This window comes from Leptospira andrefontaineae, from assembly GCF_004770105.1.
In the GTDB taxonomy this organism is placed as follows: domain Bacteria; phylum Spirochaetota; class Leptospiria; order Leptospirales; family Leptospiraceae; genus Leptospira_B; species Leptospira_B andrefontaineae.
In genome coordinates, this window is sequence record NZ_RQEY01000001.1 from 1 (window position 1) to 230,686 (window position 230,686).

The 230,686-nt window shown below is 39.9% G+C and carries 217 protein-coding genes (1 of these 217 cut by a window edge); 86 read left to right on the forward strand and 131 right to left on the reverse strand.

Annotated features, from left to right (window positions below):
• Window positions 1–1,238: PP2C family protein-serine/threonine phosphatase (locus EHO65_RS00005; RefSeq protein WP_167481989.1), on the forward strand; the 1,238-nt coding region annotated here is incomplete at its 5' end.
• A 116-nt stretch (window positions 1,239–1,354) separates the two neighbouring features.
• Complete coding sequence (locus EHO65_RS00010; protein ID WP_135772177.1) at window positions 1,355–1,813, forward strand: hypothetical protein; 459 nt, start codon at window positions 1,355–1,357, stop codon at window positions 1,811–1,813.
• Between the two features lie 50 nt (window positions 1,814–1,863).
• Here EHO65_RS00010 and EHO65_RS00015 read toward each other — a convergent pair whose 3' ends face one another.
• From EHO65_RS00015 to EHO65_RS00025, 3 genes are all read right to left on the reverse strand, one after another.
• Window positions 1,864–3,102 carry an SMP-30/gluconolactonase/LRE family protein gene (locus EHO65_RS00015; RefSeq protein ID WP_135772179.1) on the reverse strand — a complete coding sequence of 413 codons (1,239 nt, stop codon included), beginning with the start codon at window positions 3,100–3,102 and terminating at the stop codon, window positions 1,864–1,866.
• Window positions 3,099–3,986: a M24 family metallopeptidase gene (locus EHO65_RS00020; protein WP_135772181.1), complete on the reverse strand. Its 888-nt coding sequence runs from the start codon at window positions 3,984–3,986 to the stop codon at window positions 3,099–3,101. The genes EHO65_RS00015 and EHO65_RS00020 overlap by 4 nt, the downstream gene beginning before the upstream one ends.
• Window positions 3,987–4,071: 85 nt before the next feature.
• Window positions 4,072–4,818, reverse strand: coding sequence for a helix-turn-helix transcriptional regulator (locus EHO65_RS00025; protein ID WP_135772464.1), 747 nt, complete (start codon window positions 4,816–4,818; stop codon window positions 4,072–4,074).
• Between the two features lie 196 nt (window positions 4,819–5,014).
• On the opposite strand from EHO65_RS00025, the gene EHO65_RS00030 reads away from it, so the two are divergent.
• The 5 genes from EHO65_RS00030 (at window position 5,015) to EHO65_RS00050 (ending at window position 9,900) form a co-directional block, all read left to right on the forward strand.
• Window positions 5,015–6,193, forward strand: a complete 1,179-nt coding sequence (locus EHO65_RS00030) for an NnrS family protein (RefSeq protein ID WP_135772183.1) — start codon at window positions 5,015–5,017, stop codon at window positions 6,191–6,193.
• 75 nt (window positions 6,194–6,268) lie between these two features.
• The gene (locus tag EHO65_RS00035; RefSeq protein ID WP_135772184.1) at window positions 6,269–7,264 is read left to right on the forward strand and encodes a sterol desaturase family protein; all 996 of its coding nucleotides are present in this window, start codon (window positions 6,269–6,271) and stop codon (window positions 7,262–7,264) included.
• 105 nt (window positions 7,265–7,369) lie between these two features.
• Window positions 7,370–7,822 (forward strand): LIC_11090 family protein, encoded by a 453-nt coding sequence (locus EHO65_RS00040; RefSeq protein ID WP_135772186.1) that lies wholly within the window; start codon window positions 7,370–7,372, stop codon window positions 7,820–7,822.
• A gap of 79 nt (window positions 7,823–7,901) precedes the next feature.
• Complete coding sequence (locus EHO65_RS00045) at window positions 7,902–8,684, forward strand: hypothetical protein (RefSeq protein ID WP_135772188.1); 783 nt, start codon at window positions 7,902–7,904, stop codon at window positions 8,682–8,684.
• Window positions 8,685–8,745: 61 nt separating this feature from the next.
• Window positions 8,746–9,900 (forward strand): transporter, encoded by a 1,155-nt coding sequence (locus EHO65_RS00050; protein WP_135772190.1) that lies wholly within the window; start codon window positions 8,746–8,748, stop codon window positions 9,898–9,900.
• Between the two features lie 51 nt (window positions 9,901–9,951).
• On the opposite strand, the gene EHO65_RS00055 is transcribed toward EHO65_RS00050, so the two are convergent.
• Genes EHO65_RS00055 through EHO65_RS00085 form a run of 7 tightly spaced genes read right to left on the reverse strand, consistent with a single transcriptional unit; the run spans window position 9,952 to window position 16,145 of the window.
• A complete protein-coding gene (locus EHO65_RS00055) occupies window positions 9,952–10,737 on the reverse strand; it encodes an ABC transporter permease (RefSeq protein WP_135772191.1) in 786 nt (261 codons plus the stop codon).
• Window positions 10,734–11,444: an ABC transporter ATP-binding protein gene (locus tag EHO65_RS00060; protein ID WP_135772193.1), complete on the reverse strand. Its 711-nt coding sequence runs from the start codon at window positions 11,442–11,444 to the stop codon at window positions 10,734–10,736. Before EHO65_RS00060 ends, EHO65_RS00055 begins: the two co-directional genes overlap by 4 nt.
• Complete coding sequence (locus EHO65_RS00065) at window positions 11,441–12,733, reverse strand: nitrous oxide reductase family maturation protein NosD (protein ID WP_135772195.1); 1,293 nt, start codon at window positions 12,731–12,733, stop codon at window positions 11,441–11,443. Before EHO65_RS00065 ends, EHO65_RS00060 begins: the two co-directional genes overlap by 4 nt.
• The gene (locus tag EHO65_RS00070) at window positions 12,717–13,157 is read right to left on the reverse strand and encodes a nitrous oxide reductase accessory protein NosL (RefSeq protein ID WP_135772196.1); all 441 of its coding nucleotides are present in this window, start codon (window positions 13,155–13,157) and stop codon (window positions 12,717–12,719) included. Before EHO65_RS00070 ends, EHO65_RS00065 begins: the two co-directional genes overlap by 17 nt.
• Window positions 13,144–13,752 carry a hypothetical protein gene (locus EHO65_RS00075; protein ID WP_135772197.1) on the reverse strand — a complete coding sequence of 203 codons (609 nt, stop codon included), beginning with the start codon at window positions 13,750–13,752 and terminating at the stop codon, window positions 13,144–13,146. The genes EHO65_RS00070 and EHO65_RS00075 overlap by 14 nt, the downstream gene beginning before the upstream one ends.
• An 11-nt stretch (window positions 13,753–13,763) precedes the next feature.
• Window positions 13,764–15,644, reverse strand: a complete 1,881-nt coding sequence (gene nosZ, locus EHO65_RS00080; protein WP_244243395.1) for a Sec-dependent nitrous-oxide reductase — start codon at window positions 15,642–15,644, stop codon at window positions 13,764–13,766.
• A 54-nt stretch (window positions 15,645–15,698) separates the two neighbouring features.
• A complete protein-coding gene (locus EHO65_RS00085; RefSeq protein ID WP_135772201.1) occupies window positions 15,699–16,145 on the reverse strand; it encodes a c-type cytochrome in 447 nt (148 codons plus the stop codon).
• Between the two features lie 213 nt (window positions 16,146–16,358).
• Here EHO65_RS00085 and EHO65_RS00090 point away from each other — a divergent pair, with 213 nt between their 5' ends.
• A complete protein-coding gene (locus tag EHO65_RS00090) occupies window positions 16,359–16,982 on the forward strand; it encodes a Crp/Fnr family transcriptional regulator (RefSeq protein ID WP_135772203.1) in 624 nt (207 codons plus the stop codon).
• Window positions 16,983–17,005: 23 nt separating this feature from the next.
• On the opposite strand, the gene EHO65_RS00095 is transcribed toward EHO65_RS00090, so the two are convergent.
• The 3 genes from EHO65_RS00095 to EHO65_RS00105 are packed head-to-tail and all read right to left on the reverse strand — an operon-like array spanning window position 17,006 to window position 20,890.
• Window positions 17,006–17,530: a copper resistance protein CopD gene (locus EHO65_RS00095; RefSeq protein ID WP_244243383.1), complete on the reverse strand. Its 525-nt coding sequence runs from the start codon at window positions 17,528–17,530 to the stop codon at window positions 17,006–17,008.
• Complete coding sequence (locus EHO65_RS00100) at window positions 17,509–19,242, reverse strand: thiamine pyrophosphate-binding protein (protein ID WP_135772205.1); 1,734 nt, start codon at window positions 19,240–19,242, stop codon at window positions 17,509–17,511. Before EHO65_RS00100 ends, EHO65_RS00095 begins: the two co-directional genes overlap by 22 nt.
• Window positions 19,243–19,261: 19 nt before the next feature.
• Window positions 19,262–20,890 carry an FAD-binding dehydrogenase gene (locus tag EHO65_RS00105; RefSeq protein ID WP_135772207.1) on the reverse strand — a complete coding sequence of 543 codons (1,629 nt, stop codon included), beginning with the start codon at window positions 20,888–20,890 and terminating at the stop codon, window positions 19,262–19,264.
• A 210-nt stretch (window positions 20,891–21,100) separates the two neighbouring features.
• Between EHO65_RS00105 and EHO65_RS00110 the strand changes: the two genes are divergently transcribed.
• Genes EHO65_RS00110 through EHO65_RS00120 form a run of 3 tightly spaced genes read left to right on the forward strand, consistent with a single transcriptional unit; the run spans window position 21,101 to window position 23,829 of the window.
• Window positions 21,101–21,991, forward strand: a complete 891-nt coding sequence (locus EHO65_RS00110; protein WP_135772209.1) for a patatin-like phospholipase family protein — start codon at window positions 21,101–21,103, stop codon at window positions 21,989–21,991.
• On the forward strand, window positions 21,988–22,347 hold the full coding sequence (locus tag EHO65_RS00115) for a hypothetical protein (RefSeq protein WP_135772210.1): 360 nt from the start codon (window positions 21,988–21,990) through the stop codon (window positions 22,345–22,347). The genes EHO65_RS00110 and EHO65_RS00115 overlap by 4 nt, the downstream gene beginning before the upstream one ends.
• A 51-nt stretch (window positions 22,348–22,398) precedes the next feature.
• Window positions 22,399–23,829 carry an OmpP1/FadL family transporter gene (locus tag EHO65_RS00120; RefSeq protein WP_135772212.1) on the forward strand — a complete coding sequence of 477 codons (1,431 nt, stop codon included), beginning with the start codon at window positions 22,399–22,401 and terminating at the stop codon, window positions 23,827–23,829.
• A 13-nt stretch (window positions 23,830–23,842) separates the two neighbouring features.
• Here the strand turns inward: EHO65_RS00120 and EHO65_RS00125 are convergent, their stop codons facing one another.
• The 9 genes from EHO65_RS00125 to EHO65_RS00165 all read right to left on the reverse strand — a co-directional run bounded on the left by EHO65_RS00125 (window position 23,843) and on the right by EHO65_RS00165 (window position 33,491).
• Window positions 23,843–24,205: a response regulator gene (locus EHO65_RS00125; RefSeq protein ID WP_135772214.1), complete on the reverse strand. Its 363-nt coding sequence runs from the start codon at window positions 24,203–24,205 to the stop codon at window positions 23,843–23,845.
• A 6-nt stretch (window positions 24,206–24,211) separates the two neighbouring features.
• Entirely contained in the window at window positions 24,212–25,723 is a 1,512-nt protein-coding gene (locus EHO65_RS00130) for an MASE3 domain-containing protein (protein ID WP_244243384.1), read from the reverse strand.
• 116 nt (window positions 25,724–25,839) lie between these two features.
• A complete protein-coding gene (locus EHO65_RS00135) occupies window positions 25,840–27,216 on the reverse strand; it encodes an MBOAT family O-acyltransferase (protein WP_135772216.1) in 1,377 nt (458 codons plus the stop codon).
• 22 nt (window positions 27,217–27,238) lie between these two features.
• Entirely contained in the window at window positions 27,239–28,375 is a 1,137-nt protein-coding gene (locus tag EHO65_RS00140) for a DUF1574 family protein (RefSeq protein ID WP_167481990.1), read from the reverse strand.
• Window positions 28,376–28,513: 138 nt separating this feature from the next.
• Window positions 28,514–29,638: a glycerate kinase gene (locus EHO65_RS00145; RefSeq protein ID WP_135772220.1), complete on the reverse strand. Its 1,125-nt coding sequence runs from the start codon at window positions 29,636–29,638 to the stop codon at window positions 28,514–28,516.
• A 61-nt stretch (window positions 29,639–29,699) separates the two neighbouring features.
• On the reverse strand, window positions 29,700–30,008 hold the full coding sequence (locus tag EHO65_RS00150; protein ID WP_135772222.1) for a DUF4387 family protein: 309 nt from the start codon (window positions 30,006–30,008) through the stop codon (window positions 29,700–29,702).
• Window positions 30,005–31,396: an acyclic terpene utilization AtuA family protein gene (locus EHO65_RS00155; RefSeq protein WP_135772224.1), complete on the reverse strand. Its 1,392-nt coding sequence runs from the start codon at window positions 31,394–31,396 to the stop codon at window positions 30,005–30,007. Before EHO65_RS00155 ends, EHO65_RS00150 begins: the two co-directional genes overlap by 4 nt.
• A gap of 49 nt (window positions 31,397–31,445) precedes the next feature.
• Window positions 31,446–32,750, reverse strand: a complete 1,305-nt coding sequence (locus tag EHO65_RS00160; protein WP_135772226.1) for a 2-hydroxycarboxylate transporter family protein — start codon at window positions 32,748–32,750, stop codon at window positions 31,446–31,448.
• A 186-nt stretch (window positions 32,751–32,936) separates the two neighbouring features.
• On the reverse strand, window positions 32,937–33,491 hold the full coding sequence (locus EHO65_RS00165; RefSeq protein WP_167481991.1) for a TetR/AcrR family transcriptional regulator: 555 nt from the start codon (window positions 33,489–33,491) through the stop codon (window positions 32,937–32,939).
• 288 nt (window positions 33,492–33,779) lie between these two features.
• Here EHO65_RS00165 and EHO65_RS00170 point away from each other — a divergent pair, with 288 nt between their 5' ends.
• The gene (locus tag EHO65_RS00170) at window positions 33,780–34,532 is read left to right on the forward strand and encodes an RraA family protein (RefSeq protein ID WP_135772231.1); all 753 of its coding nucleotides are present in this window, start codon (window positions 33,780–33,782) and stop codon (window positions 34,530–34,532) included.
• A gap of 37 nt (window positions 34,533–34,569) precedes the next feature.
• The gene (locus EHO65_RS00175) at window positions 34,570–35,532 is read left to right on the forward strand and encodes a D-2-hydroxyacid dehydrogenase (protein WP_208743933.1); all 963 of its coding nucleotides are present in this window, start codon (window positions 34,570–34,572) and stop codon (window positions 35,530–35,532) included.
• 79 nt (window positions 35,533–35,611) lie between these two features.
• Here the strand turns inward: EHO65_RS00175 and omp85 are convergent, their stop codons facing one another.
• The 8 genes from omp85 to EHO65_RS00215 all read right to left on the reverse strand — a co-directional run bounded on the left by omp85 (window position 35,612) and on the right by EHO65_RS00215 (window position 45,392).
• Window positions 35,612–37,132, reverse strand: a complete 1,521-nt coding sequence (gene omp85 / locus EHO65_RS00180) for an Omp85 family outer membrane protein (RefSeq protein WP_135772233.1) — start codon at window positions 37,130–37,132, stop codon at window positions 35,612–35,614.
• A 190-nt stretch (window positions 37,133–37,322) separates the two neighbouring features.
• A complete protein-coding gene (locus EHO65_RS00185) occupies window positions 37,323–38,213 on the reverse strand; it encodes a porin OmpL1 (RefSeq protein WP_135772234.1) in 891 nt (296 codons plus the stop codon).
• A gap of 389 nt (window positions 38,214–38,602) precedes the next feature.
• On the reverse strand, window positions 38,603–39,922 hold the full coding sequence (locus tag EHO65_RS00190; RefSeq protein WP_425269314.1) for an N-acetylmuramoyl-L-alanine amidase: 1,320 nt from the start codon (window positions 39,920–39,922) through the stop codon (window positions 38,603–38,605).
• Window positions 39,923–40,056: 134 nt separating this feature from the next.
• Window positions 40,057–40,812 (reverse strand): hypothetical protein, encoded by a 756-nt coding sequence (locus EHO65_RS00195; protein ID WP_100724104.1) that lies wholly within the window; start codon window positions 40,810–40,812, stop codon window positions 40,057–40,059.
• A gap of 54 nt (window positions 40,813–40,866) precedes the next feature.
• Entirely contained in the window at window positions 40,867–41,553 is a 687-nt protein-coding gene (locus tag EHO65_RS00200; RefSeq protein WP_135772238.1) for an O-methyltransferase, read from the reverse strand.
• A 1-nt stretch (window position 41,554) separates the two neighbouring features.
• The gene (locus EHO65_RS00205; protein WP_135772240.1) at window positions 41,555–42,385 is read right to left on the reverse strand and encodes an MBL fold metallo-hydrolase; all 831 of its coding nucleotides are present in this window, start codon (window positions 42,383–42,385) and stop codon (window positions 41,555–41,557) included.
• The gene (locus EHO65_RS00210; protein ID WP_135772242.1) at window positions 42,385–43,818 is read right to left on the reverse strand and encodes a M16 family metallopeptidase; all 1,434 of its coding nucleotides are present in this window, start codon (window positions 43,816–43,818) and stop codon (window positions 42,385–42,387) included. The genes EHO65_RS00205 and EHO65_RS00210 overlap by 1 nt, the downstream gene beginning before the upstream one ends.
• Window positions 43,815–45,392 (reverse strand): M16 family metallopeptidase, encoded by a 1,578-nt coding sequence (locus tag EHO65_RS00215; protein ID WP_135772244.1) that lies wholly within the window; start codon window positions 45,390–45,392, stop codon window positions 43,815–43,817. Before EHO65_RS00215 ends, EHO65_RS00210 begins: the two co-directional genes overlap by 4 nt.
• 95 nt (window positions 45,393–45,487) lie before the next feature.
• Between EHO65_RS00215 and EHO65_RS00220 the strand changes: the two genes are divergently transcribed.
• Both EHO65_RS00220 and EHO65_RS00225 read left to right on the forward strand, forming a co-directional pair.
• Entirely contained in the window at window positions 45,488–46,108 is a 621-nt protein-coding gene (locus tag EHO65_RS00220) for a hypothetical protein (RefSeq protein ID WP_208743935.1), read from the forward strand.
• Window positions 46,109–46,124: 16 nt separating this feature from the next.
• Window positions 46,125–46,544 carry a lipoprotein gene (locus tag EHO65_RS00225; protein WP_135772246.1) on the forward strand — a complete coding sequence of 140 codons (420 nt, stop codon included), beginning with the start codon at window positions 46,125–46,127 and terminating at the stop codon, window positions 46,542–46,544.
• Window positions 46,545–46,643: 99 nt separating this feature from the next.
• On the opposite strand, the gene mpl17 is transcribed toward EHO65_RS00225, so the two are convergent.
• The 8 genes from mpl17 to EHO65_RS00265 form a co-directional block, all read right to left on the reverse strand.
• On the reverse strand, window positions 46,644–47,039 hold the full coding sequence (gene mpl17 / locus EHO65_RS00230) for a cell surface protein MPL17 (protein ID WP_135772247.1): 396 nt from the start codon (window positions 47,037–47,039) through the stop codon (window positions 46,644–46,646).
• A 64-nt stretch (window positions 47,040–47,103) separates the two neighbouring features.
• Window positions 47,104–47,487, reverse strand: coding sequence for a helix-turn-helix domain-containing protein (locus EHO65_RS00235; protein ID WP_208743937.1), 384 nt, complete (start codon window positions 47,485–47,487; stop codon window positions 47,104–47,106).
• A 21-nt stretch (window positions 47,488–47,508) separates the two neighbouring features.
• Window positions 47,509–47,775 (reverse strand): type II toxin-antitoxin system HigB family toxin, encoded by a 267-nt coding sequence (locus EHO65_RS00240; protein WP_208743939.1) that lies wholly within the window; start codon window positions 47,773–47,775, stop codon window positions 47,509–47,511.
• Between the two features lie 128 nt (window positions 47,776–47,903).
• Entirely contained in the window at window positions 47,904–48,398 is a 495-nt protein-coding gene (locus EHO65_RS00245; protein ID WP_135772251.1) for a YajQ family cyclic di-GMP-binding protein, read from the reverse strand.
• Between the two features lies 1 nt (window position 48,399).
• Window positions 48,400–51,159 carry an alanine--tRNA ligase gene (gene alaS / locus EHO65_RS00250; RefSeq protein WP_135772253.1) on the reverse strand — a complete coding sequence of 920 codons (2,760 nt, stop codon included), beginning with the start codon at window positions 51,157–51,159 and terminating at the stop codon, window positions 48,400–48,402.
• 83 nt (window positions 51,160–51,242) lie between these two features.
• Window positions 51,243–51,641: a 30S ribosomal protein S9 gene (rpsI, locus tag EHO65_RS00255; protein ID WP_135586262.1), complete on the reverse strand. Its 399-nt coding sequence runs from the start codon at window positions 51,639–51,641 to the stop codon at window positions 51,243–51,245.
• 13 nt (window positions 51,642–51,654) lie between these two features.
• Window positions 51,655–52,104: a 50S ribosomal protein L13 gene (gene rplM, locus EHO65_RS00260; RefSeq protein WP_135755954.1), complete on the reverse strand. Its 450-nt coding sequence runs from the start codon at window positions 52,102–52,104 to the stop codon at window positions 51,655–51,657.
• Between the two features lie 67 nt (window positions 52,105–52,171).
• Entirely contained in the window at window positions 52,172–52,987 is an 816-nt protein-coding gene (locus tag EHO65_RS00265) for an LA_0442/LA_0875 N-terminal domain-containing protein (RefSeq protein ID WP_135772255.1), read from the reverse strand.
• A gap of 90 nt (window positions 52,988–53,077) precedes the next feature.
• Here EHO65_RS00265 and EHO65_RS00270 point away from each other — a divergent pair, with 90 nt between their 5' ends.
• The 6 genes from EHO65_RS00270 (at window position 53,078) to EHO65_RS00295 (ending at window position 57,323) form a co-directional block, all read left to right on the forward strand.
• Complete coding sequence (locus EHO65_RS00270) at window positions 53,078–53,743, forward strand: hypothetical protein (protein ID WP_135772257.1); 666 nt, start codon at window positions 53,078–53,080, stop codon at window positions 53,741–53,743.
• 46 nt (window positions 53,744–53,789) lie between these two features.
• Window positions 53,790–54,467, forward strand: coding sequence for a glycoside hydrolase family 6 protein (locus EHO65_RS00275; RefSeq protein WP_135772259.1), 678 nt, complete (start codon window positions 53,790–53,792; stop codon window positions 54,465–54,467).
• Between the two features lie 105 nt (window positions 54,468–54,572).
• The gene (locus tag EHO65_RS00280) at window positions 54,573–55,145 is read left to right on the forward strand and encodes a hypothetical protein (protein ID WP_135772260.1); all 573 of its coding nucleotides are present in this window, start codon (window positions 54,573–54,575) and stop codon (window positions 55,143–55,145) included.
• Window positions 55,146–55,197: 52 nt separating this feature from the next.
• Window positions 55,198–55,833: a hypothetical protein gene (locus EHO65_RS00285; RefSeq protein WP_135772262.1), complete on the forward strand. Its 636-nt coding sequence runs from the start codon at window positions 55,198–55,200 to the stop codon at window positions 55,831–55,833.
• A 92-nt stretch (window positions 55,834–55,925) separates the two neighbouring features.
• Complete coding sequence (locus EHO65_RS00290; protein ID WP_135772264.1) at window positions 55,926–56,594, forward strand: hypothetical protein; 669 nt, start codon at window positions 55,926–55,928, stop codon at window positions 56,592–56,594.
• Window positions 56,595–56,651: 57 nt separating this feature from the next.
• Entirely contained in the window at window positions 56,652–57,323 is a 672-nt protein-coding gene (locus EHO65_RS00295; RefSeq protein WP_135772266.1) for a hypothetical protein, read from the forward strand.
• Window positions 57,324–57,382: 59 nt separating this feature from the next.
• On the opposite strand, the gene EHO65_RS00300 is transcribed toward EHO65_RS00295, so the two are convergent.
• Window positions 57,383–58,027 (reverse strand): YceI family protein, encoded by a 645-nt coding sequence (locus EHO65_RS00300; RefSeq protein ID WP_135772267.1) that lies wholly within the window; start codon window positions 58,025–58,027, stop codon window positions 57,383–57,385.
• 58 nt (window positions 58,028–58,085) lie between these two features.
• On the opposite strand from EHO65_RS00300, the gene thiL reads away from it, so the two are divergent.
• From thiL to EHO65_RS00315, 3 genes are read left to right on the forward strand one after another with little or no spacing between them, the layout of a single operon-like run.
• On the forward strand, window positions 58,086–59,006 hold the full coding sequence (thiL, locus tag EHO65_RS00305) for a thiamine-phosphate kinase (protein ID WP_135772268.1): 921 nt from the start codon (window positions 58,086–58,088) through the stop codon (window positions 59,004–59,006).
• Between the two features lie 48 nt (window positions 59,007–59,054).
• Window positions 59,055–60,383, forward strand: a complete 1,329-nt coding sequence (locus tag EHO65_RS00310) for an MFS transporter (RefSeq protein ID WP_135772269.1) — start codon at window positions 59,055–59,057, stop codon at window positions 60,381–60,383.
• A 9-nt stretch (window positions 60,384–60,392) separates the two neighbouring features.
• Complete coding sequence (locus EHO65_RS00315) at window positions 60,393–61,556, forward strand: DUF418 domain-containing protein (protein ID WP_135772270.1); 1,164 nt, start codon at window positions 60,393–60,395, stop codon at window positions 61,554–61,556.
• A 6-nt stretch (window positions 61,557–61,562) separates the two neighbouring features.
• Here the strand turns inward: EHO65_RS00315 and EHO65_RS00320 are convergent, their stop codons facing one another.
• Window positions 61,563–65,402 (reverse strand): PAS domain S-box protein, encoded by a 3,840-nt coding sequence (locus tag EHO65_RS00320; RefSeq protein WP_135772271.1) that lies wholly within the window; start codon window positions 65,400–65,402, stop codon window positions 61,563–61,565.
• A 169-nt stretch (window positions 65,403–65,571) separates the two neighbouring features.
• Between EHO65_RS00320 and EHO65_RS00325 the strand changes: the two genes are divergently transcribed.
• Entirely contained in the window at window positions 65,572–66,006 is a 435-nt protein-coding gene (locus tag EHO65_RS00325) for an MAPEG family protein (RefSeq protein ID WP_135772272.1), read from the forward strand.
• Here the strand turns inward: EHO65_RS00325 and EHO65_RS00330 are convergent.
• The 14 genes from EHO65_RS00330 to EHO65_RS00395 are packed head-to-tail and all read right to left on the reverse strand — an operon-like array spanning window position 65,990 to window position 78,668.
• Window positions 65,990–66,610, reverse strand: a complete 621-nt coding sequence (locus tag EHO65_RS00330; protein ID WP_135772273.1) for a hypothetical protein — start codon at window positions 66,608–66,610, stop codon at window positions 65,990–65,992. The two genes, EHO65_RS00325 and EHO65_RS00330, sit on opposite strands and share 17 nt — an antisense overlap.
• 26 nt (window positions 66,611–66,636) lie before the next feature.
• Complete coding sequence (locus EHO65_RS00335) at window positions 66,637–67,149, reverse strand: SseB family protein (protein ID WP_135772274.1); 513 nt, start codon at window positions 67,147–67,149, stop codon at window positions 66,637–66,639.
• 1 nt (window position 67,150) lies between these two features.
• A complete protein-coding gene (locus EHO65_RS00340) occupies window positions 67,151–68,629 on the reverse strand; it encodes an NADH-quinone oxidoreductase subunit N (RefSeq protein WP_135772275.1) in 1,479 nt (492 codons plus the stop codon).
• Window positions 68,626–70,275: a complex I subunit 4 family protein gene (locus EHO65_RS00345; protein ID WP_135772276.1), complete on the reverse strand. Its 1,650-nt coding sequence runs from the start codon at window positions 70,273–70,275 to the stop codon at window positions 68,626–68,628. The genes EHO65_RS00340 and EHO65_RS00345 overlap by 4 nt, the downstream gene beginning before the upstream one ends.
• On the reverse strand, window positions 70,276–72,207 hold the full coding sequence (gene nuoL / locus EHO65_RS00350) for an NADH-quinone oxidoreductase subunit L (protein WP_135772277.1): 1,932 nt from the start codon (window positions 72,205–72,207) through the stop codon (window positions 70,276–70,278). It lies immediately after the preceding gene.
• 4 nt (window positions 72,208–72,211) lie between these two features.
• Window positions 72,212–72,547 carry an NADH-quinone oxidoreductase subunit NuoK gene (gene nuoK, locus EHO65_RS00355; RefSeq protein WP_020768973.1) on the reverse strand — a complete coding sequence of 112 codons (336 nt, stop codon included), beginning with the start codon at window positions 72,545–72,547 and terminating at the stop codon, window positions 72,212–72,214.
• On the reverse strand, window positions 72,544–73,155 hold the full coding sequence (locus tag EHO65_RS00360) for an NADH-quinone oxidoreductase subunit J family protein (protein WP_135772278.1): 612 nt from the start codon (window positions 73,153–73,155) through the stop codon (window positions 72,544–72,546). The genes nuoK and EHO65_RS00360 overlap by 4 nt, the downstream gene beginning before the upstream one ends.
• Window positions 73,149–74,207, reverse strand: a complete 1,059-nt coding sequence (nuoH, locus tag EHO65_RS00365) for an NADH-quinone oxidoreductase subunit NuoH (RefSeq protein ID WP_135772279.1) — start codon at window positions 74,205–74,207, stop codon at window positions 73,149–73,151. The genes EHO65_RS00360 and nuoH overlap by 7 nt, the downstream gene beginning before the upstream one ends.
• Before the next feature lie 3 nt (window positions 74,208–74,210).
• Window positions 74,211–75,506 carry an NADH-quinone oxidoreductase subunit NuoF gene (gene nuoF / locus EHO65_RS00370; protein ID WP_135772280.1) on the reverse strand — a complete coding sequence of 432 codons (1,296 nt, stop codon included), beginning with the start codon at window positions 75,504–75,506 and terminating at the stop codon, window positions 74,211–74,213.
• 11 nt (window positions 75,507–75,517) lie between these two features.
• Window positions 75,518–75,997: an NADH-quinone oxidoreductase subunit NuoE family protein gene (locus EHO65_RS00375; protein WP_135772281.1), complete on the reverse strand. Its 480-nt coding sequence runs from the start codon at window positions 75,995–75,997 to the stop codon at window positions 75,518–75,520.
• A complete protein-coding gene (locus EHO65_RS00380) occupies window positions 75,997–77,211 on the reverse strand; it encodes an NADH-quinone oxidoreductase subunit D (RefSeq protein ID WP_135772470.1) in 1,215 nt (404 codons plus the stop codon). Before EHO65_RS00380 ends, EHO65_RS00375 begins: the two co-directional genes overlap by 1 nt.
• A gap of 10 nt (window positions 77,212–77,221) precedes the next feature.
• Window positions 77,222–77,743, reverse strand: a complete 522-nt coding sequence (locus EHO65_RS00385; RefSeq protein ID WP_135772282.1) for an NADH-quinone oxidoreductase subunit C — start codon at window positions 77,741–77,743, stop codon at window positions 77,222–77,224.
• The gene (locus EHO65_RS00390) at window positions 77,740–78,300 is read right to left on the reverse strand and encodes an NADH-quinone oxidoreductase subunit B (protein ID WP_100705410.1); all 561 of its coding nucleotides are present in this window, start codon (window positions 78,298–78,300) and stop codon (window positions 77,740–77,742) included. Before EHO65_RS00390 ends, EHO65_RS00385 begins: the two co-directional genes overlap by 4 nt.
• Entirely contained in the window at window positions 78,291–78,668 is a 378-nt protein-coding gene (locus EHO65_RS00395) for an NADH-quinone oxidoreductase subunit A (protein ID WP_036089115.1), read from the reverse strand. The genes EHO65_RS00390 and EHO65_RS00395 overlap by 10 nt, the downstream gene beginning before the upstream one ends.
• Before the next feature lie 472 nt (window positions 78,669–79,140).
• Between EHO65_RS00395 and EHO65_RS00400 the strand changes: the two genes are divergently transcribed.
• The gene (locus tag EHO65_RS00400; RefSeq protein WP_008594866.1) at window positions 79,141–79,605 is read left to right on the forward strand and encodes a MaoC family dehydratase; all 465 of its coding nucleotides are present in this window, start codon (window positions 79,141–79,143) and stop codon (window positions 79,603–79,605) included.
• A gap of 18 nt (window positions 79,606–79,623) precedes the next feature.
• The gene (locus tag EHO65_RS00405; RefSeq protein WP_008594860.1) at window positions 79,624–80,049 is read left to right on the forward strand and encodes a MarR family winged helix-turn-helix transcriptional regulator; all 426 of its coding nucleotides are present in this window, start codon (window positions 79,624–79,626) and stop codon (window positions 80,047–80,049) included.
• A gap of 6 nt (window positions 80,050–80,055) precedes the next feature.
• On the opposite strand, the gene EHO65_RS00410 is transcribed toward EHO65_RS00405, so the two are convergent.
• On the reverse strand, window positions 80,056–81,768 hold the full coding sequence (locus tag EHO65_RS00410) for an HsdM family class I SAM-dependent methyltransferase (RefSeq protein ID WP_135772283.1): 1,713 nt from the start codon (window positions 81,766–81,768) through the stop codon (window positions 80,056–80,058).
• Between the two features lie 147 nt (window positions 81,769–81,915).
• Window positions 81,916–82,884 carry an ankyrin repeat domain-containing protein gene (locus tag EHO65_RS00415; RefSeq protein WP_135772284.1) on the reverse strand — a complete coding sequence of 323 codons (969 nt, stop codon included), beginning with the start codon at window positions 82,882–82,884 and terminating at the stop codon, window positions 81,916–81,918.
• A gap of 208 nt (window positions 82,885–83,092) precedes the next feature.
• Here EHO65_RS00415 and EHO65_RS00420 point away from each other — a divergent pair, with 208 nt between their 5' ends.
• The 5 genes from EHO65_RS00420 to ileS all read left to right on the forward strand — a co-directional run bounded on the left by EHO65_RS00420 (window position 83,093) and on the right by ileS (window position 90,845).
• Window positions 83,093–84,583, forward strand: coding sequence for an amidase (locus EHO65_RS00420; protein WP_135772285.1), 1,491 nt, complete (start codon window positions 83,093–83,095; stop codon window positions 84,581–84,583).
• A gap of 97 nt (window positions 84,584–84,680) precedes the next feature.
• On the forward strand, window positions 84,681–85,160 hold the full coding sequence (locus tag EHO65_RS00425) for a flavin reductase family protein (RefSeq protein WP_135772286.1): 480 nt from the start codon (window positions 84,681–84,683) through the stop codon (window positions 85,158–85,160).
• 70 nt (window positions 85,161–85,230) lie between these two features.
• Window positions 85,231–87,462, forward strand: coding sequence for a phosphoribosylformylglycinamidine synthase subunit PurL (gene purL, locus EHO65_RS00430; protein ID WP_135772287.1), 2,232 nt, complete (start codon window positions 85,231–85,233; stop codon window positions 87,460–87,462).
• Window positions 87,459–88,103 carry a leucine-rich repeat domain-containing protein gene (locus EHO65_RS00435; RefSeq protein ID WP_135772288.1) on the forward strand — a complete coding sequence of 215 codons (645 nt, stop codon included), beginning with the start codon at window positions 87,459–87,461 and terminating at the stop codon, window positions 88,101–88,103. The genes purL and EHO65_RS00435 overlap by 4 nt, the downstream gene beginning before the upstream one ends.
• A gap of 3 nt (window positions 88,104–88,106) precedes the next feature.
• Window positions 88,107–90,845 (forward strand): isoleucine--tRNA ligase, encoded by a 2,739-nt coding sequence (gene ileS, locus EHO65_RS00440; protein ID WP_135772289.1) that lies wholly within the window; start codon window positions 88,107–88,109, stop codon window positions 90,843–90,845.
• Window positions 90,846–90,880: 35 nt separating this feature from the next.
• Here ileS and EHO65_RS00445 read toward each other — a convergent pair whose 3' ends face one another.
• From EHO65_RS00445 to EHO65_RS00455, 3 genes are all read right to left on the reverse strand, one after another.
• A complete protein-coding gene (locus EHO65_RS00445; protein ID WP_135772290.1) occupies window positions 90,881–91,567 on the reverse strand; it encodes a DUF1003 domain-containing protein in 687 nt (228 codons plus the stop codon).
• Window positions 91,568–91,585: 18 nt separating this feature from the next.
• Window positions 91,586–92,329, reverse strand: a complete 744-nt coding sequence (locus EHO65_RS00450) for an LA_1326/LA_4305 family lipoprotein (protein ID WP_135772291.1) — start codon at window positions 92,327–92,329, stop codon at window positions 91,586–91,588.
• A gap of 61 nt (window positions 92,330–92,390) precedes the next feature.
• A complete protein-coding gene (locus tag EHO65_RS00455) occupies window positions 92,391–92,753 on the reverse strand; it encodes an STAS domain-containing protein (RefSeq protein ID WP_100724141.1) in 363 nt (120 codons plus the stop codon).
• Window positions 92,754–92,866: 113 nt separating this feature from the next.
• On the opposite strand from EHO65_RS00455, the gene EHO65_RS00460 reads away from it, so the two are divergent.
• From EHO65_RS00460 to EHO65_RS00475, 4 genes are all read left to right on the forward strand, one after another.
• Window positions 92,867–94,693: a hypothetical protein gene (locus EHO65_RS00460; protein ID WP_135772292.1), complete on the forward strand. Its 1,827-nt coding sequence runs from the start codon at window positions 92,867–92,869 to the stop codon at window positions 94,691–94,693.
• A 21-nt stretch (window positions 94,694–94,714) separates the two neighbouring features.
• Window positions 94,715–95,431 (forward strand): amidohydrolase, encoded by a 717-nt coding sequence (locus EHO65_RS00465; RefSeq protein WP_135772293.1) that lies wholly within the window; start codon window positions 94,715–94,717, stop codon window positions 95,429–95,431.
• Window positions 95,432–95,552: 121 nt separating this feature from the next.
• Window positions 95,553–95,864 carry a DUF485 domain-containing protein gene (locus tag EHO65_RS00470; protein ID WP_135772294.1) on the forward strand — a complete coding sequence of 104 codons (312 nt, stop codon included), beginning with the start codon at window positions 95,553–95,555 and terminating at the stop codon, window positions 95,862–95,864.
• Entirely contained in the window at window positions 95,864–97,402 is a 1,539-nt protein-coding gene (locus EHO65_RS00475; protein WP_135772295.1) for a sodium:solute symporter family transporter, read from the forward strand. The genes EHO65_RS00470 and EHO65_RS00475 overlap by 1 nt, the downstream gene beginning before the upstream one ends.
• Window positions 97,403–97,428: 26 nt before the next feature.
• On the opposite strand, the gene EHO65_RS00480 is transcribed toward EHO65_RS00475, so the two are convergent.
• Genes EHO65_RS00480 through EHO65_RS00500 form a run of 5 tightly spaced genes read right to left on the reverse strand, consistent with a single transcriptional unit; the run spans window position 97,429 to window position 102,366 of the window.
• Entirely contained in the window at window positions 97,429–98,532 is a 1,104-nt protein-coding gene (locus tag EHO65_RS00480; RefSeq protein WP_135772296.1) for an AI-2E family transporter, read from the reverse strand.
• Window positions 98,525–99,052: a cyclic nucleotide-binding domain-containing protein gene (locus EHO65_RS00485; protein WP_135772297.1), complete on the reverse strand. Its 528-nt coding sequence runs from the start codon at window positions 99,050–99,052 to the stop codon at window positions 98,525–98,527. The genes EHO65_RS00480 and EHO65_RS00485 overlap by 8 nt, the downstream gene beginning before the upstream one ends.
• Before the next feature lie 2 nt (window positions 99,053–99,054).
• The gene (locus tag EHO65_RS00490; RefSeq protein WP_135629211.1) at window positions 99,055–99,612 is read right to left on the reverse strand and encodes a lipoprotein signal peptidase; all 558 of its coding nucleotides are present in this window, start codon (window positions 99,610–99,612) and stop codon (window positions 99,055–99,057) included.
• Window positions 99,609–101,312 carry an ABC1 kinase family protein gene (locus EHO65_RS00495; RefSeq protein ID WP_135772298.1) on the reverse strand — a complete coding sequence of 568 codons (1,704 nt, stop codon included), beginning with the start codon at window positions 101,310–101,312 and terminating at the stop codon, window positions 99,609–99,611. Before EHO65_RS00495 ends, EHO65_RS00490 begins: the two co-directional genes overlap by 4 nt.
• A gap of 4 nt (window positions 101,313–101,316) precedes the next feature.
• Window positions 101,317–102,366: a Gfo/Idh/MocA family protein gene (locus tag EHO65_RS00500; protein WP_135772299.1), complete on the reverse strand. Its 1,050-nt coding sequence runs from the start codon at window positions 102,364–102,366 to the stop codon at window positions 101,317–101,319.
• A 91-nt stretch (window positions 102,367–102,457) separates the two neighbouring features.
• Between EHO65_RS00500 and EHO65_RS00505 the strand changes: the two genes are divergently transcribed.
• The 3 genes from EHO65_RS00505 to EHO65_RS00515 are packed head-to-tail and all read left to right on the forward strand — an operon-like array spanning window position 102,458 to window position 105,521.
• The gene (locus EHO65_RS00505; protein WP_135772300.1) at window positions 102,458–103,870 is read left to right on the forward strand and encodes a UDP-N-acetylmuramoyl-tripeptide--D-alanyl-D-alanine ligase; all 1,413 of its coding nucleotides are present in this window, start codon (window positions 102,458–102,460) and stop codon (window positions 103,868–103,870) included.
• A 47-nt stretch (window positions 103,871–103,917) separates the two neighbouring features.
• Window positions 103,918–104,406, forward strand: coding sequence for a 5-(carboxyamino)imidazole ribonucleotide mutase (purE, locus tag EHO65_RS00510; RefSeq protein WP_135772301.1), 489 nt, complete (start codon window positions 103,918–103,920; stop codon window positions 104,404–104,406).
• Complete coding sequence (locus tag EHO65_RS00515; RefSeq protein ID WP_135772302.1) at window positions 104,403–105,521, forward strand: 5-(carboxyamino)imidazole ribonucleotide synthase; 1,119 nt, start codon at window positions 104,403–104,405, stop codon at window positions 105,519–105,521. The genes purE and EHO65_RS00515 overlap by 4 nt, the downstream gene beginning before the upstream one ends.
• A 59-nt stretch (window positions 105,522–105,580) precedes the next feature.
• On the opposite strand, the gene EHO65_RS00520 is transcribed toward EHO65_RS00515, so the two are convergent.
• The 16 genes from EHO65_RS00520 to rsmH form a co-directional block, all read right to left on the reverse strand.
• Entirely contained in the window at window positions 105,581–107,617 is a 2,037-nt protein-coding gene (locus EHO65_RS00520) for an acyltransferase family protein (protein WP_135772303.1), read from the reverse strand.
• A 118-nt stretch (window positions 107,618–107,735) separates the two neighbouring features.
• Window positions 107,736–108,641, reverse strand: coding sequence for a hypothetical protein (locus EHO65_RS00525; protein ID WP_135772304.1), 906 nt, complete (start codon window positions 108,639–108,641; stop codon window positions 107,736–107,738).
• The gene (locus EHO65_RS00530) at window positions 108,638–109,234 is read right to left on the reverse strand and encodes a hypothetical protein (protein WP_135772305.1); all 597 of its coding nucleotides are present in this window, start codon (window positions 109,232–109,234) and stop codon (window positions 108,638–108,640) included. The genes EHO65_RS00525 and EHO65_RS00530 overlap by 4 nt, the downstream gene beginning before the upstream one ends.
• Window positions 109,235–109,329: 95 nt before the next feature.
• Window positions 109,330–110,310, reverse strand: coding sequence for a glycosyltransferase family protein (locus tag EHO65_RS00535; protein ID WP_135772306.1), 981 nt, complete (start codon window positions 110,308–110,310; stop codon window positions 109,330–109,332).
• Complete coding sequence (locus EHO65_RS00540; protein WP_135772307.1) at window positions 110,310–111,425, reverse strand: polysaccharide pyruvyl transferase family protein; 1,116 nt, start codon at window positions 111,423–111,425, stop codon at window positions 110,310–110,312. The genes EHO65_RS00535 and EHO65_RS00540 overlap by 1 nt, the downstream gene beginning before the upstream one ends.
• Before the next feature lie 98 nt (window positions 111,426–111,523).
• Window positions 111,524–112,942, reverse strand: a complete 1,419-nt coding sequence (locus tag EHO65_RS00545; RefSeq protein WP_135772308.1) for a lipopolysaccharide biosynthesis protein — start codon at window positions 112,940–112,942, stop codon at window positions 111,524–111,526.
• 111 nt (window positions 112,943–113,053) lie between these two features.
• The gene (locus EHO65_RS00550; RefSeq protein ID WP_135772309.1) at window positions 113,054–114,160 is read right to left on the reverse strand and encodes a glycosyltransferase; all 1,107 of its coding nucleotides are present in this window, start codon (window positions 114,158–114,160) and stop codon (window positions 113,054–113,056) included.
• 6 nt (window positions 114,161–114,166) lie between these two features.
• On the reverse strand, window positions 114,167–115,156 hold the full coding sequence (locus EHO65_RS00555; protein ID WP_135772310.1) for a glycosyltransferase family 2 protein: 990 nt from the start codon (window positions 115,154–115,156) through the stop codon (window positions 114,167–114,169).
• A 149-nt stretch (window positions 115,157–115,305) separates the two neighbouring features.
• Window positions 115,306–116,907 carry an LA_3751/LA_3752 family putative glycosyltransferase gene (locus EHO65_RS00560; RefSeq protein WP_425269311.1) on the reverse strand — a complete coding sequence of 534 codons (1,602 nt, stop codon included), beginning with the start codon at window positions 116,905–116,907 and terminating at the stop codon, window positions 115,306–115,308.
• Window positions 116,908–117,101: 194 nt separating this feature from the next.
• Window positions 117,102–118,511 (reverse strand): UDP-N-acetylmuramate--L-alanine ligase, encoded by a 1,410-nt coding sequence (gene murC, locus EHO65_RS00565; protein WP_135772312.1) that lies wholly within the window; start codon window positions 118,509–118,511, stop codon window positions 117,102–117,104.
• Window positions 118,511–119,587, reverse strand: coding sequence for a UDP-N-acetylglucosamine--N-acetylmuramyl-(pentapeptide) pyrophosphoryl-undecaprenol N-acetylglucosamine transferase (locus EHO65_RS00570; protein WP_135772313.1), 1,077 nt, complete (start codon window positions 119,585–119,587; stop codon window positions 118,511–118,513). The genes murC and EHO65_RS00570 overlap by 1 nt, the downstream gene beginning before the upstream one ends.
• On the reverse strand, window positions 119,584–120,735 hold the full coding sequence (locus EHO65_RS00575; RefSeq protein ID WP_135772314.1) for an FtsW/RodA/SpoVE family cell cycle protein: 1,152 nt from the start codon (window positions 120,733–120,735) through the stop codon (window positions 119,584–119,586). Before EHO65_RS00575 ends, EHO65_RS00570 begins: the two co-directional genes overlap by 4 nt.
• Window positions 120,732–121,844, reverse strand: coding sequence for a phospho-N-acetylmuramoyl-pentapeptide-transferase (gene mraY / locus EHO65_RS00580; RefSeq protein ID WP_135772315.1), 1,113 nt, complete (start codon window positions 121,842–121,844; stop codon window positions 120,732–120,734). Before mraY ends, EHO65_RS00575 begins: the two co-directional genes overlap by 4 nt.
• 177 nt (window positions 121,845–122,021) lie before the next feature.
• Window positions 122,022–123,512 (reverse strand): UDP-N-acetylmuramoyl-L-alanyl-D-glutamate--2,6-diaminopimelate ligase, encoded by a 1,491-nt coding sequence (locus EHO65_RS00585; RefSeq protein ID WP_135772316.1) that lies wholly within the window; start codon window positions 123,510–123,512, stop codon window positions 122,022–122,024.
• A complete protein-coding gene (locus EHO65_RS00590) occupies window positions 123,490–123,849 on the reverse strand; it encodes an FtsB/FtsL family cell division protein (RefSeq protein WP_135772317.1) in 360 nt (119 codons plus the stop codon). Before EHO65_RS00590 ends, EHO65_RS00585 begins: the two co-directional genes overlap by 23 nt.
• Window positions 123,846–124,805, reverse strand: coding sequence for a 16S rRNA (cytosine(1402)-N(4))-methyltransferase RsmH (gene rsmH, locus EHO65_RS00595; RefSeq protein ID WP_135772318.1), 960 nt, complete (start codon window positions 124,803–124,805; stop codon window positions 123,846–123,848). Before rsmH ends, EHO65_RS00590 begins: the two co-directional genes overlap by 4 nt.
• A gap of 308 nt (window positions 124,806–125,113) precedes the next feature.
• Between rsmH and EHO65_RS00600 the strand changes: the two genes are divergently transcribed.
• Window positions 125,114–127,108, forward strand: coding sequence for a methyl-accepting chemotaxis protein (locus EHO65_RS00600; protein ID WP_135772319.1), 1,995 nt, complete (start codon window positions 125,114–125,116; stop codon window positions 127,106–127,108).
• Between the two features lie 23 nt (window positions 127,109–127,131).
• A complete protein-coding gene (locus tag EHO65_RS00605; protein WP_135772320.1) occupies window positions 127,132–129,123 on the forward strand; it encodes a methyl-accepting chemotaxis protein in 1,992 nt (663 codons plus the stop codon).
• A gap of 26 nt (window positions 129,124–129,149) precedes the next feature.
• Here the strand turns inward: EHO65_RS00605 and EHO65_RS00610 are convergent, their stop codons facing one another.
• Genes EHO65_RS00610 through EHO65_RS00620 form a run of 3 tightly spaced genes read right to left on the reverse strand, consistent with a single transcriptional unit; the run spans window position 129,150 to window position 130,668 of the window.
• Entirely contained in the window at window positions 129,150–129,500 is a 351-nt protein-coding gene (locus EHO65_RS00610; RefSeq protein ID WP_135772321.1) for a rhodanese-like domain-containing protein, read from the reverse strand.
• A 19-nt stretch (window positions 129,501–129,519) separates the two neighbouring features.
• A complete protein-coding gene (locus EHO65_RS00615; RefSeq protein WP_135772322.1) occupies window positions 129,520–130,395 on the reverse strand; it encodes a CheR family methyltransferase in 876 nt (291 codons plus the stop codon).
• Between the two features lie 3 nt (window positions 130,396–130,398).
• Entirely contained in the window at window positions 130,399–130,668 is a 270-nt protein-coding gene (locus EHO65_RS00620) for an STAS domain-containing protein (RefSeq protein WP_086448322.1), read from the reverse strand.
• Between the two features lie 176 nt (window positions 130,669–130,844).
• Here EHO65_RS00620 and EHO65_RS00625 point away from each other — a divergent pair, with 176 nt between their 5' ends.
• A complete protein-coding gene (locus EHO65_RS00625) occupies window positions 130,845–131,594 on the forward strand; it encodes a menaquinone biosynthetic enzyme MqnA/MqnD family protein (protein ID WP_135772323.1) in 750 nt (249 codons plus the stop codon).
• A gap of 7 nt (window positions 131,595–131,601) precedes the next feature.
• Here EHO65_RS00625 and EHO65_RS00630 read toward each other — a convergent pair whose 3' ends face one another.
• The 4 genes from EHO65_RS00630 to EHO65_RS00645 all read right to left on the reverse strand — a co-directional run bounded on the left by EHO65_RS00630 (window position 131,602) and on the right by EHO65_RS00645 (window position 137,096).
• A complete protein-coding gene (locus tag EHO65_RS00630) occupies window positions 131,602–132,276 on the reverse strand; it encodes an LIC11874 family lipoprotein (RefSeq protein WP_135772324.1) in 675 nt (224 codons plus the stop codon).
• 83 nt (window positions 132,277–132,359) lie between these two features.
• Window positions 132,360–133,715: an ammonium transporter gene (locus tag EHO65_RS00635; RefSeq protein ID WP_135772325.1), complete on the reverse strand. Its 1,356-nt coding sequence runs from the start codon at window positions 133,713–133,715 to the stop codon at window positions 132,360–132,362.
• 60 nt (window positions 133,716–133,775) lie between these two features.
• Window positions 133,776–135,632 (reverse strand): SpoIIE family protein phosphatase, encoded by a 1,857-nt coding sequence (locus tag EHO65_RS00640; protein ID WP_135772326.1) that lies wholly within the window; start codon window positions 135,630–135,632, stop codon window positions 133,776–133,778.
• 237 nt (window positions 135,633–135,869) lie between these two features.
• The gene (locus tag EHO65_RS00645; protein ID WP_135772327.1) at window positions 135,870–137,096 is read right to left on the reverse strand and encodes an alpha/beta fold hydrolase; all 1,227 of its coding nucleotides are present in this window, start codon (window positions 137,094–137,096) and stop codon (window positions 135,870–135,872) included.
• A 98-nt stretch (window positions 137,097–137,194) separates the two neighbouring features.
• Between EHO65_RS00645 and EHO65_RS00650 the strand changes: the two genes are divergently transcribed.
• Window positions 137,195–137,629, forward strand: coding sequence for a hypothetical protein (locus EHO65_RS00650; RefSeq protein ID WP_135772328.1), 435 nt, complete (start codon window positions 137,195–137,197; stop codon window positions 137,627–137,629).
• A gap of 1 nt (window position 137,630) precedes the next feature.
• Here the strand turns inward: EHO65_RS00650 and EHO65_RS00655 are convergent, their stop codons facing one another.
• Together EHO65_RS00655 and EHO65_RS00660 are read right to left on the reverse strand one after the other, a co-directional pair.
• Window positions 137,631–139,178 (reverse strand): glycerol kinase 5, encoded by a 1,548-nt coding sequence (locus tag EHO65_RS00655; RefSeq protein WP_135772329.1) that lies wholly within the window; start codon window positions 139,176–139,178, stop codon window positions 137,631–137,633.
• A gap of 106 nt (window positions 139,179–139,284) precedes the next feature.
• Window positions 139,285–139,713, reverse strand: coding sequence for a host attachment protein (locus tag EHO65_RS00660; protein ID WP_135772330.1), 429 nt, complete (start codon window positions 139,711–139,713; stop codon window positions 139,285–139,287).
• 407 nt (window positions 139,714–140,120) lie between these two features.
• Between EHO65_RS00660 and EHO65_RS00665 the strand changes: the two genes are divergently transcribed.
• The 7 genes from EHO65_RS00665 to EHO65_RS00695 all read left to right on the forward strand — a co-directional run bounded on the left by EHO65_RS00665 (window position 140,121) and on the right by EHO65_RS00695 (window position 147,991).
• Window positions 140,121–140,873, forward strand: coding sequence for a hypothetical protein (locus tag EHO65_RS00665; protein ID WP_244243386.1), 753 nt, complete (start codon window positions 140,121–140,123; stop codon window positions 140,871–140,873).
• Between the two features lie 68 nt (window positions 140,874–140,941).
• Window positions 140,942–141,568, forward strand: a complete 627-nt coding sequence (locus tag EHO65_RS00670; protein WP_135772331.1) for an HmuY family protein — start codon at window positions 140,942–140,944, stop codon at window positions 141,566–141,568.
• Complete coding sequence (locus tag EHO65_RS00675) at window positions 141,568–144,060, forward strand: TonB-dependent receptor plug domain-containing protein (protein WP_135772332.1); 2,493 nt, start codon at window positions 141,568–141,570, stop codon at window positions 144,058–144,060. Before EHO65_RS00670 ends, EHO65_RS00675 begins: the two co-directional genes overlap by 1 nt.
• A gap of 23 nt (window positions 144,061–144,083) precedes the next feature.
• Window positions 144,084–144,938, forward strand: a complete 855-nt coding sequence (locus EHO65_RS00680) for a heme/hemin ABC transporter substrate-binding protein (protein WP_135772333.1) — start codon at window positions 144,084–144,086, stop codon at window positions 144,936–144,938.
• Entirely contained in the window at window positions 144,935–146,065 is a 1,131-nt protein-coding gene (locus EHO65_RS00685) for a FecCD family ABC transporter permease (RefSeq protein ID WP_135772334.1), read from the forward strand. The genes EHO65_RS00680 and EHO65_RS00685 overlap by 4 nt, the downstream gene beginning before the upstream one ends.
• Entirely contained in the window at window positions 146,062–146,919 is an 858-nt protein-coding gene (locus tag EHO65_RS00690; RefSeq protein ID WP_135772335.1) for an ATP-binding cassette domain-containing protein, read from the forward strand. Before EHO65_RS00685 ends, EHO65_RS00690 begins: the two co-directional genes overlap by 4 nt.
• Entirely contained in the window at window positions 146,906–147,991 is a 1,086-nt protein-coding gene (locus EHO65_RS00695; protein WP_135772336.1) for a hemin-degrading factor, read from the forward strand. The genes EHO65_RS00690 and EHO65_RS00695 overlap by 14 nt, the downstream gene beginning before the upstream one ends.
• Before the next feature lie 59 nt (window positions 147,992–148,050).
• Here EHO65_RS00695 and EHO65_RS00700 read toward each other — a convergent pair whose 3' ends face one another.
• The 3 genes from EHO65_RS00700 to EHO65_RS00710 form a co-directional block, all read right to left on the reverse strand.
• Complete coding sequence (locus tag EHO65_RS00700; RefSeq protein WP_008595326.1) at window positions 148,051–148,479, reverse strand: DoxX family protein; 429 nt, start codon at window positions 148,477–148,479, stop codon at window positions 148,051–148,053.
• A gap of 145 nt (window positions 148,480–148,624) precedes the next feature.
• Window positions 148,625–149,197 carry an MORN repeat-containing protein gene (locus tag EHO65_RS00705; protein WP_135772337.1) on the reverse strand — a complete coding sequence of 191 codons (573 nt, stop codon included), beginning with the start codon at window positions 149,195–149,197 and terminating at the stop codon, window positions 148,625–148,627.
• Between the two features lie 56 nt (window positions 149,198–149,253).
• Window positions 149,254–150,489, reverse strand: a complete 1,236-nt coding sequence (locus EHO65_RS00710; protein WP_135772338.1) for a metallophosphoesterase — start codon at window positions 150,487–150,489, stop codon at window positions 149,254–149,256.
• 133 nt (window positions 150,490–150,622) lie between these two features.
• Here EHO65_RS00710 and EHO65_RS00715 point away from each other — a divergent pair, with 133 nt between their 5' ends.
• Window positions 150,623–152,386, forward strand: coding sequence for a GAF domain-containing SpoIIE family protein phosphatase (locus EHO65_RS00715; protein ID WP_135772339.1), 1,764 nt, complete (start codon window positions 150,623–150,625; stop codon window positions 152,384–152,386).
• Between the two features lie 32 nt (window positions 152,387–152,418).
• Here the strand turns inward: EHO65_RS00715 and EHO65_RS00720 are convergent, their stop codons facing one another.
• Together EHO65_RS00720 and EHO65_RS00725 are read right to left on the reverse strand one after the other, a co-directional pair.
• Window positions 152,419–153,564, reverse strand: a complete 1,146-nt coding sequence (locus EHO65_RS00720) for a M14 family metallopeptidase (RefSeq protein WP_135772340.1) — start codon at window positions 153,562–153,564, stop codon at window positions 152,419–152,421.
• A 121-nt stretch (window positions 153,565–153,685) separates the two neighbouring features.
• Window positions 153,686–154,522 (reverse strand): hypothetical protein, encoded by an 837-nt coding sequence (locus EHO65_RS00725; RefSeq protein WP_135772341.1) that lies wholly within the window; start codon window positions 154,520–154,522, stop codon window positions 153,686–153,688.
• A gap of 574 nt (window positions 154,523–155,096) precedes the next feature.
• Between EHO65_RS00725 and EHO65_RS00730 the strand changes: the two genes are divergently transcribed.
• Together EHO65_RS00730 and EHO65_RS00735 are read left to right on the forward strand one after the other, a co-directional pair.
• Entirely contained in the window at window positions 155,097–155,381 is a 285-nt protein-coding gene (locus EHO65_RS00730) for an LIC10816 family protein (RefSeq protein ID WP_086448304.1), read from the forward strand.
• 94 nt (window positions 155,382–155,475) lie between these two features.
• A complete protein-coding gene (locus tag EHO65_RS00735; RefSeq protein ID WP_208743941.1) occupies window positions 155,476–156,138 on the forward strand; it encodes a DsbA family protein in 663 nt (220 codons plus the stop codon).
• 19 nt (window positions 156,139–156,157) lie between these two features.
• Here EHO65_RS00735 and EHO65_RS00740 read toward each other — a convergent pair whose 3' ends face one another.
• From EHO65_RS00740 to EHO65_RS00750, 3 genes are all read right to left on the reverse strand, one after another.
• Complete coding sequence (locus tag EHO65_RS00740; RefSeq protein ID WP_135772343.1) at window positions 156,158–157,312, reverse strand: hypothetical protein; 1,155 nt, start codon at window positions 157,310–157,312, stop codon at window positions 156,158–156,160.
• Window positions 157,309–157,674, reverse strand: a complete 366-nt coding sequence (locus EHO65_RS00745) for a hypothetical protein (RefSeq protein WP_135772344.1) — start codon at window positions 157,672–157,674, stop codon at window positions 157,309–157,311. The genes EHO65_RS00740 and EHO65_RS00745 overlap by 4 nt, the downstream gene beginning before the upstream one ends.
• A gap of 100 nt (window positions 157,675–157,774) precedes the next feature.
• Complete coding sequence (locus tag EHO65_RS00750) at window positions 157,775–158,797, reverse strand: zinc-dependent alcohol dehydrogenase (protein WP_135772345.1); 1,023 nt, start codon at window positions 158,795–158,797, stop codon at window positions 157,775–157,777.
• Window positions 158,798–158,887: 90 nt separating this feature from the next.
• Between EHO65_RS00750 and EHO65_RS00755 the strand changes: the two genes are divergently transcribed.
• Window positions 158,888–159,499, forward strand: coding sequence for a TetR/AcrR family transcriptional regulator (locus EHO65_RS00755; protein ID WP_135772346.1), 612 nt, complete (start codon window positions 158,888–158,890; stop codon window positions 159,497–159,499).
• Here the strand turns inward: EHO65_RS00755 and epsC are convergent.
• The 4 genes from epsC to EHO65_RS00775 form a co-directional block, all read right to left on the reverse strand.
• Window positions 159,496–160,041 carry a serine O-acetyltransferase EpsC gene (epsC, locus tag EHO65_RS00760; protein WP_135772347.1) on the reverse strand — a complete coding sequence of 182 codons (546 nt, stop codon included), beginning with the start codon at window positions 160,039–160,041 and terminating at the stop codon, window positions 159,496–159,498. The two genes, EHO65_RS00755 and epsC, sit on opposite strands and share 4 nt — an antisense overlap.
• Before the next feature lie 9 nt (window positions 160,042–160,050).
• Window positions 160,051–160,452: a phage holin family protein gene (locus tag EHO65_RS00765; protein WP_135772348.1), complete on the reverse strand. Its 402-nt coding sequence runs from the start codon at window positions 160,450–160,452 to the stop codon at window positions 160,051–160,053.
• An 8-nt stretch (window positions 160,453–160,460) separates the two neighbouring features.
• The gene (locus EHO65_RS00770; protein ID WP_008595192.1) at window positions 160,461–160,649 is read right to left on the reverse strand and encodes a hypothetical protein; all 189 of its coding nucleotides are present in this window, start codon (window positions 160,647–160,649) and stop codon (window positions 160,461–160,463) included.
• Between the two features lie 61 nt (window positions 160,650–160,710).
• A complete protein-coding gene (locus tag EHO65_RS00775) occupies window positions 160,711–161,313 on the reverse strand; it encodes a hypothetical protein (protein WP_135772349.1) in 603 nt (200 codons plus the stop codon).
• Between the two features lie 180 nt (window positions 161,314–161,493).
• Between EHO65_RS00775 and EHO65_RS00780 the strand changes: the two genes are divergently transcribed.
• The 3 genes from EHO65_RS00780 (at window position 161,494) to leuA2 (ending at window position 164,468) form a co-directional block, all read left to right on the forward strand.
• Entirely contained in the window at window positions 161,494–162,375 is an 882-nt protein-coding gene (locus EHO65_RS00780) for a hypothetical protein (RefSeq protein ID WP_244243387.1), read from the forward strand.
• Entirely contained in the window at window positions 162,314–162,925 is a 612-nt protein-coding gene (locus EHO65_RS00785; RefSeq protein ID WP_208743943.1) for a tetratricopeptide repeat protein, read from the forward strand. Before EHO65_RS00780 ends, EHO65_RS00785 begins: the two co-directional genes overlap by 62 nt.
• A 301-nt stretch (window positions 162,926–163,226) precedes the next feature.
• The gene (leuA2, locus tag EHO65_RS00790; RefSeq protein ID WP_244243396.1) at window positions 163,227–164,468 is read left to right on the forward strand and encodes a 2-isopropylmalate synthase LeuA2; all 1,242 of its coding nucleotides are present in this window, start codon (window positions 163,227–163,229) and stop codon (window positions 164,466–164,468) included.
• Between the two features lie 107 nt (window positions 164,469–164,575).
• On the opposite strand, the gene EHO65_RS00795 is transcribed toward leuA2, so the two are convergent.
• The 6 genes from EHO65_RS00795 to EHO65_RS00820 all read right to left on the reverse strand — a co-directional run bounded on the left by EHO65_RS00795 (window position 164,576) and on the right by EHO65_RS00820 (window position 173,542).
• Window positions 164,576–164,839, reverse strand: a complete 264-nt coding sequence (locus tag EHO65_RS00795; RefSeq protein WP_135772351.1) for a hypothetical protein — start codon at window positions 164,837–164,839, stop codon at window positions 164,576–164,578.
• A gap of 92 nt (window positions 164,840–164,931) precedes the next feature.
• On the reverse strand, window positions 164,932–165,840 hold the full coding sequence (locus EHO65_RS00800; RefSeq protein WP_135772352.1) for a hypothetical protein: 909 nt from the start codon (window positions 165,838–165,840) through the stop codon (window positions 164,932–164,934).
• 1,535 nt (window positions 165,841–167,375) lie between these two features.
• Entirely contained in the window at window positions 167,376–167,993 is a 618-nt protein-coding gene (locus EHO65_RS00805) for a TetR/AcrR family transcriptional regulator (protein WP_135772353.1), read from the reverse strand.
• A 34-nt stretch (window positions 167,994–168,027) separates the two neighbouring features.
• A complete protein-coding gene (locus tag EHO65_RS00810) occupies window positions 168,028–168,633 on the reverse strand; it encodes a TetR/AcrR family transcriptional regulator (protein ID WP_135772354.1) in 606 nt (201 codons plus the stop codon).
• Between the two features lie 5 nt (window positions 168,634–168,638).
• Window positions 168,639–171,938, reverse strand: a complete 3,300-nt coding sequence (locus EHO65_RS00815) for an efflux RND transporter permease subunit (RefSeq protein WP_135772355.1) — start codon at window positions 171,936–171,938, stop codon at window positions 168,639–168,641.
• The gene (locus EHO65_RS00820; protein WP_135772356.1) at window positions 171,935–173,542 is read right to left on the reverse strand and encodes a TolC family protein; all 1,608 of its coding nucleotides are present in this window, start codon (window positions 173,540–173,542) and stop codon (window positions 171,935–171,937) included. The genes EHO65_RS00815 and EHO65_RS00820 overlap by 4 nt, the downstream gene beginning before the upstream one ends.
• Window positions 173,543–173,998: 456 nt before the next feature.
• Between EHO65_RS00820 and EHO65_RS00830 the strand changes: the two genes are divergently transcribed.
• From EHO65_RS00830 to EHO65_RS00840, 3 genes are all read left to right on the forward strand, one after another.
• Window positions 173,999–176,296: a hybrid sensor histidine kinase/response regulator gene (locus EHO65_RS00830; protein ID WP_135772358.1), complete on the forward strand. Its 2,298-nt coding sequence runs from the start codon at window positions 173,999–174,001 to the stop codon at window positions 176,294–176,296.
• A gap of 42 nt (window positions 176,297–176,338) precedes the next feature.
• Window positions 176,339–177,310, forward strand: a complete 972-nt coding sequence (locus EHO65_RS00835; RefSeq protein ID WP_135772359.1) for a YheT family hydrolase — start codon at window positions 176,339–176,341, stop codon at window positions 177,308–177,310.
• 113 nt (window positions 177,311–177,423) lie between these two features.
• A complete protein-coding gene (locus tag EHO65_RS00840; RefSeq protein ID WP_135772360.1) occupies window positions 177,424–178,635 on the forward strand; it encodes an acetyl-CoA C-acetyltransferase in 1,212 nt (403 codons plus the stop codon).
• Window positions 178,636–178,753: 118 nt separating this feature from the next.
• On the opposite strand, the gene EHO65_RS00845 is transcribed toward EHO65_RS00840, so the two are convergent.
• A complete protein-coding gene (locus EHO65_RS00845) occupies window positions 178,754–179,878 on the reverse strand; it encodes an acyltransferase family protein (protein ID WP_135772361.1) in 1,125 nt (374 codons plus the stop codon).
• Between the two features lie 9 nt (window positions 179,879–179,887).
• Window positions 179,888–180,910 carry a DUF2804 domain-containing protein gene (locus tag EHO65_RS00850; protein ID WP_135772362.1) on the reverse strand — a complete coding sequence of 341 codons (1,023 nt, stop codon included), beginning with the start codon at window positions 180,908–180,910 and terminating at the stop codon, window positions 179,888–179,890.
• Window positions 180,911–181,047: 137 nt separating this feature from the next.
• Between EHO65_RS00850 and EHO65_RS00855 the strand changes: the two genes are divergently transcribed.
• Together EHO65_RS00855 and EHO65_RS00860 are read left to right on the forward strand one after the other, a co-directional pair.
• Complete coding sequence (locus EHO65_RS00855; RefSeq protein WP_135772363.1) at window positions 181,048–181,935, forward strand: LIC_13029 family protein; 888 nt, start codon at window positions 181,048–181,050, stop codon at window positions 181,933–181,935.
• Window positions 181,936–182,064: 129 nt separating this feature from the next.
• The gene (locus tag EHO65_RS00860; protein ID WP_244243390.1) at window positions 182,065–183,762 is read left to right on the forward strand and encodes a transglutaminase-like domain-containing protein; all 1,698 of its coding nucleotides are present in this window, start codon (window positions 182,065–182,067) and stop codon (window positions 183,760–183,762) included.
• 49 nt (window positions 183,763–183,811) lie between these two features.
• Here EHO65_RS00860 and EHO65_RS00865 read toward each other — a convergent pair whose 3' ends face one another.
• The gene (locus tag EHO65_RS00865; RefSeq protein ID WP_135772365.1) at window positions 183,812–184,405 is read right to left on the reverse strand and encodes a DUF6962 family protein; all 594 of its coding nucleotides are present in this window, start codon (window positions 184,403–184,405) and stop codon (window positions 183,812–183,814) included.
• Between the two features lie 95 nt (window positions 184,406–184,500).
• On the opposite strand from EHO65_RS00865, the gene EHO65_RS00870 reads away from it, so the two are divergent.
• The 8 genes from EHO65_RS00870 to EHO65_RS00905 all read left to right on the forward strand — a co-directional run bounded on the left by EHO65_RS00870 (window position 184,501) and on the right by EHO65_RS00905 (window position 190,947).
• Window positions 184,501–185,784: a hypothetical protein gene (locus EHO65_RS00870; protein WP_244243391.1), complete on the forward strand. Its 1,284-nt coding sequence runs from the start codon at window positions 184,501–184,503 to the stop codon at window positions 185,782–185,784.
• 64 nt (window positions 185,785–185,848) lie between these two features.
• Window positions 185,849–186,670 carry an aldo/keto reductase gene (locus EHO65_RS00875; RefSeq protein ID WP_135772367.1) on the forward strand — a complete coding sequence of 274 codons (822 nt, stop codon included), beginning with the start codon at window positions 185,849–185,851 and terminating at the stop codon, window positions 186,668–186,670.
• On the forward strand, window positions 186,630–187,514 hold the full coding sequence (gene lepB / locus EHO65_RS00880; RefSeq protein WP_135772368.1) for a signal peptidase I: 885 nt from the start codon (window positions 186,630–186,632) through the stop codon (window positions 187,512–187,514). The genes EHO65_RS00875 and lepB overlap by 41 nt, the downstream gene beginning before the upstream one ends.
• An 80-nt stretch (window positions 187,515–187,594) precedes the next feature.
• A complete protein-coding gene (locus tag EHO65_RS00885; RefSeq protein ID WP_135772369.1) occupies window positions 187,595–188,044 on the forward strand; it encodes a MarR family winged helix-turn-helix transcriptional regulator in 450 nt (149 codons plus the stop codon).
• A 103-nt stretch (window positions 188,045–188,147) separates the two neighbouring features.
• Entirely contained in the window at window positions 188,148–188,585 is a 438-nt protein-coding gene (locus EHO65_RS00890) for a DoxX family protein (RefSeq protein ID WP_135772370.1), read from the forward strand.
• 322 nt (window positions 188,586–188,907) lie between these two features.
• Window positions 188,908–190,263, forward strand: coding sequence for a sensor histidine kinase (locus EHO65_RS00895; protein ID WP_135772371.1), 1,356 nt, complete (start codon window positions 188,908–188,910; stop codon window positions 190,261–190,263).
• Between the two features lie 64 nt (window positions 190,264–190,327).
• Complete coding sequence (locus EHO65_RS00900) at window positions 190,328–190,609, forward strand: GNAT family N-acetyltransferase (protein ID WP_100710983.1); 282 nt, start codon at window positions 190,328–190,330, stop codon at window positions 190,607–190,609.
• Window positions 190,606–190,947 carry a VOC family protein gene (locus EHO65_RS00905; RefSeq protein ID WP_135772372.1) on the forward strand — a complete coding sequence of 114 codons (342 nt, stop codon included), beginning with the start codon at window positions 190,606–190,608 and terminating at the stop codon, window positions 190,945–190,947. The genes EHO65_RS00900 and EHO65_RS00905 overlap by 4 nt, the downstream gene beginning before the upstream one ends.
• Here EHO65_RS00905 and EHO65_RS00910 read toward each other — a convergent pair.
• Together EHO65_RS00910 and EHO65_RS00915 are read right to left on the reverse strand one after the other, a co-directional pair.
• On the reverse strand, window positions 190,944–192,182 hold the full coding sequence (locus EHO65_RS00910; RefSeq protein ID WP_135772373.1) for a BaiN/RdsA family NAD(P)/FAD-dependent oxidoreductase: 1,239 nt from the start codon (window positions 192,180–192,182) through the stop codon (window positions 190,944–190,946). The genes EHO65_RS00905 and EHO65_RS00910 overlap by 4 nt on opposite strands.
• Window positions 192,183–192,219: 37 nt before the next feature.
• Window positions 192,220–193,086, reverse strand: coding sequence for a pirin family protein (locus tag EHO65_RS00915; protein WP_135772374.1), 867 nt, complete (start codon window positions 193,084–193,086; stop codon window positions 192,220–192,222).
• A 75-nt stretch (window positions 193,087–193,161) separates the two neighbouring features.
• On the opposite strand from EHO65_RS00915, the gene EHO65_RS00920 reads away from it, so the two are divergent.
• A complete protein-coding gene (locus tag EHO65_RS00920) occupies window positions 193,162–193,632 on the forward strand; it encodes an LIC13081 family protein (protein ID WP_135772375.1) in 471 nt (156 codons plus the stop codon).
• Window positions 193,633–193,734: 102 nt separating this feature from the next.
• Complete coding sequence (locus tag EHO65_RS00925) at window positions 193,735–195,438, forward strand: hybrid sensor histidine kinase/response regulator (RefSeq protein WP_135772376.1); 1,704 nt, start codon at window positions 193,735–193,737, stop codon at window positions 195,436–195,438.
• A gap of 1 nt (window position 195,439) precedes the next feature.
• Here the strand turns inward: EHO65_RS00925 and EHO65_RS00930 are convergent, their stop codons facing one another.
• The 3 genes from EHO65_RS00930 to ilvB form a co-directional block, all read right to left on the reverse strand.
• Complete coding sequence (locus EHO65_RS00930; protein ID WP_135772377.1) at window positions 195,440–196,030, reverse strand: anthranilate synthase component II; 591 nt, start codon at window positions 196,028–196,030, stop codon at window positions 195,440–195,442.
• Window positions 196,027–197,445, reverse strand: coding sequence for an anthranilate synthase component I family protein (locus tag EHO65_RS00935; RefSeq protein ID WP_135772378.1), 1,419 nt, complete (start codon window positions 197,443–197,445; stop codon window positions 196,027–196,029). Before EHO65_RS00935 ends, EHO65_RS00930 begins: the two co-directional genes overlap by 4 nt.
• A gap of 215 nt (window positions 197,446–197,660) precedes the next feature.
• Window positions 197,661–199,388, reverse strand: a complete 1,728-nt coding sequence (gene ilvB / locus EHO65_RS00940; protein ID WP_135772379.1) for a biosynthetic-type acetolactate synthase large subunit — start codon at window positions 199,386–199,388, stop codon at window positions 197,661–197,663.
• Window positions 199,389–199,697: 309 nt separating this feature from the next.
• On the opposite strand from ilvB, the gene tpx reads away from it, so the two are divergent.
• The 5 genes from tpx to EHO65_RS00965 all read left to right on the forward strand — a co-directional run bounded on the left by tpx (window position 199,698) and on the right by EHO65_RS00965 (window position 202,678).
• Complete coding sequence (gene tpx, locus EHO65_RS00945) at window positions 199,698–200,213, forward strand: thiol peroxidase (RefSeq protein WP_086448258.1); 516 nt, start codon at window positions 199,698–199,700, stop codon at window positions 200,211–200,213.
• Window positions 200,214–200,244: 31 nt separating this feature from the next.
• A complete protein-coding gene (locus EHO65_RS00950; RefSeq protein ID WP_135772380.1) occupies window positions 200,245–200,901 on the forward strand; it encodes an SGNH/GDSL hydrolase family protein in 657 nt (218 codons plus the stop codon).
• A gap of 10 nt (window positions 200,902–200,911) precedes the next feature.
• Window positions 200,912–201,718 carry a hypothetical protein gene (locus EHO65_RS00955; protein ID WP_135772381.1) on the forward strand — a complete coding sequence of 269 codons (807 nt, stop codon included), beginning with the start codon at window positions 200,912–200,914 and terminating at the stop codon, window positions 201,716–201,718.
• A gap of 1 nt (window position 201,719) precedes the next feature.
• On the forward strand, window positions 201,720–202,145 hold the full coding sequence (locus EHO65_RS00960; protein ID WP_135772382.1) for a DUF3995 domain-containing protein: 426 nt from the start codon (window positions 201,720–201,722) through the stop codon (window positions 202,143–202,145).
• Window positions 202,146–202,249: 104 nt separating this feature from the next.
• A complete protein-coding gene (locus EHO65_RS00965) occupies window positions 202,250–202,678 on the forward strand; it encodes an acyl-CoA thioesterase (RefSeq protein ID WP_135772383.1) in 429 nt (142 codons plus the stop codon).
• A gap of 648 nt (window positions 202,679–203,326) precedes the next feature.
• Here the strand turns inward: EHO65_RS00965 and EHO65_RS00970 are convergent.
• Window positions 203,327–204,814: an aldehyde dehydrogenase family protein gene (locus tag EHO65_RS00970; protein WP_135772384.1), complete on the reverse strand. Its 1,488-nt coding sequence runs from the start codon at window positions 204,812–204,814 to the stop codon at window positions 203,327–203,329.
• Window positions 204,815–205,216: 402 nt separating this feature from the next.
• On the opposite strand from EHO65_RS00970, the gene EHO65_RS00975 reads away from it, so the two are divergent.
• The 4 genes from EHO65_RS00975 to EHO65_RS00990 all read left to right on the forward strand — a co-directional run bounded on the left by EHO65_RS00975 (window position 205,217) and on the right by EHO65_RS00990 (window position 210,008).
• Window positions 205,217–206,740 carry an HDOD domain-containing protein gene (locus EHO65_RS00975; protein ID WP_135772385.1) on the forward strand — a complete coding sequence of 508 codons (1,524 nt, stop codon included), beginning with the start codon at window positions 205,217–205,219 and terminating at the stop codon, window positions 206,738–206,740.
• Window positions 206,741–206,886: 146 nt separating this feature from the next.
• Entirely contained in the window at window positions 206,887–208,179 is a 1,293-nt protein-coding gene (locus EHO65_RS00980; protein WP_135772386.1) for an LruC domain-containing protein, read from the forward strand.
• Between the two features lie 108 nt (window positions 208,180–208,287).
• Window positions 208,288–209,337, forward strand: a complete 1,050-nt coding sequence (locus EHO65_RS00985) for a PAS domain-containing sensor histidine kinase (protein WP_135772387.1) — start codon at window positions 208,288–208,290, stop codon at window positions 209,335–209,337.
• Window positions 209,334–210,008 (forward strand): response regulator, encoded by a 675-nt coding sequence (locus EHO65_RS00990; protein WP_100724404.1) that lies wholly within the window; start codon window positions 209,334–209,336, stop codon window positions 210,006–210,008. The genes EHO65_RS00985 and EHO65_RS00990 overlap by 4 nt, the downstream gene beginning before the upstream one ends.
• Here EHO65_RS00990 and EHO65_RS00995 read toward each other — a convergent pair.
• The 4 genes from EHO65_RS00995 to EHO65_RS01010 are packed head-to-tail and all read right to left on the reverse strand — an operon-like array spanning window position 210,005 to window position 215,289.
• Window positions 210,005–210,601: a DUF1554 domain-containing protein gene (locus EHO65_RS00995; protein WP_135772388.1), complete on the reverse strand. Its 597-nt coding sequence runs from the start codon at window positions 210,599–210,601 to the stop codon at window positions 210,005–210,007. The two genes, EHO65_RS00990 and EHO65_RS00995, sit on opposite strands and share 4 nt — an antisense overlap.
• A 2-nt stretch (window positions 210,602–210,603) precedes the next feature.
• Window positions 210,604–211,431, reverse strand: coding sequence for a fibronectin type III domain-containing protein (locus EHO65_RS01000; protein WP_135772389.1), 828 nt, complete (start codon window positions 211,429–211,431; stop codon window positions 210,604–210,606).
• A 9-nt stretch (window positions 211,432–211,440) separates the two neighbouring features.
• Window positions 211,441–212,952 carry a FecR family protein gene (locus tag EHO65_RS01005; RefSeq protein WP_135772390.1) on the reverse strand — a complete coding sequence of 504 codons (1,512 nt, stop codon included), beginning with the start codon at window positions 212,950–212,952 and terminating at the stop codon, window positions 211,441–211,443.
• A gap of 3 nt (window positions 212,953–212,955) precedes the next feature.
• Window positions 212,956–215,289: an adenylate/guanylate cyclase domain-containing protein gene (locus tag EHO65_RS01010; RefSeq protein ID WP_135772391.1), complete on the reverse strand. Its 2,334-nt coding sequence runs from the start codon at window positions 215,287–215,289 to the stop codon at window positions 212,956–212,958.
• Window positions 215,290–215,441: 152 nt separating this feature from the next.
• On the opposite strand from EHO65_RS01010, the gene EHO65_RS01015 reads away from it, so the two are divergent.
• From EHO65_RS01015 to EHO65_RS01025, 3 genes are read left to right on the forward strand one after another with little or no spacing between them, the layout of a single operon-like run.
• The gene (locus tag EHO65_RS01015; protein WP_135772474.1) at window positions 215,442–216,461 is read left to right on the forward strand and encodes a mechanosensitive ion channel family protein; all 1,020 of its coding nucleotides are present in this window, start codon (window positions 215,442–215,444) and stop codon (window positions 216,459–216,461) included.
• Between the two features lie 49 nt (window positions 216,462–216,510).
• Entirely contained in the window at window positions 216,511–217,368 is an 858-nt protein-coding gene (locus tag EHO65_RS01020; RefSeq protein WP_135772392.1) for an LA_0991 family prenyltransferase-like protein, read from the forward strand.
• A gap of 41 nt (window positions 217,369–217,409) precedes the next feature.
• On the forward strand, window positions 217,410–218,213 hold the full coding sequence (locus EHO65_RS01025; RefSeq protein WP_135772393.1) for an SDR family oxidoreductase: 804 nt from the start codon (window positions 217,410–217,412) through the stop codon (window positions 218,211–218,213).
• Between the two features lie 224 nt (window positions 218,214–218,437).
• Here the strand turns inward: EHO65_RS01025 and EHO65_RS01030 are convergent, their stop codons facing one another.
• The 8 genes from EHO65_RS01030 to EHO65_RS01065 form a co-directional block, all read right to left on the reverse strand.
• Window positions 218,438–219,388, reverse strand: coding sequence for a class I SAM-dependent methyltransferase (locus EHO65_RS01030; RefSeq protein WP_135772394.1), 951 nt, complete (start codon window positions 219,386–219,388; stop codon window positions 218,438–218,440).
• Window positions 219,385–220,050 (reverse strand): M15 family metallopeptidase, encoded by a 666-nt coding sequence (locus EHO65_RS01035; RefSeq protein ID WP_135772395.1) that lies wholly within the window; start codon window positions 220,048–220,050, stop codon window positions 219,385–219,387. The genes EHO65_RS01030 and EHO65_RS01035 overlap by 4 nt, the downstream gene beginning before the upstream one ends.
• Before the next feature lie 116 nt (window positions 220,051–220,166).
• The gene (locus tag EHO65_RS01040) at window positions 220,167–220,721 is read right to left on the reverse strand and encodes a C40 family peptidase (protein WP_135772396.1); all 555 of its coding nucleotides are present in this window, start codon (window positions 220,719–220,721) and stop codon (window positions 220,167–220,169) included.
• A gap of 73 nt (window positions 220,722–220,794) precedes the next feature.
• On the reverse strand, window positions 220,795–221,739 hold the full coding sequence (locus EHO65_RS01045) for an alpha/beta fold hydrolase (RefSeq protein WP_135772397.1): 945 nt from the start codon (window positions 221,737–221,739) through the stop codon (window positions 220,795–220,797).
• Between the two features lie 19 nt (window positions 221,740–221,758).
• Window positions 221,759–222,559 carry an SDR family NAD(P)-dependent oxidoreductase gene (locus tag EHO65_RS01050; protein ID WP_135772398.1) on the reverse strand — a complete coding sequence of 267 codons (801 nt, stop codon included), beginning with the start codon at window positions 222,557–222,559 and terminating at the stop codon, window positions 221,759–221,761.
• Window positions 222,556–223,404 carry a metal-dependent hydrolase gene (locus tag EHO65_RS01055; RefSeq protein WP_135772399.1) on the reverse strand — a complete coding sequence of 283 codons (849 nt, stop codon included), beginning with the start codon at window positions 223,402–223,404 and terminating at the stop codon, window positions 222,556–222,558. Before EHO65_RS01055 ends, EHO65_RS01050 begins: the two co-directional genes overlap by 4 nt.
• A gap of 46 nt (window positions 223,405–223,450) precedes the next feature.
• On the reverse strand, window positions 223,451–224,413 hold the full coding sequence (locus EHO65_RS01060; protein WP_135772400.1) for a M24 family metallopeptidase: 963 nt from the start codon (window positions 224,411–224,413) through the stop codon (window positions 223,451–223,453).
• A gap of 77 nt (window positions 224,414–224,490) precedes the next feature.
• Window positions 224,491–225,585 (reverse strand): AraC family transcriptional regulator, encoded by a 1,095-nt coding sequence (locus EHO65_RS01065; protein ID WP_135772401.1) that lies wholly within the window; start codon window positions 225,583–225,585, stop codon window positions 224,491–224,493.
• Window positions 225,586–225,713: 128 nt separating this feature from the next.
• Here EHO65_RS01065 and EHO65_RS01070 point away from each other — a divergent pair, with 128 nt between their 5' ends.
• Entirely contained in the window at window positions 225,714–226,997 is a 1,284-nt protein-coding gene (locus EHO65_RS01070; RefSeq protein WP_135772402.1) for a citrate/2-methylcitrate synthase, read from the forward strand.
• 38 nt (window positions 226,998–227,035) lie between these two features.
• Here the strand turns inward: EHO65_RS01070 and EHO65_RS01075 are convergent, their stop codons facing one another.
• The gene (locus EHO65_RS01075; RefSeq protein ID WP_135772403.1) at window positions 227,036–227,266 is read right to left on the reverse strand and encodes a hypothetical protein; all 231 of its coding nucleotides are present in this window, start codon (window positions 227,264–227,266) and stop codon (window positions 227,036–227,038) included.
• A 134-nt stretch (window positions 227,267–227,400) separates the two neighbouring features.
• Between EHO65_RS01075 and EHO65_RS01080 the strand changes: the two genes are divergently transcribed.
• Window positions 227,401–228,048: a hypothetical protein gene (locus EHO65_RS01080; protein ID WP_135772404.1), complete on the forward strand. Its 648-nt coding sequence runs from the start codon at window positions 227,401–227,403 to the stop codon at window positions 228,046–228,048.
• A gap of 177 nt (window positions 228,049–228,225) precedes the next feature.
• Here the strand turns inward: EHO65_RS01080 and EHO65_RS01085 are convergent, their stop codons facing one another.
• Window positions 228,226–229,236 (reverse strand): cytochrome-c peroxidase, encoded by a 1,011-nt coding sequence (locus tag EHO65_RS01085; protein WP_425269312.1) that lies wholly within the window; start codon window positions 229,234–229,236, stop codon window positions 228,226–228,228.
• A gap of 83 nt (window positions 229,237–229,319) precedes the next feature.
• Window positions 229,320–230,686: the 3' portion of a 7TM-DISM domain-containing protein gene (locus EHO65_RS01090; protein ID WP_135772406.1), read on the reverse strand. 343 nt of this gene lie beyond the right edge of the window; only the last 1,367 of its 1,710 coding nucleotides appear in the window; its start codon lies beyond the right edge, outside the window; it ends in the stop codon at window positions 229,320–229,322.

Genomic DNA, 230,686 nt, shown 5'->3' on the forward strand with positions numbered 1-230,686 from the left:
TATTTTTATTCCTACTTTTGCCGGGAACAATCCTATATGTCCAATCCATATTTAAGGAAAAATTCAAGAAGGACAAAGTATTTAATATTATATTTTACTTAAGTCTTCTTTTGGTTTTCTCCGCCGCATTCTTTCCCACAAAATTATACACTATGTCCTTCTTCATTAATTCTTTAGAAATAATGATGTTAGGGATTTTGACGTATTTATTTTTCAGATTGGCATTCATGTCCATAAAAAGGATAGAAGGAGCCAGAATTTGTTTTTTTAGCCTAGTCGTAAATTTAATCACTGTTGCAAATGATGTCCTGTATCTAAATAAGTTCATAGATTCTTTCTATATGGTACCATATGGAGTTTTAGCGTTGGTTCTTTCTCAATGCGTTTTACTTGCCTCCCGATTCTCAAAAGGATTCGTACTTGCAGAAGATTTGGGAGAAGAACTTAAAAAACTAAATGTAAATCTGGAGCAGATCGTAGTCGAGAGGACAGAAAATCTAAATGAGTCATTAAAACTTTTAAGAGGAGACCTTTCTCTCGCTAAAAAGTTACAACAAAAGACATTACCGATCCTCAACTTAAACGGCAAGAATGTCTCCATTCATCCTTACTATCTTCCTATGTCCGAGATAGGAGGAGATTACTACGATATTTTCGAATTGGAACCCGGTTATTTCCGCTTATTCTTAGTAGATGCCACAGGGCATGGAGTGCAGGCTGCACTTCTTACGATGACTATCAAAGCGGAATTTGAAAGTATTAAGTTCGTCAAAGAACAACCTTCTCGTATATTAGAATTATTAAATGCAGCTTGTTGTCAGAAATACAAAAGTATCAATATCATATTCTCAGCCGTTTTAGCCGATATAGATTTGAATAATAATGTTCTGTATTATTCTTCCGCAGGGCACCCTCCTCAAGTTTTAAAACAAAAGAAAGAAGGTGCGGACTATCTGTATTCAAGAGGACCAATCATTGGCCTTAAAAAAGAAGCCACTTATAAAAATGTAACCGTACCTCTTCTTCCTGGAAATAGGATCTTTTTCTTTTCGGACGGTATATTCGAAGAATTCGACCAGGAGAAGAAGGAATTCGGAGAGAACCGAGTCTTGTCTATTTTGAGCAGAAATACAGGCATCCAGGAAGTAGCGGAAGATCTGATCTCGGAACTACAAATTTTTGTAGGTCCGAGAGGTTTTCAAGATGATGTCACTCTACTCGCAGTAGAAGTTCATTGAAATTTTCGTAATACTCGGGTTAGATGGAAAAATCCCGGATGTCGCGCTCCTATTTTTATTATTTAATTATATTTTGTATTTTGGAGCAATTCAATTGTGGAACCGTTCTTATACTCATGCAGGATTTAGATTCCCCCAAGAAACAAGACGTTAGTTCCCTATTACTCCTTCTAGGGATCGCTAATCATTTCGGAAAACCTTATATAGAAATCTCCCCAAACAGTTTAACGCTTGTTGCCCCAACTCCCTCCGATCCAAGTACAGGCTCTTACTTAGCAAGGGTCCGTAATATACCTGATTCCTGGTATCTGGACGAGTTTACTTTCGATCTACAGGTCAGCGGATGTTCCGGCTATATAGGTTCTCTCAACGGCTCGGGCGGTCTACCCTCTACTGTTTCGTTTACTTCAGGAGACCAATATTCTATTTCTATGGATTTAGTGGGACTCGGGGACGGAGGAGGAGTGACCCAAGTTTGTTCCCTGAGCCATAATGTTACCTCCAGCTCCGGGGCGGATATGCCAACCGGAACGCAGGCGGGAAATATTTTAATCACCATTCCTCCGATGTTTTGAATTGTATTATATAAATATAATACAATTTATTCCAAGGAATCGCGAAAATCTTATTCTTTAATTTTCAAAGAAGATACAGGCAAAGAATAAAGCCCTCTCGAAGTTTTATCGAAAGAAGGAAAATATATTCTGTCCTCAAATGGAACTGAAACAGAGATATCCTTAATCTTAGAACCGTCATGCATAGAATAGTAGAGTGGTTTTTTGCCACTCGGATCAATCACAAGTATTCCGGTATTATGAGAGATAGGCAAGATTTTTTGAGGCAATGATAGGATCACTTTCTTAAGCCAAGGATTCTTATGTACAAAGTTGACAAGGCCTGATCTTTTTTTGATAATCCCAGTCCAGATCCTCCCATAAGCATCTCTTTCCAATCCATCTGCAAGACCAGGAAGATTTTCGAATAATACTTCCGAACGTCCCTGATCCTTTCCGGATAAAAAAGCTCTGATAATCCTAAACTTAGTAGTTTCAGTAAATATTACTGATTCTTCTTTTCCATCAGCACCTTTCTCGAGAAGTATTCCGTCCACAAAAGTAAATCCGTTTACTGCAAGTGAGATCGTATTTTTATTTCGGTCCAGCATCCAAAGTTTTCCATGAGGATAAAGACCGATTGCTTCCGGAACTGCGCCACTTCCCATAGCTGCATCCATTCTTTCAAAAGGTTCAGTGATATAGATACGGTTCCCATCTTTGGACACTGCAAGATCATTGCATAAAGAGAATGGTCTTGAATTGGAAGAATTTAGATCCCGGATTGGCAAAGTAGGCATTTTGGAAAAAGAATATACTTTCTCGAATTCTTCTTTTTCTAATTTAGGAAGATCTAAAATGATTGGATCTATCTTTTTAGTTTCAATATCTAACTCGTAAAGCCCGACTCTATTTTTTTCTTCGTAACTTTCTCCTCCGAGCCTGGAAGCACATACTAAAATTTTATTCTTGGTCTTATTCGAATATTGCATTCCGGCAGGATTGACCGGCGGTTTTACCCATTGTTCCGCCTTTCCTGTTTCAAAATTCAACCTCCAGATCCATCCATCCATCCCGGAGGCATATCCGAATCCCTTAGCTCTATCGAAAATTAGATCATCATGACCAGGTAGATCGGCCATTTCCACTTTTAATCCGTTTAAGAATGGATCTTGTTTATCTTGGACTTCAAAAATGGAAGAAGGGATATCTCCTAATTTATAGGGTTCGCCTATTTTAATTCCGGATGGGCTGCAATTACCTACAGAGATGGTAATGATAAATATTATAATTTTATGATTTAATTTCATACTTCTTCCAATAATTTTCCATATTTTTTTACATGCGGAACTTCTTCATCCAACCAATATGCTTTATCTTTTTCAACCACAAGTATCTCTTCGAATTTAAAACCTGTTTTGCCTCTACCTAAATGGGGTTCTATTGCCCAGAGCCCCGTCTTCTCCCCTTCATGATCCGGAGTAAGAAGTTCAGGAAGCACCTTATGGCTTAGGAACTCGAAAGATCCTTGTAAACTAAACCAACTTGCAAAACTTACAGGCAATATTGGAAAAGAAATATTAGGCAAATGAACTTTATAAACTCTATGACCAAGAACCGCAAATGGATACAAAGAGTGAACATTATCGAATCCGCTTTGTTTAGAATCTTGGTCTATCTTATGCCAGATCTCTGAAGAACTCATTGAAGAAGAAAATAATTTAGGAAGTTCCTCCCTGAGTTTTAATAGATATCTCATTCCATTATCCAACTCAGGATTTTTGTCCAAAGAAGAAGAATATCCGATATCACCGATGTATCCATTCACGACAGGGGAAACATCTAAGATGAAAGATTCGTTCGCTTGTAATCTTCTTTTGCTCGGATGGAATTGAGTGAATCTTTTGTAACCGTCAAATCTTGCATGTTCTCCAAACCAAGCGAAAGGACGATGAAGGAATACTTTGACTCCATGATCTTTTAAGAATGTCTCCATTCGTTTCACTGCTTGTAGCTCGGTCCAACCTTCTTTCATTTCCTTTTCCGTCTCGGTAACACATTGATAAGCCAATCTTTGTGCTTTTAGAAATCCTTCTTTTTCTTCTTGGGTAGGAGTATGTATGGATTTGGAAGTGTATCTGGAAATTTTGGAGGAGATCTTGGATAATAATCCTCTTCGTCTTTCTATCGGCATATAGGTTCTCTAAGCTGGGATAGAAGAAGAGTAACAGAAATTAAAAGGTTCTGCTTGAATGATTCCGGTATGAGTAAAATTTTAATTAGATCAGATCGCCTGATTCACAAAACCGAACCTCAATCGCTTTTAGATGCCCGAAAAATAGAGAAGGCACAAATCCGAAATTTTCCTTAAAGGTTCGAGTAAAATGAGCAGAATCGGAGAAGCCGGCAGAATGAGCTGCTTCCGTAAGACTTTTCCCTTCTTTTAAAAGTTTTGCAGCTTCTAAGATCCGAACCCATAATAAATATCTACGCATCGGGATCCCAAGATTTTCTTTAAAAAGACGGATCAGCCTGTCTTCTGAGACGGAAAAATTTTTACCTATCTCTTTCATTCGGATACTATCAGGCATTTCCTTACGGATCATATTTGCGATCTGAATAATCCTTTGATCCATTACCTTTTCCAATTTTTGGAAAGGATAAATGGATCTAAGCAGATCTAAATGTAATTCCCAAGCCTCTTCATCATTTAATTTTCCGTAATATAATTCCCATAATCTTTCGATCAAAGGTAAGAAGGAAGAAATGTCCAACTTCTTCACTTCTCCCACTTTTGCAAACTCCGAGATGGATGAATATTCGTAGGTTTCCGGATCTATAAGCAAAGCAATCATCTCCACTCCGGGAGAAACAGTTTTATGATATGTGTTCGGCCCTACTAAGGCCACACGATATTCTTCTTTTCCTTTTTCAGTTTCGATATGTATATTTTCTTTTAGGGAAATGGCCAAGGTAGCCGCGTAATGTGAATGGAAATCTGTCTGCATTGAATTCGTTGCAAACATCACACGACCATTCCATAGATATACAATGCCTCTAGTTTCAAAATCCATATAAGATTATTGCCGGTCTTTCTTACCTTGAAGAAGCAAGGAGAACGATTCTCCTCACGAAATGAGGAAGATCAAGAAAAAAAGTTTGCAGACTCGTTTTTGATCCAGATCAAAGACAAAAGAAGAATCATTTCTTATAATAGAAAGGATGAAATCATTTCTGGATTTTCGTTCTGCAATCTGGTCTGTTGCTTTTCGTCCATTTTTTTTAGCTAGTTCATTCCACGCTATATTCGCAGTTCTAGTTTGGATCTTAATTCTATTTTCAATTATTCCTTCACCATTTCTAACTGGAGGAATTCAGATCCATTCTTATGAAATGGTTTTTGGCTTTGGAAGAGGAGCAATCATAGGATTTCTTTTTACAGCGGGCCAGAATTGGACAAAAAAAGTTCTCGCAAAAGAAGGTTATTTAGCACTTTTATTTGGTCTTTGGTTTCTAGGTAGATTCGGATTCTTATCCAATCCGTATCTTTCCTATATTGCACTTACTGCAGATCTCTATTGTGATCTACTGGTCCTTTTCTATCTTGCTCCTCCTTTATTCGCAAAAGGCCAGGAACATAACCGCGTTGTTGTGATCACCTACTTCCTATTGTTTTTACTTCATGTACTGACCGCATTTTCATTTCTTAATATTTTGCCGGAAGGATGGAGTTTACATTTCATTCATCTTTCTCTTTTTGTTATACTTCAGTTTGTGATCTTGATAGGCGGAAGGATAATGCCATTCTTCTCCTCGGCAGCTATTCCTGGCTCAAATCCAAAACGATTTCTGAAATTGGAAAATTTAATTAGATATGGGGGATTTGTATTTTTAGGAATAGAAACCATTACTTTCTGGTTTTCTAATATAATTCCATTTGCAGGATTATATTGCCTCGCTTTTGGAATGTTGAACTATTCTCGTTGGCTTTTCTGGGAACCTTGGAAGGCCAAAAATGTGCCTATCCTTTGGATCTTACATTTAGGATATTTCTGGTTATGCTCTGGATTTTTAGCGTATGGACTTTCGCATCTAGGTTTTTTTCCTTCTTCTTCCGCCTTTCATATATTCACCGTAGGAGGAATAGGAGTTTTCGTGTATGGTATGATCACAAGAGTCTCTCTTGGTCATACAGGTAGACCTATTAGGGCTTCAAAATCGATCATCTTCGGTTATATCCTAATAAACTTAGCCGTGATAGTTAGGGTGTTTCTTCCTTTACTGAACAAATATAGAGAAGCGTATCTATTTTCCGCAATATTCTGGATAAGTGCATTTTTGATCTTTGCGATCCAATATTCTAAAATCCTAATTAGTCCCCGAGCATTTTCCAATCCTTGAGATTTCTCAGATCTTAGTTCCAAATTTCAGTTTGACCGGACTTCTTTCCGACTAGAATGATTCTAATCAGGTTCTATGCAGTCGTATTTCATTGAAATTTTACGCTCCCTTCTTAGTCCTATAAGAATTATATTTTTGCCTTCCGTAAAGATATATTGGTTCTATATTCTAAGTTCGATATTGATCACTCTTCTATTAATTCTCTGGAGAGTTTGGAAAGAAAAAGGATTTCGATCCAAGGAGTATCTGCGAGAAAATTTATCTAAAAAAATTTGGCTGCATGAGTCCGCTCTATTGGATTATAAATATTACTTAATAAACACATTCCTATTCGCGCTATTCTTCAGTTACTTCGTTATATCAGGTGCAAGTGTATCCGCTTTAGTCAGCGGATCATTATTCAAAATATTCGGAGAGGCAGGTTATTCCTTCTCCTCTCAAACATTCTTCATTTTACTTTATTCCATCTTATTCTGGTTAGCAAACGACTTCGGCAGATTTTTTGCTCATTGGCTTCTTCATAAAACATTTCTCTGGGAGTTCCATAAATTACATCATTCTGCAAAGGTGTTAAATCCTCTTACGGTATATAGAGTACATCCCGTAGAAGCTATCTTAGTGAATTCCTTAGGAGCTGTTTGTTCTGGCATCGTGACCGGGATCGCCGTTTTTTTATTTCCAAATGGGATCAATATGTTGTCCTTCCTAGGAGTGAATGCGGGGATTTTCGTATTCAATCTGTATGCCAATTTAAGACATTCTCATATTGGTCTTCGATTTCCCAGATGGTTGAGTAGGATACTTTTAAGCCCAGCTCAACATCAAATCCATCATAGCACGGATATCAACCTTCAGAACAAAAACATAGGGGTGTCCTTTGCTTTTTGGGATATTCTTTTCGGAAGTCTTTATATTCCGGAGGAAGGAGAAGCAGAACGTACAGTTTTCGGTTTAGAGGAAGAAGAAGATTCCAATTTCCGTAATATATTGAAAATTTACTTTTTACCATTCGGAAAAATACTGAAAAATTTTAAGAAAACTATTCTTCTTAAACTAAATTCCAAATCTTGAGATAAATCAATATTATAGAAAATTGTTTCAGTCTCTCAGATTGATCGCCATCAATGCATTTTCAACTCATCAGGGGTTAAACTTAATTCGTTAGAGTCTTTCGAGATGAAAACGATTACTGCTTATTTTTTAACTCTGCTCTTTTTTCCACGCCTACTTGTCCCTGCGGAAGGAAGCGTATTCGAAAAATTATTTTTAGGGAATTCAATCTGCCATTGTAATCATAATTCGAGTAGAGAGACTCACCCCAACAAGGAAGATGATTTTTTCCGTAGTAAGATAGATCCGTCTAAATCTTCCGGATCTGAAAAACAAGATCGTCCTAACTGTCATTCCGATCCTGAATCAACTGTTCATGAATGCGGATGTAAAAAGGAAAATTCCGACCGGATCTTCTCACAAATCAGGATCTTCTCTTATTATATAACCGTTCCTCATATCTATATTATTCCTAGTCTCGGATCTACATTTAAAATGAAAGATGTATATTCCGAGGAATTATCAAAAGCTCATAACCGAAAACTAAAACGTCCCCCTAAACATATTTCCTTAACTTAATCGAATCGTCTTCCAAGATCTGACTACTCTGTTTTGGAAGAATCTTAAATGTATATTCATAATATTAAGGAAAGTAAATATGCTATCTCGCCATATTTCAACAGCCGCGATCATTCTCGCATTCTTTCATTTCGATTGCTCCCAATTGGGATCTCTATCGAACGGAACTTCATCAGAACAACAACTTATGCAGACTCTTGTATTCGGAGTAGCAGCAAAAGAAGGATGTTCCACCCAAAGTTTAACTCCAATTTCGAATACTCTCTCCTACGTACATCCCGTGCGCACAAGATATGATATTCAAAATTGTTCTCCTAGTGATCTAGTAAGCCTAGGATTCACAGGCAATACTTCTCAATTAGCAAAAGGACTGAGTGGCAATTCTTCCGACTCAGTATTTTATAGCTTGGGAAATGTTGTTCTTCCTAGTGCAAACGGAGGAACAAATTTAGAAGTTTCCTTCTCCCTAAAATCCGGCGGAAGCCTGACTGCTTATGTGTATGGATCAGGAACCCCAATCTCCGGTCCAGCATTACGACTAACGGATTCCAGCAAGGAACAATTCTACTCCAATATGTCTGGAGACTTTGCAGTGGTAAGCAAAGGAACTGCAGCGTTGTCCCCTGACACAAAATACACATACTGCATTGATTTTCAATACGCAAGTTCGGAGCAATGGATCAATGCCTGGCCAAAGGCCTGTTCTGAAGTGTCTCAATCAGATCGGAGTTCAATGATGATGTTCCCAGTCATGCAGATGATGAGTGTACCTTCCTATTCCGGAAACAAGATCGGCTTCATCTTGAATGGAGCCAAACTAACGTCTTTTACGATCGGTTCGATTTTGTCCCAAGTCGATTGATCGCTTCCACTGGGGCCGCTTAAGCGGCCCTCTTTTTTGGTCCGGATACTCGGAGGTAATCATGAAGTATCACGTTTCTATAGTAATATTTTTAATTATATTATCTTTTAATAATGTCCATTCTGAAGGGATCGATATTCCCAAACCGGAAGAGGTCGATCCTCACGCTCACCATCGTAAAGAATCAAAAGAACAAGGTCATCAACATGAATTAAGGGCAGATCAAATCGCTCCCGCAGGCCTGATGTTTCCTCATGTGCATCAAAAAGGGTCCTGGGTTTTAGATTTTCGGTATATGGGAATGCAAATGGCAGGACTTCTGAACGGAAGCAAATCTACGGGAACTTATGAAACACTTTGGTTTCCGCAGTTCGATCCAAGTGTTTCCATGCCTAGCGGTAGCTTGCTCACAGGTGGTCCAAACATTCCTCAAACTTCAGTCAACGGATACCGTTATATGTCGGTTCCTAAATCTATGCTGATGGAATCGTATATGACAAGTGCAATGTATGGAGTTTCGGACGATACGATGATTATGTTTATGGTTCCGGTTATGAAAAACCAAATGATGATGGAGACAAGCAACTTTGATTCTTCTGCGATGAAATCCGGAGGTGTAGGAGATATTTCTTTTTCTGCAGCACATCGTATCCTAAAACGGAATGATCATGAAGTCTTTCTGAATTTCGGGATTTCTCTTCCAACCGGCTCCATTGATGAACGAGACTGGATGCCGATGATGGGAAACCAAAAAGTTCCGTATAATATGCAACCAGGTACCGGGACTATCAATTATTTGCCCGGGATTGCTTACTCAGGAAAATCGGATCGATTTTCTTGGGGATTAGGAGCAAATGCAAATCTTCGCAGTTCAAAAAATCAAAACCAATATCGTTTCGGAAATATATACGAACTTAATTCCTGGATCGCTTATTCTATATTTTCTTGGACAAGCGTTTCTATTCGAGTGCAGGCAGTTTATTGGGATAATATTAAAGGACAGGACGGTTCATTAGACCCGAAGATGGATCCTCAAAACGATCCGAACCGACAAGGAGGAAATCGTACAGATGCGTTACTAGGTATGAATTTCCTTTTAGATGAAAAAATTCGATTCGGTTTCGAAGTCGGCAAACCCTTTCACCAACATTTAAACGGCCCCCAACTCGCAATGCAAACTATGTTCAATGTATTTGTTCGTTATGATCTGAATTAATACATAGTGTAGAAGGCCCAAATTAATTCGTGTTCCGGGCCTTCTAACTTTTTAGAAATTTCGAACTAAAAATCTTTTATAAGAAATGCTTAAAGGCATCATAACCCAAAACACCAAGAACAAAATAGATAATAATATGACGACCGAAGTTCCCAAACTTCTAATAAGAAATGCGCCTGAGAATCCAAGCAACACGGAAGCCTTTGTCTGAAGAATAATTAAGATCCTTACAAGATCGACTGGATTAAATAGAATCACGAGTAATGCAGGGATCTCTACCGGATAATCTCCCAAATAGATACTCAACATAAATACGAACGAATCAAAAAGTAAAAAGAAATATAACCAGACGAGCAAGGCTCCCGATACGATCAATTCTCCCTTTTTAAAAAAAGAAGCCAATAAAAATCCCAAAGAAACGAATACTAAGATCAGTATAGTGCCGAAAAAGATCAGCTCAACAAATAAGATCGCTAGTTTAAGATCACTAAAAAGAAATGGAACTCCAGGAATTCCAAGACCGACCAGAAAACTTAAAAAAAGAGATAAACTTACTCCGCAGTATTTTCCGAAAAAATATTGAGACCTTGTTAACGATTTAGAAAGAAGTACTTCTGCAAAAGGAAGTGAATCGTTAAATGTTAAACCTGCAAATGTAATAGAAAATAAAGGTACAACAAATAGGACTAGATTCATCTGGCTTACAACCAATCTTCCTCCACTTTCATCGCCGAAATAGTTGAGTGCTCCTGAAGATATTGCAAGAAAACCGGCAAATACAAACATCCATTTGCTTCTGATATTTTCCCTTAGTTCGAATAAGATTAATTCATTCATATTCTTTCCGAATACTTGGTATTCCAAAATTCCATTAATGTATTCTGGAGATTCCCTTTATCCTTGTTCTTTATAAAATTTTCAGGAGAGTCCTCGATTAATAAAGAACCTTCTGACATTAGCAAAAAACGATCCGCAATTTCTTCCACTTCGCTTAGAATATGAGTTGAGAATACAAGCAAGGCTCCTTCTTTCTTTTTTCTAATTAAAATTTCCTTTAAAAGATTCGAAATGTAAGGATCTAAACTCGCAGTGGGTTCATCCACTATATATACGGGCTTTCTGATCGAAAAACATTGCAGTATATTGACTTTTTGTTTCGTTCCTCCGGACAAAGATCCGAATTTTATATTTTCATAATTCTTCAAACCGAGTAGGTCGAATAATTCCTGAAATTCTTTCGGATCAGAAGATTCCAGTTTTTTCAGAAAATCCACAAGTTCGGATACCTTTACATTTTTAGGAAATAAAGGGGCTTGGGGCATATAACCGATCTTGAAATTAGTATACCCTTCTCCTTCTCCCTTAAATTCTATACTACCGTTATTAGGTTTTACCAAACCTACTATACTTTTGAGCACTGAACTTTTTCCAGAGCCGTTAGGACCGATCAGAGAAAGAATACTTCCTGCCTCCGCATCGAAAGAGATCCCTTTTACTGCGATTGATTTTCCATATTGAACTGTTAAGTTCTTCACCTGCATCATACATGGCTCCTCATCTTTGGTTTTGGATCTTCCAGATCGATTGGAGTAACGATCGGAAATGCCTTTTCGATTGCTTGTAAAAAGTTCACAACTGGAGAATTATAAAGAACCATTAGAAACGGATAAACCACTACCCAATATCCGAAAAAATGAACGGGTTTATGAGGAATATCCCCGAATCGATCCAGATCCAAATCGTAACCGTCGTAAGTATCCCAAAAATTTTCTTTGAATGAATTTGTACTATGTTTCGTATTCGTACTAATATCGAATACGTTCTCCTTGAAATCATTTTGAACAAACTGATTGGATTCACTATTTCCTAATATACGAACTCCCCAGCCGTTATCTCTTAAAATATTGTGTGTAAAATAATTGCGATTACATCCATCCGCGAAGACGGCTACAGTATTATGAACGAATGAATTTTTCGTAAGAATACTTTCCGAAATTTCTTTGAGTAAAAGACCATATGAACTATCCCCCCAGTTATTCTCAAAACGGTTGTTTTCGATGAGTATATTTTTACTGTACATCACCGCAACTCCAGCCGAGTTGTTTTCGAATCTGTTCCCCCTAAAATCGTTCTCCGAAGAAAACATGAAGTGCATTCCGTAACGAATATTATCGTGCGAAAAATTCTCCTCTATTTTGAGATTACTCGAGAACTCCAGATAGATCCCGTCCCTATGCCTTTTTAGTTCATTCCCTTCTATCCTGATCCCTTTAGAAGACCAAAGATGGATCCCATTCCCTCCGGAAACCTCGTTTACCGCATTTCCTGAAGAATTGTTTACTCGTATATTACAATCTTCTACTTCTGCGAGATAGATTGCGTATGCATTGTCCTCAAACTGATTATTTTCTATTATGCAAGACTTTACTTTTTCTGCATGTATTCCGGCATACTCCGACGTATCGGAAACTCCACTTCCTATAATTCTAAATCCTCGGATCGTTACATTATTGGATCGAATATCCAGCACATGTTTTTCTTTTTTGCCATCTAAGATCGCGCCGACAGAACCTTCTAAAACCAAAGGTTTTGATATGGATATCATACCTTCCTGATAGATCCCTTTTCTAATCCGGATTATATCTCCTTGGTTTGCAGAATCTATTGCTGCTTGAACGGAAGAGAATCGACAATTCTCCTTACATACTTCTAATTCTTTGGAAAAAATATCGGAAGTGGTTAAACAAAAGAAGAAGGCGAATATCGCAATCGATCGCGAATATCCGAAATGAATCTGGAAAGTTTCAGGACCCCAATCACTGATTTTTTTCATTGTTTCGACTCCAAATAGAGCCTTTATGCGTATTCAAAAATTCTTTTGCTCTGTCCATAGAGGAGAAAGCGGCAATACCTTCTCCCATAGGGGAACGCAGTTCCGAAGAACGGACCAATACCGCTCCTTCTTCGGAAATCATTCGATCTGGATTTTCAAAATCGGTAAACCAAACCGATCCGGAAGAATACCTTGCGGACTTCTCAAATGAATGAGAACATTCTATGGAGTCGAAATAGTATCTTCTCCCCTTTTCAGTTAATAACTGAGCGTGGAAACGTTTATCCACGATTGCCATTGAACAATGAGCACAAAGTTCTCTTCCGAATTCAGGAAGTATCGGTTCTCTTTTGGAACAGAAAACCGAATTCGATACCACCAAGAGCAAGATGATCACCGGTAAACCGGCCCTAGCTTGAAACATCTATCCTCCTTTTCTCGTCCCATATCACCCAAATGAGAATTCCAAGAGAAACAAACAGAATAATCCCTCCCCAAGAAGGAAAACTGCAAGCAGTGATATTTAACATTTCCTTACACCCTAAAAGTGGAGGTTGGTATGCCATACCCGGAACCACTATCGGAGCATCTGGATTTAGGTTATGTCCGTAATTATATTCCCATCTCCAAAAATCATACATTCCGAGGATCCCTAATATTATAATATTCAGAATTCCTAAAATTACCATATAAACTTTCGGATGAAGGAAGGTTACGAATGCTCCGAATATCAAAAATCCCAAAACATAGGGCATAAACAATAGTTCGGGAACAGATTCCGAAACGATCTCGTGCATTCCTATATAATGATTTAATAGATTAATATTCTGAAGATCGTAAGTAGAAGATCCTGTGATCTTATCGATCCAGATCTTCATTCCCAAACCTTCAGGATACTGTGGAGCATCTAAAGCGATATGCCAAATCGGCAAAAAATAAACTGATAGAAGCAAAAGACCGACTCCTAAAATTAGGAGCCGGTTCATTTTGGAGATCTTCTTTAAGAGAAGTTCCTGCATAAGATCCCTCGTTAAGGAAGCACCCTTATGTACTGCTGCATTTCTTGGTGAAGAGCCGAGCAGAAATCGGTGCAGTAGAACGGATAGATTCCAGGCTTAGGTGCTTTCCATTTGAAAGTCCTGGTCTGTCCAGGCATGATCAGAAGGTTAGGCATTTCAGGTGCCCCGCCCACTGCGAAACCGTGCGGAATATCAAAGTCTTGTTCCAAGTTAGTCACATGGAAGAAGACAGTATCACCACTTCTTACTTCGATAGTGTCCGGTTTAAAGTGAGAACGTATCTGTGTCATATAAACACGGACAGTATTTCCTTCACGAACAACTCTCGCATCCTTCTCATTCTTGATCGCATACGGATGTTTATTTTCTTCTAATGGATAAATTTTAGCAGCCTTATCCATGAGAAGTTTTGCAGGGATCATTTGGGAATAGTGAGGCTCTCCTACCGTTGGGAAATCGGAAAGTAATTCCGCTTTACCTCCGGAAATATCGTAAAGCTGAGCACTCTGAGGTAATTCCATACCAACGGGAAGATATCTATCTTTAGTGATCTTATTCAGCGCGATCAGATATTTTCCATACGGATCCTTAGAGCTACCACCTACGATAGAAAGGTGACCTACACTATAGTAAGCAGGAAGATGTTGTTCAACTTCCCAGGTTCCCAATTCCCATTTTACAACTTCCGAACTTACGAAACAGGAAGTATAAGCATATCCCTTCCCATCAAACTCTGTATGCAAAGGACCTAAACAAGGTTTTTTAACTTCTCCAGCAAGAGTGGATTCGTATTTTAAGATCGGAATATCCATGATCATCCCTGATCTATGTTCAGGCTTGTCTTTGACATCCATTAGTTTTGAAAAGGAGTGAACCGGAATAACCGTAGCAAGTTTTCCACCACCTACGATATATTCTCCTGTTGGATCCACGTCTGTTCCGTGAGGACTCTTAGGAGTAGGCATATAATACATGACTCCCGGACAATCCTTAGGTTGGAGCATTTTTACTCCGCTCAACTTTTCAGAAATGGCAGGCTGGTTCTCCGGTAGGTAATTTCTATAATATTCTCCCCCGAAGTTAGACGCCTTTCCTTGATCCAAGCATTGTTTAGCACGAACCCAGTTGAACGCTAGGATATAATCCTTATCATTCTTGGAAGCTCCTACTTCTATCATCTTATATGCTTGTTCAGAGTTATAAGATGTGAAGAAGCACCAGTCGTGAGATTTTCCTTTTCCGCAGTGCGATAGATCGTAATCGAAACCTGGAACAAGGATCTGCAATTCAATGGAAAGCCTTCCTGATTTAGGATCTACCTTCACCATAGAAACTGTTCCTTTAAAATCTCCTTTAGAGAAATTTTCTATAGGAACACTTGCTTGAGGTATCGGAACGGAGAAACGAGTCGCCGCCATCAGATACTCGGTATTTTCCGTAGCAAAAGGAGAAGCGTGGTTACCCGCACTATTTGGGATCTCAATGATCTCTTTAGTTTCAAAAGATCTCAAATCGATCCGAGCAAGTCTAGGCGAGTTATTTGCATTCATAAACAACCAACGACCATCTTGTTTTCCATCAGTCATGGATGCTTCAATATGATGGCTATCATCCCAAGGAACATACCCATTAGTAGTTCTAAGCATATTCTTAGTTTCTTCATCATATCCATAACCGTTCTCCGGAAAAACCGAGAAGACCGGAATGATCTTGAATAAACGTGTAGAAGGAATTCCATATACCGACATTTGCCCGCTGAACCCTCCTGAGAGGAAGGCGTAGACTTCATCCTTTTCTCCCGGCGCAACATACACACGCTTCGCCGCATCGGAAGCAAGTGCAGCTGTTGCAGCCCCACCTTTACACCCGTACCCTAAACCGATTAGGATCATCAGTCCGATAGGCACAAGATTCCTGAATTTGTGTTTTTTCATTTTCTTCCTCCCTTATTTCTTATCCATTTTTCTAAGATATTCCAGGATCTCTCTAGCTTCAGATTCTTGAACGTTTTGGAACGTCATCTGAGTTAGATGTTCCGCGAGAAGTTCCTGAGCAATCGGATCCTTTTGAGTCATTTCCATAGGATTCAAGATCATATTCATGATCCACTCCGGAGTCCTTCTCTCAGTTACTCCCTTTAATGCAGGCCCTACGACCTTCTCTTCGAATTTATGACAGGCACTACATTTTGTTTCGAAGTTCTGTTTCCCTTTTTGGGCCATACCTTCATCCAATGTGCCTAACGTAACAGAAGTGACCGGACCGATCCCCTTACTACCTACAGAGCTCTCGGCTTCCGCCGGTTTTTCTTTCCCACAATAAGAGAAAGCGATTAAACCCAACAGTACCGGAGTGATCTTACCGAATTTTATGATATTCTTAATTATCTTCATAAACACCCGAGCGTCCGGCTCTTTAGTTTTCTGAGATCAGATCTATGTCCGGACTTTCATTCATCTAACTACGTTCGGGAAAGAAGCTCCTTGACCCGGGTCAATCCGTCTCAAAAGCCTCCGATGATAATTGTCATACGGTCTGAAGATAGGTTTAACCGTTTTCAGATCGTCAAAACTTATATAAGAGAATCGAATGATAATGAGTAAGATATGGGATTAATGATCTTCGATGAGATATCTAAGGAAGAGATGTTATCTATCTTTTCAAGTGGAAGGAAACGGACTCTTAAAAAAGACGAATTTCTTTTTCATCAAGGAGATGAGACGGATTGTCTACATCTTCTTATAGAAGGTAAACTTCAAATATTCAAATATGATTCCAGTTCTAACGAGATCACTTTGAATTTTTTTAACCCTGTTTCTTTGATCGCAGAACTCGCACTGATTAACGGGATACCTTTCCCCGCCTCAGGCAGATTTGTAACGGACGGAGCGGTTCTTTCTCTTCCTTTTAAAGAATTACGTGAAAGAATAAAAACGGATATTCCTTTAAATCATCTTCTGATCCAATCTTTGTTCAGTAAGATCCAAGCATTAAATCTTTCTATCAATCGAGGAATGACTATGGATTCTTTACAAAGAGTCGCTCACTTCTTGTATTATCTTCCCGAAAACCAAGCAACACTTGCACATTCGCAGATTGCTTCTATGCTCGCGCTGAGACCTGAAACTTTCTCCAGAACACTCAAACAACTCAAAGACCAAGGAATCATAAATCCGGAAAGAGGATTGATAGAAGTTTTGAAAAAAGAAGAATTAAAAAACTTTTTCTAATACTCCTTAAGGTAGAAGGTCCGCTAAAAAGTAAAACCTCTCGAATACGCAAGCCCCAATACTGCGATCAATAAAGAGATCAGAAGATTGATCCTACCGAAAATAGACGCATATTTTCTACTACGACTATCCGATTTGACTCCATTTTGCATATCCTTGAATGCGGTCGGCCCAATTAAAAAATCATGAAGAACGGAACTTAAAAGAAGAAGAAGGAATAAGATCATCTTAACAAGAAAGACTGCCCCATGAGGAGATATCCAATACGAGACCTGAGAATAAACCTCGAAATATCCCTTCAAATAAGCGATACTAATTCCCGAACATAATAATATTATAAACACATAATACGAAATTTTCCTGAACTGCAAAGCAACCTTAAGAAGTAATAGAGTTTTAACGTCCGTTAACTCCTTATCCTTATATACCGGTCGAAATATCATCACAAAGAAGAGCATTCCGCCCACCCAGAAGGCAGCTGCGAAAAAGTGAAATAATAGTGCTACAAAATACATGTAGAAAAATCTCAGCCTGTCAATTTTCTCCATAGAGCACGTCCGATAAATCTGAATTTTTCCCCTAAAGGAAATCTTCCTAGATTTGCTTGGACCACTCCTTTCGTGAATCTGGTTGCCTTAGAATAATCTATCTTTATATCCACAATAACAGGCCTTCCTTCGGCGGAGATACGGAATGCCTGCTTTAATGCAGAATCTATGTTCTCATTAGATTCAATAGAAAGATATGCTGCACCTGTTCCTCGCGCTATACCTTCTAATTGTAACTCACCTAGTATGGTACAGGTCTTCCGAGAATAAGGTATCTGTTGTCCTTGGGATATCTGGCTTAGCTCCCCATCATAGAAAACACAAATGATTACTCCAACGGAATTTGTACTAGCGGTGAGTAACTCTAATCCTGTCATCAAAAATGCACCGTCACCTACAATGCCCACAACATTACGATCCGGGTTTGCTATCTTGGCTCCGATGGAAGCAGGCACACAGTACCCCATAGAATTAAAATCGCTTGGTGAAATAAATGTTTTAGAACGGATCGATGGAAAAAGTTCAGCAGCTAAGAATGTATGATTCCCATCATCCACGACCAGGATATCTTCTTCTTTCATCTGTTTGCGCAACTCGCGAAAGAAAATAGAAGGATTTACTTTATCCGGAACAGAATGTTTTTCCCACTCGACTTCGTATTCTTTTTTCTTTTTTAGAATTAGATCCTCAATTTTCTCAGATTCTTTTTTCTGAATTCCGTCCTTTTTAAATTTCTCTAATATTTCACCCAATATATGTTTTGCGTCTCCCTCTAACTCGAATTTTGCAGGATAATTCTTAGAGAATACATCCGGATTCACATCTATATGGATTAAATTTTCAGGCACTTTCATGCTAAAACTTCCGGTAGGGATCTCGGAGAATCTTGTTCCGATAGCTAATAGACAGTCACAATTCTCAAAAGTCGCTTCTCCCGCCGGAACAGAATAAGGACCAAATCCCATTCCAGTATGAAGTGGATGATTCCCGGGAAATACACTCAATCCTTGCAAGGTAGTAGCAACGGGGGCACCAATGAGCTCGGCGAGTTCGATTAATTCTTTAGTCGCTTCTCGAGCTCCCCAACCTGCAAAAATCCCCGGATGTGCGGAGTTTTTCAAAAGATCATAAGCATTTTCTAATGCTGCTTCATCGATCTTCCATACATTCCTTTCTGGTGTGAACTTTGGAATATGGGACACATTTCCTGAAAACAATTGTATGTTTACCGGGATCTCTATAAAAACAGGTCCGGCCTCATCCTCTGTCGCAATCTCATAGGCTTCGAATATAATCGGGATAATGTCTTCATGAGTTTCTACTCGAAAGAATTTTTTAGTGATGCCTTTCAGAAATCCTGACTGATCAATTTGGTGTAATTGGAATTTTTTCCCGGTATCCGTTCTTACTCCGCCTGAGATGATCAACATTGGTATTCCATCCAAGTATGCTTCTCCGATCCCACTTAATGCGTGAGTCGCACCTGCAGCAGGAACAATAACCAAAGTACCAATAGATCCAGAAGTCCTACTGATTGCATCCGCCATAAACGCCGCTCCACATTCATGGGTTACAAGATAAGGAGTGATACTCTTAGATATATTCAATTCGTCGTACAATTCGGTATTATGGACCCCAGGTATTCCGAAAGTGAATTTCACTCCGATCTGTTCTAAGGCGTATACGATCAATTCTGCTCCGGTCTTTTTCATAATGATTCCTGTTTGTTATTTATGGTTTTATAATGGAACGCGCTGCAATTCTGGAGGTAAGTATACAACTGCCTAAGAAGGTTCCTTCTAAAGCACCTTTTCCGTGGATTCCTCCACCGCCGAAACCGGCCGCTTCCCCCACCGCATACAGACCTTCAATTGGATTTCCTCTGGGATCTAAAACTCTGGATTTTAGATCCGTTTGGATCCCTCCCATAGACTTTCGAGTAAGTATAAATTCGCGTATCGCGATCAGAGGCATTGCTTTTTTATCTAAGATCTTCTGGAACTTACAAGTTCGAGCACGATCCCCACGATAATTGCGAAGTTGTGTGATCCTTCTGAGTTGATCGTCATTATGGAATGTTTCTCCCCTTTCGATCATCTCATCATACTCAAGGATAGTTCTTTCTAATCTTTCCGCATTGATAGAACGATCTTCATTCAACTCGTTCATTCTTTCTGCAAGTTCTGAAACCGAATCCGCTACTACGAAATCGGGACATTCTGAGCTGATCTTTTTTACGAAAGATTCATTCCCGAAAAAAACAGTTTTCAAAAATCCTAAAAAGTCCTTATTACGTATCGAGTCGTTAAACTCTGAACCGGAAACAGCAAGTTCTTTAACTGCAATTTTCCAATTCATAACCTGCCAAGAGAACTTCTCTTCTTGGGCACAGATCCTTTCTACAAGATAGCGAGTATCAAAACCGGTAACCAAAGGAATCGGTCCTATTCTTTCACCTTTCGAATTCAACCAAAGAGCAGACTTAGGAGGGACTAGGCTGAGTCCTTCTCCTTCCCATTTAGGATCAGGATGATGAACACCGGCAGCATAATTCCACATCTTATCCAAATGAGTTAGATTCGCTCCTATCTTTTCAGAAGCAGTATGAAGATCTCCAATCGCATATTTATGTGAACCGTTCAGAATGATCTCCGGCGGTTTGCCAAGAGTCTTAGGCCAATGTTTTCTGATCTTCTTCATATCACCCGCTATTCCGCCGCTTGCGAGTACTGTATGTTCTGCGAAGATCTCGTATCTTATTCCATCTATCTCAGATTCCGCAATACAACCTTGTATCCTTTTTCCGGAACGGATCAGCTCTTTAGCCCTGGTCCCAAATAAAAAGCGAAGTCGATTCAGATTCTTATGAGTGTATAAGTTTTTCTTTAATGCGGAGATTAATCCGTCTCCGGTTCCCCAAACCATATGGAACCTAGGAACACTATTCCCAGGTTTGAACATTCCTCTTTCCACCCAATGAACAACCGGGAAGAAGCCTACTGATTTTCCTTTCAGATAATAGAAAATGTCTTCTAAAGATCGGTTAACGTATTCTTGAGCCCAAAGTTTCGGAAAACGGTCTTCTTTCGAAAATTCAGCGGTGGAGTTCCAATCAGAAAGAGCCAATGAAACATTATCTTGTATCCCATTCCATCTTTGGATCGGAGTATCCACCATAAAGATACCGCCGAAAGAAAGTCGAGCAAGGCCTCCTAATCGATCCTCAGAATCACGATCTACCAAGATCACTTTCTTTCCGGCATCTAATAGATCCAAAGCGATAACGATCCCTGCGAGACCGGCTCCAATGACTAAAACTTCAGTGGATAAGGATATTTTTTCTTTCTTCTTCTCTTCCATTTTCAGAAGAAAATTTTAACTGAAAATCTTTCTGACGCAATTGATCGATGTCAATGTGCGTATTAACATTTATCATGTTTAATATATTGTAAGGGATCTCTAAACCTCGGAGTCATCTTGAATTTGCAACCTTTTCGGAAGAGATGATCTCATATCTTTTGTAAATGGAAATGAAGAACAAAATTCTAAGTTTTCATTAAAGGAGAAATTATGGAACTTCCAAAAGCAAAAAAAGGAAAGCGAGCATTATTGGTAGAAGGAGGAGGAATGAAAGGAGCATTTGCGGGAGGAGTTTTACATTCTTTGAATTGTATTCTACCTGCCAAAAACTTCGATTTGGTCCTGGCTGTTTCGTCTGGAGCATGTTGCGCTGCTTATTACGCAACCACTCCTGATCCCGAACCAGTTTCAGGAGATCATACACTTTCCATTTGGAAATACGAACTCGCAGGCAAAAAATTGATCTCGGTCTTTCATCCTCTTTTCGGCAAACCGTTCTTAGATCAAAAATATTTAATAGATTATCTATTCCGAAAAAAGTATCGGATCTTGACCGAAAATTTAGGAAAGAAAGGATTACCTGAACTAAGGATCGCAGTCAGCAATCTTCGATCCAGATCTATAGAATATAGAAAAGCCACAAAAGAAAATTTATTCGATCTATTGAAAGCAGCAACATCACTTCCGATAGCAACCAAAGGAAAATATAAGGTAGAAGGAGAATATCTATCCGATGCGGCGATCTTGAACCCTTTGCCACTACAAGATTTGATCGAGGCAGGATATAAGGATATAACGGTAGTATTAAATTCTCCAATACAACATTCTTCTCCGCCACTCACATCTATCAGTAGATTTTTATCCTTTCCTCTGGATCGAAAACTATCCAAGATCATGAAATTTTCCCATCATACGAATTATAATACTGCAAGAGAGATCGCATCCAATCCTCCAAAAGGTGTTCGTATTTATACAATTGCACCGGAAACAAAACTTCCTGTTGGACTAATCACAACTAAACAATCGAAACTGGAACAAACAGTCGAGTTAGGAAAAGAAATCGGAAGAAAGGCTGCAAAATTCTTAAAACGAAAACTATGAAAACGATCTCTTTCCCCTCTCTCAAACCTGCACTCGAGCGGATCAATTATGAATTGATAATGGACTTCGAAGAACATCATCCTCGAGTGTATATCCATCTAGAATGGAATTCGAAAGAATATAAGAAAGAGCCTCGTTATGAATTCCCTGAGGGGGGACTTCTTTTTATCAATGTTCCAACTTGGGAGTGGATGGATTTTATAGATGGGATCCAACCTCCTGAGATGGAGATCCGGGACTTCCGGATAGAATTCATCTGTTTTCCAGAGGATAGAAGGAAAACGGAAACTGCATCCAGGTTTTGTATCCGTTATCCTGCCTATCCTGAACCGATGGTTTATCTCACCAGATTCTGAAAAATTGACTTGGATCAATGCAATTCGTATGATCTTTCATACAATTTGAGAATGAAACTCGGAATTATTATCACACTATATAAAGGATTCTCCCGATCGAAAAGAGGGCGTATCCCCTTTTTACTTATCCTTCTTCTTTTCCTATCCTTTGGCTCTAGCGTGTATGGATTCCAAGGGATCATGCCAACCTCAGTCGGAGCAAGACAAGCCGGAATGGGGGGCGCCTTCCAAGCTATCGGAGGTTCCGTTATGGACTTGGAATCCAATCCATCTCATTTGGCCAGGCTCACTACTCCTAAATGGGAATTCGGCACTTCCGTTCATTTTGCAAAAATAGAATATTCAGATTCTTTTATAGACCAGGACCCTAACCTTTCTTACCAGAATAAGATCGTGGAAACTCCAAGAGCAGTTTTTCCTTATATGGGTTATATTCATCCTGTCACAGATCGGCTCGGGATTGGATTCGCATTGTACACACAAGGTGGAGGAGGAGGTTCTTTTTCAAATATCACTCGGATCTCTCCCGGCAAACAAAGTTTAAATGATACATTTGGCGTAAACGTTCCTTTCGGAACGGAAAGAAAATCACAAGAAGATCTTAAATTCAAATTTATGCTTACCAAGTTGACTATAGGCGCCGGATATAGATTCGGAAATCTATCAGTAGGCTTAGGGCTTGATCTTGCCTATGCGTTCATGGAAATGAAGAAGACAAATTTAGATCTGAGTAGGACAGTCGAACTGCCTGGCAGCCTCGCATATAATAGCGATCCTGCTTACTCATACGGAGGTAAATTAGGATTTTCTTATGAACTCTCCTCGAACATAAGATTAGCTTACTCTTATACACTTCGAAACGTTTTACATATGGACGGACAAATGAAAGTAGAAGGAGAGGATCCGATTGTCAAAAATGGATCTCGCGTTTCAAGATATATGGTCTGGCCAGACCGACATATTTTCGGGATCTCTTATCGTATTCATTCTTGGATTTTCGATTTTGATATTAAGTTCATTCCTTGGTCCCAAAGTTTTCGTACAAATCGTTTTATCTTGGAGCGGCCGTTAGTAACTACTCCAATCGGTTCCGAATCAAATGTAATGCAGATGAATTTCAGATGGAGAGATCAATATTGTTTCGCTTTAGGCGCGGAATATGAGTGGAAATACGGATTCAGGTTCAGAGCGGGATATAGTTATGCCAAAACACCAATGACTCCCCAAGGATTAAATCCAATGCTTGGGACCACGAATGAACATCATCTTGCAGGAGGTTTGGGATATTATACTACGAGCGGTCCTACACTTCATTTTGCGATAGAATATGCATTTCCAAAGTCAATGAAGGGAAGTGAGTCTTCCGATTGGGCCTTGGCGCATTCTATCTTTTCCGCAAAAGAGATCCAACTGACTCAATTCCAATTCAGCAAATCTGTTTCAGTATTGAGCTTAAGTTTTGGCGTTGAGAAAAATATTTAAGGGAAAAGATAGATCAAAAATGTGAGTCGATCAGACTCTTCAATTGATCTATCTGTAACGGTTTTACAAAATAACCCAAAGGTTTGGTTACTGCGGCCCTATCTTTGGTGGCTTTATCCTGGTATCCAGTAACAAAAACGATAGGAATATCTACATCCTCTTTGATCTCGGAAGCTGCGGCAATACCATCCATTTCTCCTGCGAGAGTGATATCCATTAAGATCAGATCCGGACGATCTTCCTTCGCGATCCTAACTGCTTCTTCTCCGGATGTAGCGAGGTCGATCACATTATATCCGATCTTTCTCAACTCCCGTCGGATCAACATGGCAGTAATCACCTCTTCCTCTACAAGAAGTACGTTTAAATTTTTCATTTCCGGCTAAACCCGCTTTTTATATATATTATTCGGAAAATCGATCTCGCATTGAAAATTCGGACCGGTCTTAAAACGGATATTTCCTGACAATTGGCTTTCTGCGATCCCTTGCACGAGTTGTATTCCTAAAGAACTACAACTCTTAAAATTGTATTCTTTCTCCATACCAACTCCGTCGTCCGAATATGTTAAGTGAAATCTTCCTCCCTGATCTTCATAAAAATGAATCGAAATATTTCCGGAAGAAGCTTTAGGAAAAGCGAATTTGATCGAATTATTCAAAAGTTCGGAAAGTATCAAACCGATGGGGATCACCACATCAAAAAGAAGTTTCCGGTCCTCTATTTCTGTCTGAATGCTCAGTTGACAGGAACTATTATCATTAGTCCGTAACGCGTAATTCGATAACTCGGTGATATATTGTTTTATCGGTACGGATGATAGATCCTTTCCGGAATACAATAATCTATGCACAAGAGAAATGGCCTGTATACGGTCCTGAAGCCTATACACGATCGTCCTAATTTCGGGACTCTCCGGATATGCCTCCGATTGTAGAACGATCAGACTACCGATTACCTGCAAAGTATTATTGGAACGATGATATATTTCCCGGATCAGATTCTCTTTTTCTCCCAAAGACCTAGACAATATCTCGTTTGTTTCTAAAATTTTCCAGTATGGTCGATTGATAGAAGAAATGAAAACCCCTCTGTAGATAAGGAAAAAAGAAATGATCTTATAAATATGGCCTAATACATTATATATATCGAATACAGTTGTATATACTGCAAAGACAAGCTCGCTCAAAATACAAAATATGAATGCGTAAATATAATATTTTGTATTCTCCCAGCCGAACTTAGGTATCCTAAACCAATAAGCGATCAGGGCAAGTATCAATACAAAAATAATAACAAACTCCGAAACCCTTTTAAAAAATGTTAAACCGATCTCGGGAGAAAAAGTAACGGGAAGAAGTTCCGTAAAATAAGTAACTGCTATAAATGTAAATGTGGAAACTAGGATCGGTACAAACAGCATCAACCCTTTTTGTTTGAATAATCCGTTCTCGTTTGGAACAAACGCACTTGTTAAAAATGAAATTGCCGAAAATAACCGGACTATGATCCAAAACTGGGTGGATTTATTAGGAGAATTCGGAGTAAACAAATCCGGCATGCCGGAGTATCCCAGCATATGCATCATATCTATTAAGGCGATGCCCAAAAAAGCGGTCCCTAAAAATAAAGTGTGCCTATCTTTACTTTGAGGGTAAGTAAACCAGCCCACCCCGAAAATAGACATAGATACGATAATACTGAATGATTCTGCTATATTATGAAAGACTAGATACGGAGGGATCTTGGATTCGAAATATATGGACGAATGGAAAACCTGGATGGTCAAGATCGGAAGAGAAGCAAAGAAGAACGCTCCAATTACTTTCATCCAATAGCGATTCGAATAAGAAATTTCCTGACCCATTTCCGCCATTCTGAACCTGAAATCCATTTATAAATGACGGATTTTGTCATTCATAATTCACATGGCAAGATCAATAGGATTATTGACAAATATCAATAATACGTTACTCGCGCATGTCTTAGGATATAAGATCGGAGTTCGAATTAAAATTGGAAATAAATAAAGGACCTTTCGCCGGAAACAGACCCCGCGATCCAAAATCCGACAAAAATCGTCACAACCGGAATCGCATAACGAAGCACTCTTTTTAAGCTTTCCCGTTTCGGTTTCACTGAACGATATTCCAACCAATGAACAATTAAGAAAGAAATGAATATCCAATTGGTGCCCCAAGGTAATCTCAATTTCGCTCCAGAGATATTGAATAAGCCGGAGATAAATCCAAACGCATCCACAACCGAGTCGGCTCGAAAAAAAATCCAACCAATACTAACTAGATGGAAAACAAATAATGCAGAAACAAATTTGGGGATTCGATTGAAAAAGGAAAAACGACCTATGAGCAATCTTTCAAGACCCAAAAGTATGCCGTGCCACGCCCCCCAGATTATGAACGTGTAATTTGCTCCATGCCAAAGACCCCCCAAAAGCATAGTTAGAAAAAGATTGATATTGGTTCTTAGATTACCTGATCGATTTCCACCTAATGGTATGTACAGGTAGTCGCGTAACCAAGTTGACAACGATATATGCCAGCGACGCCAAAATTCCCGAAAAGATCCTGAAAAATAAGGAGCTAAAAAATTAGGCGGAAGTTTGTAACCGAGAAGTAAAGCACAACCTCTAGCTATATCAGTGTAACCTGAAAAGTCGCAATAGATCTGAATTGCGAAGCCATAAAAAGATACCCAATGAGCTTCCGCATTATATGTCCCTGGAGTCGAATATACAGTGTCTATCCAAACGGAAATCTGATCTGCAATCAGTACTTTCTTAATTAAACCGAATAAAAGCCACCAGCAACCTGTCGTTGAAAACAATAAGTTAGGCCTTTTCGGAACATGAATCCTGGTTAAAAAATCTTTCGCTCTTAATATTGGACCTGCAATCAACTGGGGAAAGAAAAGAATAAACAATAGAAAGTCCGAGAAGGATACTTTATATTCAAAATCTCCCCGATGTACATCAACTTGGAAAGATATCATTTGGAACGTATAGAAGCTAATCGCTAAAGGAAGAATCCATTCAGCACTAGTAGACATAACATCCGTTCCAAAGCCGATATCGGACATCACTCGCTTAAAGAACGGATAATATTTGAAAACAAAAAGATTCGCCAAATTCAAAATAAGAATCCAGACGAGCCTTTTGCGGTCACCTCGACGTTCGAAAAAATAGTAATAGGCGTAGTTCAAAACCACGACCAACACGAAATGAGCGAGAAAAACTACGCTCCAATAGCCGTAAAAAACAATGGAAGCTAAAATTAGAAATCCTCGTCTCCACTTATGATCCAAGGACCAGTAGATCAAATAGACAAACGAGAAAAAAATCAAAAAAACAAGGCTGTTAAATAACATATTTTCCTAATACAATGGCGATTCAACGTACAGGTAGAAGAAAAGACGAAAGCTCAGTATAGCAACGTCGCGACAAATGACTGGCATCAGAAAAATAATCGCATTTCATAGGAAGCTCATTTGCATCCACATAGTGAACGTCGCTTCTTTGAAGTGTATCCAAAACTTTAGTTTCAAATTCCGCCCAATTGGATTCAATCCGCTCATAATTGTTTAAAATTGGATGAACACGAGGCCGCAAGTAAACAGTAGGAATTTTTTTAGCTTTTAGCAACGCGATCGTTTTTTCCAGATATTCCAACTCTTCCGGATCAACCATATAGGTATTACCTGCTTCCTGTTTTATGACAAATAACAAATCTTCAAATTTCTCTTTATATACAGCAGGACTTTTCCCAAGAGTTAAAATATTATAATCTTTAAAATTGCCTGATTCTAAGTTTTTCCGATCTTTCTTGCTTACTGATTCGTAACCATTTCCGCCCGCTAATCCGAAGAACGTTAATTCCCAGTCGCGATCATCACCTTGCAATAGTCTCCAGAAATTTTTGGGAGAAAATTGGTATTTATACGACAAAAACATCCTGGGATAAAGAATGTTCCAAACCGCCGTCAACCCTAGTTCCTTATAATGTTTTAGCGCAAAGTCCAATGGAATGACATTCTGTTTTAAAAATTCTTTAAACTTTCCATTCTTATTAAAGCTCATCATCGAAATTTCGACGACAACAAAATCGGGCTCCCACCCTTTCTCAAGAGTCTGCAAAAGGCGCGCATAAATTAAGCGCATGCTAGCCCCTGCCATCGCAATACTTATTCCTTCCCAATTTTCCATCTTATGAGCTATTTGCGGGGTTAAAAACGGGTCTTTTCGTGTATAGCCTGGGTTCGGAAAACCGTTAAAAGCAATACTCCTTGAGGTTCCGAGCGCTAAAAAAACATTTTTGGAATTGATATAATCCAACTCAACAAGGTCATCGTTATTGATCAGTGGTAAAAAGTTTTCGGTATAAGGGAGATAAGCCGCCAATTTATCTCTCAAGGGTTTTATAAGAAAAACTTTATCAACGATAAGATAGGCACTTAATGCAATAACCGGAATTAAGAAGGCGACAAATTTTTGCCTTTCTCGCTTCTTAGCGAGGATATTAAAATTCACAATCCATATGTATAGTCCAATCTCCCTAAAGCAATTCTTTTTTAGATCTGTGCAAGAAGGATCTGATCAACTAATAAAGTCAGCAATAAGCACTAACATTGGAATTATATAACGATACGATTTATAGTTATCGTGCTATTATGACGAGCCGAGAGCCCTTGCTACAGTATGCGATAGTTCTGAAACTGCCACTTTACGTGACGGCACACTACCATCCTTTGATACCGCAAATATTTCGGGATAATCAGCCGCGTCCAATCGATCTCGGTCAGCCACAGCACCACTGACGACCAAACAATCCGCACCAATTCGGCGACAAAGTCGAACCACAGCATCTACTAGCTTACCGGTTAGAGTTCCTGCGTCGGTCCGACCTTCTCCCGTTAAAACCAAATCACCAGGACGAATCATTTGAGCCAGTCCGGATTCTTCCAAAAAGAAAAGAGCACCCGAATCTAGCGTTACTCGCTTTCCTCCCATTCCAAGAAATGGAAGCGCTATTCCACCTCCGGCACCAACCCCATCCAGCCAATTTGTATCAGTATGTCCACCAAACTCTGCCCAAAGAAGGGAGAGCTGTTGAAGCCCATCTTCCAATAGAGCAACTTCGCTTGATGAAGCACCTTTCTGCGGAGCAAATAATTGGGGTGCACCCGTCGGACCTAATAAGGGATTGGCTACATCCGAAAACATTTTGATGTCAGCCATTATTGGAGTAACTGTATCCGGCGGTATAAGCCTTCGAGCATTTGGCAAGTCTCGCAAGGAATATATCGGTCGGTCCTTAGTGTCTAAAAGGCGAAACCCGAATTCATGTAGGATCCCGAGTCCACCGTCGCAAACTGCCGTACCTCCAAGGAAAATAAACAATTCCTTCGTCTGCTGAGTTTGGATGTGACGAACCCAACGACCGAGGCCTCTACTCGTACGATCTATCAGAGGAAGCCTGCGATTGTTTCTAAAGTTTAATGATAGAAGTCTAGCCGATTCGAAATAGGCACGACCCTCTTCCATAAGATAACAAACCGAGCGGTTTCTCCCACAAGCATCCGGAAGTGTATTTACCTGAAGCTCCAGTTTTGGCCGAAGTGATCTGAGGGTAGTAAGACTTCCTTCACCACCGTCCGCCAAGGGAAGTTCAAATATTTGAACTGCATTTCCCAAGGCAGAAAGAACTCCCAAGCCCATAGCATGTGCAGCCTGCTTCGCACTTAGAGTTCCTTTAAATTTGTCGGGTGCAATGAAGATACGGCTGCGATACATCTGTTCCTGCTGATAAATGAAACTGAATCGATTTTAATTCTCCAGCAGAATAGGCGCATGATTAATCAATCTGCAACTCCAAAATTCTGACAAACTGCTGCCCAGAGTGCATGTCACTCTCGTATTTATGGCCTTGAGGTTTTTCCTTTGGTATTGATATTTTAACAGTTAATAAATCATCCGCAAAGAAAAACATCATCGAATCTTTATCTACTTCATAAAGAGCAGCTACTTTTTCCGGTAAGCTGTCCTTAGATTTTTTAATTCTAGAATAGTCTTCTGTTGAATCACAAAAAATGTCGATGGTCATCCAAAAAGGACCTGCATTTTTGGATCGAACGTATCTGGATAAATTTTTTATAGCAGTCATCTTACACTCTCTCTAAATTCAGCACGAACATATTCAATTCTCACCAATTCCAAAGGGTCATCAAGCTCTACGACATGATTCAACTTAAATTCATAAATTGCTCCTTTGTCTATCGCTGACGGAGAAAAAGGAAAAGCAAAACTAGGCAATTGTTCATTGAAGTTGTATGGGAAGTGAAGTAGGTAAGGTTGCACAAGTTTACTAATTTTGCTAGCCATTTCCTGCGTATCTCCCGTTACCGTAAATAGAACCATGACTTCTCGAGGAGCTTCAGAATCGTCAGGAATTTTTTCGCCAAGTATTGCATTATAACCGTACAATTTCATGTCGTACGAAAACTTATTCGTATCATACTTGAGCCTCTTAATTTGAGAGTTAATATAATTTTTCAAATTAGTAGACCATTCATTCAAATGAGCACATACTTCCGGATCACGTATTCCAACCAATGTGATCGTCTGAAAACCCACTGCTCCCGATCCTTCTAGCTTCATCGTATATTTTTCGGCTGGATAAAAACTAGTCCCCTCGACCCGGACAGCAACCTCGTTCAGTTGTTTATATATTGCCGTACTCGTATCAGTAGTTCCGGAAGGTTCGACCAATTTATAAGGGTTTGCATTTTCATAAAGCATATGTGCGGATACCGTATAAGGTGTACATTTACTTCCCTCAAGAGTTGGTTCAACAGTGAACCCATCCTTATCTACGGTAATTAGGACACTACCCTTCGCTGGTATAGAAGTGCATTGCGCTCCACATTCGACTGTTTTTGCCGCATGCCAAGTCGGCCCTGGTGGAAGCCCCCATCTTAATGGAAGGGCGGACATCATGGCTGTATCTGTAGCCCTACCGCAAAGGATGATAGTTGCGCCTTTATCAATAGCCTGAATAAAAGGTTCCGCCCCGGCAAGGGCAACAATATGATCGCACTCATCAATTAAGGATTCCGTAAGATCTCCAAGCGGAGCTAAAGGACGGATTTTGTTCTCATGTAACTTCTTTTTAATAGTTGCATGAGCCTGTTCGGTATATATACAAGCGATCTTTGCCTTGATACGTTCTTCTTTACAAATTTCTAAAGTAATTTCTTTCATCTGATCAACGCCCATATCGGAACCGCAAGTTCCACATGACCCGATCAAGACAGGGATCGACAGTTCGTTTCCTCCAACGATCATGATCCTCATGTCTTCTTTCACCGCCTCTCTGGCGTATTTGGTTTGACCAGTACCAAGATAGGACGGTCCCGAATCGGTCGACCCTGCGTCACACGCTATTGCATCCGGACGCCTTGATAAACCGATTTTAAATTCCTCCTCAGCGATCCCACCTCCCACAGCTCCAATCGGAACAAGGATTTTGCATGTTGAATCAACTATTGACATTATAGATCACCTCTCATTGATATATTGATTTGTTTAAAACGAGAACTTGCTATTTTAGAAGAAGGCTGAAAAGATATCCTGCGATAGCCAAGATCAACCCCCCGCCAATTCGTGAAGAGATTTGTGCATAAGGGAAAAGTTCCATACGCTTCGATGCTCCCAACACCTCGAGATCTCCCGAACCTCCACGGTTGGCCATACATAAGCCGGCCGTAATCGCAGCTTCTATTGGATAAAATTTGAATATTTTAGATGAAAAAAGAATAAATAGGATCACTCCTAATACGATCATAACAATAATAACCACATTAGAAGGAGCTAGAGCCTGAATTAATTCATTCACATCAGTCCCAAGGCCTATAACAAAAAGTACCATGGGAAGAATTAGTTTCAGCCCACCTTTCATTACATTATTCAACGCAATCTTTAACGGCCCAGGTACGATATCTAGAACGTTAAGAAGAATAAACAGTATGACTGTATACGCGAATAAATGGATTACACTAAAAACACCGTAAAGAATTACCGCCACACCTGATACGGCGAAGACTAGATAGAAAGCATTGAGATGGTCCTGAGCTGTAGGTTCTACTTTTTCTATTTCTTCCGCTATCTTAGCATTCGTGCTTATATCTTCATAAACAAGTTTCCCTTCGCCGGACAATGATTTGAATTTCTGGCCGAGAATGTTTAATAGGGAAGCAGATATGATTGCAACCGTGTTTGCTATAGTTAAGATAGCGATCGCAAAACCATAATATTCTCCGCGAGGATTTCCCGTTACGTTTTCATAAATCTCGGACATGGGGATCGCACCTCCTCCATTTCCTCCGCCCATAATAGGAAGAACATAATGAGTAATAATTTTCGCAAACGGAACGTTAAAGATAAGTCCTCCGATTGTCCCGAAGGTTACAGCTCCGATAAGCCCGATTAGAATAAGAGGAACGTACCCCACCAGAGATCTGAGTAGCGCACTTCGTTTCACAGAAAGAATACTTCCACCAACGAGTAAGATCAGTGCAAAATGTAGGAACTTATTTTCGATCGCCGTGGCCGACAATGCTTTGACGTCACTTGCGCTGACGATACCAAATCTAGCAGCCAATGCACCGCAGACAAAAGCGAGAACATACCCGCCGCCAAAAAACTTATTCCAGATCGGCAATTTTTCACCAATCGCATATAGCACTAGCCCCATCGAAATCAAAAAGGGCCATGCAGTAAGAATCCCCCCTCTCTCAAGGGCTCCCGCTCTCCATAGCACTACGGACGATAAAATCATTACAATAAGAATAGGCAGAGGAATCCCGCCAAGCTTCACACCGACCACTTTACTAAATATCTTTTTCATATGGATCACTCTTCACCTTATGTAGTCAGTGTCCACAAGACATTTTACGAATAGTCTGTCAAATAAAAAAACAAAAGCAACGAATCTATTTCGGAGGGAGACTTATTAGAGAAAAAGAGAACTTAATTAAGAATTATAATGAAGACTATCGAAGTTATTCAGAGAGAAACAATATTTCGAGTAATACTATAACTTCTTCATGGAATTATAAAATCGAAGGAATATACTCTGCGAATATTTTTTGATTTCACCCTTTGTGTAACCAGCGTTATAAATCTTTTTCGAAATAACTAGAGTTGCTAGACCCTGCATCAAGGAAAATAGCTGGAGGCAAACCTCTTTTACGTCGTCAACCTGCCATTCACCTCGTTCTTTCATCTTCACAACTAAGTCTTCGATAATATAATAAGTTTTCAAACCGGATGTTTTTACAGTTGGGAAATCTTGCGAGGAAGGAAGGTCCGAAAGAAAGATAATATCATAATAGAGAGCATGTTGATTACTAAACTTCATGTAGTTGTCTAATATGTTCATGAAATTTTCTAAGAGAGTTTTTTTTTCGTAATCAACATTTTTGGTAAGGTATGCGGCGAGAAGTTCATAACCCCGAATTGCTATTTCAGCGATCAACGCATCCCTGTTTTCATAGTGCCGATATGGAGCTCCATGAGAAATCTTTAGTCGACGGGCTACCTCTCTGATACTTAACCCCTTAACCCCATGTTCCTCAATGATCTTCAATGATTCACTGATACAGGCTTCTCGAATATCGACATTATTCCTATTGCGCATTAAGAAACAGAAAATCGGTGCTACTATAAGGATCAACTTCAATTTGCCCATCTTTCCAGGCAGGACGATATTCGATATTCGGGCCAATCCGAGGCAATTTTCAAGAATGCGACTGCTTCAGGATCCTAAGGACAATTCAAATAGAATTTATAGGGCTATATTAACTTCAGAAGGAATGTTATTATTTTCTTGACGCATTAAATCTCCATGTAGTCATTGTCTACATGGAGATTTAGAATGAGCAGAATTCTATCATCTGGAGAACTACTTCAATTAAAACGCTGGAACACTCCGACGATTTATAACGGCTGGGCACAAATAACTAAGCAGGATCTAGCGAAGGGATGTTTCAATCTCGACGAAGTCACGGATTTTATGCCTGCAATGGGACCCATGGTTGGTTATGCAATTACAGTTGTTATTGAGCCGAGCAACAAGAAACATACAGAAACCAATCCGAATGCAGTTAGTGAATATAGGGCATATATGGCGAGCGTCCCTGGTCCCAAAATTGTAGTGATACAAGACCTTGATAAACCTTCATGTGTAGGAGCATTCTGGGGAGAAGTAAATGCGAATATACACCGATCCTTAGGTTGTATCGGAACAATCACCGACGGAGCAGTAAGGGACATTGATGAGATGACTAATGCAGGTTTTAAGGCTATTGCAAAACGACTTTGTATTGGCAACGCACACGTAACGCCGGTAAAATGGAATTGTGAAGTTGAAGTTTTCGGCTGCAAGATCCAACCAGGTCAACTTATTCATGCGGATAAACACGGCTTTATAGCAGTCCCTCCCGAGGATGAAGCAAAACTTCTTGAAGCGTCGGTTTTTATGGACGTAAATGAATGTCTTACAATCATACCGGCCGCAAGATTCACAAGCGGCAAAAATCAGGATGAAATACTGAGCGGAATTAAAGAAGCCGGTAAAACATTCAATTCAGAAGCAAAAAGAAAGTTCAGCAAAGGCGGCGAATGGTAACTTTCCGAAGAGCTCTTAGTAAGTATATTATTCAATAATGGCAGGGCCAAAGATGAAAATTGTTGTACTTGATGGATATACGTTAAACCCGGGTGATCTAAGTTGGGCCCCACTCGAGGCTTTGGGGGAATTTACCGTTTATGACAGATCAACTCCTGAGCAAGCTATTGAACGTTGTAAAGGAGCCGAAATAATATTAATCAACAAGATAAAAATTCGCGAACAGGAAATAGAAGCTTTACTATCATTAAAATACATAGGGTTACTTTCTACAGGATACGACGTTGTTGATATAAACGCCGCTTCTAAAAGAGGGATTATAGTTACTAACGTTCCTTCTTACGGAACAGAATCTGTAGCACAAATGGTCTTTGCACTTTTACTCGAATTATCCAATAATGTCGGTCTACATAACGAGGCTGTTAAAAATGGAGAGTGGTCAGGTAGAAATGATTTTTGTTTTTGGAAGCGACCTCTTATAGAACTGTATGGAAAGACAATCGGCTTTATAGGATTTGGCCGAATTGGACAGGCTACTGCAAAAATTGCCAAATCATTCGGGATGAAAGTAATCTATTTTGTACCTAAAAAAAAGATCATAGAGGAAGCAGAGTGGGTTTCACTCGATGAACTCTTAAAAGGATCCGATATAATTAGCCTTCACTGCCCTCTAAATAATGACACAAGAGGTATTATCAACACTTCTGCTCTCGAGAAGATGAAAGATACAGCTTTGTTGATCAATACCTCCAGAGGACCACTCATCAATGAAGAAGATCTTGCATCAGCACTGAATAACGATCGAATCGCAGGTGCCGGACTTGATGTATTAAGCATTGAACCTCCAGCAAATACTAATCCATTGTTTAATGCAAAAAACTGTATCATAACGCCTCATATAGCTTGGGCGACTATCGAGGCGAGAACACGATTACTTAATACAGCTACTAAAAATTTAAAAAGTTTCTTAAACGGAAAACCTGAAAACACCGTTGGCTGAATTAAAATAACTTTCCATTTAATATTTACATAATATATTGAAGAAAAGAACGGAAAATTAACGGACTTTCGTTTTATTCTTAAAATGCATGATTAAAATTAACAAAGAGTTGTTTGTCTTCTTTTGAAACTGCATAGTCGATCGTAATAATCGTACTCTGATTCCAAGCGATTCGTAAACCTAAACCGTTTGAATGTTTGTAACCTTTAAAGTTGGCCTTATGTTCATCATCCCAAATCCTTCCGAAATCCATAAAAGGTACTGCACTTAAGGTAAAGTTCTGCGAAAAAGCCGAGAACTGAAAAAATCTCCAACGGATCTCTAAATTTCCCCAACCCATAGCCTTACCTATGAATCTATCAGCTTTGTAACCTCGCAGCGTATTATCACCACCAAGTCCAGTGATCGTCCCTTCTGTTCCCCACATATTTCTATATTCGAAAAAAGGAGTATTCCCTTCAGTGAAAGAAAAAGCTCCTCGGCCAGCTAATACCAGTTTATCGAATGTTTTAGGAAGGAGGCTATAGAAGTATTTAAATTGAGTAAAATATTTCGAATAAGAGTATTCAGAACCCACTAACTTGCCCGAATTCTCATATGTTAGCTCCCAAAACACTCCATTATTCGGATCAGGTTCGAAATCGCGAGTATCATAGACAATACCAACTCGACCCGCATTCACAACTCCTCCGTGATATCCTAATATAGTTCCCGACTCTTGCGCTTCGGTTAACTTTGTTCTTCCATTAATCGCGCGACCATTAGTGGGAAATGGAGTACCATCATAAAGAGGGTCTCGTCCGTTTGTAATAACTCCATCAAAGGTTTTTATGATATTTTGCGACAACTTGATCCCTGCAACCAATCGGAAGACTCCACCAAAATAGGATCGTTCTGCGCTGGTTTGAAATGAAGGAGTAATTATATTATATCTATTATGGAGCGAATCTGTTACTCTAAATCCTGGCCCGGAAGAAAAGCCGGAATAGACAGCCCCGTTAAGCATTACTGGATCATCCGGTCCGCCAGGTCGCATATAAGATAAATTTGTCTGTTGGTCTTCAAACGTGGAATTTGAAAAAAGATTACCCCCTTCTTGATTACGCTCGCGGTAGCTTAATCCCTGAAGAGTAGATTCTCCCACTCCGAAAAACAAAGAATTCGGATTCGCATCATAAGCAGCCTCACCTCTCAATCTCCATTGAGTGTCGAATATGAAGGGAGCATCAAACGTGATATTTTGATTTTGCCTATTCTTAGTAGTATTGAAATACTGAACATACATCTTGAATCTATAAGGAGTATAATCAAAAAAAGGATCTGACTTTGAGCCGTTATTATATACGTACAAACGAACTCCATAACCAATTCCAGTATTCGGATCGGAATTTAGTAAAGGTAGTCCGGTAGGAAACCAACCTTCTTTTTTCTTTATCAAATCCTTTATACAAAGTTGCTTTTCGGAATCGATTCGGAAAGGCAGACCCGTTCTTTGTGGAGGTTTTTCGCAGGAAGAAGATTGGCTTTGTGCATTCATCTCTTCGATTCCTAAAAATCCGAATAAATATACAAATAAGAATAGTGCTTTAAGTTGTTTCATTTTTAGATTCATAATTTCCTTAAATGGCGTTTCATAATGTAGTCAATGTCTACAAATGGATCGATTTTTACCATGCCCACAATTTTTGCTTTGGAAAATTGTTCGATCTGCGATCGGATTTTGAAGTTATCCGAGGTAAAAAAAGAGGCCCTTGAGGGCCCGAAAAGTTAAAAGAGCTATTTCGTTGAGATTACATTTCGTGTTTGTACCCGACTCTGTATTGAGTACCACCTAAAACGATTGGGTATACAGGGCTAGGCGCCAATCCTTCCGCTCCTCCAAGAGATCTAGTATGACCGATACCGAACTCGCTAGAGAATAATGTTTCTGCTTCTATATAGAGATAACTTTTATCTGAAAGTTTTGCTTGGGCACCAATGAGCCAGTTTGGAGCAAGACCAGATACGTTAAAGCGAGTGTTCTCCCATAATACGGAGGGATCAGCTCCATCATTGACCAATCCCAAAACAGGATTGTCTGCTCCAAGAGCATCAGATAGCGCTCTATGAACATCCGCAGATATGTTGCTACCAGAGAGACTCCAGCCACCTTTGAAATAGTGCGCTCCTCCTCCCAAATAAATGGCAACATCTTCGGAGACGGAAACTTTAATTCCTACATTCACTGGGATTTGAATTGCGTTGTAATCCCATTCCATATCATAGAATGTAACCCCTGCAAGTTTGGCCTGAGTATCTCCACCCATTACTTTTCTAGTATAGTTTGCCGCCACTCTCCAGAAAAATGCGCTGCCGAATTCCCTTTCGTAACCGAGTGAAATCACAAGACCGGACATAGAGCCGTCCGTTTTTGCACTAACCAATCCGTTGGTAGAATGCTCTAAGCTGATTAACCTGTTTTCCGGAATAAGAGCAAGCCTAGGGGCTGCTCCAGTTTGCCCGTCGGTAGAAGTCACAGGGTAATAGTTAGATGCATCTAAACCTTCCTTCGTGATTATATCTCCAAGACTTCCAACATTGAATTGAGCTCCCAAGCCTCCAAAAACGTACGACTTGGCCTCTAAGTTGGAAAAAAAGGAAAAAACGATTAATGCCAATATATTTGCACTAACACTTTTCATATCTTTTTGGTTCCCTTCATATTAAGTTCATAAACAATATCTAATATTCATTATCTTAATCAATCGTTCGTTATTAAAAACACAGAAGGATCCGATATTTCCATATGTAGACACTGTCTACTTATAGAAGCAACGAAAGTAGTCATTGTCTACATATGTCAATACAAAAATTTCCCGAAAAACTTTTTCCGCTATAGATAGTTTTACAAATTAATTAGGAGGTCTTTCCTAAGAGAACGGAATGAACCGCAAATATCGGGTCAAAATGGTAGCAACGGGATGTCAATTCATCTCCCTTTATAAAAAAGGAAATAGATGTTATGCAGAACTTTCTCTATTTGATAGAGATTACTTGATTACGGAATCTTTATTCAGCGGCAGACTCAGAATTACTCTTCCCTTACTAGCCTAAAATAATTTCCCTCTTTCAAATTTTCATAACGTGCCCAGTCTATTTTCTTACCTTTGGGAACGTAAGGCAGATCCGCAGATTTAATTTTAATCCCATGAAATAATGAATAAACACCCACCGCTAAACTGATTGCAGTGTCTTTTCTTCTTTGGGTAAGGATTTTCATATCCTTCTCCTTATCAATATAACCAATCTCTAAATAAGCAGAAATCGCATTGATAAATGTAGGAAGACTATAAGTGGAAATATACGGTTTGTTGATCGGACCAGGGTTGGATAATTCTTCTTCTTGATTCGGCAAAGTCCGAAGACCATATTGCAAAAATCTCATGAGTTCTGCGGCGGCGTAATGATTATCCCCTCCGAATCCTTCTGAGCCGTCTTCTCTTCTCCAAAGTTCAGGTTCTGCCCTTTCTCTATCCCAGAATTTCCCTTTCGCGGAATATTCTGAATGTTTTTTGGCATATGGCCCAGGGCCGTCTAATACTGCTTTATCGATCCAACCGGGAGGATCTGCGTATTTCCATGTCACCATGTTTTGGCGATAACCTTCAAAATTGGAAAGGTCAGTTTTTTTTCCGGATTTGTTCGGCCAGTATCCGTTAAAATAGATCCAGGCATCCGCTACTGCGTTTTCTAAACGGGACCATTCCATTTTGAAACGCATCCATTCGCTCCAAGGTCCGTCTTCAAAAGACTGAGAAGATTTCCCTTCCGAGATTTTTCGTAAATTATAGAAAGTTCTATAGGAAGGAGAAAGTACCGCAGCCATTCCACCTGGATGTCCTTTCCAACTTGGATTTAAATGCAGAGATAAAACTAAATAAGGTCGAGCAGCATTGATCCTGGAAATTCTTCCCGGTTTGATCTTTCCTGATTTTTTATCCGGATAATCATACAATCTATAAAAAGCATTCGGGTCGGAAGACAGATCGGCTCCTTCTTCTTTTGCTGTCTCTTCTCTAGTCAGATCCGAATCGATCCTGATCCAAGGAAGAGTATCGTTTGTGAATTTTTTTGCGTAAGATCTGAATGTTTCGAATCCTTCCTGAGTTTTGGTAAGATCCAAAATATCTTTTACTTCTTTCGCAAGAGCTAATACTACTTCACTTTCCCTTCTGGATTTTGTTTGGGCTCCTGCCTTATAAGGTTCCAGATATTTATTGGAGATTGGATCGTATTTGTCTCCGTGTTCTTCCTTAGGTTTTAAGTCCAGGCCACCATGGCCCGGGTCTATGACTATATTATAGGTTCTTTTCGGGGTTGTTTCTTGAGAAGAAACCGAGAATGAAAAAATTAGGAGTAAAGGAATAAATAGGATTTTTCGTATCACGTATGGAAATTTATTTCTCCGGGGATATCAGGCACAGCCTGTTATCCCCATGTGATACGTCAAGGAAGGAATCCGAATGTTTTCGGCTTGGGGATCTTTTAAAGTTTAGATTCCGCGTACACCATATTGCGGTTATCGCTCAGATCCACTTTGTATTTCTCCCGAACATTCTTACTTTCCTCTTCGGTTTTTAATTTGCTAAGGATGGAAATTCCATATTCTTTCGCGATCCTTAGATGCATCAGGCTATCCTTAAATCTGGAGTCCCTTCTCATCTTCTCTGCCTGGATAAATTGGTAGTAAGCGATCTGCAGTTTATGTTGGTTATAAGAAACTTCTCTTCCTGCGTATCCTTTCGCGGCCGCCCCCGGTCCGGACTTTTGTTCGATGGATACGATCGCATCTGCACATTCTCCCAAAAGCTGATCCACTTTTTGATTATATAGATCCGAAAATTTTCCGTATAGCTTATTGGTCTCGTCTTCCGTCTCTCTCATCTTACGGCCGGCGACAATATATTTGCGCATTAAAGAATATCGATATGCTTCATTGTATTTTTTCCAGATAGTATCAAAGTCCTGTTGGGAATTCTGGACTTGAGATCCGAAATTTTTTACAACCACTTCTAAAGCGCCTAGATCATTTTTGATCTTGATCTGAGTGGAATCCAAGGTTCTGGCAAAATGGAATTCCTCCAAATAATCTCCCTGGTATTTAGGATCTTCGGCCGCATTGGCCAAGGCAGAACCCTTACCGTCATTACTTGTAGGTTTATTTTGTGCAGATACGCCGTACGAAATTATAAAGAATGCCGCAAGAACCGCGACGATCCGAGGGAAAGAAATTTTTGTCATGTGATCGACCCTTCGCGGTAATATAACACAACGCTTAAGAAGCAAACAAGCTTTTTATTGCTTAAAATCGAAACATAATATTCCGTCACCAACGGGGAATAAGGTATATTCTATCTTAGAATTTTTGATTAGGGACCATAATCTACGGACTGCTTGATCGGAAGGTGCCTGGTTTTCGGGATCTGCGATCCGTCCATGCCATAGAACATTATCGTAGATCACTCTTAGATTCCTGGTCCTTCCCTTCTCCAGGATCATTTCTAAAATTTCCGGATAACGGATCTTATCACAGTCCACAAACATCAGCTCTTTCCGGGTTAAAGAAGAAGGTTCTAAAAATTCTTTTGCGATTTCAGAACAGTCCGCATTCGTAAATTCCACCCTATTAGAGTTAGGCTCCAACTTGGCAAAAAATTCTTTCGCAACTTGGATGAAATCAGCTTCTCTATCCACGGTTTGGATCTTTGTGTCTTTTCTAACCGCGGAGATCAGCCAGAATAAGGAAATCCCATAACCGGTTCCTAATTCCAAAATCGTATCCGGATCCCAAGATGAAGCCAAAAACGCTAACACAGCTCCGGATGCCGGTGTTAATACTGGAAATCTATCTTGAGAGGCTTTTTTTTCCAGGTCCTCTAACCAATCAAAAGGACGTTTTACTAATTCCGAATGGATCCAATCTTCTAATCCTTCTTTATAAATAGAAGTCCCGTATTTTTGTTTTGGATTTTGAGAAGCCATATTATTCAGGAAGGAAAAGATGTATCCTATCTCTTTCGGAAGGTGGAACTTTTTTAGATAATATTTTTCGAATATATGCAGGAGGATAACGTTTTGAAAAATGTATCAGAACTATCTTTTCATTTTTGAAAGAAGAAAGATGATGCAAGATCTCGTCCAGATGGATATGCCCCCATTCTCTTGCATCCTCCACATTCCTTTCGTGATCTATATAAGTACATTCTAAGAAAAGGATCTCGGATTCCGCCACATCCTTATGAGTAAGTACATATTCTATTTTAGTATCTCCGGAAAAACTGACAACCGGCTTGGAATGAATTTCATTTATATCGGTCCCTTCTTCTTTCTTTTTTAAAAGTTCGTTTCGGTCTAATCCGGCAAATTCAGCTTTTAACTTTTTCTTTCTTTCGTAGATCGTATACCCTTGGGAATCAACTCTATGGAATGTTTTCCATACTTTAAAAAAATGGTATGCGTCTATTTCTATTTCTTCCCCTTCTTCCAGTCCTTTCATCTCGTAGGAGTAAGGAAAATCTTCTATCTTGGAATAGAGAGATAAAATTTCTCTCATAGGCGCTTCTAAAGTTTTAGGAAGATAAATTTTAGGAGGTCCTAATTTACGTAAGGACCTTTGTGAAATATAATAAGGAATTCCTGCGGAATGATCCAAATGCGCATGGGTTAATAATAATCTGTCTATATTGATTCGATTCGGATTTTGGTGTCCTATATCGAACATCAAACTTAAACGAGGCATTACAATAGAAGTGCGAATTCCTCCCTCTGAAATTCCTTCGAATAGGTATCCTTTATGTTCGAACTTACAATCCATTATGGGATCGGATCTTCCGGGCCAATTGTTTTTTGTCCAGGCAGGTCAGAAGAGACTGAAGATTTTGGTCCAGAGATCACTGCAGTCAGTTTATCTCTTCTAAAATAGATTTTACCCACTCTTCTCAAATCTGCAAGAGTAACTTCCTGGATTTTATCTCTATAATTTTTAAGATAATCCTTAGGCATTTTATGTTCTCTGAACCGGACTTCATTGCGCAGAATTTCCACTGAGTCGGTAAATAAGAAGATAAATTTGTTTAGAATTGCTTCTTTTGCATTCTTTAATTCTTCTTCCTTTATATTAGAGAAGGTAGTATCCGTTAAAATTTCTCCCATAAGATTATAAACTTCTGTCGTACTTTGGGATTTTGTCTGCGTGAAAAAGTAGATTACAGAATGATCTTTTTCAAATACAGGATGACTGGAAGAAGAATACGCCAATCCCTTATCGGATCTGATCTTACTCATGAAGTATGAAGTAAAACCGCCGCCTCCGACCAAATAATTCAAAACTTGAACAGCATAAAAATCCTTATCATTATGAGCAGGCCCTACTCCTAAAAACAGAACTACGTTTTGGGTATTTGCCTTGTCTACGATCAGGTTTTTGATCTCTTTTTGTTTTAAATTCTTATTCAGTTCATCCGGACTGGAGCCTTGGGATTCCTGCACAGGAGTTCCAGAAAACGGAGGAAGAATATCTGCCAGAAATTGAGGGATCTCTTCCTGGTTCCATTTACCGCTTACTAGTATCGAACGTCTGGAGCTCAATAATTGGTTTTTATAATATTCTTCTAGATCTTCTTCTTTTAATTGTTCAAGAGCAGATAGGGAAAGTGCTTTTCCTTTTACTTTTCCTTGGTATACAAGTTCGTTTGCTTTCCTAAAAGCGAGTCCTACGATATTATCATTTCTTCTTTTGATCTGCTCGCCTAACTGCAATCTTGCGATCTCGAATGCTTCTTTTCCAAATATTGGCTGTTTCAGAAACTCAGAGATCAATGCCTTGGATTCTTGGTCATATCTGGAAAGCCAGGAGAATGTTAAGGTTACAGTATCCAGATCGGAGGCAACTCTTAGCTTAGAACCGTAAGATTCCCAAACTTCTGCAAAATTTTCTCCGGGATGAGAGGTTGTGCCTCCCTTCTTCCAAGCCTCTGGAAAAATTTCCACTAGTTCAAAAGGTGTTTTAGTATAAAAATCGGGTCCCGCATAAAATGTAATTTCCAGAGTTTTAATCGGAAATTCGGAATTTTCTAGGTACAAAATCCGCGTATCGGAATCCCGGCTGATCTCCTTGATTTGAGGAAAATGGAATTCTAAAGCAGGGATCTTTACATCTTTTACAAAATCTCCGGGAGCAGCATCTAAGTTAACTAAGGAGAATAAAAATACAAAGATAGAGATAGTTAATTTTTTTATAATATTCATTTTTTCTCTCCGTCTGAGTTGATCAGATCTCCTACAGTCAGGTTTCGAGGAGTAAAATATTTCTGGGCCACTCTCATGATATCATCAGGGGTAACTCTATCCAAACGTGCATAATCATCGAAAATTTCCGTCCAATCCCCGGCCACTAATTCGTAATAAGTAAGAACATCTGCAAGTTTAGAATTGCTATTTAAACCTCTGATATAATCCGCAACGATCTGATTTTTGATCTTAGCCAGCTCTTCTTCCGTGACCGCTTCTTTTTTAAGGGTTTCAATCTCTTCCAAGATAGAAGACTCTATCTTATCAGGATCCGCACCTCTTACATTGGTCACATAGACTGCAAATAGATTCGCGTATCTTTCTCCAGGTTCGCCGGTCCAACAAGCCACTCTTTGTGCAAGTTTGTCTCGAAGCACTAGTCTCTTATATAATCTCCCGGTTTCACCTTGAGATAAAACTGCATCAATTAATTCAAAGACAGGTTTATCAGGATGCGGAGAAGCAGGAGTCAACCAACCCATCACTTTCATAGGTCCGGAAGAATGTTTTACGCTCACTCTTCTGGTCTCATGATCAAAACTTTCAGGCTCATGTGAAAGTTTAGGAGAAGGTCCATCCGGAATATCTTCAAAATATTTACGGACCAATTTTTCGGTCTTATCGAAATCAAGATCCCCTACGATCCCGATCGCCATTTTATGAGGCCTATAATTCTTTCTGAAAAACTCCTCCGTTTTATCTATATCTAAAAAAGGAAGATTGGATTCGTAACCGATCACGGGCATTCCATAAGAATGTTTAGGAAAAGCGGCACCTAAAAATTTTTCTCTTAGGATCCCCATGCCCTGGTTTTCCACTCTCATCCTGCGTTCTTCCAGGACCACATCTCTTTCAGTATAATATTCTCTTAATATAGGATCTTTTAATCTATCCGATTCTAGTTTTGCCCAGATCTCCAGTCTATTTGCAGGAAGTAAAATCTGGTAATTCGTAACATCATTTGTCGTATATGCGTTAAATCCGGTTCCACCGTTCTTTTCATAAATATATGAATCTTCATTGGAGACCACGAACTTACGATGGAGCTCCAACAGGTTTTTGAATCTGATCTCTAAGATATTTTTATCTTTGATCAGCTTTTCAGGAACAGGCTCCCCTTTAGCTGCCAATTCTCTTTCTTGGATACGATAAGAATCTAAACGTTTTCCCCAAACACGGATCTGATCCAGATATACCTTTTCTTTTTGAGCATCAGTGACACCGATATTCTTCGTGCCCTTAAAAAGCATATGCTCTAAAAGATGGGCTGTACCGGCTATCTCCGGAGTTTCATCCGCAGCACCCACCAAAAATTTGGTATAAACCGCGACCGTAGGAGAATCGACTCTTTTCATCATGAGAAGCCTGATCCCATTCTTCAAAGTTACCTTCTTCACTCTAGATTCCAAAGTGGTTCGAATCTCAGAGAAGATATCTTCGTCAGCGAATGCTTCGAAGTTTATAAAAATGCAAATAGTGAAAAACAAAAAGCTGAAACGAGAAATGACGGACTTGGAAAGATATTCCCACATAACCAACAAGATTTCCCCTAAAAGTTATGTTGTCCAGAAGATACCGGGAAAAAATCCCGCTGGTTTTTGTAGAGGGGAGCTTTAAACTAGGAACTATGTTGCGGGTTTTGTCGGTCTTATTCCTGACATTTTTCTTAGGATACTGCGAACCTGCAGATCCGGAATATAGAAGAAAGGTCTGGGACAATCTAATCGACTCGGGTTTTATCTCTCATGATTATTTCCAAGTGGTGGTAACAGTTCCTATCCCCAACCAAGAAAAACCTCTATTAACATTGAGAGAAGATTGTAAGGCGAGAGCGATCCGAAGAAGGGATGAGATGTCCGTGAACATACTCATAGCCCAGGTTTCGGAAGAAAGAAAAACCTGGATCGGTGTCGGAGTCAATTCTACAGTTCCCAAGTATGAGCCACTTCCCGGGCCACCACAAGCAGTTAGGACCAAATCTAATTCTCCGATGGGTGCTGCTTCTATTGCTACCCAAAACGTACAGACCCCGGTAGAAGACGATCCTCCGGAAGAAAAAAAAGAAAAGAAGAAGACGGAAATCGTAAATGCCGATTATTTAACCTACCGAGCTTCTTTCGCTTGGCTTTTAGATAAATTGTTCTTATACAGAGAAGATTATAGCGACCCCAAGAGCTGCACATTTGTTTTTAGGGTTGTGGATGCGGATTTACTTAAGCGAACCTTAGAGTCTAAAATAATTCCATAACAAAGGAATCTAACGCATGCATACAAAAACGATTTTCGCATTATTGATCGTTTCTCTCATTTCCGTATGTAAAACACCCCAAACGGAAGAACCTAAAAAAGAAACTCCTAAAAATGTAGTGGAAGAATCTGCTCCTACCGAAGACGACCAATTCGTAAAAGCAACCGAAGGTTTTATCAATTCTTCTACTTATCAAGTTGTTGTATCCTCTCTAGACAGCAATGAGGGAGAGGCATTGGATCTAGCCAAAAAAAGAGCCTTAAATCTTTTTATAGCGGAGAAGGGAGATTCATTCCGCGCTACCGACCGCAAATTCCTGAAAGAGCTAGTAGATTCAAAAGGTAAGATCGTAAAAGTTTCTAAACCTATCAATGGGAAGACATACTATCTATTCCATGTATCCCAACCGGATCTGAAGATAGAAATTAAGAAGTGATGAGACTTCGCATGTAGGAATTCCAACACGCGTTACTAAAACAGTCACATAAAAAAAGCGGCTCTCGGCCGCTTTTCTTTTTAAATAGATCCTATTCGATTATTGTATAATTTCTTTTTGTAATATCTTTCCAGGGATGCAGATATTCCTGTTATAGTCGCAGTAAAAAATTTTAGCGTGAATTTCTAATTCACCTTTTCCTTCTAATTTTAACTGCATAGGATCTACTGATTCGAAATATTCTTTTTTGCGGGTAGAAATTTTACCTTTCAGTTTTAGATCGGCAGAGACTACTTTTAACCCGGATCCTGCATTGAGTAAGATACGATGTGGAGCTTCTTTTTGGACTCCGAAATTTTCCGGATATACAACTTTCAAAAGATAAGTAGTAGGAGAGGATTTTTCTATCTTAAACTTGATCGGATTTTCTTCTTCTGCAGAAAGTCCTGAGATCAGAAAAAGTGAAATAATTGCGAGAAATGTAAAACGTTTCATACGTAAATTAGACCCTTCTCGATTCGGAATGTTTTGTCAAGCTGCTTGAAAATAAAAAATCCGCTCATCTTTTCGTGGTATATTTTTGGATCAGTATGTCACCTGAAATTCCCAACGAGTCATTCAACTTTCGGATTGCTTCAATAGAAAGAGGGATCTTTTTATTCAAATATTCGGAAGCCCGATGTTTAGAGCCTAAAATTTTAGAAAGATCCTTTTGCGTAAGACCTTGTTGTTCCATTCTGAATCGGATGGCGTCAATAGGATCTGGAGGAAAGATCAAAATATGTTTCTCTTCGTAATTACTTACCAGAACGAAAAGTGTTTCTAGTTCAATTTCTTCATCTCTGGATTTTCTTTCTTGATCCATTAAAGTTTCGATCCGTTTTAAAGCGGACTTGTGATCGGTTTTAGAAATTACCGGCTGTATTTTAATCGCCTTTGTCATAATAAAATCCTTACAAGATATTTAAATTGTTTCCGCATCTATCCTGTCATATTCGGAATGAGTTCCGACAAATCGGATAAATACTCCTCCAAACCTATATTCCATTTTTACGATAATCCTGTAATTATTCCCTCCCACATTAAAAACGACTCTGTTACCAGGAAGAAAATCTGCCGACCTATATCGTTCCTTAATAGTCTTGGGCTCAGTCCAAAGAGATTTTTTAGCTTCTTCATACCATGCAGATAATGGCCCTTCTGCCTTAGGATGTTTTTTCCAGAATTCCACCAAAGTCGCCCTGGAAATGATCCTATTTCTCCGCACGTAGATATTATACGGAAAAGTTCCAGAAATTGGAACTATAAAAATATAGAAAAAGCCGATCGCCCCGGAATATTGATTACCGGGAAAAACTTTTAACCCTTAAAATTTTGGAATTGAACATCAAAAGGAAGATCCGCAGATTTTAAAAGTCTCATGATCTCCTGAAGATCATCCTTCTTCTTTCCTTGGATGCGAACACAATTTCCCATAATAGTTGGGATCACTTTTAATTTAGAATCTTTTACTATCTTAGTGATTTCTTTGGTCTGTTCTTTTTCAAGACCGTTACGAATTTTCACTTTCATCCTAACAGTATTGCCTGTAGCAGGTTCCAATTTGGATTTGAAATCGAAAGACTTAAGACCGAGTCCTCTTTTAGCCATCTTGTTGATAAGAACATCGATCACACTTTCCAACTTTGCTTCGTTGTCGGAAACAAGAGTCAGATTTTCTTCTTCCAGTTTGATCTCTGATTTAGATCCTTTGAAGTCGAATCTGTTCTTGATCTCCGCGATCGCTTGAGTAACCGCGTTTTGTAATTCAGGTCTATCTATTTCGGAAACAACATCGAATGATGGATCGCTCATCTTATTTTCCCCCGTTCAAACTGGAACTTGCTTTTTCTAATGCGGACCTGACTGCTTCTTCCACTCTGGAAACTTCCTTTCCTCCGCCTTGGGCCATGTCCGGTTTTCCACCGCCCTTCCCGCCTAAAATTTCACAGGCAGTTTTTACAAGATCTCCACAATGGATCTTTCCAACCAAAGAGGAAGAGCAAGTAATTACTATACTCGCATCTTCCGCGTTTTTGCTGGCAAGAATGGCTACTATTTCTTTCTCTCTAACTTTGATATTGTCAGAAAGACCTTTTAATGCTTTTGCATCTTTGGATTCGAAAATCGCAGAAACAATTTTAGCAGATCCAATCATTTTAGAATTTTCGAATACTTTCGCAATCACTTCCGGATTATTCTCAAAGTCTCTGGATTCTCTATTCTTTTTTTCTTTTAAGAACTTGGATTGAGTCTCTTCTAATTCAACAGATAGTTTTTCGGAAAGATCTCTGAGAGAAACTACCGCATCCGCGCCTTTGGACCCAAACAAAGATCTGATTTCATCAGGCCCAGGAATGATAGTTTTGATAGAAAGTGAAGCACCTTCCACCCCCAACTCATCCTTGATCTTAAGATTTAGGTTTTGGACCGCTTCGGTTAATTCTGCAAATCTGTTTTGGAAGGTTTCAACAACGAGTGGGCCTGCCACTGCTTCTATCCTTCTGTTTCCAGCACCCGGGCTGGATTCTTTTTTAATGAAGAAGTAACCGATATCTCCCGTATTTACTACGTGGGTTCCGCCGCAGAATTCCAAGGAACGATCTCCCATCTGAAGAACTCTTACGCTGTCCCCGTATTTTTCGTCAAATGCGGCAACCGCTCCGGTTTTCTTAGCTTCTTCGATCGGTAAAACTTTAGTGTCTACGGGAATATGACGACCGATACTTTCGTTTACCCAGGATTCTATATTACGAATTTCTTCTATACTTAAAGGACTTGGATGAGAGAAGTCGAAACGCAGATATTCCGGAGAAACAATGGATCCTTTTTGGAGAACATGATTTCCGAGTAATTTGCGAAGAGCTCCATTTAATAAGTGAGTTCCAGAGTGATGGAATTTAAGCCTTTCTCTTCTCTCTTTCTCCACTTCTAATGATGCTTTGTCTCCTGTGGAAAAACTTCCGGAGAGAACGGTTCCAATATGAAGAATGATATCATTTTCTTTTTGAGTGTCCAAAACCTTAAAGACTGACCCGTCTTTTCGGATGAATCCTATATCCCCAACCTGTCCCCCACCTTCCGGGTAAAATGGACTGGAGGAAAATACCAATACACCGGACTCACCTTCTTTAAGAGCGGCTACTTGTTTATTATCGGAGAATATAAATTTAAGATCTGATTCTGCCTCTAAAGAATCGTAACCCAAGAATTGGGTTTTATCCGTTTTGATCCCAGTGAATAAAGAGACCTTGTTTGCTTTCCAAGTCTCTCGAGAAGATTGTCTATCCTTCTCTAATTCTTCTTCGAAACCTTTTTTATCGAAAGAAAGCCCATGTTCTGCTACGATCTCTTCCGTCATCTCTGCAGGGAAACCGTAAGTTCCATAAAGTAAGAAGCTGTCTTTTCCGGAAAATATGCTGGAGCCTTCGGACTTTGTTTTGGAAACAAGAACTTCTATCTTTTCCAAACCGATTTCTAAGGTTTTAAGGAATAATTCCTCTTCCGCCAAAAGTGTTCTTTCTACAGAGGAAATATGTTTTTCCAGATCGGGATATCTTTCTTTGTAAATATTACATACTGATTTTGCTAGTTTGTATAAGAAAGGTTCTCTTAGATCCAGTTTTCTAGCGAATAATACTGCTCTACGGATCAAACGGCGGATAACGTATCCTCTTCCAGTTCTATCAGGATAGATCCCGTCGGATACTGTGAATAATACGGAACGAATATGATCCGTGATCACCCTAAAAGGAACTTTAGTGGATTCGTTATAGGTTTTGCCTGAGATTTTTTCTACTTCAGTAATGATCCCTCGAAGTTCATCCGTATCATAAACGGAATCAACACCTTGCAGAAGTAGAGCTACTCTTTCTAATCCGGAACCTGTGTCGATCCCAGTCTGTTTAAGAGGATGAAGATTTCCTTCCGTATCTTGGTTGAATTGGTTGAATACTATATTCCAAAATTCTAAAAAACGATCGCAATCACAACCTGGTTTACATTCGTATTTGACTCCACAGTCCGGGAACGCCTTCTCGGGTCCTCTGTCCAAGTATAACTCTGAACAAGGTCCACAAGCACCACTATCTCCCGCAGGTCCCCAGAAATTATCTTTTTTGCCTAAACGAGTGATCCGATCTTTCGGAATACCCTTGGAGATCCAGATCTTCTCAGCTTCATCATCATTTTCGAATACAGTGATCCAGATCTTTTCTTTAGGAAAGCCTAGATGATTTACGGAACAATCTAATGCGTATTCGATCGCTTCTTCTTTAAAATAATCTCCGAAGCTGAAGTTTCCGAGCATTTCGAAAAATGTACAATGCCTCTCGGTTTTACCTACATTCTCCAGGTCAGTGGTTCTCAAACATTTTTGAGCGGATGTTGCTCTAGTATAAGGAAGTTCTACTGCACCGGTGAATAAAGGTTTGAACTGCACCATTCCGGCAGTAGTGAATAGAAGTGTAGGATCTCCCGCAGGCAATAGAGAAGAAGAAGGAACGACTGTGTGGCCCTTCTCTTTAAAATAATCCAAAAAGATTTTGCGGACTTCGGAAACTTTTTTAAAATTCATGATACCCCTTAAAACAGAAAATGCCCGAGGTCTTGCTGGCAAGAACTTCAGGCATTCCCAAAAATAGATCTAAAAAGCGTAAATTAACGTTTAGAGAACTGAGTTCCTCTACGCGCTTTGTGTAGACCGTATTTCTTACGCTCAACCATACGTGGGTCACGAGTCAGAAGGCCTTCTTTTTTAACAGTAGCTCTGAACTCGGGATTATAACGGCAGATCACTCTTGCAAGTGCATGACGGATCGCTCCGACTTGTCCGATGATCCCTCCTCCGGAAACGTTTACCTTAAGATCGAATTTCTCAGTAACGTTCATCAGAGTTAAAGCAGTAATAGCTTCTTTGATATTAGAGCGGCTGTTTTGCAGATAATCTTTGTAATCTCTATCATTGATTACAATTTTACCGGAACCTTCTTTTAATTTTACACGGGCGATTGCGTTTTTGCGACGACCTACTGCCCAGATTTCCTTGGCGCTTGCCATATTCTAATATCTCCTAGAGTTCCAGTTTGATCGGCTTTTGAGCGCCGAGATTATGCTCGGTTCCTGGGAAAATTCTGAAATGAGTTAACATTTCAGCACCGAGTTTGCTTTTAGGAAGCATACCTTTTACTGCTTCATACAGGATTTTTTCAGGATGTTTAACTCTCATACTTTGGAGAGTAGTAGCTGTCATACCACCTGGATAACGAGAGTGATGGAAATATTCTTTTTGAGTCTCTTTATTTCCAGTCACAGCTACCTTAGCAGCATTGATAACAATAATATTATCTCCACAATCAACGTTGGGAGTAAAAGTAGGTTTATGTTTACCGCGGAGTCTAGTTGCGATCTCCGAAGCGAGACGACCTAAGGTTTTGCCTTCAGCGTCGACTACGTACCAAGCTTTATTAGCTTGTTCCTTTTTTAAGGAAGGAGTTCTATGCGGTTTAGATACGATTGGCATGGGTATGTCCTGTATTGGCCAATTTCGCGTACCGGCCTAAGGGGTCAAGGAATTACGAACAAAATTACTAAAAACCAAGGCTAAAACTTGCCTCGGCGCCCCATCCTACTCTACCAGCAGACCAATCCGGCCTAGGCACGACTGTCCAGGCTACTGGATTGGCAGAAGCCCCTTGCTCCCAAGATTTTCCCAGGAAATAAGTGCGGACCAATTGAGCCAGATACACCCCGCCTAATACATACACGGAAGTGTTATAAGCTTGGACTGAACTTTCATAATCCGCCCTTGCTCCAGGAACTATGGTGAGAAGATAGAAGTTTGCAATTCCTCCTCCGTAGATAAAAGAACCTGTGGTGCTACTCTTGGAGACTGCATCATCGTATTTACTTTTTGCGGATTCTGCTTCGGATCTGGAATATCCTGCGTAAGCTAAACTTCCCAAGAATGCTCCACCAGTGATCCAAGCTTCCTTTTTATTATCCGTATACCATTGTCCCCAACCAGGTAGAATTGCGGAACGCCATACTGCACTCCATCTACTTCTGCCCGGTTCTGTGGAAGTGGGAGGTGGAATGATCTGGATCGGCTCCTCAACTATTTGAGGATTTTCCTGGACCTTCTTCTCTTCTTCCTTACGGATGCGGTTCTCTTCTTCTCTTGTGATATCTTTATAAATAATTTTTAATATATCTCTTTTATTGATGTTCTGTTTGCCCGATTCTGTTTGGACAACGATTGCCTTCTCATTTTGACCTACAACATTACCGATTACCTTGCCACCCTTGCGGAGAAGAATGGTCTGATCGGCAAATAATAGGCCTGGAGTTAAAACCAATGCCAATAGGAAAAAAATTATAGAACGGACTTTAAGTTTTAGGCGCATCTTGGCAGAAGGAAAAACCGTCGGATAATTTAGTCAAGTGGGAATGAGAAATTCCTTGAGCTTTGTATAGCCCTTAAAGGAATATCTATTATGCGCAGCCGCAGTTTAATCCTAGTAGTCTTACTATATTCTTCCCTATATTACAATTGTTTGAGCGACAAAACCTGTTCGGATGATGACAAATCCTGTAGTCCTCAAGCTTTCTTCTCTTCTCTGTTTATAATCCCTTCGGGAGTTTACATATATTCAACAAATACTAAATACCAAGGAAATCTTGCTGCTTATGGCTCTACTTTCGAAGAAAGCGGCCAAAACATATGCAAACAGGAAAAACTATTCTCTTCCCTCGTGAATCAGTTTTGCTCGGAAGTAAGAGCTTTAATCTCTACTTCAACGGTTGGATATTCCAATTTCAGCGAGACCTTTTCAGTTCCCGATCTTCCAGTTTACGGTCCCACCGGATCTTTGCTGAATTCAAATTGGTCCAGTTTTGAGACAGGTGCAGGCGGCCTAAAACTAACCTTCGCAGAAGCAGGCTTAGGTCCCGATGATTTTTGGAGTTTCACAGAAGCTGGAGGAGTCATATCGAGTAATAATTGTAATGCAGGAATTGATAATAGCGTAGAACTTTTTGGAGTAATCGGTTCGGCTAGTACCAAAGCAAGCGACTGGATGAATCTTGGTGGAGAATCTACAGCCTCTTGCGATTCCTATCACCGAGTATATTGTATTTGTTATACTACTAGTTCAGAATAAGTTCCTTGTAATTTAAGAATAGTATAAAAGCCTAAGGCTAATTGTTATGCGAAATTCTATCTACATAATCCTTATTAGCTTTTTATCCTTAGGTTGTATAACAGATAAAACATGTTCTGATGATGATAAGAGTTGTAATCCTCAGGCTCTACTCACCTCATACTTTAGCATTCAAAACGGTGTTTATATATACTCAACAAGTACAAAATACCAAGGAAACCTTGCTGCTTACGGCTCCACATTGGAGTTCAGCGGCCAAAATATATGTAAGAGCGAAAAATTATTTTCCTCGCTTGTGAATCAGTTTTGTCCGGATGTTTGGGCTCTCATTTCAAGTGATTCCGTTCCATTATATGATTTTTCTACTTCATTTTCCTTACCTACAAATATTCCAGTATTTGGTCCTACTGGCATTCAACTTGCGAATAATTGGGACGAATTTATGAGCATCCAAACCCCGTTATCCTTAACTCGATCGCTTGCGGAGGCAGGTTTAGGAACCGAAGATTTTTGGTCTTTCGCTGCTCAAGGTGGAATAGCCTCCGGCAATTGTAATATAGGTACTGATAATACTTCCGAATTTTTCGGAGCAATCGGTTCAGCGAATACAAAAGATTCGAATTGGTTAAGCCCAGGAGGAGAATCGACTGGTAACTGTGATAGCTCCCATAGAGTTCTATGTATTTGTTTTAATCCGGATACTAGCTCCGAGGAACAACAATAGTTTAGTAAATTATTTCTTGCAAAACCTAACCGTTTGGTCTTTAATCGTGCGGTGAAATTTCTTGCGCCGTTACTCTTCTTCGTAATTTTTTCTACAAGCGCCTGTATGAATGGCAAAACCTGTTCCTCAGAGGATAAGAGCTGTAGCTTTAACGAAATTTTATATTCGTATATTTCTGTTCCTCCTGGGATTTATATGTATTCCACGCAGGCATCCTACCAGGGAAACTTAGCAGCATATGGTCCGAATCTACAACTTAGTTTGATGAATATTTGTGCTGAGGCTAGATTATTCGCTCAGACGATTTCAAATTGTGGAAACACGCTTCCTTTTACTTCGAGCGATTCCAGTTCATTGAATACATATGTAACTGATTTTTCTTTGGATGGGACTCTTCCGATAAGAGGTGCGAGAGGAGAATTAATTTTTAACACCTATAATTCCCTCTTCGCTTCCGTACCAAATTTATCCATGAGCCAAGCAGGTGTTACCACAGAAGAATTTTGGACATTTAGTACAGGCGGTAGTTATAGCACTTCGAACTGTACAAATGGAGTGAATTTTGATAATGGAGACACAGGAAATATCGGGGATCCAAATGATACAAATTTAAGTTGGTTTTCTTTCGGAAATAGAACCTGCGATCAGTTTAAAAAAGTCCTTTGTATTTGTTATTAAGTATATTTTTCGTCTTAAATTCTAGGGGGTTGTTTACTTCTCAGGAATTTATATGAAGAAACCATTTTATCTTTTTAGTTTTTTACTCTTATTCTCCAATGCTTGTATGTCCTCCGATGTCTGTTCAGATACAGATAAGATGTGCAGTACCAAAGAACTATTATTTTCTATATTCTCCGCTCCGAAAGGGATCTATCTATATTCAACACAAAGTTATCAGGGAGATTTAGCAAATTACGGATCTAGTTTTGAAGAAAGCCTGCAGAATATCTGTACTATTAATAAGTTATTCTCTGAGATCACAGATCTCAGCTGTTCGAATGTTCTCCCGGTTGTTTCCACTTCCACACATTATATGTCCAATTTCCCTACCGATTATGGCCTGCCTACCGGTACAGATTATCCAGTAAGGGGACCTAGGGGAGATATTATAGCAACCTCATGGACGAATATGTTTGCGGGACTACTGATTTCCTTCGAAGCAGCTGGGGTAACATCCCAGAAGTTTTGGACGTTCGCCAATGGCGGAGGAGCGTATAACTCGGCGGACAATTGTATCGCAGGAACGAACACCGGAGCCGCAGGCGCAATAGGATCTCCTCAAGACTCAGGCATTTCCTGGATGATATTCGGAGCTCCGGCGTGTTCGGAATCTCATCCGATCATTTGTCTTTGTTATAGGAACTAAACCCTTAAAACAGGGAATAGAAACGGATTTAGGGTCTAAAATCGATCTATAATTTCTTGCTTATGAATTAACATAATTTTATCTTTGGTTGGATGAGATTTCGCATTCTTCTTATTTTATTTTTTTATGTTTTAATGAGCGGCTGCATCACCGACAAAACATGTTCGGATGAAGACAGGACCTGTAGCATTAAGGCAACTCTAACGAGTCTGCTTTTTTCGGCTCCGGATGGAATTTATATGTATGCTACAAATACTAGCTACACCGGTAATTTGGCAATTCTGGGTCCAGGATCCATCGATTCTAGCTTAAACTTTATCTGCGGGCAACAAAGACTTTTTTCGAATATCATAGATACTAAATGTTCCAAATATGCTCCATTAGTTTCTACTTCTCTTGTTTCCGCTTCTTCACTTAATGCATTTTATTCTGACTTACCTGTTTTATCAGTTCCGATCCGAGGCCCGTCTGGGACTATTATTGGCCCAGATTATTCCACCTTATTCGCAGTTGATCTGAATATTACACTGCAAGGCGCAGGTTTAGGGAGCCAAACTTTCTGGAGTTTTGGAGATGGAAATGGCGGCGGTGGTTTAGAAACCTGTTTGAACGGTGATGACGGTACTTCATCCAGTTTAGGACAGATCGGAAATACTTTAGTCTATACCCAAGGTAGTTGGTTCTCCACAGATAGCCGCTCCTGTTCGGAGACACATAAAGTTCTTTGTCTTTGTTATGTTCCTACCTCTGGTGGGGGCTGAAAATATTTTAAATTCATAATATAGGATCGGAAACATTTCTAGCTCGAGGCAAAAGTAATGATGATACAGCGTATTTTTCTAATATTCTTTTTAGGATTTTTAACTCAAACTTGCATGAGTACAAAAACCTGTTCGGATCATGATAGATCCTGTAGCCTTATGGAAAATCTGCTGAGCCTTTTCTCTGCGCCAACTGGGATCTATGTATATTCTTCCCTTCCTACTTATGCCGGGAACTTAGCCATTTTAGGTACGGGAACTTTAGATGCTAGCCTTCAAACAATCTGTAAACAAGAACGGACTTTTGCTTCTATATTGGACTCAGGATGCCAAAGTGTTGCACCGTTAGTATCTACACTCGCTGTATCTGCAAATAATTTGACCTCGTTGTACGCCGATATTCCGACAAATCTACCAATGAGAGGAGGACCTACAGGTATTATCCTTGCAGATGACCTAGCCTCTTTTTTCAGCTTAGATCTACATGTGACCTTAGAAGCTGGAGGTTTGGGTACCACTGAATTTTGGACCTATGGAGATGGAACTGGAAATTATGCTGCGGGCGTTACCTGTAATGACGGAGATGATAATACTTCCGCTTTTACCGGATATATAGGAAGTCCACTTCTTTCCGCAGCAGGAACCTGGAATAATGTGCAAGCCGCAAACTGCGATCAAGCTTATAAAGTATTTTGTATTTGTTATAGACCGGTAAGCCCTCCGGGATGAGATAGAATATCTGAAATATATAATATGCGGAGTGAGTTATTCACCCCGCATCTCAAGTTCTATTTACAATCTTTCTTTAAAGTAGATTTAATCGTAATCTCTACGTCCGGCCAAAGAACGGACTTACCGTCTTTGCTTTTATGAAGATCACTACAAACTGTATTCAATGCAGTTAAAGCCTTTCCAGCACTCCAATTATTTACATCCAAGTGGCCTTTTGCTTCTAAAACTTCTCCAGTTAAAGTGAATTGTAAAGGAACATCTTTACTCACTCCATTCCATATAAGTTTAACCACCCCAGTTCCGGATTTTCCATCGGCTTCTAATTTTGCTGAAGATACTGATCCTTCTATCTTGCCGCTCTTTTTTAGATTCCCAAAAAATGCTCCCTTAATCTTAGGATCTCTTTCCGCATTTCCACTGTCCAAGTCCAAAGGATCGATAGAAAATTTTAAACCTTTTAATGCGTCTGGAACATTTGCCGAAGATTTAGCTCCAGTAATAGCAACTTTGGTAAATTTTCCACCCACTCCTGTTTTTTCTGTAAATTTGAAAGCCTTCCATTCTATACCAGATGCCTCTTGACTAACGGAATATTTGCAAGAAGCCTCAGCGGATAACGAATTGAATTGCAAACTTCCTGCAAGAGAGAATACTGAAAAAATCAGTGCGGATTGATAAAAAGAATTTATACGTGATTTCATGGCCTTATACTAGGGTTGAAATAAAACAAAGTCAAGATTTTTAGATATTGGAAAACACTTGAACGAAGAAGAACTCATCTCCTCCTTATATCCTCCCGGCAAAGAACAGGAAAACGACTGTTATTCGGACAAAGAGGGTAACTTGATCACAACAGATACGATTGTAGAAGGAACTCATTTCCGTTTGGACTGGAGTCGTCCTGAAGATTTGGCAAATAAGTTGGTAGAAGTTAACGTATCGGATATAGCAGCCGCTAACGGGACTCCTCAAAAGGCATTTTTTAATTTTGGACTTTCTCCTTCTTGCAATCGAAAAGAATTTTTAGAACCGTTTATCGATTCATTTAAGAAAGCGTTAAACTCCTACGATATAGAACTTTGCGGCGGAGATACTTACAGAACGCAAGAGTTAAACCTAACTTTAACTCTATTAGGAAAATCAAGTTCTCCTGTAGACAGAAAGGGCGGAAAACCCGGAGACAAAGTATACTTGAGCGGTCATATAGGGGCTTCTCTTTTAGGTTATAAAATATTAGAAGGTGCCCATATTTCCCTATCTCCGGAAGCAAAAAAGATCGCCTTAGATAGACATCTAAGACCTAAATCCAGACTAAACTTAAGCCGTTCCTTATATTCGAAAAATAGAATACATGCTGGAATGGATCTTACTGACGGACTCAAACAAGACGTATTCAAATTAGCCAAATCTTCTGGAGTTAGGATTGAATTAGATCTGGATAAACTTCCTTTTGAGAATGGAGTAAAAGAAGCAATCGGGATAGAAGGTGTTTTAACTTCCGGAGAAGAATTAGAACTTTTATTTTTATCCCCAGATGAATTGCCCTCTTCTTGGGAAGGGATCTCTATCCGAAAAATAGGAACTGTTTTCGCTTTGGAAGAAGGTGAATTCGCTCAGGTCAGATATTCGTATGAAGGAAAGACTTACTCTCCTAAAGAATCCGGATTTAGGCATTTTTAATCAAATTCTACTTGTCTTTAAGGCATATACAATCATTCTTCCCGATCGATGAGAAACGGTCTATTATCTTGGATTCTACCCAGTCCTTCTAAACCATTACGTCCCGAGTCGGAAATCCAAACTCTTTATCCAAGGTTTCGTTGGAGAATTTTAGAAGCCACATTCTTAGGATATTCGGTCTTTTACACTGTCCGGAACAATTTCCCTGTAGTTTCGAAGGAAATTGGACAAGCACTCTCTTATTCACAAGAACAGATTGGAAATATTCTAGCGATCACAGCAATCTCTTACGGAATCGGAAAATTCCTGATGGGAGCTCTATCGGATAGAAGTAATCCAAAGATATTCATGCCATTAGGTCTTATTCTAACAGGAATTTGTAATATATGTTTTGGTGCTTCTTCGGATTACCAAACTCATTTGATTTTGTGGGGATTAAATGGTTTGTTCCAAGGAATGGGCTGGCCTCCATGCGGAAGATCCTTAGGACATTGGTTCTCCGTTAAAGAAAGAGGAGAAAAATTCGCGGTTTGGAATATTGCTCATAATGTGGGCGGCGGACTAGTAGGAGTGATCGCTGCGTATAGCGCTTCTTGGTTTGGATGGAGAAACGCATTTTATATTCCGGCTGCTCTTTCTTTTTTAACTGCCATCTATTTGTATTTCAGATTATTAGATACTCCTCAATCTGTTGGACTTCCTTCTATTGAAGAATATACGGGAACAGAAACTGATTCCTCGAAAGTTTCTGAATCAGAAAGAGAACTTAGCTTTAAGGAAATCTTTATAGATCTGGTACTTTTAAATAAGTATATCTGGGTCTTTGCAATTGCGAACTTTTTTGTTTACATAGTGAGATACAGCTTAACAGATTGGGGGCCTTCTTATCTAAAATTTGCAAAAGGAGCTAGCTTAGAAAAAGGAGGGATCAGTACTCTTATCTATGAATTCGCAGGAATAGGCTCCACTTTGCTCGTCGGTTGGTATTCCGACAAAGTAGGAGGAAAAAGAGGATTAGTCAGCTTGGTCTGTATGGTCCCCATCCTATTCGCGTTATTCGGGATCTTACTCGTTCCTTCCGGATATTTATGGGCGGATCTTACACTTTTCGCCGTAGTTGGATTTTTTATTTATCCGCCGGTCATGTTACTCGGAGTAGCTGGATTAGACTTTACTTCCAAAAAAGCCGTAGGGACAGCTGCAGGATTCATCGGCCTATTCGGTTATTTGGGAAGGACGGCACTTTCTAAAGGTTTAGGATGGATGAGCTCATACCCTTGGTTTCGCTGGGAATATTCCATATCTATAATATTCATCTCTGCGATATTAGCAATAATCCTTCTTGCATTCACCTGGAACTGGAAGCCTAAACACTAAAGTAAGAATATGAAAAACAGGATAGGATTTATAGACTTTTTAAGAGGATTCGCACTATTAGGAATACTCGGAGTCAACCTGCCCTATTTTTCAAAACCAATGTATTTGGTCGCTTCCCTAGGAGAGAATTCCACTCTTTTGGATTCTATCGGTTCCTGGATTGTAGCATTTTTCTTTGAATCCAAGTTTTACGTATTATTCTCCTTTTTATTCGGTTATGGTTTTTTCATCCAATTGGAGAATAATCCGGAAACGAATTCTAGATCCAGATATTTCAGAAGGATATTAGGTTTAGGAATATTAGGACTTCTGCATGGAGTCTTTTTATTCATTGGAGATATCCTTCTTTCCTATGCGATTTTAGGAGCATTCCTCTGGTTTTTGAGAAATAAATCTTCCTCCTGGTTATTAAAATTTTCTCTATTATGTTTGGTGATTGCAGTATTTTGTAGAATTGGAATGAGTCTGGCAGAAGGCGAAATTAAATCCCAGTTAGAAACAAATCTCCCTCGCCTATTGGAAGAAAGTAGAAAGGCATACTTAGGCGGTTTCTGGGAAAGTAATATTCAAAGAACAAAAGACACCATTCTCTCTATTCCTTTTTTAGTATTCTACCAATGGCCGACGGTTTTTTCCATGTTTTGTTTGGGCTTTTTTGCAGCCAAAAATTCAATCTTTACGGATTGGGAGAGAACAAAGCCCGGGTTCAAAAAAATTTTTCCTTGGGCACTTCTACTCGGGATCTTAGGAAACCTGCTATACACATTACATTCTCGCCATATTCTCCCGGAGAATCCGAATGTTTTCCTAAAAATCCTATACGCGATCTCGGATACGTTCAGTGCGCCTGCGCTCACATTCTGTTATGTATATCTGATAGGCAATTATTATCATTCAGTAAGAAGTTTTGCAGATCGGATCTGGTTCGAGACAATGGGAAAACTTTCTTTGACCTGTTATTTAGGAGAATCTTTGGTTTGCACTTGGATCTTTTGTGGCTGGGGACTAGGTTATTTTGATCAAATAGGAAGTTATATTGTATTATTATTAACTGTTCCTATTTGGATTTTCTTTGGGGTATTCTCTTTGTTTTGGAAAAGGATTTTTTTCTTAGGTCCAATGGAATGGATCTTAAGATCTTGGACCTATTGGAAGATCCTCAAGGTTTCTTAACGTTAATCAACTCATCCAACGAAATATAATTCTAGCAAAATCCGCTTTCACTGCCGGCTTACTAATATAATCATCCATACCGGCTTCCAAACATCTTTCTCTTTCACCGGAAACGATACCTGCAGTCACAGCAATGATTGGGACTCTATGCCCATCTTTTTCAAGAACACGAATTGCTTTTGTGGCCTCATATCCGTTCATCTCAGGCATTTGGATGTCCATAAAGATCAGATCAGGATTGATTTCTCTAAACTTATCGACGGCTTCTCTTCCAGTTAGGGCTTCCACACATTTTGCCTTGGGAAGGATACGTTTAACGATACTTTTTGCGAGCATCATATTTACAGAATTGTCTTCTGCGATCAAAACAGTTGCAGTTTTATGAATGGTAGGAGCTCCTACTTGGTCTCTTGTGTTCAAAGGAAATTCAAAAGGTTCTTTGAAGATCTGATTTCTTGCAAGAATATCGAATAATTTCTGCATATGGATCGGCTTAGAGATCACTTCCTGGACTCCTAACTTCCTGGATTTCTCGGTAAATTGATCTCCTTCTTCTGGATTTACGATCAATACGATCGGCTGGTCTTCACTTCTGATCTTCAAGTCCTCTCTTACTTTTCGAACGAGCTCCAGTCCATCACCTTCGGGCATTTCAGAATCCATTAAAATGATATCATATCTATTCCCGCTGGATAAGTTCTGCAACATCTCCTCTCCGTTTCTGGAAAAGTCAGCGGGAATATTCTGCATAGATAACATTTCTCCGATCAATTTTACATTTTCTTGATCCTTGTCCGCTACCAAAACTTTTTTGATGGAACGAAGCCTGATCCAATCTTCTCCTACAATTTCGGAAATATTCAGCTTCAGATCAAAATAGAATGTACTTCCTTTTCCCAATTCACTTTTAAGCTGGAGGCCACTCCCCATAATTGATAAAAGTTTATTTGAGATAGCTAGCCCGAGGCCTGTTCCTCCAAACCTGCGAGTAGTAGATACATCTCCTTGGGTAAATGCTTCGAATATTTTGTCTCTCGCATCGGGTGCGATACCAATTCCGGTATCTCTTACGGAAAATCTAAACTCTCCTTCCGTTTCAGAAACTTTTTTAAGAAGTTCTATCTTAAACTCAATTTCACCTGATTCAGTAAACTTTACGGAGTTACTAAATAAGTTTACTATAATCTGCCTGAGCCTTACGCTGTCTGCTTTTACGAAACGAGGTACATCCCATGCGACATTTACAATCACTTCTAATCCTTTTTTCTGGGCTTGGAATTTGATCGTATTTACTATCTGGCTGCAAAGTTCCAGAAGATTTGTCTTTTCATAAGATAATTCCAGTTTTCCAGCTTCAATTTTAGAAAAATCTAATATATCATTTATAATATCCAGCAAAGACTCGGCGGATTGAAATACGGTCATCATATACTGATGCTGAGTAGAATCCATTGATGTCCGCAATAATAGATCGGAAAACCCGATGATACCATTCAAAGGAGTCCTGATCTCGTGACTCATATTTGCTAAAAAATCAGATTTGGCTCTATTCGCCTGTTCAGCGGCTAATTTTGCCTTTTTTAATTCTTCTCTCTGTAAACAACTTTCAGTGATGTCCTGGGTGAACATCATAATCCCACCTACAGAACCATCCAATTGATACCAAGGCCTTACTTCCCAACGAAGGTATTGGTCATGATCCCAACCCTCCGGTCTCCAAACATCTTCATCATTTTTGAGAACTTCACCTGATAAACATCTTTGATGGATATCCTTCCATTCTTGGGAAACATTTGGAAATACCTCATAATGAGAAAGACCAACAATATTTCGACCGGATAAATGATATTCACTTAACCATCTTTCACTGACTGCAACGTATTTGATCTCTGCATCAAACATTGCAACCGCAGCAGGAGCATGTTCAACGAATGCGGAAAGCCTAGATTTTTCTTGGACTAATTCAAGCTCGGCCTTTTTTCTTTTATCTATATCGTATAATGCCCCATAAATCCGGACGCATTCACCGTTCTCGAACTCGGCGCTCCCTACGGTTTTTACCCAAAGTTCATTACCCTTTGCAGTTACTATTTCCATTTCCAGATCATAAGGAATACCTTTTGTTATGAGTAAATTTACGGCCTCCGTTACCTTCTCTCTACTTTCACCTTCCTTGACGAATTGCAAACCTCCTTTGATATCCGGAACGTAATCAGGAGGAACCTCATGCATCTCTTTTGTAACTGCGGACCAAGATCCTACGTTACGCTTAAGATCCATATCCCACGCCCCGATACGGACAAGTTTGCTAGTTTGTTCCAGCAATTCTTTAGCGTGTCTAAGTTCTTCTTCTGCTTTCTTGATCTCGTCAATATCCAATATCTGGGAGATAAAATGATTCGGTTTTCCGTTCGCATCCCGAACGAGCGCAACCGAAAGCAATATCCAAATTATCTCCCCATTTTTCTTAATATAACGTTTTTCTAAATGATAACCGGACCTTTTACCTTCCAAAGTCTCCGTCAATAATTGCAAATCCTTTCCTAAGTCTTCATGATACGTTATATCTTTGAAAGTCAGTTTGGATAATTCTTCCCAATCATATCCGAGTAGTTGGATCAGATTTCCGTTCACTTGGATCCATCTACCTTTCGGATCCAAAATTGCCATCCCGATCGCAGAATATTCAAAAGCGCTTCTGAAAGAGCTCTCCATTCGTTTTCTTTCGCCGATATCTCTTGCGATCTCTGCAGAACCGGTCATCTTTCCGGAAGAATCAAACATAGGAGAAAGTGTGATCGACATTTCAATCCAATGTCCATCCTTCGCCTTTCGCACCGACTCGAAACGAAGGTTTTCTTTTTCCGATTTGATCTTAAGATTGATCCTGGATTCTAAAAGTTTAGATTCATCCGGGACTAACAGATCAAACTTTGCTCCGATCATCTCTTTTGAACTATAGCCGAAAATTTTTTCCGCCCCATGATTCCAAGAAGTAATGACACCTTCTAAGTCCTTACCTATGATCGCGTCATCGGAAGATTCTACAATTTTTGCCAGACGGAGATTCGCTAATTCAGCATTTCGGATCTCGGATATATCATTAGCGATTACTGAAAATCCGACCACCTTTCCATCCCTAAAATCAGGAATATATTTTGTTAATGTATACCGGGAATATTGTCCATCTGGCGAAGGTATTCTTCTTTCGAATAATTGTGTTTCTCCTTTTAAAACTCCCTGAATATAAGGATAATTTAATTCGAATAATTGTTTTCCTAAAACCGTTTCTATATGTTGACCAACTACTTTTTTTGCATCTATCCCAAACCATTTCTGATAGGCCTCATTAGCTAATCGATTAATCAAATTGGAGTCCCAATACCCAACCAGATCAGGAAGGGAATCTATCAAAAAAAGAAAATCCAATTCCCTTTTTAAAGAATTGATCTCGGATTCTTTCAAGACCTTGATCGCCCCGATACAAATGAAAGTGTTAGATCCGTTCTTCAGAATTTTAAGTTTAGTATCCGTTTCCAGTTCAGAGCCTGAAAATGTTTTGTAACGGATAGGAAGTGTTTTTGTTTCCGGAACCTTCTCTATTTGAGAATCGATCAGTTCATGATCCTTTTTAAAAAATAGATCCTTCCAACGGATAGAAGAAAGATCGGATTTTGCTCCAGAAAATCCGAGAACGGATTGGAATTTAGGATTGATCCAAAATCTATTTCGGTCCGAAAGATCCAAGGCCCAAATTCCATCCAACCCTTCGGTTTGAATGAACTGGAAAACTTCCCAATCGTTTTGTATCCATTGATAGACTAACTTTTCCAGGGGTTCTTGCATTTTCAGTATAAGGTTATAAGACGAAGATAAAGGGGCTTTAGATTATTCAAAAAGTCGCAGGAGTCAATGAAAATAGAAACGGAAGATTTTGAAATTCTGTGTCTTTTGCTTGCAGATTATATGCAAAACTATTCCATATAAAATTCTTTTCAATTTAAAAGGTCCATAAATGCAAAAAGAATATTGGCTTCTTCCGATCGGAGCGTTAGCTCTACTGACTTTTTTCGTATTACTACAAATCCCGATCCGTCGTTTATACGCAGGGTTTATCGGAAAAGTAATCCCTGAGGATTTTAAATTCGGGGAATCCAAAAATGTTCCTCAATGGGTAACTATTGCAAATCGGAACTATATGAATCTTTTGGAAATGCCCTTATTGTTCTATTTGATCTGCCTGATACAATATCTAACTAACTCTAGTGACCCTTTAAATTTTCAACTCTCTTGGTTTTATGTAGGACTTCGGGTTTTGCATAGTACAGTCCATCTCACTTATAACAACGTTATTCATAGATTGATCATTTTTGCGACCAGCAATTTGATCTTGTTTGGGATATGGGTGAATTATTTCAGAAAATTTATAGAAATTATTTTTTGGGGATAAAAATTTCTTTAGATAATGCCCTATCCAAGGTCTTTAATCCCATAAAACGGCCTAATCGTTCGTATTCTCCACCAGGAGAATAAAAAGGAGCTAAGAATATAAAGAAAATCTGATAATAATAATCGTAGGTTTCCGTTAAGTCTACTGAACCTAAAAGTTCTCCTTTTGAATTATAAAAATCAGTGCTCATGGCAAACGAGCCCTCTTCTCTATATGGACGAAAACCCCAACCTTTAGAAAATGCGTAATCCATTCCCCTATCTTCTGCCTGAGCTTCTACGATCTTAATTTGTACCTTAAGATCTCCATCTTGTGTAGTTACCACTTCCCTAAACAATCCGGAATCCTCATATGCGGAAACTAAAAGTTCTGTCCAAATTCCTTCTCGGTTCTTTTGTTCTTCCTCTTCCAGATTATAAGCGTGATCATCCTTCTCCGGGATATAGATCACTTTAAGAGAAACTTTTTTATAATGTTTTAATACTTTTCCCTCGTTTAAGGTAGAAGGAGAAGAAAGTTCCGATCTTGAAACAATAATACAGTTCGTGAACAAGATGGATAAAAGGAAAAGATTGAGAATATATATTCGAAAAAAAGAATACATGGGTACGATATATAAAAAGAGAAGGACTATTTTTCTTTTTGCAATAATTCCAAATGTTCTCTGGAGAGCAACCATAACGTAGATCCGGGATCTATGGCTACCCCGGAAACTCCCTTATTTTGTAGGCCCAATGCCCATAATTCTCTCGCTGAGATCGGAACAAGCGCAGTCTCTTTTTTAAAATAACGGAATGATTCAGAAGGATGGGAGAATGCAGGTAAAAACACCCTGCCACGTTCATCGCTTACATACAGTAATACGATAGGTTCCGGTCCTTTTTTAGGCGGAGTTTTCTTCTTTTTTTTAGCGGCTGCTTTCTTTTTAGGTTTTGCCTTTTTAGCAGCCGCTTCCGCGCCAGCATGAGGGATCAAAAAATAAGCTTTTGTAAGTTCGGCAGAAAGTTTTTCTAAATTTTTCTCGGAGCGATTTTTAGAATAAAGATAGATTGCCTCCCTAAAATTTGCATTTTCTCCATCAAACTTAGGGATAGGTTCGAAATATTCTTTAATAGAAGAGAGAACTTTTTTGAAACTGGACATCTTACTTTTGTAATTCTGCAGATTTGTTTGCGAACTTCAAACTATTCAAATCCTTAGGTTGGATAAAATACCAGCCTACTAAAACTGCTGCTAAAGAAATTGCAGATACGAATAGAACTCCATAACTAGCTTTAGGAGAATCTAATTTAGAAATTTCTCCTTCTTCGGAACTCATGTAAGCAAGTATTCCTACTTTTACATAATAGTATAATGCTAATGCGGAGTTTGCAATCCCTCCGATAAGCAATAATCTGGAGATCTGATCCGTTCCTTCTGCGATCTTTTGGAATAGAAATAATTTTGCCCAGAATCCGCCCAAAGGAGGAATTCCCGCTAAAGAAAGGAAAAATATGAACAGTGCAAAGCTTGTCCAAGGTCTCGACTTTGCAAGTCCGCCAATGGATTCATACGTTACGTGGCGATTCCCTTCTTCCAAGAAAGAAAGAATAGCAAACGCTCCCAGACTCATGAAAGAATATACGATCAGATAGAATAAAGCTTCTTCTTTCCCGCCTAAAGAAATCCCTGCGACTACGTAACCTGCGTGAGCAATGGAAGAATATGCCAGAACTCTCTTTAAACTTGTCTGCTTTAAAGCCACAAAGTTTCCGTAAGTCATGGACATGAGCGCCAAAATTCCCATGATCCAGGTCCATTCTCCGCCTGAATTGGAAACAGGAAGTTTTGAAAAGACGACCAGCAATAATCCCATGGAGGCGGACTTGGAAGCAGTGGCCATAAATCCCGTAACTGGAGTTAATGCACCTTCGTATGCATCAGGTGTCCAAGAATGATAAGGGAAGAGAGCGATCTTGAATGATATCCCGGTTAATAGAAGTAATAATCCGATCTTGGTAAAATTGGAATCAAATCCGGAACTCAGTAAAGGTTTTAAGGAATCTTGCAGATGAGTTGTGCCAGATCCTCCGAATAAGAACGCCATTCCGAATAAGAAAAATCCGGTAGAAAAACTTCCTAAAAGGAAATATTTCAAGCTAGCTTCTAAAGAAAAAACATCACTTCTTGCCATTCCAACCAGAACGTATAGGCAAACCGACATCAATTCCAATCCTACGAAGATTGTAACCGTATCCGTTCCTGAAGTCATTAGGAACATTCCTACTACTGAAAAAAGAAGAAGTGGGTAAAACTCCGGAAATTCCATATTATGTTGTTCTAATACTCTCGGAGAAGCAAGAACGGTACAGAATGCGGCAATCAGATATAATGCCCCAAACCAGAAACCAATTGTGGAAACTTCGTAATGTCCTGAAAAATAAGACCCGACTCCAGGATTCGACTGAGAAACAAACAATGAAAAGAATGCGGCGATCAATACCAGACCGGAGGTAAATCTAACGATCCTAAATTCAAATCCTTGGAAAATGAATTGTAATCCAAGTAATAAGATCCCTCCTCCGGAAAGCACCAGAATAGGAAGTATAGAGATTAGATCGTTGGAATTTGGAATTAAATTCATTCTTCCGCCTCTTGGGACACTGTCTTTTTACCTGGGATCCCTGTTCCTCTTCCGGAACTGATCCTATCCTCGTAACTCGGAGGCTCGGTGCCTAAGGTCCTATAATTTATAAATTTCTTCTTGGTATTTCTCAAATTACCTTCTTGTTCCAAAAAGGCTCTTTCCTGCAGCGCTTGTTTAGAAGTTAGGTTCAACACCACTCTGGCGCTCGGTTTCAAATACGTTAACAAAATATTCGGAAAAATCCCTGTTAATATTATAATTCCAGCAACTATGGAAACTATAAACTTCTCTCGGATATTTAAAGGAGATAGTCCGGAAGACAAGGAATTCGGTTCACCGAATAACAAGTTTCGAGCAAAATATAACATATACCCGGCAGCAAAAATCACTGCAGATCCCGCTAAGAACCCATAAATAAGACTGTATTTGAAAGTCCCGATCAGGACTAAAAATTCTCCAACAAACCCGTTTGTGCCAGGAAGACCGGCACTCGCAAAAGCCGCCAAACCTATCGCCACTGCCAGGAACGGAGCGGATTTAGCCAGACCGGAATAATCCTTTAATTCGTTGGTCCCCGTTCTTTCATGCAAGAATCCTAATATAAAGAAAAGAAGCCCGGAAGTGAATCCATGATTCACCATTTGTAACATTCCCCCGGCCACACCTTCTTCCGTTAGAGTCAAGATCCCTAAGATACAAAATCCCATATGAGAAAGAGAAGAAAATGCAATGAGGCGTTTGCTGTTTTTCTGAGTTAAGGCTACAAGAGCCCCATAAACGATCCCTGCAACAGCAAGAGCAATGAGCAGATTACGATATTCTAAAAATACCTGAGGGAAAAGCGGGATAACAACTCTTACGTAAGCGAATAATCCTATCTTTAATAGAATACCAGCCAAATCAACGGAACCTACAGTCGGAGCTTCCTCATGAACATCAGGCATCCAAGTATGGAAAGGGAATAAAGGCACCTTGATCGCGAATGCGAAACTAAATCCTACAAATAACCAAAACTTAATATTCCCAGGAATAGAATTCAAGGAAACCACAGCCAATTCTTCCAGATCGAATGTGTGAGTATAATTATATAAAACCAAGATGCTAGCGAGCATGAAAACGGATCCGGTAAATGAAAATACCAGATATTTCATTGCAGCTTTGATTCTGCCTTTTTCTCCCCAGATCCCCACCATCAATGTGAAAGGTAAGACCATCCATTCCCAGAAAACGTAGAATTGGATCAGGTTAACCGAAAGAAAAACCCCGACCACTCCTGTTTCCACTAAAAGAAGAAGTATAAAAAATTCTCTGATCCTATGTTTTACATTAGAAAAAGCGGATAAAACGGAAAGGAAAAATAGAAGTGCAGACATCGTCACAAGCAATAAAGAAAATCCATCAATTGCTATATGATAGTCCAATCCTCCCGATTGCAATTCCAGGAAGTTCCAGATACGATGAGTAAATTGAAGACCACTATCTCCTTTCAGAAATTCTAAAAAGAGTGGAATGGTCATCGCGAGAACTCCCAGAGTTACGATCGAAGACCAAACACGGATCCATTTTTCATTTTTAGAAATGAATAAGAATGGGATCCCTAAAACAGGAAGAAATAATAGAATGCTTAAATAATACTGGGGCACTTAGATTCCCCTCCATAAGAATACGGACAAGATCAAAACAGTCCCTAAGACAATTAGAAAAGCGTAATCTACTACAGTTCCTGTTTGGATCCTACGTAGTAATGAAGAGACTCCTCCGGAAAACTTTCCTGTCCCGGTCAAAACCTTATCGATCAAACGTTTCTCTACTACTTCCGATAAGAATTCGGATAATGCAGAGATCGGCCCGATCAGGACATTTTTGAAAATTTCATCTATGAAATACTTGTTTGCTGGAAGAATTCTCCAGCCGGTATAAGAGGATTCATCTAAAGGCAGCTTCTCTTTTTTGCCGAAAAAGAACCAATAAATCCCGACCCCAAGAAAGATTGCTCCTAAAGAAAGTCCGGCGAGTAGGAGTTCCAACTCATGGCTTAAATGATGGACTTCCAAAGCACCTTTTTGCTGAGAATAATACAATAATCCTTTTGCAAACACCGGAGAGAAGTATCTCTCCAAGAAATCAATCCCTCCCCCTAAGGATTCAGGGACCAATAAATATCCGGAAAATGCGGCGCCCAATGCCAAGATCACTAATGGAACAGTCATAGTCCAAGGAGATTCGTGAGGATGCACATGATTAGAAACTCTGGACTTGCCGGTAAACGCCAAAAACGTTAGGCGAAACATATAGAATGTAGTTAAGAATGCTGTAGCAATCCCCATCCCGAAGAATACCGGATGAAAATAGAACGCTTTTTCTAAGATAAGATCTTTCGAGAAAAATCCGCTGAATGGAGGAGCTCCTACAATCGCCAAGGTTCCCAAAAGGAAGGTCCACCAAGTGATCTTCATTTGGGACTTGAGTCCTCCCATTCTTCTTAAATCCTGCTCGTCGGATAATCCGTGGATCACTGAACCGGAACCTAAGAAAAGAAGCGCTTTAAAGAATGCATGAGTTAGTAAATGAAAAAGGCCAGCCACATACGCGCCTGTGCCCATCGCAACAAACATATAACCCAATTGAGAAACAGTAGAATAAGCTAAAACTTTTTTGATATCGTTTTGATAAACGCCTATGGTTGCCGCAAAAAAAGCAGTGAATGTTCCTATACAAACGATCCAGAAACCTACTTTAGGAACTAATATAAATATAAAATTCAATCTCGCAATCAGGAAGAGTCCTGCAGTCACCATTGTTGCAGCATGGATCAAAGCGGAAACCGGAGTAGGTCCAGCCATCGCATCAGGCAACCAAACATGGAATGGGAACTGAGCGGATTTACCCATCGCGCCTATAAAGAAACAGATAGCTACAAAAGGAAGTGCGTTCAGTAAAAACTTTGCCTGAGGCAAAGATTCAGAAATTGTAATAAAGGAAACAGAACCTGCTAGCCAATAAGTGAGAGCAATCCCTCCGATCATCGCCAAGTCTGCGATCCTATTAGTAACGAAAGCCTTGATACTTGCCTGTGCCGCATTTTCCTTATGAGTATCAAAACCGATCAGAAGATAAGAACAAAGTCCCACACCTTCCCAACCAAAGAAGAGAACCACCAGGTTTTCCGCTAAAACCAAATGGAGCATGAAAAATACGAATAAGTTCAGATAAGAAAAAAATCTTCCAATCCCGGGATTACCTTTCATGTATCCGATGGAATATAGATGGATCAAACTTCCGATCCCGGTAATGATCAAGGCCATGAAAAGAGAAAGTTGATCTACTTGGTAAGCAAGATCCGCTTTAAAATTTCCGACTTCTACCCAATTGAATAGAGTTACGATTTGAGCATCTTGTCTTTCTAAAGGATGAAATTGAAGATAAGCGAATACGCTCGCCGCAAAGGATACAAAGGACAACGAGGTTCCAATCGGACCTGAAAGGCCTTTCCAATATCTTCCGAATAATGCGTTTAATACGGATCCAAGAAGAGGAGAAAAAGCCAGAACGGATATGAGGATTTCCCAACTCATCGTTTTACCATTTCATTAAATTCATTTCGTCTACGAAACTTGTCTTTTTCTTTCTGTGAATTGCAACCACTAAGGCAAGACCGATCGCAGCTTCCACTGCCGCGATTGCCATCACGAAAAATACCACCACTTCTCCTTGGACCTGATGAAGTGATTTCGAAAAAACGACAAATACCAAATTTACGGAGTTCAACATGAGTTCTATACTCATAAAGATGACTACCGCACTTCTTCTGAATAAAACACCTGCCACACCGATGGAAAAAATAATGCAGGCAAGGATCAGCAGATATTCCACGGGGATTCCCGCAAGAGTTGGTTTCAGAATTCCCGGATTCATGGCTCCCCTTCTTCTGTTTTTTTACCTAAATTCTTTTTCCCTAATATAACTGCACCTAGTACGGCGGCTAAAAGTAATATGGAAACGATTTCAAAAGGAAGAAGATAATCCAAGAACATGGAACTTCCTACTACAGCAGTATTTCCTTCTGCGATCACACCCGCTTTTCCTTCTGCCGATTTGGATAATGTATATTCGTAAGAACCTGACTCAGAATATCCAGTAGGGGAAGAATCCGTGTTCGGAATACCTTCCCTCACGGAATGAATAAGCACAACTGCAAGCAACACAACCACGGAAAGAACCAGGACTTTTTTGATCGGATGATTCCAAAGTTTCGCAATCCCTTCGTCATGCAAAGAAAGAAGCATCAAAACGAAAACTACAAGCACCATAATAGCACCTGCATAGACCAAAACCTGCATGGTAGCCACGAAAACGGAACCTATGACCGCATAAATTCCGGCTAACGCGAAAAAGGAAAGTACAAGTAAAACTGCTGAGCTGATCGGATTCGGATGAAATACGACTCCTAAGGCCCCGGCAACCAATACTCCACTAAATATAAAAAAGAGCAGAAGCTGAGGATTATCGAATATTCCTACCATTTCCAGAAACCGTCCAAACCAACGTAAACGCTCGCGATCAGAATATTCGCCACTGCCCAAGGGATCATTTTTTTCCAGCCAATTGTCATTAGCTGATCGTATCTGAATCTAGGTAGGGTCCATCTCACCCACATGAATAAAAATGCGAAGAATAAAACCTTAACGGTAAAGAAACCGAGTCCTGCCCATGCCTGCCAAATAGAACCGCTTAACAAGCCGAAAGGAAGATGATATCCTCCAAAGAACAGAATGGTGACCACACAACTCATAGTGATCATATTCATGTATTCCGCAATGAAGAATAACGCAAATTTAAACGCACCGTATTCCGTATGGAAGCCTACTACTAATTCGGATTCCGCTTCTGCCAAATCGAAAGGAAGTCGATTTGTCTCCGCAAACATTGCTACTACGAAAACTGAAAATGCGATAAAACCCGGAAGTTTGAAGATATTCCAAAGACCTACTTGCGCATCATTGATATCGGTGAGCTTTAAAGATCCGGTCAAGATCACGATAGCCGCAACAGAAAGACCGAGAGGTAACTCATAACTGATCATCTGAGCCGTAGCACGGATCCCACCGATCAAAGAATATTTATTATTACTGGACCAACCTGCTAAGATAATTCCGTAAACGGAAAGACTGGAAATAGCAAATAAAAACAAGATCCCAGTATCAGGATTTGCGATCTGAAGATCCAAATATGGAGAACCGATCTCTTTCGCAAGCCATTCAGGTAACATCACGGTCCCACCCAAAGGAACTACAGCCCAAGCCATGATCGCACAAGTCATAGAGATCGCAGGCGCGATCAGATACATGACCCTGTTCACATTCTGAGGGAAGATCTCTTCTTTTGTTAAGAATTTGATCCCATCGGCCAATGGTTGTAATAAACCCAGAGGACCAGCGCGATTCGGGCCTTTTCTGTCCTGGATAAACCCAGCTACTTTACGTTCTGCTAATGTATAGTAGGCACAAGCAGTGATGAACACCAAGAAAAAAAGTGCACTTTTCAATAACCAGAGTAGAACAATATTCCAATCCATGGTTCAGACTCCCGTCTGTGCAGGAATTTGTTCTTCTTTGCCTGCTTTGTCTTTTAATCTGGCTTCGAATTCATGTTTGAACTTTAAGATAGTAGGTCGAACCGCTCCCACACATGCGTCGGAAAGAGGACAGATAGTAGTTCCACCTTCCATGTTTCGAGCTAAAGAAAGAATTAGATCCAAGTCCGCACTTGTTCCCTCTCCTTCTCTGATCTTGTGCAGTAGGTCCCTCACCCAATGAGTACCTTCTCTGCAAGGAGTACATTGACCGCAGGATTCATGAGCGTAGAATCTTGCAAATCTGTAAGTGGTTTCCACCAAGTCAGTGCCTTCTCCGATGACAATTACCGCACCGGAACCAAGCATTGTCTTATGAGCCGCCATGGATTCGAAATCCATATTTGCGGTTTTACATTCTTCTGCAGTTAGAATAGGAACAGAAGAACCGCCTGGGATCACCGCTTTTAACGGAACATCGTCCAACATTCCGCCACAAAGATCATTCACTAATTCTAATAAAGGAGTTCCTAATTCTATCTCGTATACTCCAGGTCTTTTTACATGACCGGAAACGGAGAATAAACGAGTGCCAGGAGATTTTTCAGTACCTATCTTAGAATACCAATCTGCACCCTTGTCCAAAATATGTGGAACTGTGGAAAAAGTTTCCACGTTATTCACCACTGTAGGACAACGATATAGACCTGAAACAGCGGGGAATGGAGGTTTTAATCTTGGGTGGCCCCTACGACCTTCCAAAGAATTGATGAGAGCGGTCTCTTCTCCACAGATATAAGCACCTGCTCCTGCGTATAATACCAGATCAAAATCAAATCCGCTGCCTAGGATATTTTTTCCCAGGTATCCTTTTGCGTAGGCCTCGTCGATTGCCTTTTGCATGGAGTCGATCCCTTTATTGAACTCTCCACGGATATAAAAAAATCCTTTGTTTGCGCCGATGGCTTTTGCACCGATTACCATTCCCTCGATGATCTGGTGAGGAAGGTTCTCGATCAGTTTACGATCTTTGAATGTTCCGGGCTCTCCCTCGTCCGCATTACAGATCAAATATTTGGGTTTTGGAATATCCTTAGGAATAAAAGACCATTTCAGTCCCGTAGGGAAACCTGCTCCCCCTCTTCCTCTTAAACCCGATTTTTTAACGATCTCAATAATTTCTTCCGGCGCGATAGACAAAGCCTTTTTCATCCCGTCATAACCGTGAACTGATTCGTAAAATTCCAATTCGTTGGAACGGGGATCGTCTATAAATTTAGTGAGGATTTTCATTTCTGCCATAACGTTTCCCCTTAGGTCAAATCCTTCAGGATCTCATCCATTTTTTCGAACGTTAGATTTTCATAATATGCATCATTGATCTGGACCATAGGAGCGTATCCGCATGCACCCAGACATTCCACTTCTTCCAAAGTGAATTTTTTATCTGGGGTTGTTTCTCCGAGTTCGATTCCCAAACGAGAGCAAATATGTTTTTCGAGTTTATCATTCCCTCTCATATAACAAGAAGAAGTTCCGCAAATCTGGATATGATACTTGCCCACGGGTTTTTTATTGTATAAGGTATAGAATGTTGCGACCCCATACACTTGAGCGAGAGAAATTGGAGAACCGATCTTATCGGCAAGTGCCTCCATTCCTTCTCTATCCACAAAACCTCGTTCTTTTTGCAGGAGATACAACCCCGGGAGGATCACACTCCTTTTATCCGGGAACATCTCCAATAGTTTGTCTAGTCTTGCAACCGATTGGGAAGAAAATTGATAACTCATCAGCAGTCCAACTCCCCTGCGATCACATTCATAGAACTCATTGTAGCGACCGTATCCGCAAGAAGTGAACCTTTAACTAATTCAGGGAAAGATTGATAAAACCAGAAACATGGCCTACGAACATGCACTCTCCAAGGAGATTTCTCCCCTTCGGAAACGATATAAAATCCGAGCTCGCCGTTAGCTGCCTCGGTTGCCATATAATATTCTCCCTTAGGAACTTTGATACCATGCATGATCAATTTGAAATGGTAGATCAACTCTTCCATATTCTTATAAACCTTACTCTTATCAGGAAGATAAATATGAGGAATATCAGCATGATGAGCACCGGTTGGAAGACCATTGATTAACTGCTCTACAATTCGAAGAGATTGTCTCATCTCTTCCATACGAACAAGAGTCCTATGAAGAACCGAACCGTCCTCTCCCACGGGAATATCAAAATCCACCTTATCATAGAACATATAAGGATCATCCTTACGAATATCCCAAGGAACTCCTGCGGCTCTTAAGTTAGGACCGGAATAACCGTAAGAGATAGCATCTTCTGCGGAGATACCTCCCACACCTTCCGTTCTATCCATAAAGATCCTATTATTTACTAATAAAGATTGGAACTCTTCTATCGCAGGACGAAGACCTTTGATAATTGTCTTCACATCCTTTTCGAATTCAGGATAAATATCTTTTTCGAGTCCACCAACTCTGCAGAATGTAGTGGTAAGTCTTGCACCTGTAAGTTTTTCCAGAACCTGATAGATATTCTCTCTATGATGGAATAAATGTAACATCCCGGAGAATGCACCAAGATCCACACCCAGGATCCCATTGCAGATAATATGATCCATCACACGAGAAAGTTCGGACACGATCATTCGAACGTAAGTCACCTTATCCGGAACTTCTATTTGGAGCATTTTTTCTACAGCAAGTATCCATCCGATATTATTCAAAGGAGTGGATACGTAATTCATTCTGTCCGTGCAGACTAAGAATTGATTATAAGTATAACGTTCTCCTAATTTTTCGAAACTGCGATGCACATAACCAATCACAGATTCTGCATCCACCACTCTTTCTCCATCTAGTTGGATCACATTCTGTAAGATCCCATGAGTAGAAGGGTGAGAAGGTCCCAGGTTGACGAGCAGATGTCCTTCCGGGAGTTTTTTCTGTTTGAGACTGAAATGTTCCGCGGTTTTTTCATACATCGCTGTCATCTTAAGCCTCCATATCTTCTTTTAAGTGGATGGTGAGAAGGTCTTCTACCAGATAATCCTGACCGAAACCTTCTAGAGGATAATCTTTTCTTAATGGATGGCCTTGGAAATTATCAGGCATGATAAGGCGATCCATTCTAGGATGGCCCGCAAAACGAATGCCAAATAGATCGTAAACTTCTCTCTCCGGCCAATTCGCACCCTTAAAAATACTTATGATACTTGGGACTTGTTCATCTTCTTCCAATGCTACGCGAAATTGTACTCTTGTGGAGGATTTGTTTCCGGAGCGGAGAAGGTAGCAAACTTCGAATCTTGGAGTTTTTTTACCCAACCAATCGATTGCAGTCAGATCATTCAGATAATTCAGTTCAATCCCAGGCGCTGTTTTTAAAGCGGAAAGAACAGTAGCAATTCCTTCCGGTTTTAAGAAGAATGTAGGAAGATTGGTAAGTATTTCTTCTTCCTTGGAGATAAAATGAGGGAATTTGTCTTTTAGGAAACTCTGGATTGTTTCTTTCATTGGACGACCAGGGGTTTGTTTCTTTCGTTCATTTCCCGGATCTTATCCATTACTTCCTGTCTTCTGGCTTCTAGCCCCTGAGTTTTTACTTTTTCCTGAAGTTTGATTACAGCATCCAAAAGTGCTTCCGGTCTAGGAGGACAACCCGGAACATAAAGATCCACAGGTAGTATCCTATCAATTCCCTGCAAAACTGAGTATGCATGGAACATTCCACCGGAAGAAGCGCAGGCTCCGTAACTGATCACAAACTTTGGTTCGGCCAATTGGTCGTAAATTTCACGAAGCACCGGAGCCATTTTATAAGTGATGGTTCCGAGAACGAGGATCATGTCTGCTTGCCTAGGAGAGAAAGAAGGTCTTTCTGCTCCGAACCTAGCGATATCATAATCCGCACAGGCAGTACTCATATATTCTATCCCGCAACATGCAGTCGCAAAAGGATAAGGCCATAAGGAGTAACTTCTTCCCCAATTGATTACGGAATCAACCGTAGCGATCTGAAAAGAATCTCCGTAAGACGATCCGGGTTGAGCGAGTTGTTCGTTTAATCCCATTCTAAGGCCCCCTTCTTCCGAATATAATACAGTCCAACCACGAGGGTGAAAATAAAAACAAACATCTCTATTAGAAGAAAATTCCCGAGTCCCGCCTCTTTGAATGATTTTAAATTCACGGCGTAAGGAAAAAGGAAGATCGCTTCTATATCAAAAAGTATAAAGAGAACGGCGACCAAGTAAAACTTGATATTAAACAATCCCTTTGCATCCCCATAATACGGTACCCCGCACTCGAAAGTGTCATGAGGTTTGGATTTTTTTTTGGGGTTTAGAAGGAACGCGAGTCCGAGTATGAGAGCGGAGAATCCTACTCCCAAGAGGAATTGAATCAGCAGGGGGCCTAAATGGTCCGGCGAACTTCCCATATCTAACTTCTATCAAACGTGATTACTCGTCTATGTCAATCTAAAATCCCGAAAGGGGCCTTTACAAGAGGTCGGAAGACCGGATTCTATCATTTTCGAATTTTACAATTTTCCTTTTTTCGAAATGAGAACGTTTTTCAATACCACAACAAAAAGCAGAACGAACGTTCTATTCTCGTAAAATAACTTTAAGTTTTCGTAAAGTCCTCAACTAAAGAAAATAGCAAGGAATTTCACGCCAAGCCGCTAAGGAAAGAAGGAATCCAAACAGAATCCGACAAATTAATACCGGACCTTCTAAGCTTTGCGCCTTCGCGTGAAAAATAGAAATTTTACAGGTAAACTTTTGCCAAAAACTTTGGGATACGAACAGAACAGTCGTTCTGGTTTTGCATAAAAAGTTGGTGACAAAACTATTTAATACCTTAGGCTATTGGACATATAGAACCGGCATTGACAGGGACAAAATCAAATGGCTAAACTCGTACTCTCCAGCTTCGCAGAACTACAGGCATACGAAGGAAAAGAACTAGGCGTATCCGACGCTCACGAAATCACCCAGGCACAAATCGATACATTCGCAAACGCAACCCTGGACCACCAATGGATCCATACAGATCCGGCAAGAGCCGCTAAAGAATCTCCTTTCGGGACTACAATCGCTCACGGTTATCTTACACTTTCTATGGCTCCTTATCTTTTAAGCCAAATCTTAGAACTAAGAAACATCAAAATGGGAATCAACTACGGAATGGAAAAACTCCGCTTTTTGGATCCTGTGAAGGTGGGTTCCAAACTCAAACTTAGAGCAGAACTGGTAGAACTGAAGGACCTGAGAGGGACCGCAAGAATGACCTTAAAACTTAGCTTCGAAGTAGAAGGTGCTGCAAAACCTGCTGCTATCGGCGAAGTAATCTATCTCTACCAATTCGCCTGATAGGCAAGGTATTCTAAGATGAATCCTCGTACGATTATTTATCTGATTTCTAGGATCAGGGACGAATTCCATAGACGTCTGAATTCGGAACTGAAGGACAAGGGCCTCGGGCAACTAACCACTACCCATGCGGATATTCTATTCGCTCTTGCAATGTCCAAAAGAGTTCCGATGCAGGATATCGCTCGGATGATAGACAGGGACAAATCCACTCTAACTGCTCTTGTGGATAAACTGCAAGATCTAGGTTATGTGGAAAGGGTGAGAGATACTCAAGACCAAAGGGTGGTTAATCTCCAACTTACCCGCAAGGCTTACTCTATCCGACCTGTGATGCTTGGGATCTCCAGATCTTTGCTTGCAGGTCTTTATAAAGGTTTTACTGAACCGGAAAAAAAAGATCTTGTCCGGCTTTTAGATAAACTTTATAAAAATCTAAAGTAGTTATTCTTATAACCCGGTCAAGAATTCAGTCTCAATACTTTTGAGTATTGCTTCTTCTTCCGGGTTTCTGATCCCTTTTTCCCCTTTTTGTCTGCGACCGGGAGTCCAAGGACGGATCATATTCCTGTAATTATGGAGTAATTTTCCGATCTTCTCCTTCTCCGCTTCTTTTAATTTTCTGAAATCAGGCACGAGAAGAGAATTCAGATCTCCTGGTTCTACTTTTCGTAACCCTTGAGCGTATTCTCTAGTTCTAGATTCCAGCTCTTTGCGAACATAAGGAGTGATCAGATACGCAAATAAATATTCTTCGAAATGGGCATACTCAGGTTTTGCGGAAAATCCATGAAAGCAGGTGAGATGAACTGCGGGGCTTTGATTGAACACGAACCGAACTTCTTCCCTATGAAAAGAAGTAGCTAAGATCCTGCAAGGCCCTCTATTCTCCTGAGAATGCCAAGGTTTTCTTTTAGAAGGAAGAAAACGTTTAGGCACACCTCGTTTGATCCCTTCTTCCAGATATTTGTTAATACCTTTTTGCTCATCATTATTCGGAACTTCTTTTGCGTCTAAAAGCCAAACCTTGGCTCCTTGAGACTTCAAAGTATTCCAATCATCTCCGGTAAAAAATGGAGAAAGTGCGTATTGAGCTTTCGGAATAGAAGACCTGAGATAGTTTCGAGGGATAGATAAGTTCGAAGCGTCTTTATCGGATAAAAGAAAATATCCGTTGTCCCCTGTCGCGATTCCTCTCCTAAAACTTCCGAATTCCTTGATAGGGACCCATCCTTGGCGATTATCTTCGGACATAGTCACATAATTATTGTTAGGTGAATTTTTATCATCATTTTTTATATTTTGTACCGGCTCCGAGTCGTCGCTCAATAATCTAGTCCACTTTGCTTCAGCATCGGGACGAATTTTTCTCCAGACCATCTCGGAAAGCTCTATACTTTCTCCTTTAATGAATGATGAGGTCCTTGACCAAAAAAAACCTTCTTCGTTCGTTCTTGAATTTTCCAAGAACAGTATACAAGAAGAAGTCACAGCTCCAGTGAACAAGGACCAGGAAGAATCTAAGATAAGTATACGACGAAGGTATCCTGATTGAATGATCGCTTTTTTTATCGGAACTCCGTATCCTGCATTCAAGAATTCGTAAGGAACAAGTATGGAAGCCCTTCCTTCAGGCCCTAAAAGCCTTAGTATACGAAGTAGGAAGAATACATACAAGTTCGCTGTCCCAGGAATCTCCTCGTTGATGTCCTCCGCGAATTGACGGATCAATTTTTTTCCATGTTTGGAATGGCTGAGACGAAGATAAGGAGGATTACAGAGTATGATATCGTAGTTTTCTTTCTTTTCATTTTGTAGGAAGTCCCCTAACACCAAATGAAAACGATTTTTGGAGATCCCCGCCTTCTCCAAGTTTTGTATACACTTCTCGTGTAGTATCGGATCGATCTCCCAGCCGTGAAATTCACTATCTAATTTTGGGAAATGATCCTGGAATTCTTGGAAAAAAATTCCTTCTCCCGTTCCTGGATCCAAAATTCTAATTTTTTTTCCTTCTAAGACTGCTTTGGTTTCGGAAACCCATTCCAACATAGGACCCACCAAAGCAGAAGGCGTGAAGAATTGTCCTAAAGCTTTCTCTTTGGCTTTAGTATCCGGATTTTCTAGAGGAGGATCAACTTTGTCTTCGCATGGAATGATCATGAAAGAAATTTTCGCCTATATAACGTTGATATGACGACGAATCTACATGACAACCTTACAATTGTTAGAGGTTTTTAGAAAAAAGTATCGTACACCGAAATATCAGTTCGGTATACTCTAAAAACTGTATACTAAGAAGATTTTGTATTATTGTGTCTTGGAGGAAAGTTTTTCGGCTAAAATCCGCTCGATTTCATCGAGATGATATTCTTTTGCCAGATCTAGTACCGTCTTACCTTGGTTATCCGCAAGAGTAAGATCAGATCCGAGTTGGATCAATTTCTGAGCTGCAGAAACATTTTTCCTTTGGATAGCTTCCATGAGAGGAGTTTTTCCTTCTGCGTCTCTATGATTTAGATTTGTTCCAGCCTTAGCTAAAACATCCAAAATTTTCAGGTCTGTTTGTTTGGGCTCTGTAGCATAATGAAATGCATTTCTTGCGCCTATCTGATGAGTTCCATTCGGTGTATGGGAATCCTTCAATCTGCTAGTGAACACAGCTTTAGAACCATTCGCCAACAAATATTCTACAATCGCCAAATTAGAAGGAGAAGCAGATCCTCCTACAGCTAAGAAGAGCGGATATTCTTCAATCCCGCCCGGATCATGATTTGGGTTTGCACCGTTCTCTATTAAAAATTTTACTAAAACAAGGCTTTGGTTCCGGATCGCCATGTTAAGAAGAGAAACCGGTTTTTGGTCTTCACCTTTTCGAGCAGAATATTCCACCAAAGCTCCGGACTCGATCAGTCGTTTTGCCTCGGCCAGATCATCCATATCCGGAATTTTTACTTTTAAGATAGGAAGTAAACGGTAGAATAATACGGAGTTCCCATCCACGTCCTGGGCATTGATATTTGCTCCGTGTTTGATGAGAAACTCAACTACATCCTCACCTTCTGCAAGCATGATCGCAGTACGACCATCGTCATCCTTAGCGTCTATTGTGGCGCCTTGGCCGAGAAGTAACTCTACCTTACGAAGGTCTCCTTCTTTAACAGCGGATAAAAACTGTTTGTCCAGTTCGGTATCGGCCTCAATCGCCAAACTGAATACGAAGACGAGCACAGCCCAGCTTCCGCGTCTAAGTTTGCCGTATTTTGCCAATAAATCCATTATTCTGATCACCGATATTTACCCATCCTGATTTTAGCTGCGATTCTATAAATGAAAATTCCCTTTGGCTGGGGAATATCCTTGACCCTAGTGGGCCAGGCTTTATGCCTCTCTCCCTTAGAGCGTTTTATTCGGTAAATGGTTCCCAGGATTCTGACTTGGATTTGCCACTTCGACCGGGTCCTAAATCCATTCTGGCGGAAGAATTATGAGTACTACAAAATTTCCATTCGATTCTTATGATAGTATCGGCCTCGCTGATCTGATCCGAAAGAAGAAGATCCAACCCAAAGAATTATTAGATTTTTCTGAAGCTAAGATAGATAGATTCAATCCGGAATTAAACGCAGTTGTTTTGAACACGATCGACAAAGCAAGAGAAGAGTTGAGATCCGGTAAGATACCTAAGGGACCCTTTTATGGAGTTCCACTTCTGCTCAAAGACCTATTACACCATGTGAAGGGACAAAAGATCACTTCAGGCTCCAAGGCTTACAAAAATTATATTCCATCGGATGACAGTGTTTTTGTCTCCAGACTTAGAAATGCGGGATTTCTTTTTATAGGCACTACGAATGTTCCTGAATTCGCTTTGATGGGAATTACCGAGCCAAAGTTTCACGGGCCAACTCGAAATCCTTGGGACCCGGAAAGAACTCCAGGAGGTTCTAGCGGTGGAGCAGGAGCAGCGGTTGCATCCGGAATGAGTTCTATTGCAACAGGTTCAGATGGAGGAGGATCCATTCGTATCCCAGCCGCCTACTGCGGATTATTCGGATTAAAACCGACTAGAGGAAGAGTCCCAGTCCGTCCTTACGGAAGAGTTTGGCAAGGAGCTTCTCAGGATCATGTTCTCACTAAATCAGTTAGAGACAGCGCTGCAGTTTTGGACCTAGTCTCAGGTGTTGGAATAGAAGAAGCATTCTCTATGGAGAAAAATAAAACTTCTTATCTTTCAGAAGCGAAGAAGTCTCCAGGCAAACTCAAGATCGCGTATTCATTTGTTTCTCCCATTGGAACTCCGGTCAACCAAGATCATATAGACGCGTTACACGACACAGTAAAGCTCCTAAAATCATTGGGCCATAAACTAGAAGAAAGTTCTCCTCAGGTGGATGGAAAACGTTTAGCAAAAGCATACGTGACCATGTATTTCGGAGAAGTTGCCTCAGAGATCTCTCGCTTAGATAAAGTATTGGGTAGAAAAGCAAAGATGGGGGATGTGGAATCCACTACTTGGATCTTAGGGCTTTTAGGACGATCCATCTCGGCAAGTGAATTTGTATCTGCGATCCGCTATTGGGATGAAGCAGCTTATATCTCAGAATCCTTTTTGCAAAATTATGATCTATATCTTACCCCGACCACTGCGGAACCTCCTGCAAAAATCGGAGAACTTGCACCTAAACTATATGAAGAAATTGCAATGCAGATCATCGGAAGGATTGGAACAGGTAAATTACTCTTAGCCAGCGGTATGGTAGACCAACTCGTAGAAAAAAATCTATCTAGAACTCCTTTTACACAGCTCGCAAATCTAACAGGGCAACCTTCTATGTCAGTTCCACTTTCCAAAACCACTCTTGGTTTACCAATCGGAATGTTATTCACTTCCAAACGAGGAAGAGAAGATGTACTTTTCCGATTGGCTGGACAATTAGAAAAAGAACGACCTTGGGCGGATATTAAAAAGGGCTAGAGAAAACTAAAAGCGGTTGCTTTAGGTCGGTAAAACCGGAAATTTTTTTTTAGATTTCCCACTTTACAAATACTCTTTCCCGAACTATCTACATCCTATGTCTTTCAGTACGGACGAATTTAAAAATTCACTCTCTCATTTTGCCTCCGGGGTAACTGTGGTTACTTTTTCAGACACCACTAGAGCGGGAGGATTGACCGTTAGCAGTTTCAGCTCACTTTCTTTGGATCCACCTTTGGTTCTTTTTAGTCTTCAAAAGAATATAACGAGTCATGATCCATTGCTTGCCTCCGGGCTATTCACGGTGAACATTCTATCTTCCGACCAACAGGAACTTTCCAACCAATTCGCGTCAGGTAAAATAGACAAACATGAACTGATCCAAAAACTAGCCTGCGATCTAGGTCATAACGGAGTGCCTTACTTGAACGGAACATTATCCAGGATAGAATGTGAGCTGGAAAAACAAGTAGATGGGGGAGATCATACTATAGTGATCGGAAGAGTATTATTCGCCGTATCCGATGACTCTAAAAGACCTCTTCTATATTACCGTAGGAACTACTACAATATCTGAAGCCTAAAGGCAGTATTTCCGCCCTAAAATAGTTTTCAGTGGGGGCCAAGTCAGAAAAACTGGCCCTGTAATGGAAAAAGAATCCGTCTCCCTCCAAGACGCTCTCGAACACGGTCTTACTTCAGAAGAATTTAGCAAAATCCAGGAAATCCTAGGCAGACTCCCTAACTCCACAGAACTCGGAATTTTCTCCGCAATGTGGTCGGAGCATTGCTCTTATAAAAATTCTATCCTTCAATTAAAAACTCTTCCTACAAAGTCTGATAAACTTTTGGCCCAAGCGGGTGAAGAGAATGCCGGAGCCATGGATATCGGCCAAGGACTGGCAGTCGTTTTCAAAATAGAAAGTCATAATCACCCTACCGCAGTGGAACCTTACCAAGGAGCAGCCACAGGTGTGGGCGGGATCATGAGAGATATTTTTACAATGGGAGCAAGACCCATAGTATCTTTAAACTCCCTTAGGTTTGGTAATCCAGACGAACCCAGAAATAAATACTTATTATCCAGAGCAGTGAAAGGGATCGGAGATTACGGTAACTCATTAGGGATCGCAGTCTCCGGTGGAGAACTATTCATTGATGAATGTTTTTCCAAGAACCCTTTGGTGAACGCGATGACTGTAGGGATCGTCAGACATGATCAAATGGCAAGTGCAACCACCGGAGGAAAGGTGGGTAACGCAGTATTCATCGTCGGTTCCACCACCGGTAGAGACGGAATACATGGCGCATCCTTTGCTTCTAAAGACCTAACTAAAGAATCTGAGTCCAAACGTTCTGCTGTCCAAGTAGGAGATCCATTTATGGAAAAACTACTGATGGAGGCATCTCTCGAAGCAATCCAGAAAAAACTTTTAATAGGTATCCAGGATATGGGTGCTGCAGGGATTTCCTGTGCTACTTCTGAAATGAGTGCTAAAGGAAAATCAGGAATGAAGATCGATCTGGATCTAGTTCCTTTCCGTGAGACCGGAATGAATGCTTATGAAGCAATGCTTTCCGAAAGCCAAGAAAGAATGTTGGTAATCCCGCAAAAGGGAAAAGAAGAAGAGCTAGTTGCCATATTCAAAAAATGGAATCTAAATGCAGTCCAGATCGGAGAAGTTACCGATACCGGTTTATTAGAAGTTTATAAAGATGGAAATCTTAAAGCTAAGATCCCTGCTGACACTTTAGTTTTAGGAGGAGGTGCTCCTAGATACGTTAGAGAAACAAAACGTCCTGCGTATTTGGATCAAATTTCTTCTTGGACTCCCGATTCTACTCCTGATCTGCAAGAGAATGAAGCGGGCAAAAAACTTCTCAAACTATTAAATTCTTGGAATATATCCTCCAGAAAACCGATCATCGAGCAATACGATACCGAAGTAGGTCTAGTCAAACTGATCGGACCGGGTGCTGACGGAGGATTATCCGCAATCCCTGATACGGATATGGCATTGGCCACTGCAACGGATTGTAATTCCAGATTCACTTACCTGGATCCATATTGGGGAGCTGCACTCGCAGTTTGTGAAGCAGCAAGAAACGTAGCAGTTACAGGCGCAGAACCTTTAGGCGTAACCAATAACTTAAACTTTGCAAATCCTTATATTCCAGAAAACTATTATATGTTTTCCGAATGTGTTCGAGGAATGGGAGATGCTTGTAGGTTCTTAGGACTTCCTGTTACAGGAGGAAACGTTTCCTTCTATAATGAGTCGCCTGAAGGACCGATCTTCCCTACTCCGACTATTGGAATGGTTGGAATTCTGGACAAACAGAAGGAAGCAGTCTGGGGTGCTCCTAAAAAAGCAGGACTTTCGCTAGCGTTAATCGGTAAATTTAACCCTAGCTTAGGCGGAAGTGAATACCAAAAAGTTTTCTTAGGTAAAGTGCAGGGCCAGATCCCTAAATTCGAACTTTCTGACGAAAAATCATTATTAGAAGTTTTAGTTTCTCTTAGAAAGAACGCAGATCTATCGTTCGCCAAAGATCTTTCTTTGGGGGGGATTGGAGTAGCACTTGCGAAAATCGTAATACTCTCCGGGCTCGGAATTAAGGCAGACCTAAGTGCAGTCAAACAATCCAGAAAAGATCTTACACTTTTCGGAGAAAGTTCGGGTTCAGTTCTGATCGGCTATGAAAAAGGAAAAGAGGAAAGTATCAAATCTCATGTTGCTTCTAAAGGTTTGGACTTCCATTCCATCGGAACTGTAGAATCAGAAGCTAAACTCGAGATACAAGGATATGGAATTTCCACCTCTTCGAACGAACTGAAATCGGTTTATGAATCCGGTTTAGAGGAAATTTTCAGATGAGATCCATCCAAAAAATCTTTATCGCCTATTTAATCCTATGTGCTGCTTTTATTATTTCTGATTGCAGACGTCCTGCTTCTGAAATTTTAAACGAGGCTTCTAAAAACCCAGGCTCAGTAGAAAAATTAGATCTGGGACTTGGCAAACTTGGAACAGTTCCCCCCGCTCTATTCAATTTTCCGAACCTAAAATGGTTGGATCTTAGGATGAACGAACTTACTTCTCTTCCTGAAAATGTGGGAGACTGGAGTAATTTAGAACATTTGAATATTTATGGGAACGATATAGAAAAACTTCCAGCATCCGTTTCCAAACTTTCTAAACTCAGATTTTTTTTCGCAGGAAATAACGACTTTATTGGAATTCCTACAGAACTGACAGGAACTTCTATCGAGGCTATTTATTTGGATTCTAATAAAATAGAATTCAAAGAATCAGATATAGATATAGTCATGGGATTCCCTAAATTGGAAGTTTTGGATCTGGCAAGAAATAGAAAGATCGCGTCATTTCCAAAAAACCTCGGATTTTTAGCCAGCCACCCTAAGTTAAGACTATTGATCTTAAAAGAGACAGGATTAAAACCTTCTCAGATAGAATCCGCAAGAAAACTTCTCCCTAAAGTGAAGATAGAATTTTAATCCATGAAAGAAGAAGATAAGAAGAATCCATATTCAAATACCGTAATACTTCCACAAACGGATTTTCCCATGAAGGCAGGGCTTTCCACTAGAGAGCCTGACCAGATCAAAACCTGGCAGTCTGAAAAGATCCTTCGCAAAATGCAGGAAAAAAGAAAGGATCGCCCTCAATTCATTCTTCATGACGGACCTCCCTATGCGAACGGTAACTTTCATACAGGACACGCACTCAATAAGATCTTAAAGGACATGATCGTTAAGTCCAAATTTTTCGCGGGTTACCAAACGGATATGATCCCTGGTTGGGATTGTCACGGTCTTCCTATCGAAGTTCAAGTTCTAAAGAACTTAGGCAAAAAAGCAAAAGAGATCGGCCCGGAAGAATTAAGGAAACTTTGTAGAGAATACGCGGAACAATGGGTCCAAAAACAAGGACAAGACCTTTCTAGATTCTTATGTTTTTGGGAAGAAGGTAAGATCTACAAAACGATGAGCCCCGATTTCGAGGCTAAGATCGTAGAAGTTTTCGGAGATCTATTCGAAAAAGGTTATGTATACCGAGGTAAAAAACCCGTATATTGGTGTATAGAACTTGCGACGGCTCACGCAGAAGCAGAGATAGAATATTATCCTCATAAGTCGCCATCCATCTATGTAAAATTTCCGATCAAAGGACAGGATGGGAAATTCTGCCTGATCTGGACCACTACTCCATGGACTCTTCCTGCAAACCTTGCTATTAGCTTTAATCCTAAATTCGCATATTCATTTTATGCAACTCCGAATGGAGAAGAATTACTCATCGCAGATGGACTGAAAGAAGCAGTAGAAAAAGCTGCAGAAGTCCAGCTCACTAAAAAAGAGTCTGTTTCCCAAGAAACACTTTCTAAAATGATATTCCGACATCCATTCTTAGATCAGGACTCTATTCCCCTTTTTGGAGAACATGTGACTCTGGATGCAGGAACAGGAGCAGTTCACACAGCACCTGGTCACGGGCAAGACGATTATAAGATCGGTTTAGCTGCAGGTTTAGAACCTTATTCTCCTGTGGACGATTACGGTAGATATACTGACGAATTCCCGATGATGAAAGGGATCAAAGTCTGGGATGCAAATCCTAAGATCGTAGAATTACTTAGAGAAAAAAATCTACTCCTTCATTATTCCGAATTTGAACATAGTTATCCTCATAGCTGGAGAAGTAAGAAACCTCTGATCTTCCGTGCGACCCCACAATGGTTTTTCCAAATGGATTACCAACAGCTCAGGGAAAAATCCTTAGAAGCAATCGACAAAGTGAGTTGGATCCCTAACTGGGGAATCACCAGGATCCGTTCTATGGTAGAGACAAGACCTGACTGGTGTCTTTCCAGACAAAGGAACTGGGGAGTTCCAATCCCTGCATTCACTTGCGAAAATTGTAATGAAACTCATTTAGATGCAAAATCCGTAAAATTCTTCACTGATCTAGTGAGAACTAAAGGAATAGAGATCTGGTATAGTGAACCTGCGGATTCTCTTCTTCCTCCCGATACAAAATGTTCCAAATGTGGATCTTCTTCTTTTAGAAAAGGAAAAGATATTTTAGACGTATGGTTCGATTCAGGAGTTTCTAATTTTGCAGTTTTGAATGAAAGAGGCAACGAACCTCCAGCAGATCTGTATTTGGAGGGTTCGGATCAACATAGAGGTTGGTTCCAATCCAGTCTCTGGCCTTCTATGGCTCTAAGGGGAATTCCTCCTTATAAATCAGTCCTGACACATGGATATGTTTTGGATGAACAAGGAAGAGCCATGTCCAAGTCCTTGGGCAATGGAATTGATCCTACCACTGACATCATCAATGTATACGGCGCGGATATACTCAGACTTTGGGTAAGCTCTCAGGACTTTAGGGACGATGTAAGAGTCGGGAAAGACGGACTTAAGATCATCGCAGACAATTACAGAAAGATCCGAAATACATTCAGATATCTTTTAGGAAATTTAGCGGGACATACTTCAGATCAAAATCTGAATATCTCCGATTTGGAAGAAGTAGATAAATACTATCTTTCTAAACTGGCTCAACTCTCTGAAGAACTGAAAAACCATTACGAAAATTATCAGTTCCACCAAGTATATCAGAAACTTCTGTTATTCTGTACCGTAACTCTTTCCCAAGATTATTTCGAAATGATCCGGGATAGAATGTATTGCGACCGAAGAGATTCCAAAACCAGAAGATCTTCCTGCACCGCACTCCAGATCATATTAGAGACTCTTTGTATATATTCCGCTCCGATCTTAAGTTTCACCACTGAAGAAGTTTGGAAAGAGAATGGCAAAAAAGAATCCGTATTTACGGAAGAATTCCCGGATCTTTCTTCTTTAAGAAACAAAGAACTGGAATCTAAGTTCGAAGAAGCATTGACTGCGAGAGAAACAGTTCATAAATCTTTGGAGTTCGCAAGACAGGCCGGCAAATTAGGTAAATCTTTAGAAGCTGCCGTAGAGATCTCTTCTAAAGCGGAAGGCAAACTGCAAAAGGATTTTTCTTTAGAAGTTTTGGAGCTGATCTTCACTGTTTCTCAAGTTAGTTTTGAAAAATCAGGAAGAGAACAATTGTCTGAATATTCGGATGAACATTTTTCAGTTAGAGTTGTAAAACCTAAAGAAGAAGAATGTCCTCGTTGTTGGAGACATCCTGCAGAAGAAAGACATAACGGCCTTTGTAAACGTTGCGCTGCGGCCATTTAAGGCCGTAAGAACGCTGCACAACTCAAAGCTCTACCCTATTTACGATTTCCTAATATTTGCATCATCTGCATCTGGATTTGTTGGATCTCAGTCAATCTTCTCCATTGGTTTTTGAGAATATGATCTATCTTTTCATGAAGATGTCGGATCTCAAGTTCTGCCTTTAGATTGATCTTATAATCCATCTCGGAGCGGGCCCTATCTTTTGCTTCTTGCCTGTTCTGGCTCATCATAATGATAGGAGCTTGGATCGCAGCTAAAGTAGATAAAAGTAAATTAAGTAAAATGAATGGATAAGGGTCGAATCTCCAAATGGAGAAGAATACATTGATGCCGATCCATATCGCCATGGACGTTCCGAACATTAATATAAATGTCCAACTTCCTCCGAAGTCTGCCACCTTATCAGCGACTCTCTGTCCGAAAGTTAGTCCGGATTGAAACGTTTGGTTTAGATCCTCAGAGATCAATTCCTGGTTTTCCAGACTGTTTTTTACTTCTTCTTCCAAAGAACTCAATTCTGAAGTTTCCTTTTGGATCATTCCTTGGATATACTTCATAGTAGCCAGATTCAATTCTCCCAAGGAGACCATCCGGCTACCTTCTTGAAATCTTGGATCTTTTTTGATTAGATCCAAAACCTCAGGATTGATATATTCGAAAGAGATTAAGTCTTTAGGATCCGTAATCGCAGGATTTAAGCAGCAATTTTCTGCATCCATACTCGAATCCTTTCCGGATCAGGGCCTATCGTTTTCGTCGGTGAGCTTGACAGGCTGATATTGCTTTCTTGGGGTGAACTTGTATTTGCTCGGATTTTTCAAATCAAACACTACCCATTTACGCAATGGAAGTCCATCTATCTGCCCGAAGTCCACATTCTCCCCTTCCGCGATCTCAGTTCCGTCAAAACCATGAGCAAGTCTGATCTTCTCAATCCTGGTCCAACGGCTAAAATCTAAGGCTGCATCTCTATCCACAAGCTCACGTTTGACTCGTCCGAATAAAAGATTGATCTTACCTTCTGCCGCCCAAAGGACACAGCTGGTAACCTCGTCAAAAGAGATGACTGATTGTGTGTCATCGTATTTAGAAATGATAAGAAGAAGTTTGTCTTCCGGAAGATTTTTTAGAGTATAAGGAAGGTCTCTTGCAAGTAGATCCAATTCGTGATCGGAAAACACGAAATCAGAAAAGTAACCTACGGAAGAACGTTTAGAATATCTTAAATTTCCAAAATAGTCTTTAATTTTGGCCTGATCCAATTGGACCGGATGTTCCAATTTAATATCTTCATTCTTGGAAGTTTTATCAAAATCAGGTAAATCTGAAATACTGATCGTGAAAAATCCCATCCCCTCGGAGCGGAACATCCGGTCCTTGAAAAAATAAGGATAACATCCAGAGAAACTAAACGCTAAAAAAAGGATCAGGGAAGTACGGAGAGCTTTTCCCTTCATAAGATCTAAAAGTGAAAAATTCATTACAGGACTCTTGCCGAATTGATTCATCTATTTGTTGGAACTTTTTAGAAGAGTTTCCGGTTCATTCTACTGTCAGAAATTCCCGAAAGTCGGGGTATTTCTCCAGAAATTCTTCGATGGTGTACAGATTTACAATTCTATCTAGACCGGAAAGCCTAAAAACGGAATGTAGGGACTTATTTAGCCCGAATATATTTACAGTTCCTTGATGGTCCCGGATCTGATTTCTGACTTTGATGATAATGCCTATCCCGGAAGAGTCGATAAACTTTACGAGACCCAAATGAAAGCTGACTACAGGGGGGTATCCCTCCCGAACGCTGTCCTCGAACTCCAGGTAAAAGTCCCGGGAATTATCCATCAAGATATCCTCCTGGACCGAAAGTACCAGGTGATTTTCTCGGGCGAGACTTTTAAGAATCATGGGAAAATAACAGGCCCAGGAATTCAGAGTATGTCAAGAAATAAGTATCTTTGTTGATTTATTTCGCCAGAAAGCCAAGATACAATCAGAGCGGTTTCCAAGGAATCCAGTCCATGTCCGAATTCGATAAAACAAGAAAAAGTATCGGTGCCAATAACCTAGATGATAAAGCCAGGCGGGAAATGTTCGACAAGTTCCAGTCCGCCGGCGGAAAAGTAGTCTCTGATAAGGATAAAAAAAGGGATGAAGCTCTTCGCAAACAGAAAGAGCAACCCCAAGTCCGTCAAGGTGCAAGAAGCCAAGCCGGAGGAAGAGACCCAAGACAAAACCAATCTTCTCAATCAGGAAGATCTTCCGTAAAACAGGTACCTTCTAAACCGAATCCAATTATGGATCGTAAGGCATTAGAAGATGAGATGGGAAATTTTTTCAATCGTATGGCGGTCCGATTCAAATGTTGGATCTCCCGCGTAACGTCATTTTCTTCCAGTGACCTTCTTCCTGCTTTTATGTCCGAGCTGAATATCGCCGGAAAAAAAGCTCTTTTAGAAATGAACTTTGTGGGTAACGACCTATTAGGAAACCCCGCTTACGCTTCTAAGATCGCTAAGGAACTAGACGGACAAAATCCTCTCTATATAGAACTTCTTGGCAGAATGCACAAAGCCTATGATAGTACGGAGTTAAACCAGCTTTTAGAAGGGCATAACGCGGCTCCGGATCTCCCAGTGTCCGTCTCTAGAGTGAGACAACCTCTCTATTCTATATTCAAAAAACTGTATTATATGTATCCATTCCAAGGTTCTTACGTGAAAGCGGTGACTTTGGGCTACCAGTCTTTGGAAAAATTAGAAGGTAAACCTGCCACAGTTTATAATACTAAAAGAAAAAGAGCCCTTCAGGAATTCGACGTTCTATACGGGACTATTTTTGATAAGCTCTATCTTGCAATTCTTAGAAGTGAGGACAAAAATATCCCACTTTTAAGCACTTATATGGAGAATGTTCTCGGAATTCTTCCAGAAGAAAAACTCGGCCAAAGAAAACAAGGAGAAGAGTTAGACGAAATCTCCGGCGGAGTTCATCCTGAAGAGGAAGATACCGAAGAAGCTCCGGAAGAAAAACCCGTAGATCCGGAAGAAGGCCTTAGTAAAGAGCTAAAATACGGCCTAAAACTAATGAGATCCTTACCTTTGGATCAATTAAGAAAACGTCATGATGCCAGAGGAGAACACGATATCATTCCAGCAGGCGACAAGGCATTCTTAACCTGGTTATTTTTCAGGGAGTTCGACGAAGAATATTCCTTCGTAATGACTACCAAGAAGATTGATCTAAAACCTACGATCGTGGGCGGATCCAAAATGGATTACCGGGAAAAACTGATCGATCTTTATGAGACAACAAGAGGGATCCATGAACAATTCAGGATCTACGACCAGTATTATAAAGAACTGGAAAACCATCTCAAAAATCCTGGCGCAAATTATATTGAGGCTTCCAAAAAAACTTCTGCCCTGGAGACCAAAAGAAGTCAACAATCGCGTAACGTAAGAGTTACCGCTAAGGACTTTTTTCAGAAGGGAGCGGAACTTCTTTCCAAATTGATCGCGGATATGAAAGGCAAAAAAGAGATCGTGACCAATATGGAAACTTTAATGACTTTCGATCTGATGGAATCCAAAAAGAGATTGAATAAGAAACCTATAAAGCAGTGTATTATGGAATCTTATTGTTATGCTCTGGCGTTTTCTGAACGTTTGGAAAACGGAGATCTTTTCGGCGGAGTTCCTGAACTTTCAGCAGAAGAGATGGAAAAAGAATTCGGTATCAAGGCTGCAAGCGCTGCTCCTGAAGCGGAAATTTTAAGTCCTGGTGGCGAGTCCGGCGACGGAGAAGACGATAGTTTCGGTGTGGACCCTTCCATACTTTCCGATTAAATTCAAAGTCGCAGGTAAAGAGTGACCTCAGTAAAAATTACCCTTTTCCAAAAGGATCTATCCCAACCCGTTTCTCCTGAACAAAGAACCAAACTTTCTAAGGAAAAATCGGACTTCCTCATCCTACCATTATATTTCCCAGGAGGAGGAAATGGTTCTCCGGAATCATTGGCTTCCCGCGCTAAAACTTTTTTAGATGAGATCTTCGCGATCTCGGAAGTTTATAAAGGTGCGATCTTTGGCGGAGGAATGTTTCGTAGAGACGATGAGGGTAAATTAAGATTCTCCATTCCAATTGTGCAAAATATAGTATTAGTTGATTGGTACGATGTAAAAGGATTATCTTCCGAAGATTCTCCGGCAATCCCAGGTTCGGGAGAAGATTCTCTGATCCTAGGAGGATTTCGTTTTGGGATCTTTGCAGGCAAAGAGATCCAGGATAAATCTAAGTTGGAAAAATTAAAATCCGATAGGATTAATTTAGCATTTCATTTAGATTCTGTTTCGGATAACGGTACGAACTATTCCCAAGATCTAAAAAATTACGCGGATCTTTCCTCTCAGTACGGAATGTTTTTGGTACGTAGTTCCGGATATGGCATTCCTTTCGGTAAAAAGAGGATAGGAAGAAGTTTACTTTCCACTCCAACAGGAGTCACTTGGAAAGTGGCGGAAACCGAACAAGAAAAAGAAATTATCAAAACAGTTAATATAAACGGTATCAACGGTTTATTTTAATCAGATCGATCGATAGCCGACTTTGTGACAAAGAGTCGGATTAGTTTTATTTCTAAAAGTCTTTTTATCCTTGCCAACCGGAGGCATAATTCTATTCTCTCTGCCGTTCCAAGGACTTCACATGAAGATAAAAGCTCATCAATTGATCGAATCCATCGAGTTTAAAAAATTAGTTCGTACTCGATGGACAGTTAGTTTCGTTTTATTGTTTTTCCTATTCCTGAACTATTATGGTTTTATACTAATCATCGCCTTAAAAAAGGAATGGGTCACTCAAAAACTGGGTAATTTCGGTAACTACGGATTGTATGCAGGTGCATCCGTGATCTTATTCTCTTGGCTACTTACATTTATATATGTATTCTGGGCCAATCGATATTACGATCAAGAAGTAGAAGTATTAAAATCCAAATTAGAATCGGAGAATAGATAATGGAATCCTCCTTAGGTCAACCGAACTTTATCTCCGTTCTATTCTTCCTAGTATTCGTAGTTCTTACATTAGGGATTACTTATTGGGCCGCTAAAAAGACCAAAACTTCCAGTGAATTTTATGCAGCAGGAAGATCCATTACAGGTTTCCAAAACGGTTTAGCTCTTTCGGGAGACTTCATGTCTGCCGCTTCCTTCCTGGGAATTTCAGGAATGGTAGCTTTAAAAGGTTATGATGGAATTATTTATGCCGTCGGTTGGCTCGTAGGTTGGCCGGCACTCATGTTCCTTCTTGCAGAACCTTTGCGTAATCTAGGAAAATATACTTTTGCAGACGTATTAGCTTTTCGTTTAAAACAAAAGCCTATCCGAATAGTCGCTTCTATCGGTGGGATTTTAGTAACAATTACCTACTCTATCGCTCAAATCGTTGGTTCAGGAAAATTGATCAATTTGATGTTCGGTCTTCCTTACGAGTTAGCGGTTGTCATCGTAGGCGGAGTTATGCTCCTATACGTTTTATTTGGTGGAATGATCGCAACTACTTGGGTGCAGATCATCAAAGCCTGCCTTCTTCTTTTCGGAGTTACATTACTTGTAATCCTATCAATGGCACAGTTCGGTTTTAGCTTGGAGAACTTATTCTCCGCTGTTGAGACCAAATTTGGCAGAACAGCTTTAGAGCCGGGAGGATTTGCTTCCAGCCCGATCGATTCTATTTCCTTAGGACTTGCCTTAATGTTCGGTCTATTAGGTTTACCTCATATTCTAATGAGATTTTATACTGTGCCTGATGCAAAAGAAGCCAGAAAATCGGTGGCTTATGCTACCACTTTCATCGGATATTTTTATATCATCATTCCAATCGTAGGTTTTGCCGCAGCTGTCCTCATCGGAAGAGAACAGATCGCAGGAATTGATAAGGGTGGAAATATGGCGGCGGCACTTTTAGCCGAACTTCTCGGAGGAACACCTTTCTTAGGATTTATCGCAGCTGTTGCATTCGCTACTATTCTTGCGGTGGTTGCAGGTCTGACATTAGCAGCTGCTTCTACCATTTCTCATGATCTTTACTTCAATGTATTTACAGAAGGTAAAGCAACCGAAGATAAACAAGTCTCTGTCGCGAAAAAGGCGACCGTTGTATTTAGTATTGTAAGTATTCTTTTGGGAATCCTATTCAAAGATCAGAACGTGGCCTTTATGGTTGGATTAGCATTTGCAATCGCTGCCAGTGGGAATTTTCCCGCTTTATTCTTATCCATTCTCTGGAGAAATTTTAGCACATTAGGCGGGGTATTCTCCATTTTGATCGGCTCGGTATCTGCCACTTTGTTTATAATATTTAGTCCTACTGTTTGGGTGGATGTTTTTAAATTCGACCAGGCGATTTTCCCTTTAAAAAATCCTGCGATCGTTTCCATGTCTTTAGCATTTATTTCTGCATTCATTTTTTCTAAACTGTTTCCGGATGAAAATGCTAGTGCAAAATTCGAGTCCGAAAAAGTCAGGGTTTATCTAGGAATTGGAGCAGAGTAAAAGAAGAAGACACTAAGCTGCTTTGTTCAAAGCAGCTTATGATCTTTCATGGACCGATAAAGAGAAGCAATTGTCACTTTCAGGATAGCAGCGAGAGGAACCGCAACAAGCATACCCGCTATCCCAAGTAAACTTCCTCCCACGGTGACAGCGCCTACTACAATAACTGGATGTAGGGAAACCGCATCCGAGATGATAACAGGTTGAACAAAAAAGTTATCCACCGCTTGTGCAATTAAGACCACAACAAGGATCGCTACCATCAATTCGTACATTCCCATACCGTCGTTAATGCCATTCGGATTAAAAATCCCGGCACCTTGGGTCAAAGTCATAAATAACGGAGGAACCATTCCGATGATCGGCCCTAAATACGGAATGGAATTTGCAATCCCGGCGAATAAAGCGAAAATATAAAAGAATTTTAAGCCGATCACATAGAAGCCGATCATAGATATCACAGTGATAATCGCACTTTGGATCACCAAACTTCTCAAATAATTGGTTATCTGTTCGTTGATCTTTGACGCCACCATTAAGGTCATTTCAAAATATCGATTCGGAACAAGACTTATTATATTCTTATAAACTCCGTTCCCGTTTAATAAAAATAAGAATGCAAACAATGGTGTGACCACCAAATATCCTATCAATGTAGGAATAACTGAAACTAGAGCGCTTACTTGAGCGTGGATGAACTCGGCAGCTTGTTTTACCAATTCGTCAGGTCGAATTGTATCTTCCCAACTTGCAGGATAATCGTTAAACCTAAGCTGGAAACCAACTACCAGATATTTAAACTTTGCATCGTCCATGTCTTGTTTCCAACTCTTGATAATTGGCTGCAAAGTAGAAACGATAGGAGGTGCAACTTCTGTCGCGATTAGATAGATAGGAAGGCAGAGTAAGAAAATTAGTATCGCAACGGAAACAATCCTGGGCACTCCCAATGTTTCGAAGTAGTTTATAGTTCCGTTAAATATATAAAATAGAATTAAGGAAAGAGCGATCGGTACTATAAGAAGTTGCAGACCTATTGTAAAAAATACGATGGCCGCTCCGACTAAAAAGAAAAATATAAATCGGATTACATACGTGGAAAGCGGTCTTGCACTATGGTGTTCAGGCATTTTTTTGTTTGCCTTTATAGTATGCTTTTTCCAATAACTGATTGGTTTTCTGAAGTCTTTCTACCACAACTCCGGTAAGACTTAAAAGGATCTCAATCCCTATCTTAGGTTTGGTCTCTATAATTTCTTTTAAATCAGGTTGGAAAAATCCGAGTAAGGTGGAAGGCTCTTGTGCAATCGCAGTTGCCGTCCTTCTCTCTTCAGAGAATAAGGAAAGTTCTCCGAAGAATGAATGTTGGTCCAGATGAGCTAAGTCCAATTCAACCCCGTCTCTTACGGAACGGATCGCAACCTTGCCATCAAAGATCATATAAAATCCTGCTCCCGCTTCTCCCTGTCTGAAAATTTCCTCTCCCTCAGAATATTGCCTAACGTGCACAAGTCTTGCGATCTCATGTAATGTTCTTCTTTTTAACTTTCCGAATACGGAAGTTTCTCGAAGAAAACGCATGATCTCAGGGTTGGAGGTCCCTTTTTTCTTAATTATCTTTTTCCAGATGGGGAGTTGTAGGAAATTCAAAACTACTTCTTATCCTCTTCGATTTTCATAGTAAGGATCAGGATTACCAATCCTACACTCACGCAGGAGTCAGCGAAATTGAATGCTGGCCATCTATCGATCAATAGCCAGTTCGGCCAATCGAAATCCAGGAAGTCCACCACTCCGATAAATCTTCCTTCGTAACGATTTTCTACGAATCCAAACTCGGCTCCGATCCCGATAATTTTCACAAAGAACTTATCTATAAAATTTCCGAATGCACCTGACATTACAAGTGCCCAACCTGCGGGATGACCCAGGTCAGAATTTTTCCAACGATATGCGATTAACACTAAGATCGCTACTGCGGTCAGAGACAAAGAGGTTCTTGGAAATCCTTGAAATAGACCCATCACAAAACCGGTATTGAAAGTCAGGGTTAAACGGAAAAAATCTCCCATCAATTCGATAGGGTTATGAGGTCTTAGGTATAGTATTGCGATGTATTTGGTAACCAGATCTATAACTGTTCCAACAATCACACTGATAATGAAGATAGGGGGATATACCTCTAAGAACTTCTTTTCAAAATATTTCACTGACGATTCCTTTTAGAGCTGAATTTATTTTTGATAACGGATAGAGCAAGGAGGATTCCGAAGAAAACAGATACGCCGTAAGCCACCATTGCTTGAGTTTCGATCCCTTTATCCAATCTATCGGTTCCATAATGGATACCAAAAAGTATAAATGCAGTGCTGATGATCTGATGGCCCAAAGAATACATTTTCTTAGTATGTTGTTCTAGATCCGGAAGTTTATAGGCCTGCTTGCCACGGTTTAAATTTTTAACCGCCTGTAATAATTCTCCAGGAAGAGAAACTGCCTGGCCCCAAATACCGCCTTCCTGGACCAAAACCTTCTGCCATTGGTTCTCTCCTTGGAAGACCAATCCCTTAAAAGGTTTTTCACCATAATCCAAAACCGTACGATATGGATCCAAGCTTGCAGTAATTCCGACGAGTAGACCAAGAACTCTTTCCAACGGAACAAGAGCAGTGGGCAATTGGATCATTCTGAGAAGTCCGCGAAGACTTGAATTGATCTCTTTTAAAAACTTAAGATCTTCCGGAGTATGGATCTGCTCGAACTTAATATTCTTAAATGAATCCGTATCGGATAAAAACTTAGAAAGTTTTTCCATGGAATAGCGGACCACTTCTTCCAACTTCTCTCTGTCCGCTTTTTTAGAAACGAGTCCTAACTCGTCGAGAGCCTCAACTAGAGCAGGATAATCCTTTGTCATTGCGCAGAGAATGATCTTCCTAAGAGCGATTGCTTGGCTGGGAGGAATTTCCCCTACTGCTCCGAAATCTATAAAACAAAGTTTTTCATCCGGAGTATAGATCATATTCCCCGGATGAGGATCCGCATGATAAAATCTATATTCAAATATCATAAGAATATAAGCTCTGATCAAAAGATCCACAGGTCTGGACTTTGCTTGCCCTTTTTTTAATATACCGGCTTGAGTAATTCGTTTCCCTTCTATAAATTGAGCGGTTAAAACACTTTTGCCGCTCCATTCGGGAATTAGTTTAGGAAAAACATAATCAGGCTCTTCCGCAAAATATCTGGCCATTCGATCCATCGATTCCGCTTCTAAACGAAGATCCGTTTCTCTCCCTACTAACTTCGCAATTTCCTTATGAACAATTTTGAAATCGAATGTAACCAAGAATCGATTGATCCTTTTTAGGAATTTACGAACAGCTTTCAGATCTTTTTCGATGATCTCTTCGATACCTGGATATAAAATTTTAACCGCTACTTTTTCTCCTTTAAAAGTGGCGGAATGAACTTGAGCGATGGATGCGGAAGCCAACGGTGCTTCTGAAATATCGGGGAATACTTCTGCGATCTCTTTCCCGAATTCTTTCTTAAATCTTTCTTTAATTTCGGAAAAAGGATGAGGAGGAACTCTATCTTGCAGGTCCTGCAATGGTTCAGTAAAACTTTCAGGGAATAAATGTGAAAGTGATGCGAAATATTGGCCAAGTTTCACATACACTCCCCCCATTTTCAGGAAGAAATCTCTGCACTCTAAACCTAACGATTTATAAAATTCTAATTCTCTTTCTTCCCTTGATTTTGAAGTAAGGAATAACCTTACAAATTTATAATACCAGAATAGACCGAATATTTTTTTCCAAAGAAAGAAGCTACCTCTATAGTATCTTCCTCTCGCAGAATAAGATGGCAATTGATTTGAATTTGTAGATTGGGAACTTGCCTGCATACGATTAGATTTCAGTAACCGTTCTAATTTCGGCGCCGGTTTTGATCTTATGTAAAAGTTCCATAATGCTTAGATTTTCTCCGATGTCCCCGGTCATTCTTTCCGACTTTCCCGTAAGAACATTGCGTATCTCCGCATAAAGGTTCATAAACGGGTTCGATCCGAGGAATGATTTTTCGGGAAATGAGACTTCCGTCAAACTATTAAATCCCTTGTATTTCTTAGAAGGTTTGGAGACGAAAAGTCTCATACCGTCATTGGACAGAAGGATACGGGCCTCTTCGGTCATAATATCCATCTCGAATTGGAAATACTTCCTCGCACCCCCCGCTTCCAGGAACACCGCTTGCCCAGACTTATATTCCAAAAATGCGAGAGCTCGATCCTCAATTGGGATCCCCTTTCTCCTAGTCAAAGAAGATCGGATCCGATCCGGTTTACCCAAAAACCAATAGATCAAATCAACTGCATGAGTTCCATCATGGAATAACGGCCCGGTCCTTCCTTGAAAAGCCCTGCCAGGGGCCAAGGCAGAAGTCAAAACGGAAGCACGGATTGTACGAATTGGTCCGTATTTTTGAGAGTCCAAAACCTGCTTAGCCCATGCATATTTAGGATGGTACCTTCTCTCGTGATTGATCCAAATTCGGATCCCTTTCTTGCGGGAAATTTTTTCCAGATCCTTAGCTTGTAAAAAAGTTTCACAAACGGGCTTTTCGATCAGAAAATTTTTAACACCTCTGTCAATCCATTCGAGTGCATTTCTATAATGAGATTCGGAAGGGCTCGCGATGATTGCAAGATCAGGTTTATATTTAGAAGGTAAATGATCAGGATCGGAGAAGGTCAACTGGTCGGAAAGTTTCCACTGCCTACAAAACTTCTCCCTTTTATCCGGATTAGGATCGATACCTCCCAGAAACTCAAAATTCCTTTTACCCCAAGGAGAGAATAGAACTCCGGAATGAGTGCATGGCTTGGACCGATACGGATCTTTTTCCAAAGAAGAAGCGATCCTTCCCAAACCGATTAAAACAACCTTGGTTTTCCGCATCCCGCATACTTGAAAACCGGAACCGAGAGCTTGCAAGAGGAATTTTTAAAAATAGACTGCGAGTATTTTAGGTAGGAAGATATTGGGTCTGATGAAAGCCCCATTCCAATACGATCCGGAAACCGTAAGAAGGGTACTACAAAGTCCATCCGACTTCTCGTTTCAAAAAGAATCGGAGATCACAAACATCAGCACAGCGTCCGGAATGGCGGAACCTGGGACCTTATTCGTACCATTAAGAGGAAATAGAGACGGGCATGAATTTATCTTGGACGCCTTGGAAAAAGGAGCCTCTTATTTTTTATGCGAGAAGGATCATCCTATCTTAGTAACTCTTTCCTCGGAACAAAGATCAAAAGCGATCCAGGTCAAAGACACATTACTTGCGCTCGGCAAGCTTGCCACATTCCATAGATCCAGATTCAATCCTATCTTAATTGCAGTCACAGGTTCCAGCGGAAAGACAACTACAAAGGAGATCCTATCCTCTTGTCTTTCTCCATTGGAAGAAGGTTTGTTAGTCACTGAAAAAAACTATAATAATGAGATCGGGGTTCCATTCACATTATTTAAAATTAATTCCAAGACTAGATATGTTGTATGCGAGATGGGAATGAACCATGCAGGAGAAATTTCCAGGCTCACCAAAATGGCAAAACCGGATTATTCTCTCATCACTACAATTGGAACAGCACATATAGAATTATTAGGTTCCAGAAAAGGGATCGCAAAAGCAAAAGCGGAAGTCTTGGAAGGAATGAGTAAAGGTGGGGTATTATTCTACCCTGAAACCGGAGAATATAAGAATTTTCTAAAACGAAGATGTTTACGTTATGCGATCAAATTTAAATCGGTCCCTCTAAAAAGAAGATTAGAGATCTTGGAGACCAATCGAGAAGGATTTAAGATCTCCTTCTTAAATTATTCTTTGGACTGGAGCCTTCCCGGGATCAAACTTCTAGAAAATTTAGCATTATGTGTTTCGGTTTTGGAAGAATTAGGAACTCCTACAGATTGGATCCAGAATGGGATCCAAAACTTCAGATCCGGCGATAAACGCTTAGATTTCCAAATAGGAAATTATAAAATTCTAAACGATACCTATAACGCAAACAGAGAATCGATGTTGTCTTCATTAGAAGCATGTTCTCAAATAGCAGGAGACGAAGGATTTTACGCAGTATTAGGAGACATGAAAGAAGTCGGAAATTATTCCCGCAAATTCCATACTGAGATCGGAAGTTTTGCAGCTAGTCTAAAGAATTGCAAAGGGATCTTTCTATTCGGAACAGAATCTTCTCATGCACTGAAAAGTTTCCGGAAAAAAGCGGATCAGGGACTTCTATCCTTTTCCTTTCCAGGCGATGAAGAAGGACTCAAAAACTTAGTCAATACAATCCGCAAAGAAGTGCCTTCCGGCTCTTACCTATTAGCAAAGGCTTCCAGAGGGATGAGATTAGAAAGAGCAGTAGAGGAATTAAATTCTAGGACCAATAGCTCTTAAATGTTTTCGGACTTGCCTAGAGATTGATCTTAAAGGAATTTGCAAGTGTGAAAACGAAAGTCGCTATTATAATGGGAAGTAGTTCTGATTGGGAGACCATGAAAGAAGCGGTTATCATCCTAAAACAGTTGGGGATAGAATCTCATACTGAAATTGTATCCGCACATCGTTCTCCAGAGTTATTATTCGAATTTTCTAAATCTGCAAGATCCAAAGGTTTTGAGATCATCATTGCGGGTGCGGGTGGCGCTGCACATCTTCCTGGGATGGTGGCTTCTCTTACCACATTACCCGTGCTTGGAGTACCAGTCCAAAGTAAGGCGCTATCCGGAATGGACAGTTTGCTCTCGATAGTACAGATGCCAGGTGGAGTTCCAGTCGGAACACTTGCGATCGGAACTGCGGGAGCAAAGAATGCAGGACTGCTTGCTGCGAGAATATTGTCCCTACATGACGAAACTTTATCTCAAAAATTGGAACAATACAGAAACGATATTAGAGAAGAAGCATTGTCCAAAAACAAAGATCTAATATGACAAAAATTCTAGTTCCTCCTGCAAAGCTTGGAGTGATGGGATCTGGGCAACTCGGAAGAATGTTCGCCCAAGAAGCGATCCGAATGGGATATCAGGTATCCGTTTATTCTCCTGAAAGAAATAGTCCTGCTTCTTTGGTAGGGGCTTTTGAAACAGTTGCTCCTTACGAAGATGAAAATTCACTTCAAACATTTTTAAAGTCGATCGATGCACTTACATTCGAGTTTGAGAATATACCGGGAGCTGAACTGAATCTTATCTCCGAATATTCTAAAAAGAATTCTCTTCCGGTTTTTCCAAGTCCGGAATGTATCAGGATCGCACAGCATAGGATCAGAGAAAAAACATTATTTTCTAAATTAGGACTTCCTACCGTTCCCTTCTATCCGATCACTAATAAGGCAGAAGCAACAAAGGCAGGGGAGACATCCAAGTTCCCTGCAGTATTAAAAACTTCTTCTTTTGGTTATGACGGGAAAGGACAAACTAAATTCAAAACCAAAGAAGAATTCAGAGCATGGGTCGGTTCACTCGGACAAGAACCGCTTGATCTGATCTTAGAAGAATGGTATGAATTCGATAAAGAAGGTTCTGTGATCTTAGCAAGAGATCAAAAGGGAAATATACTTTGTTATTCACCTTCTGAAAATATTCACAAAAATCATATCTTAGACCTAACCATTCATCCCGGGAATTTTTCCGATTCTATCAGAAAGCAAATGACAGAATCCGCCAAAACTCTCGCCGAAGGAATCGATTATGTAGGAGTATTCGGGCTGGAATTCTTTATTAAAGGTGATAAGATCGTTCTAAACGAATTTGCCCCAAGACCACATAACTCAGGTCATTTCTCTCAGAACGGAGCAAATATTTCTCAATTCCAACTACAATTGAGATGTCTCACCGGACTTCCTTTTCCTTCTGAAATTTCTTCTCAAACTTCTTCCATGAAGAATATATTAGGACAAGATTATCTTCCTGATTCCGCTCTTTGGGCAAAGTATCTTGCAGATGAAAGATATACCTTACATCTTTATGGCAAGTCCGATCCAAGACAGGATCGTAAGATGGGGCATTGGAATTATGTGGGAAACGGAGCGGAGAAAGCGTTTTAGAAGATAAGAAAGATCAGCTCAAACTAAAAAGCCCGAGCTAATCTGCAAATCCTCAATTCTTATTTCGGATCGTATTTTTCTCCTAACCAGTAAGAACCTTCCAAGGAGATATGATGGCTGTCGCGATATAATAACTTATTATCTCTCACTGCATAACAATAAATTTGATCGCAAAAATTCTCCCAGGCATTCCATACTTTCATTTTAGGAAAATCCCTCTGGATAGATTTTATAATTTCATGATATTCTTTATTTCTATCGTCGAAATCTTTTCGAGATACTCTGCAAACATATTCCGCGTCAACCGATTCCAAGCTAAACGGCCTTAATGGAACGCATTTTTTCGGATCGAAATCTAGCTCGGGAAAATCCGCTATGTAAACGACATCCTTGCCTGCCTTGGTAAATCTTCTTACTGAATCATAAAATGCTTGTTGGAATGCTTTCTTCGGATCCAAAATATCAGGCCTATATTGATATTTAATTCCTCTAAGCGGAGTCTTATCCTCATAATTTGTTAGGTTTACATATCTTGGCCCCGAGCTATTCATAAGAACAGTCTTAATCCTCGGGTCTTTTTCCAAAATCTCCAGAGCTTTGTTTTCTTTCTCGCAAGGCCATTTTTCATTTCCAATCATCCCGAAAAACGGAGGGCATCCTCCTGTTCCCATATGCAACAAGTTGGATCCTTGTTCGGAAAACTTTCGGATTAAACCGTAAGCTAACGAATTTGCATGGCTATCTCCCATTAAAATTGCATCAGGATCACGATCCACTGAACCGATTAAACAATATCTAATATTGTCTCCGAATTTAGATTTAAACTTTTGAACACAAGCCGGGTCATCAATCTGCCAACCTTCAAAAATTTGAGCGTTCTGCTTATATTCTTTTATTCTCCATTCCCAACCATTTCTCTTATAAATATCTTGTCCGAGTAATACGATTATAATTACGAGACCAATCAATAATCCTAATATGGGTTTTCCTTCTTTAAATCGAAGATTCTTTTCTAAAAAATGCCATGTCGAAACAGACAACAAAAAAGCCAAGAATACCGCAATAATTCTCCACTCTTGAGCAGGGGTTCCAGATTCTACAATCGTAGCAAAAGACAATAAAGGCCAATGCCATAAATATAAAGGAAAACTAATTAACCCAATGAAAACCACTGGCTTAAGGCTAAGAATCTTTTTATTAACGATTGCATGCGGACCCGAAACTATGATAAGTATAGCTCCAACAACAGGTAGCAATGCTGCAAATCGCGGAAAGGACGTTTCCTTATTATAAAAAAGAACAGCAACAAGAATCAAAGCGAATCCGACAAGAGAAAGCAAATCCTGCGCCTTTTTTTCTTTCAGAACGGAAGCAGAAATCTTATAATTTGAAAATTCAAATTTCCTAAAATACTCTGGCAACAAATCCCCGATAGTTTCGACCTTAAAGATTTGCAACCAGGCTAAGACCGCCCCTAATAATAATTCCCAAACCCGAGTATTTGGTAGATAAAAACTATAAACTGGATTTGCCCGGAATTCAGCAATATTCCAAACAAAAGAAACAATGGCGGTAAGAAGTGTAACAAGAAATAGGTTAAGACCAAATCTCCAGGCTAAATATAGAGTTAGAGGCCAAAAAATATAAAACTGCTCCTCTATTCCCAAAGACCAAAGATGCAGTAATGGCTTCAGCTCAGCAGCTGCATCGAAATAATCTGCAAATTCTTTCAAAAGAGCAATATTAGAGAAAAATAAACTACCAGCAACCGCATGTCGGCCCAATTGTTTGTATTCTTCACCTAGAAGAATAAAATAGCCGGTGGTCAAGCAGAAGAAGAGAACAACGATTAATGCAGGAAAAATGCGACGTATCCTTCGCGAATAAAAATCAAAAAAGCTAAATGTCCCTTTTTCTAAATTTTTGAAAAGTATGCTTGAGATAAGGTAACCGGAAATAACGAAAAAAACATCAACCCCAACAAAGCCGCCAGTTATTAGAGAAGGAAACGCATGAAAGATTACCACGGACAGAACAGCTACTGCGCGAAGACCGTCTATATCGGGGCGATATTTTACTAATTCATTATGTTTCAAACAAGGATCCAACCTAATTCAGAATACATACACAAAAATCTCCGCATTCATTATCGAATCGGAAATCCTTGTAAACAAAGATAATAACTGTAAATTTCTACTGTAGATAACTTATTATTCAAAAGTTAATTAGCTTAATATTTCGGATTTTTGATAAAAAATACCCAAGCACTGAAGTATAATTGAAAAACAATAGAAGTATCGCCACATTCTCTACGAAAACAATATTCATCAATAGATAAATACTAATATGAAAACCTATAAGTAGCATAAGCATAATTCGTTTTGGCCAGACCCTCAAAAATGGTAGAGCTAATGCTAAAATCTCTAGCACAGTTGAAAAAGCTAGAGAAAAATATAATGTCCAATTCAACCAACTTTGACTTAGATAATATTGTGCCAAACCTAATTCAGGAAATCTTCCTGGACGCATAATTCCATTAACGATAATCCATCTTTTCATCACATCTGGATGAAAAACTTCCGGAAACCCGATCGCTAATCTAGCAATCGCTATATATACATATTCCAAAATTGGAATAGATAGAATCATTAGCATAGAAGCTTGATATACTTTTTGGTCTCTATTTTTATCGATATTGCCTTTATAACGACTTAAGGCATCTAGGCAAGGTGTCAGAGCAATGGAAAACATAATATAAACAAAAACAAGCTCTCTATGGTCAACATGACCACCAAATCCTTTTTCGATTCCAAGAAAAATTGCAAAACCGATACAAGAACCATATAAAGAAATTTTATCTGTTCCTAAAATTGCTCGGATTAAAAAAAACAATAATATAACCTTAAACCCAAGCAGAAATCCAGGATTATTGATACCTATCCAATAATCCGGGGGGATTAGTCTAAATATTCCCTGAGGATAAAAAAGAGCAGGCTCTAAATATGATAAGGACAAGGTTCTATCAAAAAAAACATACAGGAATACTATTGAGAAAACAAGGATTCGGGCAAAACCCAATGTATTCGCGTTTGCATCATTGTGGAGTAACATTCTGTTCATTCAAAGTCCGCCGTATAAATTTCAGATTTTGAAAGATTGTTTTCGCCTTCCAATATGGTTTTGTAAAAGATTAAACCGTTAATTTTTTTCTGATATTTTTTATCGTAATAAGTTCTTACGGACTTCGCCCATAAGTTTGCCTCTTTGATACTCTGGGATCTTACGATTTCATTCTTTGATTCCAGGCCTCTTCTTAATACATCCATTCTTGTGGATAATGAAGGGAAACCAATAGCAGTAAAAGTATTTGCGGGGTTGAAACTTTCTACCTTGCCATCAGGCAAACGAACAAACCAAGAATAACTTTCCGCTATTTCTCCAGATCGTCCGTGTTGAAACATTGCAAATCTCACCAAAGGATAAAAACTGACTTTTTGCGGAAAAGAGTATTGTAATCGATCTAATATTTGAGCGGAACCCCAAAGCAAGATAAATGCTAAATACAAAATATAAGAAGATTTACCTATATACTTAAAGTGCTCCAACATCTTAAGTTTTATAAAAAATAACCATAAAATAAATATTATACAAGATGCCTCAAAAAGGCCTCTGAATATAAAAAAGAACAATTCCTGATTCGATATTTTATCCATTGGTGAGTATTCTTAAAACTCTATAATACTTCTTACAAACATTTTTAAAGTTTAAAAATTTGATTTTTATTAACTTTTTCTTCCTCAAACAACGGTTATAGCCAGCCTAGTCGGGAGTATATTTCTTTGTATTTTTCAAACGTAATATCCCAATACTTAAGAACCCTATCGCGAAGCAGGGTCGGTTTAGCCTGAAGTGCGGAATCCTTGCGTAAAAGGATCTTCAATATTTCCTCGATCGAAGTTCCTTCTGGAAATATCTGATCGCCCGGCAATGAGTATTCAGGAATGGACCCAACTGACCAGCCGGTGACAGGAGTCCCTAAATAATGTGAAAGGACTAATGGAGCATTTGTTTCTCCAACTGAGCTAGTACGAAAACAGGTTACATAGTCCGATTTTTGGATTTCTTGATTTAATACTTCATCACTGCAATATCCAAGTTGAATCAACTTTAGTTCTTTATATTTTCGAATTAAATCTTGTGTTGTCTGGTCTTTTATCTCTCCTGCAATCACTAGGGTGATTTGAGGAAACTTCGACGCGGCAATTATTAACTCTGGCAATGCTTTAGCCTTTTTAGCGACGCCAGGCTGGCATATGCGAAGAGTTATTCTATTCCCATCCTCGCCAATTTCTGAATTCGGCTTTATATTAAGGGGGATATTATTTTCGACCTTTATCGGATCGTGATATAGTGGAAGCGGCCCCATTGGCACAACTTCAATAGATTTAGCGTAACCTTTCTTTCGCGCCAACGCCTTAGCATATTCCGAATGAACAACGAGCTGATGATTCCGTAATAAAAATAACTGTAATCTTCCAATAAAAAAACGTAATATTGGATTTCTAGGCACTACATCATGCATAGTGGCTATTGCCCTAGTCTTATGTTCCAAAGCAGACATCAAAACTTCTCGTCCGCTATTCCCTATATGAAAGTGCGCAAATGAATGCGAACTGGAAGGCTTTTGTAAAAACTTTACGTTTATACCTCTAGAATTAAAGATCAGTTCAAAGGTTTGGCAGTATCTAGTAATACCTAAAGAATTTTTTGGAGAAATTAATTCAATCATTACGATTTTCCAAGATGTTTTAGAAGAAAATCCGTTCCTTCCTCTCGCCAGCTTTTAAGAATATTGTTAACTTTATCCCATTCAATTTTAGTTTGTCGGAGTTGGTTTATTTTTGCTGTATCAAACTCGAATAAAAATCTATCTTGTAGCTGCACCTTTTCCAAGAGACTATATAATCGATCATTCATTCCTTCTAATTTTCCTGCATTAGGTATTACAAAAAATTCTTTATTCAAAAGCAGGCTAAAGACGGTACAATGAAATGAATTAGTTATTACGCAATCTGATCGGTCTATTGATGACAGCCATTGTGGAATAGTTAAAAAATGAGGACTACTATAATCCCCATTCGCGGAAACATGACGATATCGACCAATCGACTTCACAAATTTAAAAATCTTTTTTCTATCTAATAACAAACTGTCGGACAAAGTATAAAGAAATACAGAGAAGTTATCCGAAGAATTCTCTTTTTCTTCCCTATAGAAACTGCGCCACTCATCAGGAGATAATAATATTGTTGGATCGGGCACTACCGAAAAATCGTTACGTCCTAGCGATATCCCTATATCCATTCCAGATTTTTCTCGTACGCCGATAGCATTAAATTCTGGTATATATCTTTTGAACACATTTGAAGTCTCTATATCCAACTTAGAAGTTCCGAAACTTGCAGCATAAGCAATTCTCTTCGTTCCTTTAGGAGCAAAACCAAGCAAATAAGGTATAAAAGACACTGAAAAAATAGGACTCCAAACCTGATCTGATCCAACGATATACGCATCGGCGTTCGGTGGAGCTTCGTTCAACGCTTCGATCGAATTATATACTCCCTCGCTAAAGTTAAGATATTTACTTCTAAATTCATTAAATCTCCGCGGATCAAAAGATTCCTCAATGAATCTACGATAACCTTGCAAAGGATGCTTTAGAGCTCTTATTATAATATGGATCAAAGCACCAAGCTTTCTAGCTCCAAGCGGTGAAATCCGCTTAAACCTAATAATAAAAGGTGTGTGTCCCAATTTTTTTAGCACCTTTTGCATAGCATAAGCCTGCAAAAGTTGGCCGTAATTATGCTTAGATTCCCAAAAGGTCATAATACCGATACGCATTTCTCTAAACTCCTGATCCAATTAAGTAACTTAAAGCAAATCTCATCATACTATTAATAAAAGCTGACATTGGCGTTAAAACAATCTCCAAATGTTGATCAATTTTGTCTCATTCTTTTAAACTGATCTAATCCAAATCGAATGCCACTATGGATCATCTTTTTATTCAAATATGTGAAATATACAGCAGATCCAATTGCATTTACTACCAAGACCCAAATCTCATTTGAAACAGAGCAAATTCCAAATAAAATGATAAACGCTAAATTGACTAATAAACTTTTGATCGGGAAGGTTATTTCAAAAAAAGATCTAGAATGGAAATAGCGAGCAACGAATAAAACTATATTTCCCGCCAGTAACGAGATCGCGCAACCTAACAAGCCTAAATATGGGATTAAGATCAAATTTAGAGTTATATTTACTAGAGCAGCGATTACCGTCGTATAGAATGCATCTGTCGTTTTTTTCGCAGCTAGATATCCTCCTCCGTAAAAACTCCCCAATGCCTGAAAACAAACTGCAAAATAAAAGAGAGGTAAATATTGCCCCACCTCAAAATAACTTTGGTTTACGATAAACGGTAATAAAGGTTTTGAAAATCCGATCGCGAGGGCTGTTAAGCCTAATAACAATTTTAGATATTTCTCAATTACATTGTCAAAATACGCCCTACTGCCCTCTGTTCCATATAAACGAATTACTTTCTCCTGCCATGCCTGATTGAAGATCAGATGCAAGATCAGCAAAATATTCGGGAACTTCATTGCAATTGCAAACAAACCATTTGCAGCAATCCCGAGATAATATAATATCATATACCTATTTGATTCGGAAATCGCCCACCAACTCACTTGATTTGGGATCAACGGTATCGTATAACGCAGCATAGATCTCAATAGAGACAGGTCGAATGTAGCAAAGCTGAAATAAGAGATGAATTGAGTTTTATATATGAGATATAATAATGTTAAGAAGGATGAGAGTAAATTAGCAAAAATAATACCCTTTAATCCGAGATCGGAAACCGAAATTACGATTAAAGCTCCTATAGTAAACACTCCGGAATAGATGACTCCCGACAAAGCATAAACAAAATTTAAAGATCTAGATCTGGCAAATTGTAAAACAATAGTGTAGAAGACTTGGCATATTAAAAATAAATAAATAAGCGAGCTAAATGGAATTTCAATTATAAGAGCTATGATCCAGTAAGCTACGGAAAAAATGAGAACATTCAAGGATACCGCTATCGTTGCGCCGGAAATTACTTTTGAAACTTCACGAGAGGCATGGTCCTCATTCAAACACCATCTAAGAATTCCATCGTAAAGTTGTAAGGAGATCAATGGGACCAGCAAGGTAGAACTGGTCAGAATAAGATCAAAAACTCCTATTTCTTCCTTTTTCAAAAAGAAAGTAAAAACAAAGAATATTACAAAAGTTAACCCTTTTGAAAAAATATTCGCAACTCCATATATTAGAGTTAGCTTACTTAAGCTTAAATTGTTTCCCATAATGACAGTATAAGGTAGTCAGGTTTAATTCGAACTTCTGCAAAATGAAATCAATACCGATTTATAACTCGAGTATCAAAAGGATTTGATTTTTTCTCTTCGGCGGCTATCCTATTTTCTCCATTCAAATCCCAAAATTTTCTTTGCCACATGTTCCCACGTAAGTTCCTTTTTGAAATCGCGGATCGCACTTTTCATCCCAGCAAGTTCTTTTCTGGATATTACCTTAAGTTTTTCTGCAATTCCCTCTGCAGAATTAGGTTCAACTAAATATCCAGTCTCTCCATCCGTTATAATATCGATAAGTCCGCCTACGCGAGTAGCAATAATCGGACAATCATATCGGTAAGCGACCGCGCCAACAGCAGTTCCAGATGCTGAACGATAAGGAAGAACGGCAGCATCCGATCTATAAAAATACTCGGCAAGTTCTTCTTCTTTCGTATAGGAAAGATGAAGTTCCACATTTTTAAGATCTAAACTTTTAACTAGATCATAAATAATTTCTTTATTCTCCCAAGTCTCCCCTGCAACCGTCAAGTAGACTTCCTGATCATTTAATTTGGCAAGGGCATGGAATAAAATATCTAAACCTTTATACGGTCGAATAAAACCGAAAAATAAGAGTTCTAACCTTCCTCTTTTCTTTAATAAACCTTTAGGCTCAGGGAATTCATCATACGCAGGAATATGAATTTTTAATACAGGTTTTTTAGGATATTGAGACTTTAAAAAATCCTTATGTTCTCCGGAATGAACTATATAACCATCCGCGCTAGATAATAAGAACTCAACGACCTTTTTTTTTAATCCTTTAGATCCATGATCAGATAGGTTATGACAAAGAAATATAACTGGGATCTTTTTTCTGCGAAGCAGAAAAGCGATAAAGGCAAATCCCGGAGCCCAAAATAAAGTCCACCAAGTAAGAATAACTAAATCCGCATTACTTTTAATGATACTATTGGCAACTTTAATCAGACTGAAAGGATTCAAAGCGTCGAGTAGATAATTTACTTCAGGATCTCTGCCGATTGCAAAAGGATCAACGTCACTTTCTCCCGGATAAAGAAACTTAGGATATTGCCTTTTGAATGAAATAGTTTGTAGATTACAAATCTTTGAAAGAGAACCTTTTAGGAAAGTTGTATATTGAGCTATCCCACCTCGATAGGGAGCAATAGGCCCCAATAGAGAAACATTCTTAACATTCGACATAACCGATTACTGGCGAGACTTTCGCACTTTAGAAGGGCTTAGAGTGCCAGTAAAGTAATTCCCAGAAAAAAATCTCTTCTTTTCGTAATACAAAATCTCTTCGCTCAATTTCCGATTCATTCCTATCAGAAAAGCCAGAATCCCCGAAACCAAAAATAATCCTGAAATGATTACTAAAACTACGGCAAACAATAAAGATTGTACATGCCCTTTTCCAATCCCTAAAAAGAAAAAGATCAGAAAGCGGATCGCAATCGCTAATGCAGGAATAAAAGTAGCAATAGCCAAAACTCCAAAAAAGTGAAACGGCCTATAAATAATTAATAACCTTACTAAAGAAGTTCCGGACTTCCACATATGTTGAAAAATGTTTTTAAATAGTCTGGACTTTCTAGTCGGAGGATTTGTAGGGATCGGAATAGAAGAAACAGCCAAATCCATTTTAACCGCTTGCACAATCGTATCTAAAACATAGGAAAACTTAGTAGTAACATTTAGTCTTAAGAGACTTTCTCTTGAGTACGCTCTAAATCCGGAAACAGTGTCCGGAATATCAGTACCGATCAAATTTCGTACGACTAAATTTCCGAACCATTGAAGTATCTTTTTTAAAGGAGAAAAATATTCCACCTTCCAAGGCACTCTGTTCCCAATAGCAATGTCCGCTGAACCGGTCATGACTGGAGTGATTAAATCCGGAATATATGAAGAAGGGTATTGGTTGTCTGCGTCAGTATTTACGAAAATGTCCGCACCACTTTCCAGGGCAGCTTCTACTCCGGACTTGAAAGCTCTACCCAATCCTAAGTTCTTTTTGTGGGAAATAATTTTACAACCGTGGGCTGCTGCAATCTCAGAGGTGCGATCAGTAGAACCGTCGTCTACGATTTGAATTTCTATAGTTTTGATACCGGAAATCTTTTTCGGGATTTCGGCCAAAACCGTAGAAAGAGTTTTTTCCTCATTATAGCAAGGGATATTAATTACTAACTTCATTCGATAAATTTAGTGTCTACCAGACTAATTCATAATCGAATATAGTCCAATGATTTTTACGGAGATTATCATTCAAAAAGCCCGCATTAAGCCGTATATCCTAAATTTTTGACAGGCCCAAATTTAGGATTTCCGCTCATAATTCATCGTTATTGCTCGGTGGCAAAAATATAAATTGTATAAAATCGAGTTTCCTTACTTTCAAGCAATTTGCTTTTTCTCGAAAAAGCATCGAGTAATTGTTCAGATTCTTTATTGGTAATATCCGGGTATTGAATTACATGCGGAGTTATATATTTCAGAATTTTGAAAAGTATATCTTCCTCCCCATCCATTTCCTGCGTGATATCTTTTGTTTTATATTTAGAAACAACAAATCCGATCTTTTTATTTGTTTTCTCTTTTAACAATCTATCGGAAATTATTTCTCCATCTCGGAAAGTTTTGATGTAAAAACAAGGGATCGAAAGTGAAAGACGGCCGAAATGTCCGCTAATAATCTCACTCCCGGTGACAATATAATCGGTATTATATTTTTCGAACTCTCCAGACATCACCTTAATTTGTTTGTACGAAGCTCGGATCATCGACAACCCTTTCAGGGTAGCTGCAACGGAAAAAGAAACGAATATTGCTAAAACTGCTATATTTATTTTAGAGAATCCTTTTTCTGATTTTATCCGATACCAATCATCCAGAAGGAACAATCCTGGAAAAATACATAAAGACAAATAACGCGGCCCCCAGCTCACAAAGGCTTCCGTGCTAACAGAAAAACTCAATAAAGGAATATAAATAACTAATAAAAGAATAATAATCTTTTCGCGTAGGCTCAGAGCAGTTTTAGAAAAAGTCCGATCAAAAATAACCCATAATAAAATCGGCATATACCCAAAAAATCCCAGCTTCCAATACCCGAAAAAAGCTAGGACAAAAAGTTGTTTTAACTTAATGGATATATCCCAAGCTACACTACTGTTAACTTCAAAACGAGGACCTAAAAAGCTATCGTACACATACTTATTAAAAATTATAAAAACAAGTATTGGAAGAATGATACCTAATGCAAAAGTTCCGTTACCTTTCCAAAAATCTATATTGAATAATCTTTTATATTCCGCTATTAAAATAGCAAAACCAAGAACCGGAATAAAGATGAAAGGTTCTAACCGGAACCAAACTGTGGCTCCCAAAAAAAAGCCACCAATAAGACGTTCCGAAAACTCCCATTCTAAATTGGCGCTTTTAAAATATAATGACAAGCCAATTCCTGCAAACAGCAAAAATAAGGTATTCTCACTATATTCCAAAGAATAAAGAAATAACGGAGTACAAAGTAATGCGAAGAAGATCGTAAATCGTACAGGCTGATAGATAATTTTAAATATGGCTACAGATATAAGATATATTAATATACAAAATGGCACTAATGCTGCGGACCCGAACAAATACAAAATTGGGGCAGTAACTGCCGCAAAACCAATGGAATACTGTCCCCAATATCCACCATCAGGTCTTAAGATTAAAAATTTCCTGTTAGGATGAGCTAGATAATCTGGATCCCATTTTTTCCCAAGGTAAAATACTTCTTGGTCCGAATAGGAAGTCTCTAAAAGTCCTTTCGCTTGAAATAATTTAAGCGCCGAATCCGAATTAAAACCATCATTAGTCGGAACGGAAAATAATGCATAAAGAACTAAAGCAACGGGGACAATCCAATAAGCATTTTCTAATAGAAATTTACGAAACATTAAACTCCTCAAATATCATTTAACTTATATAAGTTAATAACGCGTGCAAATGATAGAAATTCTCAAAAAACTCATCTCCTATGTGAGGTATTTTAAAAAATCAGAAACAAATCGAATCCTGTTCGGTATCGAATTTATCTAAAAAGTAAAATTAGACCTCAATCAAAATAGGTTATACTGAGAATTTTTACAAGTTATTTCTTTCCTTCGCCTTTCATAAAGGCAAGCCCCCAGTCCCTCACATTCCCTGCCCCAAGAGTAATCAGCCTATCTCCGACTTTCAAAATGTTTCCGATAAACTTAATATCTGATTGAAGATCGCCGGAAAGTAATAGAGGCTTTGTCTTCATAGAATTTGCGATCAACTCAGATGTTATTCCCGGAATTGGATCCTCTCCGGCGGAATAAATCGGCAAAAGAAAAACAATATCTCCGGCATCTAAACTATTTGCAAATTCTCTAAACAAGTTCCTAGTGCGAGTAAAACGATGAGGTTGAAAAAGGATAATCGCCCTTCCCTCGCTACCCGATAACTCTTTTACCGAAGAAAGAACCGCCTGAACTTCCGTTGGATGATGGCCGTAGTCATCGTAAATATCTACACCATTCTTATTTCCGATATATTCTAACCTACGTTTAACTCCTGCGTATCCGGAAACCGATTTGGAAGCTTTTTCAGGATCCGCTCCTAACGAACAGGCAGCAAGCACTCCGGCAAGAGAATTTGTGAGATAATGTTTTCCTGGAAATCTGGAACTAATCTCAAATTCTTTTCCGTTCAAAAAGAATATTAACTTCTTATTTTCTATTTTATAATGTACTAAATTCTTAAAACCTTCAGACTTACCGTTTCTTTCAGAAGAAGAAGTAAATCCGAAAATTTTAGATTTATCTTGGATTAGCTTGAGACAATCCGATATTCCAGGATCATCCAAGTCCAAGATCACAGTTTGGGATCCGGAAGAAATAAACTTAGAAAATGCTTCTAATAATTTCTCTCGAGTATGATAAAAATCCAAATGATCTTCATCTATATTAGTAAGAATACGTATCTGAGCCTTATGATTTAAGAATGTTCCATCGGATTCGTCCGATTCAAAAACTCCTATCTTACCGGATGAAAATCTCCCGCCCACTCCGTTTAAAAAGGAAACATCACCTCCCACCATCACAGAAGGGGAATATCCAAGATCATTAAGTATATGGGCAGTCATCGCAGTAGTTGTAGTTTTTCCGTGAGAACCGCCTACTGCAATGCACGTAAGATGTTCAAAACAGTTATGCAGAACTTCCGACCTATGAAAGAATCGAATTCCTTTTTGTTTTAAAAAAATAGCGATAGGATGGGAATCTAAACGAATGGCAGAAGAATAGATCGCAGAGTCGTATGTAATATTCTCTTCGAGATCGGAAAGTTTGGAGAATATTTTTACTCCCTTCTTTTCTAAGTTTTCAGTGACTTGACTTTTTTTACCGTCATAGCCTGAGACTTCGAAGCCGGCATCCGCCAATATATGTGCCAGACTGGACATACCCGAACCGCCGATCCCAAGAAAAAAAGGTTTGGAAAAACCCAATCTTTGTTGGATAGAACCGCTTTCCATTATTTGGTATTTTCGAAAAAGAAACTGGCAGTTTCAGTAGATGCTTCTACATGAGAACATTCTAATGATCTAATAGACATTTCATTTAAGAGTTCGGGCTTCTCCGCATACTCATTCAAGATACGAAATAATTTGCTCTCGTCCTCGTCTCTTTGTTCAAGTAAAGCTGCGGCACCATTCGCTTCCATATACTTTGCGTTTGCAGTTTGGTGATCATCTTTTGCGAATGGATATGGGATCAAGAGCATAGGAAGTGCATAAGCAGCACATTCGGAAAGAACTCCAGAACCGGAACGAGCAATCACCAAATTGGCCCATTCATAATGTTCCGCCATATTATCCGAATAAGAGATCAGATCCGCATCTTTTGTTTTTTTAGAAACCTCATCGTAGAGGGCAGTTCCAGTAAGCATCCTAAAACGGAATCTTTCCTGGATCACCTCGTGTTTCATCAGGTTGACTACCATATTATTGATCTGCCTTGCACCCTGAGATCCGCCCATTACTAAAACATTAAATTGTTTTTTCTTTTTAGGATCCCATTTTTCGCTGAACTTCAAAGCGAGTTTAGGTACGGTTTTAGATCTTAAAGGATTTCCTAATATTTCCCAACTACAGGACACTTTTGTATCTTTAGGCGGAAAACTGAAAGCAACCTTATCCGCAAATCTAAAGAATATACGATTCACTTTTCCAGGAATGCAGTTTTGCTCGCATAGATACAATTTTTTCCCGAAGATTACTGCGTATAGAAGAGCAGGAACACTAGAATATCCACCCATTCCTACAACTGCATCCACACCCAATTGTCTGAACTTGATCCATGACTTTAGAAGTTGGAATATATATCTAAAAGGTAATAAAAGAATATTCCCGGAGAGAGAAGGAGTATTATGCCATACAACTTCGCAAGGAGCTTGTTTAAGATCCGGATTATCCTTATTTCGGATAAGAGAATGTAAAAAAACGTTAGAGATACCTAAGGAATCTTTTCGACTTACAAGACTTTCTGCAAGTGCGACCCCCGGGGAAATATGCCCCCCGGTCCCACCGGCTGCGATTAAAACCGATCTCATACGCCTATGTTTTCTTTTCTGGTTATATTGACAAGAATTCCGAAGGCTGCCAAAACCACGAGAAGTGAAGATCCTCCGTAACTCATAAATGGCAAGCTAATCCCTGTAATTGGGAAAAGACCGGTAACCACATAACTATTGATAACGAACTGAGTACCTAAAATAAAAAGTAAACCGGCTCCCAAATAAAAACCGAAAGGGTCCTCCACTCTTTTGAGAAGAACATATACTCTGGAAAGAAGTATCATCACCAAAGCAAAGAAGAATAAGAATCCGATAAACCCGAAGTCCTCTACATAGGTTGCAAGAACGAAGTCGGTATGACTATACGTTAGATATCTATGCGCATAACCACTGGCCAATTTATTACCAAACCAGCCTCCATCCAAAAACGCTCTGAAAGAGGTAACCAACTGGTGGCCTTCATCATAACGAAACCGATATGGATCTAACCAAACTTCCATTCTTTTTCTTCTATAACCTACTTGGCTGATTAGAAGATAAGCTAAAGGAAGAGATACCAAACCTACGAGAAGAAGATTGCGGACCGGAAATCCGAATAAGAATACAAACGCGATCACCACGAATAAAATTTCCATCGTGGTTCCGAAAGCCGGTTCTGCCAAGATGAGTATTAGAACTGCGAGCAATAAAACTGCAGGAAGAATGAACTTTTTAGGATCTCGATTCTCTTTCAATTTCAATTTTACTATAAGGGAAGATAGATAAACTACCACAGCTAATTTAGCGATCTCGGAAGGTTGCAGCTGATATGGTCCAATCCCTATCCATCTATGGAAGTTTCTTCCATAATAAGTTCCTACGGATTTTCCGACCCCTGGAATAAACACTAAGATCAAAAGTAAAACGCTGATTATAATTCCGGCTAACGCGAATCTTTCTAATCGTTTATAAGGGAAATTTGCAAAGAAGAAAAATACAATAAGGCCGATGACCGCCCAGGCCAATTGTTTTTTGAGAAAATATTCCGAGTCCTGGAATTCTCTCCATGCAGTCACGGAAGAACTGGAATACATTACACATATTCCAAATAGTAAAAGAAAGAATACGGCTCCTACTAGGACCAGATCGAAGGGGGAACCGGGAGATTCCCAAAAATCTTTGAACTTTCTCCCGAGAGCCTTCATTGAATTTTTAAACTAGATAAGGAGATGATCGCAAGAATGATTGCCGCTATCCAGAAACGGATGACCACTTTAGTTTCAGGAACTCCTCCCAATTCAAAATGGTGATGCAAAGGAGCCATTTTAAAAATTCTCTTTTGCGTCAGTTTAAAAGAACCAACTTGAAGGATCACTGATAAAGATTCTGCAACAAAGATCCCGCCAAGAATGATAAGTAGGATCTCCTTTTTCAACATTACACAAGTAAGTCCTATGGTAGCACCTAAAAACAAAGAACCGGTGTCTCCCATGAATACCTGCGCCGGATGACTATTAAACCAAAGAAATCCGATGAGTGCTCCGGTTAAAGCAGCAAGGAATACACTATATTCATGAGCATGAGGAAGATAAGGAATATTCAGATAATTTGCTGCAACAGGTGTTCCGGAAACATATGCGATCAATCCGAGAGTCCCAACTACAATCCCCGCAGTTCCACCAGCAAGACCATCCAAGCCGTCAGTTAGGTTTACTCCATGAGAAGATCCTAATATTACTAAAATCGAAAATGGGATCGCAAAATATCCCCAGGAAAGGACCGGCCCTTTCACGAAAGGTAAGAAAAGATCAGTCAAATGGAATAAAATTTTACCGGTGGTACCCTTAGGTGCTTCTCCGGTAGTATACAAGAAGACTACACAAAAGATCACTGCCAGAACTACGGAAACCGCAAATTTAGTACGGGCCCTCATTCCACCTTTGATCTTCTTTACGGATTTCATATAATCGTCCATGAATCCCAGGGTCGCAAAAGAAATGGAACAAACGAGCAATAGAAGAATATTAGAATTTCTTAAATTTCCCCAAAGAAGAACGGATACAACCAGGGCAGATACGATCATGAGACCGCCCATTGTTGGAGTTCCCGACTTAGCACTATGAGATTTTGGTCCGTCATCCCTTACACTTTCTCTGAATTTTAATCCGTGTAAGAAATCGATCACTCTCCCTCCGAACCAGAAAGTCAGGAACATAGAAGTTAATCCGGCCATTAAGGCCCGAACGGTTACATAGCTGAAAAGTCTTAGGGAATCTAAATCTTGGAAAAATCTTTCGTATAAAAAGTAAAACATATCGTTTCTAGGAAGTCAGATTCGCCCGCGCCAAGTACGAGTAAACGTAAAAAAGAAAATCTTCTTCTCTGACTTAATTATCGACGTAAGCCAGGATCTAAGACATTTTTTTTGGATTTAGATCCGTCACAAAGCCGGACTATAGCCCGGCTTTGCCGGGCTTCAGGAGCAACGCGACTATAGCCCGAATGCCTTTCGGATCTCTTCTCCGTCATCAAAATGCCTTTTATCTCGACCTATGATCTGATAGTCCTCATGTCCTTTTCCGGCCACAAGGAGACATCCACCCTCTTTTAAGTAAGAGATCCCATAAAGAATGGCCTTTGCCCTATCTACTTCTCTAAGTAATGGAGAATATCCCCCAGGAAAACCGGCTTGGATATCGTCTAGGATACTTTCGGCATTTTCTGTTCTTGGGTTATCGGAAGTGAGTATAACCTGATCAGCAAGTTCCCCCGCGATCTTTGCCATCTTGGGACGTTTGGTTTTATCTCTATCTCCTCCGCATCCGAAAAGTGCGACTAGTTCTTTGGGTTTGGATTCTCGGATACTTCTTAAAATATTCTCTAAAGCATCCGGAGTATGAGCATAATCTACAACAGCCATACGAGACTTGTCTTTACTATAATATATCTGAAATCTTCCAGGGATCTGAGGAATACTTCCCAAGGCAGATAGAAGTGATTTTTTCTCCCAACCTAGACCGAGCGCGGTAACAAATGCAAGCGCAGTATTCCTAACATTAAATCCACCTAGAAGATTGGTGCTAATTTCAGTATCTCCACCCCATTCATTCGGAAGTCTAATTTGGTAAGAAGTTTTTTCCAGTGAGAATGCTTCCGAATGTATCTCGAAATCTTCTGAACTTCTTCCAAGAGAGAAAATTTTAAGATCGGGAGAAGAAGCCTCCACTACAGATTTAAAATCTTTTCCTCCAGGAGCATCCGAATCTATTACACCGAAAGTTTCCGGATGTAGAGCCAAGGATGAAAATAAAAGAGCCTTACTGTTTCGATAATCTTCCATGTTTGGATGAAAATCCAAATGATCTTGAGTAAGATTGGAGAACACCCCTACTTTGAAATGGACCCCATTTGTTCTCCCCAGTTTTAATCCATGAGAACTCGCTTCCATAAAAACATATTCCACTCCTGAATCATACATTTCTTTCAGAATGGATTGAAGGCTGCTTGGATCAGGAGTGGTGTATCCTGTATCTGATAATATCCCCTTAAATTTAACTCCTGTGGTCCCAATGATCCCGCAGGATTTTCCCTGAGATTCCCCAAGATAAGCTAAAATATGAGTTAAGGAAGTTTTACCGTTTGTTCCGGTAACTCCAATTACTTTTAGATTGGAAGAAGGATCTCCTAAAATGACAGAAGCGATCGGCCCAGCTAAACTTTCCGGATCTTGATCGGTCTTAAGAACGACCTTGTTATCTAATTTCGGAATTTTTAATTTAGATCCTATTAATATATATCTGGAAGAAGAAGCCTTGGCATATTCTACACCTTTATCTCCCGAAGAATCAGGAAGGCAGAATAGATCATTCGGTTCTAATTTTCTAGAATCCGTGCGGACAAAGTCGAAGTTCTCGTCCGGAGTATAAGATCCTGATATTATTTTAATATCTGGAAAAAGATTAAGGAGCTCTGAAAGTTTCAAGTTCCGCCTCGTTTCTTTCTGGAGGAAGAGTCACCGTAATGATCCGATCTCCGACCGTGATCGGTAAATAATGATATGTTTTACGATACAACGCTTCTATCCTACGGGCAGAAGTATAAGTTGCCATTCCAATTTTTAAATCATCATTCTTCTTTAAAAGTTTTTCTTTTTCTTGGGAAGCGATTGAAAGTTCTCGGTTTAGTCTGGAAACCTGAACATTCTGCCAAACGAATAAAAGTGCGATACTAAATGGAGCTATAATCCAACCGAATATTCTAAACAAAAAACCAAGATCGGGCCAAAGACGAAGGGATAAAAATTCTGAAACTCTGCTCATTCTTCTTCGTCCTCCTCTTCTTCTTCAGTATCGGTAGGAAGTGATTTATGTATGACACGTAATTTTGCGGAACGAGAAGCCGGATTTTCTTTTGTCTCTGCATCCGATGGGAGCACAGGCTTTTTAGTAAGAAGTTTAGCTTCTCCTCCCCTTGCATAATCTCTGAATAAGTTTTTAATGATCCTATCTTCCAAAGAATGGAAAGAGATCACTTGCAAGAGTCCACCTTTTGCAACCAGATCCAAAAGTTTTTTGACTCCGATCTCTATATGAAGAAGTTCCTGATTCACTTCTATCCTTAAAGCTTGGAAAACTCTTGTAGCTGGATGTCTTCCTGGAGGCCAAAATTTTCGAGGTATTACTCTGGAAACCAATTGTGCAAGATCTCCGGAGTAACCGATCCTAGAATGTCTTCTTCTTTCTAAGATAGCCTCTACAATTTTCTTGGTCCAACGCTCTTCCCCATACTCGTAAAAAATTTTACTTAAAGCTTTTTCCGGATAAGTATTAATTACATCTTCCGCAGAGATACCGCCGGAGGAAGAAAGTCTCATATCTAAAGGTTCATTCTCCCTAAAACTAAAACCTCTTCCTGCATGTAATAGATGAAATGTAGAAATTCCCAAATCCAAAAGAATGCCGTCCGGAGGATTGGAAACACCGAAGCCGTTTAAAAACTCCGAGTCAAGATCGGAAAAATTTGCTTCAATAGGAATAACTCTGGAAGAGTAAGCGGAAAGTCTTGTTTGAGCCCTGGACAACATGACCGAGTCCCGATCTACCAGAACCAATTTGGAATTTGGAAATTGTTCCAAGAGTAGAAGACTATGTCCTCCTTCTCCCGCTGTTCCGTCCAAAAAAAGGAGTTCTCGGTCTTTATCGAATACGGAAAGGAAGAAGGAAATTATCTCCCGATAGAGCACCGAATAATGGACAGGTTCCAAGTCGTTTTCCAAGTTCTACCCGCTTATCCAAAAGGCAACCAAGAACCGTGTCGATTTTCATTCTTTCTGGGGTATGTTGGAACTCCAACGATCTGGGCAAACCCAAACATATGTAATCCGAAATGAGTATGCATACAAACTCCCTAACGCGAAAGCACTAAAGTCTTGACTGAGCCTCTTTCCTAGATACAATGCCTGACGTTCTACCTTCTCCATAGATAAAAAATCCGCTCTGGTGACAAAGGTCTGAAAGGAATTGTCCGATTAGGCCGACGAATTATTGTAACTCTTAGCCTCCTCAGGAAGGCCTTATTATAGGTATGCAAAAAAGCAGTTTAAAGTTTATTCTTCTAGGCGCGGGCATCGTTATTCTTACTGTACTAACGTTATTGATCTCTGGTAACGCCTATTATTTCGGCCAAAAAAAGATCACAGAAAACCATTTAAACCAAATGCAGAATGTGGTGTCTGTGGTTGCTCAAGAGTTCGATGCATTCTTGCTCTCTCATACTAACGTGGCTAAGACGTTAGCTGCTGATCCAAGAGCAATACAAACCGCACTCACAGGAAAACCGATTGCCGGAGACTTCTTCAAAGAAGTACACCAAAGATACGGGATTTACGAAAACGTTTTCGTGATGAGCTTAGATGGACAAAAACGGATTTTAGCAGATAGTTTAGATGGAAAGTCCTTGGGCTATAGAGCGCAGGGAGACGAGTTAAAAGAAAACATTATCGCAGTACAAGAAGGAAAACATTATTTAGGCCCTCCTCAAAAATCCCCTATCACTGGACTTCCTGTTGCAGTGATCTCCGTTCCGATCCGTAACGGTGCAAATATCGTCGGGGTATTGAACATTGCTCTTTCATTCGAAGATGTTTCCGAAAAAGTAATCAATAAGATCCGTATCGGAGAACAAGGTTACGTTTCCGTAATGAGCCAAGCCGGCTTAGTGATCGCTCACCCTAAAAAAGAAATGATCATGAACCTGGACGTGGCCAAAGAAGCTTACGGCAAAAAGATGTTAGAATTGAAAAGTGGAGAAATTTTTGAATTCAATTTCAAAGGAGCAGATCGTTATTCCACAGTTTCCAGACTGGACCAATGGAGAATGTCAGTAATCGCAATCCAACCTAAAACTGAGATCCGAGAAGCGTTAGGGGAATTATTGCTCTCTATCGGACTTATCAGTTTGGTCACAGTAGGGATTTCCATTTTCCTACTTTATGTTCTTTTAAAGAAGAGATTGGATCCGTTGGTGAATGCTAGTAAACTTTTCCAGACCATGGCCCAAGGAGATCTGACTTCTGACATTCAAGTTGTATACAACGACGAGATAGGCGCTATGAGTGCGGATCTGAATTCTTTTATCACAAGTCTTAGATCTTCTCTCACGGATATCCAAAGGATTGCTATAGAACTTGCGTCTTCCGCAGAAGAATTAACAGTTTCTTCCCAAAGTTTTGCTACGGGCGCTCAATCTACTGCTGCCTCTTCCGAACAAATGTCAGCTACTGTAGAAGAGATGTCGGCAGGTATGGAGAATATTTCCTCGGTCACAGACAGACAATATTCGAATATATTAGAATTTCATACTAAAATAAAGGAACTATCTTCCGGAGTCAGAAAGATCGGCTCTGAGATCAAAAACACTCTACAGATCGCTGAATCCATTTCCCAAGAAGCAAAAAGAGGAGAAAGTTCACTCACCGGAATGAGCAATATGATAGAAAATATCCTGAAGTCATCCGGAGAAATGAAATCCATCATCGGAATCATCAATGATATTTCCGACCAAACTCAACTTCTCGCGCTAAACGCAGCGATAGAAGCGGCAAGAGCGGGAGAAGCTGGAAAAGGATTCGCAGTTGTTGCAGAAGAGATTTCCAAACTTTCTGTCAAAACAGCTTCTTCTATCAAATCTATCGGTGAGATGATCAATAAGAACAATTCCGAACTGGACGAAGGAGCCAAAGGAATTCGCTCTTCCGTAGAGATCCTGCATAGTATCATCAAAAACGTGGACTCAGTTGGAGAGGCAATGAACCATCTATTCGAGATCACTTCTGCACAAGAATCAGTGAATCGATCCGTGGATGAACAATCGGATCGTGTAGGAACGGAAGCAGAAGGCGTAAAACTCGCAACTGATGAACAAAAAAGAGCAGTAAGAGAGATCGCTCAGGTAATCACTCAAATCAACGAACATACTTTAAATACCGCGTCCGGCTCAGAACAGATGTCCTCATCTGCCCAAAATCTTGCAACCACCGCGGAAGTGCTGAAAAATATAACCGAAAAGTTCAAAATATAATTCGACCCGGTTCGACTCACAAGATGCAAAGAAACAGTTTAAAGATCATTATCCTAGCCGTAAGCACAATTACGATCGTTCTACTTACAGTAGGGATTTCCTCATTCGCATACTTTACCGCAAAAAAATATGTCGAAGAAGCTTATATAGACGAGATGAAAAAGATCTCGAAGCTCGCTGGAAAACATATCAAGTTTTTCTTCGATCAGCAAACCACTTTAGCGGAATTCGTAAATTCCAACGTTCCATTCATCAAAGCTACAATTGCCAGAGACAAGGCCAGCTTAAACCCGACACTTGCAAATGTATTCAAAAAATATAATACATATGAGAATGTTTTTCTATCCACTCCGGAAGAGAATCCGATGGTATTCGCAGATGCAACAGGCAAAGCGAATAATTTCCGTTGGGGAGGAACAGGATTTGATGCGAATATCAAAGCTGCTCTTGAAGGGAAAAATCTTTTAAGCAAGGTAAACCCTTCTCCAGTAACCGGAGAAGCTGTAGCCGTTCTGACTGTTCCGACCAAGGACGGGAACCAAGTAGTAGGTATTTTAGGTTTTGCGATCTCTCTCAGCAAAATGACTGAGACCATAGTAAACGGAATTACGATAGGATCGGACGGATATATTGCGATCACCGATATGAACGGAGTAGTTGTAGGACATCCCGACAAATCACTCATCCTAAAATTGGATCTAAGCAAAACTGATTGGGGCAAAAAATTACTCACACTTCCTTCCGAAGAACATATGGAGTATTTTTTCAAAAAGGAAAAAATCGCCACTGTTTATGATGTTCCGGAATATGGATTAAGAGTTTCCGCGGTGGTATCCAAGGACGAACTTGCAGAAGTGGTCCATCAAATGTTATTCAGGATCATCGCATTTGCACTCGTTTTCCTGATCGTTTCTATATTTATTATTTATAAAATAGTGAATGTTCGCCTTCACCCTTTACAGGAAGCAAGAGAATTGTTCCGCTCTATGTCCTCGGGAGATCTTACAGCAAGTCTAAAAATCTATCATGAAGACGAAATAGGAGATCTAAGCAAGGATACCAACTCGTTCTTAGAAAGTTTAAGAACTTCCGTAAGAGATATTCAAAAGATCTCTCAGGAGCTTGCGGCTTCCGCAGAAGAATTATCTGCAAGTTCTGAGAACTTTTCCAACGGAGCTCAATCCACTGCAGCATCTACGGAAGAAATGTCGGCAACGGTGGAAGAGATGTCCGCCGGGATGGACAATATTTCCGGCTCCATCTACAACCAGTATGCGAATATTTCGCAGTTCCAGATCAAGATCACAGAACTTTCTCAAAGTGTGAATCAGATCGGAAACGAAGTCCAGGCTACCTTGAATATGGCAAAATCCATTTCTCTCCAGGCGAAAAAAGGAGAAGAATCTCTTTCCGGAATGAATGCGATGATCTCAAATATCCTGAAATCATCCGGAGAAATGACCGCGATCATAGGGATCATCAATGATATCTCGGAGCAAACTCAACTTCTCGCATTGAACGCAGCAATTGAAGCGGCAAGAGCCGGAGAAGCCGGAAAAGGATTCGCAGTAGTTGCAGAAGAGATCTCCAAACTTTCGGAAAAGACAGCCTCTTCTATCAAATCTATCTCTGCGATGATTACCAAAAACACCGGAGAATTGGATAGCGGTGCTAAAGGAATACAAGCTTCTACTGAGATCATTCATGCGATCATCCGAAATGTGGATCAGGTTTCTGATGCTATGGATAGATTATACTCTATCACAGGTTCTCAAACGGATATAAACCAAGCCGTAACGGATAACGCAGGGAAAGTAAGAACCGAATCGGAAGCGGTAAAATTAGCTGCAGACGAACAGAAAAAAGCGGTTTCGGAAATTTCTCAGGTGATCATGCAGATCAACGAGCATACGATCAATACAGCGTCCGGAGCGGAACAAATGTCCTCTTCGTCCAGGAACTTGTCGAATACGGCGGAGATACTCAAAAATATCTCCGAAAAATTCAAAGTTTAATCGTTTAGAATATTAAACTAAAAGATTCACTTAGAAACAGCGGAGAATAGACGATCTATTCTCCCTGCGTCTCTTACTTGAGAAAAACCTTCTTCCTCTAAGAAAGTTTTTGCTCTTAAGCTACGGCCGCCCGATTGGCAATACAGAATGATCTGTTTATCCTTAGGACCTAACTCATCCACTCTCAAAGGTAAACTATCGATCGGAATATTGACTGCACCTGGAAAATGACGTTTTTCATATTCGTTTGGAGTTCTAACATCCACAACCAGAGCGCCCTTATCTACCCATTCTGCGAGTTCTTTATCTTCTCTGTTCTTGCAGGAGGAAAAAGAAAAAAGAGCAATGATTAGAAAAATATAAAATGTTTTGAACATAAAATTTTCTCCAGCGGACTCAGATCTTAGGTTTTTTCTGATAAACAGTATGACCTAAAAACTTATATGCTTCTGAGATCCCGAAAAGAGTTTCAGAATGGCCTATCACTAAAAGACCTCTGTCCTTCAAAACATGCTCGAAGTTCTCGAAAATTTTCTTTTGGGTAGGCTTATCGAAATAGATTATCACATTCCTACAGAAGATACAATCCACCTTCTCTCGTATCGGATAAGGAGTTTCTAAAAGATTTACCTTATAAAATTCGATCATGGACTTGATCTCAGGTTTTACTTGATACGTGTCTTGGTTCTTTCCCGAAAGATCCTTCACTTTTAGAAAATATCTTTTTTTAAGAGCCTCACTTACTGGCTCTAAACGGTCTGCTTTATAAATGCCTTCTTGGGCGGTTTGTACCACATTCGTATCAATATCCGATGCAAAAATTTTAATGTCCCAACCGGGCTTATGCATAAAATATTCGGCGCAGGTGATGGCTATTGTATAAGGCTCTTCCCCGGTAGAACAAGCGCTGGACCAGATACGCAGCTGCTTTTTCCCGGACTTCAAAGCCTTCTCCTCGACGGAAGGAAAGAAGGTATCTTTCAAAAATTCGAAATGATGGTTTTCCCGGAAGAAATCCGTTTTGTTGGTGGTAATACGATTGATCAGTTCGGTAAGTTCGCTCTGGAAAAACTTACGATCGGCCTGGAGACCCCGGATATATTCGGAAACATTCTGCATCTTATGCATTCTGGCCCTGGAATTCAACCTGGATTGGACCATTATCTTTTTATGATCGGCCAGGAATATTCCGGTTTCCTTATACATCAAATCCTTAATGAATTTGAACTCTTCGTCTGTGATCTGAGAGAAACTGGAAAAATTATCATCCATAAATCAGCGAATACCCAATGCCTGGTCCAAAGAGACTAATTTAATAATTTCTAATAATTTTGGGCTGACATTGATCGTTTCCAAAAGTACTCCCTGACCTCTGAGACGATTTGCAAAAGCAACCAGGGTCCCTAAAGCGACCGAGGTAAGCACTTGCACCTCATCCAGATCCAAAATTACGGATGCAGGATTGCCTTCTATATGGGAATTCAAATAGGCACGCAAAGCCTCATGATCACCATTTAGGATCTCATAATCTACTTTGATCAGCATCGGTTTCGACGGACTCATTCCATAGATTGGACGAACAGGTCCCTACCCCGGAATACAGTCGGGAAACAGCCTGGAAAAGGAAAGGAAAAACTATTTTTTCTGGCTTAGAGGGGAAGTATCGTTTTTCTGGTAAATAGGCTAAAAAAACGGATCTTTTTTCTGGAAAAAAACAATAAGTGAGAATCGGAATCGTTAAACATCTGAACGCCCGTCCCCTAACCTGGGGATTCGAGCAGAATTCAGAGCATAAAGTCGTGCCAGAAAATCCCTCCCTTTTAAAGGATTATCTATTACGAGGCCTGGTTGACGTAGGGCTAATATCCTCTATCGAATGCCTACGAAACGAGGACGTACTTTCGGTTTCCATGAAAGTTGGGGTCTGCGCCTCCAAGCAGGTCCGCTCCATTAAGTTTTTCAAAAATAAAAAAGAAGCCTATCCTCCGTACAGAATTCTCACAGATAACGGTTCCAGAACCAGTATGGCTTTGGTCCGAGTGTTAGTACATAATGATTCCGGAAAATTGCCTGAAGTAGCTCCTACAGACCCCAAGATCATCAAAGAAGAAATTTCTATCGGAAGAGGATCTCATATGCTTTTCGGGGACAACGCGTTATTCGCAGAATGGGATCCGGAAGTTTATGAAGTAAAGGACCTGGCAGAATGGTGGTATGAAACTACTGGAACTTCTTTCATATTCGCGCTTTGGGCCTCCAAAAAACCTTTGGAATTGCCGGATAGCTTCTATGAAGATTCCTTAAAATACGGCCTCTCTCATATCGAAGAGATCATCCAAAAAGAATCCAGACTTCCATCCGATCTAGTCAGAACCTACCTCACCCAAGAATTACATTACGAAATCACAGAAAGCGATCGCAAAGGTTTCGAATTATTCGGAAAATATTGCAGCGAATTAGGAATTCTCTAAACTCGGATCAGTAAACAAACGTAATCCGATAGTCCCAGGACTTGTTCCCGAACTTCTCCACAGTGTCTGCAAGAGGCAATCTATAAGCCAGCCTTCCTAAACTTTGTTCTCCTCGGTTTGTATAACAAACAGAAGTGATCGGAAAATTCACCTTGAAGTTAAGTGCATTCCCTCGGATGAGCCTTAGAGTCTCGCTTAGGACTTTTTTCTCTCCGTCCATCTGCATGGATTCTAGAGATTTGCTGATAGAAGGAAATTCTCTTTTGATATAGATAGTATTCGCCTTCTCTTTTTTGATCTGAACATTTCCTAATAAAACGTTCTCTAACTGAGAAATATCGGTGAAGTCAACTTTATATGTGACCTTTGCTTTTTCTCGGAACGCACCAGGTTCTGCTTCGGAACTTTCTAATTTTTGGAAGGTATAATCTTTTAGTACGAGACTTTTGGAAAAAAATCCTTTGTTCAATCTGTTCTGGATCTCTTCTTTTCTGGTAGGAAGGAATTTGATCAAAGATTCTTCCGACTTACGTTTAGTAGGAACCACGTAAGAGATCTCCAAAGTGCCGCTTAGGTTTGAATTGATGGTTAAAGTTTCTTCGTATTCGAAGCAGCCGAAAAAAAGAAAACAGAGTAAGAAAAGTGATTTTTGGAGGAAGCGGATGGAAAATCCAGAACGCATACCTCAATTCGGGAGGAACCTTTCATTTTCGTCAACGTAAAAGAAAACCCCCGCAGTCGACCGCGGAGGTTTTCGTAAGTCCGTTATTTGGAAATTGGATACGCTTCGTTTCCGTGTTCCAGAATGTCCAAACCTTGGATCTCTTCGTCTTCGGAAACTCTTAGACCGATGGTGAATTTAAGCGCGAAGAAGATCACTAAACTCGCACCGAAAGCCCAAACAAATCCGATTCCTACACCTTGTAGCTGAACTAGTAATTGGTCGATTCCACCACCGAAGAATAAGCCGTTTACTCCTCCAAAGGCCTGCTCCGCAAATAGACCCGCAGCGATAGTTCCCCAAGCGCCACAAACTCCGTGAACAGAAACTGCTCCGACCGGATCGTCTACATGGATCTTATCAAAGAATAAAACGCTGAATACTACTAATACACCACCTACAAGTCCGATGATGATCGCAGAACTGATACTTACGTTTGCACATGGAGCGGTAATTGCAACAAGTCCGGCCAATGCACCGTTCAAAGTCAGACCAATATCCGGTTTTTTGAAAAGGATCCAGGTTACGATCATGGAAGAAACTGCACCGGCTGCCGCTGCAAAGTTAGTCGTAACTGCGATAATCGCGAAAGTTCCATTTGCTACGGAAGTAGTAGATCCTGGGTTAAACCCGAACCAACCTAACCATAGAATGAAAACTCCGAGAGCAGCGATCGTCATGTTATGACCTAAGATAGGAAGAACTTTTCCGTCTTGGTATTTTCCGATACGAGGCCCGAGTACGATTGTTCCTGCAAGTCCTGCCCATCCACCTACCGAGTGAACCACAGTAGATCCTGCAAAATCTATAAATCCAGCTTCTACCAAATAACCTTTATTGTCCGGATTGAATAAGTTAGACCATGCTAGGGAACCGAAGATCGGATATACAAAAGCAGTGATCAATACTGAGAAGATCACGTAGTCCACGAACTTGGTCCTTTCAGCCATTGCTCCCGAAACGATTGTCGCAGCAGTTCCGGCAAACACCAATTGGAATATGAAGAATGTAAACTTACTTGGATCAGGTTTTCCATCTACCAACAAAAGACTATCAGCTAAAGATATGGAACCGAATCCGATACCGCTGAGGAGCTGAGGTCCGAACATGATTGAAAATCCGATCAACCAATACGCCAAAGAACCTAAGGAGAAGTCCATAAAGTTCTTCATTAGAATATTTACCGTATTTTTTGCTCTGGTAAACCCGGCCTCGACCAAAGCGAAACCTGCTTGCATAAAAAATACCAAAAAGCCTGCGATACAGGTCCATAACCAATTTGTTTCATCTCTTAAGGTTGCGACGGCGCTTAACGCAGATTCGGCGGTCGCAGGGGCCGCATCATCGGCCCAAATTGCGCTCGAGGCAAAGGCGAGCGTAAGTAATATCAGTATGCGCATATTTTTCCTAAATCTCCTATATATTTCTTTAAACACGATTCCTGAACTTCGCTTTATCAATTAAACCGCTTCTTTTCTTTGTTCCGAAACGACTAGATCTCCTGATTTTCTTTTTACTAATTCCTCCAACTTTTTAAGGGAAATTTTTAGATACTCGTTCGTAGGCGCACTTTTGATCCCTTGTTGTAATACCTTGATCGCCTTAGGAGTTTCATTATCTTTCAAATAACATCTAGCCAGTCTCAAGCTAGACTTTGCGTAAGTGTGATCGATGGCGAGAGAACGTTTTAATGCTCTTTTAGCCTCCGGAATATTTTCCAATTCGTAATACGCTCTTCCTAAAAGATAATGGATATGTTCGGATTCTTCTCCGCTGGTTTTGATATACTTCTCTAAGAACTGAACGCTCTTTTCGAAATTTCTATCTCTGTAATACATTTTTCCAAGAAGGACCAAACTGTCTTTGAGAGACTCGTCCATGGAGAATACTTCCAGAGCCTTGTCGTAAGCTACTTGGTCTTTCTTAGCTTTCGCAGCCGACTTCGCTAAAGAGAGTAAGGTTTTAGCTTTTCCAAGCTCCGGATTACATTGGAGTGCCAGTAAAGAAACATCGTCTCCGTTTCTCATATCTCCTTTATATCTCTTGAATCTTCCGATCAAGGAACCGACTAGGTCAGCAACATAGATCTTATCTCTTTGTTCCTCGATGGTTGATTTTTCCTGACGGATCCATTCTATAAAACGTTGGTTCCCTAACTCTTGGCGCTGTTCGTTTTTCTGTTCCGTAATACCGTCGGTTGGTAAGAATAGAATATCTCCAGGTAAGATCCTTCCGTGTTTCTCTTCGAAATTACTTCTTTCTACTTCGAAAATACCAAGAGGAACACCTTGGGTATCCAGCTCTTCTATCCTTCCATGGCCGTTGTGATAATGTAACATTTTTTGGTGAGCTGCATTCACATAAGAATAAGTATAATCACTATAAACTTTCAGAATGAAAGCAGTGAAATAAGTTCCATCCGGAAGCTGTGGCCGGATGGATTCACCCAACTCGGCCAAAGTTTCGGATAGTCCCATACCAAGGGAAGTACAACGCTGGAATTGATAGTGAATGGACATTGTGACTAACGCGGCAGGAATACCATGCCCGGACACATCCACAATGATCGCAGTGATCGAGTTTCCTTGTCGGACCACATTAAAGTAATCTCCGGAAACCTCAGTCATTGGTTCATAATAAGTTCCGAAATGTAAACCGTTCCAAGGAGCGATCGTAGTCTCAACGATCTGGCTTTGGACGTTACGGCCCATTCTCATATCCCATTCCAATTGTTTTAGGATCTGAGCTTCTCTTTCATTCGCATGGACCAAACCTTGGATCAGACGAACGCTTGTAATTGCAAGTGCGAGCTGGGAACCGAGTGCTTCCAAGATCTCAAGATCATCTTCTCTATAAAAAAATTCAGTGTCCGATTCTACAGCGATCGTCCCGAGGCAATCTTCTTTATACATGATAGGAACACACATAACTGCTCGAGTAGTTTCTCCCTCGTCTATGTATTCCGCGTGATGTGTTAAGTCTTGGATAAGCAAAGGCATACGGGTCTTAAAGGTGAATCCCGAATAACCTTCGTCCTGACTTAGATCCCTACGAGGTGGAACTGTTTCTTTAAAGAAGCGAGAAGGAACCAGAAGATTTCCTTTCCACATTCTAAGAGTAGTATTATCACACTCGAAAATATCCTTACAGAGGCTTATTACGATATCGTAAAGTTCCTCTTCCTTATCCGCGTTTGCGAATTCCTTACTGATATAAAGAAGGATATCGATCTTATTCTTCTCTGTTAAACCACCGACGACTTTCCTTGCCCCGCGGAAGTTAACGACTTTTCTTTGCCCAAATTTGAGTTCTATCATGGTCAAGCACCTCTACGTATCCGATTCTTTTTCTCTTTGGATTCGTTTCGCTCTACCGAGATCTTATGCAATTAGCGTACCAATTCTTCAGATCTTTATATTATGCCCAAATTATGGGTGCTGTTTCATAAAATGTTTATTATTTAAGCATATCTATATTGAGACATACTTAGGATTTGGTGAGATATAAGGAAGAATGCTACTCTTTTAAGGCAGCAAATCTGAGATTATGTAGTATTAGATTCGAATCTTTTGTCTGAATTTTCTTTTTAATCTCAAAAACCAGCTCTGCTTTTTAGAAGTTCCATGTTCCCTCAAGAAGGACTCAACCTTAGGAAACACATCGTCTTCTGCCTTCTCAGCGAGGATCAGACAACCATGGCCATAATCGTCGCTTGATCCTTCTTCTTTAGAGATCACATGGAATTTTTTGATTTTAGTTCCTGCTCTTTCAAATACGAATCTAACCGTATCAGGAGTTGCGATCGCGTCATTTGCGCCTGCAATAAATAGACTAGGAACAGTGATCTCTTTTTGCAGATCTATATAATCATAAAATCCGTTGAGAGAACTCATCCTCTTAGTCTCTATCCAAGACATGAATTGTTCTATCAGTCCTTCGCTGATATTTTCGATCGCATTTTTCATTACCTTCTTCACTATTCTGGGCCGAGTAGCTTTCGGGTTATAAAGTATTTGATCAATAGGAGTATAAATTTCTCCAGCCAAAGGTGCAAGCATAGAAGCACCGAACTTTAGATCCAAAACTTTTCGAGCACGAGGGAATCTGGAAAGTAAACCGATCAAGCTTAACCCTAAATGATTCAAATTCCCCGGGCCACCCAAGGAAACAAAACTTGCGATTTTTTCTTTTTCGGATTTGGATGTGATCCCTAAATAAGAATAGAAGATCATTGCGCCCATAGAATGACCCACCCAGTTCACACGTTTACTTTCCGTTAAAGAAAGTACCTTGGAGATGATCGCAGGAACATCATATTTTACTAAATCATCAAAAGTAAAATCCTCGTATCCTCCCCTGCTTTCATGGTAGGAACTTCCCGCACCTCTCAAAGAAACTGCAAATACCTCGTAACCTCTTAGCTTTAAATAATAAGGAAGAGAATGTCTTTTATCCAAATCGATCACATATTTATTCGTAGCGATCCCATGTACGACGATCACGGGAGCAAGTTCAGGATTTGGGATGGGGGGAATATGTCTGTGTAGTGCTATATTCCATCCGTCTTTTGTTTTTGCAAAATGTACCTCATCTGCAATATCTTCCTGGCCGTATAGGCGAGAAAACCAGTCCAATAAAACAGGATATAAAACCAGTACAGCGATCAGGAACAGGGAAAATACGATAGCAAGAGACGATGCGAAGATTGCAAAAAATATGATCGCGAAAAACGTAGTGATCAGATAAAAAGGGCCTCTTCTATTTTTCAGGATCGCAATCACAACAGGAGAGGATCACTGAGACAACACGAATGTCAAGTATTCCCAAACATGCTTGCCTGGATTTTTAACCGGATTAAGATGACGAAATAGTTTTTCCAATGGATAAAAAGTTAGATTACAGACTTTATCGTTCTCCCTCCGGCTGGTACAGCATGGTGATCCCGGGTCATTGGCAGAATATCGTGATCGAAGGTATTCCTGCCTTTTTTGAGGAAAATGGCTCTGGTGCCATGCAAGTTTATGCTTTCGAAAATAAAGAAGGCAGTTTCGAGCCGGAACAAGAATTAGAAAGATATCTTGCGACCCATAAAATTGAATTCGTAAGAGAAATGGCCGCTTTCTTCGAGAACAACGAAGGTTCTAAGATTATCGCCTGTGAATTCTTAAAAGAAGATGGAAGACATTGGATGGTCTATCTAGTCTCCGCAAAAAAAAGAATGATCTTGATCACTTATAATGGAGATGAGGAGCCTACCGAAGAATTAGCGGAACAATTGACCACCGTTGTAAGCTCCATTCGTATCCAAGAATAATTTAATCTATTCTAAGAGTGGATTGAACCGCTCTATGCCAACGTTCCAATTTTAATTCTCTGAACTTCGGATCCATCTTAGGTTTGAAAATTTTATAACCTCTTTCTAGCTTACTCAATTCTTCCAAACTTTTCCAATAACCGGAACCGAGTCCCGCGAGATAAGCAGCACCCGTAGCAGTCATATCAGGCTCCGGCGCACGTTTCACTTCTACATTACAAAAGTCGGCAAGACATTGTAGAAGAATATCCGACTGGGAAACTCCTCCGTCCACCATGATGGTACTTACTGGAACATTCGTGTCCTTCTTGATCCCTTCTAATATATCAAATAAAGATAATGCGATTCCTTCGAGAACCGCTCTTGCCACATGTCTTCTATGAGTCGCGAGAGATAATCCGAATACGGAAGCCTTTGCATTCGGATTAAAATGAGGATATCTCATACCGGAAGCAGTCGGAACGAAAATCACTCCTTCCGTGTCGCTTGTTTGAGAAGCAAGTTCGTTCAAAACTTTTGGGGTATCAGAAAGACCAATTCCTTTTCCAAGCCAATCGATGAGAGTTCCTACAGTGCCAGTAAAACCTTCTAACATATAAGTCGGTTTTCCGGAGAGCCTCCAGGCAACCAGAGGAAATAAACCTCTTTTAGAAAGTTTAGGCTTATCTCCCATATTCATGTCTACGAAAGCGCCTGAACCCTGGGAAATTTTAACTCCACCTTTGTCGAAACATGCATGTCCGAATAAGGCAGCCATCTGATCTCCGACCACAGCTCGGATAGGAATTCCAGCACCGAATAAAGAAGGGTCGGTAACACCAAAATCAGCAGCCGTATCTTTTACATTCGGAAAAATTTTCGTTGGAATATTGAAGATACCGCAAAGAGGAGCATTCCATTGTAATTGGAAAGGATTGAACATACCTGTTACTGTTGCATTAGAAGGATCACTAATATGTTCTTTTCCTTTGGTGAGTTTGTATACGAACCAAGTGTCCAATGTACCAAAAAGTATCTCTCCCTTCTTTGCTCTTTTTCTAAGTTCAGGATTTTTATCGAATACCCATTTCAAACGAACGGAGGCATGATCCGTAGTAAACTTTAACATATAAGTTGCGATCAACATTGGATTGCCGGTGATTGTTCCGAGAATCCTGGAAACAAATTGGATCACTTTCCAGATCTTATTTGAGTTCATCTCTGTGGAAGTTTTGCCTGCTCTTACATCCGCCCAACTGATCAGTTTAGTTAAAGGTTTACCTGTTGATTTATCCCAAAGAAGAAAAGATCCTCTTTGGTTGCAGATCCCAAGTGAATCCACATTTGCCGCTTGGAACTTTTTGTTCTTAAAAGTTTTTTTGAGAATGGAAACGAGTGCCTGCCAAAGTTTTTCAGGGTCATGCTCTAAAGCGCCAGGCTCGCTCACGATCGGAGGGGTTTTTTCGTATTGGCGAGAAACTATTCTGCCCTTCTTATCGAATAAGATAGCTCGGATCCCGCTTCCACCGCTATCGATAGAAAGAATATATTTTTCTTTTAAGGCAGCCATTGAACTCTCTCCAATTTTTTACTGAGGTAGAATCCTTTAGGATTCGGCTGCGTCAATAAAAAAGCCGCCATGAAGGCGGCCTTAATAGCATCGACTCGAATGGATCTTAAGCTTCGCTTACAAGCACACTCTTAAGATGGTTCATCAAATTGGATTCTCTTTCATGCACGATATCTTTAGGCATCTTATGATAGATCTTTTCTCTAGACTTCTCGTCAAGTTTGCCTAGGATCATTCCCATAAAGCCGGGTTCGGAAACCAAAATAAAATTGGAGAAAGAATCCTTCTTTCTTTCCAAATTCATAAAATCGCTAAGTTTACCAGCAAACGCCGCTGCTACTCTCTTTTTCGGTTCATGAAAAAAATCAAAATCGGATCTGGAAGCTTGGCCTGCTCCAGTGACTAGATCCGAATTTCTGAGTCGGCCCTCGGGATTCTCCATCATTTGCACCAGCTTCAAACCGTTAGTCGGTCCTTGGTATTCGAAAATTTTTGCCTCGCTTCGGTTTGCAACCACCACCCATTTTTTCTTCATACTTTACCCTCCTACATGAAACTCTCCGACACCGAAAGGATCGGAATTCGGCCCAATAGTTTTAACCCAAGTACAAGGACCTATCAATTACTTTTCCCAAAACCTACCTCTTTTAAGAATTAGAAAAACGAAATATACTTTCTGTAACAAAGTGGAATCTCTCTAAATCGAAAATTGTTCTGAACATAAGCCAGTCTGCAGATAAATATCAATCTTAGAAGCCGCCAGAATGCCTGACTTTTCGAGAATTCTTTGGTGGACTTTTCCACATTGCTTCTGAGAATTGTTCTCATTCTTGGTTGACAGATTCCAGGAGGTTTTGATTTTGAGTTTTAGACTCATTTCAGAACCTAAATATAGAAAACATGACTCCTACTAATGAGAATTGAGTCTCAACAGGAGAAAACATGAAACGGAACACAACTAAGACGCTATTGACGATGATTCTAGGAATATCCTTCTTAATGAATTGCGACCAAGGCTCGAAAGAGTCGAACGCTGCACTTGTACTCGGAGCTCTAAACAGCGCCTGTGTAGATGCTGCAGTGGCAGATGACGAGATCGCAGAAACAGCAATCACTGCAGGGATCAACACTTTCCAATTGATCTCCATCCCAACTGCAGGTGCGGCAAGACATATCCGGATAGAAGGAGCCCTGACTCAAGCGCTAAGTGGGCATGGAACTATTTACTTGGCTACCGGATATACCGACGGTCTGGCAGGAACTACTAGCACACCTACTACCGCTGCAGGTGACGGAAGACTCGTAGTGAACATCTACCAAGGTGGACCAATGGTTTACTCAGGTTATTCTGCAACAACAGCTTACGGAACAGATGATGGAACAGCAACTTCAGGTCTAGGTGGAACAGGTGAAAGTCTTTTCAAATCTTTTGCAACGACTGCAAGCGATGTTTGTTTCGATATCAGCGCGGACACCACTCCTAAACTTACAGTTTGGGGAAGCGGATACAAAGGTGCAAACTGTAAGAAGAGATGTACCCTTAACGAGTCCAACGCGATTATCAATAAAGCGGATTGGCCAAACGGTGCCGGTATCGGTTCCACTGGCAGCACTAGCACATATTACAAGACCGGTAGCTCTGCTTCCGGAGTAACTGCGACTAAGGTAGCAACTTATAGTACTACTGCGCTTTAAAAATTTTAGGCGGTCTTTGTTCGGCCGCCTACTGTAATTATTATTTTTTGAAGAAGGGGGATTCGATAATGAAAGCAGTATATTCAATTTTCATTATTCTCATAGCAACTTTAACCGTTTTCTGCGGGCCTAGCACCGGAGGAGACGATGGTCTTGCGATTTTAGCCGCATTGGAAGAAGGCGGTGGAGGATGTATCAAGGCCCCTGGCAATACAACCACAACCGGTTCCGGAACTTTTACAACCAGAGTGAATGCAACTGCAAGTAATTGCTGGGCTTATATAGACCTAAAAGCCGGCGGAGTAGAAACTACACAGTCCGGTACCTGGGATCTAAAATTTAAAAGATTCGTAATAGGTACAAACAGCGGAACGAGCGGCTCCGGAAACGGTGGCTCTTGTTTTAATGCAGGTGATACAAACCTTGCCGCTGTAACCGGAGGAGATTGTACTCCGGAAGTAGACGATCTCATGTCACAAACCGGAGGAGGCGGATTCGGAACAGCGACTGAAGATGCAAGCCCTGCTCTCTGGGATTGGTACGATTACAACGGAACCACTCATATTCTTTCTCCGAAATCAAGAGGATACTTGATCCAAGGGTCAGATGGTTCCTTTTTCGGATTAGAGGTAACTGATTATTACGACAATGCAGGCACCAGCGGATTTCCTACTTTTACCTGGAAGAACCTTTGATGAGGAAAACAAAACCTTCTTCCATTCTTCGAACACTTTACCTGATTTTATTTTCAGGTTTCTGTTTTTTAGGAATTCCTATCTTCTCTCAAGGAGAAGTTCTTCCTGAAAAAAAGACGGAAGAAAAAAAAGAAGATCCTGATAAGACAAAGATAAATCCGGAAACGGGAAAAGATATTAATAATGGAAACAACGATAGAGGTTCCATTATCACCGTTACCGGTACTCGCAGAAAAGGTTTTTTAAAAGATTCTACGATCACTACTGAGGTGATCACCAGAAAAGATATAGATGCAATGGGTGCGAGAGATATCTCCCAAACTCTTGGTAACGTTCCAGGTATCGAGGTTCGACCTGCTCAAGGAGGAGAAAGAGGGTCCACAGTTCGTTTACAAGGTCTCGCGGGCCAAAACGTTTTGATCTTAGTGGACGGACAAAGGACCACGGGACGTTTCAGTGGCTCCATCGACTTAACTAGATTTAAAGCGGAAGATATAGAAAGAATCGAAATCGTTAAAGGTGCGTCATCCGCTCTTTACGGTTCGGATGCGATCGCAGGTGTGATCAACATCATCACTAAGGAACAAAAAGATCCCTACTCTGCAAACTTCAGGACTTTTATGGGGGGAGGAAATCCTACCTACTATGGCACCGGAACAGAATTCCGTAACTATGCTTCAGTAGGGGTTCGTAAAGGAATAGTCTCTACTAATTTTACTGCAGGTTGGCATAGAGGAGATGGTTACGATCTAACTCCGGATGCTACCTTAGGACCTAAAAACGGGAGAATAGAAAGTCTCTCTCCCAGTTATTCCCCTTTTCCAACAGACACTCCTCTTTCGACAAAACTTTATATTTATCGTAAAAAACTCCCATATGAGGGTCCTTTAGAATCCACTTCGGGTAGTGCATTCGAAGACATCAACGTTTCCAACAAAACTACTTTCGACATCTCTGAAACCTTTAAGTTAGGATTCCAATTCTATTATAGATATCTAAACCAAAACGCAGTAGACGCCGTTCCCCCAAAAGCAGTTTACGATAGAAGTAACAAAACCCATGACTTCATGGGCGCGCTTAATGCGGATTGGGAAATTACTAAAACACTAAACTTAAACGTAAACACGAACTACGCCAGATTTTTTGATACATATACATACGACCAAAGAAAATCGGACGCTCAAGACAGAAGAGAGAAGCTGGATAACGCAGTTACAGAATTCCGGACCCGCTTAGATCATAAAATTTCTGACGGGCATGTAATCTCGTATGGTGCAGAATCATTAATAGACCAATTTTCCTCTGCAAGGATTGCTCCGGATTGTAAGAGAAATTTTCCCAATATTTGTGCGAGCGATATTCTCGGGGGAACTGATCCATACCAAACGCAAAACGGATACGCTCAAAGACAAAGAAATGCCTTTTATGTGCAGGACGAATGGAGAGTATCCAGCGCTCCAAGGATCCAAATCGTTCCCGGAATTCGCTCCGATCATGACTCCATTTACGGAGGACAAGTCCTTCCTAAATTAGCGGTTCGTTATGATGTGACAGATAAGTTCCGCTTTAGAGCTGCCAACGGTTTAGGATACAGGGCTCCCAGTTTCCAAGATCTATATTATAATTTCATAAACCCAGGTGTGGGTTATAGAGTAGCCGGAAATCCGGATCTAAAACCTGAACTTTCTCGTAGTTATAACCTAGGAGGGGAATGGGAACCGAATAAGGTATTTTGGTTCAGCTTTAACTTCTTTTATAATAATATCGATAATTTAATTGGATTCAGAACTAACCCTACTAGAGATGCTTCCGGATTACAGATCTTTAATACATCCAATTACCAAAAAGCTCTTACAAAGGGATTCGAATCTTCTGTAACTCTTAGGGTTCATCAAAATGTTTCTTTGGGTGGTGGTTATACCTATACTGATACCAGAGACGAGCTTACGAATCTTCCTTTAGAAGGAAGGGGTTATCATAGATGGAATGCGAATATACGTATAGATCATCAACCTAGCGGATTCAGCTTCTCTCTATTCGCAGTGATCTTCGGAAAACAACCGTATTACTGTCAAAAAAATCCACTTTGGTGCGATCCTCAGTTGCCTACTGAATTTTCCGCACTTAGCGCTCAGCTTACTACACAAGCAACGAATACAATCAATGCATTATTCGGAAATATTCCGGGTGGGATTCAAGAGTATTGTACAGAAAGAAACATATCGTACTGCACTACTGGACCTACTTATGGTGTGAGAATGGTGAATGCACATACCAATTTGAATATTAGGGTTTCACAAAAAATATTAGGAACTTTTGAAATATTCGCAGGTGTGGACAACCTTCTAGACACGTTCGACCTGACTTATAATCCGCAAAAACCAAGATTCTATTATGTGGGGATAGATGGAAGGTTCAGCGCGGGCTCGGCTCCAGCAGATTATTCTGCGGCTCCGATACCATCTTCTTCACCTGTACCGGGGGTCCGGTAAAAATAAAAATTGGGAGAACCAATATGAAAAAACTCATAACCTTGGCTTTGTTCCTCTGTTTACCTGCAAGCATCTTCGCAGAGGCAAAAGAACTTAGGATTGTAACATTAAACGGAACTGTTTCAGAGATCGTTTTCGCATTAGGAAAAGGTAAATTAGTTGTAGGTAACGATACTTCTTCCCTTTATCCTCCCGAAGCAGTAGCACTTCCTAAAGTAGGTTACCAAAGAATGCTTTCTGCGGAAGGAATTCTTTCTTTAAAACCGAATTTGATTTTAGGATTAGAATATGCGGGTCCTCCTGAAGTAATTGAACAACTTAAATCCGCAGGTTTAAAAGTGATTATCTATCCTGGGTTACCTGGAGTAGAACCTGCACTAAATAATATTCTTGCGATCGGAAAAGAGATCGGAGCAGAAAAAGAAGCCCAAAAGATCGTACAAGATATCCGTAAAAAACATTCCAAAATTGCGGAGAAGGTTTCCAAATTAAAATCCAAACCAAAAGTATTATTCGTATATCATAGAGGAACAAGCCTCGCACAAGTTTCCGGAATAGAAACACCTGCAGACGAAATGATCCGCCTAGGTGGAGGGGTCAATGCGGTGAGCGGCTTCACAGGTTTTAAACCGATCACCCCTGAAGCAGTAATCGCGGCGCAACCGGATATAATCCTAATTCCAAGCAGAGGTTTAGAAAGCCTTGGCGGAAAAGACGGAGTATTCAATCTTCCGGGAGTGAAAGATACCCCTGCCGGGAAAAAATTAAGAGTAGTTGCGATAGACGATCTAGTTCTTTTAGGTTTCGGCCCAAGACTTGGCCAAGGTATTGAGGAATTATTCGAATCTTTCCATCCGAAAACGCCTGATAAAAAATGATCGTATCCTCTCTAGAAACTTCTTCCCCTGAAACGAAAACTAAAGGGGAAGAAAAGAAGAAAAAAACAGGTCGTAAAGTCCCGCCTATTCTCGTATATGCGGTGTTAGCTGTTGGACTTTTCGGAATTGGAATACTTTCCCTTAAATTCGGCTCCATTCAACTTTCTACGGGAGAGATCCTAAAAGTATTAATATCCGGACAAGATTCCTTGTCCGAGTTGGAAGTCCCACATTCCATTTTAATTTGGAATTTGAGAATGCCAAGACTCGTATTATCTATGTTAGTTGGAGCCTGTCTTGCTTCCGCAGGAGTCTGTATACAGGGATTATTCAGAAATCCATTGGTAGAACCTGGATTTATCGGAGTAAGTCCTGGGGCTGCATTAGCCGCTTCTACATGGATCGTATTTTCGGAAAAGATACTTACATTTTTCCCAGCCGAACTGAAGGGAAAAGAAAGTTTCCTGCTACAGTTATGCGCCTTTGCCGGAGCACTTTCAGTTTCATTCTTCTTACATATTGTTTCCAAAAGAGAAGGTGGAGGATTTTCCTTAGTTCTGGTACTCGCAGGTATAGCAGTAAATGCGACTGTAGTTTCTCTCTTAGGATTTTTATCTTATCTAGCCGATGATACACAACTTAGGAACCTTACTTTCTGGAGTTTGGGAAGTATGGCAGTAGCAAGTTGGCATAAAATTTATCTATTAGGCGCCGTTCTTCTCTTAGTGACCTTCTTCTTTCCCGTATTGGCCAGAGGTTTGGATGCTTTAGCATTGGGAGAAGCGGAAGCTTTCCATACAGGTTTTAAGGTAAGAAGGATCAGAAATCTTACCATAGTTCTCGCAAGTCTACTAGTAGGCGTAAGTATTTCTATCTGCGGTAATATAGCATTCGTTGGTTTGATCGTTCCTCATATTCTAAGAATGGTTTTAGGGCCAGGTCATAGAACGTTATTACCTGCTTCCTTATTCGGAGGAGCACTTCTTCTTGCAATAGCAGACTTAACAGCACGCACCATCGCATTCCCTTCTGAACTTCCCATCGGGATCATCGCGGCAGGGATTGGTGGTCCATTCTTTTTATTCTTAATCTTACAAGCAAAACGTAGAGAGGGAGAATTCAGATGAGCCTAGTATTATCAGACATTTCCTTATCCAGAGGTGGAAGATTTCTATTATCAGGAGTCAATTTAAGTTTGTATCCTGGAGAACTTTTAATCGTGCTCGGTCCGAATGGAGCGGGAAAATCCACCTTATTAAAATTATTCTCAGGAGAAATATCTCCGGACAAAGGATTGGTGCTATTGGATGGGATCCCTTTGTCTGAATATGATTCTGAAGATTTAGCGCTAAGACGAAGTGTTCTTTCCCAAGAATCGGAGATCCATTTTCCATTTATTGCAGATGAGATTGTTCGAATGGGAAGGTCCTGTTCTAAATTAAGAGTTCCTAAACCGTTAGAAGATCAGATCACTAAAGATGCATTTCATGCGGTCCATTTAGGGGAAAGAGAAAGATTCCAAATTTATAATAAACTTTCCGGTGGAGAAAAACAAAGGACCCAGATGGCAAGAGTCCTAGTCCAGGACAAGGAACCCACTCAAAGAGAAAGTTATGTTCTTTTGGATGAACCGGGAGCCTCTTTAGATCCGAATAGGATCCATTCTTTATTAGAAAAAGCAAAACAACTCAGTAAAGAAGGAAGAGGAGTTCTATGTATACTTCATGATCTGAACCTCGCCTTAAGATACGCTGATCGGATCGCAGTATTAAAAGAAGGTAAAATACTATCGGATGGGGTTCCGGAGAATATTCTGGATGAGGAATTTGTCCTAGAACATTTCCAATTGAGGACCAAAAAAGTCCCCTTCCCGGAAGGAGGACATTACCTCATCCCACTCGGTCCTGCAGAACCAAACAAAACAAACGGCCTACCCTATAAAATTGATGCTAAAGGAGTCAAAGAAAATGTCCATCGCTGAATCGTTAGAAATAGAGAATATCATCAAAGATTGGAAACAGATCAAAGAAACACAACCTCGCCTTAGAATGAGGGAGATCGCTTCCAAACTCAAAACCTCGGAAGGCGGATTATTGGCTGCTTCCGAAATTTCAAAAGCAGAAGGATTCCCTCAAGTTTCTTCTCTCCAAACCAACTGGGGAGAATTATTTGCAAAATTCGGAGAATTAGGACATGTAATGGTCCTCACTCGTAACGAGGCCTGCGTACATGAAAGAAAGGGAATATTCGAAAAAGTAAGTTCCGGTCCCGGACATATCCTGGTTGTTGGAACAGATATTGATCTTAGACTTTTCCCAGGGATTTGGAAATTCGGATTTGCAGTGGAAGAACCTAAACAAGATTCCACACAAAGATCTTTTCAATTCTTCAATGAAAATGGAGAAGCAATGTTCAAACTTTTCCTTACAGATAAATCAAACGTATCCGCTTGGGAAAAATTAAGATCCGAATTTAAAAATGGATCTACTGACTTCTCCCCTTTATTTTCCTCTGAAAACAAAAAGGAAACTACAGTCGCAGAGAAAAAAGAGATCAGCTCGGAAACTAAGGTTGAGTTCCTGAACGATTGGGGAAAACTCGAGGACACCCATGAATTTTTCTCTCTATTAAAAAAACATGGTGTTTCCAGGATCCAATCCATGGAGATCGCCAATGGAAAATTCACTAAAACCGTGGAACCAAAAGCAGTTTTAAGAATGTTGGAAATGGCATCCTTGGAAAGAAGTCCTATCATGGTTTTTGTAGGAAATCCTGGATCCATACAGATCCACACTGGAGAAGTAACGAATATTAAGGTTTTAGAATCTTGGTGGAATGTTCTGGATCCGGAATTTAATCTTCATTTAAGATCCGATCTGATCTCTAAAGTTTATATCGTGGATAAACCTTCCAAAGACGGAGTTATACATTCCATGGAAGTATATGATGCAGACGGAGAGTTGATCGTTCAGTTTTTCGGAAAAAGAAAACCGGGACAACCTGAAAGAACTGATTGGGTCGGCTTATTAGACAAGGTGTCTGAACCAGTCTGATATCAAAATGAGATCGTTAGCTCTTTTAGAATACGTCCAAAGAGCTAACGAATTTTACTTTAGACACTCTTATGTGTTTCTATATAAAAATCCGCCGAGATACGACCGGATCCGTACAAAGAAAAGTGCAAAAGTAAAAGTAGGATCATGGATGCGTATGGCAGATTTGATCCTGCAGACACAAAACCTTCTCTTGCATGGATGAATAAAACGGCCCCGACTAGTACAGGCAATTGTAAAATCGCAGAGAATCTAGTCAGAAGTCCTACCATCAGCAGCACACCACCACAAATGTGAGCAATCACTATATAATGAGCTAACAACGTAGAAGCATAAGGAGCATTATTCAATTCCATTAGTCGGATAAGCGCATCCGTATCTGCAAGGAATGCAAGTCCCTTATACACCAGAACCCCGCCCAAATATACGCGGACCATATCGATCCACCAATCCCGATGAGTTTCTAACCAATCATGCCATCTTTCCATAAGGACCTCCGTCCTGCGATGGAACATTCTATCTTTCTTTTTTTGAAATGCAAGACCTCTTGTAAAAAAGAGATCTAATATAATCGAACAATCGTTTATTAATATTTGTTTAAACTCATCCGAAAGGATTATCGTTTAATGAGAATTATTTACAGAATAGCTTTCTATTCTCTAATCTGCATCTTGCAGTTCTACCTGCCTTGGTATACTTTCCGTTTCCGTTACCTTCTGCTGTAAACGACCCGCTAAAAACGGAACCATCTCGAAACACATAACGTCCTGCGCCTGATTTTTTATCTTCTGACCAATTACCTTCGTATCTATCTCCGTCGGAATAAGCTAGGGTCCCCCAACCTTCTCTCATCTCTCCTGAAAATCTGCCGGAGTAAACGTCTTTGGTATCATATACATAAACACCTTCTCCGTTTTTGCAATTTCCCTTTTTACATCCGGGAGAACCGCTTGCAAAAGATCTTAAATTAATTCCAGGACTCGGCTCCGGTTTTCTTTCTATAGGTTTGCCATCTGCGTCTTCATCAAAATATTCTCTAGAAGAAATATCAGAGTCTTGGTCTCTATCATCCGCTTTCTTTTTGGGTTTTAATCTTTCGATCTCAGGGTTGGACTTTGGCTTTGGTTTGGAACAATCGGAAAAGAAGAAGTAGCAGGAAAATAAGAAAACGAATAAGGCAATCGAACTGAAAATTTTTTTGATCATTCTGGATCCCGGATTCCCTACAGAGAGCCCGGGAAGATCAGAATGTCAATAAAGTTCTAAGACTGTTTTTCCAAAACAAGCAGAGTGATCTCGGAAGGAGCTCCAATCCTCAAAGGAGGTCCCCAATATCCAGTTCCTCTACTCACATAAAGTTGGGTATCTTCCCATTTGCTCAGACCCGCCACGAACTTTTGGAATAAATGAATGAACACATTCCCAGGGAAATACTGACCACCGTGAGTATGGCCTGAGAGCTGCAGATCATATCCTACTTTTGCAGCTTCGAAAACAGAATTAGGCTGGTGAGCGAGTAATACTTTATAATGCGCGTCTTCCGTTCCGAGAGAAGCTTGTTTAGGGTCAGTCCTATGGCCCGGGATAATTGTATGAGCCTTATAATCAGTTACACCTGCGACAGCGATCTTAGCACCATTATGATCTATTAGTTTATTCTGATTTAATAATACATTGATCCCAAGATCTTCTAATTCTCTGATCCAAGCGATCACTCCCGAATAATACTCATGGTTCCCGGTTACGAAGAATGTACCATACTTGGAATCCAGATCCTTCAGTGGAGAAACATGGTGTTTCAACATGTTTACTGTTCCATCCACCAGATCTCCGGTGATCGCAACGAGGTCAGGCTCCAAAGAATTCGTTTTAGAGACCACACCCTCTAAAAAATTTCCTTTTATCGTAGGCCCGATATGAATATCGGAAAGTTGTGCGATCTTAAATCCATGCAGACCTTCAGGCAGATCTTTTACCTTGATCTTCACATGTTTGACAATGGGAGTTTTTTTAGCCTGGTAAAATCCGAAAGCAGTCAATCCACCTGCAAGTCCCAAGAGCGCGAAAGAAGAGAATCTTGCTAAAAAATCCCCTCTTCCAAATTTTTCCGATCCTAATAATGCTTGAGTTTCGGCTGATGCGACAGAAATACTTTTGGATTGTAGAAGGTCCGAAAGATAGATAACGCCTTTCCAAGTCAAGTTTCCCAGATCCTTGAAGACTACGAAGGAAACAAGAATAGTCGCAAATCCCAAAGTGGTAAACGCGGAGTATGCCCAGAACTTCTGCCACCCGGTTTCTCTAAAAAATAAACTTAGAAGATAAGCACTCGGGGTGAGAAGGACCAGAAAAACCACTCCGATCCAGAGAGAAACCATCTGAAAAGTTCCAAGTTCGAAAGGTGCGATCAAACGACTGGTCGCATAAGAATAACCTATCAAAAGAATTACGGTAAAAACACTGAGAAAAATCAATAACCTTTGCAAATCGAACTCCATACCTAGGACACATATATCCGACCGAAAAAAAGGGAGGGAGTTCCTCTAAAAAACGCCTTTCTCACATTTTGTTCCGACAGAAAACGACAATCCGTTGACTTACTTCCCGATCCATGAGAGTCTTGCCCCATCTATGTCCACCATTGACTCGGAAGCCAGAAAATACAAAAGTCTACTGAATACGAGTACGATCCTAAACGCAAATCTGGACCTCTATCAACTTCTCCCTTTGATCATGCTGTATTCCAAAGATCTGTTGGAAGCAGAAGCAAGCTCCCTATTTCTTTTAGAGGAGAAGGACGGATTCTTATACTGCGAAGTTGCTTTGGGCGAAAAAGGAGAAATCGTCCAAAAATATGCAAGACTTGAACCTGGACAGGGCATCGCAGGTTGGGTCGCAAAAGAGAAAAAAGCAATCATACTTGAAGACGCATACACTGACCCAAGATTCAATCCTGCCTTGGATCAAAAAACAGGATTTAGGACCAGATCACTTGCATGCGTTCCTCTATACATTGCGGACAAGGTGATCGGAACTCTGGAAATCCTGAACAAATCGGATAACAGAAGTTTCGAGGCCTCGGATGTAGAAGTGCTCAATTCACTTTCCGAGATGGCTGCGATCGCTATCAAAAATGCTCAAGCTCATGAAACTCTGAAAAAAAGGGTTTTGGAGCTACGATTACTTTACGAATTCGAAAAATTAACAGTCGCAGAAAAGAGTATTAACGAATTAGGGAATTGGCTTTTAGATAAGGTACTCGAATTTTTAGAAGCAAAAGCGGGAACCATTTATTTAGCAGACCCTACGTTAGAAGTATTACGGGTCCTAGCAGCCAGAGGAATCCCAGAAGAAGCAATCCATAATATACAGGTCCCTTACGGAGAAGGAATTTCAGGCTGGGTCGCAAAAGAAAAACAAAGCTTACTTATCCAAAACCTGGACGAAGACCCAAGATACGACAAAAGTGCTAAGTATAAATTCGAAGCAAACTCTTTGATTTCAGCTCCTTTATTATTCCGTGGAGAATTATTGGGAGTTATTAGCGTAAACAATAAATATTCAGGATTTGCATTCACTCATGCGGACCTAGAAATGTTAGGTGCGATCGCAAATAGGCTCAGTGTCACTATCAAAAATGCGAACCTATTTCATAAAGTTCTGGATACGGACAGAGAACTAAAACGCGCAAGAGAAGTAATGCATAAGATACTTCCTTCCAGTCTTCCTTATGTGGGAGGTTTAGAATTCGGAGTGCAACATATCCCTTACGATAATGTCGGTGGGGACTTTTATAATATTCTAAAATTAGATGAAAATCGAAGCGCAGTTCTGATCGCGGATGTTTCAGGTCACGGGCTTTCCGCTTCAGTAGTAGCGACAGTTATTCATACCGTAGTAAGCACTTTCGATTCTGAAACATTAGGAAGCCCTTCCAAATTTTTTACTGCGCTTAACTACGCTTTGTATAATAAATTAGCCGGAAATTTCCTAACTGCATTTTATGCGATCATTCACACAGGCACAAATACAATGTCTTATACGAATGCAGGTCATAATCCTCCGATCTTGTATAGAAAATCAGAAGGAAGTTCCTTACACCTAGAAACGAAAGGAAAATTAGTCGGAGTGATCCCTGATCTTTTCTTTGAAGAATATGTAACCGCTTTCCAGCCCCAGGATCGATTAGTTTTATACACAGATGGACTTACAGAACATTCTAACTCGGACAGAACCAGAAGATATAGTGAAGACTTACTTACCCTAGCAGTTCGAAATCATTCACAATCACATTCAGCGGAAGCGGCAGAAAGTTTGATTAAGGAATGTAGGACCTATTGCCATAGATCCGATTTCGAAGATGATGTTACTCTATTGATCGTGGATCGAGTTTAAGATCTAAGATCCTCACGATCAATCAGTTTGAATTATAATTTAGAAAATCTGGTTATCGCTTCCGGAACAATCCCGAAAACGTGATCCATTGCAGCAAGTCTCCAATCTTCCCGGTTCGGATAGAACATTTGTTTAAATTCTTCTCTTATTTTATCCGCTTCTAATTCGGATTTGGAGCCGTGGAATCGGATCCGATTCTCGCTGATCATTAAGAAACTTCCACGGATAGCGCCCATTACATTCAGATTCCCGAATGTTCCAAGCTCAACAGTGATAGGGAATAGATCTTTTTCTTTCGCTAAAATTTTTCCGAAAAAATCGGTAAAATCGCCTGAGGTCCTGTAAAAGTCCTCCTCTCCTTCATTCAGAAGAAGACCAAAATCACCGAAAACTTTTTTAAGATTTTTATCCGTCCTGGAACCACCTTCTGCATTATGCATTAGGCTAAGTCCATTCTTGGCTCCATAACCTGTATGAAAATCCAAGATCAAAATACGATCATAGGGTTTTAAAACTTTTTTGAAATACTTTCTTAGAACTCTGACAACAGGCTCAGGCTTTCTACCGCCATAATAGATCCCTTTTGGGAATTCATACTGCCCGTTTACTGCCGCATCCAAAACATACTTAGCGCCAAAACGGATCACTACTCCTAAAAACCTGATAATGAAGAATATATATTCAAAAAGAAAATTGCCAAACTCGGACCCTGGATTTAAGAAACTTTGGATCTTTCTGTATTTTTTATTTTTGAACCTCTTGTGTAGTTTTTCCCTTTTTAAAGCGAAGTTACGATTTAAATCCACATTCCTTTCGTTCACTCTCAGGAAATTTTTGAAACCGTGTGCATTGATCCCATGCAAAATCAAAAAGTCAGAATTTTTAGGAAGTTTATAAGCGCTTTTATCATCTAGTAGGAATTCCTCAATCCATCTACGTTGGAATGCGGAGCCTGCAAATCCTTCCACTCCATGGATGCCTGAGCTCATTATAACCAAACGTTTTGCAGGCTTTTTCTTTGCTCCTAAACAATAAACATCCAATTGACCCCCGTCTTTTGGGATCTCCAGACATTCATAGTCAAAGCGTTCAAACTTGGATTTTAACTGCTTTTTATAAGATAAGAAGGCCTTTCGACAGGCTTCGTAGGTTTCTAGATAGTAGGATAATACGTCCACTGAATCTCGAACATACGGACCGTCGTTTTCCGGTCCAAAAAAAATTTTACCTTTAGATTACGATTCGATGAATGTTTCTCAAAGGAGATATTAGCCAATTTGGATCATAAAAGGTTCATTTCTATCTGGTTCTTAAGAATGTAGAAGCTTCTGATATCGCATTGGAAATCCTGTTTTTGAGAGCAGAAATTTCAATCTGAAGTGGAACTACCTTCTTCCAAAGGATCCGACCCGACTCAGTTTCATGTAAAATTAAATTTAAATTTTCTTCGGACTTATTTCTTTCTACATTACCGCTCAAAAGTATTTTCGCGCCTAATAATTTGCCGATTAAGGACGGTTCTTTTACGATACCGGTATTCTCGAAAATTTGTTGGTCCAATATTCTTTTCAAGGCCTCAGGTTTTCGTTCCACAAGAGGAATCCCTTGTTTTAGAAAAACCTGTTCCAAATCTTCCGAAATATTTTCTTCAGGTCGGATATGAATTGGTAAAACTGCAACTGTAGGAAGTCCTACAATTTCTTTGGATAGTAAGACTTTCGAAATTTGTGCATTCGAAAGATCTGTCCAAATAGCCTTTTGTAAATTCGCGATCAATTTTTCTTCCAATTTAGGATTCTCTTCTTGGTATAGAATCATTTCTTGAATACCCAATCCGGAACTTACTGAAATGACCGGCCCTAATGCTAAAGAAAGCCAACCGAAAAATTCAGTACATTTTACTTTATATGAATATGATTTGATGTTCTGCTGGTTTAAACGATCGTATAAATCAAATCTAACTATGCTGTCCCAAGTTCTTCTATAAGGATATGCTCCTAGAGAAAAAAACCAAAGAACCGCGGACCCACCCGCAATTTCACCCCTTCTGCCCGGCACAATAGAATATCTGATTTGAAGCCTTGCCCCGTTTATAATTTTGAAATTTTCCCGCAATCTAAGTTCGTTTTCCAGCATGAGAGGTTCTACCTCCTGGTGAGCGAACCCTTCCATACGAACAAAATCGGGACTCTGGACAAAATCCGTCTGTATAAACGGATGATCTTTCGAAAATTCATATTTCTTTTTTTCAGATGCTGAAATTCTTATATAAGTCATCTGACAGCTGCAAAGAAACAGCACAAAGATCCCAAGCGTTACTATTGCCAAAGTACGGGTTTTGAAAAATAATTCCATATGATATATCGGAAACTAGTCCGAAGCCAGAACGAAGTCAACTATTTATATATAAGAAAAAAGAATATGCTAACGTATCCCTTAACAAGGATCCGATTCCTATCGGGATTTTTACAGGAATAAATCCAATGCATAACATTATAAATTTATAATACAAAGTCACACACTTTCAAAAACCATCACTTCCGTGATACATAAAATAAAAATATGATTTAACCCTTAAGAGCTATTGTCCTAATACTATTATTAATCGCTCGTTATATTACATGATGTTTTTTTAAAATAATTTTTTAACCCTTGTGAAATGTGTGAACCTCCTCAGCGGTCTAACCTAGTACCTTAAGGAGGTATGAACATGGATACAGTGACCATCTTCGCATTAGCGCTTTTGGCTGTTCCTGTGTTTGCCCGGTTTGCCCGAGTATCCAAGGATGCGATGAATCGCTATCACCTAATCGGATTGGGAGGTCTTTTCCTAATTCTTGGTGAAGCTACGAAGATTACTGCGACTAAAGTTACACCTATAGCAGCAGTTCTTCCTATGATTGACATCGCAACTGCGATCCTAGCTTACGCGGGGGTACTTTTCGGGGTAGTATGGCTATCGCTCTACTACGTCAAACACCCGAACGAAATCTAAAAAGAATCCTCCTATTTGAAAAGGAATGGAAGGCGGGACATGTTCCCGCCTTTTTTAGTTTGAAAAGATAAAAGAAAAATTATCACTGTTATCTGTGAGCCTAGAATTCAAACGCCCGGATACCAAACATTCCATCCTCTACGTAGCCGATCCGATCTGTGCCTGGTGTTACGGCTTCTCCCCTATTTTCGAAAAGATTAGAGAAAAATATTCAGACAAAATTGAATTCACATTAGTACTCGGCGGATTAAAATACGGACCCGAAGTAGAAACATTTTCGGAAGATGTTACCGAAAAATTAAAATACCTTTGGAAAGAAGTAGAAAGGATCTCAAAAAGAAGTTTCCACTACGATATACTCCAAAATAGAAATATCAAATATGATTCTGAACCTGGTTCTAGAGCAGTCATCACGGCACAAAGGATTAATCCAAGTTTATCTTTCGCTTTTTTAGATAAACTTCTAGAAAGTTTCCATTCTAAAGGAAAGGACCCAAGTAGTTTTGAAACTTATGCGGAGATTGCTTCGGAGCTTTCTATTCCATTAGATGAATTTAAAGAATTATATAACAGAGAAGAAACTCTCTTAGAAACAAGAAACGATTTCAATTACGGTTATATTTTAGGCGTAACTGGATTTCCTTGTTTAGTATTTTCAGATGGATTGGACAGGGGGATTTTGACTAAGGGATATTCTACTTTCGAAGAGGTGGATGCACTTCTAGGGGATTATTTCAGATCAATTGGAAGTTTTTAATTCGAAATAGATTTTTGGATCATTTTCCAATAGCAGGAAATCTTTCTAAAATAATCTGTACGTCTTTTTCTTTGCCTATTTGTAAAATCGCACTAATATAATTTTTCAGACTGACTTTCGGAAGTTGTCCGGAGACCAATAATTTTATCATTGCCTCACTGCCTATAGAAGACTTAATCCGAACATAATAATTCAATAATATTTCATCCAGCACTGGGTCCTTATTTAATAAACTAATAAACCCAGACTCATACTCTTTGGCTTGATTATTAGCATATATATGACTAATCCTGTTTTCGAATTCATAAACGATCTTTCTCTTCTTATCAGCGATCTTAAAATATAAATTTATCAGATCCACAACCGGATTCGCTTTATCAGCATGTAAAACCGTACGAATATAAATATCTTCAGTTTCCTTAGAGACTTTTTCGGAAGCAAGAATTGAAACTATAGCGGAAGTTCCTGCTAGAGAACCGGATTTCACAAAATACCTGCCAAGAGCCCGATCCACTTCTTTGTCCTGATTCAAAAAGGTAATTAAATAAGAATCGTACTTTGATGCATCTTTCGTTGATAAACTTTCTGCCATACGAACCAATGATAAATGAACGATCTCCGGATCTGTACGAAATCTTTCGATCACCTTTTGACTCAATTCTGGAGGCCAATTATGGACAGGAATTTTCAATAATGCCAAAATGGTAGCTCTGTCTCCGGACTCCAAAGCCTCGTAGACTGTCTTTTTAGGAACTGGATTCGATTCAATCCTAGAACGATCCACATTACCGTTAATATCAAAGGAACTTCTAGCAAGGAGATCCAAACTAAATACAATAGGAGTCAAGACGATTGATATTGGCAAAAATCCCATATTTGTCACGTATCCGTTTCCTCTTGGAGTCCATAAAAGAGAAACAGTATCGTTGAAAGCATCCGGAATTCTGATGATAGGATGGACTATAAGAAGATCTAGAATACCTGCAACCAGTCCGAGTGGAATAAAGAGTGGAGCAGCTATTATTTTCTTACCGGTATCCTCCGGGACTAAATTCTCTTCTACCTTTACGATTAATGGAGTATTATTCCGATTGAATACCGCACAATTGGAAAATCCCAAAAGGAATATTAAAAAAACTACAAATGTTTTATGAAGAAACCTAGCAGCTCTCATATATCAAATCCGCTTCTGCCTAAAAAGGACACTATAAAAACTATGGGACTGATCGCAATTTTTGGCAGAAACACCACTGCCTGGAAAACTACCCCTCCGGATGGATCTTTCCACACTACTTTATAAGTATCTTCTATCGCATCTGGTATTACAGTAATAGGATGAATTATAAACACATCCAAAACCAAAGAAGTCAGTCCGACTGGAATAAAAACAGGAGCTAACGCAATTTTTGCAGGAGCAGATTCCGGATGCACCTTTTCATCCAAATAGTTTGTGAGTATCCGATTTTCTTTACGAAAAGAAGCACAATTGGATGAAAAGATAGAAACTATCAGAATTAAAATAGCCGTCTTTTTCATGGGGCAGGTAGGCTAAATAGAAGACCCAAGGAAATAAATATTGTCCAGTGTTTTTTAAAAAAACAAGGACGAGTCTCCCCGTCCTTTAATGCCAATGTACTTATCTGACTACGATCAACTTAGTCTCCTCTTCCAAGAAAGCGTCGGCCGCTTCCGACCAAGATGCCTTACGTGTGGTGACCTTAGAAGGATCGAAACCTTCCTCTTCTACTAATCTCAAAATTTCAGGGATCCATTCTCTAGATCTTACTCTTCCTAAACGGATTGTTGCTCCATTATTATATAATTCTAAATAAGGAATCGGGATACTATTGGTCCAGAAAATAGAAGCGGAGCCGAATTCTCCTTCTATTCCTAGAGATCTAAGACCACAGTCCCAGCCTTCTGCAGTTCCGTTTGCATCCGCTACGATATCGAACTTACCGAAACTTTTAGGAAAGGAAGTGACCTGCTCCACTTTCACTCCGTAAGATTCTGCGATCTCCAAACGTTTTTTATCCGTATCTACATATACAAGCTCGGCTGCTCCCATATGTTTTGCAAGAGCAGCGGTATACAATCCAATGCTTGAAGCAAAACCTCCGAGAACTAAGACGGATCTATTTTTGTTTTGTTGGAGATGAATACCTACTAATTTCCAAGCTTCTACGATATTATCACTGATACTTGCGATAGCTGCAGGATCAGTCTTATTGGAAAAAGGGATCAACATCTCTTTCGCATAAGGAACTAAAACAGAATCGGATATTGCCCCACCAAATTCTTTCGCACCTTTTCCCATTCCATAAGCACTTGTATGAGGAACAGTGCTGCAACTTTTAGTCAGGCCTGTTTCACAATTAGCACAATGCCCACAGGAAATTTGGAATGGAACTGCAACACGTGTTCCTTTAGGGAAGAGTGAAGATAGTTCTTCGCTTGTTTCTAGTATTTCTCCTACAAACTCGTGTCCCAAAGGAAAAGGGGGTCGGAATAATGTTTGTCCTCTCAAAATTGGAAGATCCAAATCGCATCTGGCAACTGCCAGGGGGCGGACTAAGGCCTGGTTCGGTCCTGAAAGTTTAGGATCTGGGACTTCTTCCCATTCTACCCGATTTCTTTTAGAAAATAACAATTGTTGCATGGCTTTCCTCCGATAGACCAATCAGTCTATCCGCAATCGTTCTCAGAAAAATAGAATAGACCAGTTAGTCTATCATTTTATTTTAGTCCGATGAGCAAACGAAAACCGGAACTGGGCCAACCGGAAGGTCCTTTCGAAAGGATCGCATCCACAGCAGTTCGCTTGATGTATTCCCAAGGTTATGCTGGAACTTCTATCAACCAGGTGATCGATGAATCGGAATCCCATAAGGCAAGTTTTTATAGATATTTCCAAACCAAAGAAGATCTGGGGAAAGAATACGTAGAACGTCAAGGCAGGGATTTTCAAGTTGGCTGGGAAAGGTTAATGGAAAAATCCGAAACGCCTGAAGAGTTCGTTCATAGATGGATGGCTCTTTTAAAAAAGCAGGTTAAGTCGGGAAGATATTTCGGATGTCCTCTTGCTCGATTTATGGGAAGTCTGGATAAACCTGAACCTGATCTTGCAGAAAGAAGTTCTACTGTGCTGGGATCCTGGATATCCTGTTTAGAAAATTATTTCGAAAAAAATAAGAAGGCTCTAACACTTCCTGCCAATTTCGAATCCAGAAAGAAGGCTGAGTTGTTTTTGAAATTATTCCAAGGCAATTCACAATTTTATGTGATGACCCAGGATCCCAAATATTTTAATGAATTAGAAGAAGAGATGCTTTTTGAACTAAAAAGCATCATAAAAACTTAAACTATTTTGGTCTTTTTAAGGGAGATCTTTACCTTCTTCCCTTTTAATCTTACAATCTTACCGGGAGCGCCCACCACAGTACAATCATCCGGAATATCGTGATCGATCACTACTGCTTCTGCACCTATCTTCACATTATTACCCACGTGTACCGGGCCTAAAACTGTCGCTCTTGCACCGATAAGTACATTATTTCCAACAGTAGGATGGCGTTTTCCTTGGTGGTTTCCCGTTCCACCTAGGGTAACCCCATGGAATAAGATACAATCATCACCTATCTCGGCGGTCCCACCTATTACGATTCCCATTCCATGGTCGATAAATAGTCCGCTACCTATCTTAGCTCCCGGATGGATCTCAATCCCCGTAAGGAAACGATTGAACTGAGAAATAAATCGGGCTAAAAACTTCAGTCCTATCTTATATAAAGGATATGCAATATACTTATGTAAAAGAATTGAATGCAACCCTGGATAGAGTATAAATTCCATCCCCCTTGCTGCGGGGTCGTTCTTAAAAATTGCTTGGATCTCTCGAATCATTCGGAAAATCTAATGGGATTTTTTCTTTTTACGATCTGATCTGGAATATTCTTCGTTACTTTCTCTTTTAGCTACGTAGTTAGCTAAGGTGAGAATAGCTCCTCCCCAGAAAGCGGCCCAGAATCCAGGCACGAATATTTTATCAGGGAATATATTAGCGATCCAAAATAGAACGATAGCATTCACCACAAGTCCGGCGATCCCCAAGGTCAAAAGATAAACCAAATATCCTACACCAAATGTAACCAGGACAAGGAACCATCTTAAAACGAAATTTAAAAATCCGAAAAATAGGACGATTACTATTACATCCCAGACATGATTGCTGACACGAAAGCCTGAATCAATTAGAGGAAAAACAAATACTACTACCAAGGATTGTAGTAAAACGGAAAAAAGAAGTCTGTACATCTATGTCCTTAAACTGTAGAATCTAGGAACTGTCCCAAATGAGGAGGTAATCCACCTGGAGGAACCACCACTGTTTGCGGTTGCACTACTGCATTATCCGAAACGGAGGCAACTTCTCTGGGTTGGTCCCCTACTAAGGCAGGAGCCGAAGAATCTGAATATAAAATTTGTCGAGATCCGACAGCCATATAAGGCATATTCTTCTTCCTTTCTGTTATATTCTTCCTATTAGACGAATTCGAAAAGCAAAATTATATCTTAACCTTCTACAACTAATCCACAATCCATCTTTTCGACGACGAATCCTGTGTAGATCAATGGATAAAGTAAGTAGGTCCCAAGTCCCACAACCCAAGCAAATCCAGTGCGAGGAGTATCTCTTACTCCAGTACTTTGGAAAAATAAACGAACAGATCTAAACGGTTTTTTGCCTGAGTCAGAGGATGCCAAAGTTTTATCAGTAATCCCTAAGCCGCAGTTATGAGTGAGCTTGTTTCCTTCGATAGTGATCAAAACTTCTTTTCTTTCCGACTTGTTCCAAGAAACTCTTCTGGTGACAGTCCCTTCTAATTCGAGTTCTTTGGATCTAGCGCCTGTTCCTACTAAGATCGGGAATTTTGCATATTCTCGATCTAATCTTCTGTCCTTGCCTTCAACCCCAGTTGCGAAAGTCGCCATCAAAGTTTTTACATCGTATTCCAAATCATCTTCGAATTGGACGAGTACTGGCATTTCGGATCTTTGTTCTCCGGAAGAAGGTAACTGAATTTCAGGATTTTTCTTTTCCGCTCCGGAACAAGATACAAGCAATGAAGAAACAGATACAAAAAGTATAATAGAATATTTAGAGAATGAATTCATAGAATGTCCGGCACTTCTATGAAACCCCGGAAAGAATTTCTGTCCAGCGAAAATCGCAGTTGGACGGATACAAATCAGTAAAGGTTACAAACAAAACAGCTATAGAAATTTATTTACCATGTCCGACTTAGAATTTGGGTGGGATATAAAATAAGCGCCAAGACCAATCGGGAAGGCTATATGCGATACTTATCTATAAACCATCAAATACTTCTAATATTTTCTCCAGCAAAACCAAAACCAAAACCAAAATTTTCCAAACGAATACAGATCTTAATCTTATTATCCATATACTCATGTTCTTCTTTTCCAAGAGGAGATAAATCTTTGATTTCAAGAGAACATCAATACTCTCTATTTTACACGAATGAAGAAGGTAATGTATACAGGACAGACCTGAGTCTTAAAACAAAATACAAGGACGCTTTTGCAGATCTAGAAAAATTTGACTCGGAATTTATAGGTCCTCAAAAACAAAAATATACGGAAAGGATCAAAGAAGTTTCCTTATATAAATCGGAACTAAAAAAGGATAGTAGCTCTATAGTGAGAAAATTAGGAGGAGTTCTTGCAATAGCTGCGATCACTCCTGTTCCATTTGCCTTCGAGACCACTTTAGTTTTAGGAACAATTTACGTAACATATCAAAAAATGACTGAAACTTCGGAAGCGAAGCTCAGAAAAAAACATGTGGAGTTCCTAATAAATGAATGTGCTAACTCGGAAGATAGTTTAGAGGATTTCAAAGAAGATCATTTGGATGAATTCGTTTCCAGATGGAAAAAAGAATTTATGAAAGAATCCAATCATTTTGTGAACGCAGATGATTGGGAGGATGTTCGCTTATTAGATACTCTTATGGAAAAATACCAGATAGATAAGGAATGGTTGAAGATCAACGCCGAATGGGAATGGAGAGCTTCTTCCCAACATTGTAATCGAGAAACGAAAGAGGAAAAAGATAGTCGTATCCATAAGGAAGATAAGAAATGGAAAAAGAATGGATCCAAGACTGAAAACCGCATTGGACTATCTGAAAAGAGGGGACTCGAATACCGCTAAGTCCGTATTGATATCTTGGACTGAGTCTGAGCCTAATAACCCTAATGCATTTTTTCATTTGGGGATGTGCCTTTCCCAATTGGGCGAAATGGCGCCTGCAGAATCCGCGTTACAAGAATGTATTCGTTTGGAGCCCGCGCATGTTCAGGCTTGGGTCGGACTTGGAGTATTATTCGCTCGTAAAAAAGACAAACCAAAAGCGGAGTTCCATCTTTCCAAGGCATTGGAATTAGATGATAATGATGTATTCGCCAAAAAGAATTTAGCGGCAGTTTATACCGGGGCTTCTAAATTTGATCGCGCATTGGATTTACTCAAAGATCTACCTGAGTCCGAGTTATCCGATTCCCCTACTCTATATGCATTAGCAATTTGTTATGTAAGAACAAATCGTTTTGAAGAAGCTAGAGAAACTTTCCAGAAATTAGAGATTGTTGGTATTCCGGACCAGGTCAAAAAAGAATATCTTCAACTAAAACAATTACTGGAAGAGAAACAATTCGAACAAGGCGGTATCTGGAGTTTTCTTAAAAAAGAAGAGGACATTTGACCGCGACAGTGACGCATGATTTTTTTCTTTTTTACTTGACTTCCTTTTCCAATTTGCCGAGTCTAAAAGTAAATATGGCGCAAAATTTCTTCCAAGCTAATATGCTCGGTCTCCTCTTACTCCTTCTTTGGAGTTGAGAGGACGGAATCTTGCGCGCGCAAAAACCCGCTCCTCTGAGCGGGTTTTTTTGTATCAGGGTCTTCTCCCGGCAAAATCTCTCGCTTGAGGCCGGAAAAAGAGAGTGCCCATGGAACAAAAATCAAATGCGATTATCGCAACACAATATCCTTCCATCCAAGAGATGATCATTCCCGGCCAGGGTTTGAAAACTCCTCCTGTATCTCCATTCTTCATGGATGTTACACTAAGAGACGGCAACCAAGCGTTGCCCAAACCTTGGAACCTGGAAGAAAAAGAGATCATATTTAAGAGACTTGTAAAGTTAGGAGTACAAGGAATAGAAGTTGGATTTGCATCTGCAAGCAAACAAGACTTCGAAGCATGCTCATATCTTTCTTCTTTGGCTCCGGAGAATGTTGCTATTTCCAGTCTATCTCGAGCAGTAGAGAAGGAGATAGATCTTTCTTGGGAAGCGATCCGCAAAGCTCCTCGCCCACGGATCCATATTGTTTATCCTATCAGCGATTTTACGATCAGGAACGTATTGGGAATTTCCGAAAAGGAAGTTAAAGAAAATATAATACGTTCCGTTTCATATGCACGTAAATTAGCGGGAAATTACGGAGAAGTCCAATTTTCAGGAGAACATTTCGGGGATTCCTTGGAGAATATGGATTTTGCCGTGGAAGCATTCCAGGCTGCTTTGGATGCGGGTGCAGATGTAGTAAATCTTCCTAATACCGTGGAAAGATACAGACCTTATTTGTTCGTAGCAATGGTCCGTAAAGTTGCAGAGTCCCTACCTCAAGGAAGTAAAATTTCAGTCCATACCCATAACGATTTGGGAATGGCAACCGCAACTACTGTGGAAAGTTTTTTTGCAGGAGCCACTCAATTGGAAACTGCGTTAAACGGTTTGGGCGAAAGAGCCGGAAATACAAACACGTACGAAGTAGCGATCGCTCTTCATAATTGTGGAGTTAAAGTGGATTTAGATCTTCAGACAATTTATGAAACTTCCAGGATCGTTTCTCGTATGTCAGGAGTTCCTATCCCGGAAAAAGCTCCTTTAATCGGAGATGACGTAGTCGCTCATAGAAGTGGAATACATCAGGATGGAGTTTCCAAAACAAAAGGTATGAAGAAGGGAGCGTATCGTGCTTTCGACGCAAACCTGATCGGAAGGCCGGAAGGAGATCGGATCGCATTCACAAGCCAATCCGGTAAATCTGCAATTTATGAAATTCTAATGCAATCCGGGGTTTCTGTTTCGAAGGAAGAAGCTTCTAAATTGCAGCCAATCTTAAAATCAATCTCCGAAAATTCGGGGGGAGGAGAATTGTCGATTGAGGAGATCAAGACCGAGTTGGGGAAATTGAGATTATTGGAAAGTTCCGATCGTAAACGCCTCCAAAATAGCTAATAGATCTATCTTTGGCCTCTCTTGATCTCAGGGGGATCTTCACACGATCCCTGAGATCTCTCCTCTAATCTGGAGGTTATGTATCACCGATTGCAGTTCCTGCCAATCTATTTGCCGGTGCAGTGTTTTTTACCGTAAGTCCCTCTTGCACAAGACCCTGAACCGATGCAGTCCGCGTCCGAAAAACATTCGTTTCCAGACTTTCCGCTTCCGTGATCAAATTCAGGTTTTTTAGTACAAACTCCGCCGGTGCATTGCATTCCAAATCCACATTGGATATCTGCTGTGCATTTTTCGCCCTTCTCTCTATCTCCAGCGGAAATACTAAAGGTGAGAAATATTAGTATTAGATACAGGTATATATATTTCATTCTTATTCCTTTGATAAATTGTAAAGTTAGCTCTTCAAACTCTGATCATTATATCAATTGGTGAAAATTTAAGGACATCTAATATTCTTATATTAGATTTTTTTCAGAAATATTCTGCGAATTTGAACTCCGGACTTTCCTTCCACAAATACTCTGAACTCAACATCATCTACAACTGGATTCGTGATTTCAAATATTAAAGTTTTAGAGTTCGGATCTTCTCCATTTTCTTGCGGAGATAAAAGTAATAAGCCTCTATTATAAGCTACATCGAACTTAGCATGATCCAAATTTTTGCCCAAGTAATCTAATCTATACTTACCTTTAGCAAGTGTCAAAAAAGGGCCATAAACTAAAGTACCTTCATGCCTAGTTGCAGAAATAGTTCCATCCTCTTCGGACTTTCCGCAAGAAGACAAAAAGCCGGATTCTCCCGGAATCCATTCAAATTGAACCCTCTCTGATCCTTTGGCTGCTTCATTCTTTTCAATCTTAAAGATTTGAAAATTTAGATTTCTTTTATATAAGAATTCCGGAAATCTAAATATTGATTCATCAGGAAAAAGACCGGATAATTGTAGATTTCCAATTAAAGAAAATTTTAAATTGCCGTTTAATCCGGAAAAATCTCCATTTTGTATAATATAAATATCCTTCTTTTTTGCCAAAAAATCGGGAATTCGTCTTATAACTTCAGCCGAATCATTTATCAAAAATATATTCTTTCCGTAAATATAACGAAGAGGGGAAGCAATTTGAATCTTATTAGTAAAGTAAATTGAATCTTCGTCAGGTAGTTCCTGGACAAAATTTTCATACCCTTTCACATAACCTTCCATCATTGATTGGGACAAGATCAATTTAGATCTCCAATGGGTGTGAAAGATAGCAGCTCCTCCTATAACGAGCAAAACTAAAAGTTTAACCATTTTATTGGATATTGGAATATTCTGAATTCCAGCTACAGACCCTAATATAGCGAAAGGAATAGAAAATAACATCCACCTTCGTGAAGCCCATAGATGGTCCGCTGCGATACTAGGGCTTAACAAATAAGCTATCAATAAAAATGTTCCTATCAAAAATAAGAATAATGAATGGAATTTGTTTTTATGAAAGAGATAAACATTTAAAGCAAAAGGAAGAAAGACGAATAACCAAACAGGAACATACCACAAAAAAATAGGAAGAGAATTTAAGGCAAGAAAGCTACCAGGCTGAAGGTTACTGAATATCTTCGCTTGAATTTCCGGACGAATAAGATAAGCGTAAATCCCCAACAGCCAAATTGACAGAAAAAAGAAAATCCGAATCGATTTTATATTTTTATTATAAAATCCTCTAATTCTATTTAATAGATCCTTCTTAGTCTGCCAAAGAAAAATTTCCAATATAAGAACAAATAGGGAAATTATCGAAAGAGATAGAACTATCTTTAAAAACCCCCTTTCCCAGAGATGAAAGAGATATACTCTTGAACTGAAATATGCATAGATCAAGGATAAAATATTTAAAATGAGGAATGTGAAAATAAAGTATAAAGTATTTTTAAAATACTTTTCGAAAAACAAAAGAATGAACACAGAATACAATACGATTATCGGGAAATATATATAAGCATCTATTCTAGAAAAGGAAGAAAGTCCAAAACATAAGCCGATCAGGAAGTAAATCCACTTATTTGTTGCCCGAAAAAATGTTTGGATAGAGTATATAGTGAAAAGAATTAAAAACTGCGAATATGTTTCAGTAAGCACCGATCTAACATTCCAAATTTGAGAAACGTTAAATACATACAGAATGGTTGCAAAAATCGCATAGACAGGATCTAAAATTCTCCTAACAATTAAGTAAAAAAAGAAGACTGAAAAATAAGCGAAGATAGAATTTACCCGAAATAATCCATCCATTCCGAAAAGATCATATCCGATTGCTAAATAAGTAGGCACTAAATGGAAAAAGTCAGGTGACCTATATTCCTCTGAATCTGATATCCCTTCCTGAAAGTTAGCATGAATTGATGGGAAGTCCATGCGCACTGCTTGCCCGAAAGTTTCACTTATCAATTTGGTATCAGAAATTTCTAAATGTAAACCTCCACTTTTAGAAATATTAATACCAAAAATTGCATAAAGCCCTGGGTCCCTTCCGCCATCCAGATACCACGTTGGGAATCCTGCATACAAATACAAGGCCACCAAGGAAAATAGAATGATAAATATAAGTTCCGGTTTTTTGATTTCGAATCGGCGTAATTTACGTAATTCTACTTTTCTATAAGCAAATAAACAAATAATGTGAATGAAAGAGAATATAAAGAAAGAAAGAATAATTCTCTCTATGCTATAGACCCCAAACAGAGTGAGTAGAAAGGAAATAATCCCTATATATAGTAAAGGAGATACTAAGGATAAAAGAACAGTCCCTATTCTTCCCGGGCCTTTAAGCCTACTAAAAAGGAAAAATAAGAGTATTGAAGATAAGATCCATCCGGCAAAAAAAAAGAATACGATCAAAAGTGAAAAACTTTCCTACTTTAGGTATCTTCTCTTTTTACGATCCCGTAAAAGATAATATTATCCAATTCTTGGACCAGATCTCGGATAGAATACGGGGTTTGTGCTAAAAAGTTCGGATCGAACATTGCTTCGGAAGCTGCCGAGTGAATGAGAAGCACGATATCCGGATTTACATCGGAACGAATTTCGCCGTTCTTGATGCCGGTTTCGATCATCTTCCTCATTGTTCTGTTAATGTTTTTTTCTTTTAGAGACTGGATCTGTTTCCAAATATCAGGTGCTTGGTCACGGATCTCTCTTAGAAATTCGTTCATTCCATGGGGGATTTCGGAAGAGAGGCAACCTCTCATTGACTGGATTTTTTCTTTAATGGATTTGTCCGGGTCTTGGAAGATCCCTTCGATCCTGCCGTGAATTCTGAGATGTTTATCAGTCATCACTTCTTTTAACAATTCATGCTTATTGGCGAAGTGTTTATAAAGTGTTTTGCGACTGATCCTAAGAGTTCGAGCGATCTCTTCCATTCGAGTCTTCGCAAAACCGTATCGCAAAAATAGCTCGAACGATTTTTCGAATATTCTCTCTCGGACCTCGTCCTTCTCTTGGGTTAGTTCTTGTTCCACGGCGCTGTGCACTTTATTATCCCCCTTCCGCTTAGGAAACGATTTTTCAATCTAAAGACGATTTTAACGTCTCCTTTCCTCTGCGTATTATGCCATAAAGAAAAATATTGTCCAGTTCGGATATATTGGCCCGACGCTCGGTCGGGCTTTGTTCCCACTTGTAAATCGCATCTGAACAGGCGATTAATGCCATGATGAACAAGTCGGGCCTCAAGTCCGCTCTGAATTCTCCTAATTTTTTCCCCTCTTCCAATAAGCTTTCAATTTCAGTATCTATTAATTGGACCCTTTTTGCCTTCACCATTCTCCATATTTCCGGAATTTGATCCTGCAATTCCTTCCATAATGCGAAATGGCTGGGTTTACAAACATCCAATAGCTCTTTACTCATCTTCACAAATCGTTTAGAGAAGTCTAAAGCCCTATTGTTTCGAATTCTTTTAAGTTTATAGGCTGCCTTGGTTTGGCGATACTCCGCAGCGGCCTTTAAAACTTCTTCTTTGTTCGAATAATATTCGTATAAGGTCTTTTTTCCGATTTTGGACTCTTCTACAAAGTCCTCCATTCTAGTTTTCGCATAACCTTTCCGTTGAAAGACCCGAGATGCCCCGAGTAAAACTCGGAGCCTATTTTTTTTCTCGGCGAAGTCCATGATATTTATCGCGCATCCGGATCCGGAGAATTTCTACGGACCAGATTGTTCAACTTCTCTATATAAGAGAATGCTGCCGGAACCACTACTAACGTAAGTACGGTAGAAGAGATCAATCCACCTATGATCGCAACACCCATACTTGTCCTTTGTTTGGAAGCTTCGTTTAATCCAATCGCAATTGGAGCCATACCTGCAATCAAAGCGAATGATGTCATTAGGATCGGACGAAGACGTTCTCTTCCCGCCTCTATGATCGCTTCTTTCATTTCCACACCTCTTTGTATGAGCTGATTCGTGAAGTCCACAAGTAAGATAGAGTTTTTGGTAGCCACCCCGATGAGCATGATTAGCCCGATCATGGAGAATATATCCAAAGACTTTTGGGTTAAGAATAGAGCGATAAACGCTCCACAAAGCGCGAGTGGAAGGACCAACATGATCGCGATAGGTGTGATAAAACTTTCATACAAGGAAGCAAGAACCATGTAGATGAATAACACCCCAAGTCCCATAGCAATTCCAAGAGAAGTTCCCATCTCCTTAAAGTTCTCCGCCTGTCCTGTGTATCCGATACGAACTCCAGGAGGAAGAGGCAATTCTGTTTGCGTAAGTTTAGCTACTTCTTCCATTGCTCCACCCATACCTGGTCCATCCGGATTTACGTCCGCATAGATCTCAACGGATTGGTTTCTGTTCATACGGTTGATGGTAGCAAGACCTGTTGTTTCTTCCGCCTTAGCAACGTTTTGGATCGGGATCATCATGTTATTAAAGTTAGGAACAAAAGAATTATAGAAGTTATCCTTCAAATCTCTCTGACCTTCTTTCAATCGAACACGAATATCGTATTCCACTCCGTTTTCACGATAAACTGCAGGGGTAGTTCCCTCTACCAAAGTCCTTAATTCTGTTCCAATCACAGTTCCTGGAATTCCAAGTAGAACCTCTCTTTGGCGATCAGGTACAACTCTGAATTCCGGAGCTCCTGCTCTATAACTTGTGTCTACATCCAAAAGTGCCTTAGATTCTCTTAATCTTTCGAAAAGTTTTCTGGAATATTCTTCTACAACTTTACCGTTCTGTCCGCTAACAACCAAAGTGAAAGGTCTTTGTCCTCCACCCACGTTATCCACATCTTTCACGATAGGGTTTGCATAAGAGAATGATTCCAATTCCTTACGAAGAAGGTCTTTGAACTGAGAAGTGTTCATATTCCTTTCTTTTGCTGGGATCATCTCCACGAACATAGTCGCAGTCCTGTTCGTATTGAACATAGCCACCAATTTTACTTCTTTATGAGAAGAGATCTCTTTGTATGCATCCTGAGCGATCTCCGCCATTTTGTGTACGGATGTACCAGGAGGCATATCCAAGGTGACTTGGAATTTTCCTTGGTCCTGTGCAGGTAAGAATGTTTTAGGAATGTATTTGGTCAGCATTAAGCTAGCGACAAAGATCAAAACCGCACTACTCAATATGAACACAGGGCGTTTTAATGTGAATTTCAAAACGCTTGCATAAATATTTTCCAACCAAGTTTGGAATACGTTAAATCCGGATAAGACGCCATCCAAGCCCTTCTCGATTGGAGAAAGAATTCTTCCTAAAACTCCGAATACAAATTTCAAAAGTTCGAACACAGCCGAGAAGGCTCTGGAAACAATTCCTTTCGGAGCTTCTTGTGCTCTTATTTTAGAGAATGCAATTTCCTCTAAAGTGGTGGTCGCGCCGTTCTTCTTCTTTTTCTTTCCTTCAGTAGGAACACTTAAGAATTCTTGTGAAGAATGTCCATGACCTGCTTGTGCATGTGCTCCGGAAATTTTTCCACCGAAGTATGCGGATAACATTGGAGCAATTGTAAGTGCATCATAAAGAGAGATCAAAAGAGCAAAACAAACGGTAAGTCCGAATTCTCTTAAGAACTGTCCCACTACTCCACTCACGAATGCAATCGGCAAGAATACTGCGATCACAGTCATAGTAGTCGCAATTACAGCTAATGTTACTTCTTTAGTTCCTTCTGTAGAAGCTTCTCTCGCGGTTTTACCCATTTCCCTATGTCGGAAAATATTCTCACGGACTACGATCGCGTCATCAATTAGAAGTCCCACTGCCAAGCTCAATGCTAGAAGAGTCATCACGTTTACAGTAAACCCTGCAACCGCCATCAAAATGAACGCACCTAAAAGTGAGTTAGGCAATGCAAGTCCGGTGATGATCGTAGATCTTACACTTCCTAAGAATAATAGAACCACTACAATCGTGAGCGCGATACCTATGATGATTGTTTCTTTTACATCATAGATATTATCATCGATCTGAATGGAATTATCATTTGCGATCGAAAGAACGGCACCACCTTCTCTTCTTGCGAGTTCCTTATTCAGATCTTCAATGCGTTTTTTTACTTCTTGGGCAACCGCAACTGTGTTCGAGCCTGACTGTTTGAATACCAATAAGAAAACGGCTTTATTACCGTTAAAGTACGCGCGAGTGCTTTCATCCTCTAAAGTATCTACCACTTCTCCCAATTGTCCTATCTTAACCGGAACCTCGTTCCCGAATAAAGAAATTGGAGTATCTCTGATCTCTTGAGGGGATTTAAATTCGTTGATGGTTCTATAAACCAACTCTGAATCCGCCTTACTCACTTTACCTGCTGGGATATTCGTTCCACCGGAAGCCAAACGATTGGAAACCACGGAAGCAGGGATCATATGTTGTTTTAATTTTTGACGATCTAACGCAACATGGATCTCTCTTTTACGTCCGCCGTAGATTGTGATATTTCCCACATCCTTAGCAGTTAAAAGATTTTGTTTGATCTCTTCGTTAGCGATATCGTAGATCTGCGCTTCACTCAAGTTTGCATTTAATGCAAGAATGATGATCGGCTGATCTGCAGGATCTATCCTTCTAATGATTGGTTCTTTAATATCATTCGGTAATTTAGGTTTTACCGCGGATACCTTATCTCTGACCTGTTGTTCCGCGTATTTCACATCGGTCTCTAAGGTAAACTCAAGGATGATCGTTCCGGATCCTTCGCTACATGTAGAGCGGATCCTTTTCACTCCGGAGATAGTGGAAAGTTCGTCTTCCACAGGCTTTGCGATCAAAGTTTCGATCTCGTTAGGTGCTGCTCCCGGATAAGGCACAGTTACTGTGACCACCGGAATTGTTACGTTAGGGAAAAGGTCCACACCCAACTTGTTTAGGGAAAGATATCCCGAAACAAGAATGATGAGAACCGTACAGGTAATAAATATCGGTCGTTTGATCGATAGTTCTGCAAAATTCATTTTTGGTCTCCGGTGTTTTGGTTCAGAACTTCCTCGGCATCCATTCCGTATTTGCGAAATAGTGTACCCTTAGAGAGCTCGTATTGTACTAGCGCCGAGTTATAATTCACTTTTGCCTGCATCAGTCCGTATTTAGCCTGAGCTACCAGGTCCAATGCGTTCTTAACGTTTACGGATGTGGCTCTTCCGTATCTGTATCTGGGCAGAATGCCCGAGTAAAACTTCTCCGCTTGAGAGAGATTCTTTTTAGATTCTTCTAAGATCTCGTAAGTAGTATTGATCTTTTGTAATCCTTGTCTCACATCAGTTTTGACCTGTTCTTTTGTTTGCTCCAAAAGAAGGTCCAACTTTCTACTTTGTGTTTGCGAATTCCTAAATTCAGCTCTTGCGGTATCGTTCCCAAGAGGATAATCCATCTTGATCTCTGCGGAATTTTGGGTAAATCTACCGCTTCCTATTCCATCAAAACTTTGAGGAAAATTACGATCGTATTCGCGTGAATTATAAGTTCCGCTCACATAAAGAGAAGGTAATAATCCGTTTTTGGAAATCTCCAATGCTGTTGCTGCATTTTGTTTTTGTAATGCGATACTTTTGAAATCGTATCTATGTTGAAATGCTTCTTCTGTTTCAGAATCTTCTGCGCCTAAAGAAGGAAGAGAATCGTCCAGAACCAAAGCAAAATTCACTTTAGTTTCAGGATCTTTTCCCAAAGAAACAAGTAAGTCTCTGCGAACTCTATCTTTTTCTAGTTTTGCCTGTCTAAGTTGGTTCTCTGCAGAGATCAAAAGTGCATTCCATTGACCCGACTCATAATCTTCTGCCACTCCCATACGAACCTTGGAAGAAGTGATATCTTTTACATTCTTCACACTTTTGACTAGTAGCTCTGCAGTTTTAAGATTTTCGTCCGCTAAGGATAAATTCCAAAAAGATAATAGAGATTGGACCACGGATCTGGAGAGAGTATTCATCGCGTCCAATCTTCGGACTGCGGAACTTCTTCTGCTGATCTCCAGGGATCTTCTTTGCTGGTATCCGAAAATATTCTTAAGCAATTCTTGCTTGAGAGTGAAACCAAGATTTGCAAAATGAAGACTTGGCTGTGCGAATTGTTGCGCGATTGTTCCTTGCTGTTCCGGTCTTTTACCCGCATCCGTTTCATAACGGTTATCGGAGACTGTTAAACTTGCGGTGGTTCCCGTATTAAAAACTTTTGATAAACCTGCGGAGATTGTATTACTTGTGATCTCTCTACCCTGCAAAGTGTATTGAGGAAGAGGTAAGTTATTCGTCTTTTGAGTATTGGCGGTTAAGGTCCCGATAAAATTATACTTACCGTTCTCCTTCTCCCAATCGTACTCTGAGTTTTCCAAGTCCAGTCGGCTCATCTTAGCCTGAACTGAATTCTCCAAAGAATAACGAATAAGAGAAGTAGTTGTCCAAACTCCTTCTTTCTCCAGATCGTCCCGAGTATCTCCGGAAATAGAAATAGCACTTAGAAAAATGCCTAAGTAAAAAACGCTGCGAAAGGTTGCCTGATTCTGTTTGTGTTGCATAACATCCAACTGGAAACATTTATGGTATATTTTGTTTCCACCCATAGGAAACAAAATCTCTTTTTATTGTTTCCTATGTCAACAGAAAAATTATCGAAATAAAAAGATTTTATTGATATTGAGTCTCATTATAAAATAATCTGGACATGAGCATACGTGGAGCTTCATCCCTTCGTCATCCATTCCAAGACCTATGTAGAAAGCTGGAATGCAGGCAAAACGATCCTGAAAGATCAGAAACCTTTCCTTCTGGATCTGAAATTTGGAAATTGATCCCTCAAAATTCCGAAAATGAATTTGGACACTCCCGACCGGAAGGAGAAGTTTCCTAAACGGAGGATTTTACTCCTTCTTCTCCGCAAAAAATCCTTTTCAACTCGATTCTTTCAGATACTAAACATGGGCTTGCTCATGTAGGATTTACTATCTTCTCTTGGAAATTCCGGGGCCTTTTCCGGATCTTCGCCGTCCTATAATGATGTAAAAGTCCTTAGTACGAAGATGACTCAGATCCCAGCAGACATTCTTACATTCATTAAGTTTTTTGAAAATTCAGATGGGACTTCCATATATGTGAACCATATTATTCGAGACAAGAATGGCAAGATCGTAGATATGAAATTGCATTATTGTAACGATCAAGCTGCAAAGCTTGTAAAAATGGAGAAGAGCACACTTATCGGTAAAAAGTATACCGAACTCAGGCCGAAAGAATTAGAAACGAATCCGGAAATCGTCGAATTTTTCGAATCCATTAGCAAAAAGGGTTCCGAATGGAGAGGGATCCGTCAATCGGCGATTTCCAGAAAATATTACGACTCCACAATTATTTGTCCAGAAGATGATTGGACCATTTCTATCGCAAAAGACTTAAACCAAGAGATCAAAGAGAAGGACATTTTCAGAGAGGCCGCCTATAGGAATGAGGATGCGGTTTATTATCTAGAACCTATTTTTGACGACAAAGGATCCATTACGGATTTCTTATATAAGGATCTAAATCCGGCAGCCGAAGCCGAGATAGGGATGCCTAAAGAAATCGCGATCGGTAAGAACTTATGTAAATTATTTCCTCAAAATCTGGAATTAGGCACATTTGACCTATATAAGAATGTATATCTCACCCAACATGCGGAGAAAAGAGAATACGAGATCAAAGATAATCAGGGAAATCCAGGATTTTATCTATTACAGATCAGCAGAGTGTATGAAGGACTTCTTATCAGTAATAAGAATATTACAGAAATTCGAAATGTTGAAAACCAGCTCAGAATACAAAAAGAACAATTAGAATTCACTTATCTGGCCTCCAATGATGGATACTGGGATTATAATGTTAATACCGAACAACTTTTCCTTTCTGAAAGATGGAAAACTATGCTCGGTTATACGAATGAAGAAATCTCCTCCGATGATGTTCACCTCTGGAGAAAATTGGTACATCCGAAGGATCTAAGAATTGCACTTTCAGCTTTCCAAAGACACCAGGAAGAAGGAACAGCAAGATTCGATAGGGTTTTAAGATTTAAAACGAAATCCGGAGAATATATGTTCATTCGTTCCAGAGCCTTGATCATCGAAGACGAAAATGGACAGCCTGCTCGTATTGTAGGAACTCATACGGATATCTCTGCTGCTAAAGAATCTGAGCTTGCTTTAGAAAAGGCAAAAGAGAAGGCAGAACAAGCCGACAAGGCCAAGTCCGAATTTTTAGGAATGATCTCTCATGAAATGAGAACTCCTTTAAACGGGATATTCGGTATGGCCAATCTACTTTCCAGTTCAAAATTAGATGAGGAACAAAAAGAATATCTAAAAGATCTTTCCGACTCCACTGAAATTCTTTCCAGACTGATAGATGATCTATTACAAGTAATCACCTTAGATTCGGCCAAAATAGAGATCAAAGAAGAACCTTTTGAGATCAAAACATTCACAGATCTGATACGTATATTAGTAGAACCTAAAGCTTCAGAAAAGAATATCGAATTCAATATTTTCATCTCTGAAAAATTCCCAAAAGTGATCGTAGGGGACAGGACCAGGATCGAACAGGTAGTACTGAACCTAATCACAAATTCCATCAAGTTTACAGACAAAGGATCTGTGACACTCACTTTGGATTTAGAAGGAAAAGACTCCATACTATTTAAAGTAAAAGATACAGGTATTGGAATTAAGGACGAAGCTAGACAGAGGATCTTTGATGCATTCCACCAGGAAGATCTAGCAGACACTCGCAAATATAAAGGAGTAGGACTCGGACTTTATATAGTCAAAAGTTTGACTTCTAGAATGAAAGGAGATGTCCGTTTGAATTCTGAGCCTGGACTTGGTTCAGAATTTTCCATTATTCTTCCTTTAAAAACTGAAACTGGCACTCCTTTTAACCCAACACAGATCCAGTCCGAAACGGTTCCTACATTTACTTCGAGTTCTGTTCTTATCGTAGATGATAACGAGATCAACGTAAAGATACTTGCCAAACATTTGAGTAAAACCGGGATACAATCGGACTCCGCTCTAAGTGGCAGAGAGGCATTAAAACTTTTAGATACAAATGAAAAGAAATACGATTTGATCTTATTGGATCTACAAATGCCCGAAATGGATGGATACCATACTGCGGATGCAATACATGCTTTAAATTCTTTTAATGCAAAAACTCCTATCGTTGCTGTCACTGCTAGTTCCTTTTCAGAAGCATATGAAAAATGTGTTCAACATGGAATAGAAGGTTTTATCGGCAAACCATTCCAACCAAAACAATTGTATAAAGTTCTTACCGATTTTCTATGACGAATGCTTGTCTAACAAAACCTGATCCGGAAAATTGCCGGCATGGAGACTCTTCGTCCCTTTAAACCTCCCTTTCATCTCAGACATCCATTTGTCCAAACAGTATTGGCTTCTTTAATGAGGCAGAATACTCCGGATCATCCCATGGACAAGGCTGCTTCTCCAGTTGTAATAGATGCAGGCAAAGGTGTTCGATTATTAGGTCATTATTCCAAGTCACCACAAAACAAGGCGCTACTTGTGCTTATACACGGTTGGGAAGGAAGTATGGATTCAAATTATATCCAAAGGACTTCCAGAAGATTTTACGATAAGGGAATTTCTATCTTCAGACTAAATTTAAGAGATCATGGAAACACTCATCATCTAAATCCGGAACCATTTAACGGAAGTTTAATAAGAGAAACTTACGAAGCAGTCCGCAAAGTTGCGAAAGAATTCGGACATAAACTGCCCGTATATTTGGGTGGATTTTCTATGGGTGGGAATTTTACGATCAGAGTGGCAAGAGAACATTCCAGGAATAAACAAAGTATTCCGAATTTAAAACATTGTATCGCTGTGAGTCCACCTCTTCATCCAAAGTCCGCTACGGAAATGATGGATTCTAAACTCATTATAGGAAAATATTTCTTAGATAAATGGAGGCAATCCCTAGCTAAGAAGAATGTACATTTTCCTGATCTACATCCATATCAGAATATCATGAAAGGAAAAACAGTCATGGAAATGACTGATAGGATCGTAGCATCTTCTTCAGAGTTCAAAAACTCTGATGATTATTTTAATTCTTATACATTGGGACCAAAGGATTTTGAAAAATTAAAAGTGGATCTGACAATAGTTACATCCGCAGACGATCCGATCATACGTCCCGACGAATTTAATGAGATCCCTAAAAGTTCCAAACTTAGGATTTTTATCCAAAAGTATGGAGGTCATAATGGTTTTTATGAAAATTTAAAAGGAGACTGTTGGTATTTCAGGGTCTTCGATAAAGTTATATTCGGATAAGAAGAAGTAGCTTGCTTTTCCCGCCTTTCTTCTAAACTCAAGCCGGAAGCATATTTCGTTTTTGAACATAAGTTCAAGAATAACCGAACGGCTTTCGTTATAGGAGAAATACTATGTCCAACGCATACGTTATCGATGCGGTTCGCACCCCAAGAGGGAAAGGTAAAAAAAGAGGAACACTTGCATCCGTTCACCCACAAGAACTTTCCGCCTCTACTCTATTAGCAATCCAAGAAAGAAACGGATTAAAACCGGAAGTTGTAGAAGAAGTTGTATTAGGTTGTGTTTCCCAAGTGGATGACCAAGCTGCATGTATCGCCCGTTATGCGGTCATGGCTGCACAATGGCCGAATTCCGTTCCTGGATATACAGTGAACCGTTTCTGCGGATCCGGATTACAGGCAGTGAATAATATCGCAAACCATGTTCAATCGGGAGCAATGGCTGTAGGTTTAGGTGGTGGAGTAGAATCCATGAGCCGAGTAAAAATGGGAGCAGACTTAGGAGATAGAGATTTTAATATAGGAAATCCTAATATACAAAAACATTATAATCTTGTTCCTCAAGGAATTTCTGCCGACCTGATCGCTACTAAGTATAATATCACCAGAGAAGAAGCGGACAAATTCGCAGAGTCTTCTCAATTGAAAGCAGACAAGGCAATCAAAGAAGGCGCGTTCAAAAAATCCATTATTCCGGTTAAGTTAGAAGATGGGACAGTAGTGGATACTGACGAGAACCCTCGTATCGAATCCGACTACGCATTCCTTTCCGGCTTAGGTGCAGTTTTCAAAACTGTTGGAGAAAGAGAACTAGATGCGATCGCTCTTAAATCCTATCCAGATGTAGGAAAGATCAACCATATCCACACACTCGGAAACTCTTCCGGGATCGTGGATGGTGCTGCTTCCGTATTAATCGCTAACGACGAAGGTATCAAAAAATACGGATTAAAGCCAAGAGCAAAAATCCTTTCTACTGTGGCTACCGGAGAAGACCCAACCATTATGTTGACTGGGCCTGTTTCTGCTTCCAAAAAAGCACTCCATATGGCAGGGCTAAAAGTAGAAGATATCGATCTTTGGGAAATCAACGAGGCATTCGCTTCAGTAGTACTTTATACCCAAAAAACTTTAGGTATCCCTCTTGAGAAGATCAACGTAAATGGAGGAGCAATCGCTTTAGGACATCCTCTGGGAGCGACAGGAGCTATTCTTCTCGGAACAGCGTTGGACGAATTAGAAAGAAGGAACAAACGTTACGCACTCATTACACTCTGCATAGGCGGGGGAATGGGTATTGCAACCGTGATCGAAAGAATTTAATTTCTAATTTTCCGAGCTATCAACGCCGTTTTTCCTCCGGGAAAAGCGGCGTTTTTTATATTTTCTCTCAATTTCGTAGGGTTAGGATACTCGCAGTGACAAAACATTTGCTCAGTTCTTAAATTTTCCAATACAGTCTTTTTTTATCCAAAAAGAAAAGGATCAAAAACCATAAGGCCAGCACAGTTATAGAATAAAGAAAGGAACTCAACTCCGGAGAATCTATCCAGCTTTTATAATATTCTTGGTAGATCAGATTTTTTAAAGGGATCTTTTTCCCTTCCGGAGAAGAGACCATAATTATATTCAAACTTCTGGCAAAAATCCCGGAACCAAAAAACACAAGCAAAGCATTCTTCCCGAAAGGAAGAAGGAAACTTTGCAAAACCTTAAACTCAATTCTATCAAACTTTTCTAAAATCAAAAATAATGAAATAACGAGCAAGGCCCAGCCGGCAGTCCAAAGAGAATAAGTTCCGGTCCATAAACTTTTATTGATGGGATAATAAATTCCCCATACACCACCAATAAGTAGCACTGCAAAAGCACCTAATGTTATATTTCCGGAAATAGAAAGAAGAGATTCTTTCTTCTCCAAAGAATCTTTTATAAATTCTCCCGCAAAAATCCCGCAGAATACGGAAGCAATCGATGTGAAAGAAGTCAAAAGTCCTTCCGGATCCCAGACCTTACCGAATCTCCATAAATGAGCTTGTCCAAAAACTTCTCTATCTATCCAAGCTCCCCAATCTTTTCCTTCTTTCATGCTTGGCTCTAAAGCTCCAGGAGGAGGGATAAATTCCTGTAAATACCAATAAGAGATCAGTAAGGTTAAGAATAGAAAGATCCTGAATTTTAGATTTTTCTCACGATATAAAATCGCTCCGAAAAAATAAGCGAATCCTATTCTCTGCAAGACTCCAGGAAATCTAAGATTAGAAAAACTCCATTCTCCGAAAAAATTCAAAAATAATCCCAAAAAGATCAGGATAGATGCTCGTTTTAGTATTTTAGGAAATTCTTGTATTCCATTTGAAATCGAATAAGGAATAGAAGCGCCTACCACAAAAAGAAAAAATGGAAACACCAAATCGGTCGGAGTACATCCGTCCCATTTAGCATGTTTGAGAGGCCAATACATATTGGACCAGGTGCCCGGATTATTTACCAAGATCATACCTGCCACCGTTAGGCCTCTCAAAAGATCTATAGATAAGATACGATTTGGATTTTCAGATTTCAATTTGTGAAACTACCAAAGAGACCTGTGGAATTCCGTGAATCCCCAGACATCTTTGATCTGGACTTCCCTTCCCTTTTCCGGTCTAAAACTTCCTGAAAATTTTCCTACAAATTGTCTAAAATACAATTTGGTCCAGATCAGATTTACTTTTTCTCTTCTTTCTCCCTTTGGTTCGAATTCTAAGCGGATACGCCCTTCTTCGTCCCAAAGTCTCCAAGGTTTGTATGGATCTTTATGAGAAAAATCGAATATACATCTGCTGACCCTCTGTCTTTCAGAATCGATCCAATACGCGTTCTCCGGAAAAAAACTTTCGTTTACTAAAGCGGCAAAATTAGCACCTATCTTTGTCCTATCCGGAAGAACGGAAGAGAACGCGGCCCAATACCAATTTGTCTCTCTTCTTAAATAACCACCGGACCAATCGTAAACCATAGTGGTTCTGGAAGGATCTCGAACGAGCTCCTTCTTCTCATATTTTACGCTGATACGATCGGGAATCAAAGGAGAACATTTTTCAGTAAATGTCCAACGACTTGGCTCGGAAGGATTTAAGACCCTAAGCGGATTATGAGTAATAAGAGAATATGGAAATTCTCCAGAGATCTCTAATTTATTCCCAAAGTTTGCATCGAGTAGAAGTTTTCCTTCTGAATGGGATTTGCGAATATTCAAGAAGGACTTTCCCTTTTTGAAAGAGATCTCGTATTCATCAGGATTGGCCGGGAATTTTAAAGCAAGACCTAAGTCGGGTCCTTTTACATCGAATTCGTAAACTTTTCCCTGATCGAATTTATACAGATAAGCAAACACGTTATACGCATATCCGAGACTCACTGCCGCAATTCCGACCAAGCAGTCTTCCATCATGATCCCTAGATAATTGAAAGAATGGAAAGCGAACTTCTTTTTGAGCCCTTTGATCTCCTTTCCGAAAAAATCCAGAAGAGTAAAATCGTGATGATTGAATTCGATCGGACCATCCCAAACTCCATAGTGTACTTGATTTTCGGGTCCGATAATTTTTTGCATAGATTTCGCTCGATTTTCGAACGCTTAGTTGAAAAATCAATGGGATTTCTACCTCATCAACCAAATCTGCTTTACAATTAACTTTTTCATACCAAGATCGACCTAACATTCGTTCGGGAATATCGGCATAACCATTCATGGGAGAAATCCAGAGCAAGCCTGCAGGAAGTAGAGAAAATCTCGAAGCTTCTGACTTAAAAACTCTGAAAGATAAAAAAACTTCCCGAGAGATCTCAGTTCTTCTCTATCGAGTATTATTTCGAAGTGAAGAAGTTCGGGGAGGTTCGGTCAAAGTTGTTAAAGAGACTTTTATCCGCACTCATTCCAATCATCCTGAACAATTCCCGATCCTAGATAGGGCTAAATTCGTCCGGGATATGATCTCCGTATTCAAGACTTCTACCGTTCTAAATCCTGAAAAACTGGATTCTTTTTTCGCTTCTATACATGCAGCTTTCCAAAACGAGATCAGATATTTTTTAGGCAAATCCACTCAGTTCACATTTGATATCATGTTTCAGGTGATCGAGTCTATCCTTCAAGAGATGAGTCATCCGGAAGACCAAAGAACTGTGGATGTAAAAGATAGGGAACTTATCTTAAAACATTTTAGAGCCTATAACGATCTTTCTAAATTTTTCAATAAGATGGGAACTTCCAAAGCGGTGATCGATAAGAAGGACGATATCATCACTGAGATCTCTATCAATCATAAAGAGATCACAATCGTTTCTATCGAGAATATGTTCCGAAATATTTTGGCCCAGATACTTCTTTCCCGTAAGTACAATTGCGGAACACTGATCGATAAATGGTCTACTGAATACGGTTTTGGTCCGGAACAGGCTCAGTCTATGAGAAATTATATCCAAGAAACTGCACCTTTAACCGATTTCAGAACACAATACGCAAACGCGTTACGCGCTATTGGAACGGAAAATGATATGGACCTGATGTTCCTTAGAACTCTATCCAACTATTATTCATCTTGGGTAACCCAAGTTTCCGAACAGATCCCTGCTTAAAACAGTTTGATTTTTAGGACAGTATCCGTCCAAAAACGGATGGATTACTTACGCGTTCCTCTTTTCTCGATCCTCGTATTCCTCTCTTTATTCGTCATGGAACTAGCTTCCGAATCGGCTTATTCTCCCATGAAATGGGAGGCCGCAGAACCGAAAACATTCTCACCTTCTCCCTTAGCTCCTGATGAGAAGATCAAATCATCGCAAGGAAGTTTGCTGGTAGGAGAAACCCTTTATCTACCCTCAAATTTTTCGGACACAAACGGAAAGAACACCGGCGGTTTGCTCATCAGGAATATTAAGACCGGGGCTGCAAATCGGTTGGATCTAAAGGAAACCGTAAGAGGTCTCGCGTGGGATAAGGAAGAAGAACAAATTTATGTAAGGCTTAAAAAAGAAATTATAGTATTGCAGAACAGTTCCTTGGATATTAAAAAAAGGATCCCCTTCTTTCAAACAACAGCCTCTTGGGGGAATATAGGTTTTGCTCAGGGAAAACTTTTCGAGATCAGAGAAAATAAACTGATTTTTTACGATAAGGAAACCGGATCTGAAATAGAACAGAAGGATCTACCTCTTCCCAAAGTTTCCTTTGCATTCGATTGTTCGGGAAAAGAGATCTTTTTTTGGCATTCAAAGGACGGAACAAATTTACATTCATATGATCCTATTTTAAATAAGATCAAAAATAGTCTTACCGTACATTTGGAATCCAAAGAAGCGGGCAGACTCTCCTGTTTTAAAAACGATCTAATAGTATTAAGCCCAGAATCCGAAGTTTATCAAAATCTAATACGGATAGGGAACGATTACTATTTGGGAAAACAGGAAAATTCTGTGCTCAAAGGAAATCTAAGTTATAGATTTTCACCAAGCAAGGATACGATCCGTTTTGTTTTAAAGATCGCTCCTAAGGAAAATTCTCCGGAAACGGAAATCGCAGTCGCCATCCCACCTCAAGAAACTTCTTCTCAAACTCTGAGCGATGAAAAATTCCATCCCAACGGAAAATTAACCGAAGATAAACAAAATAATCGTACCTTGATCATTCCTATCCCCGCTTTAAGCTCGGGGCAAAGCTGGGAAGAAACAGTATATTCTGCTAAATTAACAAGATATAATATAGATTCAGGTCTTACCAATTTCCAAACTTCTTGGGAAGATTGGAAGGTTCCGAACGAATGGAAACAATATTTAGAGGATGTTTCGGTTTATAAGATATCCGATCCTGAAATTATCCGAATCAGAGATGAACTAAAATCCTCAAGCTCGAATGTGGAAGAATATATACAATCAGTTTACAAATACATCCGAAAGAATATGGTGTATAAGCAGGATGGTAGATTCGATCCTGCGCCTACGGTTCTTCAAAATGGACATGGTTCCTGTACGGAGCATAGTTACGCTCAGATCTCTCTACTACGGAGCGCAGGGATACCGGCTAGAATGGCTTGGAACTGGCTACCTGTAGGAGAAAAAGTAGAGTTGAATCATAAAATTGCAGAAGTATGGCATCCTTCCTTCGGTTGGATACCAATGGAACCTTTGGCTCCTCCTCGAACGAGAGCTGGCCTAACATATGCAAAACATATAATATTTGCAGTACTCAATCAGCCCAGTCATTCCATCATAAAAGGAGGAGATACCCTAGCTAATTTTACGAAACCCGCAGGTGGGGCAACCAGATCGGTCTCCATTGAATTAATCCCGGAAATCTCTCATAGATCCGCAAAACAATACGGCTCAGAAGCGGAAGAAATTTACCAGAAATCGAATCCTGTAAAAAATCGTATATTAGAAAAATATGAAGAAAGGATTGTGGAATAAGAAGGAAGGTAACGCCGCAGTTATAGACAATCTGCGGCGTTTTTTAGGATTATCCGATCCTTTTTAAAGAATAACCTAAACAATAGGACGCTGCAGCTAATCCATAATGAAATAGATCCACTCTAGGAAGCCCTGCAATCGTTCCTACAGTTCCAATTACAAGTCCGGATAGAATGAAAAGTAAAGCCCCAGCTATTCCGTACAAAGCGGCTGTCTTATGAGAACCTTTGTATTTTTGGATACATACTACTAGAACTGCAATCAATGCGATTGCTCCGATCAACGTTGCATATAAACCCAAAGGATAAAGATAACTTAATACGGCTAAAACTAAAAGTATCAAACTAAGAAGATTCCAAGTTTTGCCGTTTATTTTACCGAAACCTGCATTAAAAAATGCGATCCCGATCCAAGGAACTCCAACCACTCCTGCAACATGCACGATAGGTCTATAGATTTGGCTGATCCAATCTCCTCCTAAAAAGAAAACCACACCTAGAAGTGCACCTAACCCGATCAAAAAAAGACCGTAGGCTCCTCCCTTTTTAGAAACATTTCCTTTAGAGGAAGATTGGACGGAAAGACCGGCCCATATGGCGAAGATTGCCAATACTAAATCAGAAATAGCAGTACTAATTTGCATGACGAACAAGGAATCCTATCCGAATCAAAATGCAAGAAGGATTCATTTTAAAATTGATTTTCCTAGAGTCTTCTTTATTCTCAGGACTTTTTATTATGAGTTTAGACTCTTGGACCTCTGGACCGGATGGTATTCGTAAAGATATTAAAAATCCCTATTCGAGCGGATGTACTTTCATTATTGGGATCTTAGCCTTTGGCGTATTCGGCAGCATTGCTTCTTTATTTTTCGGAGTCATGTTCTTAACTGCAGAGGATAAGCTCTTTCCCGGGTTTGGATTTTTCTTCTGCATCTCACTCGTAACAATTTTTATAATCACAATGAGAAGTTACAGAAAAGCTTCTCATATAGTTAAAACGATAGAGATCCAAACAAATACTTCTCTACTTTCTTTAAGAGAAACAGGTAAATCAGATGTAGAACTTTCTCTTTCCGAATTCATTTCTTATCTGGTTTTATTCAGAGCGGAAAGATCCTCTTCTACTGGGAATAGTATCAACTCGAACAGCACTTGGAAATACTGGGACATATACTTGGTATACAGAGATGGAAGTTGTATATTACTAGAAACTTTTAGAGATGGGAATTCTCTCAAAGAAGGATTAGAATTTTTTAAAACGGCACTTCCACTTCCTGTATTGGATAGATCGGATCTTAAACTCACAAATCCTGAATCAAAAGAAATCCCTTATAAACAAGATCCTAAAAAAATCGAACCTTCCGCTTGGGTAAAAACGGAATCGAAAGATCAAGGAACAAAGATCGAAATCATAGAACCTAAATCTATAGGAAAAACATTTATCACAATGTTGGTCCCCACTTTATTTTATGGGGCATGGTTCACGGTCGTAAATTCCTTTTTAGAAAATTCTGAAAATCTGATCTTTCTAATCTTCATCGTCCCATTTTCCGTTTTCTTCCTAGGGATTACTACCGTGATGACTGTTTTTATTTTATTCAGAAAAACAGAGGTAATCGCAAATTCACTCGAATTAAAACTTCGTTATTCTACTAGGATCCCGATCTTAAGCAGCTTATTGTATAAAGAAAGAAGTATCCCTCTCTCTTCTATCCGAAATGTGCGTACGATACGAATGGAACAGGACAATCAGATCCTTTGCGTTGCATTAAAATCTCCTAATGGATTAAAACAAAGAACGTTCTTGGATCTTCTGTATAATGTCCAAGGAGTCAATCTTTCAAGCAAGCAGCTCGCAGGAGACGCAGAGCTTCTAGGAATTATCACCTTGGGTTCTTGGCTCCCAAAAGGCCCTGGATATAGCGACTTAGTATATGCAGAGAATGTTTTGGAATCTGTTTTAAATCTGAGAGAAGAGTCTTTGACATTCTCAGATTTGGCTTCTTCTCCCAAAAAATAAAGAGCCGATTTGTTTCGAAAGAAGAAAATATCTGAACCAATCACGAAGGAGTCTAAGAACAAGTATGCAAAATTTAATCTTAAACCAATCCATCCAATTGAATAACGGAGTAGAGATGCCAATCTTCGGTCTGGGAGTTTGGAAAACAAGATCCGGAAAAGAATGTATAGATTCGGTTTTAAACGCTTTAGAATTCGGATACAGACATATAGATACTGCTAAAATTTACGGAAACGAATCAGATGTGGGAGAGGCAATTAAAAAGAGCGGGATCCCAAGAAAGGAATTATTCATCACTACAAAACTTTGGAATAGCGACCAAAGAAATCCGCGCAAGTATTTAGAGGAATCCTTGCAAACATTAGGACTGGACACGATCGATCTATATCTAATCCATTTTCCCGTAGCAGGAACTAGAAAACAAGCCTGGAAAGAATTGGAAAATGCGTATAAAGAAGGTTTGGTTCGTGCAATCGGGGTAAGTAACTATACAATCCCTCATTTGCAGGAATTATTCGAATACGCTGAAATTGTCCCTACGGTAAACCAAGTAGAATACCATCCATTCTTAAACCAAAACGAACTTCTAAATACTTGCAAAAAGAATAATATAGTATTGGAAGCGTATAGTCCCCTCGCCCATGGCCAAAAGATTTCAGATCCAAAACTTGTATCTCTTGCCGCAAAATACGGAAAAACTGCGGCTCAAATTCTCATCCGCTGGGCAATCGACAAAGGATTAGTGGTCATTCCTAAATCAGTCAAAAAAGAAAGGATTTTGGAAAATTCTCAAGTATTCGATTTTAAACTTAGCGAATCGGATTTGGCGGAAATGGAGACTTGGAATGAGAACTTCAGGACCTGCTGGGATCCAACAGGAGCCTAATCTGAAATATCCAAAATCAAAAACTCCTACTTCTTTCAATACTATATCGCGAAAAGTTTGGTTTCAAGGTTCGATAATCCTTCTGTCATTCCTATTTGTAACGAATTGTGATATCCTAATAACCTCGGTATTTAAGGAACATATCATAGATGCGAATTATATTCCTGCCGGCTCAATGGAACCTAATCTCCAAATCGGAGACTATATATTCGTAAAAAAATTTTCCGTTTCTCCGGAACGTGGGGATTTAATCACTTTTTATCCTCCTTCAAATGCAATCACTCCAGAAGAAGCAGAAGGCCCGAATAGAATACGTTTCGTTAAAAGACTGATAGGAATTCCCGGAGATACTATTTATTATTATTATGAACCAATACCGGATTCCACTCAAGCAGCGTTGCGAATCTCAATCAATGGGAAAATTCTACCAATCGAAGCATCGGAAGAAATCTTAAACCAAGAAGATTATGATATTCCATTAGAAGGGATAAAACTTTTTTATGAAAAGATCGGAGATAAAAAATATAAAGTTTTCTTCGGCGATCGCCCTTTTCACGAAGGAGCTTACCCTTCAGATACAAAATTCAGATTAGGAGAAGATGAGTTTTTCTTTCTGGGAGATAATCGAGGAAATTCCTCTGATTCCAGGTTCTGGGGAACCGTTCCAAAGGAAAACATTACCGGCAAAGTGATTTTCAAATATCTTTCTTTCAATTGGAAGGATTATACCTGCTCAAAGCCTGAGGAAAAGGATCCATACCAATACCAAGAATGTCCAAAAGATATAATGTCCAGATGGTCCAGAATGAAATTTAGGTTCCAAAACTTAGGTCCAATCGAATAAGATTCGTATTTAGCCTCTTTTTTTGTTGACTTTTTTCTTTTAGGGAAGTCTATACATTAATAGTTCAATCTTAAAGTATTATGGCCACTCATTATAAAGGAAAGCCTAGAGATGTAAAGGTGCTCGATGCCTACATCAAATTAAGCCGATGTGCGGATTCCATCCGTACAATGGAGGAAAAATTCCTTAATCAATATAATCTGACCAGCGGCCAATTCGGATGCTTGGAGACTCTTTATCATCTTGGCCCTATGTGCCAAAAAGAAATCGGTCAAAAAATATTTTCCTGCGAAGGAAACATCACACAGATCATAGATAATTTAGAAAAAAGAAGTCTAGTAATCAGAGTCAGAAGCGAAGAAGACAGACGTTATTTTATCATCAATCTTACCGACAAAGGAAAGGAACTCATCGGAACTTCTTTCCCAGATTATTTGGAGCAGTTGAAGGGCAAGATGTCCTGCCTCAGCGACGAAGAACTCAAAAATTTAGGACAGATCTGCAAGACTGTCGGACTCAAATCCGCGTAATATGAAGGAGGGATCTATGTTTTTCGGATTTTTCGGCCCATTACTTTAATAATAAACTATTAACCATTAGACTATATAAACAAGAATCATTCAGGAGGTGAGCATGATTCAGAAAATTCTCAAAACGGACTCGGATATAACATCCTTAATTCTAAGGATAACACTTGCAGTCGTGATGTTTCCACATGGAGCACAAAAGGTACTAGGCTGGTACGGCGGATATGGATTCTCCGGAACTTATGCATTCTTAACCGGCGCAGGCTTTCCTGGTTTCTTGGTCATACTTTTATTCATCGCAGAATTTTTGGGACCTATCGGATTACTTTCAGGTCTTCTTACAAGAGTAGCCGCAGCAGGTATTGGGATCGCAATGACAGTCGCAATACTTCCTCATGCAGAACACGGTTTCTTTATGAACTGGGCAGGAAGCCAAAAGGGAGAAGGATTTGAATTCCATCTATTGATGGTAGCAATCTCCTTAGCATTGGTCATCAAGGGAGGAGGAAAACTCTCTGTGGATGGAGCGATCTCCAAAAAATAAAACGTACCATTATACCTAACTACCAACTTCAGAGAGGTCTTCGGGCCTCTTTTTTTTATAAAGAATGATATGGTCTTTCGAATAACGTGCAACTTTCGCGACGAAAAATTGTTTTAAAAATCGATTTGGATTTCTGAAAAAACAAAAAACTAATCATAAGTAATTAGTGTTCAATTTATTTCAGGCTATTACTTAAAGATGAGAAAACAGGATCTTACATAATTCATTATGAAAATAGAAACAATTAAAATTCCCTGCCGCTTTTTATTCGAACTAGAGTATCATAGTTTTAATAGGTTCCTGTAGTCTATTTATAACAACTATGGAAAAAGGAAAAAAATCCGGCCCTCTCGATCGGATTTTCAAATCTATCCAAGGATATCTAACTCCAAAGGCTCCGGTCTCTTCCGGACTTTCGTTTTGGAGAGAACTCATTTTAACTTCTATCTTATTCACGATGAGTATCCTCGGAACTATCGTATATTTCCCGAGTGTATATCTTGCATGGACAGAAGGTAAAACTGAAGTTTTATGGGTAGATTCATTTTCATTAGGTCTAGTCTACCTACTTCTAATCGTTAAAAAAATAAACTTTTCGATTAAGGCCACATTGATCTTAACAATGAATTATTGTTTAGGGCTTTCTCTTTTAATATTCGTAGGTCCGGAAGGTGGAGGATTACTCTGGCTATTTCCTTTTCCTGTGCTCGCAGGAGTTTTATTCGGACTCACTCCTTCTCTATTCGGACTTTTAGCAAATATGATAGCTGTCTTTATAGCTTCCAGAGCGCAATTCTATCTGAGCCTTCCTTGGGCCATGGCTCCGGAAAGATTATATGTGGTAGGTTTAAACTTTTTAATCGCGAATACGATCGTATGTGTTCCTCTAACTATCCTAATGAGGGGATTACAGGAAAGTGTACAGAGAAGGCATGAATATCTTACAAATCTTAGATTAAGAAAAGCTCATATATACAGATCCAAACGTACTTTAGAAAAAGAGATTGCTACCAGAATAGAGATCGAAAGGACCTTGGAAGAAAATTTAAGGGAGAAAGAAGTACTTCTCCACGAGATCCATCACAGGGTCAAAAACAATCTGCAGATAGTTTCAGGAATGCTGAACTTACAAAACATGTATTCTACTGAATCTTCTACTTCCGAAGTTTTGTCTAAGGCACAGAGCAGGATTACTGCAATGGCGATGATCCACGATCACCTCTACAAGCAGGATAAATTTGCGAATGTGGATATGAAAACATATCTGGATTCTCTTTTAAGACATCTAGTCACTTCTTATTTCCCGTCCGGGAATCGAATCGGCTTTGAAGCGGATATGGATCCGATTAGACTTTCCATGGAGAAGGCGATCCCATGTGGTTTAATCGTAACTGAGCTGATCTCAAATTCTCTCAAACATGCATTTCCAAATGACGCAAAAGGAAATATTTTCGTTCAGTTAAAGGTAAAAGAAAATAAGGTCCATCTTACTGTTAGAGATGACGGTGTAGGAATGCCTAGGATCCAAGAATGGTTTGGACAAACTTCTTCTAAAAAGCAGGATCAGGATTCTTCTTTGGGCCTAATGATCATTCGTTCACTGTGTACCCAGCTCAAAGCGGAACTGGATCTGAAAAACACAGGTGGAACTTCCGTTTGCTTGATTTTTAAAACTTGATCGAATTCTATTGTTTTAGCTTTACGAAACCTCCTTCAATAGAGTCGAATCCATAGAGGGCAAAATGAATTCAGTCCAACATGATATTGCAGGCAAAAAATTCCTGATCCTACAAGACGGAAGAGAAGCTCATTTGGTTTATAGAGAGATCGGTTCCCATGTTTGGGATCTATATCATACTTTTGTCCCGACTGATTTCAGAGGAAAAGGGATCGCTTCTCAACTTGCAGAAGCCGCTCTTAAAACAGCAAGGGCAGAAACGAAAAAGATTATTCCGAACTGTTCCTTTGTGCAAACTTATCTTAAAAGACATCCCGAATATTCAGATCTGGTGATCATGGAATGATCCATCATATAGCGATTTCCACGCAAGATCCGGAAACATTAAAAAATTTTTATATAACTATCCCAGGTTTATCTTTCGAAAAGGATCATTTTTATCAGGATGGCAAACTCAGATCCTCTTGGTTTTTAGCGGGAGCAGTTCGTATCATGATAGAAAGAGAAGAAGATCCTAAGGCACCTCATGCACTTATCTTCTCCGCTCCAAAAAAGGAAGAAAGAGTAAAGATAGATTCCTTATTCGGAAATTCTTTTATAGAGAAAACTGATTACACAAAATATTTCAAAGACCCGGATGGGAATCGTTTGGGATTTAGTTCTTATCCGGAACCCTGGGATTAAGTCGTCGCCAAAGCTTTAGCAGCAATAAAAGAAGTGGTCCAGGCATTTTGGAAATTGAATCCACCTGTGATACCGTCTATATCCAAAACTTCTCCTGCGAAATAAAGTCCTGGATGAAACCTACTTTCCATTTTAGAAAAATCCACTTCCTTGCGGCGAACTCCACCACAAGTCACGAACTCATCCTTAAAAACCCCTTTGCCGGAAACTTTCAGAACGGTTCTTTTTAAGATCTCTTCTGCCTGGTGAAATTCTTTGGAAGAAATTTCGGACCATCTTTTTTCCGAACCACAAGACTTCTCCCAAACTCTTTCCCAAAATCTGGACGGGAGATCGAATTCGGAACGACTTCCCGGTTTTTTAGAAGGACTATCCTTCTTCTTTTCTAAAAATATTTCTCTCAATTCTTGTCTGGAATGATTAGGGACCCAATCTACAAGTAATTCCGCTTTATAATCTGAATCGAATAATTCTCGAGCTGCCCAAGCAGAAAGTTTAAGAACCGCCGGACCGCTTAAGCCCCAATGTGTAAAAAGAACGGGGCCTCTTTGTTTTAGTTTAGAGTTTTTGAATATAATCTCAACATCCGATACAGTAAGCCCCTGGAATCCATCTAATAATGGATCTGAGATCTCGAAAGTAAATAAAGAAGGAACAGGAGGTTCTATAGAATGACCCATATTTTCCAGCCATCCCCAAACCTTACGAGAGGAACCGCTCGCTATCAGAACAGAATCAAAATACTCTTCTCCTTCTTCCGTTTGTATCCTGAATCTTTTTCCGTCCGGATCTTCATTTTTATAAATTCCTAATATAGAAATTTTGGTTTGGATCTTTACTCCTGATTTTTTGGCTTCTTCTAGTAAGCAGTTGATGATGGTTTCTGAATTATCAGTGATGGGGAACATTCTACCATCATTCTCCGCTTTTAATTTCACTCCCCTCGATTCAAAAAAACGGATGGTGTCCTTTGGTTGGAATGTCTCAAAGGCTCTTTTAAGTTCCTTCTCTCCCCTTGGATAACGTTTGGATAATTCTTCCGGATCAAAACAGGAATGAGTGACATTACATCTTCCTCCTCCTGAAATTTTAACTTTGGAAAGTACGTTTGGGGATTTTTCGTAAAGAGATACGGAAACTTTTCCATCGGAGAGAATTCTAGTTTGGATGGCTCCGAAAAACCCCGCAGCTCCGCCGCCGATTACGATTACTTTTTTTGAGGAACCAGAATACAATCCACTCTCCTAAAAAGATCCTAAAATACGATTTGGATTATATTGTCCCCATTTTTCCTGCGGAATAATCCTCAAAAGCCTGTTGTATTTCTTGAGGGGTGCTCATCACAAAAGGGCCATAACGTGCTACCGGTTCATTCAGAGGTTGTCCCCCAAGGATCAAAACTTCCCAGGCAAAATTTTCGGGAGCGCGAAGGCCTATACTACCTTCTCCGCCTTGGTAAAAAACTGTTTCACCCTCTACAAGATCGTGTTCTGCATCCGTATCGATTACAGTACCTGCGCCCACAAACGGGTATGCTAGAATATTATAATCTTTCGGAACAGGCACTTCTGCATAAGAACCTGGAGAAAGTTTTAAATGGAAGAATACAATTGGTGTCTGAGTTTGGATGATCGCATTGGTTCCCCAAAGATCTCCCGCAATTACTTTTGCCCAAACGCCGTCTTTTTCTGCCACTGGGAGCTCGGATGAATCCATCTCTTGATAATTCGGGGAAATAAGTTTTTTATCCCTTGGGAGATTCACCCAGATCTGGAACCCATGCATTCTTCCACCTCTGGACTGAAAATCGGCAGAAGGAAGTTCTGAATGTACGAGCCCGGCTCCTGCAGTCATCCATTGGATCCCACCTTCTTTTAATTTTCCTGAATGGCCCCAGGAATCTCTATGTTCCATTTCTCCGGATAGAAGATACGTAACGGTCTCGAAACCTCTGTGAGGATGATCTGGAGCACCTATTGCTTTGCCTGGTTCGTAAGTAACAGGTCCCATTTCATCTAAAAGTAAAAACGGGTCCCAATAAGAAAATTGCGGAACTGGGAATGGTCTGCGGACTGGAAATCCTCCACCTTCGATAGTTTTTTCGGCGATTCTTGTTCCGGTTATTCGTCTAAAACCCATATTTCCTCTCTATAGTACATTGGACTCGAAAAAGGATCCTAAGGGAATTCTTTTTAAAGAAAGAGAGAAGTTTCCATGGCGACGACTACTATTGCTTTTACTGTGCCGATTTCTTTGAGCAGAGCGTTCGATTACGTTTCTAATTTCGAACGTCTGCCTGACTGGTCGGGGAATATTCTCTCCTTTAAAAAAAATGAAAGTACTCCTAGCTTTCAAGTGAAAACCAAGTTTTGGTTTTTCTCATGTAAGTTCGAATACCAAATTTTAGAATCCAAGTATCCGAGTAGATTGGTGATACGGATCAAGAGCAGATTTTCAGATCAGACTGAGACCTTCTCCTTTTACCCCGACCCTAAAGGTTCCGATACGGATACTAAAATCCTTTTTACAAGCCAGATGGAATTATCCGGGTTTTCTAAAGTTTTTCGATCCTGGATATTCTCCAAGGCGTTCGAAAACACAAGGAAAGATATCCGAAAATTGCAAGAGATCCTTTCTCAAGGCAAAACCTTAGGAATTCGTAATTTTCAGGTCATCCATGATTGATCCTTAAAATGATCTCTAATAAGTTAAATTCTTGTGTTTTTACTTTCAAAAGTGAGAATATGCCGCATTATTTTTTAGTCTCAAATAATATCACATTTCATTATGGAAAATCTTCCTTATAGCGTCGCTCCCCTACCCGAAAACGAAGAAGAAAGGGTACAAGCATTAAAACGTTATAGAATTCTAGATACTCCTCCTGAAGAAAAATACGACGGGATCATTAAAGCTGCCTCCCTAATTTGCGGGGCTCCGATGGCATTGGTTTCTCTGATCGACTCGGAAAGGCAGTGGTTTAAAGCCCGACTGGGCATAAAGGATCAACAAACCCCAAGGCGAGAGTCCTTTTGCCAATTTGCACTTTATGAAAACAAGACCTTAATAGTAGAAGACGCTCATTTAGATCCGAGATTCAAACAAAATCCGTTCGTTGTAAACGATCCGAATATCAGATTTTATGCCGGGGCTCCATTAAGGACTCCTGATGGTTATGTTTTAGGAACATTATGTGTATTAGATACGCAGCCTAAAAAATTATCAGAGGCAGAGATACAAGCTTTAGAAGCTTTGGCAAATTCAGTGGTTTCTTTTATGGAGTTGGATGCTAAATCCCAATCACTGATCCAACTACAAGCTGTCGCGTTAGAATTACAAAAAGCTAAAGAACAATTCTTTATCAATATGAATCATGAACTTAGAACTCCAGTGCATGGTATCCTAGGAATGGTGGATCTACTACATCAAACAAGTAATTCTGAACTTCAAAAAGAATATCTAGAATCGTTAACTGAAAGTTCGGAACAACTAATCCGATTGATCAACGATGTAATCGATTTTAGTAAAGCAGAATCGGGTTCATTACATTTCAGTTTTAAAGAATTCGATTTAATATCCCTCTTGGAAAGATATGCAGAAGAAGCATCCGACAAAGCGTTCAAGAAAGGATTAGCATTCAAAACAATCTTTCCTCCTGCGAGAGAGAATATCGATGTAAAATCCGATTCTATTCGTGTAAGACAGATCCTTTCTAATTTAGTTTCTAACGCACTGAAGTTCACAGAAAAAGGCGGAGTAACCGTAGAGTTGGACTTAGAAAAAGAAAGTGAAACTGAGATCACTCTTTCTTTGAGTGTAAAAGATACGGGCATAGGCATTGAAGCACATCGTATCCCGACCTTATTCGAAGCATTCTCTCAAACTGATATTTCTATTTCTAGGAAATATGGTGGAACCGGTTTAGGACTTTCCATCTGCAAACGGATCTGTGAGGCATTGGATTGGAATATATCAGTAGAAAGTGAAGTGGGTAAAGGTTCTAAATTTATTTTAGAAATGACTCTTCCAAAAGCGAATCTTTCAGAAAAGGCCCAAATCGCTGAATCTAAAAATCGGATCCATTTCGATTTTTCCGCACATAAAGATCTGAAAATCCTAATAGCGGAAGACAATCCTGTGAACCAGAGATTGATCCAGAAGATGTTGGAAAAATTAGGATTAACTTCTTCAGTCGTTTCTAACGGAATAGACGCCTTGGCATATTGGGAAGAGAATGAAGTGGACCTTCTTCTTTTAGATATTCAAATGCCCGAGTTGAGCGGACTCGAAGTAGCTAGGATCTTAAAGAAAAAACCTAGTACCAGAAAGGTTCCTTGGATCATCGCAGTCACCGCCCATGACAGTACCGAAGACAGAAGAGCATGTGCAGAAGCCGGCATGGACGATTATTTAGGAAAACCTTTCCGGATAGAAGATTTGGGAGAAAGGATCCAAGAATTTCTAAAAGACCCTCCTTCCTCCCTGGCTTCCTGAGCTATATTAGAAAATTAGAAAGCATTCTCCTTCCGCCCTCAGTCGCAAAGGATTCCGGGTGAAATTGAACACCTTCCATTCTTTTTTTCCGATTACGAATACCCATGAGTTCAGAACCTGCATATGCAGTTCTTTCCCATTCTTTTCCTAAAGAATTCTCATCCACCACCAAAGAATGATATCTCATTACTTTCAGATCGGAAGGAAGATCTTGAAATACTCCCTTCCCGTCGGTTTTGATCTCGGAAATCTTTCCGTGCATAGGATATTCTGCTTTTATAATATTTGCACCCGCAAAATGAGCCATACCTTGCATTCCAAGACAAACTCCTAGAATAGGGATCTCTCCTCCTAATTGTTTCAGAATTTCCATAGAACAACCGAAATATTCAGGATCTTCCGGAGTTCCTGGTCCGGGAGAAAGTACAATTTTATCGTATCTATCCTTTAGGACTTTGGAAACATCTGTTTCATTCTGACGGATCACATCCAATCTAAATCTATAAGGGAACTCTTCTTCTAATATTTCTCCTATAAGTTGGAATAGATTATAGGAAAATGAATCATGGTGATCTACTAATAACACTTTCATTGAGCTGCCTCCATCGCCTTCAGGACTGCTCCTAATTTATGACCGATCTCTTGGTATTCCGCATCTGGATCTGAATCCATAACGATCCCACCTGAAGCGCGGACCACTGCCTCTTCTTCTTTTCTGAAATAACTTCGGATCGGAATACAGAAGGAACAATTCCCGTCAAATCCGAATCTTCCCACAGCTCCTCCGTAAGGTCCTCTTGGATCGTTCTCTATTCTATGAATGATCTTCATAGATTCTATTTTGGGAGCACCGCTTAACGTCCCTGTGGGAAAAGAAGAAGCTAAACCTGAAAACATATCCTGGCCTGCTCTCAAGATCCCCGAAACTTCAGTAGATAGATGTTGCACATGACTGAATCTTTTGAGAGCAAAAGAATCTCTCACTTTTACAGTTCCGAATTTAGAAACTCTTCCGAGGTCGTTTCGATGCAGATCCACAAGCATATTATGCTCCGCTATCTCTTTAGGGTCGGAAAGAAGTTGGAGTGCAAACTTCTGATCTTCTTCTTCGTTTGTTCCTCTTCTAATTGTACCTGCTAATGGAAAACTTTCAGCGAGTCCGTCTTTCAACCTAAATAGAAGTTCAGGGCTTGCTCCCAGATGGACTTCTCCGGGAAAACTCATGAAGAACATAAAAGGAGAAGGATTTATTTTCCGGACAGACCTATATAATTCGAAGTCTCCTCTTTTTCTGGTAATCGTATTCTTATCTTCTCCCACTAAAAAAGTTTTTCGAAAACCTACCTGGCATTGGAATGTATTTCCTTTTCTGATCTCTTCCAAAACTTCATCCACCATGGATCTATGCTCTTCTTTTGTTTTAGAAAAACCTAAATCGACGGATTGGAATTTTCCTTTGCCTGGAGTATTCTTTTTATAAATTTCTTCGAACAGATTATATCGATCTGTTCCGTAATGAAAATATTTGGACTCTCCAGTTCTTCTGTCCAAGAGGATACCATCTTCCATCCAAGCAAAACAGAACTTAGGAAATTTAGGATGTTCTTTTAGAAGAAGGCTTGGTTCCATATCGTTTGCGGCTTCATAGGAAAGATAACCGTATAGCCCTCCTCCGCCTGTCTCCGTATATTCTAAGAAAGATTTTCTAGGAGGAAAAATTTCAGAGAATAATTGGTATGGATTCCCTTTTCCGATCTCTTTTCCGTCACATTCTAATTTATCTCCCTTTGCTTTGAAGAGCCTCTTAGGAAAACCCGAAATAAAACTGTATCTGGAATTATCCGATTCGGGTCCGAGACTTTCGAATAGTACCGCAACCTCGGCCTCTTCCATTAATTTTTGGAAATATTCCAAGAGACCTTCTTCCTTTAATGGAAAAGGTTGAATGATTGGTCTTGGAAAAAGTGAATCTGCATCTTTTCTAATATTTTGTATGTCTATGGACATAGTCGTCTCCTTATGGTTGTTCCGGTGCGTAAATACCCGGAAATTCATTATAAAAATAGAATGTAGATATAATTAGGCCCGGGAGGGCCACCAAGAGGAGTTAGAGAATAGAAAGAAAGAAATATTGCACAAATATAAAGAAAGCTCAGACTTCCCGAACGATATCTCGAACGGGAAATCTTCGAATAATAAGATCAGCTTGTTAAGGTTAGTTCTCAACCTAAGAGCATCTCCAAATTACTTTTTCCAGGAGGAACCATAGGAAGAACCTGAAGATCCTGATCGATCGGAACAACAATCAATCCAGGCCCTTTCTCTTTCAGAAAGTTTTCCAGATCTTCTAAATTTTTTCCTTCTTCTCCCAGATCTAAACTGGAAATTCCAAAAGCATTGGCTATCTTTGAAAACTTAGAATGAGAAGGATAAGCACTGCCATTGTACCTGCTTCCGTAAAACAAATTCTGCTGCTGACGAACCAGTCCCAGATTCCGATTATCGAATATTATAATTTTAAGATCCGATTGTAGTTCGCTCAAAGTATCCAATTCCTGAATATTCATCAGTATCGATCCATCCCCGGAAAAACAAACGATCTTAGAATTTGGATCCGCAAGAGAAGCTCCAATTGCTGCAGGTAAGCCGAAGCCCATAGTGCCCAATCCACCGGAAGTCAAAAAGGTTCCACTTTTCTGAAATGGATAATATTGAGCCACCCACATCTGGTGTTGGCCTACATCGGTACTAATCCTTGCATTCGGCCCTAAAACTTTAGCAACATGTAAGATAATATCCTGAGGAGAAAAACCTTTAGAAGTAGTAACAGAATTTAATGGATATTGTTCTTTATAAGAACGTATCTGCTCTCTCCATTCTTCTCTTTTGTGAATCGGGAAATCTCCCATATTCTCTAAAAAGTATTTTAGATCGGAGCAGAATCCAAAATCAGGTCTTCTTAATTTTCCGATTTCCTTATAATCGATGTCTACATGGATTACTTTTGCATTCGGACAGAATGTTTCTAATTTTCCGGTAGCCCTATCATCGAAACGAACTCCAAATGCTAAAAGTAGATCGGACTCAAATAATAACCGATTCGTATAAGGAGCTCCGTGCATTCCAAGCATTCCTAAAGATAACTCATGAGTTTGAGAAAAAGAATCTAAACCCATCAATGTACAAACTACCGGAATATCCTGAGTTTCCGCCAATTTCAAGATCAGGTCTTCCGAGCCTGAACCCGTAACTCCTCCTCCTATATACAAAACGGGTTTTTTAGAATTTTCTAATAAAGAATAAAATCTAAGTTTATCCGCTTCAGATATAAAGATCTTAGGTGAATTTGTTTCTTCTTGAGAACTCCAAATCGATTCTATCTGGGACATAGAAAGTGAAATTGGAGAGGCTTGAACATCCTTGGGAACATCTATCCAAACTGGGCCAGGTCTTGGCCCTTCTGCAATTTGAAAAGCTTCCGGTAAAACTCGTATGAGTTCTGATACGGAACGAACTAAATAAGTTTTTTTAGTAATAGGTAATGATAATCCATAAGTATCTATCTCTTGGAATGCATCCGTTCCAATGAGAGATAAAGGCACCTGACCTGTGATTGCGACTAATGGTATAGAATCAGATTTTGCATCCGCAACAGCGGTGATCAGATTTGTAACTCCTGGGCCGGAGGATGCCAGACAAACTGCAGGTTTTTTAGTGACTCTGGCTTCTCCCTGAGCCATAAATCCACCACCTTGCTCATGTCTTGCTAGAATATGACGTATTCCACTATTATGAAGTGCATCGTATAACGGCAAATTAGCGCCGCCAGGGATCCCATATACATTATGGATCCTTCTTCTTTTTAAATAAGCAACGATCAGTTCGGCTCCATTCCCGGGAACCTTATCTTCTCGAAGCCAGGCCTTGTTTTTTTCAGTAATCGTTTCCATTTTTGCCTCACACAGTGTAGAAATAAAAAAAGCCCCCCTCGGCTTTACGCCGAGAGGGGCTTTTCGAGGATTGCTGCCTACGAAAGAACCTTAGGGCGTAAAGCCTGACCAGGGTAGCGTGACCACTACCACCATCCAGAGGACGACCCAAAGGGTTTGGTTAGACTGAAGACCTAATTTATTCATTACGTAGAAAATGACGGATAAACCGCTTAAGATATTCACGATTTACGGATAAAAATTTGCAAGAACTTTTTATCGTTGCCCAAATCGACTTCCGACGTATCATCCCTTCCCAAGGAAATAAAAATGGCAAGCGTCACTCTTAAAGGTAACCCAGTTCAACTAGAAGGAAAACTATTAGAGGTAGGAGCAAAGGCTCCCGACTTTCATGGAACGGCAAAAGACTTAAGCACCAAGTCTCTCAAAGATTATAACGGAAAAGTGAAAATCTTAGTTTCAGTCCCAAGTTTAGATACATCCGTATGCGCAATGGAAACTAAAAAGTTCCATGAAAGAGCAACAAAGTTAGATGGGATTGTAACAGTGGTTGTCTCCGGAGATCTTCCTTTTGCGATGAATCGTTTTTGCACTATGGAAGGATTAGATTCTCCGAATCTGGTAACACTTTCTCAATTCAGGGACTTCTCCTTTTCAAAAGCTTACGGAACTCATATCGCAGACGGAGGTTTACAAGGACTTTCTGCAAGAGCAGTTTTCGTTCTAGATAAGAATGATACCGTTCAATATGTGGAATTAGTTCCTGAGATCGCGAGTGAGCCGAATTACGAAGCTGCGATCGGAGCCGCTAAAAAATTAGTTTAAACGAAACATTCTTTTTAAAAAGAATGTATTCATGCAGAAGTTAAAAGGCCAGTGGAAAAGTTTATTCTTAAACTTAAACCCTGCCTTACTTCTGCTCATAGTATTTCCGCTTACCAACTGCGATAAAGATCCTTCTTCTGATCCTGAAAAATTAATCTCTTATCTTTCAAAACCTTCTTTGGCAATGTATGGAGATAGTATCGTTGCTTCCTGGCCTGTAGAGGAACAACTCTCTGATTTCAACATTGTCAAGTTTGCTACTCCCGGCATAGATACTAACAAAATCCTTAGTTCTGTGCAGAATGACAAAAATCGTTATAACGCATGTTTGTATGAAGGGGGGATTAACGATTTCCTGTTAAATTATTCTCCCACCCAAAGTCAGGTAGACGCAACCATCAACAGACAAATCCAAAGTATACAGATACTTTTGACAAGATGTGAACATGTGGTCGCATTAAATCTTTGGAATATTAAATTTCCTTGGCCCACAGTTGCCGTAGCAATGATTACCGCAGAAATGAAAGAAAAGATCAATTTCGTTCCAAGAATAGACACAGAACTAATGATCCAAGACGATATGTTAACCGATGGGAACCATCCTAATAAAAACGGATATTACATTCTTTCTAAAGCTGTCAGAGAAAAATTTAAACCATTCTTCCCCATTTTGTATCTGAATGACTAAGGCAATAAGAATGAAAATAAAAAGTCTTATAACCTTGGTTTTTTCATATTCTGTTTTTATAATTCCTTTATTGTCCGCCCCAGGAAATGAAGAAAGACCGGTACATCCGAACTTGAATCAAGAATTGGCAATATATAATAAAGTTTACATTGCAGGAACAGCAACGGATAGAACTCCCCGACAAGAGGATGGTTACGAAAGAGATAGAAAGATCTCAGCATCCGGAGAAATGAAACTTACGGATCAATTTTCAGTCACAGCAAATTATGGATATGTAGACCATTATTCCACTACCAGAAAAATTTGGAGCGGCTGGGATAGATGGGCAGTGGGTGCAAAATATTATGTAAAAACGGATTTTGCATCCTTTGGAGGTGGAATCCAATTTTTAGGGCCTTCCGTTTCCCAACCGAAAGAAGCGGACATCAATCCGGATCTATTTTTGCTCCGAGCCTATTTTGGCGGATTAAAAAGATTCGGAGCATTCTCCATGCAAGGAACTGCAAATTTTGAATCGGAAACAAATTCTTCCGGAAAAGAGACTGCTGAAGAGAACTTTAAAAGATTCTTATATTCAGGGCTAACATTCTCCTATAGCCTAGCTTCTAAAACAAATCTGCTTCTGGAATTTAGTCACAGAACTACTATATCCAATACGATTACTCCATATTCGGATTACTTTGTGATCGCCCCTGGGATCCAATACCCAACCAACCAAAACGGATATTTAACTTTTTCATTGATGTTACAGACAAGGGTCGATTCCAATATGGATCGTGGATTTAAAGTTGGATATTTATATTTTTTCGGAGATTAAAATGCAGATAGAAAGATGGATCGGCTTGTTTACTGGTGGTATTTTATTTTTTTTATCTGCATTACATGTCTACTGGGCATTCGGTGGAAAGTTAACATCAATCACTGTTATTCCGGAAACTAACGGCAAACCGACATTTGTTCCAAGCAGAGGATTAACCTTACTTGTCGCGCTTGCACTTTTTGGATTCGGAGCCGTAGCTCTTTGGGTCTCCGGAAATATTTTTTCCCCAAACAGAATAAGCGCGGTCTTCTCCTTATTAATCTCCTTTATCTTCTTAGGGAGAGCGATCGGAGATTTTCGATTGGTCGGTTATTTTAAAAAAATCAAAAATACCAAATTCGCCAAATACGATTACCTAGTTTATTCACCTGTATGTATTCTCTTGGGGACTTCGTACCTTTATCTTGGCTGGAAAAGTTTCTGATCCTATACTTTGTTTTTCCAACCAATAAATAATTTGATATAAAACAATAATTTCCTCTTTTCCAAATTTTCACTCTCTCCAGGTTAGAAGAATAGGAGAAGTATATGCAAATCTCTAAATCATTCTTTTATGAAATCCCGGTGTTATGGAGCCAATGTGATCCGAACGGCCATTTGAATGTCGGGAACTTCCAAGTATTTCTTCATGAAGGACGAATGGTTGCTTTGGAAGAAGCAGGCCTTTCTTTCTCTCAAATGAAATTAGATAACATAGGTCCAATGATCCTAAGGGGAGAAACAGATTATAAGGCAGAAATCCGTTACCCTGATACCGCTCTCATAGAAACTCAGTTCGGTGAGATCTCAGGCTCAAGATGTAAGGCATTCCAAAAATTAATCCGAAAATCCGACGGTAAAGTTTCCTGTGAATCCATCTCTCATTGTATCATGTTTGATTTTGGTAAGAAAAGACCTTGGAAATATACGGACAAGTTCCTAGAAGGATTAGGGCTTTTGGGGCGGCTCGCTCGCTAAGCTCGGATCGCGCTGCTTCGATTTCGCTAACGCTCATCCGGGCTTTGCCCGGACTAAAGATCTGCGCATCGCTGCCGCGGTTATCTTCGCTTAAGTCAAGGATTTTCTTTTTCTATAGCGATGTAGGAGCTCCTACAAATTCAGTCGGAATTAATAGTTGTAAATTTTAAGATTTTATGATAAAGGAAAAACGGCTTCTCCCACGAGCCCACCTCCTCCACCCGAACCAGGGTGGGGGCCGTTTTCAAAACGATGTAGGAACTCCGACTAAATCCAAATAATTAAAAAGGTTCTTCGCGAAGAAAACCTCTGTGTGCTCCGTGAGAAACTTGTTTGTCCATTTTTCGTTCAGGCGGAGATCACAGAGGTTTTCCCTTCCTTATGAGCCGCCGCGGGTTTCTGTACTTTCTTATGCAACGGGTCCTTTTAAATTTGACTTCGCTTCGCTTCAGTCACCGACTCGCTACGCGGTCGTTACCTCGCTCCCTAGGGGTCGCTGCGGTAGGGATACGGAGGGCGTAAGTCCGGCTTGCCGGATAAGCGCGGATGCGCGAACCCGTAGTAGCCCGGTCCGAACGAAGTGAGGAACCGCCCATAAAAAAAGCCCTCCGAAGAGGGCTTTCAAATCGAAGAAAGTAGAAGATGTTTTTAAACGAAGAACTTCTTAGTGAATTGAAGCATTTTATCCACAAAACCTGTGTAAGGTGGATATAACATTTCAATCGAAGAGAAAGGAGCTTGTTTGAATACTGACTTCTCGTGAGAGAATGTTCTGAATCCATACCAGCCGTGATAACTTCCGTGTCCGGAATGATTGATCCCTCCGAATGGTAGGTTCGGGTTCGCCAAATGTACGATAACGTCATTCACCGCAGCTCCTCCGGAAGATGTTTCCTTGAGAACCTTGTTGATATGTTTGTTATTGCTTCCGAATACATAGAGTGCGAGTGGTTTTGGTTTAGAAAGAACCTTCTCCACTGCTTCATCCAAGTTTTTGTAAGTTAAGATCGGAAGAACCGGTCCAAAGATCTCGTCTTCCATGATTCTTGCATTCGCTGGAACATCGGCAATCAATGTAGGCTCTATATAGTTTTGAGAAGAATCTGTTTCTCCTCCCATCACTACTTTTCCACCTTTTTCAACTGCTTCGTGGATGTATCCGGAAACTCTTTGGAAATTCCTTTGGTTTACCAAACGACAGAAGTCTTTGTTGTTCTTGATATCCGCAGAACTTTCTCCATAGAAAGATTTTACAGCAGCCTTCGCTTGTTTTACGAATTCTTCTGTTTGTCCTTCAGGAAGAAGAAGATAGTCAGGCGCCACGCAGGTTTGTCCCGCGTTCATGATCTTTCCCCATACCAATTTCTGAGCTGCCTTTTTCAAGTTTGCTCCAGGTACGATGATAGCAGGAGATTTTCCTCCCAACTCTAAAGTTACTGTAGAGAGATTTTTAGCAGCAGCTGCCATAACGATCTTTCCTACATGAGTACTTCCTGTGAAGAAGATATGATCGAATGGTAACTCCATAAGAGCAGTAGAAACCGTATGATCTCCTTCAAATACTGCAACTTCTCCTTCTTGGAAGGTTTCTTTTACCAGTCTAGTGAGTAATTTAGAAGTTTCTGGTGTGAACTCAGAAGGTTTGATGATCGCCGTGTTTCCTGCCGCAAGAGCCGCAGTTAAAGGTGCAATTGCAAGATAGAATGGATAGTTCCAAGGAGAAATGATCAGTGTTACTCCCTTTGGTTCATATGAAATGGAACTTCTTGCTCCGAAAAGTGAAACTGGAGTTTTTACCCTTTCAGGTTTCATCCAAGTTTTTACATGTCTGATCGCGTCTTTTAGCTCCGCGATAGAAGGCATAACTTCAGTCAGATCCGTTTCGTGAGGAGCTTTTCTGAAATCGTTTTGTAAAGCCTGTTTGATCTCTGGGGTCAGTCTTTCTACTGCTGCCAGTAATTTTTTCAATAATACGACTCGATCCTTGGCTTTGGATACTTTCAGAACCTTATGAAAATGACGTTTTTGGACATCGAATACTCTTTGCATCTCCTTAGGGTTCGCAGCGGGAAATGAAGCCGTTCCGCTGGAAGCGGGAGAGACTGAGCTCGCCGGTTGTGTAGCTGTGCTGGACATGAGGGATCTCCTAAGTTCTAACATTCTTCCGGATGATCCGGACTGGTAGAGAACCAAGGTATAATTTCATCAAATTCAGGATTTTGATGCAACCTTTTTATTGAATGATCATTCCGTAACTTTCAGAGAAAATTTCCCCTACCTGGACCCAAGTCGCTTTTTATTCTACCTGTTATGATAAGAATTTTCCTACTTGAACAAGTGATAGATTAGTCCAAAAGGACTATTTTACATTGACGTTTTTGGAAATTTATTTCTGACAAGAATTGTAAGATAAATTTTTCTTTCAGTTTTTTTTTCAAAGTTTGATCCGTATAATTCGCTTAGCAGAATCTTATTTTTCATATATAAGTTTCGCTAATTCTTGACAGAGACCACTAACGTTTTTCAGAGTTACATGATATGAGCCAAGGGAAAACCCTAGAACTTTTCCATCACAAAGACCAAGGTATATTCAGTAATCTGAAGGACCTGAATCATCCTATTTCGGAAAACATCCCGTTTCATTTTAAATTTTTTAATCTTACGGAGAATGTGGATAGCATTCTCTCCAAGACGTTAGATCGTTATCTTTTACATTTGGATATCATATTCGTAAGAGATTCTGTTCTTGCGGCTATGAAAGAAACCATCACTAACACTATCAAAGCAAATATCAAAAGGATCTATTTTAGAGAACTCCAAGCTGATATACAAAATCCAAGTGTGTATCGTAGCAAGATCACCGGTTTTAAACAAACTTATCTGGATAATAAGGAGAAGTATGAAGATCTTCTCTTTAAGAACAATTATGTTGTTCTAGTTTCCTTCATTCATAACAAGGACGCAATCCGCATCCGAGTGATGAATAATGTAAAACTCAGCCCGGAAGAAGTAGATCGTATCAATGAAAGGATCGAAAAAGCAAAAACTTATAACGATCTTGCAGAAGCATTTTTAGAAAAAGGCGACGAAACAGAAGGTGCAGGCCTTGGACTCATCATGACACTGATGATGTTGAAAAACGACGGTCTAGGTGCGAGTTCCTATAAGGTGGAAAGCCAAGGTAATAATACTTCTGTCATTATCGATATTCCTATTCGCATTCAAAAAGAGAATGTTCAGATCCAAAAGGCAGAAGAGATCATCAAAGAAGTAGACCAACTTCCTACATTCCCTAAAGCGATCCAAGACATTCAATCTGCTATTGACAAACCGAATTCAAGTATCGGTCAGATCGCAGAGATGGTCAAAAAAGACGTGGCCCTTGCCGCAAACATTCTGAAATTATCCAACTCAGCAGCATTCCGTAGAGGAAACAAAGTAGAATCTTTGGATAGAGCGATCCAGCTCATCGGTTTGAAAGAGTTACAGGTTTTATTATATTCTCTTGGAACAAAACAGATCTTAGAGAACAAGTTCCCTGCATTCTTAACGATCTGGGAAAAATCCAATCAGTGTGCGTACTACTGTAAATTGATCGCTCAAAGATTGAATCTTCCTAAGGACTCAATGAGTAATCTGATGTCGGCGGCACTTCTTCATGATATAGGAGAGATCATTCTTCTTTCCTTGGAACAAGAGCGTATGGGAAAGATCCAGAATTATTCCGCATCCAAAGAGATCGCTTCTTCACTTTCTATGGAAGAAGCTGCATTCGGTATTACTCATACTAAGATCGGTGCACTCATCGCTGAAAAATGGAATTTCCCTGAGTTATATTCCAAAACCATGGAATACCATCATAGACCTCAATTGGCGGAAGAACAATATAAGGAGATCATCTTCCCTATTTACCTGGGAGATATGATGATCAAGATCAATAACGAAGAAGCTAAGTTCTCCGAGATCCCTGAAGAAGTACTGAAACATTGTAAATTTTTCTCTTCCGGAGATTTCCATTCTTTCCGGACCAAAGCTTTAGAAAGTTTCCAAGCTACTCTTTGATTCGCCGGTACTCCGGCAATTAGAGATTTCTTTCGAACAAAGTACCAAAAATAGTATTAGCCGAAGGTTCTAGTAATCTAAACCTTCGGGCGTATTGCTTATTGGGGGGATATCGGCATAATCATGACATCCGTATGGGTGCATCTATGACAAAAAAAATCCTAACATGCTTTGTAGCCTCTCTCAGTATCTCTTTCGCGTCCTGTACATCTTCCAGCGATCCTAATTACGCATGGTTGATGAGTCTTGTAGCAGGAGCCACTGCGGTCGAGGCTCCTTCCGGTCCTACTGATTTCGGAATCGATATAAATGACGAGACTGCTCCGGTTGATTTCGTATTCGATACTACTCGCACAATCACAGTAAACGTACAAGTAATAGATCCTGTAGCTCCTGTGAACGGTTCCATGGTGCAGGTTACTGTACCTTCTGCCACACCTGGCGCTACTAGTAATAAATCCGTTTTTAAAGCTTATACAAATCCAAGCGGAGAAGTTACCGGTAGTTTTACAATAGATGGAGATACTAAAACAGTTCATCTAGCTGTAGAAGCTTATGGTAAGTTTTACGAAGCGGATATTTCGATCGTAAACGTAAGTAAGGTGGATCGTAGAATTTCGATCGGATTTACCGCTACCACCACCCAGATCATAGATACGGATGGGGACGGTGTACAGGATTTCGAAGATGTATTCCCGAATGATCCTACAAGAGTGAGTTCGATCCGTGTTCCTGCAGAAGATTATTATACTACTTCGTATGAGGACTTATTCCCTAAACAAGGAGATGCGGATTTCAACGACTATGTGATCCGTTCTTATTTTGAAGAAGATCTAAATAAATTCGGTGAAGTAGTAAGAGTAAGAGGATATTTCACTCATGTTGCTAAAGGAGCCGGGTATAATCATACTCTTCGTTTCGGATTGCCAGGAGCAAGTGTAACAAGTTATTCACTTCTACGCTATGCAGCCGACGGAACCACCTTGGAAGAAAACTTAAGTGGAACTCCAACATCGATCTCAGATCTGGAAATTTTAGGAAATAGCTCTACTACAATTTCTAAATCGAACGCTTCCAAAACGGATACCGTTTTTGTAAAAGGTAAAACTGCAAAATTAGAAGTAATCCTTTCCGCGCCTATTTCCAAACTGGTGCTCGGACCTGCTCCTTATGATACATTCATCAGAGTGATCAACACCGGTAAGGATATACACGCTGCAGGGAAATATTTCGATGCAGAAGGTAAGGACATCTATAGAGATGCTACCGGTTTCCCTTGGGTACTTCTTGTGCCTGGAAACTTCCAATGGCCTTACGAAGCTACTGATATACGTAACTCCTATCCTACTTTCAAAACTTGGTATGAATCTCTTGGAACCACCAATACTGATTGGTTCCGAACTCCGAATACTTCGGAAGTGTTTCCGGCTACGCCCTAATTTGGGACTCCTGAAAGAGTAAAAGCAACCTCCCCCTTCCCTCATTCGGCCGAGGGGAGGGGTTTTTTTCTTTTCGAGCCATAAGCCGGACTATATCCTGAACTTTAAGTGGCTTCAGGACTCCTCAAACGAAAAGACACCAAACAAACAGGTTCATACTCCGGTAAGGAGCAGGCCTCTAAATTCCTATCTCTCGTAGAAGAGATATCCCCTATCGTAGCCTTGGACGAAAACAATATAGTCCGATTCGCAAACGCATCCTTTAAAAAAGAATTCAGGCTTAGATTTGCAAACCCAGCAGGTAAAAACCTATTCAATCTGTTAAGATTGGATTCAAAAGAAGAAGCTAACCTGAGAGAGAATCTTCACAAGGCTCTCAAAACAAAATTACAAAACCAGGAATTCAAAAAGGGAAAGAAGTCTTACGGATATTCTATCTTTAGATTCAAAGATAGCCTGGGTATGATCTTAAAAGATATTACAGAGAACAAAAAGTTAGAGAAGAAGATCGCGACTCTCCACACTCAAGTCCTCGCCTCCCAAGAAGAAGAAAGATCCAGACTCGCAAGGGAACTTCATGACGGGGTCGGACAACTCATACTCGCGGCAAAATTACATTTCCAAGCCTATCAAAAATCGGAGAAGGAACATCCAGAATCTTTCGGCTCCGGCCTAGGGCTCATCGATAGAGCCAGCCAAGAACTCCGCGATATTTACACAAATTTGCAACCTTCTTCTTTAAAAGAACTTGGGCTGGAAGCTGCACTAAACTCTCTAGCGAACCAAATTTTCCCGATACAAAAAATTAAAGTAAAATCAGAGTTTAGAGTCCCGGAAAAAATTCCACAGGAAATACAGAACCAAGTTTTCAGAATATTACAGGAAATTTGTGCAAACATTCTGAAACATTCCCAAGCAAATAAAGTGGAGTTAAAGATCTTTTCGGAGAAAGATACCCTAGTAGTTTCTGCAAAAGATAACGGAAAAGGATTTAAAGAAAAAGAAGCCAGAATAAAATCTACCGGATACGGATTGGAAAATATTCGGAGAAGAACAGAGGACCTGAACGGTACTCTTTTTTTAGAAACGGAACCTAATAAAGGTACTCAATATGTGCTTAGGATCCCGTTAAAAAAACGTTCCAAGGAGAAAGTATGAACGCCCAACCCTCCGTTTGCAAACTCTATCTTGTAGACGACCACGCAATCTTAAGAGAAGGTCTTAGACTGATCATTTCCGGACAAAACGATCTGGAAATCATCGGAGAAAACGGAAACGCCGAACAGGCGCTAGACGAGATCGGGAAATTAGAACCGGACATTCTGATCACTGATATCTCCATGCCGGGAGTGAGCGGTATCGATCTAGTCAAGGGAGTCAAAAGATACTATCCTAAAGTTCAGGTGATCATTCTATCTAGACATGATAACGAAGAGTACATCCAAAAACTGGTAGATCTTGGCATCAATGGTTACGTTCTAAAAGACGACGCGGGAGAAGATCTACTTAGAGCAATCGACGCTGTCCGCAGAAAAGAAACGTACTTAAGCCCAAGGATCGCAACCAGAGTTCTTTCCGGGATCGGAAAGAAAAAAACAGGAGAACTTCAGGAAGAAGGTCCGTCCGTATTCTCAGTACTTTCCGATAGAGAAAGACAGATCCTAAAATTGATCTCCGAGGGGAATTCCAACGAGAAGATAGGGAAACTTCTTCATATCTCACCTGCAACCGTAAAGGTACATAGAGCAAACATCATGAAGAAGCTGGACTTACATAAGGTGGCGGACTTAGTAGTCTACGCAATCCGTGCAGGTATTGTAGAGAGTTAATTTCTAACGCAGAGTAAACTTTTAGGCTGATCGCATCCATCCGAGAAGCCTTGGTTGAACCCCCCGATGGTATTGTCCGCGGGGGCTCCATATTCCCCGAATTCCCCACCTGTGCCATTACCCCATCCAAGACAGGTATCTCCTACCCCAAAAGTCATACTGATACCCGTCCAATAGTTTCCAGCGCCAGGAATTCCAGTCGCGCTATCCATGGGATCCACAGGGATTCCGGAACCATTTGTATGAAAGATAAGAGTCTGTCCAGGATCCATCGCGTAATAACTCGTATTTGGAAATAAGGGCCAGCCGGTCCCCCCAGGAACTCTGGAAGAAGAAGCAATCAATGCACCATATTCCAAAGCGGAACCAGGCAAACTAGGAACCTCTGCGGTCTTTGCATTTTGACAGATCAAATCCGCACCTGCAACTCCTCCTAAGGCACCGGTATTGGTGGAAGTAGTAACAAACAGATAACGTGTTTTGCCTAGAATTCCTAAAAGAATAAGCTCATCTCCACCAGGAAACGGCTTGGAGCAAGCCGAGCTAAAAAGCCCGGAAAGAAGAAGGACCAAAGAATAAATTCGAAGAGCCATGTTCAAAAGCTCCTTGTGTATTGGACTTCCCATCTGTTCTGAGAAAATCCAGTATTTGCAAAAGTATTTTGATTTCCGCCTCTATCAGGACTCACCTTGAACTGGACAGTATCTCCTTGTGGAAGTTTATTTTCCAACCAAAGAGAAAGCGCAACACTTAGGATCGCAACTCCACCGATGAGAGCCTGATTGTTTTGGTGCATTTCATATTCTTTCTTATCATTCTCACGTGCCTGCCAAAGATAAAGAGTTAATGAAGAAGGTAGATTTAAACTTAAGATCCCGATATTCATCGGATCGTTTAACGGCTTCGAGGCGAGGATATTCCCGGCTTCCCTTTCGGAGTTTCCAAGGTAAGCAAGCACTCCAAACCAAGTCCAGATACTGTAGGACTTCCAACGATCTCCTTTGGAATAATATCCTGTTCCAGGCATCCAAACAAGCTTAGAAGTTTTAGTTCCTTTGCTCGCTTCTTCTTTTTCCGCCAAGGCGACTGCCTTAGGGCGGTCCTGCTCGACTTTAAAATTAGTCCAAGGTGTGTAAGAAGAAGGTTTTCCGAACCTGTTCAATGCAGCGATCCTATATTCATAGGTTCCTGCTTCTAAGGAGAACTCGATCTCGTTCTCGGAGACTTTCTTTTCTAAAAATAATTCTTGAGGAGGTTCTGTTTTTCGGACTTCTACCACGTAACCGCGGCTTCCCTTAACCTCTTTCCATTCTATATAATATACGAAACTTTTTTTCTCGGCAAATACGCCGGAAGAAATGGAAAAGAATATTAGAATAAACTGATATACAATAGCGAAAGTTTTTCCGCGGAACAAGAACATGCCTTCTCCTTAAGGGCGGGCGCCACTGGATTTTGTTTCAGGGGCTTCCAATTCTTCCCTAAGTAATATTTTGAAATCCGCTTCCGATCTTAGATTAGGGTCCGCATCCGATTCTATGGTCCACCTGAATGTTCCTACATCCAGTTTTTCCAAGTCTTTGAATACTAACCTATCACCTTTTGTCTTTTTTTCGTAGATTAGCTCATCGCCAGAGCCTCTCTTATAGAAAAGACGAAATTTCCATTCGCTTTGTTTCTGTTTGGCGGAGAATTTCCAGCGGAAAGAGATACTTTCTCTGCCTGTCATATCCACCAAAGTACCGTTTTTCGGAAAATCTACGGAAAGATCAGCACTTGTCTGCGTTTCTGGAACCGCAACAATCTCTTGTTTTGTTTCTGCAACCTGGATCACCGGAAGAGAGATAGAAAATTTACGCACTTCCGAAAATGTTTCCGTTCCGGGAAGATTCGTATACGACTGCACTCTCCAATAATAAGTCCCAGGATCCAATGTGAGAGAAAAATTCGTGCGGAATACTTGGGTCTCTGACAATGCTCCAAAATTTGGATCGGTAGAGATCTGTAATTTATAACCGCTCGCTATCTTTTGTTTCGCCCAGGAGAAGGCCACAGTCCTGTCTTCCTGAGAAAGATCTTTTTTGGGATAATGTAATTCTACAGGGAAGTTTGGAAGAACTCTGAACTTTCTTACCTCGGATATTTTTTTGCCATCCTTGGAGTTAATCCTCCAATAATAGATCCCTTCAGGAAATTTTTGTTTATAATAAGGTTCTTTAGAAGGCCTTTTAGAAATATAAACGGAGAAGTCCCGTCTAGGAGAAATCTCTAATATACCTTCCTCTCCACCTTCCCAACGGAACTCGATCGTCTGTTCTAATTCTGCAGGAAAATATCTATGCGAATCTTCAGGACTAATAAGACCCCAATTTTGATTCAGTTTATTTCCGTTCAGAGAACTTTCTTTTTCACCTAATGTTTGTTTAACGGCACCGTTTTCGGACCATTCTACCTGTCCTCTTTCTACATCTACTCTGGTACCGTTTTCATTTTTCGTGACTTGGAATTTGGAACCAAGCTCTGCTTCTAAACCGACTGTTCCGGCGATAACGGAGAGCACTTTTTTCCCACTCTCTACTAGAATATTCCCTTCGTTCAGATCCAGATTTTCTTTATTTTCCTTTAATTGGAGAACCACCATGGACTGAGGATCTAATTCTATTCTAGTGCCTGATTTCAAAAATACGACCGCTTCCGATGCTTCGTCCGTTCGGATGGAATCCCTATCATAAACAGGCATTCCTTGCTCCAGATCTTCCCATAACATTCTGTCCGGAAATTTTCTTTGAGCGGTTTTGTATCGAAAGGAGACAGTTCCCATGATCTCCTTCCCTACTCCTCCATTCGATTTGGATTCGAAATATAGAAGGTATAAAGACAGAAAGAGTACAACGAAACAGCCTAAGCCGACCTGCCATTCTCTTTTATAAATTCTCCAATCCATATCTTAATCCGCGATAGCCTTAGAAGGAGAATCAGGTTCAGGTATTCCGCAAACCTTTCGTAACTCTTGTAAATTTTTAGGACAGTCGGGATCTTCCAACCATCCTAATACTGCATAAAGTTGTTGTGGTTTTTCTTTTCCTCGGATCCAAACAGGTGGAAGTGTTTCGAATTTATAATGGTCTTTTACTTTTTCATAAGATGTTTCCGAAACCAATATATCTGTTCCGAATTCTTTCGTTAAATATTCTATACGAGAAGCAAGATTGACTGCGTCTCCGATAACGGTGAACTCCAGTTTCTTTTCGGAACCGATCTGACCTACTACCACAGGTCCCGTATTAATTCCACATCCGAATCTTGCCTGAGGTCTTCCTATTTCATTTCCGATCCGATTGAATTCCATCAAAGCGTTTCTCATCAATAATGCAGAATTAATCGCATTTCTTGCATCGTTCTCATCGGTGTACAATGCGCCCCAGTGAGCCATGATCGCGTCTCCGATGAATTTATCCACGATCCCTTCCGTAAGATAAATACATTCCACCATTTCGGTGAAGTATGCGTTTAGAAAATCAACCACCTCGCTTGGTTTTAATTTTTCAGACATTCCAGTGAAGTTTCTTAAATCCGAGAAGAATACAGTTACGTCTTTAGTGACCCCACCTAAAGGCATGTCCCCTGCGAGTGCACGCTCTGCAATTTCCTTGTTTACGAATTTTCCGAAAGTGTCTTTGATCTTTTCTCTTTCTTCTAATCCATGAGCCATCTTGAGAAATGAATTTGTTAGAACTCCAACCTCGTCTCTGGTGACCGGTTTGATCCCTACCTTATAATTTCCTCTTTCGATCTGTCTTGTGGCGCTCAATAGATTGATGAGTGGGACAGTCAAGGTTCTGGAAAATAGGAATACAACTAAGAACGCGAGGCTCAGGACCGAGATCAGAATATAAAAGTTCTGCCTTCTGATCTTATACACCGCTTCGAATGCTTTGTCAGCCTCGATAGAAGATACTACTGCAAGATTCCCATCTTCTAATTGTTGGAAAGATCCCAGAGTTTCTTTTCCTTCGAAGATGGAAGTTTGGGATCCATTGTCTGCGGGACTTCTTAATAAAAATTGTACCAGAGGATTTTTAGAATAATCTTTTGCAGAAACAGTTTCTGATTCTTCCGTATGAGCAATTAATCTTCCTCTTGAATCGACTACCCAGATCGCGAATAATTCGGTTTGTAAGGCAGACCTGGCTGCTTCCCAAAGATCCTGAGGAGAAATTAAGAAGAAACCATAACCTTTTCCGGATGTATCCTTCTCTATAAAAAGTACAGCAGGGAATCCAAACTTAGAGCTAATATTTTCCAATCGAGTAGACTCGAATTCGGAAGCGAAAAATTTTTCTTTTTCTTCTTTAGGGATGGAAACCCATAAACTGCGGATCTCATCTTCTTCTTTCCTAAGATCTCGGACAAATCTAGGATTAAAAACAAGCGACGATTCTCCCTGTTCGTATTTTCCCCAGGCGAGAATTTTAGGATGAGTGGAGAAGAAGCCGGCAATATGAGAAGGAGCTATGATCTTTTTAGAATCGGAACCTTTAGAAGGACGAATATTCCATTTGTCTGCAAACTCCGATGATTTTGTAGAAAGTTCTTTGATCCTAAGACCTACTTGAAGTCCGGTCAATCTCGCCAAACTCAAGTTATATTCTTGGATAAGTGATACGGTATAATTTCTGAAAAGACTAGTAGCGAGTCCGATCACAAGCCCCATACTCACAACTACGATGGCGGAAACGATCGCAAGAAGTTTGACTCGAATTGTGATCCTAGATGCTTTAAAATCTTCTCCATGATTTTTAGGAGGCTCTTCTTTTTCTTTTCTAGGTTTGTCAGAAGTAATATTTGGAGAATATGGTGTATATACTTTGGCAGGTTCTTCTTTTTTACCGGAAAGGATCTCCTGCATCAATTTTACGAATTCGTTGGATTCATTTTCAGAATAACAAACAAGTACGGAACCCAAATGAGATCTAAGAAAACGATCTAATTTTCGTGCAGATTCCGGAGAAGATCGGAACTTAGCGCCATCCATCGTAGAAAGACGGATCTTATCTTCTTGGAGTTTTTTCACCAGATCCTTGAATACCTGGCTATTTTTCCAACCGCTCGCTTCCGATTTCGTTCCCCAAAAAACTACGTCTTGGATACCTCTAGTATGGATCTCATCCATCCATTCAGAAAGATTTACACCTTCTTCCGGAAAATGTTTAGAGTATGCGGACATAGTGTCCGTCAGAGGAACTTCTAAAATTTGATTTTTCCCGACTCCCTCTTGCATGGGGATAGGAGTCTCTGAAATCTCTCTAGTTTGTCATTACAAAATCCAATTTTATCTCTCTTTAGATTTGCCCTCGGTTTGCCACATAATTCGGCACTTCCATTTTTTCTTTTCTAGAAAATACTTCCTCTTAATCTGGGAGAATGATTTGGATGGACTCGGTTTTAGGTTCTAATTGGTTACTCGGAGTAATTTCGGTTATTTCCGGAATTCTTTTGGGTTATCTTTTCGGCGGTTTCATCGTTCCGAGACTCGCAAAAACTCTCACAAAGGACAAGTTAGATACAAACCATCCTCTTTACACGGCTCTTCTTTCCTTAGTTAGATTTTCCTTTTTTATTTTTGGATTATATACTGCTCTAAGATTCTTAAAATTAGATACTTCCTCGGAAGAGAAAATTTCTCTCTATCTGAAAGTATTCGGGATCATGGTGTTCACATTCTCCTTTGCAAGAGTCGGTTCCGGAGCTTTTACTTTATATTCTTCAAAAGCAGAAGGACTTCTACCCTCCGCATCGATACTAAACAATATAGTTAGAATTCTGATCTTACTCACCGGAGGTTTGGTCGCATTACAAACTTTAGGGATCTCCGTTACTCCTGCTTTGACAGCATTAGGAGTAGGAGGTCTTGCATTCGCATTAGGTTTACAGGAAACACTTTCCAATTTATTTGCAGGACTTGGAGTTTTACTCGGTAAAAAAGTATCCGTAGGAGATTATATTTCCTTAGAAACTGGAGAAGAAGGTCTGGTAGAAGATATCAACTGGAGAACGACTTCCCTCAAAAAAAGAAATGGAAGCACGATCATAATTCCAAATGCTAAAATGTCTAAGACCACATATACGAATTATAGTCTTACAAATACGGGACTTTGGACTGAGTTGGAGATCAGTATTCCTAAAGAAGGAAATCTGGAGAGATTAGAATCCATTTTGAAAGAGGCTGCAAATTTTTCCTTAACGGAGATCTACGGAAGAACCGGCTACAGTGAATCCAAAATTTCATTTCGTTATGTTTCTTTCGGGCAATCTAATATCGATTTGGTGGTTCATCTTCCTTTAAAAAACATTGATGATTCCGGACAAATTAAATCCGTTTTCATAAAATCCTTGCATTCCCAATTTAGATCAGAAGGAATCGATAACATATCCGCGAAAGCAGCAAAATAATCCGAAACAAACTAATCTATTCGCGGAAATCAGTCGTAATAGAAATCATATGCGAAACGTTTTAGAAAACAAACTTTGGTTTTATGTTCATGTACTTAGCTTGGACATTTGTCTTGGAGTTTTAGGTTCCGGTGCCTTGGCAACAATAGTAACAGGTGCCAAAATGAAAACGGTATGGTGGTTTCTTCTTCCATTAAGCGTTTGGGTCATTTACACCTTGGATCATTTATTGGATGGAAAGAAGGTAGGAGAAAATTCCATCAACCCACGTCACAAATTCCACTACGATCATTCTAAAATTTTAACTATACTCTGCACAATCGCAGCTATCATCTCCGCGGTTCTGGCCTTCTTATTATTAAGAGAAATCGTTTTACTCGGTGGAGTACTATTAGCTGCACTAGCAGTTCTTCATTTAGGGATCGCTCGCTGGGGAAAGATACGTTTTGGAAAAGAATTCTCTGTTGCATTGATCTATACTTTAGGAGTTTGGTTCGGTCCTCTTTTGATTGTAGGATTTCGTTCTTGGACAAGCCCCATTCTTCTTTTCTTATTCTTTTTAGGTACCGTTCTAAATTTAGTCATGAACTCTCTTATGGAAGCAGAGTTAGATGCTAAAGAAGGCCAAGTTTATCTATTAGGAGTTCTTTCTCCCAAACTAGCTAAGGAATGGGTGTTACGATTGTCCTTGCTCGGATTTCTGGCTGCCTTAGTATTGGCCGGCGGAATACGGAAATGGGCGCCGGGCACCTCGGTTTCGGCCTCTTTGGTGATCGCCCTCATCTGTGCAGTTCCGGGAGGAATCCTGCGTTACGCGGATAAATTCCAAGATTCTCAAAAGTATAGGATCCTTGGAGAAGGAGTTTTTATCTTGGGATTAATCCCTTGGTTTCTAAACTCCTTCTAGATCCTTGACCGCCTAAGAAATTTAATATCGGAGATAAAAATATGGGAGAATTTTTCAAAAACAAAGTCGTGTGGATTACAGGAGCTTCTTCCGGGATCGGCGAATCTTTAGTTAAAGAAGCCGCAAGAAGAGGAGCGATATTAGTTCTTTCTTCCAGAAGAGAAAAGGAACTCAAAAGAGTTCGCAAAGAGAACGGACTAACAGATTCAAACAGCATGATCCTTCCTTTAGATCTAGAAGATTATAAAAAGTTAGGAAAAGTTCCCGCTCAAGTTATCAAAACTTTTGGAAAAATAGATGTGCTCATCAATAATGGTGGGATCAGCCAACGTTCCATGGCCCATGAGACTTCTTTAGATACTTATGAAACTTTAATGAAAGTAAACTACTTCGGAAATATCGCACTAACTCTCGCAGTGCTTCCTCATATGAGAGAAAGAAAACAAGGCTGGATATCTACAATCGCGAGTGTTGCAGGACTTATCGGAGTTCCATTGAGAACCGGATATTCTTCCACCAAATTTGCATTAACCGGTTTTTATGAAGCTCTTAGAGCCGAAAATACAAAAGAAAATCTGAAAGTCACCCTGGTCTATCCTGGTTTTGTGAAGACCAATATTTCGCATAACGCACTTAAAGGAGATGGAACTCCTCAAAAGAAAATGGATAAGGTAATCGAGAATGGGATCGATGCGGATGAATGTGCACGCAAGATTCTGGATGCGATCGAGAACGAAGATCTACAAGTGATCATTGCAGGTGGAAAAGAGAAATTCGGGCTGTTCCTAAGACACTATTTCCCTAAGTTTTTCGCAAAATTCTTATCTAAGACTGCAGTTACCTGAGATTGTAGGAATTCCTACTGGGAGCAAGGCCGGCCAAACGAGTCGGCCATTCCAGGGAACAGCCTAAGTTTTATCGAAAACATTTTTGAAAAAACGGCCCCCACCCTGCGTTGGGATTGGGGGGAGTGGCCCGTGGGAGCCCTTTCGCCTTCTATCATAAAACTGTAAAATTTACAATTACAAAATTTAGTGAGGTTTTGTAGGAGCTCCAACAAGTCTGGATCCTACTTCCTCATCTTCCAAACAGATCGAATCTTTTCATTTCGAAAATCCTCTGGATGAGTTTGTTTAGTGATATCCTGAATATCTTCCCACAAAAGTTCATCAACATCCAATTTGAACTTCCTAAAGTTTGTAGAGAAAAAGAGAACCGCACCAGGCGCAGAAAAATCCCTAAAGATCGAATTCAATAGAAAAGAATAATCTCGTTGCACATCGAAAATATCCCTCATCTTCTTACTGTTAGAAAATGTAGGAGGATCGACTATAATAAGATCGTATTGTGTTCTTTTAGGATTATTCCTTTCTCTCTTCAGCCATTCCGTAATATCTTCTCTGATAAACTCGTGATCTTCGTAAGCGAATCCATTAAGTTCAAAATTTTCCTTAGACCAGTCTAGGTATTTTTGAGAAAGATCCACGCTCGTAATTTTTTTTGCTCCACCGTCAGCAGCATATACGGAGAAAGCACCGGTATAAGAATATAAATTGAGTACATTCTTTCCGGAGGCTTCTTTTCTAAAAAGATCGCGAGTAGTTCTATGATCTAGAAAAAGTCCAGTGTCCAGATAATCGCTCAGGTTTACCTTAAACTTCAACCCACCTTCATTCGCTTGGATTGACTTTTCTTGAGTGTCCAACTTTTCGTATTGGAGATTTCCTTTTTTACGTTCTCTTGTTTTCCAAAACAGATCCTCAGGAGCAAGTTGAAGAATTTCGATTATAAAATTACGGATCGTATTTCTTTCCGATTCCCTTTCATCTTCAGACATCGGATAAGAATTCAGGTATTCGGAAACTAAACAAAAATTTTCGTATAGATCAATGACGAGCGGGACTTGAGGAATATCTCGATCGTAGATCCGAAAACAGGTGATTCCCCTTCTTCTTGCCCATTTTTTCCAATGTTTGGACATCCTGGTCAGGCGATTGGAGAACATTTCTAAATGTTTCATTTCTCCCAAAGTTTCGGATCCACCTCTACTAGGGGATAAACTTTTGCATCCCCGTCATTATAATGCCACCATTCGGAACTAATCTGCTTGAATCCATGTTTTGTTAGAACTCTAACTAAAACCTCTAAATTTTTAGAGACCGTCGGGTCTAAGTCTTTACGAAAAGGAGAAGCCTTATAAGTGAATTCATCGTAAGGACTCGGCATTTCTAATTCTTTCCCTTCCGAATCTATAAGAGTGAGATCCACTGCCCCACCTCGATTGTGAACGGAACCTCCTTTTGTAGGATTTCCAACGTATCTTGGATTTGGGACCTTCTCCCATAAAATTTTTTGCGCATATGGAGGACGATACCCATCCCAAATTTTGATCCTGTATCCGTAAGTTTGGAATTCAGAGTTGGCAGCTTTTAATTTTTCTGCTGTTTCTTTTCTAAGTAAACAGGTTTTGAAAGGATAGATGATGGAGCCCGTAAAATTTTCAGGAGTCGAATAACGTAAATCGATCTCTATATTTGGATCTATATCTTTTACATTTACCAACCCATTTTCGATCGTTAAAGATACCACTGGGCTTTCTTCGAATTTAGGAACTGGGGATTTTTGGCAATAGAAGAAGGTAAGCAGAAGAAAGATCGGACCAAGACTATTACGAACTCTCATGTAAGAGTTTATTTAAGCTTTTAAGCTCAGTGTCAATCAATACTAAGCGACTATAATCCGTCATAAAACAAAGGTTATCGGTTAATATCAAATCTCGGGCTTCAGGAGCGAAGCAACTATAATCTTCCGGCAAATACGAATCTGGCCTTGTAATAATTTTCATCCAAAGAACTTACGGTTACGCCCTTGACCACGGAGGCATGTACGAACTTTCTATCCTTCAAATAAACTCCGACATGACTGATCTTCTCGCCATATATATTAAAAAATACTAAATCCCCCTCTTGTAGATCTGACTCGGAGATCTTTTTAACCTGTTTGGAAATACTCTCGGAAGAACCTGAAATTGTTTTGGAATATACTTTTTTCACCAGCTTTGCAGCAAGACTGGAACAATCTATTCCGGACTCATCTTTTCCATTGTCTCTATGAGGAGTTCCGATCCAATTCTGGGTTTCCTTGAATAATTCCAAATTATCTTTGGGAGCAATCTCTAATTTCCAAGTTTCATAAAAGTATTTATGAACTTCTTTATCGGATAAGGATTTTGCTTGGTCTGCAACAAGTACCAGAGCGAAGAAAGGTATGATCAAAAAAGAAAGTGCTCCCGAATTTGGGAGAACTTTCTCTTTCCATAAAACTAGAATTTTTCGGATTCCGTTCAAGATCATTCTTATCTGACCCTTTCGGAACGGATCTGGTTTCTTTTTTTTCTAGTTCGGAGTAATTACAATTTTACGTTTTTCAGCCAATCTCCCAAACAAACTCTCTGATCTTTTCGCTCACCATATCAGGCATTGTTCTCTGGATCCAGTGATTGCTATCATACGTATATTCTTTATATGAATCGCAAATCCTTTCATGGAGTCTGTATAACTCCGGTCGGATTGCGAAATCTTTGAGTGGAATTAGAACCTGGACCGGAGCCTTGATATGTTTCGGTTCCGGATACTTCTCTCCTCGAAGCAATTCCCTATATAAATTCACATTGGAAACTGTGGTCGCAACAATCTCCTCCTTGGATTTATTTCTAAGTGTGTCGTTCTTAGGGACTCCTCCCGTATTCATTGTATACTTCCAGAAAAATTTACTGAAAGTTCTCCAGATCCACTCCGGTAAGAAAGGAATTTGGAAATATAGAATGTACCAAGATCTTTTGAGCTGAGAAAGAGCCTTGTACAAAGAAAGTGGATTTCCGGAAAGAGCCATTTGAAAAGCACTCCTGCGTCCAAGAACAGGGTGAGGCCCGCCCATTGCCGTATAAGACTTTGCCCAAACTGATTTTTCTTCGTCAGCAACGAATGCCCAACTGATGAGAGATCCCCAGTCATGGGCAACAAGATGTACAGGCTTATCATTACCTACAAATCGGATTACTGCTTCAAGATCTTCGAATATTCTACGAACATTATATGCTCTTTGTTTTTTAGGTTTATCTGATTTTCCTGAACCTCTTAGATCCAGAGCGGCCACGTTATAGTCCTCTTTTAAGGATTCCATCTGGTAAGACCAGACCCTATGATCGTCAGGATATCCATGCACGAATAGAACTGTGGGTCTGTTCGGCCTTTCTTTCGCTGTATGATTGTATTTCACATACAAAGAAACATCGCCGTTATGAACGAAAGTTTCTTTGAAAACTTCCGTCTTTTCCTTTTTTACTCCGTTTTCCAGTTGGGTAGCCGCCATATTTTTCGCCTCTTTTCGTTTAAGAAAATTTTTGTCCTAATCTTTCCATTCCTCTTAAGAAACCGGGAGACAGTCTGGTCAAAAAGCGCAATAACTTCGCAGTGAATCCTGGGAAAACATGCATCTTTCTTTTTTCGATTCCTCTTACTATGGCACGAACTACCATCTGAGGGCTGTCTACGATCAAAGAAGGAACTACTTTTGGTTTATCCGTTCCGAATTGTTGAGAATGTAGAATATTCGTATTTGCGAAGAATGGATACACGTTAGTTGTATATACACCCTGATGCCTATAACCTGAATCTAATGCCTCGCCCAAGGCCCTGATCCCGAATTTGGAAACTGAATAATACACTAATTCCCCTGGAGCCGTGATCCCGGCACAAGAAGATAGATTTACAATCTGTCCATATTTTCTTTCCAACATTGCAGGTAAGAACAAACGAGAAAGATAAATAGGGGCGTATAAGTTTACGTCCAAGATCAATTTCCATTTGTCCATGGGAACATCCAGTAATCTGCCGCCGAATGCTAAACCTGCATTATTAACAAGGATATCGATCTTTGGTTGGATCTTGATCGCTTCTTTATAAGCTTTTTCGCAACCAGATTCGCTGCTTAAGTCCGCTGCAAAACTTCCGAGTATTTTTCCCGGAACAGGTTTAGAATTTTCTAAATAGAATTCTGCCTTGGTTTCCGGTGCTTTCATATCCGTAAGCACTAGATTGGCGCCTTTTTTTAATAGTTGTTTGGTTAATTCTTTACCGAAACCACCGCTTGCTCCGGTGATTAAAATGTTTTTCCCGCTTAGTCTGCTCATGCAATTTCCTTGTATCTATGCTCTGGCGATTCGAAGATTGCCCTACTTAATTCCAGATTATCTTCTTGTTCCGGATGAAAATTAGGACGGAAGTATCTGAAGAACGCACCTGCCGCATGAAAGAAGACCTTTTCGTCTATAAAGATAAAACGGAAAGCATCTTTTCTAGTTTTCCATTTAAAAGTAAGTCCCTCTTGCCAAAGAAGAATTTCAGCACCTATAAATGTTGCCGCCCAAAATACTATGGTCACTCCAAGGAAAGTGATCATTCTTCTGAAATAGTTTCCACTGATATCCAAGAATACATCGTAGGCTGCGGATTTATGTTCTATCTCTTCTGCTGCATGCCATTCCCAAAGACGTTTCATTTCCGATTCCGCTTGGTCTAATGCCTTAATTTGTAAGCCGATCGTAGCTACAAGAGAAGTATAATGTTCCGCACCGGCAGTAGCCGCCAAACAAGACTTAGCTGACATGATTTTTTCCACAAAATTTACGAAGAAAGAATTCACAAAATCCGTAAATGTTTTGATCTTAAAGCCTTGGTCTTCTAGGATTTTCCAGGTCTTTTTGTGTTCTCCTGCATGTTGGGCTTCTTGGCCCATAAATGCCTTTGCATTCCTGAGAACTCTCGGATCTTTAATACTCGGCAGGAATTTCTGGATACTTCTGATAAAGAATCTTTCTCCGTCCGGGAAAAAGAGAGTCCAGGTGTTCAGAATATGGGTTTTATAAGCGGAACCGTCCATCCAATGTTTGCTGGTGCCATTCTCGCTAAATTCGAATTTAGGTTTTCTGACCGGATAAAAATGAAAATCCTTATCCTGTAATATTTCGCTGCTCATAATAAGCCTTCTAAATTTAATATTAAAATTATTGAATATATTTCGCTTAAGCGGGAACTTTTTCTTTTTGTTTCTTATTACTGACCTTGGAGTTTGAAGACTTAGATTTTTTCTTTTCGTTCCAAAGACGAACATGAGGAAGATCCTCATCCAACCAATACGCTGTAGAGTCTGTAACTACTAGGATCTCTTCCCATTTTGCTCCGAAGGACTCAGATCCTTTGGAACCGTTATATATCTTACCTATATGAGGTTCTACTGCCCAGAGTCCTGGTTCTGCTCTGAAATCAGAACCTTCTCCCCATAATGGCGAATGTCCTGAGACCCCAGGGATCAGATCTTTTATCATTTGAGGGAATAAATATGCGAATGTTTGGAATGGAAATCCATTCACTCTTCCACCTGGAAGATTATATGCGGGAAGCCTTCCTACCTTATGACCTAAAACTCCCTGAGGATAGATTGAATGACAGTTAACGTATCCGGATGCACGGATCCTTGCGTCTACTTCCAAATAGATTTCGGATAAGGTTCTTTCTTCTAAAACCCTTCTTAAAATTAACTCTCTGTATTCTTCTAAATTTGCGAGTGCCTTATCGTGTTCCGGATTTTTACCGAATGAAAATGCGTAACCCACATCTGCAGCTCTTCCTGCAAACGTAGGAGCTACATCTAGGATGACTGCCATACCTTCTTCTAATCTTCGATTAGAGGGTTGGAATTTTCCTCCGAAGTGTGGGAGTAACCCTTCTTCCTTTCTTAAATAATTAAGAGAGAGTGGACGTTTGAATCCTCTGAATGCGGTCCTATCTCCGAACCATGCAAACCCATAATGGAAGAAGGATGTGCCCCCGGCGTTTCGAATATAATCATCAATTTTGCGGGCTGCTTCTTTTTCGGTGATCCCAGGGTACAATTCCTTACGCACGGATTCCACCGCTTCGTAAGCCAAGGCTTGCACTTTGCGATAGGATTCTAGTTCTTCTTTAGGATATGTTTCGCGGGACATCGATCTCTTCTCCTTCCTTGTGGAATCCGACAGGAAGGTTTTATCCTAACCGATATGCGAAAAACAATCGTCCGAACTTATAGTTTGCTACCCTTTTTTCTCCATTCTAAAGGAGTCATTCCGGTGATTTTCAGAAACTGTGCATTAAATGTGGACTTAGTATTGAATCCAACATCATAAGCAATAGAGAGAACAGTTCGTTCCAAGTCCTCGAGTAGTAGAGTTTTGGCCTCTTCTACTCTAAATGAATTTAAGAATTCATTGAAATTTTTGCCGTATGTTTCGTTTAAAATTCGAGAAAGTTGGTGAGGAGAAACCAAAAGTTTTTCGGCGAAATCTTGGATCTTCAGGTTTTCTTCTTTGTATATTTTATCCGCTTCGACCAACTCCTTGATACGAGTATGAAGTTGGTCCAGATCCAATCCATTTAGTTGGGTTCTTTCATATCTTTTCTGTTGGATCTCCGACTTCAAAGAAATGAAAAAATTGGGATACCTTGAGGAGAATAAAAATACAAGAACGATCCCTAAAGTTTGGAAACTAGAACCTGCAGCTAACAAAAACTGATTTTTTAAAAAATATCCGAACCAACAAAGTTGAATGGTAGTAAATACGACAAACAGGATCGTATAAACTAGAGAAGAAAGCGGGATCTCAGTTTCTTTAGACGCCTTTCTGAATAATACCCAAAGAAAGATGGAATAAACTGTTTGGTGGATGGAACCGAAGATTGTAACTCCGGTTAGAATATCCACCTTCGAGCCAAACATTGCATTTCGAATATATTCTCGGATCTCTTCTGCAGGTAGAATGATATAGGCTATTAATTCCCCGAGTAAAAGTAAAATTGCCGGGATAAAATGTTTTCCGATCTGGATCTCTCTATCCAAGGCAAATTGGACCATATTTCTAGAGACTATAAGTAATGTGGGACCCACAGCCCAAACTGCGGGAAAGAATGCGGGCCAGAACCAAATATGATCTGCGGCCCATGGGAGCAGACCTAGGCCTAATCGACTCTCTACCAACGCGAGAATGATCGCCAGATAGAAAATCCCACCCGGCATCGCATTTTCCCTTTTTTTAGCGAGTTCCATCGCCGCGAGAAGTAGGCAAAGTGCGGTTCCAAATTGGATCCAAAAATGAAGAAAAAAACCGGGCAGATGCTCCAAAACAAAATTCCTTCGAAACTTCGGGAGAGTAAATCGAAGGCGAAAGTTTTGTCCAGCCGAAAGGGAAAATTGCGACAGGTGCAGAAGGAAGGTTTGACTCTTCTACCCTTCCCCTGTTTCCTATCGGTATGAGCGATTTCGTAGAGTTGAAATTCGGAGACCAGGTCCACCGTCTTCCAGTAATCACCGGAACTGACGGGAATAAAGGAATCGATATTAGAGATTTGCATACTAAGACGGGACTTACTTCTTACGATCCCGGTTTTTTTAATACTGCATATGCCCAGAGTAAAATTTCCAGAAGAGACCCTATGACTGGAGATTTACAATACAGAGGCTATGATGTCGCAGAATTAGTGCATTATTCCACCTTTGTTGAGACCAGCTATTTGCTGATTTATGGAGATCTTCCGAGCGAAAAGCAGTTAAAAGAATTCTCCATGAAACTTTCCAAACATAGTTTGATCCACGAAGATATGATCAATCTATTCGATGGTTTCCCAGGAAGAGCTCATCCACTTGCGGTTCTTTCCGTGATGGTTTCTTCCTTATCCAGTTATTACCAAGATGAATACGAAGAATACTTGGATCGAGGAATTGACCAAGCAGCTCGACTTTTAGCTAAGATCAGAACAATCGCAGCATTCTCTTATAAAAAAATGATCGGGCAACCTTTCGTTTATCCGGTGGATCGTCATCCATACTGTACAAATTTCTTATATATGCTTTTCTCCATTCCGTCGGTTAAATACCAACCGTCAGAAGAGCATGATAGGATCTTAAATCAACTTTGGATCTTATACGCAGACCATGAGCAGAATGTTTCGAACACTACCGTTCAGTTGATCGGTTCCACTCAGGCAAATATATTCGCATCCGTTTCTTCCGCGATCAACGCACTTTGGGGTTCCAGAGAAGGTGGAAGACAAGTTGCAGCAGTCGAATTGATCGAAGATATTATTAAATCTAAACTTTCGGTTCCTGAGTTTTTCGAAAGATTCAAAAAGGGAGAATCCCAACTTCACTCCACATGTTTCGGTCACGATGCATACAAGGTGAAGAGCAAACGTTCTACAATCGCTCAAAAACTATTCTCTGAATTTTATAAGCAGAAGAAGTTGGACCCAATCGCAGAGATCGCTTTGCAAGTGGATGATTTCGTAAGCAAAGATCCATTCTATCTGGAAAAAAATCTGTATCCTAATTTAGAGTTCTATAGCGCGATCCTATTCCATAGTTTAGGGATTCCTAAAGAACTTTTCACTGCAATGCAGGCGATCGGTAAACTCCCAGGTTGGTTGGCTCACTGGAGAGAACAAAGGATCGGTGTGAATGCATCTCATAAAGTCCGTCCTCGCCAGATCTTTACAGGTGAGACTCACAGGAAATACAGACAAATCCTGGAAAGATAAGAGCCTGTCCCAGGCTCTTTAAGCCCGAGACTCTACCTTTAAAAACCTAAGTCGCAATCGAACTGGTCGCATACTATAGCAGTACAAACGATTGCACTCAGGTTTTGAGGATCACCCGGATCGTCTAACTTTGCGCATACAGCCAAGTAGGCGTCCCGGGTGAGATCATCCTTTCGAAGCTCTTGCCTCGTTTTAGATTCTTCCGCATCGCCTACCAAGGCACAGGCGATACTTAGGAAAATCCCCAGTAATAAATATATTCGCTTCATCTCGATCTCAACGCAGTATTTTGAACCCAGATCTACTTCTTGTCAAGGTACGGAACCGTTTTCCATTATAATATTTTCTTGATCTACATGCTCGATTTCCTATAACGTAAAACGAATATTGAAATGGATGGAATATGAATCTACGTAATTGCACATTTATCAGTTTATTACTACTTACATTTATTGCTTTTTTCAGCTGTGCCGGAGCGGGAGAGATTAAAATTAATAAAGATGAATTTAAAAACTCTCAAATTGTTCAATTGAAATTGTGGTCCTTTCGCTGCGAAGAGCCAGAATTATTCAATGTGAACTTTCAAATAAGTAGAGAGTTTACTGACTCCAAAATCCAACCGTTTACTGTTGTTCGGTTCATCATAACCGCCCCTGAAAAAAGTTTCGATCTCGAGCAGGATAGCTTTATTAAAATCGATGAAAGAAAATTTAATGTTAAGCTTGAGGGGATGTCTGTCAATGTCAAAGGAGAAGCGTATTCTGGCACCCGAAAAGATCCTGCAACAGGGAAGGAAGAGAGTTATAGTGGGGTCCACGTCAGTAAGCAACTTAAGGGGATCTTTCAATTTACAAAAGAACAGGAAGGCCTAATCTTAGAATCCAATCAGTTTCTACTTCGTTTGTATTCCGGATCGTCTCCTTTGACCTTCATCATCAAAGAAAAGAAGCTGGCAAAATTAAAGGAATTCTTAAAGACCATCCCTCCTACAGAAACCCAACCAACTAACAAAGTTGTTCCAGATACAAAGGATCAGAAAAAGACACGTTAGTCTTTCTGCCTAAGACAAAGTTTCCTCCAATCCACTCTTAGTGGCTTTGTGTCTCTGTGTGAGAATCTCCCTGTGCCTATTGAAACTCTGCGTCTCCAAAAACAAAAAAAAACCGTCTCCTTTCGGAGCCGGTCTGAATAGGTTTCAATTCTGTAAGTTCGTTGATCTGAGATCTAATTAATTAGACCGATTTTTATCCGATAATGCCTTCAAGAAAGATACTATCGAATCTACCTCTTCGCTGGAAAGCTCTTTTCCAAGCTGCAAATATGCCATTTTTTTCACCGCTTCTGGTAGGGTTGCCACCTTTCCATCGTGGAAATAAGGAGCGGTTAAGGCTATATTTCTAAGAGACGGAACTTTGAAGAAATACTTTTCAGCATCGTTCTTACTCACTGCAGATCTTCCGACATCGGTAGTATTTTCGTAAGGATTTACTTGTCCTAGTTTACGGAAGCTGTTTCCTCCCAAAAGAGGCCCATTATGGCATTGGATACATCCAGCGCTTAGGAAAGTTTCCAGTCCCTTCTGCTCTTCAGAAGTTAAAGCTCTATGATTTCCAGCTTGGAATTCATCGAAACGGTCCCTGGTAATCAAAGTTCTCTCGAACGCAGCAATCGCCTCTGCCAAATTGTCATAGGTAATCTTTTTGTCCTGGTCCGGGAATGCTTTTGCAAACAGATCCACGTATTCTGCGATTTCAGACAGTTTTTTCTCTACTGCTGCTTCGGAAGGCATAGCCATTTCCACTGGGTTTAAGATCGGTCCTTTTGCCTGAGCCTTTAGGTCAGCCGCTCTTCCATCCCAGAATTGAACGAAATGAAATCCTGCGTTCAGAGATGTAGGAGAATTCCGATCTCCATTTTTTCCAAGAGCACCTGGAGAAGTAGGAAGATTATCGACTCCAGCAGTCTTTCCTAAAGTCCCGTGGCAGGAACTGCAGGACTGTGAATCGTTGATAGAAAGACGTTTTTCGAAATAAAGTTTTTCGCCTAAAGCAATCTTAGCCGGAGTATCCTTTTCGGAACCTGGCATTTTTTCCGGAAGGATCCCGAAGGAAGTCTTCGCGTCTTGCATGAGCTGTTTTGTTTTCTCGGATGGACCACATGCCGAGACAAGGGCCAAAATTAGACCCACGTAAAGTATTTGTGTATTCTTCATTTTTTCATCACCACAGATTAGAATCATTCTAATCTTGTGTAGAATCCTCTAACGTGAATTAGAGACAACTCTTTTTCGGAAGAATCCGATTTCTCTTTCGAAAAATTAAATCAAGAGTGCAATCTTAGCTCGAATTCGAATTTTCCAGGTTCACTCATTAGGAAAAATCTTGCTCCCAACTTTTCGGCCCTCACTTTCAGGTCTGCTTCCAAAAGAGAAGAAGGTTCTTCTTTTGTTTCTGAAACTCCTATTGCCTGTACCCTAAGTAATATAGAATCTCCTTCTTTCCCCCAGAATATTTTAGATTCACCGGACCTTCTCGCACCTATCGTTACCGCGTCGGAGAAGATCCTTTGGACCTGTAGGCATTCGTCTATTCTCAAAAATTGAGACACATTTTGGATCTCTGAATGAGAGAATAACGGGTTTTTCAAAACGAACTTTCTCATTTCATCTTCTACTAATTCCTCTTTTCCACCCTGATGATGCATGAGATCCAAAATATCCCGAACTCCTGAGAGAGTTTGGTTGAGTTCGTTTTTGAGTTTAGAAAGTGATTTGTCGGAACTTTCTTTTGATTCCAGTTGATCGATAAGGGAATGAAATCCCTTATCCATGGATTGATCCACTAAGGTAGCATATTTTGCTTTTTCCTCGGCGTTTAATCTAAGTTGCTCATTATACTTGGATTGTAATTCTGCAAAAGTTTCCGCCTTCTCCAGATCTTTCGTAAATCTTAATGATATAATATAAGAATTGAATGCGATAAATCCTACAAGCGCAGCGGGGAAACTATATGGGATCAGGAAGTAAATTTCGTATAATCCCCAGATAACGTCATTTACCATAGAAACCGCAAGTATCATTCCAGAAAGAAATACTGTTCTGGCTCTATCTTCCTTCTGCCACCAAGCATATCCTAATGCTGCTAAAAGAACGATTGTGTAAAAAGGAGGAACATGCATGAAGAAGGAATATAGATAAATAAGTTCTTCTTCTCCCAATATAAAAACGGAAAGTACGAAGATGAGCATCGTGCTCATTAATATCATCATCCATTTGTGTCCGAATTGTTTCGGATACATTGTCCTTAGGATCATGTACACGGAAGGGACCAAACATGCTTCACAGAAATATTCCATTCTGATCCGAAGATCTAAAGTCAGTTCAGGGGTAAGGATATATTGGAGTCCGGAAGTAACGAAAGAATAGAAGGCTACTAAGAAACAAAATAATGAGAAAAATAACGGCACCAAATCTTTTCGATACGACGCGAAGAAGATCAGGTGATACAAACCGACTGAAAATATGATCGCAACTAAAAGTGTTTCCCAAATCGTTTCCCGGACCACTTTAGATTTTAAAGCATCTATATCTCCGATCAGGAATGGATTACGTATCCCACCTTTCAGGAAATTTCCCCTATAATTCGAAACATTTACGATCAGTTCGGTATCAGTGGAATCCAATAAATAGA

Bases quoted from the DNA above. Each gene is read 5' to 3' on its own strand.
- mraY (WP_135772315.1), bottom strand. From the start codon at position 121,844: ATGTTTTACTTTTTATACGAAAGATTTTTCCAAGATTTAGATTCCCTA.
- EHO65_RS00050 (WP_135772190.1), top strand. From the start codon at position 8,746: ATGAAGTATCACGTTTCTATAGTAATATTTTTAATTATATTATCTTTT.
- EHO65_RS00710 (WP_135772338.1), bottom strand. From the start codon at position 150,489: ATGGAGTTCGATTTGCAAAGGTTATTGATTTTTCTCAGTGTTTTTACC.
- EHO65_RS00590 (WP_135772317.1), bottom strand. From the start codon at position 123,849: ATGAGCAGAGTTTCAGAATTTTTATCCCTTCGTCTTTGGCCCGATCTT.
- EHO65_RS00815 (WP_135772355.1), bottom strand. From the start codon at position 171,938: ATGAATTTTGCAGAACTATCGATCAAACGACCGATATTTATTACCTGT.
- EHO65_RS00060 (WP_135772193.1), bottom strand. From the start codon at position 11,444: ATGATGCAGGTGAAGAACTTAACAGTTCAATATGGAAAATCAATCGCA.
- EHO65_RS00160 (WP_135772226.1), bottom strand. From the start codon at position 32,750: ATGAAAAAGATATTTAGTAAAGTGGTCGGTGTGAAGCTTGGCGGGATT.
- EHO65_RS00495 (WP_135772298.1), bottom strand. From the start codon at position 101,312: ATGCAGGCAAGTTCCCAATCTACAAATTCAAATCAATTGCCATCTTAT.
- EHO65_RS01020 (WP_135772392.1), top strand. From the start codon at position 216,511: ATGCGAAACGTTTTAGAAAACAAACTTTGGTTTTATGTTCATGTACTT.
- EHO65_RS01015 (WP_135772474.1), top strand. From the start codon at position 215,442: ATGGACTCGGTTTTAGGTTCTAATTGGTTACTCGGAGTAATTTCGGTT.
- EHO65_RS00970 (WP_135772384.1), bottom strand. From the start codon at position 204,814: ATGTCCAGCACAGCTACACAACCGGCGAGCTCAGTCTCTCCCGCTTCC.
- EHO65_RS00795 (WP_135772351.1), bottom strand. From the start codon at position 164,839: ATGAAATATATATACCTGTATCTAATACTAATATTTCTCACCTTTAGT.
- EHO65_RS00215 (WP_135772244.1), bottom strand. From the start codon at position 45,392: ATGTGGGAATATCTTTCCAAGTCCGTCATTTCTCGTTTCAGCTTTTTG.
- EHO65_RS00630 (WP_135772324.1), bottom strand. From the start codon at position 132,276: ATGCGTTCTGGATTTTCCATCCGCTTCCTCCAAAAATCACTTTTCTTA.
- EHO65_RS00690 (WP_135772335.1), top strand. From the start codon at position 146,062: ATGAGCCTAGTATTATCAGACATTTCCTTATCCAGAGGTGGAAGATTT.
- EHO65_RS00950 (WP_135772380.1), top strand. From the start codon at position 200,245: ATGCAGAAGTTAAAAGGCCAGTGGAAAAGTTTATTCTTAAACTTAAAC.
- EHO65_RS01045 (WP_135772397.1), bottom strand. From the start codon at position 221,739: ATGGCGGCTACCCAACTGGAAAACGGAGTAAAAAAGGAAAAGACGGAA.
- EHO65_RS00385 (WP_135772282.1), bottom strand. From the start codon at position 77,743: ATGAAAGAAACAATCCAGAGTTTCCTAAAAGACAAATTCCCTCATTTT.
- nuoF (WP_135772280.1), bottom strand. From the start codon at position 75,506: ATGGCAGAAATGAAAATCCTCACTAAATTTATAGACGATCCCCGTTCC.
- EHO65_RS00105 (WP_135772207.1), bottom strand. From the start codon at position 20,890: ATGGAAGAGAAGAAGAAAGAAAAAATATCCTTATCCACTGAAGTTTTA.
- omp85 (WP_135772233.1), bottom strand. From the start codon at position 37,132: ATGAAACAACTTAAAGCACTATTCTTATTTGTATATTTATTCGGATTT.
- EHO65_RS00965 (WP_135772383.1), top strand. From the start codon at position 202,250: ATGCAAATCTCTAAATCATTCTTTTATGAAATCCCGGTGTTATGGAGC.
- EHO65_RS00410 (WP_135772283.1), bottom strand. From the start codon at position 81,768: ATGATCATTCCATGCGAAGACAAAGTTGATCCTCCTCTAGAAAATCCG.
- EHO65_RS00045 (WP_135772188.1), top strand. From the start codon at position 7,902: ATGCTATCTCGCCATATTTCAACAGCCGCGATCATTCTCGCATTCTTT.
- EHO65_RS00785 (WP_208743943.1), top strand. From the start codon at position 162,314: ATGGATCCAAGACTGAAAACCGCATTGGACTATCTGAAAAGAGGGGAC.
- EHO65_RS00560 (WP_425269311.1), bottom strand. From the start codon at position 116,907: ATGTTTCGTAAATTTCTATTAGAAAATGCTTATTGGATTGTCCCCGTT.
- EHO65_RS00800 (WP_135772352.1), bottom strand. From the start codon at position 165,840: ATGTTATTTTCTATTCCTTTCGCTATATTAGGGTCTGTAGCTGGAATT.
- EHO65_RS00220 (WP_208743935.1), top strand. From the start codon at position 45,488: ATGTTGCGGGTTTTGTCGGTCTTATTCCTGACATTTTTCTTAGGATAC.
- EHO65_RS00030 (WP_135772183.1), top strand. From the start codon at position 5,015: ATGAAATCATTTCTGGATTTTCGTTCTGCAATCTGGTCTGTTGCTTTT.
- EHO65_RS00130 (WP_244243384.1), bottom strand. From the start codon at position 25,723: ATGGATTTCAGGTTCAGAATGGCGGAAATGGGTCAGGAAATTTCTTAT.
- EHO65_RS00065 (WP_135772195.1), bottom strand. From the start codon at position 12,733: ATGAAAAAAATCAGTGATTGGGGTCCTGAAACTTTCCAGATTCATTTC.
- EHO65_RS00245 (WP_135772251.1), bottom strand. From the start codon at position 48,398: ATGAGCGATCCATCATTCGATGTTGTTTCCGAAATAGATAGACCTGAA.
- EHO65_RS00460 (WP_135772292.1), top strand. From the start codon at position 92,867: ATGTCCGAATTCGATAAAACAAGAAAAAGTATCGGTGCCAATAACCTA.
- EHO65_RS00600 (WP_135772319.1), top strand. From the start codon at position 125,114: ATGCAAAAAAGCAGTTTAAAGTTTATTCTTCTAGGCGCGGGCATCGTT.
- purL (WP_135772287.1), top strand. From the start codon at position 85,231: ATGGAAAAAGAATCCGTCTCCCTCCAAGACGCTCTCGAACACGGTCTT.
- EHO65_RS00515 (WP_135772302.1), top strand. From the start codon at position 104,403: ATGACAAAAATTCTAGTTCCTCCTGCAAAGCTTGGAGTGATGGGATCT.
- EHO65_RS00855 (WP_135772363.1), top strand. From the start codon at position 181,048: ATGGGAGAAATCCAGAGCAAGCCTGCAGGAAGTAGAGAAAATCTCGAA.
- EHO65_RS00235 (WP_208743937.1), bottom strand. From the start codon at position 47,487: ATGACAAAGGCGATTAAAATACAGCCGGTAATTTCTAAAACCGATCAC.
- EHO65_RS00980 (WP_135772386.1), top strand. From the start codon at position 206,887: ATGACAAAAAAAATCCTAACATGCTTTGTAGCCTCTCTCAGTATCTCT.
- epsC (WP_135772347.1), bottom strand. From the start codon at position 160,041: ATGATTCGAGAGATCCAAGCAATTTTTAAGAACGACCCCGCAGCAAGG.
- EHO65_RS00850 (WP_135772362.1), bottom strand. From the start codon at position 180,910: ATGCAAAAAATTATCGGACCCGAAAATCAAGTACACTATGGAGTTTGG.
- EHO65_RS00075 (WP_135772197.1), bottom strand. From the start codon at position 13,752: ATGCAGGAACTTCTCTTAAAGAAGATCTCCAAAATGAACCGGCTCCTA.
- nuoK (WP_020768973.1), bottom strand. From the start codon at position 72,547: ATGAATCCGGGAATTCTGAAACCAACTCTTGCGGGAATCCCCGTGGAA.
- EHO65_RS00680 (WP_135772333.1), top strand. From the start codon at position 144,084: ATGAAAAAACTCATAACCTTGGCTTTGTTCCTCTGTTTACCTGCAAGC.
- EHO65_RS01000 (WP_135772389.1), bottom strand. From the start codon at position 211,431: ATGTTCTTGTTCCGCGGAAAAACTTTCGCTATTGTATATCAGTTTATT.
- EHO65_RS00770 (WP_008595192.1), bottom strand. From the start codon at position 160,649: ATGCCTTATATGGCTGTCGGATCTCGACAAATTTTATATTCAGATTCT.
- EHO65_RS00280 (WP_135772260.1), top strand. From the start codon at position 54,573: ATGAATGGCAAAACCTGTTCCTCAGAGGATAAGAGCTGTAGCTTTAAC.
- EHO65_RS00975 (WP_135772385.1), top strand. From the start codon at position 205,217: ATGAGCCAAGGGAAAACCCTAGAACTTTTCCATCACAAAGACCAAGGT.
- EHO65_RS00210 (WP_135772242.1), bottom strand. From the start codon at position 43,818: ATGAATATTATAAAAAAATTAACTATCTCTATCTTTGTATTTTTATTC.
- ileS (WP_135772289.1), top strand. From the start codon at position 88,107: ATGAAAGAAGAAGATAAGAAGAATCCATATTCAAATACCGTAATACTT.
- EHO65_RS00900 (WP_100710983.1), top strand. From the start codon at position 190,328: ATGAATTCAGTCCAACATGATATTGCAGGCAAAAAATTCCTGATCCTA.
- EHO65_RS00175 (WP_208743933.1), top strand. From the start codon at position 34,570: ATGGCAGGGCCAAAGATGAAAATTGTTGTACTTGATGGATATACGTTA.
- EHO65_RS00135 (WP_135772216.1), bottom strand. From the start codon at position 27,216: ATGTTATTTAACAGCCTTGTTTTTTTGATTTTTTTCTCGTTTGTCTAT.
- murC (WP_135772312.1), bottom strand. From the start codon at position 118,511: ATGGAAAGCGGTTCTATCCAACAAAGATTGGGTTTTTCCAAACCTTTT.
- EHO65_RS00480 (WP_135772296.1), bottom strand. From the start codon at position 98,532: ATGCCTGAACACCATAGTGCAAGACCGCTTTCCACGTATGTAATCCGA.
- EHO65_RS00990 (WP_100724404.1), top strand. From the start codon at position 209,334: ATGAACGCCCAACCCTCCGTTTGCAAACTCTATCTTGTAGACGACCAC.
- EHO65_RS01005 (WP_135772390.1), bottom strand. From the start codon at position 212,952: ATGGATTGGAGAATTTATAAAAGAGAATGGCAGGTCGGCTTAGGCTGT.
- EHO65_RS00610 (WP_135772321.1), bottom strand. From the start codon at position 129,500: ATGTTCAAAACATTTTATATTTTTCTAATCATTGCTCTTTTTTCTTTT.
- EHO65_RS00340 (WP_135772275.1), bottom strand. From the start codon at position 68,629: ATGAATTTAATTCCAAATTCCAACGATCTAATCTCTATACTTCCTATT.
- mpl17 (WP_135772247.1), bottom strand. From the start codon at position 47,039: ATGAAACGTTTTACATTTCTCGCAATTATTTCACTTTTTCTGATCTCA.
- EHO65_RS01010 (WP_135772391.1), bottom strand. From the start codon at position 215,289: ATGCAAGAGGGAGTCGGGAAAAATCAAATTTTAGAAGTTCCTCTGACG.
- EHO65_RS00740 (WP_135772343.1), bottom strand. From the start codon at position 157,312: ATGAGAGCTGCTAGGTTTCTTCATAAAACATTTGTAGTTTTTTTAATA.
- EHO65_RS00530 (WP_135772305.1), bottom strand. From the start codon at position 109,234: ATGGATAAAATATCGAATCAGGAATTGTTCTTTTTTATATTCAGAGGC.
- EHO65_RS00455 (WP_100724141.1), bottom strand. From the start codon at position 92,753: ATGATTCTTAAAAGTCTCGCCCGAGAAAATCACCTGGTACTTTCGGTC.
- EHO65_RS00700 (WP_008595326.1), bottom strand. From the start codon at position 148,479: ATGGAAAGATGGCATGATTGGTTAGAAACTCATCGGGATTGGTGGATC.
- EHO65_RS01035 (WP_135772395.1), bottom strand. From the start codon at position 220,050: ATGAGAGTTCGTAATAGTCTTGGTCCGATCTTTCTTCTGCTTACCTTC.
- alaS (WP_135772253.1), bottom strand. From the start codon at position 51,159: ATGAATTTTAAAAAAGTTTCCGAAGTCCGCAAAATCTTTTTGGATTAT.
- EHO65_RS00715 (WP_135772339.1), top strand. From the start codon at position 150,623: ATGTCCACCATTGACTCGGAAGCCAGAAAATACAAAAGTCTACTGAAT.
- EHO65_RS00620 (WP_086448322.1), bottom strand. From the start codon at position 130,668: ATGCTGATCAAAGTAGATTATGAGATCCTAAATGGTGATCATGAGGCT.
- EHO65_RS00675 (WP_135772332.1), top strand. From the start codon at position 141,568: ATGAGGAAAACAAAACCTTCTTCCATTCTTCGAACACTTTACCTGATT.
- EHO65_RS00445 (WP_135772290.1), bottom strand. From the start codon at position 91,567: ATGGATGCAGAAAATTGCTGCTTAAATCCTGCGATTACGGATCCTAAA.
- EHO65_RS00500 (WP_135772299.1), bottom strand. From the start codon at position 102,366: ATGCGGAAAACCAAGGTTGTTTTAATCGGTTTGGGAAGGATCGCTTCT.
- EHO65_RS00730 (WP_086448304.1), top strand. From the start codon at position 155,097: ATGGATACAGTGACCATCTTCGCATTAGCGCTTTTGGCTGTTCCTGTG.
- EHO65_RS00195 (WP_100724104.1), bottom strand. From the start codon at position 40,812: ATGACAAAAATTTCTTTCCCTCGGATCGTCGCGGTTCTTGCGGCATTC.
- EHO65_RS00095 (WP_244243383.1), bottom strand. From the start codon at position 17,530: ATGGAGAAAATTGACAGGCTGAGATTTTTCTACATGTATTTTGTAGCA.
- EHO65_RS01025 (WP_135772393.1), top strand. From the start codon at position 217,410: ATGGGAGAATTTTTCAAAAACAAAGTCGTGTGGATTACAGGAGCTTCT.
- EHO65_RS00935 (WP_135772378.1), bottom strand. From the start codon at position 197,445: ATGTCCATAGACATACAAAATATTAGAAAAGATGCAGATTCACTTTTT.
- EHO65_RS00025 (WP_135772464.1), bottom strand. From the start codon at position 4,818: ATGTTTGCAACGAATTCAATGCAGACAGATTTCCATTCACATTACGCG.
- EHO65_RS00425 (WP_135772286.1), top strand. From the start codon at position 84,681: ATGTCTTTCAGTACGGACGAATTTAAAAATTCACTCTCTCATTTTGCC.
- EHO65_RS00155 (WP_135772224.1), bottom strand. From the start codon at position 31,396: ATGTCAATAGTTGATTCAACATGCAAAATCCTTGTTCCGATTGGAGCT.
- EHO65_RS00655 (WP_135772329.1), bottom strand. From the start codon at position 139,178: ATGGCTGCCTTAAAAGAAAAATATATTCTTTCTATCGATAGCGGTGGA.
- EHO65_RS00390 (WP_100705410.1), bottom strand. From the start codon at position 78,300: ATGGGATTAAACGAACAACTCGCTCAACCCGGATCGTCTTACGGAGAT.
- tpx (WP_086448258.1), top strand. From the start codon at position 199,698: ATGGCAAGCGTCACTCTTAAAGGTAACCCAGTTCAACTAGAAGGAAAA.
- EHO65_RS01060 (WP_135772400.1), bottom strand. From the start codon at position 224,413: ATGTCCCGCGAAACATATCCTAAAGAAGAACTAGAATCCTATCGCAAA.
- EHO65_RS00705 (WP_135772337.1), bottom strand. From the start codon at position 149,197: ATGATCAAAAAAATTTTCAGTTCGATTGCCTTATTCGTTTTCTTATTT.
- EHO65_RS00955 (WP_135772381.1), top strand. From the start codon at position 200,912: ATGAAAATAAAAAGTCTTATAACCTTGGTTTTTTCATATTCTGTTTTT.
- EHO65_RS00225 (WP_135772246.1), top strand. From the start codon at position 46,125: ATGCATACAAAAACGATTTTCGCATTATTGATCGTTTCTCTCATTTCC.
- EHO65_RS00670 (WP_135772331.1), top strand. From the start codon at position 140,942: ATGAAAGCAGTATATTCAATTTTCATTATTCTCATAGCAACTTTAACC.
- EHO65_RS00290 (WP_135772264.1), top strand. From the start codon at position 55,926: ATGAGATTTCGCATTCTTCTTATTTTATTTTTTTATGTTTTAATGAGC.
- EHO65_RS00040 (WP_135772186.1), top strand. From the start codon at position 7,370: ATGAAAACGATTACTGCTTATTTTTTAACTCTGCTCTTTTTTCCACGC.
- EHO65_RS00840 (WP_135772360.1), top strand. From the start codon at position 177,424: ATGTCCAACGCATACGTTATCGATGCGGTTCGCACCCCAAGAGGGAAA.
- EHO65_RS01085 (WP_425269312.1), bottom strand. From the start codon at position 229,236: ATGATTCTAATCTGTGGTGATGAAAAAATGAAGAATACACAAATACTT.
- EHO65_RS00685 (WP_135772334.1), top strand. From the start codon at position 144,935: ATGATCGTATCCTCTCTAGAAACTTCTTCCCCTGAAACGAAAACTAAA.
- EHO65_RS00120 (WP_135772212.1), top strand. From the start codon at position 22,399: ATGAAACTCGGAATTATTATCACACTATATAAAGGATTCTCCCGATCG.
- EHO65_RS00085 (WP_135772201.1), bottom strand. From the start codon at position 16,145: ATGAAGATAATTAAGAATATCATAAAATTCGGTAAGATCACTCCGGTA.
- EHO65_RS00330 (WP_135772273.1), bottom strand. From the start codon at position 66,610: ATGTATTCTTTTTTTCGAATATATATTCTCAATCTTTTCCTTTTATCC.
- EHO65_RS00170 (WP_135772231.1), top strand. From the start codon at position 33,780: ATGAGCAGAATTCTATCATCTGGAGAACTACTTCAATTAAAACGCTGG.
- EHO65_RS00435 (WP_135772288.1), top strand. From the start codon at position 87,459: ATGAGATCCATCCAAAAAATCTTTATCGCCTATTTAATCCTATGTGCT.
- EHO65_RS00375 (WP_135772281.1), bottom strand. From the start codon at position 75,997: ATGAGTTATCAATTTTCTTCCCAATCGGTTGCAAGACTAGACAAACTA.
- EHO65_RS00615 (WP_135772322.1), bottom strand. From the start codon at position 130,395: ATGGATGATAATTTTTCCAGTTTCTCTCAGATCACAGACGAAGAGTTC.
- EHO65_RS00660 (WP_135772330.1), bottom strand. From the start codon at position 139,713: ATGAAGAAAAAATGGGTGGTGGTTGCAAACCGAAGCGAGGCAAAAATT.
- lepB (WP_135772368.1), top strand. From the start codon at position 186,630: ATGAGAACTTCAGGACCTGCTGGGATCCAACAGGAGCCTAATCTGAAA.
- EHO65_RS00205 (WP_135772240.1), bottom strand. From the start codon at position 42,385: ATGGATTGTAAGTTCGAACATAAAGGATACCTATTCGAAGGAATTTCA.
- EHO65_RS00415 (WP_135772284.1), bottom strand. From the start codon at position 82,884: ATGGATTTATTGGCAAAATACGGCAAACTTAGACGCGGAAGCTGGGCT.
- EHO65_RS00315 (WP_135772270.1), top strand. From the start codon at position 60,393: ATGAAAAACAGGATAGGATTTATAGACTTTTTAAGAGGATTCGCACTA.
- EHO65_RS00835 (WP_135772359.1), top strand. From the start codon at position 176,339: ATGGAGACTCTTCGTCCCTTTAAACCTCCCTTTCATCTCAGACATCCA.
- EHO65_RS00865 (WP_135772365.1), bottom strand. From the start codon at position 184,405: ATGCAAATTAGTACTGCTATTTCTGATTTAGTATTGGCAATCTTCGCC.
- EHO65_RS00125 (WP_135772214.1), bottom strand. From the start codon at position 24,205: ATGAAAAATTTAAACGTACTTCTTGTAGAGGAAGAGGTGATTACTGCC.
- EHO65_RS00695 (WP_135772336.1), top strand. From the start codon at position 146,906: ATGTCCATCGCTGAATCGTTAGAAATAGAGAATATCATCAAAGATTGG.
- EHO65_RS00535 (WP_135772306.1), bottom strand. From the start codon at position 110,310: ATGATTGAATTAATTTCTCCAAAAAATTCTTTAGGTATTACTAGATAC.
- EHO65_RS00925 (WP_135772376.1), top strand. From the start codon at position 193,735: ATGGAAAATCTTCCTTATAGCGTCGCTCCCCTACCCGAAAACGAAGAA.
- EHO65_RS00470 (WP_135772294.1), top strand. From the start codon at position 95,553: ATGAAGATAAAAGCTCATCAATTGATCGAATCCATCGAGTTTAAAAAA.
- EHO65_RS00300 (WP_135772267.1), bottom strand. From the start codon at position 58,027: ATGAAATCACGTATAAATTCTTTTTATCAATCCGCACTGATTTTTTCA.
- EHO65_RS01050 (WP_135772398.1), bottom strand. From the start codon at position 222,559: ATGAGCAGACTAAGCGGGAAAAACATTTTAATCACCGGAGCAAGCGGT.
- EHO65_RS00635 (WP_135772325.1), bottom strand. From the start codon at position 133,715: ATGCGCATACTGATATTACTTACGCTCGCCTTTGCCTCGAGCGCAATT.
- EHO65_RS00420 (WP_135772285.1), top strand. From the start codon at position 83,093: ATGAGTACTACAAAATTTCCATTCGATTCTTATGATAGTATCGGCCTC.
- EHO65_RS01055 (WP_135772399.1), bottom strand. From the start codon at position 223,404: ATGAGCAGCGAAATATTACAGGATAAGGATTTTCATTTTTATCCGGTC.
- EHO65_RS00650 (WP_135772328.1), top strand. From the start codon at position 137,195: ATGGATAAAAAGTTAGATTACAGACTTTATCGTTCTCCCTCCGGCTGG.
- EHO65_RS00020 (WP_135772181.1), bottom strand. From the start codon at position 3,986: ATGCCGATAGAAAGACGAAGAGGATTATTATCCAAGATCTCCTCCAAA.
- EHO65_RS00115 (WP_135772210.1), top strand. From the start codon at position 21,988: ATGAAAACGATCTCTTTCCCCTCTCTCAAACCTGCACTCGAGCGGATC.
- EHO65_RS00505 (WP_135772300.1), top strand. From the start codon at position 102,458: ATGAAAGCCCCATTCCAATACGATCCGGAAACCGTAAGAAGGGTACTA.
- EHO65_RS00605 (WP_135772320.1), top strand. From the start codon at position 127,132: ATGCAAAGAAACAGTTTAAAGATCATTATCCTAGCCGTAAGCACAATT.
- EHO65_RS00890 (WP_135772370.1), top strand. From the start codon at position 188,148: ATGATTCAGAAAATTCTCAAAACGGACTCGGATATAACATCCTTAATT.
- EHO65_RS00185 (WP_135772234.1), bottom strand. From the start codon at position 38,213: ATGAAAAGTGTTAGTGCAAATATATTGGCATTAATCGTTTTTTCCTTT.
- EHO65_RS00475 (WP_135772295.1), top strand. From the start codon at position 95,864: ATGGAATCCTCCTTAGGTCAACCGAACTTTATCTCCGTTCTATTCTTC.
- nuoL (WP_135772277.1), bottom strand. From the start codon at position 72,207: ATGAGTTGGGAAATCCTCATATCCGTTCTGGCTTTTTCTCCTCTTCTT.
- EHO65_RS00915 (WP_135772374.1), bottom strand. From the start codon at position 193,086: ATGGGTTTTAGACGAATAACCGGAACAAGAATCGCCGAAAAAACTATC.
- EHO65_RS00090 (WP_135772203.1), top strand. From the start codon at position 16,359: ATGGGATTAATGATCTTCGATGAGATATCTAAGGAAGAGATGTTATCT.
- rpsI (WP_135586262.1), bottom strand. From the start codon at position 51,641: ATGGCAAGCGCCAAGGAAATCTGGGCAGTAGGTCGTCGCAAAAACGCA.
- nosZ (WP_244243395.1), bottom strand. From the start codon at position 15,644: ATGATCCTAATCGGTTTAGGGTACGGGTGTAAAGGTGGGGCTGCAACA.
- EHO65_RS00335 (WP_135772274.1), bottom strand. From the start codon at position 67,149: ATGTCCAGTTTCAAAAAAGTTCTCTCTTCTATTAAAGAATATTTCGAA.
- EHO65_RS00395 (WP_036089115.1), bottom strand. From the start codon at position 78,668: ATGGGAAGTTCGCCGGACCATTTAGGCCCCCTGCTGATTCAATTCCTC.
- EHO65_RS00810 (WP_135772354.1), bottom strand. From the start codon at position 168,633: ATGGACTTCGCCGAGAAAAAAAATAGGCTCCGAGTTTTACTCGGGGCA.
- EHO65_RS00995 (WP_135772388.1), bottom strand. From the start codon at position 210,601: ATGGCTCTTCGAATTTATTCTTTGGTCCTTCTTCTTTCCGGGCTTTTT.
- EHO65_RS00570 (WP_135772313.1), bottom strand. From the start codon at position 119,587: ATGAGATCGGTTTTAATCGCAGCCGGTGGGACCGGGGGGCATATTTCC.
- EHO65_RS00725 (WP_135772341.1), bottom strand. From the start codon at position 154,522: ATGCTGGAAAACGAACTTAGATTGCGGGAAAATTTCAAAATTATAAAC.
- EHO65_RS00295 (WP_135772266.1), top strand. From the start codon at position 56,652: ATGATGATACAGCGTATTTTTCTAATATTCTTTTTAGGATTTTTAACT.
- EHO65_RS00765 (WP_135772348.1), bottom strand. From the start codon at position 160,452: ATGTACAGACTTCTTTTTTCCGTTTTACTACAATCCTTGGTAGTAGTA.
- EHO65_RS00895 (WP_135772371.1), top strand. From the start codon at position 188,908: ATGGAAAAAGGAAAAAAATCCGGCCCTCTCGATCGGATTTTCAAATCT.
- EHO65_RS00285 (WP_135772262.1), top strand. From the start codon at position 55,198: ATGAAGAAACCATTTTATCTTTTTAGTTTTTTACTCTTATTCTCCAAT.
- EHO65_RS00270 (WP_135772257.1), top strand. From the start codon at position 53,078: ATGCGCAGCCGCAGTTTAATCCTAGTAGTCTTACTATATTCTTCCCTA.
- EHO65_RS00265 (WP_135772255.1), bottom strand. From the start codon at position 52,987: ATGCGCCTAAAACTTAAAGTCCGTTCTATAATTTTTTTCCTATTGGCA.
- EHO65_RS00310 (WP_135772269.1), top strand. From the start codon at position 59,055: ATGAGAAACGGTCTATTATCTTGGATTCTACCCAGTCCTTCTAAACCA.
- EHO65_RS00875 (WP_135772367.1), top strand. From the start codon at position 185,849: ATGCAAAATTTAATCTTAAACCAATCCATCCAATTGAATAACGGAGTA.
- EHO65_RS00750 (WP_135772345.1), bottom strand. From the start codon at position 158,797: ATGCAACAATTGTTATTTTCTAAAAGAAATCGGGTAGAATGGGAAGAA.
- EHO65_RS00545 (WP_135772308.1), bottom strand. From the start codon at position 112,942: ATGGGAAACAATTTAAGCTTAAGTAAGCTAACTCTAATATATGGAGTT.
- EHO65_RS00830 (WP_135772358.1), top strand. From the start codon at position 173,999: ATGACTCAGATCCCAGCAGACATTCTTACATTCATTAAGTTTTTTGAA.
- EHO65_RS00905 (WP_135772372.1), top strand. From the start codon at position 190,606: ATGATCCATCATATAGCGATTTCCACGCAAGATCCGGAAACATTAAAA.
- EHO65_RS01080 (WP_135772404.1), top strand. From the start codon at position 227,401: ATGAATCTACGTAATTGCACATTTATCAGTTTATTACTACTTACATTT.
- EHO65_RS00200 (WP_135772238.1), bottom strand. From the start codon at position 41,553: ATGGCTTCTCAAAATCCAAAACAAAAATACGGGACTTCTATTTATAAA.
- EHO65_RS00745 (WP_135772344.1), bottom strand. From the start codon at position 157,674: ATGAAAAAGACGGCTATTTTAATTCTGATAGTTTCTATCTTTTCATCC.
- EHO65_RS00885 (WP_135772369.1), top strand. From the start codon at position 187,595: ATGGCCACTCATTATAAAGGAAAGCCTAGAGATGTAAAGGTGCTCGAT.
- EHO65_RS00010 (WP_135772177.1), top strand. From the start codon at position 1,355: ATGCAGGATTTAGATTCCCCCAAGAAACAAGACGTTAGTTCCCTATTA.
- EHO65_RS00035 (WP_135772184.1), top strand. From the start codon at position 6,269: ATGCAGTCGTATTTCATTGAAATTTTACGCTCCCTTCTTAGTCCTATA.
- EHO65_RS00055 (WP_135772191.1), bottom strand. From the start codon at position 10,737: ATGAATGAATTAATCTTATTCGAACTAAGGGAAAATATCAGAAGCAAA.
- ilvB (WP_135772379.1), bottom strand. From the start codon at position 199,388: ATGGAAACGATTACTGAAAAAAACAAGGCCTGGCTTCGAGAAGATAAG.
- EHO65_RS00960 (WP_135772382.1), top strand. From the start codon at position 201,720: ATGCAGATAGAAAGATGGATCGGCTTGTTTACTGGTGGTATTTTATTT.
- EHO65_RS00540 (WP_135772307.1), bottom strand. From the start codon at position 111,425: ATGCGTATCGGTATTATGACCTTTTGGGAATCTAAGCATAATTACGGC.
- EHO65_RS00450 (WP_135772291.1), bottom strand. From the start codon at position 92,329: ATGAATTTTTCACTTTTAGATCTTATGAAGGGAAAAGCTCTCCGTACT.
- EHO65_RS00920 (WP_135772375.1), top strand. From the start codon at position 193,162: ATGGCGACGACTACTATTGCTTTTACTGTGCCGATTTCTTTGAGCAGA.
- EHO65_RS00400 (WP_008594866.1), top strand. From the start codon at position 79,141: ATGGCTAAACTCGTACTCTCCAGCTTCGCAGAACTACAGGCATACGAA.
- EHO65_RS00640 (WP_135772326.1), bottom strand. From the start codon at position 135,632: ATGATAGAACTCAAATTTGGGCAAAGAAAAGTCGTTAACTTCCGCGGG.
- EHO65_RS00930 (WP_135772377.1), bottom strand. From the start codon at position 196,030: ATGAAAGTGTTATTAGTAGATCACCATGATTCATTTTCCTATAATCTA.
- EHO65_RS01030 (WP_135772394.1), bottom strand. From the start codon at position 219,388: ATGAAACATTTAGAAATGTTCTCCAATCGCCTGACCAGGATGTCCAAA.
- EHO65_RS00110 (WP_135772209.1), top strand. From the start codon at position 21,101: ATGGAACTTCCAAAAGCAAAAAAAGGAAAGCGAGCATTATTGGTAGAA.
- EHO65_RS00550 (WP_135772309.1), bottom strand. From the start codon at position 114,160: ATGTCGAATGTTAAGAATGTTTCTCTATTGGGGCCTATTGCTCCCTAT.
- EHO65_RS00780 (WP_244243387.1), top strand. From the start codon at position 161,494: ATGCGATACTTATCTATAAACCATCAAATACTTCTAATATTTTCTCCA.
- EHO65_RS01075 (WP_135772403.1), bottom strand. From the start codon at position 227,266: ATGAAGCGAATATATTTATTACTGGGGATTTTCCTAAGTATCGCCTGT.
- EHO65_RS00015 (WP_135772179.1), bottom strand. From the start codon at position 3,102: ATGAAATTAAATCATAAAATTATAATATTTATCATTACCATCTCTGTA.
- EHO65_RS00665 (WP_244243386.1), top strand. From the start codon at position 140,121: ATGAAACGGAACACAACTAAGACGCTATTGACGATGATTCTAGGAATA.
- EHO65_RS00405 (WP_008594860.1), top strand. From the start codon at position 79,624: ATGAATCCTCGTACGATTATTTATCTGATTTCTAGGATCAGGGACGAA.
- EHO65_RS00380 (WP_135772470.1), bottom strand. From the start codon at position 77,211: ATGTATGAAAAAACCGCGGAACATTTCAGTCTCAAACAGAAAAAACTC.
- EHO65_RS00525 (WP_135772304.1), bottom strand. From the start codon at position 108,641: ATGAACAGAATGTTACTCCACAATGATGCAAACGCGAATACATTGGGT.
- leuA2 (WP_244243396.1), top strand. From the start codon at position 163,227: ATGATCATTCCCGGCCAGGGTTTGAAAACTCCTCCTGTATCTCCATTC.
- EHO65_RS00575 (WP_135772314.1), bottom strand. From the start codon at position 120,735: ATGAAGGCTCTCGGGAGAAAGTTCAAAGATTTTTGGGAATCTCCCGGT.
- EHO65_RS00320 (WP_135772271.1), bottom strand. From the start codon at position 65,402: ATGCAAGAACCCCTGGAAAAGTTAGTCTATCAATGGATACAAAACGAT.
- EHO65_RS00820 (WP_135772356.1), bottom strand. From the start codon at position 173,542: ATGGGTGGAAACAAAATATACCATAAATGTTTCCAGTTGGATGTTATG.
- EHO65_RS00275 (WP_135772259.1), top strand. From the start codon at position 53,790: ATGCGAAATTCTATCTACATAATCCTTATTAGCTTTTTATCCTTAGGT.
- EHO65_RS00070 (WP_135772196.1), bottom strand. From the start codon at position 13,157: ATGTTTCAAGCTAGGGCCGGTTTACCGGTGATCATCTTGCTCTTGGTG.
- rplM (WP_135755954.1), bottom strand. From the start codon at position 52,104: ATGCCAATCGTATCTAAACCGCATAGAACTCCTTCCTTAAAAAAGGAA.
- EHO65_RS00325 (WP_135772272.1), top strand. From the start codon at position 65,572: ATGCAAAAAGAATATTGGCTTCTTCCGATCGGAGCGTTAGCTCTACTG.
- EHO65_RS00150 (WP_135772222.1), bottom strand. From the start codon at position 30,008: ATGACTGCTATAAAAAATTTATCCAGATACGTTCGATCCAAAAATGCA.
- EHO65_RS00145 (WP_135772220.1), bottom strand. From the start codon at position 29,638: ATGTATCGCAGCCGTATCTTCATTGCACCCGACAAATTTAAAGGAACT.
- EHO65_RS00100 (WP_135772205.1), bottom strand. From the start codon at position 19,242: ATGAAAAAGACCGGAGCAGAATTGATCGTATACGCCTTAGAACAGATC.
- EHO65_RS01040 (WP_135772396.1), bottom strand. From the start codon at position 220,721: ATGATCTTGAACGGAATCCGAAAAATTCTAGTTTTATGGAAAGAGAAA.
- EHO65_RS00755 (WP_135772346.1), top strand. From the start codon at position 158,888: ATGAGCAAACGAAAACCGGAACTGGGCCAACCGGAAGGTCCTTTCGAA.
- EHO65_RS00360 (WP_135772278.1), bottom strand. From the start codon at position 73,155: ATGGTAGGAATATTCGATAATCCTCAGCTTCTGCTCTTTTTTATATTT.
- EHO65_RS01070 (WP_135772402.1), top strand. From the start codon at position 225,714: ATGAGCGATTTCGTAGAGTTGAAATTCGGAGACCAGGTCCACCGTCTT.
- EHO65_RS00860 (WP_244243390.1), top strand. From the start codon at position 182,065: ATGAAATGGGAGGCCGCAGAACCGAAAACATTCTCACCTTCTCCCTTA.
- EHO65_RS00775 (WP_135772349.1), bottom strand. From the start codon at position 161,313: ATGAATTCATTCTCTAAATATTCTATTATACTTTTTGTATCTGTTTCT.
- nuoH (WP_135772279.1), bottom strand. From the start codon at position 74,207: ATGGATTGGAATATTGTTCTACTCTGGTTATTGAAAAGTGCACTTTTT.
- EHO65_RS00870 (WP_244243391.1), top strand. From the start codon at position 184,501: ATGAGTTTAGACTCTTGGACCTCTGGACCGGATGGTATTCGTAAAGAT.
- EHO65_RS00555 (WP_135772310.1), bottom strand. From the start codon at position 115,156: ATGAAGTTAGTAATTAATATCCCTTGCTATAATGAGGAAAAAACTCTT.